Annotated in this window: 219 protein-coding genes, 2 tRNA genes and 1 pseudogene (2 of these 222 cut by a window edge); 102 read left to right on the top strand and 120 right to left on the bottom strand. The window is 65.0% G+C overall.

Annotated elements, in window-relative coordinates; translation table 11 throughout:
* The 3 genes in view from AC3QL2_RS01375 to AC3QL2_RS01365 are tightly spaced (at most 15 nt apart) and all read left to right on the top strand, a layout consistent with a single transcriptional unit that may run on beyond the window.
* Positions 1-313 carry the final stretch of a DNA translocase FtsK gene (locus tag AC3QL2_RS01375; protein WP_493234274.1) on the top strand. It extends 1,979 nt beyond the left edge of the window, so only the last 313 of its 2,292 coding nucleotides appear in the window; its start codon lies beyond the left edge, outside the window; its stop codon occupies positions 311-313.
* Complete coding sequence (lolA, locus tag AC3QL2_RS01370; protein ID WP_493234273.1) at positions 313-942, top strand: outer membrane lipoprotein chaperone LolA; 630 nt, start codon at positions 313-315, stop codon at positions 940-942. The genes AC3QL2_RS01375 and lolA overlap by 1 nt, the downstream gene beginning before the upstream one ends.
* Positions 943-957: 15 nt before the next feature.
* Entirely contained in the window at positions 958-2,286 is a 1,329-nt protein-coding gene (locus AC3QL2_RS01365; RefSeq protein WP_493234272.1) for a replication-associated recombination protein A, read from the top strand.
* On the opposite strand, the gene AC3QL2_RS01360 is transcribed toward AC3QL2_RS01365, so the two are convergent.
* Positions 2,283-2,546 (bottom strand): hypothetical protein, encoded by a 264-nt coding sequence (locus tag AC3QL2_RS01360; protein ID WP_493234271.1) that lies wholly within the window; start codon positions 2,544-2,546, stop codon positions 2,283-2,285. The two genes, AC3QL2_RS01365 and AC3QL2_RS01360, sit on opposite strands and share 4 nt — an antisense overlap.
* Before the next feature lie 269 nt (positions 2,547-2,815).
* Between AC3QL2_RS01360 and serS the strand changes: the two genes are divergently transcribed.
* The 4 genes from serS to AC3QL2_RS01340 all read left to right on the top strand — a co-directional run bounded on the left by serS (position 2,816) and on the right by AC3QL2_RS01340 (position 5,763).
* Positions 2,816-4,102, top strand: a complete 1,287-nt coding sequence (serS, locus tag AC3QL2_RS01355; protein WP_493234270.1) for a serine--tRNA ligase — start codon at positions 2,816-2,818, stop codon at positions 4,100-4,102.
* A gap of 97 nt (positions 4,103-4,199) precedes the next feature.
* Positions 4,200-4,565, top strand: coding sequence for a carboxymuconolactone decarboxylase family protein (locus tag AC3QL2_RS01350; protein WP_493234269.1), 366 nt, complete (start codon positions 4,200-4,202; stop codon positions 4,563-4,565).
* A 43-nt stretch (positions 4,566-4,608) separates the two neighbouring features.
* Positions 4,609-4,698 (top strand) — tRNA-Ser (locus AC3QL2_RS01345).
* A 144-nt stretch (positions 4,699-4,842) separates the two neighbouring features.
* Positions 4,843-5,763: a class I SAM-dependent methyltransferase gene (locus AC3QL2_RS01340; RefSeq protein ID WP_493234268.1), complete on the top strand. Its 921-nt coding sequence runs from the start codon at positions 4,843-4,845 to the stop codon at positions 5,761-5,763.
* Positions 5,764-5,819: 56 nt separating this feature from the next.
* On the opposite strand, the gene AC3QL2_RS01335 is transcribed toward AC3QL2_RS01340, so the two are convergent.
* The 8 genes from AC3QL2_RS01335 to AC3QL2_RS01300 all read right to left on the bottom strand — a co-directional run bounded on the left by AC3QL2_RS01335 (position 5,820) and on the right by AC3QL2_RS01300 (position 15,056).
* Positions 5,820-8,384 (bottom strand): tetratricopeptide repeat protein, encoded by a 2,565-nt coding sequence (locus tag AC3QL2_RS01335; protein ID WP_493234267.1) that lies wholly within the window; start codon positions 8,382-8,384, stop codon positions 5,820-5,822.
* Between the two features lie 54 nt (positions 8,385-8,438).
* On the bottom strand, positions 8,439-9,290 hold the full coding sequence (locus tag AC3QL2_RS01330; RefSeq protein WP_493240329.1) for a type IV pilus modification PilV family protein: 852 nt from the start codon (positions 9,288-9,290) through the stop codon (positions 8,439-8,441).
* A 35-nt stretch (positions 9,291-9,325) separates the two neighbouring features.
* Positions 9,326-10,453, bottom strand: coding sequence for a pilus assembly PilX family protein (locus tag AC3QL2_RS01325; RefSeq protein WP_493234266.1), 1,128 nt, complete (start codon positions 10,451-10,453; stop codon positions 9,326-9,328).
* 14 nt (positions 10,454-10,467) lie between these two features.
* The gene (locus tag AC3QL2_RS01320; protein ID WP_493234265.1) at positions 10,468-11,139 is read right to left on the bottom strand and encodes a PilW family protein; all 672 of its coding nucleotides are present in this window, start codon (positions 11,137-11,139) and stop codon (positions 10,468-10,470) included.
* A complete protein-coding gene (locus AC3QL2_RS01315) occupies positions 11,133-11,663 on the bottom strand; it encodes a GspH/FimT family pseudopilin (protein ID WP_493234264.1) in 531 nt (176 codons plus the stop codon). Before AC3QL2_RS01315 ends, AC3QL2_RS01320 begins: the two co-directional genes overlap by 7 nt.
* Positions 11,660-12,106: a type IV pilin protein gene (locus tag AC3QL2_RS01310; protein ID WP_493234263.1), complete on the bottom strand. Its 447-nt coding sequence runs from the start codon at positions 12,104-12,106 to the stop codon at positions 11,660-11,662. The genes AC3QL2_RS01315 and AC3QL2_RS01310 overlap by 4 nt, the downstream gene beginning before the upstream one ends.
* 416 nt (positions 12,107-12,522) lie before the next feature.
* Positions 12,523-13,176 carry a two-component system response regulator NarL gene (narL, locus tag AC3QL2_RS01305; protein ID WP_493234262.1) on the bottom strand — a complete coding sequence of 218 codons (654 nt, stop codon included), beginning with the start codon at positions 13,174-13,176 and terminating at the stop codon, positions 12,523-12,525.
* On the bottom strand, positions 13,173-15,056 hold the full coding sequence (locus AC3QL2_RS01300) for a histidine kinase (RefSeq protein ID WP_493234261.1): 1,884 nt from the start codon (positions 15,054-15,056) through the stop codon (positions 13,173-13,175). The genes narL and AC3QL2_RS01300 overlap by 4 nt, the downstream gene beginning before the upstream one ends.
* A 360-nt stretch (positions 15,057-15,416) precedes the next feature.
* Between AC3QL2_RS01300 and AC3QL2_RS01295 the strand changes: the two genes are divergently transcribed.
* Entirely contained in the window at positions 15,417-16,226 is an 810-nt protein-coding gene (locus tag AC3QL2_RS01295; protein ID WP_493234260.1) for a Crp/Fnr family transcriptional regulator, read from the top strand.
* 83 nt (positions 16,227-16,309) lie between these two features.
* Positions 16,310-17,182, top strand: a complete 873-nt coding sequence (locus tag AC3QL2_RS01290; RefSeq protein WP_493234259.1) for a dienelactone hydrolase family protein — start codon at positions 16,310-16,312, stop codon at positions 17,180-17,182.
* Between the two features lie 21 nt (positions 17,183-17,203).
* Here AC3QL2_RS01290 and AC3QL2_RS01285 read toward each other — a convergent pair whose 3' ends face one another.
* Together AC3QL2_RS01285 and hda are read right to left on the bottom strand one after the other, a co-directional pair.
* Positions 17,204-17,869 (bottom strand): histidinol-phosphatase, encoded by a 666-nt coding sequence (locus tag AC3QL2_RS01285; RefSeq protein ID WP_493234258.1) that lies wholly within the window; start codon positions 17,867-17,869, stop codon positions 17,204-17,206.
* Positions 17,870-17,893: 24 nt separating this feature from the next.
* Positions 17,894-18,574 carry a DnaA regulatory inactivator Hda gene (gene hda, locus AC3QL2_RS01280; RefSeq protein ID WP_493234257.1) on the bottom strand — a complete coding sequence of 227 codons (681 nt, stop codon included), beginning with the start codon at positions 18,572-18,574 and terminating at the stop codon, positions 17,894-17,896.
* Between the two features lie 225 nt (positions 18,575-18,799).
* Here hda and purM point away from each other — a divergent pair, with 225 nt between their 5' ends.
* The 7 genes from purM to AC3QL2_RS01245 all read left to right on the top strand — a co-directional run bounded on the left by purM (position 18,800) and on the right by AC3QL2_RS01245 (position 27,245).
* The gene (purM, locus tag AC3QL2_RS01275) at positions 18,800-19,834 is read left to right on the top strand and encodes a phosphoribosylformylglycinamidine cyclo-ligase (RefSeq protein WP_493234256.1); all 1,035 of its coding nucleotides are present in this window, start codon (positions 18,800-18,802) and stop codon (positions 19,832-19,834) included.
* A 197-nt stretch (positions 19,835-20,031) separates the two neighbouring features.
* The gene (locus tag AC3QL2_RS01270; RefSeq protein WP_493234255.1) at positions 20,032-21,477 is read left to right on the top strand and encodes an efflux transporter outer membrane subunit; all 1,446 of its coding nucleotides are present in this window, start codon (positions 20,032-20,034) and stop codon (positions 21,475-21,477) included.
* Complete coding sequence (locus AC3QL2_RS01265) at positions 21,474-22,772, top strand: efflux RND transporter periplasmic adaptor subunit (protein WP_493234254.1); 1,299 nt, start codon at positions 21,474-21,476, stop codon at positions 22,770-22,772. The genes AC3QL2_RS01270 and AC3QL2_RS01265 overlap by 4 nt, the downstream gene beginning before the upstream one ends.
* Positions 22,769-23,488, top strand: a complete 720-nt coding sequence (locus AC3QL2_RS01260) for an ABC transporter ATP-binding protein (RefSeq protein WP_493234253.1) — start codon at positions 22,769-22,771, stop codon at positions 23,486-23,488. The genes AC3QL2_RS01265 and AC3QL2_RS01260 overlap by 4 nt, the downstream gene beginning before the upstream one ends.
* The gene (locus AC3QL2_RS01255) at positions 23,485-24,693 is read left to right on the top strand and encodes an ABC transporter permease (protein WP_493234252.1); all 1,209 of its coding nucleotides are present in this window, start codon (positions 23,485-23,487) and stop codon (positions 24,691-24,693) included. Before AC3QL2_RS01260 ends, AC3QL2_RS01255 begins: the two co-directional genes overlap by 4 nt.
* 223 nt (positions 24,694-24,916) lie before the next feature.
* Positions 24,917-26,140 (top strand): cation:proton antiporter, encoded by a 1,224-nt coding sequence (locus tag AC3QL2_RS01250; RefSeq protein WP_493234251.1) that lies wholly within the window; start codon positions 24,917-24,919, stop codon positions 26,138-26,140.
* Positions 26,130-27,245, top strand: coding sequence for a YbdK family carboxylate-amine ligase (locus tag AC3QL2_RS01245; protein WP_493234250.1), 1,116 nt, complete (start codon positions 26,130-26,132; stop codon positions 27,243-27,245). The genes AC3QL2_RS01250 and AC3QL2_RS01245 overlap by 11 nt, the downstream gene beginning before the upstream one ends.
* Positions 27,246-27,270: 25 nt before the next feature.
* On the opposite strand, the gene AC3QL2_RS01240 is transcribed toward AC3QL2_RS01245, so the two are convergent.
* From AC3QL2_RS01240 to bioB, 19 genes are all read right to left on the bottom strand, one after another.
* Positions 27,271-28,140, bottom strand: coding sequence for an SDR family oxidoreductase (locus AC3QL2_RS01240; protein ID WP_493234249.1), 870 nt, complete (start codon positions 28,138-28,140; stop codon positions 27,271-27,273).
* 53 nt (positions 28,141-28,193) lie between these two features.
* The gene (locus AC3QL2_RS01235) at positions 28,194-28,622 is read right to left on the bottom strand and encodes a DUF1841 family protein (protein WP_493234248.1); all 429 of its coding nucleotides are present in this window, start codon (positions 28,620-28,622) and stop codon (positions 28,194-28,196) included.
* A gap of 66 nt (positions 28,623-28,688) precedes the next feature.
* Positions 28,689-29,321 (bottom strand): endonuclease III, encoded by a 633-nt coding sequence (nth, locus tag AC3QL2_RS01230; protein ID WP_493234322.1) that lies wholly within the window; start codon positions 29,319-29,321, stop codon positions 28,689-28,691.
* 8 nt (positions 29,322-29,329) lie between these two features.
* Positions 29,330-30,037: an electron transport complex subunit RsxE gene (gene rsxE, locus AC3QL2_RS01225; protein WP_493234247.1), complete on the bottom strand. Its 708-nt coding sequence runs from the start codon at positions 30,035-30,037 to the stop codon at positions 29,330-29,332.
* A gap of 15 nt (positions 30,038-30,052) precedes the next feature.
* On the bottom strand, positions 30,053-30,712 hold the full coding sequence (gene rsxG, locus AC3QL2_RS01220) for an electron transport complex subunit RsxG (protein ID WP_493234246.1): 660 nt from the start codon (positions 30,710-30,712) through the stop codon (positions 30,053-30,055).
* A 2-nt stretch (positions 30,713-30,714) separates the two neighbouring features.
* The gene (locus AC3QL2_RS01215) at positions 30,715-31,737 is read right to left on the bottom strand and encodes an RnfABCDGE type electron transport complex subunit D (protein WP_493234245.1); all 1,023 of its coding nucleotides are present in this window, start codon (positions 31,735-31,737) and stop codon (positions 30,715-30,717) included.
* A gap of 16 nt (positions 31,738-31,753) precedes the next feature.
* Positions 31,754-33,448 carry an electron transport complex subunit RsxC gene (gene rsxC, locus AC3QL2_RS01210; RefSeq protein WP_493234244.1) on the bottom strand — a complete coding sequence of 565 codons (1,695 nt, stop codon included), beginning with the start codon at positions 33,446-33,448 and terminating at the stop codon, positions 31,754-31,756.
* Positions 33,448-33,999: an electron transport complex subunit RsxB gene (gene rsxB / locus AC3QL2_RS01205; protein ID WP_493234243.1), complete on the bottom strand. Its 552-nt coding sequence runs from the start codon at positions 33,997-33,999 to the stop codon at positions 33,448-33,450. Before rsxB ends, rsxC begins: the two co-directional genes overlap by 1 nt.
* A 30-nt stretch (positions 34,000-34,029) precedes the next feature.
* Entirely contained in the window at positions 34,030-34,614 is a 585-nt protein-coding gene (gene rsxA / locus AC3QL2_RS01200) for an electron transport complex subunit RsxA (protein WP_493234242.1), read from the bottom strand.
* A 98-nt stretch (positions 34,615-34,712) separates the two neighbouring features.
* Entirely contained in the window at positions 34,713-35,726 is a 1,014-nt protein-coding gene (locus tag AC3QL2_RS01195; protein ID WP_493234241.1) for a quinone-dependent dihydroorotate dehydrogenase, read from the bottom strand.
* A 54-nt stretch (positions 35,727-35,780) separates the two neighbouring features.
* Entirely contained in the window at positions 35,781-36,254 is a 474-nt protein-coding gene (locus tag AC3QL2_RS01190) for a hypothetical protein (RefSeq protein WP_493234240.1), read from the bottom strand.
* A gap of 10 nt (positions 36,255-36,264) precedes the next feature.
* Complete coding sequence (locus AC3QL2_RS01185) at positions 36,265-37,005, bottom strand: arginyltransferase (RefSeq protein ID WP_493234239.1); 741 nt, start codon at positions 37,003-37,005, stop codon at positions 36,265-36,267.
* 3 nt (positions 37,006-37,008) lie between these two features.
* A complete protein-coding gene (aat, locus tag AC3QL2_RS01180) occupies positions 37,009-37,713 on the bottom strand; it encodes a leucyl/phenylalanyl-tRNA--protein transferase (RefSeq protein ID WP_493234238.1) in 705 nt (234 codons plus the stop codon).
* A 96-nt stretch (positions 37,714-37,809) separates the two neighbouring features.
* Complete coding sequence (locus AC3QL2_RS01175) at positions 37,810-38,346, bottom strand: C40 family peptidase (protein ID WP_493234237.1); 537 nt, start codon at positions 38,344-38,346, stop codon at positions 37,810-37,812.
* Positions 38,347-38,596: 250 nt separating this feature from the next.
* Positions 38,597-39,427 carry a phosphoserine phosphatase SerB gene (gene serB, locus AC3QL2_RS01170; RefSeq protein ID WP_493234236.1) on the bottom strand — a complete coding sequence of 277 codons (831 nt, stop codon included), beginning with the start codon at positions 39,425-39,427 and terminating at the stop codon, positions 38,597-38,599.
* Entirely contained in the window at positions 39,427-40,503 is a 1,077-nt protein-coding gene (locus AC3QL2_RS01165; RefSeq protein ID WP_493234235.1) for a 3-deoxy-7-phosphoheptulonate synthase, read from the bottom strand. The genes serB and AC3QL2_RS01165 overlap by 1 nt, the downstream gene beginning before the upstream one ends.
* A gap of 36 nt (positions 40,504-40,539) precedes the next feature.
* Positions 40,540-41,193 carry a pyrimidine 5'-nucleotidase gene (locus AC3QL2_RS01160; RefSeq protein WP_493234234.1) on the bottom strand — a complete coding sequence of 218 codons (654 nt, stop codon included), beginning with the start codon at positions 41,191-41,193 and terminating at the stop codon, positions 40,540-40,542.
* Positions 41,190-42,074, bottom strand: a complete 885-nt coding sequence (locus AC3QL2_RS01155) for a methyltransferase domain-containing protein (RefSeq protein ID WP_493234233.1) — start codon at positions 42,072-42,074, stop codon at positions 41,190-41,192. Before AC3QL2_RS01155 ends, AC3QL2_RS01160 begins: the two co-directional genes overlap by 4 nt.
* A gap of 14 nt (positions 42,075-42,088) precedes the next feature.
* Positions 42,089-43,081: a biotin synthase BioB gene (gene bioB / locus AC3QL2_RS01150; protein WP_493234232.1), complete on the bottom strand. Its 993-nt coding sequence runs from the start codon at positions 43,079-43,081 to the stop codon at positions 42,089-42,091.
* A gap of 77 nt (positions 43,082-43,158) precedes the next feature.
* Between bioB and AC3QL2_RS01145 the strand changes: the two genes are divergently transcribed.
* Positions 43,159-43,857 (top strand): ComF family protein, encoded by a 699-nt coding sequence (locus AC3QL2_RS01145; protein ID WP_493234321.1) that lies wholly within the window; start codon positions 43,159-43,161, stop codon positions 43,855-43,857.
* Between the two features lie 33 nt (positions 43,858-43,890).
* Complete coding sequence (locus AC3QL2_RS01140; RefSeq protein ID WP_481118622.1) at positions 43,891-44,355, top strand: tRNA (cytidine(34)-2'-O)-methyltransferase; 465 nt, start codon at positions 43,891-43,893, stop codon at positions 44,353-44,355.
* Positions 44,356-44,376: 21 nt separating this feature from the next.
* On the opposite strand, the gene AC3QL2_RS01135 is transcribed toward AC3QL2_RS01140, so the two are convergent.
* From AC3QL2_RS01135 to AC3QL2_RS01110, 6 genes are read right to left on the bottom strand one after another with little or no spacing between them, the layout of a single operon-like run.
* Entirely contained in the window at positions 44,377-45,357 is a 981-nt protein-coding gene (locus tag AC3QL2_RS01135; RefSeq protein WP_493234231.1) for an NAD(P)H-dependent glycerol-3-phosphate dehydrogenase, read from the bottom strand.
* Positions 45,358-45,362: 5 nt separating this feature from the next.
* Positions 45,363-45,815, bottom strand: coding sequence for an SH3 domain-containing protein (locus AC3QL2_RS01130; RefSeq protein WP_481118621.1), 453 nt, complete (start codon positions 45,813-45,815; stop codon positions 45,363-45,365).
* The gene (gene secB / locus AC3QL2_RS01125) at positions 45,815-46,279 is read right to left on the bottom strand and encodes a protein-export chaperone SecB (protein ID WP_493234229.1); all 465 of its coding nucleotides are present in this window, start codon (positions 46,277-46,279) and stop codon (positions 45,815-45,817) included. Before secB ends, AC3QL2_RS01130 begins: the two co-directional genes overlap by 1 nt.
* Before the next feature lie 50 nt (positions 46,280-46,329).
* Complete coding sequence (grxC, locus tag AC3QL2_RS01120; RefSeq protein WP_493234228.1) at positions 46,330-46,599, bottom strand: glutaredoxin 3; 270 nt, start codon at positions 46,597-46,599, stop codon at positions 46,330-46,332.
* Positions 46,600-46,603: 4 nt separating this feature from the next.
* Complete coding sequence (locus AC3QL2_RS01115; protein WP_493234227.1) at positions 46,604-47,014, bottom strand: rhodanese-like domain-containing protein; 411 nt, start codon at positions 47,012-47,014, stop codon at positions 46,604-46,606.
* Positions 47,015-47,046: 32 nt separating this feature from the next.
* On the bottom strand, positions 47,047-47,367 hold the full coding sequence (locus AC3QL2_RS01110; protein WP_481113631.1) for an ArsR/SmtB family transcription factor: 321 nt from the start codon (positions 47,365-47,367) through the stop codon (positions 47,047-47,049).
* Positions 47,368-47,573: 206 nt separating this feature from the next.
* Between AC3QL2_RS01110 and AC3QL2_RS01105 the strand changes: the two genes are divergently transcribed.
* From AC3QL2_RS01105 to AC3QL2_RS01095, 3 genes are read left to right on the top strand one after another with little or no spacing between them, the layout of a single operon-like run.
* Positions 47,574-48,983: a S41 family peptidase gene (locus tag AC3QL2_RS01105; protein ID WP_493234226.1), complete on the top strand. Its 1,410-nt coding sequence runs from the start codon at positions 47,574-47,576 to the stop codon at positions 48,981-48,983.
* 22 nt (positions 48,984-49,005) lie between these two features.
* Positions 49,006-49,461, top strand: a complete 456-nt coding sequence (locus tag AC3QL2_RS01100; protein ID WP_493234225.1) for a hypothetical protein — start codon at positions 49,006-49,008, stop codon at positions 49,459-49,461.
* Positions 49,462-49,506: 45 nt separating this feature from the next.
* Positions 49,507-50,256: a HesA/MoeB/ThiF family protein gene (locus tag AC3QL2_RS01095; protein WP_493234224.1), complete on the top strand. Its 750-nt coding sequence runs from the start codon at positions 49,507-49,509 to the stop codon at positions 50,254-50,256.
* Here AC3QL2_RS01095 and AC3QL2_RS01090 read toward each other — a convergent pair.
* The 9 genes and pseudogenes from AC3QL2_RS01090 to AC3QL2_RS01050 all read right to left on the bottom strand — a co-directional run bounded on the left by AC3QL2_RS01090 (position 50,248) and on the right by AC3QL2_RS01050 (position 58,777).
* On the bottom strand, positions 50,248-51,225 hold the full coding sequence (locus AC3QL2_RS01090; protein WP_493234320.1) for a sterol desaturase family protein: 978 nt from the start codon (positions 51,223-51,225) through the stop codon (positions 50,248-50,250). The genes AC3QL2_RS01095 and AC3QL2_RS01090 overlap by 9 nt on opposite strands.
* Positions 51,225-51,971, bottom strand: coding sequence for a polysaccharide deacetylase family protein (locus AC3QL2_RS01085; protein ID WP_493234223.1), 747 nt, complete (start codon positions 51,969-51,971; stop codon positions 51,225-51,227). The genes AC3QL2_RS01090 and AC3QL2_RS01085 overlap by 1 nt, the downstream gene beginning before the upstream one ends.
* Entirely contained in the window at positions 51,971-52,930 is a 960-nt protein-coding gene (locus tag AC3QL2_RS01080) for a YVTN family beta-propeller repeat protein (RefSeq protein WP_493234222.1), read from the bottom strand. The genes AC3QL2_RS01085 and AC3QL2_RS01080 overlap by 1 nt, the downstream gene beginning before the upstream one ends.
* Positions 52,931-53,036: 106 nt before the next feature.
* The gene (gene ribD / locus AC3QL2_RS01075; protein WP_493234221.1) at positions 53,037-54,125 is read right to left on the bottom strand and encodes a bifunctional diaminohydroxyphosphoribosylaminopyrimidine deaminase/5-amino-6-(5-phosphoribosylamino)uracil reductase RibD; all 1,089 of its coding nucleotides are present in this window, start codon (positions 54,123-54,125) and stop codon (positions 53,037-53,039) included.
* A 13-nt stretch (positions 54,126-54,138) separates the two neighbouring features.
* The gene (gene nrdR / locus AC3QL2_RS01070; RefSeq protein ID WP_079435855.1) at positions 54,139-54,618 is read right to left on the bottom strand and encodes a transcriptional regulator NrdR; all 480 of its coding nucleotides are present in this window, start codon (positions 54,616-54,618) and stop codon (positions 54,139-54,141) included.
* A gap of 32 nt (positions 54,619-54,650) precedes the next feature.
* On the bottom strand, positions 54,651-55,901 hold the full coding sequence (gene glyA / locus AC3QL2_RS01065) for a serine hydroxymethyltransferase (RefSeq protein WP_493234220.1): 1,251 nt from the start codon (positions 55,899-55,901) through the stop codon (positions 54,651-54,653).
* 93 nt (positions 55,902-55,994) lie between these two features.
* A complete protein-coding gene (locus AC3QL2_RS01060) occupies positions 55,995-56,759 on the bottom strand; it encodes a methyl-accepting chemotaxis protein (RefSeq protein WP_493234319.1) in 765 nt (254 codons plus the stop codon).
* 159 nt (positions 56,760-56,918) lie between these two features.
* Positions 56,919-57,863 (bottom strand): annotated as a pseudogene (locus AC3QL2_RS01055) (Cache 3/Cache 2 fusion domain-containing protein); the annotation flags it as partial.
* A gap of 275 nt (positions 57,864-58,138) precedes the next feature.
* Complete coding sequence (locus AC3QL2_RS01050) at positions 58,139-58,777, bottom strand: histidine phosphatase family protein (protein ID WP_493234219.1); 639 nt, start codon at positions 58,775-58,777, stop codon at positions 58,139-58,141.
* Positions 58,778-58,980: 203 nt separating this feature from the next.
* On the opposite strand from AC3QL2_RS01050, the gene AC3QL2_RS01045 reads away from it, so the two are divergent.
* Positions 58,981-59,571, top strand: coding sequence for a TRAP transporter small permease subunit (locus AC3QL2_RS01045; RefSeq protein ID WP_493234218.1), 591 nt, complete (start codon positions 58,981-58,983; stop codon positions 59,569-59,571).
* A complete protein-coding gene (locus AC3QL2_RS01040; RefSeq protein ID WP_493234318.1) occupies positions 59,568-61,076 on the top strand; it encodes a TRAP transporter large permease in 1,509 nt (502 codons plus the stop codon). Before AC3QL2_RS01045 ends, AC3QL2_RS01040 begins: the two co-directional genes overlap by 4 nt.
* Positions 61,077-61,154: 78 nt before the next feature.
* On the opposite strand, the gene AC3QL2_RS01035 is transcribed toward AC3QL2_RS01040, so the two are convergent.
* Genes AC3QL2_RS01035 through AC3QL2_RS01015 form a run of 5 tightly spaced genes read right to left on the bottom strand, consistent with a single transcriptional unit; the run spans position 61,155 to position 64,850 of the window.
* Entirely contained in the window at positions 61,155-62,450 is a 1,296-nt protein-coding gene (locus AC3QL2_RS01035; protein ID WP_493234217.1) for a dihydroorotase, read from the bottom strand.
* 14 nt (positions 62,451-62,464) lie between these two features.
* Positions 62,465-63,424, bottom strand: a complete 960-nt coding sequence (locus AC3QL2_RS01030) for an aspartate carbamoyltransferase catalytic subunit (protein ID WP_493234216.1) — start codon at positions 63,422-63,424, stop codon at positions 62,465-62,467.
* Positions 63,417-63,917: a bifunctional pyr operon transcriptional regulator/uracil phosphoribosyltransferase PyrR gene (gene pyrR, locus AC3QL2_RS01025; RefSeq protein ID WP_493234215.1), complete on the bottom strand. Its 501-nt coding sequence runs from the start codon at positions 63,915-63,917 to the stop codon at positions 63,417-63,419. Before pyrR ends, AC3QL2_RS01030 begins: the two co-directional genes overlap by 8 nt.
* Complete coding sequence (gene ruvX / locus AC3QL2_RS01020; RefSeq protein ID WP_493234214.1) at positions 63,904-64,332, bottom strand: Holliday junction resolvase RuvX; 429 nt, start codon at positions 64,330-64,332, stop codon at positions 63,904-63,906. The genes pyrR and ruvX overlap by 14 nt, the downstream gene beginning before the upstream one ends.
* Complete coding sequence (locus AC3QL2_RS01015; RefSeq protein WP_493234317.1) at positions 64,329-64,850, bottom strand: YqgE/AlgH family protein; 522 nt, start codon at positions 64,848-64,850, stop codon at positions 64,329-64,331. The genes ruvX and AC3QL2_RS01015 overlap by 4 nt, the downstream gene beginning before the upstream one ends.
* Before the next feature lie 144 nt (positions 64,851-64,994).
* On the opposite strand from AC3QL2_RS01015, the gene AC3QL2_RS01010 reads away from it, so the two are divergent.
* A complete protein-coding gene (locus AC3QL2_RS01010; protein WP_493234213.1) occupies positions 64,995-66,428 on the top strand; it encodes a cryptochrome/photolyase family protein in 1,434 nt (477 codons plus the stop codon).
* Here AC3QL2_RS01010 and AC3QL2_RS01005 read toward each other — a convergent pair.
* From AC3QL2_RS01005 to AC3QL2_RS00990, 4 genes are read right to left on the bottom strand one after another with little or no spacing between them, the layout of a single operon-like run.
* On the bottom strand, positions 66,425-67,261 hold the full coding sequence (locus AC3QL2_RS01005; RefSeq protein WP_493234212.1) for a class I SAM-dependent methyltransferase: 837 nt from the start codon (positions 67,259-67,261) through the stop codon (positions 66,425-66,427). The genes AC3QL2_RS01010 and AC3QL2_RS01005 overlap by 4 nt on opposite strands.
* On the bottom strand, positions 67,258-67,827 hold the full coding sequence (locus tag AC3QL2_RS01000) for a YqiA/YcfP family alpha/beta fold hydrolase (protein WP_493234211.1): 570 nt from the start codon (positions 67,825-67,827) through the stop codon (positions 67,258-67,260). Before AC3QL2_RS01000 ends, AC3QL2_RS01005 begins: the two co-directional genes overlap by 4 nt.
* Positions 67,824-68,780 (bottom strand): alpha/beta hydrolase family protein, encoded by a 957-nt coding sequence (locus AC3QL2_RS00995; protein WP_493234210.1) that lies wholly within the window; start codon positions 68,778-68,780, stop codon positions 67,824-67,826. The genes AC3QL2_RS01000 and AC3QL2_RS00995 overlap by 4 nt, the downstream gene beginning before the upstream one ends.
* A complete protein-coding gene (locus AC3QL2_RS00990) occupies positions 68,765-69,589 on the bottom strand; it encodes an undecaprenyl-diphosphate phosphatase (protein WP_493234209.1) in 825 nt (274 codons plus the stop codon). The genes AC3QL2_RS00995 and AC3QL2_RS00990 overlap by 16 nt, the downstream gene beginning before the upstream one ends.
* Positions 69,590-69,776: 187 nt before the next feature.
* Here AC3QL2_RS00990 and AC3QL2_RS00985 point away from each other — a divergent pair, with 187 nt between their 5' ends.
* Positions 69,777-70,991, top strand: coding sequence for an HD-GYP domain-containing protein (locus AC3QL2_RS00985; protein ID WP_493234208.1), 1,215 nt, complete (start codon positions 69,777-69,779; stop codon positions 70,989-70,991).
* A gap of 3 nt (positions 70,992-70,994) precedes the next feature.
* Here the strand turns inward: AC3QL2_RS00985 and AC3QL2_RS00980 are convergent, their stop codons facing one another.
* A complete protein-coding gene (locus AC3QL2_RS00980) occupies positions 70,995-71,234 on the bottom strand; it encodes a DUF2789 domain-containing protein (protein ID WP_493234207.1) in 240 nt (79 codons plus the stop codon).
* A gap of 162 nt (positions 71,235-71,396) precedes the next feature.
* On the opposite strand from AC3QL2_RS00980, the gene AC3QL2_RS00975 reads away from it, so the two are divergent.
* The 3 genes from AC3QL2_RS00975 to AC3QL2_RS00965 all read left to right on the top strand — a co-directional run bounded on the left by AC3QL2_RS00975 (position 71,397) and on the right by AC3QL2_RS00965 (position 73,993).
* On the top strand, positions 71,397-71,738 hold the full coding sequence (locus tag AC3QL2_RS00975) for a hypothetical protein (protein ID WP_493234206.1): 342 nt from the start codon (positions 71,397-71,399) through the stop codon (positions 71,736-71,738).
* 183 nt (positions 71,739-71,921) lie between these two features.
* Positions 71,922-72,587, top strand: a complete 666-nt coding sequence (locus AC3QL2_RS00970; protein WP_493234205.1) for a response regulator — start codon at positions 71,922-71,924, stop codon at positions 72,585-72,587.
* A complete protein-coding gene (locus tag AC3QL2_RS00965; RefSeq protein ID WP_493234204.1) occupies positions 72,584-73,993 on the top strand; it encodes an ATP-binding protein in 1,410 nt (469 codons plus the stop codon). Before AC3QL2_RS00970 ends, AC3QL2_RS00965 begins: the two co-directional genes overlap by 4 nt.
* A gap of 30 nt (positions 73,994-74,023) precedes the next feature.
* Here the strand turns inward: AC3QL2_RS00965 and AC3QL2_RS00960 are convergent, their stop codons facing one another.
* On the bottom strand, positions 74,024-74,467 hold the full coding sequence (locus tag AC3QL2_RS00960) for a CBS domain-containing protein (RefSeq protein ID WP_493234203.1): 444 nt from the start codon (positions 74,465-74,467) through the stop codon (positions 74,024-74,026).
* Between the two features lie 406 nt (positions 74,468-74,873).
* Between AC3QL2_RS00960 and AC3QL2_RS00955 the strand changes: the two genes are divergently transcribed.
* Entirely contained in the window at positions 74,874-75,356 is a 483-nt protein-coding gene (locus tag AC3QL2_RS00955) for a hypothetical protein (protein ID WP_493234202.1), read from the top strand.
* 38 nt (positions 75,357-75,394) lie between these two features.
* Here the strand turns inward: AC3QL2_RS00955 and panC are convergent, their stop codons facing one another.
* The 6 genes from panC to pcnB form a co-directional block, all read right to left on the bottom strand.
* Positions 75,395-76,222 (bottom strand): pantoate--beta-alanine ligase, encoded by an 828-nt coding sequence (gene panC / locus AC3QL2_RS00950; RefSeq protein WP_493234201.1) that lies wholly within the window; start codon positions 76,220-76,222, stop codon positions 75,395-75,397.
* Positions 76,223-76,231: 9 nt separating this feature from the next.
* Entirely contained in the window at positions 76,232-77,050 is an 819-nt protein-coding gene (panB, locus tag AC3QL2_RS00945; protein ID WP_493234200.1) for a 3-methyl-2-oxobutanoate hydroxymethyltransferase, read from the bottom strand.
* Between the two features lie 105 nt (positions 77,051-77,155).
* Positions 77,156-77,794, bottom strand: a complete 639-nt coding sequence (locus AC3QL2_RS00940) for a deoxynucleoside kinase (RefSeq protein WP_493234199.1) — start codon at positions 77,792-77,794, stop codon at positions 77,156-77,158.
* Between the two features lie 15 nt (positions 77,795-77,809).
* Positions 77,810-78,151 (bottom strand): DMT family protein, encoded by a 342-nt coding sequence (locus tag AC3QL2_RS00935; protein ID WP_493234198.1) that lies wholly within the window; start codon positions 78,149-78,151, stop codon positions 77,810-77,812.
* The gene (folK, locus tag AC3QL2_RS00930) at positions 78,152-78,643 is read right to left on the bottom strand and encodes a 2-amino-4-hydroxy-6-hydroxymethyldihydropteridine diphosphokinase (protein WP_493234197.1); all 492 of its coding nucleotides are present in this window, start codon (positions 78,641-78,643) and stop codon (positions 78,152-78,154) included.
* A 5-nt stretch (positions 78,644-78,648) separates the two neighbouring features.
* On the bottom strand, positions 78,649-79,983 hold the full coding sequence (pcnB, locus tag AC3QL2_RS00925; protein ID WP_493234196.1) for a polynucleotide adenylyltransferase PcnB: 1,335 nt from the start codon (positions 79,981-79,983) through the stop codon (positions 78,649-78,651).
* 135 nt (positions 79,984-80,118) lie between these two features.
* Between pcnB and hyi the strand changes: the two genes are divergently transcribed.
* From hyi to AC3QL2_RS00910, 3 genes are all read left to right on the top strand, one after another.
* Complete coding sequence (gene hyi, locus AC3QL2_RS00920) at positions 80,119-80,889, top strand: hydroxypyruvate isomerase (RefSeq protein WP_493234195.1); 771 nt, start codon at positions 80,119-80,121, stop codon at positions 80,887-80,889.
* A gap of 9 nt (positions 80,890-80,898) precedes the next feature.
* Complete coding sequence (locus AC3QL2_RS00915; protein ID WP_493234194.1) at positions 80,899-81,120, top strand: amidase family protein; 222 nt, start codon at positions 80,899-80,901, stop codon at positions 81,118-81,120.
* Positions 81,121-81,327: 207 nt separating this feature from the next.
* Positions 81,328-82,146: a PP2C family protein-serine/threonine phosphatase gene (locus AC3QL2_RS00910; protein WP_493234193.1), complete on the top strand. Its 819-nt coding sequence runs from the start codon at positions 81,328-81,330 to the stop codon at positions 82,144-82,146.
* 2 nt (positions 82,147-82,148) lie between these two features.
* Here the strand turns inward: AC3QL2_RS00910 and corA are convergent, their stop codons facing one another.
* Positions 82,149-83,231: a magnesium/cobalt transporter CorA gene (corA, locus tag AC3QL2_RS00905; protein WP_493234192.1), complete on the bottom strand. Its 1,083-nt coding sequence runs from the start codon at positions 83,229-83,231 to the stop codon at positions 82,149-82,151.
* Positions 83,232-83,385: 154 nt separating this feature from the next.
* On the opposite strand from corA, the gene AC3QL2_RS00900 reads away from it, so the two are divergent.
* From AC3QL2_RS00900 to AC3QL2_RS00890, 3 genes are read left to right on the top strand one after another with little or no spacing between them, the layout of a single operon-like run.
* A complete protein-coding gene (locus AC3QL2_RS00900) occupies positions 83,386-84,510 on the top strand; it encodes an NAD(P) transhydrogenase subunit alpha (RefSeq protein WP_493234191.1) in 1,125 nt (374 codons plus the stop codon).
* A gap of 15 nt (positions 84,511-84,525) precedes the next feature.
* A complete protein-coding gene (locus AC3QL2_RS00895) occupies positions 84,526-84,810 on the top strand; it encodes an NAD(P) transhydrogenase subunit alpha part 2 (RefSeq protein WP_079435886.1) in 285 nt (94 codons plus the stop codon).
* Positions 84,810-86,183 carry an NAD(P)(+) transhydrogenase (Re/Si-specific) subunit beta gene (locus tag AC3QL2_RS00890; RefSeq protein WP_493234190.1) on the top strand — a complete coding sequence of 458 codons (1,374 nt, stop codon included), beginning with the start codon at positions 84,810-84,812 and terminating at the stop codon, positions 86,181-86,183. Before AC3QL2_RS00895 ends, AC3QL2_RS00890 begins: the two co-directional genes overlap by 1 nt.
* Before the next feature lie 101 nt (positions 86,184-86,284).
* Here AC3QL2_RS00890 and AC3QL2_RS00885 read toward each other — a convergent pair whose 3' ends face one another.
* From AC3QL2_RS00885 to moaC, 5 genes are all read right to left on the bottom strand, one after another.
* On the bottom strand, positions 86,285-86,737 hold the full coding sequence (locus AC3QL2_RS00885; RefSeq protein WP_481118583.1) for a SixA phosphatase family protein: 453 nt from the start codon (positions 86,735-86,737) through the stop codon (positions 86,285-86,287).
* A 71-nt stretch (positions 86,738-86,808) separates the two neighbouring features.
* Positions 86,809-88,314 (bottom strand): CYTH and CHAD domain-containing protein, encoded by a 1,506-nt coding sequence (locus AC3QL2_RS00880; RefSeq protein ID WP_493234189.1) that lies wholly within the window; start codon positions 88,312-88,314, stop codon positions 86,809-86,811.
* Between the two features lie 142 nt (positions 88,315-88,456).
* Complete coding sequence (gene soxZ, locus AC3QL2_RS00875; protein WP_493234188.1) at positions 88,457-88,774, bottom strand: thiosulfate oxidation carrier complex protein SoxZ; 318 nt, start codon at positions 88,772-88,774, stop codon at positions 88,457-88,459.
* Between the two features lie 8 nt (positions 88,775-88,782).
* On the bottom strand, positions 88,783-89,247 hold the full coding sequence (gene soxY, locus AC3QL2_RS00870; protein ID WP_493234187.1) for a thiosulfate oxidation carrier protein SoxY: 465 nt from the start codon (positions 89,245-89,247) through the stop codon (positions 88,783-88,785).
* Between the two features lie 3 nt (positions 89,248-89,250).
* On the bottom strand, positions 89,251-89,730 hold the full coding sequence (moaC, locus tag AC3QL2_RS00865) for a cyclic pyranopterin monophosphate synthase MoaC (RefSeq protein ID WP_493234186.1): 480 nt from the start codon (positions 89,728-89,730) through the stop codon (positions 89,251-89,253).
* Positions 89,731-89,771: 41 nt separating this feature from the next.
* Between moaC and AC3QL2_RS00860 the strand changes: the two genes are divergently transcribed.
* Positions 89,772-91,211 (top strand): M48 family metalloprotease, encoded by a 1,440-nt coding sequence (locus tag AC3QL2_RS00860; RefSeq protein ID WP_493234185.1) that lies wholly within the window; start codon positions 89,772-89,774, stop codon positions 91,209-91,211.
* Between the two features lie 11 nt (positions 91,212-91,222).
* Here AC3QL2_RS00860 and AC3QL2_RS00855 read toward each other — a convergent pair whose 3' ends face one another.
* From AC3QL2_RS00855 to AC3QL2_RS00825, 7 genes are all read right to left on the bottom strand, one after another.
* A complete protein-coding gene (locus AC3QL2_RS00855; protein WP_493234184.1) occupies positions 91,223-91,858 on the bottom strand; it encodes a hypothetical protein in 636 nt (211 codons plus the stop codon).
* The gene (locus AC3QL2_RS00850) at positions 91,851-92,411 is read right to left on the bottom strand and encodes a GTP-binding protein (protein ID WP_493234183.1); all 561 of its coding nucleotides are present in this window, start codon (positions 92,409-92,411) and stop codon (positions 91,851-91,853) included. The genes AC3QL2_RS00855 and AC3QL2_RS00850 overlap by 8 nt, the downstream gene beginning before the upstream one ends.
* Positions 92,401-93,534 carry a hypothetical protein gene (locus AC3QL2_RS00845; RefSeq protein ID WP_493234182.1) on the bottom strand — a complete coding sequence of 378 codons (1,134 nt, stop codon included), beginning with the start codon at positions 93,532-93,534 and terminating at the stop codon, positions 92,401-92,403. Before AC3QL2_RS00845 ends, AC3QL2_RS00850 begins: the two co-directional genes overlap by 11 nt.
* 30 nt (positions 93,535-93,564) lie before the next feature.
* Positions 93,565-93,978 (bottom strand): hypothetical protein, encoded by a 414-nt coding sequence (locus tag AC3QL2_RS00840; protein WP_493234181.1) that lies wholly within the window; start codon positions 93,976-93,978, stop codon positions 93,565-93,567.
* A gap of 74 nt (positions 93,979-94,052) precedes the next feature.
* A complete protein-coding gene (locus AC3QL2_RS00835) occupies positions 94,053-94,799 on the bottom strand; it encodes a phosphate/phosphite/phosphonate ABC transporter substrate-binding protein (protein ID WP_493234180.1) in 747 nt (248 codons plus the stop codon).
* On the bottom strand, positions 94,796-95,275 hold the full coding sequence (locus tag AC3QL2_RS00830; protein ID WP_493234179.1) for a PAS domain-containing protein: 480 nt from the start codon (positions 95,273-95,275) through the stop codon (positions 94,796-94,798). The genes AC3QL2_RS00835 and AC3QL2_RS00830 overlap by 4 nt, the downstream gene beginning before the upstream one ends.
* A 14-nt stretch (positions 95,276-95,289) precedes the next feature.
* Entirely contained in the window at positions 95,290-95,643 is a 354-nt protein-coding gene (locus AC3QL2_RS00825) for a roadblock/LC7 domain-containing protein (protein ID WP_493234178.1), read from the bottom strand.
* A 249-nt stretch (positions 95,644-95,892) separates the two neighbouring features.
* Between AC3QL2_RS00825 and AC3QL2_RS00820 the strand changes: the two genes are divergently transcribed.
* Positions 95,893-96,123: a sulfurtransferase TusA family protein gene (locus tag AC3QL2_RS00820; RefSeq protein WP_493234177.1), complete on the top strand. Its 231-nt coding sequence runs from the start codon at positions 95,893-95,895 to the stop codon at positions 96,121-96,123.
* A 76-nt stretch (positions 96,124-96,199) separates the two neighbouring features.
* Here AC3QL2_RS00820 and AC3QL2_RS00815 read toward each other — a convergent pair whose 3' ends face one another.
* The 4 genes from AC3QL2_RS00815 to AC3QL2_RS00800 form a co-directional block, all read right to left on the bottom strand.
* Positions 96,200-99,046, bottom strand: coding sequence for a valine--tRNA ligase (locus AC3QL2_RS00815; RefSeq protein ID WP_493234176.1), 2,847 nt, complete (start codon positions 99,044-99,046; stop codon positions 96,200-96,202).
* An 82-nt stretch (positions 99,047-99,128) separates the two neighbouring features.
* Positions 99,129-99,575 (bottom strand): hypothetical protein, encoded by a 447-nt coding sequence (locus tag AC3QL2_RS00810; protein WP_493234175.1) that lies wholly within the window; start codon positions 99,573-99,575, stop codon positions 99,129-99,131.
* Positions 99,572-100,006, bottom strand: a complete 435-nt coding sequence (locus tag AC3QL2_RS00805; protein ID WP_493234174.1) for a DNA polymerase III subunit chi — start codon at positions 100,004-100,006, stop codon at positions 99,572-99,574. Before AC3QL2_RS00805 ends, AC3QL2_RS00810 begins: the two co-directional genes overlap by 4 nt.
* A 19-nt stretch (positions 100,007-100,025) precedes the next feature.
* A complete protein-coding gene (locus tag AC3QL2_RS00800) occupies positions 100,026-101,513 on the bottom strand; it encodes a leucyl aminopeptidase (protein ID WP_493234173.1) in 1,488 nt (495 codons plus the stop codon).
* A 106-nt stretch (positions 101,514-101,619) separates the two neighbouring features.
* Here AC3QL2_RS00800 and lptF point away from each other — a divergent pair, with 106 nt between their 5' ends.
* On the top strand, positions 101,620-102,696 hold the full coding sequence (gene lptF / locus AC3QL2_RS00795) for an LPS export ABC transporter permease LptF (RefSeq protein ID WP_493234172.1): 1,077 nt from the start codon (positions 101,620-101,622) through the stop codon (positions 102,694-102,696).
* Positions 102,696-103,772 (top strand): LPS export ABC transporter permease LptG, encoded by a 1,077-nt coding sequence (gene lptG / locus AC3QL2_RS00790; RefSeq protein ID WP_493234171.1) that lies wholly within the window; start codon positions 102,696-102,698, stop codon positions 103,770-103,772. The genes lptF and lptG overlap by 1 nt, the downstream gene beginning before the upstream one ends.
* Positions 103,773-103,784: 12 nt before the next feature.
* Here lptG and AC3QL2_RS00785 read toward each other — a convergent pair whose 3' ends face one another.
* From AC3QL2_RS00785 to AC3QL2_RS00770, 4 genes are read right to left on the bottom strand one after another with little or no spacing between them, the layout of a single operon-like run.
* Positions 103,785-104,261 (bottom strand): RDD family protein, encoded by a 477-nt coding sequence (locus AC3QL2_RS00785; RefSeq protein ID WP_493234170.1) that lies wholly within the window; start codon positions 104,259-104,261, stop codon positions 103,785-103,787.
* A gap of 7 nt (positions 104,262-104,268) precedes the next feature.
* Entirely contained in the window at positions 104,269-104,898 is a 630-nt protein-coding gene (locus tag AC3QL2_RS00780; protein WP_493234169.1) for a DUF3106 domain-containing protein, read from the bottom strand.
* Positions 104,895-105,269 carry a DUF3619 family protein gene (locus AC3QL2_RS00775; protein ID WP_493234168.1) on the bottom strand — a complete coding sequence of 125 codons (375 nt, stop codon included), beginning with the start codon at positions 105,267-105,269 and terminating at the stop codon, positions 104,895-104,897. Before AC3QL2_RS00775 ends, AC3QL2_RS00780 begins: the two co-directional genes overlap by 4 nt.
* Positions 105,266-105,892 carry an RNA polymerase sigma factor gene (locus AC3QL2_RS00770; RefSeq protein WP_493234167.1) on the bottom strand — a complete coding sequence of 209 codons (627 nt, stop codon included), beginning with the start codon at positions 105,890-105,892 and terminating at the stop codon, positions 105,266-105,268. Before AC3QL2_RS00770 ends, AC3QL2_RS00775 begins: the two co-directional genes overlap by 4 nt.
* A 116-nt stretch (positions 105,893-106,008) precedes the next feature.
* On the opposite strand from AC3QL2_RS00770, the gene AC3QL2_RS00765 reads away from it, so the two are divergent.
* The 5 genes from AC3QL2_RS00765 to AC3QL2_RS00745 all read left to right on the top strand — a co-directional run bounded on the left by AC3QL2_RS00765 (position 106,009) and on the right by AC3QL2_RS00745 (position 111,976).
* Positions 106,009-107,718 (top strand): acetolactate synthase 3 catalytic subunit, encoded by a 1,710-nt coding sequence (locus tag AC3QL2_RS00765; RefSeq protein ID WP_493234166.1) that lies wholly within the window; start codon positions 106,009-106,011, stop codon positions 107,716-107,718.
* A 110-nt stretch (positions 107,719-107,828) separates the two neighbouring features.
* Positions 107,829-108,320, top strand: coding sequence for an acetolactate synthase small subunit (gene ilvN / locus AC3QL2_RS00760; protein WP_493234165.1), 492 nt, complete (start codon positions 107,829-107,831; stop codon positions 108,318-108,320).
* Between the two features lie 72 nt (positions 108,321-108,392).
* Positions 108,393-109,409 carry a ketol-acid reductoisomerase gene (gene ilvC / locus AC3QL2_RS00755; RefSeq protein ID WP_481113696.1) on the top strand — a complete coding sequence of 339 codons (1,017 nt, stop codon included), beginning with the start codon at positions 108,393-108,395 and terminating at the stop codon, positions 109,407-109,409.
* Positions 109,410-109,519: 110 nt separating this feature from the next.
* The gene (gene pssA / locus AC3QL2_RS00750) at positions 109,520-110,323 is read left to right on the top strand and encodes a CDP-diacylglycerol--serine O-phosphatidyltransferase (RefSeq protein ID WP_493234164.1); all 804 of its coding nucleotides are present in this window, start codon (positions 109,520-109,522) and stop codon (positions 110,321-110,323) included.
* 120 nt (positions 110,324-110,443) lie between these two features.
* Positions 110,444-111,976, top strand: a complete 1,533-nt coding sequence (locus tag AC3QL2_RS00745) for a 2-isopropylmalate synthase (protein WP_493234163.1) — start codon at positions 110,444-110,446, stop codon at positions 111,974-111,976.
* Between the two features lie 15 nt (positions 111,977-111,991).
* Here the strand turns inward: AC3QL2_RS00745 and AC3QL2_RS00740 are convergent, their stop codons facing one another.
* Together AC3QL2_RS00740 and wrbA are read right to left on the bottom strand one after the other, a co-directional pair.
* Entirely contained in the window at positions 111,992-112,363 is a 372-nt protein-coding gene (locus tag AC3QL2_RS00740) for a DUF2069 domain-containing protein (RefSeq protein WP_493234162.1), read from the bottom strand.
* On the bottom strand, positions 112,360-112,956 hold the full coding sequence (gene wrbA, locus AC3QL2_RS00735; RefSeq protein WP_493234161.1) for an NAD(P)H:quinone oxidoreductase: 597 nt from the start codon (positions 112,954-112,956) through the stop codon (positions 112,360-112,362). The genes AC3QL2_RS00740 and wrbA overlap by 4 nt, the downstream gene beginning before the upstream one ends.
* A 36-nt stretch (positions 112,957-112,992) precedes the next feature.
* On the opposite strand from wrbA, the gene AC3QL2_RS00730 reads away from it, so the two are divergent.
* Entirely contained in the window at positions 112,993-114,237 is a 1,245-nt protein-coding gene (locus AC3QL2_RS00730) for a YihY family inner membrane protein (protein WP_493234160.1), read from the top strand.
* Here AC3QL2_RS00730 and AC3QL2_RS00725 read toward each other — a convergent pair.
* Positions 114,234-115,706: a cyclic-di-GMP receptor FimW-related protein gene (locus AC3QL2_RS00725; RefSeq protein WP_493234159.1), complete on the bottom strand. Its 1,473-nt coding sequence runs from the start codon at positions 115,704-115,706 to the stop codon at positions 114,234-114,236. The genes AC3QL2_RS00730 and AC3QL2_RS00725 overlap by 4 nt on opposite strands.
* A 210-nt stretch (positions 115,707-115,916) precedes the next feature.
* Between AC3QL2_RS00725 and rpsP the strand changes: the two genes are divergently transcribed.
* The 4 genes from rpsP to rplS all read left to right on the top strand — a co-directional run bounded on the left by rpsP (position 115,917) and on the right by rplS (position 117,978).
* Complete coding sequence (gene rpsP, locus AC3QL2_RS00720) at positions 115,917-116,168, top strand: 30S ribosomal protein S16 (RefSeq protein ID WP_493234158.1); 252 nt, start codon at positions 115,917-115,919, stop codon at positions 116,166-116,168.
* A 40-nt stretch (positions 116,169-116,208) separates the two neighbouring features.
* Complete coding sequence (gene rimM / locus AC3QL2_RS00715) at positions 116,209-116,715, top strand: ribosome maturation factor RimM (protein WP_493234316.1); 507 nt, start codon at positions 116,209-116,211, stop codon at positions 116,713-116,715.
* Positions 116,716-116,765: 50 nt separating this feature from the next.
* Positions 116,766-117,494, top strand: coding sequence for a tRNA (guanosine(37)-N1)-methyltransferase TrmD (gene trmD / locus AC3QL2_RS00710; protein WP_493240423.1), 729 nt, complete (start codon positions 116,766-116,768; stop codon positions 117,492-117,494).
* 88 nt (positions 117,495-117,582) lie between these two features.
* On the top strand, positions 117,583-117,978 hold the full coding sequence (rplS, locus tag AC3QL2_RS00705; RefSeq protein ID WP_481113704.1) for a 50S ribosomal protein L19: 396 nt from the start codon (positions 117,583-117,585) through the stop codon (positions 117,976-117,978).
* A gap of 91 nt (positions 117,979-118,069) precedes the next feature.
* On the opposite strand, the gene folE2 is transcribed toward rplS, so the two are convergent.
* From folE2 to AC3QL2_RS00685, 4 genes are all read right to left on the bottom strand, one after another.
* Positions 118,070-118,879 (bottom strand): GTP cyclohydrolase FolE2, encoded by an 810-nt coding sequence (gene folE2 / locus AC3QL2_RS00700; RefSeq protein WP_493234156.1) that lies wholly within the window; start codon positions 118,877-118,879, stop codon positions 118,070-118,072.
* 83 nt (positions 118,880-118,962) lie between these two features.
* Positions 118,963-120,852: a 1-deoxy-D-xylulose-5-phosphate synthase gene (dxs, locus tag AC3QL2_RS00695; RefSeq protein ID WP_493234155.1), complete on the bottom strand. Its 1,890-nt coding sequence runs from the start codon at positions 120,850-120,852 to the stop codon at positions 118,963-118,965.
* 51 nt (positions 120,853-120,903) lie between these two features.
* Entirely contained in the window at positions 120,904-121,800 is an 897-nt protein-coding gene (locus tag AC3QL2_RS00690) for a polyprenyl synthetase family protein (RefSeq protein ID WP_493234154.1), read from the bottom strand.
* On the bottom strand, positions 121,797-122,030 hold the full coding sequence (locus AC3QL2_RS00685; RefSeq protein ID WP_493234153.1) for an exodeoxyribonuclease VII small subunit: 234 nt from the start codon (positions 122,028-122,030) through the stop codon (positions 121,797-121,799). The genes AC3QL2_RS00690 and AC3QL2_RS00685 overlap by 4 nt, the downstream gene beginning before the upstream one ends.
* A gap of 126 nt (positions 122,031-122,156) precedes the next feature.
* Between AC3QL2_RS00685 and AC3QL2_RS00680 the strand changes: the two genes are divergently transcribed.
* Positions 122,157-123,260 carry an aromatic ring-hydroxylating oxygenase subunit alpha gene (locus AC3QL2_RS00680; RefSeq protein ID WP_493234152.1) on the top strand — a complete coding sequence of 368 codons (1,104 nt, stop codon included), beginning with the start codon at positions 122,157-122,159 and terminating at the stop codon, positions 123,258-123,260.
* A gap of 173 nt (positions 123,261-123,433) precedes the next feature.
* Here the strand turns inward: AC3QL2_RS00680 and ispH are convergent, their stop codons facing one another.
* The 7 genes from ispH to queA all read right to left on the bottom strand — a co-directional run bounded on the left by ispH (position 123,434) and on the right by queA (position 131,304).
* Entirely contained in the window at positions 123,434-124,369 is a 936-nt protein-coding gene (gene ispH / locus AC3QL2_RS00675; protein WP_493234151.1) for a 4-hydroxy-3-methylbut-2-enyl diphosphate reductase, read from the bottom strand.
* A gap of 18 nt (positions 124,370-124,387) precedes the next feature.
* Positions 124,388-124,819: an FKBP-type peptidyl-prolyl cis-trans isomerase gene (locus tag AC3QL2_RS00670; RefSeq protein ID WP_493234150.1), complete on the bottom strand. Its 432-nt coding sequence runs from the start codon at positions 124,817-124,819 to the stop codon at positions 124,388-124,390.
* Positions 124,816-125,310, bottom strand: coding sequence for a signal peptidase II (gene lspA / locus AC3QL2_RS00665; protein WP_493234149.1), 495 nt, complete (start codon positions 125,308-125,310; stop codon positions 124,816-124,818). The genes AC3QL2_RS00670 and lspA overlap by 4 nt, the downstream gene beginning before the upstream one ends.
* Before the next feature lie 28 nt (positions 125,311-125,338).
* Positions 125,339-128,143, bottom strand: coding sequence for an isoleucine--tRNA ligase (gene ileS / locus AC3QL2_RS00660; RefSeq protein WP_493234148.1), 2,805 nt, complete (start codon positions 128,141-128,143; stop codon positions 125,339-125,341).
* Positions 128,144-128,158: 15 nt separating this feature from the next.
* Positions 128,159-129,091 (bottom strand): bifunctional riboflavin kinase/FAD synthetase, encoded by a 933-nt coding sequence (locus AC3QL2_RS00655; RefSeq protein ID WP_493234147.1) that lies wholly within the window; start codon positions 129,089-129,091, stop codon positions 128,159-128,161.
* Between the two features lie 75 nt (positions 129,092-129,166).
* Complete coding sequence (gene tgt, locus AC3QL2_RS00650; RefSeq protein ID WP_493234146.1) at positions 129,167-130,279, bottom strand: tRNA guanosine(34) transglycosylase Tgt; 1,113 nt, start codon at positions 130,277-130,279, stop codon at positions 129,167-129,169.
* Positions 130,276-131,304: a tRNA preQ1(34) S-adenosylmethionine ribosyltransferase-isomerase QueA gene (gene queA / locus AC3QL2_RS00645; protein ID WP_493234145.1), complete on the bottom strand. Its 1,029-nt coding sequence runs from the start codon at positions 131,302-131,304 to the stop codon at positions 130,276-130,278. Before queA ends, tgt begins: the two co-directional genes overlap by 4 nt.
* A gap of 46 nt (positions 131,305-131,350) precedes the next feature.
* Here queA and AC3QL2_RS00640 point away from each other — a divergent pair.
* The 3 genes from AC3QL2_RS00640 (at position 131,351) to AC3QL2_RS00630 (ending at position 134,086) form a co-directional block, all read left to right on the top strand.
* A tRNA-Leu gene (locus AC3QL2_RS00640) sits at positions 131,351-131,435 on the top strand.
* Positions 131,436-131,550: 115 nt separating this feature from the next.
* Complete coding sequence (locus AC3QL2_RS00635) at positions 131,551-132,969, top strand: D-amino acid dehydrogenase (protein WP_493234315.1); 1,419 nt, start codon at positions 131,551-131,553, stop codon at positions 132,967-132,969.
* 157 nt (positions 132,970-133,126) lie between these two features.
* Entirely contained in the window at positions 133,127-134,086 is a 960-nt protein-coding gene (locus tag AC3QL2_RS00630) for an alpha/beta hydrolase (protein ID WP_493234144.1), read from the top strand.
* On the opposite strand, the gene AC3QL2_RS00625 is transcribed toward AC3QL2_RS00630, so the two are convergent.
* Positions 134,083-134,976, bottom strand: a complete 894-nt coding sequence (locus AC3QL2_RS00625; RefSeq protein ID WP_493234143.1) for an adenylate/guanylate cyclase domain-containing protein — start codon at positions 134,974-134,976, stop codon at positions 134,083-134,085. The two genes, AC3QL2_RS00630 and AC3QL2_RS00625, sit on opposite strands and share 4 nt — an antisense overlap.
* A 256-nt stretch (positions 134,977-135,232) precedes the next feature.
* Between AC3QL2_RS00625 and AC3QL2_RS00620 the strand changes: the two genes are divergently transcribed.
* Positions 135,233-136,495: a nitronate monooxygenase gene (locus AC3QL2_RS00620; protein ID WP_493234142.1), complete on the top strand. Its 1,263-nt coding sequence runs from the start codon at positions 135,233-135,235 to the stop codon at positions 136,493-136,495.
* Positions 136,496-136,569: 74 nt separating this feature from the next.
* On the opposite strand, the gene AC3QL2_RS00615 is transcribed toward AC3QL2_RS00620, so the two are convergent.
* Positions 136,570-137,565, bottom strand: coding sequence for an HpcH/HpaI aldolase/citrate lyase family protein (locus tag AC3QL2_RS00615; protein ID WP_493234141.1), 996 nt, complete (start codon positions 137,563-137,565; stop codon positions 136,570-136,572).
* Positions 137,566-137,681: 116 nt separating this feature from the next.
* Positions 137,682-138,674 (bottom strand): malate dehydrogenase, encoded by a 993-nt coding sequence (locus tag AC3QL2_RS00610; protein WP_493234140.1) that lies wholly within the window; start codon positions 138,672-138,674, stop codon positions 137,682-137,684.
* Positions 138,675-138,898: 224 nt separating this feature from the next.
* Between AC3QL2_RS00610 and AC3QL2_RS00605 the strand changes: the two genes are divergently transcribed.
* From AC3QL2_RS00605 to AC3QL2_RS00505, 21 genes are all read left to right on the top strand, one after another.
* Entirely contained in the window at positions 138,899-139,627 is a 729-nt protein-coding gene (locus tag AC3QL2_RS00605) for a GntR family transcriptional regulator (protein WP_493234139.1), read from the top strand.
* Positions 139,628-139,747: 120 nt separating this feature from the next.
* The gene (gene sdhC, locus AC3QL2_RS00600; protein WP_493234138.1) at positions 139,748-140,137 is read left to right on the top strand and encodes a succinate dehydrogenase, cytochrome b556 subunit; all 390 of its coding nucleotides are present in this window, start codon (positions 139,748-139,750) and stop codon (positions 140,135-140,137) included.
* Positions 140,131-140,478 (top strand): succinate dehydrogenase, hydrophobic membrane anchor protein, encoded by a 348-nt coding sequence (sdhD, locus tag AC3QL2_RS00595; RefSeq protein ID WP_481113723.1) that lies wholly within the window; start codon positions 140,131-140,133, stop codon positions 140,476-140,478. The genes sdhC and sdhD overlap by 7 nt, the downstream gene beginning before the upstream one ends.
* On the top strand, positions 140,479-142,272 hold the full coding sequence (gene sdhA, locus AC3QL2_RS00590; protein WP_493234137.1) for a succinate dehydrogenase flavoprotein subunit: 1,794 nt from the start codon (positions 140,479-140,481) through the stop codon (positions 142,270-142,272).
* Positions 142,273-142,291: 19 nt separating this feature from the next.
* Entirely contained in the window at positions 142,292-143,005 is a 714-nt protein-coding gene (locus AC3QL2_RS00585) for a succinate dehydrogenase iron-sulfur subunit (protein ID WP_079436769.1), read from the top strand.
* A complete protein-coding gene (locus tag AC3QL2_RS00580) occupies positions 143,002-143,238 on the top strand; it encodes a succinate dehydrogenase assembly factor 2 (protein ID WP_493234136.1) in 237 nt (78 codons plus the stop codon). The genes AC3QL2_RS00585 and AC3QL2_RS00580 overlap by 4 nt, the downstream gene beginning before the upstream one ends.
* 57 nt (positions 143,239-143,295) lie before the next feature.
* Positions 143,296-144,591, top strand: coding sequence for a citrate synthase (gltA, locus tag AC3QL2_RS00575; RefSeq protein ID WP_493234135.1), 1,296 nt, complete (start codon positions 143,296-143,298; stop codon positions 144,589-144,591).
* 162 nt (positions 144,592-144,753) lie between these two features.
* Complete coding sequence (locus AC3QL2_RS00570) at positions 144,754-147,579, top strand: 2-oxoglutarate dehydrogenase E1 component (protein WP_493234134.1); 2,826 nt, start codon at positions 144,754-144,756, stop codon at positions 147,577-147,579.
* 39 nt (positions 147,580-147,618) lie between these two features.
* Entirely contained in the window at positions 147,619-148,803 is a 1,185-nt protein-coding gene (gene odhB / locus AC3QL2_RS00565) for a 2-oxoglutarate dehydrogenase complex dihydrolipoyllysine-residue succinyltransferase (RefSeq protein WP_493234133.1), read from the top strand.
* 80 nt (positions 148,804-148,883) lie between these two features.
* Positions 148,884-150,305, top strand: a complete 1,422-nt coding sequence (gene lpdA, locus AC3QL2_RS00560) for a dihydrolipoyl dehydrogenase (RefSeq protein WP_493234132.1) — start codon at positions 148,884-148,886, stop codon at positions 150,303-150,305.
* A 130-nt stretch (positions 150,306-150,435) separates the two neighbouring features.
* On the top strand, positions 150,436-151,554 hold the full coding sequence (zapE, locus tag AC3QL2_RS00555) for a cell division protein ZapE (RefSeq protein WP_493234131.1): 1,119 nt from the start codon (positions 150,436-150,438) through the stop codon (positions 151,552-151,554).
* 7 nt (positions 151,555-151,561) lie between these two features.
* Entirely contained in the window at positions 151,562-152,350 is a 789-nt protein-coding gene (locus AC3QL2_RS00550) for a hypothetical protein (protein WP_493234130.1), read from the top strand.
* A 23-nt stretch (positions 152,351-152,373) separates the two neighbouring features.
* Positions 152,374-154,329, top strand: a complete 1,956-nt coding sequence (yoaA, locus tag AC3QL2_RS00545; RefSeq protein WP_493234314.1) for a DNA repair helicase YoaA — start codon at positions 152,374-152,376, stop codon at positions 154,327-154,329.
* 495 nt (positions 154,330-154,824) lie between these two features.
* A complete protein-coding gene (locus AC3QL2_RS00540) occupies positions 154,825-156,009 on the top strand; it encodes an AAA family ATPase (protein ID WP_493234129.1) in 1,185 nt (394 codons plus the stop codon).
* Positions 156,010-156,047: 38 nt separating this feature from the next.
* On the top strand, positions 156,048-156,581 hold the full coding sequence (locus tag AC3QL2_RS00535; protein WP_493234128.1) for a DUF4276 family protein: 534 nt from the start codon (positions 156,048-156,050) through the stop codon (positions 156,579-156,581).
* 130 nt (positions 156,582-156,711) lie between these two features.
* A complete protein-coding gene (gene mobB / locus AC3QL2_RS00530) occupies positions 156,712-157,206 on the top strand; it encodes a molybdopterin-guanine dinucleotide biosynthesis protein B (RefSeq protein WP_493234127.1) in 495 nt (164 codons plus the stop codon).
* The gene (locus tag AC3QL2_RS00525; RefSeq protein WP_493234126.1) at positions 157,203-158,426 is read left to right on the top strand and encodes a molybdopterin molybdotransferase MoeA; all 1,224 of its coding nucleotides are present in this window, start codon (positions 157,203-157,205) and stop codon (positions 158,424-158,426) included. Before mobB ends, AC3QL2_RS00525 begins: the two co-directional genes overlap by 4 nt.
* Complete coding sequence (moaD, locus tag AC3QL2_RS00520) at positions 158,423-158,677, top strand: molybdopterin converting factor subunit 1 (RefSeq protein WP_493234125.1); 255 nt, start codon at positions 158,423-158,425, stop codon at positions 158,675-158,677. The genes AC3QL2_RS00525 and moaD overlap by 4 nt, the downstream gene beginning before the upstream one ends.
* Before the next feature lies 1 nt (position 158,678).
* A complete protein-coding gene (gene moaE, locus AC3QL2_RS00515) occupies positions 158,679-159,170 on the top strand; it encodes a molybdopterin synthase catalytic subunit MoaE (protein ID WP_493234124.1) in 492 nt (163 codons plus the stop codon).
* Positions 159,171-159,447: 277 nt separating this feature from the next.
* Positions 159,448-162,639 (top strand): efflux RND transporter permease subunit, encoded by a 3,192-nt coding sequence (locus tag AC3QL2_RS00510; protein WP_493234123.1) that lies wholly within the window; start codon positions 159,448-159,450, stop codon positions 162,637-162,639.
* A gap of 1 nt (position 162,640) precedes the next feature.
* Positions 162,641-163,879, top strand: coding sequence for an efflux RND transporter periplasmic adaptor subunit (locus AC3QL2_RS00505; protein ID WP_493234122.1), 1,239 nt, complete (start codon positions 162,641-162,643; stop codon positions 163,877-163,879).
* A gap of 67 nt (positions 163,880-163,946) precedes the next feature.
* On the opposite strand, the gene AC3QL2_RS00500 is transcribed toward AC3QL2_RS00505, so the two are convergent.
* The 8 genes from AC3QL2_RS00500 to AC3QL2_RS00465 form a co-directional block, all read right to left on the bottom strand.
* Positions 163,947-165,764: a TRAP transporter large permease subunit gene (locus AC3QL2_RS00500; protein ID WP_493234120.1), complete on the bottom strand. Its 1,818-nt coding sequence runs from the start codon at positions 165,762-165,764 to the stop codon at positions 163,947-163,949.
* 129 nt (positions 165,765-165,893) lie between these two features.
* On the bottom strand, positions 165,894-166,898 hold the full coding sequence (locus AC3QL2_RS00495) for a TRAP transporter substrate-binding protein (protein ID WP_493234119.1): 1,005 nt from the start codon (positions 166,896-166,898) through the stop codon (positions 165,894-165,896).
* A gap of 67 nt (positions 166,899-166,965) precedes the next feature.
* The gene (locus AC3QL2_RS00490) at positions 166,966-167,874 is read right to left on the bottom strand and encodes a TRAP transporter TatT component family protein (protein WP_493234118.1); all 909 of its coding nucleotides are present in this window, start codon (positions 167,872-167,874) and stop codon (positions 166,966-166,968) included.
* Between the two features lie 120 nt (positions 167,875-167,994).
* Positions 167,995-168,666 carry a hypothetical protein gene (locus tag AC3QL2_RS00485; protein WP_493234116.1) on the bottom strand — a complete coding sequence of 224 codons (672 nt, stop codon included), beginning with the start codon at positions 168,664-168,666 and terminating at the stop codon, positions 167,995-167,997.
* A gap of 131 nt (positions 168,667-168,797) precedes the next feature.
* Entirely contained in the window at positions 168,798-169,463 is a 666-nt protein-coding gene (locus AC3QL2_RS00480) for a hypothetical protein (RefSeq protein WP_493234114.1), read from the bottom strand.
* A gap of 99 nt (positions 169,464-169,562) precedes the next feature.
* Positions 169,563-170,975, bottom strand: a complete 1,413-nt coding sequence (locus AC3QL2_RS00475) for an alkaline phosphatase (protein WP_493234112.1) — start codon at positions 170,973-170,975, stop codon at positions 169,563-169,565.
* Positions 170,976-170,991: 16 nt separating this feature from the next.
* Positions 170,992-172,407, bottom strand: coding sequence for an alkaline phosphatase (locus AC3QL2_RS00470; protein ID WP_493234110.1), 1,416 nt, complete (start codon positions 172,405-172,407; stop codon positions 170,992-170,994).
* Positions 172,408-172,619: 212 nt separating this feature from the next.
* Complete coding sequence (locus AC3QL2_RS00465; RefSeq protein ID WP_493234109.1) at positions 172,620-173,840, bottom strand: glycerophosphodiester phosphodiesterase; 1,221 nt, start codon at positions 173,838-173,840, stop codon at positions 172,620-172,622.
* Between the two features lie 161 nt (positions 173,841-174,001).
* Here AC3QL2_RS00465 and AC3QL2_RS00460 point away from each other — a divergent pair, with 161 nt between their 5' ends.
* Positions 174,002-174,154, top strand: a complete 153-nt coding sequence (locus tag AC3QL2_RS00460; RefSeq protein WP_493234107.1) for a hypothetical protein — start codon at positions 174,002-174,004, stop codon at positions 174,152-174,154.
* A 66-nt stretch (positions 174,155-174,220) separates the two neighbouring features.
* On the opposite strand, the gene AC3QL2_RS00455 is transcribed toward AC3QL2_RS00460, so the two are convergent.
* The 5 genes from AC3QL2_RS00455 to AC3QL2_RS00435 all read right to left on the bottom strand — a co-directional run bounded on the left by AC3QL2_RS00455 (position 174,221) and on the right by AC3QL2_RS00435 (position 182,018).
* Positions 174,221-175,834: a PEP/pyruvate-binding domain-containing protein gene (locus tag AC3QL2_RS00455; protein ID WP_493234105.1), complete on the bottom strand. Its 1,614-nt coding sequence runs from the start codon at positions 175,832-175,834 to the stop codon at positions 174,221-174,223.
* A 3-nt stretch (positions 175,835-175,837) separates the two neighbouring features.
* Positions 175,838-177,784 carry a phosphate transport regulator gene (locus AC3QL2_RS00450; protein ID WP_493234103.1) on the bottom strand — a complete coding sequence of 649 codons (1,947 nt, stop codon included), beginning with the start codon at positions 177,782-177,784 and terminating at the stop codon, positions 175,838-175,840.
* A gap of 127 nt (positions 177,785-177,911) precedes the next feature.
* Positions 177,912-178,415, bottom strand: a complete 504-nt coding sequence (locus AC3QL2_RS00445; RefSeq protein WP_493234102.1) for a phasin family protein — start codon at positions 178,413-178,415, stop codon at positions 177,912-177,914.
* 175 nt (positions 178,416-178,590) lie between these two features.
* Positions 178,591-180,594 carry an acyl CoA:acetate/3-ketoacid CoA transferase gene (locus AC3QL2_RS00440; protein WP_493234100.1) on the bottom strand — a complete coding sequence of 668 codons (2,004 nt, stop codon included), beginning with the start codon at positions 180,592-180,594 and terminating at the stop codon, positions 178,591-178,593.
* 32 nt (positions 180,595-180,626) lie between these two features.
* Entirely contained in the window at positions 180,627-182,018 is a 1,392-nt protein-coding gene (locus AC3QL2_RS00435) for a GntP family permease (protein ID WP_493234098.1), read from the bottom strand.
* A gap of 988 nt (positions 182,019-183,006) precedes the next feature.
* Between AC3QL2_RS00435 and AC3QL2_RS00430 the strand changes: the two genes are divergently transcribed.
* Positions 183,007-185,415, top strand: a complete 2,409-nt coding sequence (locus AC3QL2_RS00430) for a putative bifunctional diguanylate cyclase/phosphodiesterase (protein ID WP_493234096.1) — start codon at positions 183,007-183,009, stop codon at positions 185,413-185,415.
* 33 nt (positions 185,416-185,448) lie between these two features.
* Here the strand turns inward: AC3QL2_RS00430 and AC3QL2_RS00425 are convergent, their stop codons facing one another.
* Entirely contained in the window at positions 185,449-187,128 is a 1,680-nt protein-coding gene (locus AC3QL2_RS00425; protein ID WP_493234094.1) for a sigma 54-interacting transcriptional regulator, read from the bottom strand.
* 259 nt (positions 187,129-187,387) lie between these two features.
* Here AC3QL2_RS00425 and AC3QL2_RS00420 point away from each other — a divergent pair, with 259 nt between their 5' ends.
* The gene (locus AC3QL2_RS00420; RefSeq protein ID WP_493234092.1) at positions 187,388-187,762 is read left to right on the top strand and encodes a 2Fe-2S iron-sulfur cluster-binding protein; all 375 of its coding nucleotides are present in this window, start codon (positions 187,388-187,390) and stop codon (positions 187,760-187,762) included.
* 10 nt (positions 187,763-187,772) lie between these two features.
* Here the strand turns inward: AC3QL2_RS00420 and AC3QL2_RS00415 are convergent, their stop codons facing one another.
* Entirely contained in the window at positions 187,773-188,768 is a 996-nt protein-coding gene (locus tag AC3QL2_RS00415; RefSeq protein ID WP_493234090.1) for a cytochrome-c peroxidase, read from the bottom strand.
* Between the two features lie 369 nt (positions 188,769-189,137).
* On the opposite strand from AC3QL2_RS00415, the gene AC3QL2_RS00410 reads away from it, so the two are divergent.
* From AC3QL2_RS00410 to AC3QL2_RS00380, 7 genes are all read left to right on the top strand, one after another.
* A complete protein-coding gene (locus AC3QL2_RS00410; RefSeq protein WP_481118488.1) occupies positions 189,138-189,404 on the top strand; it encodes a phenol hydroxylase subunit in 267 nt (88 codons plus the stop codon).
* 52 nt (positions 189,405-189,456) lie between these two features.
* Positions 189,457-190,455 carry an aromatic/alkene monooxygenase hydroxylase subunit beta gene (locus AC3QL2_RS00405; protein WP_493234088.1) on the top strand — a complete coding sequence of 333 codons (999 nt, stop codon included), beginning with the start codon at positions 189,457-189,459 and terminating at the stop codon, positions 190,453-190,455.
* Positions 190,456-190,466: 11 nt separating this feature from the next.
* A complete protein-coding gene (locus AC3QL2_RS00400) occupies positions 190,467-190,736 on the top strand; it encodes an MmoB/DmpM family protein (protein WP_374483633.1) in 270 nt (89 codons plus the stop codon).
* A gap of 22 nt (positions 190,737-190,758) precedes the next feature.
* Positions 190,759-192,315 (top strand): aromatic/alkene/methane monooxygenase hydroxylase/oxygenase subunit alpha, encoded by a 1,557-nt coding sequence (locus AC3QL2_RS00395; RefSeq protein ID WP_079437404.1) that lies wholly within the window; start codon positions 190,759-190,761, stop codon positions 192,313-192,315.
* Between the two features lie 74 nt (positions 192,316-192,389).
* The gene (locus tag AC3QL2_RS00390; protein ID WP_493234086.1) at positions 192,390-192,749 is read left to right on the top strand and encodes a phenol hydroxylase subunit P4; all 360 of its coding nucleotides are present in this window, start codon (positions 192,390-192,392) and stop codon (positions 192,747-192,749) included.
* A gap of 3 nt (positions 192,750-192,752) precedes the next feature.
* A complete protein-coding gene (locus AC3QL2_RS00385; RefSeq protein ID WP_493234084.1) occupies positions 192,753-193,808 on the top strand; it encodes an NADH:ubiquinone reductase (Na(+)-transporting) subunit F in 1,056 nt (351 codons plus the stop codon).
* A gap of 157 nt (positions 193,809-193,965) precedes the next feature.
* Complete coding sequence (locus tag AC3QL2_RS00380) at positions 193,966-194,895, top strand: catechol 2,3-dioxygenase (RefSeq protein ID WP_493234082.1); 930 nt, start codon at positions 193,966-193,968, stop codon at positions 194,893-194,895.
* A gap of 83 nt (positions 194,896-194,978) precedes the next feature.
* Here the strand turns inward: AC3QL2_RS00380 and AC3QL2_RS00375 are convergent, their stop codons facing one another.
* The 3 genes from AC3QL2_RS00375 to AC3QL2_RS00365 all read right to left on the bottom strand — a co-directional run bounded on the left by AC3QL2_RS00375 (position 194,979) and on the right by AC3QL2_RS00365 (position 200,001).
* Positions 194,979-197,981 (bottom strand): EAL domain-containing protein, encoded by a 3,003-nt coding sequence (locus tag AC3QL2_RS00375; protein WP_493234081.1) that lies wholly within the window; start codon positions 197,979-197,981, stop codon positions 194,979-194,981.
* Positions 197,978-199,147 carry an FIST N-terminal domain-containing protein gene (locus AC3QL2_RS00370; protein ID WP_493234080.1) on the bottom strand — a complete coding sequence of 390 codons (1,170 nt, stop codon included), beginning with the start codon at positions 199,145-199,147 and terminating at the stop codon, positions 197,978-197,980. Before AC3QL2_RS00370 ends, AC3QL2_RS00375 begins: the two co-directional genes overlap by 4 nt.
* Before the next feature lie 143 nt (positions 199,148-199,290).
* Positions 199,291-200,001 carry an FCD domain-containing protein gene (locus AC3QL2_RS00365; protein WP_493234078.1) on the bottom strand — a complete coding sequence of 237 codons (711 nt, stop codon included), beginning with the start codon at positions 199,999-200,001 and terminating at the stop codon, positions 199,291-199,293.
* Positions 200,002-200,173: 172 nt separating this feature from the next.
* On the opposite strand from AC3QL2_RS00365, the gene AC3QL2_RS00360 reads away from it, so the two are divergent.
* The 15 genes from AC3QL2_RS00360 (at position 200,174) to AC3QL2_RS00290 (ending at position 216,484) form a co-directional block, all read left to right on the top strand.
* Complete coding sequence (locus tag AC3QL2_RS00360) at positions 200,174-200,617, top strand: GlcG/HbpS family heme-binding protein (RefSeq protein ID WP_493234076.1); 444 nt, start codon at positions 200,174-200,176, stop codon at positions 200,615-200,617.
* A 37-nt stretch (positions 200,618-200,654) separates the two neighbouring features.
* Complete coding sequence (locus tag AC3QL2_RS00355) at positions 200,655-202,115, top strand: 2-hydroxymuconic semialdehyde dehydrogenase (protein ID WP_493234074.1); 1,461 nt, start codon at positions 200,655-200,657, stop codon at positions 202,113-202,115.
* Between the two features lie 16 nt (positions 202,116-202,131).
* Entirely contained in the window at positions 202,132-202,992 is an 861-nt protein-coding gene (locus AC3QL2_RS00350; protein ID WP_493234072.1) for an alpha/beta fold hydrolase, read from the top strand.
* Positions 202,993-203,001: 9 nt separating this feature from the next.
* Positions 203,002-203,784 (top strand): 2-oxopent-4-enoate hydratase, encoded by a 783-nt coding sequence (gene dmpE / locus AC3QL2_RS00345; RefSeq protein ID WP_493234071.1) that lies wholly within the window; start codon positions 203,002-203,004, stop codon positions 203,782-203,784.
* Between the two features lie 7 nt (positions 203,785-203,791).
* Complete coding sequence (locus AC3QL2_RS00340) at positions 203,792-204,586, top strand: SDR family NAD(P)-dependent oxidoreductase (RefSeq protein WP_493234070.1); 795 nt, start codon at positions 203,792-203,794, stop codon at positions 204,584-204,586.
* A 30-nt stretch (positions 204,587-204,616) separates the two neighbouring features.
* Positions 204,617-205,531 carry an acetaldehyde dehydrogenase (acetylating) gene (locus tag AC3QL2_RS00335; RefSeq protein WP_493234068.1) on the top strand — a complete coding sequence of 305 codons (915 nt, stop codon included), beginning with the start codon at positions 204,617-204,619 and terminating at the stop codon, positions 205,529-205,531.
* An 11-nt stretch (positions 205,532-205,542) separates the two neighbouring features.
* On the top strand, positions 205,543-206,574 hold the full coding sequence (dmpG, locus tag AC3QL2_RS00330; RefSeq protein ID WP_493234066.1) for a 4-hydroxy-2-oxovalerate aldolase: 1,032 nt from the start codon (positions 205,543-205,545) through the stop codon (positions 206,572-206,574).
* A complete protein-coding gene (gene dmpH / locus AC3QL2_RS00325; RefSeq protein WP_493234065.1) occupies positions 206,571-207,359 on the top strand; it encodes a 2-oxo-3-hexenedioate decarboxylase in 789 nt (262 codons plus the stop codon). Before dmpG ends, dmpH begins: the two co-directional genes overlap by 4 nt.
* 15 nt (positions 207,360-207,374) lie before the next feature.
* Positions 207,375-207,566 carry a 2-hydroxymuconate tautomerase gene (gene thmT, locus AC3QL2_RS00320; RefSeq protein WP_079437550.1) on the top strand — a complete coding sequence of 64 codons (192 nt, stop codon included), beginning with the start codon at positions 207,375-207,377 and terminating at the stop codon, positions 207,564-207,566.
* Between the two features lie 146 nt (positions 207,567-207,712).
* Complete coding sequence (locus AC3QL2_RS00315; protein ID WP_493234062.1) at positions 207,713-208,702, top strand: YCF48-related protein; 990 nt, start codon at positions 207,713-207,715, stop codon at positions 208,700-208,702.
* A gap of 8 nt (positions 208,703-208,710) precedes the next feature.
* Complete coding sequence (locus tag AC3QL2_RS00310; protein WP_493234060.1) at positions 208,711-211,101, top strand: efflux RND transporter permease subunit; 2,391 nt, start codon at positions 208,711-208,713, stop codon at positions 211,099-211,101.
* Positions 211,102-211,192: 91 nt separating this feature from the next.
* Positions 211,193-213,196, top strand: a complete 2,004-nt coding sequence (locus AC3QL2_RS00305) for a DUF1302 family protein (protein WP_493234059.1) — start codon at positions 211,193-211,195, stop codon at positions 213,194-213,196.
* A 16-nt stretch (positions 213,197-213,212) separates the two neighbouring features.
* Positions 213,213-214,520, top strand: coding sequence for a DUF1329 domain-containing protein (locus tag AC3QL2_RS00300; protein ID WP_493234057.1), 1,308 nt, complete (start codon positions 213,213-213,215; stop codon positions 214,518-214,520).
* Between the two features lie 78 nt (positions 214,521-214,598).
* Entirely contained in the window at positions 214,599-216,023 is a 1,425-nt protein-coding gene (locus AC3QL2_RS00295) for a methyl-accepting chemotaxis protein (protein WP_493234056.1), read from the top strand.
* A gap of 83 nt (positions 216,024-216,106) precedes the next feature.
* Positions 216,107-216,484, top strand: coding sequence for a hypothetical protein (locus tag AC3QL2_RS00290; protein ID WP_493234055.1), 378 nt, complete (start codon positions 216,107-216,109; stop codon positions 216,482-216,484).
* 15 nt (positions 216,485-216,499) lie between these two features.
* Here AC3QL2_RS00290 and AC3QL2_RS00285 read toward each other — a convergent pair whose 3' ends face one another.
* Together AC3QL2_RS00285 and AC3QL2_RS00280 are read right to left on the bottom strand one after the other, a co-directional pair.
* Positions 216,500-217,237, bottom strand: coding sequence for an SDR family oxidoreductase (locus AC3QL2_RS00285; RefSeq protein WP_493234053.1), 738 nt, complete (start codon positions 217,235-217,237; stop codon positions 216,500-216,502).
* Positions 217,238-217,389: 152 nt separating this feature from the next.
* Positions 217,390-220,278: a bifunctional diguanylate cyclase/phosphodiesterase gene (locus AC3QL2_RS00280; RefSeq protein ID WP_493234052.1), complete on the bottom strand. Its 2,889-nt coding sequence runs from the start codon at positions 220,276-220,278 to the stop codon at positions 217,390-217,392.
* Between the two features lie 259 nt (positions 220,279-220,537).
* Between AC3QL2_RS00280 and AC3QL2_RS00275 the strand changes: the two genes are divergently transcribed.
* Positions 220,538-222,235 (top strand): sensor histidine kinase, encoded by a 1,698-nt coding sequence (locus tag AC3QL2_RS00275; protein WP_493234051.1) that lies wholly within the window; start codon positions 220,538-220,540, stop codon positions 222,233-222,235.
* 4 nt (positions 222,236-222,239) lie between these two features.
* On the top strand, positions 222,240-222,455 hold the 5' portion of the coding sequence (locus AC3QL2_RS00270) for a response regulator (RefSeq protein ID WP_493234050.1). The gene runs 138 nt beyond the window's last position; the window shows 216 of its 354 coding nt (coding positions 1-216); the start codon lies at positions 222,240-222,242; the stop codon falls past the right edge of the window.

The raw sequence follows: 222,455 nt of genomic DNA, 5'->3' as shown, positions 1-222,455 counted from the left end.
CGAATTCCTCAAGACCACGGGGGCGCCGGACTACATCGAGGGCGTGCTGACGCCGTCCGAAGAGGAGGGCGGCGATCTGCTCGGCGGTGGTGAAGGTGGGGAGGGCAGCGAGGCCGATCCGCTCTACGACCAAGCTGTCGAGATCGTCGTCAAGACCCGTCGGCCGTCGATTTCCCTGGTCCAGCGCCACCTGCGCATTGGTTACAACCGCGCGGCACGCCTGATCGAACAGATGGAGCGCTCCGGCCTGGTTACGCCGATGGGCTCCAACGGCAACCGCGAAGTGGTTGCTCCAGCCCGCGAAGGAGAATGATGATCCGCCGCCGTACCCACACCCTGCGTGCCCTCGGGCTTGCGTTGTTCATTGCTGCCGGTTCAGCCCACGCCGATGCGCTGGCTCAGTTGAAGCAGTTCATGGAAGGCACCCGCAGCGCGAAGGGCAGTTTCACCCAGCAGGTCATGTCCAAGTCCGGCCGCAAGCCCCAACAGGCCGCCGGCACGTTCGCCTTCGCACGCCCCGGCAAATTTCGCTGGACCTACGAGAAGCCTTACGCCCAATTGCTGGTGGGGGATGGCAGCAAGCTGTGGGCCTACGACCAGGAGCTCAACCAGGTCACCACCAAGAAGCTCGGCCAGGCCCTTGGTACGACGCCGGCGGCGATCCTGGCCGGCGACAACTCCCTCGACAAGAACTTCGTGCTGAAGGATGCCGGCAGCGCCGACGGCCTGGAATGGGTCGAGGCGACGCCGAAGGCCAGCGACAGCAGCTTCGAGCGCATCCGCATGGGCTTTGCCGGTGGGCAGCTGAAGGCGATGATCCTCAACGACAACTTCGGCCAGACCACGTCGCTGAACTTCGGCCACATGGAGCGCAATCCGACGCTGGATGCCGGGCTGTTCCGCTTTGTGCCGCCGAAGGGCGCCGATCTGGTCGGCGAGTGAGCCCACACATTCTTCATGGCTGATCTTTTCGACGCCCTCGATCCGCCGCGCCTGCCGCTGGCTGAGGCCATGCGCCCCAAGATGATCACCGAGGTCATCGGCCAGAAGCACCTGCTCGGGCCGGGCAAGCCGCTGGCGCTGGCCTTCCAGTCCGGCAAGCCGCATTCGATGATCCTGTGGGGCCCGCCGGGCGTCGGCAAAACGACGCTGGCGCGCCTGATGGCGAAGTCCTTCGACGCGGAGTTCACGGCGCTGTCGGCGGTCTTCTCGGGGGTGAAGGACATCCGCGAGGCGATCGCCCAGGCCGAGGTGGCGCGGACCCGCGGGCGCCACACCATCCTGTTCGTGGACGAGGTGCATCGTTTCAACAAGGCCCAGCAGGATGCCTTCCTGCCCTACGTGGAGCAGGGGCTCGTCACCTTGGTCGGGGCGACCACCGAGAATCCGTCCTTCGAGGTGAATTCGGCGCTGCTGTCACGGGCGGCGGTGTATGTGCTGCAGCCTCTGGCCGCCGACGAGCTGGCTGATCTCTTCGAGCGGGCCCGGGCCTTCGCGTGCGCGGAGCTGGCTTTCGAGGACGATGCGCGGGATCGTCTGACCGGTTTTGCCGACGGTGACGCTCGACGCATGCTCAACCTGCTCGAGCAGGTGCACACCGCCGCGACAACGGCCGGCATCAATCCGGTCACGCCGGCCTTCATCGATGAAGCCCTGTCGCGGAACCTGCGCCGTTTCGACAAGGGCGGCGAAGCCTTCTACGATCAGATCTCGGCGCTGCACAAGTCGGTGCGCGGCTCCGATCCGGATGCTGCTCTGTACTGGCTGTGCCGCATGCTCGACGGCGGCGCCGAGCCGCTCTACATGGGGCGGCGCCTGGTGCGCATGGCCATCGAGGACATCGGCCTGGCCGACCCACGGGCTCTGGAAATCTGCCTGAACGCCTGCTCCACGTATGAACGCCTCGGCTCGCCGGAAGGCGAACTGGCGCTGGCCCAGGCGGCAGTTTTCCTGGCCTGTGCGGCCAAATCGAACGCGGTGTACAAGGCGTATAATGCGGCGCGCAAATTTGTCGCCGATGATGTGTCGCGTCCGGTGCCAATCCACCTGCGCAATGCGCCCACCAAGCTCATGAAGGAGCTGGGTTACGGCAAGGCCTACCGCTACGCCCACGACGAACCGGGCGCCTATGCGGCGGGGGAGAGCTACTTTCCGGAGGGGATGGCGAAGCCGGGCTGGTACGTGCCGGTCGAGCGGGGCATGGAGGCGAAGATCGCCGAAAAACTGGCCCGCCTGCGCGAACTGGATCGGGACTATGAAGCCCGCGCAGGCGACGATGGTGCTTAGTGCTGGATGGGATGGCTGGCAATGAAACGGTCGCGGGCTGCACGGAAACGCTGTGCCCGGCTGCGATCGCCGCTTTCCTCAGCTTCATCCACCAGCTCACGCATGAACTGGGTCAGCATCAGCGTTCCCTCGCGGGTCTGGACCAGCCCACAAGCGATCTGGGCGGCTGCCACTTCGGGAATGTCATGGTGTTCGGCGATGATGGCAACGTCTTCGTCGGTCAGGTCGCAGTAATCCAGGCAGTCACGGATGGACAACATTGGTGTGTCTCCTTCAATGGATTTGGTCGCATGAAAACAGCGCCGTCTACGGACGCCTTTTCTTTAATTGTGACCGGTGAGCTTGTTAAATCAAGAAGACTTTGGCTCGAAACGAGCTATTAACTTCTTGATTTCTATTGTGTCTGGTATCTCGGGCAGCGAAGAACATGATGTTGCACTGCAATATAACTGAAAACTGGAGGTTGTGTTCGGCATTTTCCGGATCCGCCTTCCAGGCCTGCTAGCTTCTGATTTGAATAGGGATTCCCATGCTTGATGTGCAATTGCTGCGTACCCGCCTGGACTTTGTTGCAGAGCGTTTGGCTACGCGTGGAACGACGCTCGATGTGGCCGCCTTCCAGGCCCTCGAAGATGAGCGCAAGGAGCGCCAGACGCGCACCCAGGAGCTCCAGGCCCGTCGCAACACCCTGTCCAAGCAGGTCGGCCAGCTGAAGGGCAAGGGCGAGGACGCCTCTGCGGTGCTGGCCGAGGTGGCGGGCATCGGTGACGAGCTGAAGGCCAACGAAGCAGCCCTTGCCGAACTGCTGGAGCGCTTCAACGCCTTCATCGCCGGCTTGCCGAACCTGCCCCACGAGAGCGTGCCGGTGGGCCGTTCCGAAGAGGACAACGTGGAGATGAGCCGCTGGGGCACGGTGCCGAGCTTCGACTTCGAAGTGCGTGACCACGTGGACATCGGCACCCGCCTGGGCGGGCTGGATTTCGAAACCGCGGTGAAGATCTCCGGCGCCCGCTTCACGCTGATGAAGGGCGGCCTGGCGCGTCTGCACCGGGCGCTGGCCCAGTTCATGGTGGACACCCATTCCGGCGAGCACGGCTACACTGAGTTGTACGCGCCCTATCTGGTCAACGCGGACAGCATGTACGGCACCGGCCAGTTGCCCAAGTTCGAGGAAGAGCTGTTCTCGGTGCCGAAGGCCGACGGCAGCAAGTTCTACCTGATCCCGACCGCCGAAGTGCCGGTGACCAACATCGTCCGCGACGAGATCGTGCCGGCCGATGCGCTGCCGATGAAGTTCGTCTGCCACACGCCATGCTTCCGTTCCGAAGCTGGCAGCTACGGCCGGGACACCCGCGGCATGATCCGCCAGCACCAGTTCGACAAGGTGGAGCTCGTCCGCATCGAGAAGCCCGAAAATGCCTGGGCCGCGCTGGAGGAGCTGACCGGCCACGCCGAGGCGATCCTGCAGAAGCTCGAGCTGCCGTACCGCAAGATCGTGCTGTGCACCGGCGACATGGGCTTCGGTTCGGCCAAGACCTACGACCTCGAAGTGTGGCTGCCGGCGCAGAACACCTACCGCGAGATCTCGTCCTGCTCCTGCTTCGAGAGCTTCCAGGCCCGCCGCATGCAGGCCCGCTTCAAGAACGCACAAGGCAAGAACGAGACGCTGGCAACCCTCAACGGCTCTGGTCTGGCAGTTGGTCGCACGCTGGTGGCGATCCTCGAGAACTATCAGCAGGCTGATGGCTCGGTACGTATCCCGACCGCGCTGCAGCCCTATATGGGCGGTCTGACCGTGCTGCAGGCTGCGCTGTAAGGCAAAAGCCGGGCGGGTATACGCCCGCCCGGTTTCCAGGGGAAGGCATATCCAATATATTAGAATTTATTAATATTCTGAATATTGGAGGCTCTCCATGAGTAGCAAATCCTTCACTCAAATTACCGGCGACCTTTCCAAAGGACTCGCTACGCTTCGTTCCGAAATCCCGGAAACCATGAGTGCCTTCAATATGTTGGCAAAGGAGTCGATGAAAGCGGGGGCGTTGAGTGCGCTGCAGAAGGAGCTCATTGCGCTGGCGATCGGTGTGACGGCGCGCTGTGACGGCTGCATTGGCTTCCATGTCAAGGCACTCATCCGCCTGGGGGTAACCCGGGAGCAGTTCATGGAAACGTTAGCTATCTGCACTTATATGGGCGGCGGACCGAACCTGATGTATGCGGCAGAGGCGGTGCGTGCTTACGAAGAATTTACCGCAGGGCAAACAAAAGTCGCCGAATAACTGGCTTTTTCTTCGAAGTGCTATATAATTGCTGACTTCGAGCGGAAAGGTGGCAGAGTGGTCGAATGCGCCGGACTCGAAATCCGGTATACGGTTCTCCGTATCGAGGGTTCGAATCCCTCCCTTTCCGCCATGGTTCAAGCAAAAAGCCCTGATTTTCAGGGCTTTTTGCTTTTCTACGGACGCCTCGTGGGCAAGCGTCGGATTTGTGCGTGTTTGCGCACGACGGGCGTTGTTGCCCCCAAATCGTGCCTTCTTCACGTTTCAGGTTTCTCCTATGCAAGCACTGCTCGATGCCATCGCCGAAGCCACCATGCCCGCGGATGCCGGACGTGTGTTTCACGGGCGAGGCGGGCTGTTTCCCGGCTGTGAGCACTGGACACTGGATGTCTATCCGCCGGTGTGGGTGCTGACCAGTTTCCTGCCCGCAAGCGATGAGGAGTTGGGCTGCGTCCACGAAGCACTGTCCCGTCGCTGGGCGCAGCTCCAGCCGGAGCAGCCGCTGAACTGGGTTTATCAATACCGCTTCGAGGCCCGGGCCGAGACGCGGCTGATGGCGGGGAGTGTTCCGGAGCCGCACGTGGTCGAGGAAGGTGGGGCGCGTTTCCGGGTGCATCTGCTCAAGGGGCTCAACCACGGCTTCTTTCTGGACATGGCCGAGGGGCGGCGCTGGGTTCGCGAGCACATCGCGGCCCGTCCCGGAATCAAGGTGCTCAACCTGTTCGCCTATACCTGCGCCTTCTCCGTGGTGGCTTTACAGGCCGGGGCACGGGAAGTGACCAACGTGGACATGAGCGACGGGGCCCTTGCCATCGGTAAGCGCAATCACCTGCTCAATGGCCTGGTGGACGGGGCGCGTTTCCTGCCGCACGACATCTTCAGTTCATGGGGCAAGATCACGCGCGGCGGTCCGTACGATCTGATCATCCTGGATCCGCCCAGCTATCAGAAGGGCAGCTTCGTCGCGGAGAAGGACTACATCCGGCTGATGCGGCGCCTGCCGGACCTGCTGGCGCCGGGCGGGCAGGCCTTGCTGTGCCTGAATTCACCAAAGCTGGGGGTGGCCTTCCTGCAGGAGCGGATGCAGGAAATCGCGCCGCAGTTATGCTTTGAGGAGCGGCTGGCCAATCCGGCCGCGTTTGCCGATGTTTCCAGCGATCGTGCGCTGAAGGTGCTGGTCTACCGCGCACCGGGCTGATGGCAGTTGGCTTTCCGGCGCGTGTGGGGCATGAAGGACGCGCTTTTTCTCAGGCGTTACTGCGGACTGGATGTGAGTTTCCGACTCCATTCATTGTTCGGAAACTCCCGTTTCAGGCGCTCTTTGGCTTCGCGTGCTTGGGTTGGGTGGCCGTCTTCCTGCATGAGTTGGGCGTAAGTGAACAGGCTTTCGGGAACCCAGAACCCGGAGCCGCTTCCGAAGAGCTCCCGGTAAGCGGAGCAGGCTTGCGCGCGCTTGCCGGCCCCCTCGAAGGCCTTGGCCGCCCAGAATAGCGCTTCTTCCCGGGCGGGAGGTGCCCGGCGGTGTTGCCGGGCGTCGAGGAAAAGAACGGCAGCGTCGTCGAAGTGTTCTGCCCGCATCGCGCTCCATGCCTTTGCATAGATTCGATCCGGCGCGCTTGCGTAGAGCCAGCATGCAGCCACTGCCATGATGAGAAGAGCAGTTGCATGGTATCCCCAGCGAGGATGGTTGCCGTCCGTCGGGATTTCATTCCGTTTGAGTCGGTGTGCCAGGCATGCCATTGCGAGGCAGCCCAACAGGGCCAGGCAACTTGCCCATGCGCCCCAGTGGCCGATCGTCGTTGTGCCGAAAACCAGGCGGACGGACGTTTCCTCCGGTACGACGAGCAGGAAACCTGGCGCTGCCAGGTGGAGGCTGCCTTTCGTTTCCAGTTGCCAGCGAGGGTGGTAGCTGATCTTGATAAGGTGAGCCTGGCCTGGGGCCGACGTTGTAAAGGACAGCCGATCCCGTGCAAATTGCAGCTCGCTGATTTGCACAGGCTGTTGATGGCGTTTGATGGCAGCACTTAGCTCTGGATCGGGTGCATCGATATAAACCGGCCACTCTGCTTCCAGTCTTGCACGGGACTTGAACCAGGCGTGACTATCCTGCATCCATCCTTGGCGGGGCTTCAAAACCCACGGGTGGGCTGTGCCGTCCACCAGCCGCGCGTCGATGGACTTCGGGCGTAGCAGCAGGAAGGGCGGGCTGTCGGCTACCTGTTCGAACAGTCCGCTGCCGAGCAAGCTGTGCTTGGCCTCGGTGCTTCGGAGCAGAACCTGGGTCGCTTGCAGCATCCCCATGTGGATGACTGCCATTGCAGGATCGAGCTGCCCGCTTGGAAAGCGGGACAGCGGAGATGAGGGGTGGGCGGATACTTCCGACTGCAACTGGTATACCGCCGGGCCGAGGACGGCGGACTCCATGTAAAGACCTTCGAGCACCGGGCGGCCTCCGAGAAGCATCGGAAGCGCCTCCAGGCTGCGGGTGGAGCCAAGATCGAGATTGGCTGGATCGTGCTCGAACAACAGTCGGGGAGAGTCCGGCGAGCCCGCCATGGCAGGAAGCAATCGGGCGAGAGCCTGCCACCCGGGCTTGTTCGCGTTGCCGCTGAAATTCCAAAGGGCCCACTCAGGTGCCTGCTGTGTCCGCGGGGCCAGCCACGTTACCAGGCCTGCAAGCAGGGCTGCTCCGATGAGTGCATGCACCCGGGGCGGCGTCCGGCTGGCCGCGACGGTGCCGATCGACCAGCCGGCGGCGATGGCGCCGAAGAGCCAGGCCATGGGCAGGAAGCGGATGTCGAGCAGCCCGATGCGGTCGGCAAGCATCCACAGGACGATGATGAGGGCTGTCAGTTGCAGGAAATACAGGATGGAGTGGGGCTGTTGTGACGGAAGGAAGCGTGCCTCCCTGAGCATTAGCGGAAGGCTCAGCACTCCGCCGGTGAGGATCGGCCACAGCGCTTCGGGAAGCAGTGCCTCCCAGCGGTCGGTGGTACTGCTGCCGTCATTGGGAATGGTGAACCCGTGCATCTCCAGAAGAGGCCATAGCCAGCCGCCCAGCAACAGGAAGGCCAGGGCGTGCCCTTTAAGTAGCGTCCGGGCGGCGGTGCCGCGTTGTGGCGCATCGATCAGCAGCAGCCAGCTCCCGAAGCCGCAGACCAGGAGCGGATAGCCGTGACCCAGCGCGGTAAGGGCCTCCAGGATGCCGGCCAGGATCCAGCCGTATGCGGTGCCGCGTATCGCCCGAACCCAGGCGGCCAGTGTGAGGACGGCCAGCAGCAGGCCCCAGCTGTAGGCAAACTCGCCGGCGAGCAGGCTCAAAAGGTTGCCGCCCCAGATTGAGTTCTGCTCGTGAGCGAGAAAGGACAGGGCGCCCAGCGCCCCGCAGAAGGCGGCGAGCGCGCTGAGGCGCAGAACATGCCGGGATACCGAGAAGACGGTGCCGGGCAGCAGGAGGGCCGGCAGGACGATGGCCCATTTCAGGCCGGAAGCCAGGCCGATCACTTTGCCCAGCAGGCTTGCCACCACGAAGGGCAGCGGAAAGTAATAGGCATGCAGCGGATAGCCGCCGAAGACTTCCGGTAGCCAGGTGGTGAGCTGTCCGCGCGGCAGCGCCTCTCGATCGAACAGCCACGCGTAGAGGACGTGGGAGGCCATGTCCCCCCCGGTCGGCAATTCGGGGCCGGTCACCAGATCGAGGCGTAGCAAGGGAGCAAGCAGGCCGGCAAACAGCAGGGCGACCAGCACATCCACCAAAAGCGAACCCGGCCGTGGCCGGGTTTGGGGGGCAGGCAACAGGCTGTCGGGGAGAGTCACCATGGACGACACATCGCATGCAGTGCCTCCGCCGGTGTCCGGCAGAGGCCTGTGTTACTACATATTGACGGTGACTGAGCCGCAGTTGGCGGAGGTCTGCTGTTGGGCGCCGTTGTTTTCGGTGAGGGTAATGGTCGTACCCCGTCCGGCAGTGACTATACAACTATAGGTCTTTTGACCCGCGGAGCACGTGCCGCTGGGGCTGCTGCTCACGGTGTCCCAGTTCTTCTGGGTTGTACCCGAGATGGTCGTCTGGCACTGGGTGGTGGTGGTTGTCGTACTGGTCGTTGTCGTCGTCGTGGCGATGGGGACCGTAGTCGTCGTCGTGGTACTGCTGGTCGTGGTGCTGCTCGTCGTGGACGATGTGGTGGATGTACTGGTGGTGCTGCTGGACGTGGATGTGGATGTCGTTGACGAGGTGCTGCTGGTCGTGGTTGTGGGTACCGTAGTCGTCGTCGTGCCGATCAGCTGGCCGGTGTTGATCGGGGCGTTGGCGGCGATGTTGGTGCTCAGGGTGTAGGTCTGCCGGGTGCCGCCGTTGTCCGTCCAGACCATGCTGACCGCAACGGTGGTGTATTGAGGCGCGCTGGTGCCGGTGTGGGGAGTGATGGTCCAACTGCGGGTAAACGTCGCGCTGGTGCCCGTCACGCTATCGTTGCCCGTCGCCATGTTGCTGTATGTGGCAATACCGGGAGTGGAGCTGGATATCAAAGAATAGGAGCGTAGCGTCTCGATCTTCTGCTGGGCGTACATCGTGGCTTCGGTCCGCTGCTTGGACAGGGTATTGTCCTGCATCAGTGTGCCCTGGAACTTGGCCAGCGCGAGCAGGCCCGTGGCAAGCACCACGAGTGCCACGAGCACTTCAAGGAGGGTGAAGCCGCGCGGCGCGGGGGCGATGTGTGTCTTCATGATCCGCTGCCTTGTCCGGAAGGTTGAGCCCTTGCTCAGAAATCGCGCCACGATCCGCTCACGCGGGAGATGACGGGCGATACGTTGTAATTCACTGGATTATCCGCCGCGGCATTGAAATTGATCACGGTATTGGCAGTGAATTTCGTGATCGCGCTATCGGATACTACCGAACCGTAGATGGTCGTGTTGCCCCAGCCCGTCATGTCCAGGCCGCTGTTGCAATAGACGATCCCGTACAGGACCATGTTTCCGTTGAGCTTGGGGCAGTCGCTGCCGGGGGGGTTGTCGAAGATGACGATCACCGGCGAGGTGGCCGAACCGGTGGAGCCGGCCGGCGGGTTCCACACAGTGCCGACCGTATTCACGACGTAATCGTAATAGTAGATGGGGCCGCCGATCGCGCCGTTCGCCTGATTTTGGGCGGCTTGCAGCATACTCCCCTTGTCGGTACCAAAGACCTGCTGCCATGCTGTGCCGGCGAAACCGTTGGTCACGGTCTGCCCGGTCACGTCGAAGTGGCCGGGGTCGATGCAACTGCCGATTGGCCCCGTTGACGAGATGATCGCGTTGGACACCGCGTTCTGGGCATTGATCTCCGGGGTGCCCGTGACGTTGTTGATGCAGCCATTCACGACGACAGGGGGAACATTGGGTGAGGTAAATGTCAGGGCATTTACGTTGACGATCTGCCTGACTGTCGCGGTCGCGTCGCCGGTGGCCACCGAGACGATCTCGACCAGCAGCGGCGAGGCGCTGTTGCGCCAGAGGGTTATCGTTGCTGTATAGCCGCCAAAGGACTGGGCCGCGATTGAGGCGGTGTTTTTCTGGTCGTAGGGCGGATGAGTCGTCGTGTCAGCTACCCACGCGGCCCCGGTGGCGCCCACTGCTACCGTGTAAGGGCAGGTCGTCGGGTCCGCGTTGCAGTTGGGATTGCCCTTGGTGCCCAGCCACGCAATCGCATATTCGAGGCCGCCCTCGGCCGCTTCGAAAGCCTGGCTGTAGCGATAATGGTTGGCCGAGGTCACTTGCTCGAAGATCGCATTCCGGTTGGCGAACAGCGTTGCCAGTGTGATCAGGACCAGAGCGACGAGCGAGACGAAGAGGGTTGCCACGCCACGCTGGCGCCGCGGGGATGCACTGGGATGATGGGGGCGGTTCATGGACGTCATGCCTCTCAGTTCGGGCTGAACAAGTCGTTCCCGAGCCTGATCGTTTCCTTCAGCGTTTGCTGGATCGTGCTATCGGTGGCGCATTGCGCCGTCAGGGTGATGGTCACGTAGCGGACCTTGATGTTCGGGCCGGTGGTGGCTCCGTACGTCGTATAGACGGGGGCAGAGTCGGTTTCCGCAAACGTCAGGCCGGTGATATTCAGGTTCGACGTGTTGGTGAGGGCGGTCCAGCCCGGAGTGCTGTTGCAACTGCTGGTGTTTGTGCCGCTGTTGAGCATCTGGATGCCGGTGCCGCTCAGCTTGAAGCCGAAGTACTCGCCGGAGTCCAGCGTGCTGTTGTTATTCTTGTCGTAGCGGTAGAGGATGCAGTTGGCGGTGCCCGTATCCACGTTTGAGAAGGGGTTCGAGTAGGTGGTGCCGTAGCCGACGCCGGACAGCGCACCCGTGGTGTAGCTCGTGCTGCCCCAGTACCCGGAGCGCCGGAGGTCGCGGATCATCAACGTCATGGCCGCGCGCATTTCCTGGTTGAACTGGATGGTCTTGACCGAGCTGGTGTTATTGACCAGCGTGCCGCTCATGAACGTGGTGAGCCCGAGCATCAGCAGCACGCCGATGCTCAGGGAGACCATGAGTTCGGTCAGCGAGAGGCCCCGCTGGCCAGCGGCAGATTTCAGCATGATGGATATCCTGCGGAGCTTGAGCCGCTGGGCGTGCAGATCGAGACCAGGCCCAGCAGACTGAGGCCAACCTGGGCCTGGGTGCCGGCGGTGGACTGGAAGACCACGTTGCCGGCCTGGGACACCAGCCCTTGCAGCGGGTCGATGGACGGGTCGGCCGAGAAGGCGCTGGACGCCATCGTCACGCCGGTGTTGGTCTGGGCATTGACCAGCTTCAGGGAACAGTAGTTGGCATCGGTGCTGGCTTTCGTACAGTCGCAGCTGCTGCCCAGTTTCATGCCGTAGCACCAGTTGGTGCCGGTCGTGAAGTTCACGAATACGGTGCCGTTATTGCGGAGCGCTTCCATGCGTGCGGCCTGGAGGTCGCCGAACAGCGCATCCGCTGCGCCACGTAGCCGGTAACGGTCGAAGAAGGTGCTGAACGACGGTACGGCAATGCTCGCAATGATCGAAATGATGGCGATCACCACCATCATTTCGATGAGGGTGAAACCGGATTGGCGGCGCAGAAGAAGGTTTTTCATTTTGCCCAACATGTCTGGCTCGGCCCGTAGTACAGGCCGGGTTGGCCCGTGACGGTGGCGCCGTAGTAGGTGGGTGACAGCGCGCCATTAACGGTGACCGTCATGGCTGTGCAGCCGGTGTCGGATGCCTGCGATGTCCCGCTGGCCGCCGTGGCGGTGGCGACGTAGCCGGTGCCGGTCGCGCTGGCTACGCCCAGGGAGTAGTAAGCCTGGTCAGAGGTGTTGGCAACGCCGATGTTGGCGAGGCTGTCGTAGCTGGTGTGGTTGGCACGCCACTTTTCCTCGGCGAGCTGGATGCGGCTCAGCGCGACGATTGCGTCGGCACGGCGGCTCTTGCGGATATAGCTCTGGTAAGAGGGGATGGCGACCGATGCCAGGATGCCGAGTATGGCCACGGCAATGAGCAGTTCGAGCAGCGTGAATCCGGAGAGGCGCGATTTCATTTTGTATGGACTGGAAGCGTTATTTGTTCGGCTTATTTCGGATGAATGCTTGCTTTCCGAATTTCCATTGGTATCCGTGGTTTATCGGATGAGGCGAATTTTCTGCCGGTGCCGGATTGGTTGCTTTTCGCTGCGGATGTTTGCAGGATCTGTCACCGGATACCCCATGTGCATGAATTGAAAGCGCTTTTCCGATTTCTATAGCGGCACCCCGGAACAGTTCTTTAATGCCGGGAGGCCGTGTTTCGTGTGCATGGCACAAAATGTTTCACAATTTTTCCGCCTCCATGTCCGGGATGGGAACTCACGGCACATTCGGGCATGCAGCGCCTATGTCCTTGGGCTGCGTATCCATTCTGGCGGGAGTGGAATGGCAGGGGGTGGTCTTATTTCTCACTCCGGCGCAAGCAGTTTTTTCAGGGTCGCAGATTCTGGTCGATGGCCCATACCGCGGCCTCCAGGCGGGAGCGGAATTTCAGCTTTTTCAGCAGGTTCTTGATGTGTACCTTGACGGTACCTTCGGCGATGTTGAGGTCGCGGGCGATCAGCTTGTTGGACAGCCCGCTGGCCAGGCAGCCGAGGATGTCCTTCTCCCTTTCGGTCAGCGGCGCGATGCTGCGTTCGGCGGCCTGGGCTTCTTCCCGCAGGGAGCGGGCGAGCAGGCCGTTGAGGCTGGGGCTGATGACGATGCGGCCGCGCTGGGCCTCGACGATCTGGGAGAGGAGTTCCTCCGGCTCCATGTCCTTCAGCAGGTAGCCGTCGGCTCCGGCGCGTATGGCGGCCACCAGGTCGTCGGCAGCATCCGACACGGTGAGGATCAGGATGCGCGCGGCGAGGTCGGCGTCGCGCAGGGCCCTGAGGGTTTCGATGCCGTTCATGCCCTTCATGTTGAGGTCGAGCAGGATCAGGTCGGGTTCGAGGGCCTTGGCCAGTTCGAGGCCCTCTTCGCCGCTCGACGCTTCGCCGATGAGGTGGAGCTCGTTGTTGAGGGCGATCAGCTGGGAGACGCCTTTGCGGAACAGGGGGTGGTCGTCGATGATGATGACGGAGCTGAGGGCGGGGGCGGTCATGGCTGCGTTCCTTGGCTGGGCGCCGGGTTTTCGTTGATGGGGATGGTGGCGGGAAAGCGGAGTTCGACACGGGTGCCGCCGTCGTTGCGGGGGCTGATCCCGAGTTCTCCGCCGAGGCTCTGGGCGCGGTCACGCATGATCACCAGGCCGTAGCGATGCAGAGGCAGTGCCTGCGGATCGAAGCCGACGCCGTCGTCGTCGATGCTGACGCGCAGGAGACCGTCGTCCGCATGTTCCAGGCGGATGTGGACATGGGCGGCGTGGGCGTGACGCTCGATGTTGGAGAGCGCCTCGCGGATGATCTGCAGCACGTGGATCTCCCGGCTCGGTGGCAGGGCGATGCCGCCGAGCCGGTTGTCGAGCACGGGCGTGAGGCCGGTGCGCCGGTGGAAGTCACGCACCGCATCGTCGATGGCAGCTGGCAGGCCGCGGCCGTCGATGCGCAGGCGGAAGGTGGTAAGCAGTTCGCGCAGCTGCCGGTAAGCCTCGCTGAGGCCGTCGCGCAGTTCGCGCACGACTTCATTGACGGGTTCGGGCGTCGGGCTGCGGCCGAGCATGGTCTGCAGGCGCGTGACCTGGATCTTCAGGTAGGACAGGGATTGGGCGAGGGAGTCGTGCAGTTCGCGGGCGATCACCGAGCGTTCGTCCAGTAGTGCCAGGCGGTGCTGTTCCTCGTTGCGCTGGCTGGTGGCGAGGGCGGCGCCCACGTGGCGGCCCACCGTTTCCAGCAGTTCGAGCTGCCATGGTGCGAGGGCTTGGCCGGCCGGTGGGGCCAGCAGCATGGCGCCGTGGCTGAGGGTGCCGTCGAAGAAGGGGACCGAGATCAGTAGCGCGTGCCCCGCCACGTCTTCATGGGTGCGGACCTGCCCGTCAGCCTCGCTTCCCGCAGCCTGGATCAGGGCTTCCAGCATGGCCGGGGCTGTTGTGCCATCGGTCGGCACTATGTCCGTGTAGTCGGCCTTCTTCAGGCACAGGGCAACGGCCCGGATGCCGATCACTGCATCGACTTCCTGCAGCACCTGCAGCAGGGTCTCCCGGGTTGCGGTCTTCTCGGACAGGGCGCGGGTGGTGCGATACAGCAGGCGCAGGGACTGGTTGCTGAGGGCCAGTTCCTCGGTCTTTTCCTGCACGCGGTTTTCCAGCTGCGCGTAGAGCTGGGAAAGATCCTCCACCATGTAGTTGAAGGCTTCGCCGAGTTGGCCCAGTTCGTCGGGCTGCCGCGGCGGCACGCGCACGCCGAAATCCCCGCGGCGGACGATGCGCGCCGAGCTCAGCAGATGGCCGAGCGGCTGCACGACGTGCCGCTTCAACTGGAAGACCGCACTGGCGCCGACGATCAGCAGCAGGATCAGGGAGATGCCCTGCACGATGCGCAGCAGTTGCAGCTTGGCTTCCAGACCCTCTTCGACGAGGGCGACCAGGTGGTCGAGCTGTTCGACGAGGTCTTCGGTGGCTGACCGTACTTCCTGTTCGCTGGCCATGCCCGTCGCGGAGCGCTCGGCCACCGGGCGGAAGCGCTGCTGCCAGGTATCGCCGACCGTGACGTAGGCGCGCCGCAAGCGGTCATCGGGGCGAAGCGGGACCGCGTGGGTCAGGTCGGCGCTGCGGTAGCGGATGTCGAACTCGGCAAGGGCGGCGGCAAGGCGTGCCGGGTCGTCGCGGCGCCCGGCCGCTGCGCCGATGATGTAGGACTGCATGCGCAGCGAGCCGGCCAGATTGATCGCCCGTGCCTCGCCGGACGACAGTTCGGCGACGGTGATCGAGGCGAGGATCGACACGGCGGCGAGGCTGGCGATGGCTGCAATCCAGATGCCGAGGCGGCGGACGACGGACGGCGTGTTCAGCGGGTCGGGGCCTGTGGCGGAACGGGCGCGGTTCAAATTGGTGACTCCTGGCGGGGCGGCAGTCGCGATTGTGCGTCCGGGAGGCCCTTGGACGCGACTGCCGGCTGGGCGGGGGGTATGGAAAATGGTAGTAGAAAAGGAGGGGGCGAGGCTTTCCCGCGAAACTGCCCGGATTTCCCGGCGTGGGGATCAAATTTCAAAAAAAACAATGGCGTGGTGACTTGTTTTGTCTATTTTTCCATTACCTCTTTGGGGGTAATTTACGCATTTGTGCTGAATCGGCAACTCTGATCTAAATCAAACTTCTGGCCGGGTGGGACTTCTAGACTGCGTTCCATATCAACAGGGCGCAATCATTTTTCCGATGGCCCGACATGACGATTGGCGAGGTGAGTGATGCATACCAGTTTTGACGATCTGAGCTTGGTGCTGGGTGAAATTGCCTTGTTCCGTGGCTTGTCTCCTGCCGTGGTCGGCGAGGTGGCGCGGGCGTCGCAGGTGCTTGCCCTGCCCAAGGGTAGGGTGGTCTACGCGGCCGGTGATCGGCCCCGTGGCATCTACCACGTGATGTCCGGCCACTTGAAAACGGCGGTGTCGTCGCCGGATGGCGGCGAGAAGGTCATCGAGATCCTGTCGCCGCGCCGGGTTTTCGGCGTTGCGGAACTGTTCGCCGATGCGGCCTGTGTGTCGACAGTGGAGACAGTCACGCCGGTAGTGCTGCTGGCTGTCGGTCGGGAAGGCATCTTCCGGGCCATGGAGCATGAGCCCGAGGTCGCCCGCCGCATGCTGAGCGCGATGGCCGAGCGCCAGTCGTCCATCGAGCGCGACATTGCCGCGGACTGTTTCCAGAGTGGCACTGCCAAGGTTGTGGACTACCTGGCTCGCCTGGCCACTGAGAATGGCAGCGCGGCGGGACCGATCGAACTGGAACTGGAACTGGAGATTCCGAAGCACGTGCTGGCGGCGCGCCTCGGCTTCACACCGGAAACCCTGTCGCGCATCTTCCGCGAGCTCTCCGACGAGGGGCTGATCCACGTGCATGGCAAGCACGTCACCCTGATGGAAGCCTTCACCCGTCAGCACCTGTCCCGTCCGGCACCGCGGCTGGCGGCTGCGGGCGGTGCCCGCCGCTCGGGGCGGGAGGTTGGGGCCTGGTTCGAGCGTGCTGCGGAAACCGGTACTACCAGAATGGCGGCCTGGGGGTGAGACCGGCCTGACGCGTCGGGGGCGTTCTGTTCCGCCCGATGCTTGCGGTATCCTTGCGGCCTTGTCCCTATGAGGTGAATTGGATGCTGGTCGAGGATTCCGATTTCAACAGCCCGGTACCGGGACTCCCCCTCAGCCGCCAGGTCTTCGTCAACGATGCACTGGCGGCTAGCTATGCACTGGCCGTTCGTCCGCGCAGCGGGCAGTGCGTGATCCAGACTTCGTCCGACGGTCTGGTGGCCGGTGACATCCACATCCGCGGCATCGACAAGACGGCGATGCGCGCGTACTGGGTGCAGCCGGCCGGCAAGGGGCCGTTTCCGACGGTGCTGGTGGTGCAGGAAATCTTCGGCATCCACGAATACATCCGCGATACCTGCCGGCGCCTGGCCCGCCAGGGTTACCAGGCGATCGCGCCCAATCTGTTCCAGCGCTACGGCGACCCGATGGGCGTTCCGAACGTGCAGGAAATCATGACCGACATCGTCGCCGAAGTGCCCGACGCCCAGGTCCTGAGCGATCTGGATGCGTGCGCGGAGTGGGCCGCCTCGAACGGGGGAGACCCGCAGCGTCTGGGCCTGACCGGCTTCTGCTGGGGCGGACGGATCGCGTGGCTGTATGCCGCGCACAATCCGCAACTGAAGGCGGCGGTCGCCTGGTATGGCCGCCTGACCGGAAAGTCCACGCCGATGACGCCGCGCCACCCCACTGATGTCGTCCGCAGCCTGCATGCGCCGGTGCTGGGTCTGTATGGCGGCAAGGACGCCACTATTCCGCTCGAGGATGTGGGGGCGATGCGCGAGGCGCTTGCAGGTGCCGGCAAGCAGGCCGACATCATCGTCTATCCTGAAGGCGGTCACGCCTTCCATGCCGACTACCGCCAGAGCTTCCGCGCCGCGGATGCCGCCAACGGCTGGGGGCGTATGCTGGAGTGGTTCCGCGCCAACGGCTTGTGAACGTTGGCGCGCCTGTGGTGGTCAGCCGCGCAGGCTGATCACCGGCCAGCAGAGCGTGTCAGCATGCTTGCGTAGCGTGTCATCCGGATCGACGGCCACCGGGTCGGTGACTTTGCCCAGCAGCGGCAGGTCGTTGTGGGAATCACTGTAGAACCAGCTGCGCTGGAAGCTGCCCCAGCACAGGCCGAGGCTTTCCAGCCAGGCTTCAACGCGCTCGATCTTGCCGCCCTTGAAGGCCGGCGTGCCGCGCGGCTTGCCGGTGAAGGCGCCGTTCTCCTGGGCCGGGATGGTGGCGACCAGGTGCGGAATGCGGAAGGCACGGGCGATCGGGCCGGTCACGAAGCTGTTGGTGGCGGTCACGATGGCGACAATGGCGCCGGCGTCCAGGTGCTTGTTGACCAGCGCCACCGACTTGGCGGTCATCATCGGCCGGATGCGCGCGTCCATGAACTCCCGGTGCCAGGCGTCCAACTGCTCGCGGCTGTGGCGGGCCAGCGGCTTCAGCTGGAAGTCGAGGAACTCGAAGATGTCCAGCGTGCCGGCCTTGTACTGGTCGAAGAACTCCTGGTTGCGGGCTTCGTAGACTTCCTTGTCGAGCACGCCGCGGGAGATCAGGTATTGGGCCCACTCGAAATCCGAGTCGCCGGCGAGCAGGGTGTTGTCCAGGTCGAAGAGTACGAGTTCCATCGGGGGCTCTGTTCAGGAAGGTTCTTATAGTGTGCTGTCCCGCTGCAGGATTTCCCGCAGCAGGGGGAGGGTGATCGGGCGCTTGCGCTCCAGCGACGCGGCATCGAGGGCGTCGAGGGTGCGCAGCAGGCTGGCCAGGTCGCGGCGGCCGTGGCGCAGCAGGTATTGCACGATTTCCGGTTCGAGGCGCAGGCCGCGGGTGGCCGCCTGGGCGTCGAGGATGGCATGGCGGTCCTCGTCGGTGAGGGCCTTGACCTCGAAGATCAGGCACTGGCCGATGCGCGTGCGCAGGTCTTCGCGCACATGCAGGTGCAGCGGGGCTGCGCAGCCGCTGGTGATCAGCGTCATGCGCAGGCCGCGGGAGGCGTTGAAGGCACGGAACAGCGCGATCTGCGCCTCGGGCCCGAGGGACTCCACGTCGTCGATGGCCAGCAGCAGGCCCGGCGCTTCCGGCAGGTAGTTGTCCACGTCGCCGGCGCGCAGGTAGCAGGCCGGGCGGCCGGCCTGGGCCGCGGCGCTGACCACATTGCGCAGCAGGTGGCTGCGCCCGCTGCCGGGGTCGCCCCACAGGAACAGGTGCTGGGGCACGTCCGACAGGGGCACCGCCTCGTAGAGGGAGGCGAGCAGGTCGGCGTTGGCCGCGGCGGCGTAGTTCTCCAGCAGCGGCGGGGTGTCGGAGTGCAGATCGAGAGTGAGTTGCTTCACGGGGCGCTCTCGCGGGAACGCACCTGAAAGGGGCGGTCGGGCGACATTTCGGCTAAAATTCGGGTTTATTTGCGTGCGCAGGGCGGAGCTAACCGGTCTTTCGCGCCGCAAGGCCTGTAATGTAGCCGGTCGCGGCGGGGCGCTCAACCCGAAGAGCGTATTCCCTCTGTACTGGATGCCTGCCGGGCCGCCCCGCAATTTTCTTGAAAGAAGATCACAGAACCCATGAGCTCCCTTACTTATCGCGATGCCGGTGTGGATATCGATGCCGGCGATGCCCTGGTCGACCGTATCAAGCCCTTTGCCAAGCGCACCATGCGCCCGGAGGTGCTGGGCGGCATCGGCGGTTTCGGCGCCCTGTTCGAGATCTCCAAGAAGTTCAAGGAGCCGGTGCTGGTGTCTGGCACTGACGGCGTCGGCACCAAGCTCAAGCTGGCCTTCCAGCTCAACAAGCACGACACCGTCGGCCAGGATCTGGTGGCGATGAGCGTCAATGACATCCTCGTGCAGGGTGCCGAGCCGCTGTTCTTCCTCGATTACTTCGCTTGCGGCAAGCTGCACGTGGACACCGCCGCTACCGTCGTCGAGGGCATCGCCCGCGGTTGCGAGCTGTCTGGCTGTGCGCTGATCGGCGGCGAAACCGCCGAGATGCCCAGCATGTACCCGGACGGCGAGTACGACCTGGCCGGTTTTGCGGTCGGCGCTGTCGACAAGTCCAAGATCATCGACGGCTCCACGATCCGTCCGGGCGACGTGGTGCTGGGTCTCGCTTCCAGCGGCGCCCACTCCAACGGCTACTCCCTGATCCGCAAGATCATCGAAGTCAGCAAGCCCGACCTGGAGGCCGATTTCCACGGCCGCAAGATGAAGGACGTGATCATGGAGCCGACCCGGCTCTACGTGAAGTCCCTGCTGGCGTTGATGGAAAAGCGCGATGGCCTGGTCAAGGGCCTGGCCCACATCACCGGCGGCGGTCTGCTCGACAACGTGCCCCGCGTGCTGGCCGAGAACCTGACCGCGGTCCTCAAGAAGGACGCCTGGACCCTGCCGCCGCTGTTCCAGTGGCTGCAGCAGGCCGGCAACGTGGACGCCCAGGAGATGTACCGCGTGTTCAACTGCGGCATCGGCATGGTCGTCATCGTCGCTCAGGAAGATGCTGCTGCGGCTGCTGAGCAGCTGCGTGCTACCGGCGAGACGGTGTACGAGCTGGGCACCATCGAAGCCCGAGCCGAAGGCCAGGCCCAGACCGTGGTGGTCTGATCCTGAGGGGCCGCGGCCCCCGGAATATGCGTTCGATCAAAGCGGGCCCTTGTGGCCCGCTTTACATTTGCGGGGTGAAATCCACTCTCGGTGCGCCGCCTTAACGCAGCTTTACGGTGGGCTAACCGCGGCTTACCCGCAGAAAGGCAATGATCGGCCGGTCGCTGCACAGCGTGTGCGGCCCTTCCGCTCTCCTTATGTCGATCGAACCCCCGCGCCGCTTGCCGGCGCTGCTGGCCTGCCTGCTGGCCGCCTGTGCCAGCGTCGGCCCGGACTACCGGGCCCCCCGGCCCGATGTGCCGGCCGCCTGGCAGTCCGTACCCGTGGAGGGGACGCGGCAGGCCGATCCGCAAGCCCTGGCCCGCTGGTGGACCCAGCTGGCCGACCCGCAACTGAGTGCCTTGATGGACGAGGCGCTGCAGGCCAATCCGGACCTGAAGAGTGCCCGTGCCGCGCTGCGGGCCGCCCGGGCCAGCCGCGACCTGGCCTCGGCCAAGCGCTTCCCGACCCTCAGTGCGTCCGCCGGTGCCAGCCGAAGCACCGCCCTCGGCGCATCGCAGAGCATGTACCAGGCCGGCTTCGACGCCGCCTGGGAGCCGGACGTTTTCGGCGGCGCCCGCCGTGGGTTGGAGGCCGCCGAGGCGGACCTGGAAGCCGGCCTGGCCGACCTGCACGCCACCCAGGTAAGCCTGACCGCCGAAGTGGCCCTCAACTACATCGAACTGCGCGCCTTCCAGGCGCGCCTGGCGATCGCCCGCGACAACCTGGCCAGCCAGTCGGAAACCCTGCAGATCACCGACTGGCGCGCCCAGGCCGGGCTGGTCGGCAGCCTCGACGTAGAGCAGGCGCGCAGCAACCGGGAAACCACCCGGGCAGCGATCCCGACCCTCGACACCGGCCGTGCCGAGGCCGAGCACCGCCTGGCGCTGCTCACCGGGCGTGCGCCGGGCAGCCTGCACGAATGGCTGTCCGCGGCGGAGGGCGCCCCCCGCGGCGGACTGTTGCCGCAACTACCGGAGGCCACCGCGCTGCTGATCCCCGCCGAGGTGCTGCGCCAGCGCCCCGACGTGCGCGCCGCCGAACGGCGCCTGGCGGCCGAGACGGCCCGCGTCGGGCAGGCGGAGGCGGCGCTGTATCCATCCTTCAGCCTGTCCGGTTCCATCGGCCTGCAAGCCCTCGGCCTGTCCACCTTCAGTGGCGGCGGGCAGGTGGCCCGCTCGCTGGCGGCGGCGGTCAGCGGGCCACTGTTCGATGCCGGCCGCCTGCGCGCCCAGGTCGAGGTGCAGGACGCGGTGCGCGAACAGCAGCTGGCTGCCTACGAGAAGACGGTGCTGACCGCGCTGGAGGACGTGCAGAACGCCCTCGTCGCGCTGGCCAACAGCCGTCAGCGGCGCGAGGCCCTGGCCAGCGCTGCCGAGGCGGCCCGCAACGCGGCGCTGCTGGCCCGGCACCAGTACGCATCAGGCCTGATCGACTTCCAGACCGTGCTGACGACTGAGCGCAGCCTGCTCAGCATCGAAGACAGTCTGGCCTCGGCAGAGGCCGAGCGTGTGACGGCACTGATCCAGCTCTACAAAGCCCTCGGTGGCGGATGGTCCGCCGACAGCGACGAGGCAGCACCCAAATCCGGAAAAGACGCATGAACAAGCCTGAATCTCCGTCTGCGGACGCGCTCCGTGAACTCGTTCTCAGCAGCGGCCAGGGCCGCTTTGGCGGTCGCCGGCGCCTGCTGATTGGTGGTGCAGCGGCTGTGCTGGTGTTGGCCGCCGGTATTGTCCTGTTCGGCAGTGGGGGCGACGAAGGGCCGAGTTACCACACCCAACAGGTCCGCAAGGGCGAGCTGGTCATCAACGTATCGGCCACCGGCAACCTGCAGCCGACCAACTCGGTGGACGTGGGCAGCGAACTGTCCGGCATCATCGAGACGGTGCTGGTGGACGTGAATGACCACGTGAAAAAGGGGCAGGTGATCGCTCGCCTCGATACTTCCAAGCTCAAGGATCAGGTGAGGCAGTCGAAGGCCGACCTGGCAGCGGCCGAGGCCAAGGTGCGCCAGGCCCAGGCGACGGTGGCCGAAACCGCGGCCAGCCTGGCCCGCCTGCGCGAGGTGGCGCGCCTGTCCGGCGGCAAGGTGCCGTCGAAGGCGGAGCTGGACAGCGGCGAGGCGGCTGCGTTGCGTGCCGTGGCCGACCAGAAGGCCGCCGAAGCCTCTGTCGCGTCGGCCAAGGCGCTGCTCAGCACCTACGAGATCAGCTTGTCCAAGGCGACCATCCATTCGCCGATCGACGGCATCGTGCTGACCCGCAAGGTGGAGCCGGGCCAGACAGTGGCAGCGGCGATGACCGCGCCGGTGCTGTTCACGTTGGCCGAGGACTTGCGCCGCATGGAGCTGCAGGTGGATGTGGACGAGGCCGACGTGGGCAAGGTGAAGGAGGGGCAGGAGGCGCGTTTCCACGTGGATGCCTGGCCGGGGCGCAACTTCCCGGCGACCGTCACGCGGGTCGGCTGGGGCTCCCAGACCAAGGATCAGGTGGTGTCCTACCTGACCATCCTGTCCGTCAAGAACGACGAGCTGATGTTGCGCCCGGGCATGACCGCCACCGCCGAGATCACCACCGCCCGTCGCCAGGACGTGCTGCTGGTGCCCAATACGGCGCTGCGCTTCTCGCCGCCGGTGCAGCAGGAGGCCCAGAAACGCAGCCTGCTGGCCAGCCTGATGCCGCGTCCGCCGGCGCCGCCGCCCAAGGCCGCGTCGGATGCCGCCGCCAAGGACGGTACCCAGACCCTCTGGCTGCTCAAGGACGGTCAGCCGCTCGCCGTGAAGGTGAGCGTGCTGGGCAGCAACGGCCAAGTGTCGGAGATCCGTCCGGTGGATGGGGGCGCGGCGCTGCCGCCCGGCGCCGAGGTGATCACCGAGGCGTTGGCGGCGAAGAAATGAGCGAGGCGCTGATCGTGCTGTCCGGCGTTACCCGCAGCTTCGGTAGTGGGGCGGCGGCCTTCCAGGCCCTGCGCGGCGTGGATCTGACCGTCGAGGAGGGGGATTTCGTCGCCATCATGGGCCCCAGCGGTTCGGGGAAGTCCTCGCTGATGAACATCCTCGGCTGCCTCGACACGCCCAGCGGCGGCAGCTACCGCTTCCGCGGCCTGGCGGTGGAAGGTCTGAGCCGTGACCAGCGGGCCATGCTGCGCCGCCATGCGCTGGGCTTCGTCTTTCAAGGCTTCAACCTGCTGGCACGCACCTCGGCCCAGGAGAACGTCGAGTTGCCGCTGCTCTATCGTGGCGAGCCGGCGGCCCGTCGCCACGAACTGGCACGCGCCGCGCTGGCCTCCGTCGGCCTGTCGGGCTGGGAACATCACACGCCGGCCGAGCTGTCCGGCGGCCAGCAGCAGCGCGTGGCGATCGCCCGGGCGCTGGTCACCGGGCCATCCCTGCTGCTGGCCGACGAGCCCACCGGCAACCTCGACACCGAGCGCAGCCGGGAGATCATGGACCTGCTCGCCGGCCTCAATCGGGAGCAGGGCATCACCGTGCTGATGGTTACCCACGAGCCGGACATGGCCGAGTACGCCCACCGTATCGTGCGGCTCGTCGATGGGCGCATCGCCAGCGACACGCGCAAGGACGGGCTGCCGGCAGAGGAGGGCGCGCGATGATCTGGAATGCGCTGCTGCTGGCACTGCGGGAGATCCGCCGCAACCTGATGCGCTCCTTCCTGACCATCCTCGGCATCGTCATCGGCGTGTCGGCGGTGATCACCATGGTCACCCTCGGCAACGGGGCGACCCAGGCGGTGTCGGACCAGATCGCCAGCCTCGGCAGCAACCTGCTGATCATCCGCCCCGGCCAGCACCTTGGCCCCGGGCGGGATTCGGCGGGCGCGGCCCAGTTCAAGGTGGCCGACGTGGAGGCCCTGCGCAACCAGGTCAGCGGGCTGGCCGCGGTGGTGCCGGTGAGCAACAAGAGCGTCACGCTGGTGGCGATGTCGCGCAACTGGTCGTCCGGCGTCACCGGCACCAGCCGCGACTGGTTCGCCACCGGCAAGTGGCAGATCGCGGGGGGGCGGATCTTCAACGAGGCGGAAGAGCGCGCCGGCGCGGCCGTGTGCGTGATCGGCGACACTATCCGGCGCGAGCTGTTCGGCGGGCAGGACCCGGTCGGCCAGCAGATCCGCGTCAAGCAGTTCTCCTGCGAGGTGATCGGCCTGCTGGCGTCCAAGGGCCAGTCCACGATGGGCAACGACCAGGACGACCTGGTGGTGATGCCGCTGCGCACCGTGCAGCGCCGCCTCACCGGCTCGGTGGATGTGGCGACGTTGATGGTGTCGGTGCGCGACGACGCATCAATGGACACCGCCAAGGACCAGGTGACCTGGCTGATGCGTGAGCGCCGCCACATCGGCCCCGGCGACAACGACGACTTCGCGGTGATGGACACCCGCCAGATCGCCGAAACGCTGTCCGGCACCACCAAGGTGATGACCGGCCTGCTCGGCGCGGTGGCGGCGGTGAGCCTGCTGGTGGGTGGCATCGGCATCATGAACATCATGTTGGTGTCGGTCACCGAGCGGACGCGGGAGATCGGCATCCGCCTGGCCATCGGTGCGCTGGAGCGGGAGGTGCTGCTGCAGTTCCTCATCGAGGCGGTGGCGCTGGCCTCGCTCGGCGGTATCGTCGGCGTCGTGCTGGCCACGCTGGCGTCCATCGGAGGGGCTGCGCTGATGCATGTGCCCTACCTGTTCAACCCGGCAATCAACCTGTTGTCCTTCGGGTTTTCGGCGGCCATCGGCGTGCTGTTCGGCTATGTGCCGGCGCGTCGGGCGGCGCGCCTCGACCCCATCGAAGCCCTGCGCCACGAGTAGGCCGGGCCTTGCCGGCGGCCTCGGCGCCAATGCTGTGGCCGCTGTGCAAAGCCCATTTCGGGACCCTGAGGCCGGAACTTACCGCGCCGCGCTGCCTCTACGAAGAACGCCCCCCGCGCTCATGCCCTGCTGGAATGGGGGCGGGGATTCATGATTCGCCGTTCTTCGACGATCCGCGCCTGGTGTTTGCGATTGGGTGTGCGATCGTCCGGTAGGAGATTGCATGGCGCCCGATCTTTCTTTTCTTCCCGGTTGGATAGCTCCTCTCGACACCAGCTTCTGGCTGGCCATGCTGCTGGTGATTGCTCCACTGGCCGGGGAGGCGGTGTTCCGCCTCTTCGGCTGGCCGCGCATCGTCGGCTATACGCTGGTCGGCCTGTTTGCATCGAGTCATCTCGACGCTGGCGGGCTGGCCCTGTCGGAGGGCTTTCGCCACGGCCTTGAGGTGGCGATGGCCGTTCTTCTCTTCGAACTGGGCAGCCGTGTCCACCTGCACTGGCTGCGTGACAACCCGTGGCTGATTGCCACCAGCCTGGCGGAAGCCGGCATGACTTTCGTGATGGTGTTCGGCATCGGCCACTACCTCGGGCTCGGGGTCGGCAGCTCGATCGCCGTGGGGGCCGTGTGCATGGTCAGCTCGCCGGCGGTGGTGATGCGGGTGGCCTCCGAGCTGCATGCCCGCGGCCAGGTGACCGAGCGCCTGCTGATGCTGTCGGCGCTCAACACGATCTACGCGGTGCTCGCCGTGCAGGTGCTGCTGGTGTTGCTCGGGCAGGCCCATGGGCAGCACGTGCTGCAGTCCCTGCAGGCGCCGCTGCGCTATCTGGTGAGCACCTGCGTGCTGGCGCTGCTGCTGGCGGCGGCGGTCGGCGTCGCGCGGCGGCGCCTCGACCTGGCCAACGAAAACAGCGTGCTGCTGCTCATCGGCCTGCTGTTTCTGGCACTGGTGCTGGTCCGCCTTACCGGCGCATCGCCGATCCTGGTGCCGCTGCTGGCCGGCATGGTGCTGCGCAGCCGTGATCTGCGGCCTTGCCTGTGGCCGCGCCACTTCGGCACCGCGGGTGGCGCGCTGGTGGTACTGCTGTTCGTCGTGAACGGCATGGCGGCGGACTGGCGCCTGATCGTCGGTGGCGGCCTTGCTGGCGTGACGGTGGTGGTCCTGCGGGCGGCCGCGAAGGTGGGCGGCAGCGTGTTGTTCGGGCGGCTGTCGGGCTTGTCGATGGGGCAGTCGGTGGCGCTGGGCATTGCGCTGCTCCCCATGTCGGGCACGGCCTTCCTGCTGACCGCCAGCCTGTACCTGGCCTTCCCCGACCTGGGCCGGCACGTGGCAGCGGCACTGGCCGGTGCTGCCGCGGTGATGGAGATCGCCGGTCCGATTGCGACCCAGTGGGCGCTGCGCCATTGTGGCGAGACCAATATCGGCAAGGAGGCCCACCATGTCGCTTGAGGCCTTTTCCACTTCCCGTGCGCTGACCCTGGGGGTCGAGCTGGAGCTCCAGCTGGTGGGCACCCACGATTTCGACCTTGTCGCGGCGGCGCCGGATCTGTTGCGGGTGCTCGAGCAGCAGGGCTTCGTCGGCGATGTGAAGCCGGAGATCACGTCGAGCATGATCGAGATCGCCACCGGCATCTGCGAAGACTACAACGACGTGCTGACGCAGCTCACGGCGCTGCGCAACGGACTGCTGGAAGGCGCCCGCCGCCTCGACATCGGCATCTGCGGCGGCGGTGCCCATCCCTTCCAGCTGTGGGGCGAGCGCCGGATCACCGATGGCGTCCGCTACAAGCACCTGAGCGATCTGTACGGCTACCTGGCCAAGCAGTTCACGGTGTTCGGGCAGCATGTGCACATCGGCTGCCCCGGGCCCGACGAGGCGCTGCGCCTGCTGCATGGTATGTCGCGCTTCATCCCGCACCTGATCGCGCTGTCGGCGTCGTCGCCCTATGTGCAGGGCCACGATACCGGCTTCGATTCGGCCCGCCTCAACTCGATCTTTGCCTTTCCGCTGTCGGGTCGGGCGCCCTTTGTGCTGACCTGGTCCGATTTCGAGGTCTATTTCGAGAAGATGGCGCGGACCGGTGTCGTGGAGAGCATGAAGGACTTCTACTGGGACATCCGCCCGAAGCCGGAGTACGGCACGATCGAAGTCCGCGTGCTGGATACGCCACTGTGCGTGGAGCGGGCGGCGCGCCTGGCCGCGCTGATCCAGACCATCGCCCGCTGGCTGATGGTGGACAAGCCCTTCATGCCAGCCGAGGACGACTACCTCGTGTATGCCTTCAACCGCTTCCAGGCCTGCCGCTTCGGCTATGAGGGGGTGTGGGTCGATCCTGAAAGCGGTGAGCGCCATGTGCTTGGCGACGCGATCGTCGCGCTGGTGAACCGCATCGGCCCGCATGCGGCGGTGCTGGGCACACAGGCCGCCTGCGCCGCGCTGGCCCACGACGCGGCGACGCGCACGAACGATGCGGCGTGGCTGCGGGAGCACTACGGCGCCGATCCGCTGCTGCCCGAACTGGTGCGTTGCCAGTGCCTGCGCTGGGCCGGGTGACGCAGCTCGGTGCCGGGATCAGGGATCAGCCGTGGCGGCCGGGGTCGGCGACCCACTCCTCGCTGCGCCGCCACAGCTCTGCGGCCAGGCGGAAGTCGCGGGCGCGGTCGGTCGGGGCGGTCACCGTCGATTGGGCGTAGTACAGGCCGCTCTCGCCGGCCGGGGCGTGCACTGCGCAGTGCAGCGTGGTGCGGGCGCCTTCCTCCGGCGTGAGCAGGCCGCGCAGCTTCAGGAGCGGCCGCAGCGGCCGCGGTACGGCGCGCCACACCTCGGTATCCACCACACCCGGATGCAGCGCGTAGGTGCTGACGCCGCTGCCGTCCAGCCGGCGGGCCAGTTCGGCGCTGAACAGCACGTTGGCGAGCTTGGACACCGCGTATTCGCGCACGCCGGTCAGGGAACGGGTCGGCTTCTGCACCGCGCTCCAGTCGATGGGCGGGGCGCGGCGGTGGGCGCGGCTGGCGACGGTGACGATGCGCGCCGGCGCGGAGGCCTTGAGGCGCTCGAGCAGCAGGTCGGTGAGCAGAAAATGGCCCAGGTGATTGACGCCGAAAGCCATCTCGAAGCCGTCGCGGGTCAAGCCGCGGGCGCCGGCCAGACCGGCGTTGTTGACCAGCAGGTGGAGTGGCTGGCCGGTGCTCAGGAAGCGCGTGGCGCAGGCGCGGATCGAACGGGTGTCGGCGAGGTCCAGCTCCAGCCATTCGGCAGCGGCGTGGCCGGTGAGGCGCTGGATCTCGTCGATGACCGGGCGGGTACGGGCTTCGGAACGGCAGGCCAGATAGACGTGGGCACCTTGAAGGGCGAGTTGCCGGGCGGTGACCCGGCCGATGCCGGTGCTGGCGCCCGTGACGAGGGCGATGCGGCCCGCGAGGGGCTGGGACGGACTGGAATGCATGGGCCCGATGGTGGGCCCGGTGGATTACCGTTTCATTGCATCGGGCGGAGGTTTCAGCGGGTGGCGCGCTTGCGTACCGCTTCGACGTAGGAGTGGGCGTCCAGCGGCGCCTTGTCGCGCTGGGCTTTCCAGATCGTTTCGCCGAGGCATTCGAGCACGTCGTGCAGCGCCGCGTGACGGTCGCCGTGGCGGGCCTGACATTGCTCGAAGGCTTCGCGGATGCCCGGCGGCTGGTTGATGGACAGCTGCTCCTCGATGGCCAGGTGCAGGGACAGGTGCAGGAAGGGATTCACCTGCCCGTCCTCGGGGCTGAAGTCCTTCATCACCGCGTCCGGATCTTCCAGCAGCGCGTGGTATTCCGGGTGATGGGCCACCAGGTCGGCGGCGATGATCTCGAGCTGGGTCAGGACTTCGCGGTTCTTGTGCTTGCTCCAGGCGCTGACGAAGAACTGTCGGGCCTGGTCACGGGAGGGATCGAACATGGTCGTTGGGGGCGTTGGTTTTTTGAATAGTGTGATTTCGTTGCAGGACGGTGGCGGGTGTGGTGCTCACTCCGTCTTGTCGCGGTACAGGCACAGGTCGCGGATGATGCATTCGCCGCACTTGGGCTTGCGGGCGATGCACACGTAGCGGCCGTGGAGGATCAGCCAGTGGTGGGCGTCGCGCATGTATTCCTTGGGGATGCGGCGCAGCAGGCGCTTTTCCACTTCGAGCACGTCCTTGCCGGGGGCCAGGCCGGTGCGGTTGGAGAGGCGGAAGATGTGGGTGTCCACGGCCATCGTCGGTTCGCCGAAGATGGTGTTGAGTACCACGTTGGCGGTCTTGCGGCCGACGCCGGGCAGGGCTTCGAGGGCCTCCCGGTCGTTGGGCACTTCGCCGGCGTGACGCTCCAGCAGCTGGCGGGACAGGGCCAGGGTGTTCTTGGCCTTGTTGCGGAACAGGCCGATGGTCTTGATCTGTTCGGCGATGCCTTCTTCACCCAGATCGGCCATGGCTTCCGGCGTCGGGGCGAGCGCGAAGAGCTTGCGGGTAGCAATGTTGACGCCCTTGTCGGTGGCCTGGGCGGACAGCACCACGGCCACCAGCAACTGGTAAGGCGTCGCGTATTCGAGCTCGGTGGTCGGGTTGGGGTTGGCTTCGCGCAGGCGGCGGAAGGCTTCGGCCACGGCGGCCAGGCGCATGTCGGGCATCAGGCAGGCTCGGCGGAAGTGGGTTCGGGGGCCGCGGGTGCCTGCGGGGCCGGCGGATTGCTGCGTGCGCGGGCCTGGCGGCGGGCTTCCAGCCAGTTGCGGCCGGCGATCAGACAGCCCAGTGCGAAGAAGGCGCCGGGCGGCAGGATGAAGGTCAGGAAGCCCGGGTAGTCGCCGCCGAAGACCTGGATCTCATGGGCGCCGGGGATGACCATCTCGATGCCCGAGAACAGGGTGCCGTTGCCGATCAGTTCGCGCATCGCGCCGAGCACGGTGAGCACCATCGTCGCGCCGAGCCCCATCGCAGCACCGTCCAGCGTGGACGCCAGCGGTTCGTTCTTGGCGGCGAAAGCTTCGATGCGGGCCAGCACGATGCAGTTGGTGACGATCAGCGGGATGAAGATGCCAAGCACCAGGTACAGGGAGTGCAGGTAGGCGTTCATCGCCAGGTCCACAACGGTGGTCAGCGCGGCGATGATCAGGATGAACACCGGGATGCGGATCTCGTAGGGGATAAAGTTGCGCAGCAGCGAGGAGGCCAGGTTGGACATGGCCATCACCAGCACGGTGGCGAGGCCCAGGCTGACGGCGTTGACGATGTTGGTAGTGATGGCCAGCGTCGGGCACATGCCGAGGATCTGCACGACGCCGGGGTTCTGTTTCCACCAGCCGTTCCAGGCGATGTCGCGATAGGCACGCAAGTCCATGGTTGTCGCTCCTTGTCAGAGGGATGCGCCGGTGGCCGCGCCGAACAGGCGGTCCCGGTTGGCGCCGGCGTAGCGGGCGGCGCGGGCGACGGCGTTGGTCACCGCGCGGGCGCTGATGGTGGCGCCGGCATGGCTGTTGATCTGGCCGCCGTCCTTCTTCACCTTCCAGGCGTCGAGAGGCTGCGCAGCGGGGCTCAGGCCGGCGAACTGGCCGATCCACGGGGACTTCTTGTCCTTGTCCTTCTTCGGGTCGATGTAGTCGCCGAGGCCGGGGGTTTCCCGGTGGGCCACGACGCGCACGCCGTTTACGGTGCCGTTCGGGCGGATCGCAATGATCAGGTCGATGTTGCCGCTGTAGCCATCGGGCGCGGTGGCCTCGAGCAGCAGCCCGGTGGGGGCGCCGGCCTTGCGGGCGCGATAGACGCGGCCGCCGTGGTCAAGGCCCAGCTCGCGGGTCGGGCCGAGCTGCACGTAGTCGTCCAGTAGCGTGTTGTCGTAGGCGTCGGAGGCCAGCACTTCGGTGACGAGCTTCATCTTCTCGTCGTTGGCTGAGGCGGCGATCTGTTCGTGGGTGGCCTCGTAGGTGAAGGCCATCAGCGCCGTGAAGGCGGCGGTGAAGGCCATCATCGCGCCGGCGGTGCGGGTGGACAGGCCCAGGATGGTCGATTGGCTCATGCTCAATCCTTCTTGTGGCCGAAGACTGGTGCCTGGGTGTTCATGTCGATCAGCGGCACGCACAGGTTCATAAGCAGCGTGGCGAAGGCGACCCCGTCCGGGTAGGCGCCGAAGGCGCGGATCACGAAGGTCAGCACGCCGGCGCCGGCGGCGAACAGCAGCTTGCCACGCGGCGTGGTGGCGCCGGACACCGGGTCGGTGAGGATGAAGAAGGCGCCCAGCATGGCGCCGCCGGAGGCCAGGTGGAAGACCGGCGAGGCAAAGCCCTCGGGGCGGACCGCCCACAGCAGGCCGGCCGAGGCGGCCAGCGCCAGGCAGAAGGCGCCGGGAATGTGCCAGGTGATGATGCGCCGCTGCAGCAGCCACAGGCCGCCGAGCAGGAAGCCGAGGGCCACCCACTCGCCGCCTTTGCCGCCGAGCGCGCCGTAAGCCGGGCCGTCCATCAGCTGGGCGGCACGCAGGCCGTGGAGCTGGGAGCCCGGATTGGCGGCGGCGCGCAGCGCGGTGCGCAGGGCGTCGAGGGGCGTGGCGCCGGTGATCGCGTCCACCTGGCGGGCGCCGCCGAAGATCAGCTGCAACTGGCTGGCGAAGTCCAGCTGGCCGGCCGCCGGCCACTGGGACATCAGCGCCGGGTAGGCGACGATCATCAGGCAGAAGGCCGCCATCGCCGGGTTGAAGGGGTTCTGGCCGAGACCGCCGTAGAGCTGCTTGACGACCACGATGGCCAGCAGCGTGGCGGTGACGGTGAGCCACCAGGGCACGATGGGCGGGAAGGTGAGGGCGATCAGCCAGGCCGTGACGATGGCCGACAGGTCGCCGAGGAACAGGGCCTTGGGCTTGCCGCGGATCGCCAGCATGGCGGCTTCGCCGGCCAGCGCGGCGGCGGAGGCGAGGGCGAGCTGCACGAGGATGCCGGCACCGAAGAACCACACGTAGGCGGCGATGCCCGGTGCGAGGGCCAGCAGCACCTGCAGCATGACTTGCTGGACGCTGGCCGCTTTGCGGACGAAGGGGGAGTTGATCATCGGTGTGTGGCCTGGATCAGGCATCCGGAGTCGGCGGCGTGGCTGCTGCAGCCCGGCGGGCTTCGATTGCAGCGATGTCGGCCTGGGTCTCGGTGCTGAGCTGTTCGGTGTTCTTCGGTGCGATCTGGGCCTTCTGCTGGCGGGCCTTTTCCATCGCGGCGGCGATCAGCGCGCGCTTGGTGTCTTCGGCGGACGGGGCGGCTGGTTTGGCTGTGTCGGGCGCTTCCGCGGCAGGGCTGGCCGTGCCGGCCTGGCTGTCGGCGGTGACTTTTTCGCGCGTCGCGGCGGCCTTGGCGGCGAGCTTCTCGGCCTTCTCCTGCTTCTCCCGTTCCTGGCGGAAGTTCTTGAATTCGAAGCGATCGCGGGCTGCGTCGGAGGAAGACTTGTCGCGCTCGCGGGCCCAGATCTCGCTCTTGGAGAAGCGGAAGTAATCCACCAGCGGAATGTGGGACGGGCAGACGAAGCTGCAGCAGCCGCATTCGATGCAGTCGAACAGGTGGTATTCCTGGGCCTTGCCGAAGTTCTTCGAGCGCGAGAACCAATACATCTCGAAGGGGGCGAGATCCGCCGGGCAGGCCTTGGCGCATTCACCGCAGCGGATGCACGGCATCTCGGGCGGCGGTGGCGGGAACAGGGCCGGGCTGCCGACCAGGATGCAGTTGGTGGCCTTGACCACCGGCACGTCGAAGGCCGGCAGGCGCACGCCCATCATCGGGCCGCCCATGATGTAGCGGTCGGTGTCGGGACGGGCGGCGGACTGGCGCACCACGTGGTCCATCGGCGTTCCAATGAGGACGTCGTAGTTGCGCGGCTGGTCCACGTTGCCGGCCACGGTGACGACGCGGGAGATCAGCGGGCGGCCGAATTCCAGCGCTTCGAAGATGCTGTAGGCGGTGCCGACGTTGAAGCATTGCACGCCGAAATCGGTGGAGCGACGGCCGTGGGGCACCTCGATGCCGGTGAGCACGCGGATCAGCTGCTTGGCGCCGCCGGCCGGGTAGCGGGTGGGAATGGCGACGGCCTCGATGCCGGTCTGGCCGCTGGCGGCGATGGCGGCCCGCACCGCGGCGACTGCTTCAGGCTTGTTGTCCTCGATGCCGATGAGCACTTCTTCGGCCTGCAGCATGTGGCGCATGGCGACGATGCCCTCCAGCATGTCGGCGGCGCGTTCGCGCATCAGCAGGTCGTCGCAGGTGATGAAGGGCTCGCACTCGGCGCCATTGATGACCAGCGTCTTGAGGCGGCCTTCTTTGCCGGGCTTGAGCTTGGCGTAGCTCGGGAACACGGCGCCGCCGAGGCCGACGACACCGGCATCGCGCAGGAAGTCGCGCAGTTCGTCGGGGGGCGTCGTGCGGTAATTGACCTTGTCCAGATCGCCCCAGCGGTCTTCGCCGTCCGGCTCGATGACCACCGACAGGGTGGTGAGGCCCGAGGTGTGCGGCATCAGCGCCGGTGCCACGTCGCGCACAATGCCGGATGTGGAGGCATGCACGGCGGACGACAGGCTGCCGTCGGCGCCACCGATGCGCTGGCCCTTGAAGACCTTGTCGCCCGGTGCCACCAGCGGGCGCGGGTGGCCGCCTACCGCCTGGTGCAGCGGAATCACCAGCCGTTCGGGCAGCGGCACTGCGCTGATCGGCTGGGCGGTGGACTCGGTTTTGTTGGTTTGCGGCTTGACGCCGCCGTGGAACTTGAAGAGTTTGCGCAGCATCAGGCGGCCTGCTTGATCTGGATGACCGGGTAGCGCCACTTCCAGGTGTCGAGGGTGTCGATGATGGGTTCCATGGCGATGCAGTCCACCGGGCACGGCGCCACGCACAGCTCGCAGCCGGTGCATTCGCCGGCAACGACGGTGTGCAGCTGCTTGGCGGCGCCGATGATGGCGTCCACCGGGCAGGCCTGGATGCACAGAGTACAGCCGATACAGGTGGCCTCGTCGATCACCGCGACGGACTTGGGCTTTTCGACGCCGTGTTCTTCGGACAGGGACTTGAACTCGCGGCCGAGCAGGTCGGCGAGCTTGCGGATGCCTTCCTCGCCGCCCGGCGGGCACTGGTTGATCTCTGCTTCGCCCGAGGCGATGGCGGTGGCGTAGGGGCGGCAGCCGGGGAAGCCGCACTGGCCGCACTGGGTCTGCGGCAGGATGGCGTCGATCTTTTCGACCAGCGGGTCGCCCTCGACCTTGAACTTGAGCGAGGCGTAGCCGAGCAGCGCCCCGAGCACCAGGGCGACGGCGGTCATCACGAGAAGGGCGGTGAACATGGCGGGGCCGGGAGCGGATGTGGCGGAGGGTTAGCGGTACTTGTCGAGGCCGGCGAAGCCCATGAAGGCCAGGCTCATCAGCCCGCCGGTGATCATCGCGATGGCCGTGCCCTTGAAGGGGCTTGGCACGTCGGCGCCGTCGAGGCGTTCGCGGATGCCGGCGAACAGCACCAGCGCCAGCGAGAAGCCGACCGAGCTGCCGAAGCCGAACAGCAGGGATTCGACCAGATCGTGGCGCAGGGACACGTTGAGCAGCGGCACGCCGAGCACCGCGCAGTTGGTGGTGATCAGCGGCAGGTAGATGCCCAGCACCTGGTACATGACCGGGCTGGTCTTCTGGATGACCAGCTCGGTGACCTGCACGATGGCGGCGATGATGACAATGAAGGCCAGCGTGCGCAGGTATTCGACGCCGGCCGGGATCAGCACGTAGTGGTCGATGAGGTAGCTGGTGCCGCAGCCGAGGGTCAGCACGAAGGTGGTGGCCGCCCCCATGCCCATCGCGGCGTCCAGCTTCTTGGACACCCCCATGAAGGGGCACAGGCCGAGGATGCGGACGAGGACGACGTTATTCACCAGAACCGCGCCGAGGATCACGAAAAGGTAGCTGCTCATGGCTGTCGGTGTCGGAGTGACGATAAGTTGGGATTATCCCGCGCCGGCCGTGCCGCACTCAAGCCCAGTGCGGGCGGCACGGCGGCCGGTGTGCGATTTCAGACGAAATCCTTGGTCTCCTCGACCGCTTCACGCACAAGGGCCGGGCCGCGGTAGATGAGGCCGCTGTAGACCTGCACCAGCTTGGCACCGGCCTCCAGCTTGGCGCGGGCCTGGCGCCCGTCGAAGACGCCGCCGGCGGCGATGATCGGGACTTCATCCTGCAGCGCCTTGGCGAGGGCCGCGACGACGGCGGTGGAAGCCTCGAACAACGGTGCGCCGGACAGGCCGCCCTGCTGGTCGCCATAGCGGATGCCCTGAACCTTGTCGCGGGCCAGCGTGGTGTTGGTGGCGATCACCGCGTCGATGCGGTGGCGGCGCAGCGCGTCGGCGATGTTGGTGATCTGGCTGTCGTCCAGGTCCGGTGCGATCTTGAGGGTGATCGGCACGTAGCGGCCGTGCTTGTCGGCGAGTTGGGCCTGGCGTGCCTTTAGCTGGCCGAGCAGCGCGTCGAGTTCGGATTCACCCTGCAGCTGGCGCAGGTTCTTGGTGTTGGGCGACGAGATATTGACCGTGATGTAGCTGGCCAGCGGATAGGCCTTATCGAGGCAGATCAGGTAGTCGTCGGCGGCGCGTTCGATCGGCGTGTCGGCGTTTTTGCCGATGTTGATGCCGAGGATGCCCTTGAACTTGGCGGCTTCCACGTTGCCGATCAGCGCATCGATGCCGTGGTTGTTGAAGCCCATCCGGTTAATGATGCCCTTCACTTCGGGCAGGCGGAACATGCGCGGCTTGGGGTTGCCGGGCTGGGCGCGCGGCGTGATGGTACCGATCTCGATGAAGCCGAAGCCCATGCGGGCCAGGCCGTCGATGATCTCGCCGTTCTTGTCGAGACCCGCGGCCATGCCGATGCGGTTCGGGAATTGCAGGCCCATGACCTCCACCGGCCTGGCGGAGTGCGGCTTGCCGGCCGGCAGCAGGCGGCCGGCAAGGTTGAGGCCGGCGAGGGCGGTTTCGTGGGCGGTCTCCGCGTCGAGGGAGAAGAAAATGGGGCGTGCGAGTTCGTAGAGCATCCCGCATTCTACCGCAGCGCGGCAAAGTCCTGTTTCTAAACCCTGTTTCGGGTTTCAGTCGAGGGCGAAACGGAATTGCAGACCGAGGTAGCCGCTGTAGCCGGGCAGGTTGGGCAAGGCGACGAGGTTGGCACCGACGCGGCCGAATTCTGCCGAGACGGTCGGGATAACCAGCACTGGCGATGGGTAGCCACTGCCCACCAAACCGAAGGCGCCGAAGCGGAACGGGCCGGCCTGCAGAGGCATCCAGCGGGCGCCGGCGTAGAAGGTGTTGCGGTCGTAGCTGTTGCGGAAGTAGCCGGCGGTGGCGACCCACGGAGTGCCGCTGAAGGCACGCTCGAAGCCCGCGCCCGGATTGAATTCACGCCAGTCGCGGCGGTCGGGCTGGAAGTGGTGGGATACGCCCGAGACGGTGAGCCAGTCCTGGTGCGGGGCGTTCTGGAAATCGTCGAGGCTGGGCGCGGCGGCGGCCAGCGTGCAGCAGGCAAGGAGGGGCAGTGCGGCGGTGGTGTGCTGCAGGAAGCGCATGGGAGGGCTTTCAGTCGAGGGTGTCCAGATCGGCGTCGGTAAGGGTTTGCCACTGTCCGCCGACACGTCCCTGGATCGGACGGAAACGAGCCTTGTAGGCCATCTTGCGGCTGTCGCGGATCCAGTAGCCGAGGTACAGATAGGGGAGCTTGAGCTGACGGCACACTTCGATCTGCCACAGGATGCCGAAGGTGCCGAGGCTGCCGTGGGCTGCATCGGGGTCGTAGAAGGTGTAGACGCTGGACAGGCCGTCGGTCAGGCAGTCGATGACGCTGACCATGCGCAGGATGCCGTTCTCGCGGAATTCGAGCAGACGGCTGTCCACGTGGCTCTGCAGCAGGAAATGGGCGTACTGCTCGCGGTTGTCCTGGTCCATGCCGCCGCCGGCGTGGCGCGTGGCCTGGTAGCGCTGGTAGAGGGCGTAGTGCTCCTCGATGAACTCCAGCGGCATCTCGCGCGGGAGCAGGTCGGCATGGGTGGCCCAGGCGCGGCGCTGGCTGCGGTTGGGCGTGAAGCTGGCCACCGGGATGCGTACTGGAATGCACGAGCGGCAGGTGTCGCAGTAGGGGCGATAGGTGAAGATGCCACTGCGGCGGAAGCCGGAGTGCACCAGTTCGCTGTACAGCGGCGTGTCGATCAGGTGGCTGGGCGTGGCGACCTGGGAGCGGGCCTGGCGGTCCGGCAGGTAGGAGCACGCGTAGGGCGCGGTGGCGTAGAACTGCAGCAGCGAGTAGGGATAGTCCTTCAGCATGGGCTACGTCCAGGGGGCTTGCGCTCCGTTCAGCGGCCAGCGTTCGGGCGGCGGGCCTTCCCGCGTGGCTTCGTCCAGCAGTCCGACGAAGCTTGAGCGCGGAATCTCCCGTCCCCCCAGCGAAGCCAGGTGCGAGGTCGTCATCTGGCAATCTAGCACGCGAAATTCCCGTTGCTCAAGGAAGCGGGCCAGGTGCACGAAGGCGATCTTCGAGGCGTCGGTGCGCCGGCTGAACATGGACTCGCCGTAAAAGGCGCGCCCCACGGCCATGCCGTAGAGCCCGCCGGCCAGTTCGCCGTCGATGTAGGTTTCGACCGAGTGCGCATAACCGAGTTCGTGCATGCGGATGTAGGCGTTCTGGATCTCGGGCGTGATCCAGGTGCCGCCGCGGGGATCGCGTGGTGCGGCGCAGGCGCGGATCACCGCCGGAAAGTCGTGGTCCAGGCGAACCTCGTAAGCGGCGTTGCGCAGCGTCTTGCGCAGGGAGCGGGTCACGCGGACCTGGTCCGGAAAGACGACCATGCGGGGATCCGGGCTCCACCACAGGATCGGTTCGCCGTCGTTGAACCACGGGAAGATGCCGTGCCGATAGGCGGCGAGCAGCCATTCGGGCGTGAGTGCGCCGCCGGCTGCCAGCAGCCCGTTGGGTTCGTGCAGTGCGCGGGTGACCGATGGAAAGACGGGTTTGCTGCCGAGCCAAGGAATCATGTCGGATCAGGTGCGGTACGAACCGGAACCGGACAGGATATCAGGCGCTGGCCGGAGTGCGGCCAGTAGGGCCGTGTGTCTGGCGGGATTGCGTGCTTAGTTGGACTGCGGCTGGCGCGACTGGCTGTTGGGCAGGACCCGGCGGGCGCCGTCGTAGCGGGCCGCCCAGTAGTCGAGGCGCATGTCTTCGACGCGGACCACGCCGCCCGTCGAAGGCGCATGCACGAACTGGTAGTTGCCGAGGTAGATGCCCACGTGGGAGAAGGCACGGCGCATGGTGTTGAAGAACACCAGATCACCCGGCTTCAGCTCGGCAAACTTGACCTGCTCGCCCATCTGGGACATTTCGGCGGCCGTGCGCGGCATGCCGAAACCGAGGGCGTCGGCGAACACCTTGCCGACAAAGCCACTGCAGTCGAATCCGGTGAGCGGGCTGGTGCCACCAAAGCGGTAGGGAACACCAAGGAAGTTCAGGCTACGGTCGACCAGACTACGGATCGAATCGGTGTAGCGCTCGAACATGGAAGCCGGAAGGGCTTCGTCGTTGGCAGGATTGGAGGGCTCCGACGCAAGGACCGCGCCGGAACACGCGATCGCTACAAAAAAGCCGAGTATCGTCTTTTTGATAGGCATCAAATAACTATACCCAATGGATTGATCAGTGTAAAGATTTTCGACATACATTAAGTTGTGCCGTGCAGCATGTGCATTGCTGCACGGTGTTCCTGACAAACCATCGCTAGTATCGGTTTCGCACTGGTCGCGAGTAGCTACGTTCAGGAGGCCGCGCGGGAGGCAGGCCGTACCGGTCGGCATGTCTCCATCGAAGGGCCCTTCGGCTTTCTGCAGCTACGCGCTCGTGCCAGTCGCACTAATTTCGTTGTCAGGCAAACAGGTTCAGGATGCCGTCGAGGCCGCTGTGGTTCAGCGCGTAGGTGGCTTTTGCCCTGACGACCGGTTTGGCGTGATAGGCAATGCCGACGCCCGCTTCCTTGAGCATCGGCAGATCGTTGGCACCGTCGCCCGCGGCAATGACGCGGTCGGCGGTGAAGCCGCGCTGCTGGCAGACCTGCAGCAGCGTCCGGCGTTTGACTTCCCCGTCCACCACCTCGCCCTTGACCCGGCCGGTCAGCTTTCCGTCCTCGATTTCCAGTTCGTTGGCCACCGCGTAGTCGAAGCCCAGTTGCTGCTGCAGGCGTTCGGTGAAATAGGTGAAGCCGCCGGATACCAACACGGTGACGATGCCTGCCTGCTTGAGGCCGGCGATCAGCGCTTCCGCGCCAGGATTGAGCTTGAGCCGCTCGCTGAAGACACGTTCTAGGGCCTCCACCGGCAGACCGGCGAGCAGCGCGACGCGGCGGGTCAGGGATTCGCAAAAATCCAGTTCGCCGCGCATCGCCGCTTCGGTGATCTCAGCCACTTCCGCTTTGAGGCCCTGCATGTCGGCGATTTCGTCGATGCATTCGATGGTGATCAGCGTCGAGTCCATGTCGGTGACGAACAGGCTGTAATCGACCAGGCGCCGGTCTTCGGGCACGAAGGCGTAATCCAGCGCGTGCCGCTCGCAGTAGTCGGCCACTTCGGGGCTGTTGCTGGCGCCGATCAACCGGAAGGCGGTATTGCTGATGCGGCCGATGCCTTCAGAGGCCGTCAGGGCGGCCAGATCCTTCAGGGCGCGGGTTTCGACCTGCGGTCCCTGTACGACGAGATTCATCAGGCGGCGCTCCGTTGCTGCAGGGCTTCGCGCAGGATGTCACGGGTATTGCGGATCATCTCCTCGGTGGCGCTCCAGTCCACGCAGGCGTCGGTCACCGAGCAGCCGTAGCGCAGCTCGCTGAGGTTGGCGGGGATCGGCTGATTGCCGGCCTCGATGTTGCTCTCGATCATCAGGCCGACGATGGAGCGGTTGCCTTCGCGGATTTGGTGCGCGACGTCACGCATGACCAGCGGCTGGTAGTCGGGGTTCTTCCACGAGTTGGCGTGGGAGCAGTCGATGACGATGTTGGCCGGCAGTTTGGCCTTGACCAGCGCTTTCTCGGCGAGGGAGACCGATACGGTGTCGTAGTTCGGACGGCCGCCGCCACCACGCAGCACTACGTGGCCGTGGGGGTTGCCTCGGGTGCGGATGATCGAGGACTGGCCCTGGCCGTTGATGCCGAGGAAGCTGTGCGGGCTGGAGGCCGACAAGATGCCGTTGACGGCGGCGTCCAGGGAGCCGTCGGTGCCGTTCTTGAAACCAACCGGGGTGGACAGGCCGGAGGCCATTTCCCGGTGGGTCTGGGATTCGGAGGTGCGGGCGCCGATGGCGGTCCAGGAGATCAGGTCGCCGTAGTACTGGGGCGCGATGGGGTCCAGCGCTTCAGTGCCGGCGGGCAATCCGGTTTCGTTTACGTCGAGCAGGAAGCGGCGGGCCTTCTCCATGCCTTCGTCGATGCGGAAGGAGTCGTCCATGTACGGATCGTTGATGTAGCCCTTCCAGCCGGTGGAGGTGCGCGGCTTCTCGAAATAGACCCGCATCACCAGCACCAGGGTGTCGGAGACTTCGTCGGCGAGCTTCTTGAGGCGGCGGGCGTAGTCGAGGCCGGCAACCGGATCATGGATGGAGCAAGGGCCGACGACGACGAAAACCCGCGGATCCTTGCGGTCGAGAATGGCCTGCAGGGTCTGGCGGCCTTCGAGGACGACCTGCGCAGCCTTGTCGGTGAGCGGCACGCTGGCGGTGATTTCCTCGGGGGAGGGCATGCGGTCGAAGGCCGCGATGTTTAGGTTTTCGGTCTGGGCGAAGGGCATGGCGGACTCGCTGTGTGAGTAGCGGAATCCGGCATTTTACCCCGAAGCACCGGATCTCATGGTATGGCGCATCAGTCCGAGTACGCTGGGCAGCTGGACATCCACGTAATCAGGTTGGCGCAGGCTGCGGCTGATCCATACCGTGCGCATGCCGAGGCGCTTGGCGGTGCGCAGGTTTTCGGCGCTGTCCTCGACCAGGATGCAGCGTGCCGGATTGAGCCGGTGATCCTTGAGCAGGTGCAGGAAGCCACGTTGCTTGGGCTTGGGGTGGTAGCGCATCTGCTCGACGGCGTAGACGTCGGCCAGCAGGTGGCGGATGCCCATGATGTCGAGCACGGCTTCGGCGTAGTGCTGCGGGCCGTTGGAGAAGACGATCTTCTTGCCTGGCAGGCGACGCAGCAGGTGGCGCAGCGCGTTGTCGAACACCACCATGCGGTGCAGTTCGGGGAACTGGTGGGTATCGTGCAGGAAATGCCGCGGGTCGGTGCCGTGATGGCGCATCAGGCCGGTGAGCGTGGCGCCGTAGCGGCGCCAGTAATCCACGCGCAGCCGGTTGGCGGCCGCCTCGTCCAGATCGAGCTGGCGCATGAGGTAGGCCGTCATGCTCCGGTTGATCTGCGGGAAGATGTGCGGACTGGCGTTGTGCAGCGTGTTGTCGAGGTCGAACAGCCAGACGGGATGCATGCTCACACGGGTTTGCGCTCGAATCGGATGATGGCGCGGCCGTCGTCGGCAACCTTTGGGGCGGCTTTCCAGGCGTGGCCGTAGACGACTTCGACGGAGGCCGGCAGGCGGCCGTCCCGGCGCAGCTTTTCGTAATTGGCGCGCAGGCTTTCCCAGTGGCGCTTGCCGACCAGCCCGTGCGGGCGGGTGAGCGCGGCATTGTTGGAGCCACTGACGCGCAGGTCGCGGAACAGGTCGTCCAGGTTGGTGTAGGTGACGGTCAGCATCTCCATGTCCATCACCGGGTCAGAGAAGCCCGCGCCGACGAGGGCGTCGCCCAGATCGTGCATGTCGATGAAGCGGTGCAGGTGCTCGGCGTCCGACGCCGGCAGGGCGGCGCGCAATTCCTTCAGGGTGTCCGGGCCGAGGGTGGCGAACATCAGCATGCCGCCGACTTCCAGCACCCGGTGGATTTCCTTCAGGGCCGGCAGGGGATCGTGCAGCCACTGCAGCATCAGGTTGGACCACGCCAGCGATACGCTGCCGCGGGCCAGCGGCAGCGCCGTGGCATCCGCGCAGACGAAGTCGGGATCGGACGGTTTGCCGAAACGCATGATGCGCTTGAGCAGGCCGCGTTCGCCGCGGGCCTGGGCGAGCATCGCCGGTGAAACATCCACCGCGACGCGCGGGATGTCGGGGTAGCGCGTGGCAAAGCTCGGCAGATCGGCACCCGGGCCGCAGCCCAGGTCGAGGACGCGCTTCGGCTCGATGCGGATGTAGTCGAGGCGCTCGGCCATGCGCCGGGAGATTTCCCGGGCCAGGGTGTCGACGCTGGCGTAGCCGGCTGCCGCCCGCTCGGCCCGGCGCCGCACGAGGCGCGGGTCGAGCTCGAAGTCCGGCATGGTCATGGATGGGCGGTCGCTCAGAAGGACGTGAGGCCGAGACGGGCGAACAGCTTGTCGTCGGCGTCGGCGTCCGGGTTTTCGGTGGTCAGCAGGCGCTCGCCGTAGAAGATCGAGTTGGCGCCGGCCATGAAGCACAGGGCCTGCACCGCGTCGCCGAGTTCCTGGCGGCCGGCGGACAGGCGCACGTAGCTCTTCGGCATGGTGATGCGCGCGGCGGCGATCATGCGCACGAAGTCGAAGGGGTCGATGGCTTCGTTGTTGCCGAGCGGCGTGCCTTCCACCTGCACCAGGTTGTTGATGGGCACGGAATCCGGCGGCGGGTTCATGTTGGCCAGTTCGGCGATCAGCGCGGCGCGGCTCTTCTTGGTTTCGCCGAGGCCGACGATGCCGCCGCAGCACACGTTGATGCCGGCGTCGCGCACCTTGTCGAGGGTGTCGAGGCGATCCTGCAGCGTGTGCGTAGTGATGATCTGGCCGTAGAATTCCGGCGAGGTGTCGATGTTGTGGTTGTAGTAGTCGAGGCCGGCATTCTTCAGCTGCTCGGCCTGGCCGTCCTTCAGCATGCCGAGAGTGACGCAGGTTTCCAGACCCAGCTTCTTGACTTCACGAACCATGTCCAGCACCGGGGCGAGGTCCTTTTCCTTCGGGCCGCGCCAGGCGGCGCCCATGCAGAAGCGGGATGCACCCTTGGCCTTGGCGGCGCGGGCGTTCTCGAGCACTTCGGTGAGCGGCAGCAGGGATTCCTTCTCGAGGCCGGTATCGTAGCGGGACGACTGGGAGCAGTAGCCGCAGTCCTCGGAGCAGCCGCCGGTCTTGATCGACAGCAGCGTGGAGCGCTGGACGGCGTTGGGCTCGAAGTTCTCCCGGTGCACCTGTTGGGCGCGGAAGACCAGGTCATTGAAGGGCAGGGCGAACAGGGCCTCGACCTCGGCGACGCTCCAGCGCTTGCGCGCGGGCGTGGTGGTGGAAGGAGCGCTCTCTGCGTGGGCGACGGTGGCGGTCATTGTCATGCACCCTTTTTTTGGCTGTAATTCAAAATTACGAAGCCTTTTAGTTTCCCCGAAGGGGTCAGGACTTGTCAAATCAAGTGCTTGGATGGCGGGCCTGGCTGGAGGCCGGGGCGAACATCCTTTTCCCGCAGCAGTGCTTCGCCTGTGGCGCGCCGAGCGGAAGCGGGGTGCTGTGCCCAGTTTGCGCGGCTGGGTTGCCCGGTGCGGACCTTGCCCGTTGCCCGTGCTGCGCCTTGCCGGTTTCGGACGGGCTGACCTGCGGCAGTTGCCTGCGCAAGCCGCCACCCTTCGAGCGGACCGTGGCGGCTCTCGATTACGGTTTTCCGGTTGATCGCCTGGTGCACGCGCTGAAGTATGGCCACCGCCTGGCGGTCACACGACTGTTCGTGGACCGGATGGCCGCCGCCGCGGTTCCGGAAGCGGACCTTGTCGTGCCGCTGCCGTTGCATGCGTCCCGCCTGCGTAGCCGGGGCTTCAACCAGGCGGCCGAACTCGGCCGTTCGCTGGCGCGGCACTGGGACATTCCCTTCGTCTGCGATGGCATCGAGCGCGATGTGAACACCGCGCCCCAGGCCGGTTTGCCGTGGAGGGACAGGGCGGCCAACGTGCGCGGCGCGTTCCGCGTGACGACCCGGGTCGAAGGGCTGCGCGTGGTGGTCGTGGATGATGTAATGACCACTGGCGCGACGCTGGCCGAGCTGGCGCGGACCTTGAAAGGCGTCGGTGCGCTCAGCGTGGAGAACCGGGTGCTGGCGCGTACGCCGCCGCCGGGTTGATCGCTCTGCGCGGGGCGGGCACAATCCGCGCCCATGTTCCACGTCGTCCTCCATCAGCCGGAGATTCCTCCGAATACCGGCAACATCATGCGCATGTGCGCCAATTCCGGCGCCCGTCTGCACCTCGTCAAACCGCTTGGCTTCACGCTCGAAGAAAAGCAGTTGATCCGCGCCGGCCTCGATTATCGGGACATGGCCGTGGTGACCGTGCATGAGGACTGGCCGGCCTGCAAGGCCGCGCTGGCGGGGCGGCGCTTCTTCGCGCTGACTTCCCATGGCGGCCGCAACTACGCCGACGTGCCCTTCGAGGCGGAGGACGTGTTCGTCTTTGGTTCGGAGTCCCGCGGCCTGCCGCCGGAACTGCATGCGGAGTTTGCCGACGACCGCCGCCTGCGCATTCCGATGCGTCCCGGCAACCGCAGCCTGAATCTCTCCAATGCGGCGGCCGTGGTGGTCTATGAGGCGTGGCGTCAGACGGGGTTTGCCGGCGGCGCCTGAGCGCGCCGGCAGCGCTGCAGCTTATTCCTGCTTGGGGTCGCGGGCGAGTAGCTGCTCCACCGCGTCCCGTGCCGACAGCGTGCCGCGCAGGACCTGATCGACCGCGCTGGTGATCGGCATGTCCACACCAAGGCGTTCGGACAGCGCGGCAACTTCACGGGTCGTGCTGACGCCTTCGGCCACATGCCCTAGCGCCGCCAGGATGTCCGGCAGGCTCTTGCCTTCTGCCAGCAGCAGGCCGACACGCCGGTTGCGCGACAGGTCGCCAGTACAGGTGAGCACCAGGTCGCCGAGCCCGGCGAGGCCCATGAAGGTATCGCGGCGGCCGCCGAGGGCGATGCCCAGGCGGGTGATCTCGGCCAGGCCACGGGTGATCAGGGCGGCCCGCGCATTGAGGCCGAAGCCCATGCCGTCGGCCACGCCGGCGGCGATGGCCATCACGTTCTTGACCGCACCACCCACTTCGGCACCGACGACGTCGTCGTTGGCGTACAGGCGCAGGCGGTTGTCGTGCAGAACGTGCACCCAGTGGCGGGCGAATTCTATGTCGCTGGCCGCGATGGTGACGGCGGCGGGCAGGCCCTGGGCCACTTCGGCGGCGAAGCTTGGGCCGGTGAGGACACCGCAGGCCGCACTCGCGCCCAACTCTTCGACGACGATCTGGTGCGGCAGCTTGGCGGTGCCCGCTTCGAGGCCCTTGCAGGCCCACAGCAGCGGTGTGCCGGGGGCTGCGGTCTGCAGTGCGCGGGCCGTGGTACGCAGGCCGGCGAGTGGTGTGACCACCAGGTGCAGGTCGGCTTGCGCGGCCTCCTGCAGGTCGTCGGACAGCTGCAGGCTGGACGATAGCGGGATGCCGGGCAGGTAGCGGCGGTTTTCGCCGTCGCTGCGCATGGCGGCGATCTCGGCGGATTCGCGGCTCCACAGGACGACGTCGTGATTGCGGGAGAAGGCGAGGGCCAGGGCGGTGCCCCAGGCGCCGGCCCCGAAGACGGCAATGCGCATGGCGCTCAGAGTCCCCAGACTTGATTGGCGCGGATGAAACCGACGGTACCGTCCCGGTGCTTGACCTTGACCCAGCCGTCGGCAGGCTTGTCGGCCAGCTCGAGGACCACGTCCTTGACGGCTTCGAAAGCCAGCGGCGCGGCGCCATCGGGCTTTTGCCGGATGTCGGCACGGGCGGCGGTGACGATGACGGTGCGCTTTTCGGACAGCTGGCGGCGTTCCAGCCACAGCATACTGCCGGCCGGTTCGCGCACCTTGACCCAGCGATCGATGTTTACGACGGCTTCGACCGGGGTGTAGCGCTGGATGACGAACATGGGCTTGCCCTGCTTCGACGGCGCATCGTAAAGGATGGCCGGTTCGGCGAGGGAGCGGAAGTCCGAGGCGCCGGCCTGCGCCGCCGCGAGGGCGAGGGGCAGGCCGAGCAGCGCCGCGGTGATGGGGCGCCGCAGCATCATTACTGGATGGGAACGTCGGTGCCGGATTGCTGGCCCGCTTCGCGGTTCTGCTGGAACATGGCCTCGAAGTTCACCGGAGCCAGGATCACGGGCTGGAAGCCGGCGCGGGACACGGCGTCGGACACCGCTTCGCGGGCGTACGGGAAGAGGATGTTGGCGCAGCCGATCATCATGATGGGCTCGAGATCTTCCGCCGGCACGTTGCGGATCTGGAAGATGCCGGCCTGGGCCACTTCAACCAGGAACACGGTCTTGTCGCCGGGCAGCTGGGCGGTGACGGTGACGGTCAGGGCGACTTCGAAGATGCCTTCGTCCACCGCATTGCTTTCGGTGCGCAGCTGGACGTTGATCTGGGGGGTTTCGCGCTCGAGGAAAATCTGCGGTGCGTTCGGCACTTCAAGCGACAGATCCTTGACGTAAAGCTTTTCAATGGAGAAGACGGGGTCTTGCGTGGTGTCAGCCATGTTGATTTTTCCGGTTGTGAAATGGGTTGAACGGATGATGGTTGCGTGGTTCAGCTGGGCTCGCCGCGCAGGAGGGGGTCGAGCTTGCCCTGGTGGTCGAGGGCAAACAGGTCGTCACAGCCGCCCACGTGGTAGTCGCCGATGTAGATCTGCGGCACGGTCCGCTGGCCGGTGCGCTCCATCATCTCGTCGCGGCGGACGGGGTCGAGGTCGATGCGGACCTTCTCGATTTCGGTCACGCCCTTGCGGCGCAGCAGGCCTTCGGCGCGGACGCAGTAGGGGCACACCGCGGTGGCATACATCAGGATTTTCGGTTGCATGGCGTCACTTCTTCTTTTTGCTGACCGGCATGCCGGCTTCGGTCCACGCGGCGATGCCGCCTTCGAGATTATGCACCTGGGTGAAGCCTGCCTTGCGCAGCACATCGCAGGCCGACGAGGAGCGGCCGCCGGTCTGGCAGTTGAGGATAACAGGCTTGTTCTTGAATTTTTCGAGGTCGGCCAGGCGGTTGGGCAGATCACCAAGGGGAATGTGGCGTGCATTGAGCAGATGGCCACCGGCATATTCGGCCGCTTCGCGGACGTCGATCACGATGGCGTCTTCCCGGTTGATCAGCTGGGTGGCCTGGGCGGGCGAAATGCCGCCGCGGCCGCCGCGCAGGGATGTGGCGAGAAGAAGGCTGCCACTGACGGCAGCGAGCGCAGCCCAGTACCAGTTGTGCTGGAGGAATTCCACTGAAAAGCTCCGGTTGGGATGAAGGGGGCAGTTTATTCGGCGTCTTCGCCGCAGAATACTTCGCGCATCATCGCGATCAGCTGCAGGGTGCGGGGATCGCCGACCCGGTAGTAGACGCGGTTGGCGTCCTTGCGGGTCAGCAGTACGTCCTTGTCCCTGAGGATGGCGAGATGCTGGGAGATATTGCTCTGGGAGGTGCCGACGGCTTCGACGATGTCCTGCACGCAGACTTCTTCACCACCGATCACGCAAAGAATCTTGAGGCGTAAAGGATGGGAGATCGCCTTTAGGGCCCGGGCGGCCGTTTCGATGTGCTCCTGCTTGGCGATGAGGTCGATGGTTCTGGCGTTCACGAAGTCGAAGGTTTTTACATACCTAATATTATAAAATAGCATTTTTTCGCACCCTGGTGCGGGTGCGGGGGAATCGAGACCCTGCAGGGCGGTGTGCGCTGTCGGGGAACCTTTCCGGTTTATACTCATCTCGATACGCAGAACAACCCGTTTGCGGGAATGGATGGCGTTTGAACGGGGATAGCCCCGCGCCTGACGGAGACTTTATGCGCAGCAAACTGCAGCAAGCCGGCCTGGTATTCACGGGGCTGTGTGCCGGGATTCTCATCAGCCTCAATTTCTCGGCAAATGCGGACAAGACGGCCCTTTCGCCGCTGCCGGTCGAGGAGTTGCGCAATCTGGCGGATGTCTTCAACGCCATCAAGCAGGGTTACGTCGAGCCGGTTGAGGACAAGAAGCTGATCACCTATGCGATCAGCGGCATGTTGTCCAATCTCGATCCGCATTCGGCCTATCTGGACGCAGAAGCTTTCAAGGATCTGCAGGTCGGCACGCAGGGCGAATTCGGCGGTCTCGGCATCGAGGTCGGCTCGGAAGACGGCTTCGTCAAGGTGATCTCGCCGATCGAGGATACGCCTGCGTTCAGGGCGGGAATCAAGGCCGGAGACCTGATCATCAAGCTCGACGAGACGTCGGTGAAGGGCATGTCGCTCAACGACGCGGTCAAGCGCATGCGCGGCAAGCCGAAAACCAATATCGTCCTGACCATCGCCCGCAAGGGCGAGCCCAAGCCCATTGTCGTCACGCTGACGCGGGAAGTCATCAAGGTCCAGAGCGTCAAGTCCAAGCTGGTGGAGCCGGGCTACGGCTACGTGCGCGTCGTCCAGTTCCAGGAGCAGACGGCGGCATCCCTGGTCCAGCATCTCGATCGGCTGGTGAAGCAGAGCAGCCTGAAGGGGCTTGTTCTCGATCTGCGCAACGACCCGGGTGGGCTGCTCAACAGCGCCATCGGTGTGTCGGCAGCCTTCCTGCCGCCGCAGGCCGTGGTGGTCTCCACCGATGGCCGTACCGACGACGCCAAGCGCAAGTATCTGGCGGCGCCGGATGATTACCTGCGTGGCTCCCGCGACGACTACATCAAGAACGTGCCGGCTTCCATCAAGACGGTGCCGATGGTGGTGCTGGTCAATGGCGGCTCCGCTTCGGCATCGGAAATCGTCGCCGGTGCGCTGCAGGACCACAAGCGGGCCGTGGTGATGGGCACCCAGAGCTTCGGCAAGGGTTCGGTGCAGACCATCCTGCCGCTCAACAACAATGCGGCCATCAAGCTGACCACTGCGCGCTATTTCACGCCGAGCGGTCGTTCGATCCAGGCCAAGGGTATTTCGCCGGACATCGTCGTGGAAGAAACGCCGAACGGTTCGTCCCGTGATCATCTGCGGGAGGCCGACCTGGAGCGCCACCTTTCCAATGGCAAGGAGCCGGAGGTCGTCAAGATGGATGCGCCGGCAGCGCCTAAGAAGGATGTGCCGGCCAAGGGGCGTGACAAGGACAAGTCTAAGGACGACGACGAGCTGAAGCCGCCGTTCGAGATTGCCGGCAAGGACGACTATCAGCTGACCCAGGCGGTGAATTTGCTCAAGGGACTGCAGATCCTCCAGAATAGCGGCAAGTGACCAGCGTGCTGGAGGTTCGATCATGCGACGTGAGACTGCTTACAAGCTGGCCGGACGGAAGCATGGCAGTCCGGCGCCTTATGCTGCCACGGGCCTGGCGAAATGCCGGGAGATCCGCTTCAAGGATCTCCCGCCCGGTCAGGTAGCGCAGGCGCAACGATCGCTCGAAGTCCTGGCGGGAGTGAGGGTCGAGGCGGGGCGTGACGTGCTGTCGCTGATCGTGCATTACAACGTGCTCGATTACACCCTCGAGCGTCTCGAAAATGCACTGTCTGACGCTGGCTTCCATCTCGACCGCCCCTTGCTGGTCCGTCTGCACCGGGCGCTGATCTACTACGTGGAGGAGACCCAGGTGCATAACCTGCGCTCTCCGGAACGGCTGATCAAGCAGTCCCACGAGGTTTACATCCACGCCTACGCGGCTCATCCGCATGGCGACCACGACGACACGCCGCCGGATCTGCGCGATTTCAAATAATTCCGGGCCGTTCGCCCGGACGATCTCTTCCAATCCCATTCAGTCATGAACGACGAACAGCTGCTGCGCTATTCGCGCCATATCCTGCTCCCCCAGATCGGCATCGAAGGGCAGGATGCCATCGTTGCCGCCCGCGTGCTGGTTGTCGGCGCCGGGGGGCTGGGTTCTCCGGCCGCCATGTACCTGGCGGCAGCCGGTGTCGGAACCTTGGTGCTGGCGGATGGCGACACCGTTGATCTGACCAACCTGCAGCGCCAGATCCTGCACAGCCAGGAAGGTGTCGGACGGCTCAAGGTGGAGTCCGGCCGCGATACGCTGGCGCGCCTCAATCCGGAAGTCCGTGTCGTGCCCATTGGCCGGCGGCTCGAAGGGGCGGAGCTGGAAGTCGAGATTGCTGCGGCCGACCTGGTGCTCGACTGCTCCGACAACTTCGCTACCCGCCATGCCATCAACCGGGCCTGTGTGGCTCTCCGCAAGCCGCTGGTGTCCGGTGCTGCGGTGCGCTTCGATGGGCAGGTGTCAGTGTTTGATCTGCGCGCCGACGACAGTCCCTGCTACCACTGCCTGTTTCCAGAAGGGGAGGATGTGGAGGAGGTGCGCTGCGCGGTGATGGGGGTGTTTGCGCCGATCACCGGCATCGTCGGTGCGGTGCAGGCGGCGGAGGCGCTCAAGTTGCTGGTGGGCTGCGGCGAGACCCTGACGGGCCGCCTGTTGCTGCTCGACGCTCTGGCGATGGATTGGCGGACGATCCGGCTGGGCCGCGATCCGGGCTGCGCGGTTTGCGCGTCACGCTGAACGCCGGGTGTCGTTCCGCTTGAGCAGGGCTTTGGCGAACTGCTTCAGGCCCAGTTTCTGCTGTTGCCAGAAATTGTTGCGGGCGGCAATCTCGGTCGGCGTCTTTTCGTGGATGCCGGTCGGCGGGATGTCGTCCTGCAGGTAGAGGGTGCCGAACAGCATGTCCCACACCGGCAGCAGGATTGCGAAGTTGCAGCCGTAGCGGAAACGCGGGTCGGCAGGCAGGTCCAGCGCGTGGTGCCAGCGGTGGTAGAGCGGCCCGACGATCAGTCTTTCGCCCACGTGTCCGAAGCGGAGGCGGGTGTTGGTGTGGGAGAGGTTTTCCACCAGCCGCAGGGCGATCAGCAGGCCCAGGAAGTGGCCCGGCGGCACGCCGATCAGCAGAGACAGGCAGGCGAACCAGACGCCAGCGATCAGGTCGTCGAGCAGGTGGTTGCGCGAGTCCGTCCAGAAGGACATCTGCCGCTGGGAGTGGTGGATGCCGTGCAGTGCCCACCACCAGCGGCAGGTGTGCGACAGGCGGTGGCGCCAGTATTCGGCAAAGTCGAGGATCACCAGGTAGATCAGGAAACTGGCCAGCGGGTGGTAGTCGAGGGCAGGTAGCCAGTCTTCCAGCTGATGCGGAATGACGTCATGGAAGCGCAGCCAGCCTTCCAGTTCGCCGAAACCCGGAGCCAGCAGGATGAACACCGCGAGCGGAACGACGCCCAGGCGGTTGAGGATGGAGTAGAGCACGTCCACACGAACGGCGCCGCGTTCGGCCCACTTCTCGGCCGGCCACAGGGCCTCCAGCGGACGCAGCAGCACGAAGGCGGCGCCGAGCTCGATGGCGCCGAGAAGGACGAATTCGACGCCGTCAAAGCCCATTTCCGTGTAGCTCGCCAGGCCGACTGCGAACAGCAGTGGTTGTACCAGGGTGTCGAAAAGCCACCCCTGGGCGCTGACGAAAAAGTCCACCAGCCAGTCCATCACGGCGCGCTCACGGTGGCGAAGCAGAAGCCGCGGGCCTTGAGTCCGGCGATCAGCGGATCCAGCATCGGCGCAAAGGGATCCTTGCGCGACCAGATACCCAGGTGGGCAAGCAGGACATCCCCGTCCCTGATGTTGGCAAGCGCCCGTTTGAGCAGGGTTTCGTTGGGATAGGCGCCGGACGGCAGTTCGTCACCGAGGAAGCCGGCTGCCGACCAGCCCACATGCCGGTAGCCGCATTGCCTGGCCGCCTTCAGCGTGAGGGGCGTCGTATGGCCGCCGGGGGCGCGCCAGATCGGGTCGAAGTGGCGGCCGGTGAGTTCGGCGAAGCGTTTGTCCGGCTGCTTCACTTCCGCGCAGATCTGCGCGGCATCGAGCTTCTCGCGCTGCCCGTCCATCAACTGGTAAGCCACCCGGCCGTCGTCGAGATCCTTGCGGAACGTGCCGTGACGCCAGGTGTGGCTGCCAAAGGCGTGCCCTTCCGCCACGCGGGCTTTCCAGTACGGTGCCCAGGACGGGTCAAGGGCCATGTCGCCGCGGCTGGTCTTTTCCTGGGCGACGAAGAAGGTTGCCTTGATGTGGTGCTTCTGCAGGATTTCGGCAATCGGTTCCGCGTAGCGCATGTTGCCGGTGTCGAGCGTGAGGTAGACCGTGCCCTTGCAGGATGTCTCTCCGGCGGCGGCCGCTTGAGTCGCCAGGGGCGCAGTGGCGAGTGCCAGGGCCAGCAGTCGGCGCTGGATATGCATCACCGCCTCGCCGCGTGCTTGAGGAAGTACACGCCGTGGGGCGAGCGCCCGACAGGGATGGAGCGCGATACCGCCTTCTGCTGCAGGTCCAGGATCTGTACTTTGCGGGCGAAGCGCGCCGTGGCCCATAGCTCCTTGCCGTCGGCGCGGATCTCCATGTCGTCGGGGCCGCCCGGAACATCGTATTGTTCGACCTCGCTGAGGGTCTGCGTGTCCACCAGGGAAATGCTCCCCTTCATGCTGCGGTTGGACACGAAGACATGGCGCCCGTCGCCGCGGGCCAGGAAGTTGTGGGCGGCCTTGTCCGTGGTGATCTTCTTGACGGACTTGCGCGCCCGCCAGTCGATGACCTCCACATAATCGGCGCCCATGATCGCCACCAGCAGGTACTTGTCGTCGGGTGTCATGTAGATGCCGGCGGGGGTCGGGCCGACGCTCATCTTCCAGATCGGTTGCTGCGTCTTGAGGTCGATGGCGAGGATCTCATCGGATTCCTGCAGTGTGACGAAGACGTACTGGCTGGCCTTGTCGAAGGCCATGTGCGACGGTGTCTTGGCGGCTGGGACGCGGGCGACCAGGGAAAAGTCGGCGGCCTTGTAGAGATCGACCCGGTCCAGGCGCAGGGAGTTGGCGACGAACCACTTCTTGTCCGGCGAGAAGCCGAGCTGGTAGGGGTCGGAGATGTTCTTGACGCGCTTCTGTTCCTGGCCCGTGCGCGGGTCGAAGAAGACCAGTTCGTTGGAGATCGCACAGGCGACGATCACCGAACTGTCGTCCGGTGTCGCCATCAGGTGGTGGGGTTCCTTGCAGGCTGGGATACGGCCGGTTTCCTTGTAGCTGGCCGTGTCGATGAGGCTGATGTTCTCGTCCCCCGAGTTCAGCACGAGGGCAGTCTCTGCCCAGGAGGAAACCGCGAGGCAGGCGAGAATGACGGAGCCGATCAGGTGTGCGGGCTTCATGGAGCGGTCGTGTTGCAGATATGTGGAGTTAACGGCTCGAATGCTCGCGCGTTGACCGCTCCGACGAGTGTCGGTGTGATGAATTTTGTGTCTGAGAGGCGCCCGTTCAGACAGGGCGGGCGACGATCCTCAGATCCCGGCCGATCTGGCGAATGTCACGGAAAGCCAGTTCCCGCTTGTCGGCCAGGCTGCTCAGCGCCGGAAGGTTGAACAGGCCGCGGGCGTCGTCGCCGGCAAGGGCGGGCGCGAGGTAGAGGATCAACTCGTCCACGCAGTCTTCCCGCAGCAATGAGCCGTTGAGCTTGAAGCCGCTTTCCGCCAGCACCTCGTTGATGCCGCGGCGGCCGAGTTCGCTCATCAGCGCCGGCAGATCCACCTTCCCGCCGTTGTTCGGCAGGATCAGCACGTCGGCACCGCGGTGTTGCAGTGCGGCGATGCGCTCGGCGTCGTCGACAGCACCGGCCACCAGCACCCGGCCGCCATCGAGGATCTTGGCGTTGAGCGGTGTTTCCAGGCGCGCGTCCACGACGATGCGCAGGGGCTGGCGCTCGGTGGGGATGGCGCGGACGTTGAGTTGCGGATCGTCGTCGCGCACGGTGCCGATGCCGGTGAGCACCGCGCAGGAGCGGGCGCGCCAGCGGTGCGCGTCGCGGCGGGCGTCGTCGCCGGTGATCCATTGGGAGACGCCGTTGTTCAGTGCGGTTTTACCGTCCAGCGTGGCAGCCGCTTTCAGGCGCAGCCACGGGCGGCCGCGGGTCATGCGCGAGATGAAGCCGATGTTGAGTTCGCGGGCTTCGTTTTCCTGCACGCCGGAGACGGTGGGGATGCCGGCGTCGCGCAGGCGGGCCAGGCCGCGCCCGGCGACCAGCGGGTTCGGATCTTCCATTGCCGCCACGACGCGGGCCACGCCGGCCTTGATCAGCGCATCGGCGCAGGGGGGCGTGCGGCCGTGGTGGGAGCAGGGCTCCAGCGTGACGTAGGCGGTGGCGCCGCGAGCCTGCTCGCCGGCCATCGCGAGGGCGTGCACTTCCGCATGGGGCTCGCCGGCGCGCACGTGCCAGCCTTCGCCGACGATCGCGCCGTCACGCACGATGACGCAGCCGACGCGGGGATTCGGGGTGGTCGTGAACAGTCCGCGCTCGGCCAGTTCGAGGGCGCGGGCCATCCACCGGTAGTCGTCGGCGGTGGCGCTCATGGCGGTGGAACCTTCAGGAAACCTTGGGGGGGCGGCCGCGGGGCCGGGAGGTGACTTCGCGGATGACTTCCGAGAATTCGTCCACGTCGGCAAAGGCGCGGTAGACCGATGCGAAGCGGATGTAGGCGACCTTGTCGAGCTTCTTGAGCTCGCGCATCACCAGTTCGCCAATGCGTTCGGAGGCGATTTCCCGCTCTCCGGAAGACAGCAGCTTGGCCTCGATACGATCGACGGCGGCTTCGACGTTTTCGGCGGTGACGGGCCGCTTGCGCAGCGCCAGTTTCAGGCTGCCGAGGAGCTTGTCGCGGTTGAAGTCGGCACGGCTGCCGTTCTTCTTGACCACCTGCGGCATCTTGAGGTCGATGCGCTCGTAGGTGGTGAAGCGTTTGTCGCAGGACAGGCAGCGACGGCGGCGCCGTACGGTGTCACCGTCCTCGTTTTCACGGGTGTCGGTGACCTGCGTATTGTCGGCGCCGCAGAAGGGGCAATGCATGGGCTAATGCGCGTCCCTGTCGCTGGTGCAGCTTAGGCGCCGTACACCGGGAACTTGCGGCACAGTTCGGAAACCTTGGCGCGCACGTTCTCGATGGTGGCTTCGTCCTTCGGATTGTCGAGCACGTCGGCAATCAGGTGGGCGATGCGCTCGGCTTCGATCTCGGTGAAGCCACGGGTGGTCATCGCCGGCGAGCCGATGCGGATGCCGGAGGTGACGAAGGGCTTCTGCGGATCGTTGGGGATCGAGTTCTTGTTGACGGTGATGTGGGCGCTGCCAAGGACGGCTTCGGCTTCCTTGCCGGTGATGTTCTTGGACTGGAGGTCCACCAGGAACACGTGGCTTTCGGTACGGCCGGAGATGATGCGCAGGCCGCGTTCTTCACCGAGGACGCGGGCCATCACACGGGCATTGGCGATGACCTGTTCCTGGTACTGCTTGAACTCGGGGCCGGCAGCTTCCTTGAAGGCGACGGCCTTGGCGGCGATGACGTGCATCAGCGGGCCACCCTGCAGGCCCGGGAAGATGGCGGAGTTGATCGCCTTCTCGTGCTCGGCCTTCATCAGGATGATGCCGCCGCGGGGGCCGCGGAGGGTCTTGTGGGTGGTGGAGGTCACCACGTCGGCGTGGGGAACCGGGTTCGGGTAGTAGCCGGCGGCGATCAGGCCGGCGTAGTGGGCCATGTCCACCCAGAAGATGGCGCCGATTTCCTTGGCGACCTTGGCGAAGCGCTCGAAATCGATACGCAGCGCGTAGGCGGAGGCGCCGGCGATGATGATCTTCGGCTTGTGCTCGCGGGCCAGCGCTTCCATCTTGTCGTAGTCGATCTCTTCCTTCTCGTTGAGACCGTAGGCCACGACGTTGAACCACTTGCCGGACATGTTCAGCGGCATGCCGTGGGTCAGGTGGCCACCTTCGGCGAGGCTCATGCCCATGATGGTGTCGCCAGGCTTGGCGAAGGCCATCAGGACGGCCTGGTTGGCCTGGGAGCCGGAGTTCGGCTGGACGTTGGCGGCTTCGGCGCCGAACAGGGCCTTCAGGCGGTCGATGGCCAACTGCTCGGCCACGTCCACGTGCTCACAGCCACCGTAGTAACGCTTGCCCGGATAACCTTCCGCGTACTTGTTGGTGAGCTGGGAGCCCTGGGCTTCCATGACAGCTGCACTGACGTAGTTCTCGGAGGCGATCAGTTCGATGTGATCTTCCTGACGGCGGTTTTCGGCCTCAATGGCCTGCCAGAGTTCGGGGTCGACCTTGGCGAGGGTATTTTGCTTGGAAAACATGGCGATCCAGGTGGACTTGAGTCAAAAACGGAGTTTAACACGGCACCTCGGGCTTGCCGAAAGCTGCCGTGCCCATAATCGTGACTGATAAGTTCAGATTCGGAAGTGGCCGACTTTGGTTTCGAGGTCGGCGACCAGTTGTTCGAGGGTCGTCGTCTGCTCGTGGGTGCGGCGGGTGATCTGGTTGTTCTGCGCGGCCATCTGCGCGATGCGCTCGACGCCGTGGGCCACGTCCTGGCTCGAGGTGCTTTGGGCGCGGGTAGTGTCGGCGATATCGTTGACCGCGGCGGTGGTACGGACGCTCTCGCTGCGGATGGTCTCCAGCATGGCACCCGATTCGGTGGCAAGGCCGACGCCGTCGCGTACGCCCGCGGTGACGCCCTGGATCATCGTGACGACCCGCTGGGCTTCGCTCTGCACCTCGGTTACCGTCACCGAGATCTCGCGGGTCGAGTTGGCGGTGCGCTCGGCCAGCTTGCGAACCTCGTCGGCGACTACCGCGAAACCGCGGCCGCTCTCGCCGGCGCGGGCAGCCTCGATGGCGGCGTTAAGGGCAAGCAGGTTGGTCTGCTCGGCAATTTCGTTGATCAGTTTGCCGATGTTGGAGATCTGCGCCGAGCGCTCGGACAGTTGGCGGACCGCCACCGCGGCCTCATCGATTTCTCCGGCAATCCGCCCCATGCCTTCCACGACACTGCGCACACGGCCGCTCCCTTCGTCGGCATGAACCTGGGCCTGCTGCATCATGTCGCGGGCGACAGCGGCGCTATCGGAAACATGGGTGACACTGACGGCCAACTCCTCGATGGCCGTGGCGAGGCCGGCTGCGGCTTCGCTCTGCGCGGTGGTGCTATTCACCACTTCGTCCGAGCCCTGGCGCAAGGCACGGGCAGCGTTGCGAACCGCATTGCCGGTGCGCATCACGTCACCGATCAGCATTCCGACTTGGCGCGTGGTGGTGTCGAGGGAGTGCGCGATCAGGTCCAGCTCGTTGTGGCTGTCGGGAGGTGCGTCTGGGAAGCGCACGGTGAGGTCGCCTTGGCCGATGCGCCGGGTCGCGTCAAGAACCGCGTGGATGGGGGCGAGGCGGTTGCGGGTGATGAAGTAGAGCACCACCGCCAGCAGGAAGGCGCCGCCGATGCACAGCGCGATCAGGGTGTTGCGCAGGCTGCGGGCTTCGACGGTGAATTCGTCGATGAAGCTGCCGGTGGCGACGATCCAGCCCCAGGACGGCGCCGTCTCGAAGACCACCATTTTCGGATCGGTCTCGGGGCCGCCCGGGGTGCGTGACCACTTGTAGGTCATCGCGCCCTGCTTGCGGCGGATCTGCTCGTCGACGATGCGCGTCAGGGTCGGGTTGTTGATTTCGCCGATCTGCCGGCCGCCGAGGCTCGGGTGATAGACCAGTTCGCTCTTGGCCGTGTCGTCGGCGGGGGCCAGCACGTAGGCGTAGCCGCTGCTGCCGGACTTGACCTCGGCGAGGGCCTTGAACAGGCGCTCCATGTCGCCGCTGATGTCCACGCGGGTGGACAAGGCGCCGACGACCTTGCCGGCACCGTCGGTCAGCGGTTCGATGGCCGAGATGTAGTACTTGCCGCTGCGCTTGACCACGCCGGCGTAGCTCTTGCCCGCCAGCAGGGCGGCGCTCTCCTTGCTGTTGGGGGCCAGGGCGCTGCCTTCGGCGCTGCTGCCGTCCTTGTTCTTCAGCAGCGTGGCGGCGCGCACGAAGTCGTCCCCGGAGCGCAGCAGCAGGGCGGGGTCGGCGTCGATCTGCTGGCGCAGGGACTCGAGCAGCGCGATGTTGCCGTTGAGCGTGCGCTCGTTGGCATGCACCACGGGCACGTCGTAGTTGCCGGCCTTGACTGTCTCCGGGCCGATGCGCAGCGTGCCGAGGGCTGTCTTGAGGCGGTTGGCGCCGCGGCTGGCGTGGGCGATCGCGTTGTCATGGCTCAGTTCGAGCATGCGGACGATGCCTGTGACCTGATGGGTGAGCTCGTCCTCTGTCTTGGCCAACGCGGCGTTCTCGGCGAAATAGGTCGTGAACGCGATCAGTGCGCCGAATATGATCAGGCTGACCAGTGCCGCGGCGAGGGACAGTTGATGGACGAGAGACTGGCGGTTGAATCTAAGCATGACGGGACTCCTGCCGGTTCGCGCCCCGGACGGGCTGCGTGCTCGTCCGGGGCATCGGCGGAGTCCCGGGAAACTTTAGGGTTTCCGATGCCGAAGTGCTGAAATCAGGCGTTGTTGAGTTCGTCCAGTGCGCTGTCCAGGTGGCGTTGCTCGCCCCAGGAGATCAGCGACCAGCTGTTGCCGTCGTGGCCGATCCAGTTGAGGGCGGCATTCGGGATGGTGAAGTCCCGCGGGGTTTCCAGCGGCTTGCCGGCTGCCAGGCGGTGGGCGATGTCGAGCACGCCGCCGTGGGTGACGACCAGCACCGTGCCGCCGCGGTGGGCGTCGGCAATGGCGTTCAGCCTGTCGTGGATGCGGCGCGCGAATTCCCGCAGGCTCTCGCCGCCTTCGGGGAAGGCGAAGTCCGGATCGCGGGTCTCGAAGCGGTGGTATTCGGCGGGAAAGCGCTCGCGGGCTTCATCGTAGGTCAGGGCCTGGAAGATGCCGTAGTGACGCTCGCGCAGCCCGGCGTCGAGGGTCAGGTCGAGGCCGTTGCGGGTGGTGACGGCCTCGGCGGTCTGGCGGGCGCGGGTGAGGTCGGAGCTGTAGGCGGCGTCGAAGCGCTCGCCGGCCAGGCTGGCGGCGGTGGCCTTGGCCTGGATCAGGCCATGATCGTTGAGGGGGATGTCGATGTGGCCTTGAAGGCGGCGCTCGGTGTTCCAGGGCGTCTCGCCGTGGCGAACCAGGCAGATACGTGTAGACATTGCTGCGGTGCGGGAGAGGGTGAACGGAAAGCCGAGTATCTCACGTCGTGGCAGGGTGCTGCGCTGCACACCTGCCGGTCGCGACACAGGCGGCGTGTTGCCGGCACGTGAGCGCAGAGCCAATCTCGCCGATAATCCGGAGCCAAAGAACATGGGCTGCGCCCTGCGGGCGTGCCTTCAATACGTTAAAGGAGACGCGGGACGTGCACGCCCTGCTCAAGTTTTCACGCCTCATCGATGCGCTCACCGAGCGGGTCGGCAAGGCAGCGACCTGGCTGGTGCTGGTCGTCACCCTCGTCAGTGCCGGCAATGCCTTTGTGCGCTACCTGTTCAATTTCAGCTCCAACGGTCTGTTGGAGATCCAGTGGTATCTGTTCTCGGCAGTGTTCCTGTTGTGCGGCGGTTACACGTTGCTGAAGAACGAGCACGTGCGCATCGACGTGGTGGCGGGGAGGTTTTCACCGCAGGTACAGGCGTGTATCGACATCGTCGGGACCGTGTTCTTCATGGCGCCGATGGCGGTGGCGGTGGTCTATCTGTCGTGGCCGATCTTCGTCGAGTCCTACCGGGTTGGCGAACAGTCGTCGAACGCCGGCGGGCTGCTGGTGTGGCCGGTGCGGGCGCTGGTGCCGGTGGGCTTCGCGCTGCTGGTGCTGCAGGGTGTCTCCGAGCTCATCAAGCGGGTGGCCTTTCTGCAGGGGCTTATCGGTGATCCGAACGCCAGGCCACCGGCGGTCACGCCCGAAAGCGAGCTGGCGCAGGCCATCGAGGCACAGCGCGGGGGGCGGACCTGATGGCGTTCATCGCTGCCAACATGGCGCCCCTGATGTTCGGGGCACTGATTCTGTTCCTGCTGTTCGGCTACCCGGTGGCCTTCGCGCTGGCCGCCAACGGCATCGTTTTCGGCCTGCTCGGGATCGAGCTGGGGCTGCTCACGCCATCCCTGTTCCAGGCGCTGCCGGACCGGATCTTTGGGGTGATGTCCAACGACACCCTGCTGGCGATCCCGTTCTTCACCTTCATGGGTCTGATCCTCGAACGTTCGGGCATGGCCGAGGACTTGCTCGACACCATCGGCCAGCTGTTCGGGCCGGTGCGTGGGGGCCTGGCCTTTGCGGTGATCTTCGTCGGTGCGATCCTCGCTGCGACAACCGGCGTGGTGGCGGCTTCGGTGATCTCGATGGGGCTGATCTCCCTGCCGATCATGATGCGCTACGGCTACGATGAACGGCTGGCATCCGGCGTGATCGCCGCGTCAGGCACGCTGGCCCAGATCATCCCGCCATCCCTGGTGTTGATTGTGATGGCCGACCAGCTGGGCCGCCCTGTGGGCGACATGTACCAGGGCGCGCTGATTCCAGGGCTGTTGCTGACGGCCTTCTATGCGGCTTACGTGGCGCTGGTGGCGATCTTTCGCCCAAGTTATGCGCCGGCCTTGCCGGTGGCAGCGCGTACGCTGCACGGCACGCGCCTGTTGTTGCGGGTGCTGACGACGCTGGTGCCGCCCTTGCTGCTGATCTTCCTGGTGCTCGGCACGATCTTCCTCGGCGTTGCTACGCCGACCGAGGGCGGTGCGATGGGGGCCTTCGGCGCACTGGTGCTGGCCGTACTGCGGCGGCGTCTCGGCATCCCTTTGCTGCGCCAGGCGATGGAAAGCACAGCCAAGCTAACCACCTTCGTGGTCTTCATCCTGGTTGGCGCACGGGTGTTCTCACTGACCTTCTACGGCGTGGAAGGTCATCTGTGGGTTGAGCACCTGCTTACGGCATTGCCAGGCGGGCAGGTCGGCTTCCTGATCGCGGTGAACCTGCTGATCTTCGTACTGGCCTTCTTCCTCGACTTCTTCGAGCTGTCCTTCATCATCGTGCCGCTGCTGGCGCCGGTGGCGGAGAAGCTCGGCATCGACCTGATCTGGTTCGGCGTACTGCTGGGCGTGAACATGCAGACCTCGTTCATGCACCCGCCTTTCGGCTTTGCGTTGTTCTTCCTGCGTTCCGTCGCGCCGCCGTCGATCAAGACCGCGCACATCTACTGGGGCGCGGTGCCCTTCGTGCTGATCCAGATCCTCATGGTGGCGTTGGTCATCCTGTTCCCGCAGCTGGTGACGATGGGCTTGGAGAAGCACGACAAGGTCGATATCGACCGGATCGAGATCATCGTGCCGACCGACGGCATGCCGGGCGACGCGCCGGTGCAGTTCGACGACGCGCCGGCGGAGCAGAACGGGATTCCGTTGCCGGCGGACGACCAGGAGGCGGTGCGGGCGATCGAGAAGGCCTTGCGCGGCGAGCTGAAGTAGCGGCAATCCAGCGGCCGGAAACGACAACGGCGCCCGCGGGCGCCGTTGTCGTTGGAGCGGAGTCGTTGCCGACCGGCCTCAGTTCCGGCTGTACTGGCTGGCGTCGTACATCAGCGTGCCTTCGACGAAGGTGTAGCGCATCTTGCCGGGCAGCTCGAGGCCAAGGAAGGGCGTGTTCTTGCCCTGGCTCTTGAGCATGCTGCGGGTGATCAGCTGATGGGCGTCGGCGTCGAAGATGCACACGTCGGCACGGGCACCGACGGACAGGTGGCCGCCCTTGGCGATGCCGGCGATCCTGGCGGCTTCCGAGGTGATGCGCGCCAGCGCGTCGATCAGTGGCAGTTGGTGTTCCTGGGCCCACTTGAGGGTCAGCGGCAGCAGCAGTTCGAGGCCGGTGGTGCCGGGTTCGGATTCGCTGAACGGCGTCTGCTTGGCGTCGTCGTCCACCGGGGTGTGGTCCGAACAGATCGCGTTGATGCGGCCGTCGGCCAGTGCCCGGGCCAGTGCGATGCGGTCGCGCTGGCCGCGGAACGGAGGCACCACGTGGCAGTGGGGGTTGAAGTAGCCGATGTCCAGGTCGCTCAGGTGCAGGTGGTGGGCGGCCACGTCGCAGGTCACGTCCACGCCGTCGGCACGGGCCTTCTCGATCAGGTCGAGGCTCTCGGCACAGGACACGCGGGTGATGTGCAGACGGGCGCCGGTCTGGCGGGCCAGGCGTAGGTAGGTGTACAGCGCGACGATCTCGGCGCTGGCCGGGATGCCGGGCAGGCCCAGGCGGGACGCGACCTCGCCGTCGTGGGCGACGCCACCCTTCGACAGGTAGGGATCCATCGGCTGCAGCCACACGCGGAAGCCGAAGGTGGCGGCGTACTGCATCGCGCGGCCCAGCACGCGGGTGTCGAGGATGGGCACGTTGGCCTGGCTGAAGGCCACGCAGCCGGCTTCCACCAGTTCGGCCATCTCGGACAGTTGTTCGCCCTTGAGGCCAATGGTCAGCGCGCCGACCGGGTAGACGTGGGCGCGGTTGAGCTTCTTGGCCCGGTAGCACAGCATCTCGACGAGGCCGGGTTCGTCCAGCACCGGGTCGGTGTCGGGCGGGATGGCCAGGCTGGTGATCCCGCCGGCCATCGCGGCGTCCATTTCGGATTCCAGCGTGGCCTTGTATTCGAAGCCAGGCTCACGCAGGCGGGCAGCCAGATCGATGAGGCCGGGGGCGACGACGTAGCCGCTGGCGTCGATGGTCCGGGCGGCGGTGAAACCTTCAGGCGCGGTGCCGACGCCAACGATCTTGCCGTCGGCGATGAAGAGGTCCTGGAGGGCGTCGATCTTGTTGGCCGGATCGATCAGGCGGCCATTCTTGATATGGATGGTCATCGTGGGAATCCGGTTCAGTGGCTGCCGAGCATGCTCATCACGGCCATGCGGACCGCGATGCCGAAGGTGACCTGGGGCAGGATCACGGCCTGGCCGCCGTCGGCAACGGCGGAGTCGATCTCGACGCCACGGTTCATCGGGCCCGGGTGCATCACGATGGCGTCGGGCTTGGCCAGCGCCAGCTTGTCGGCGGTGAGGCCCCAGACCTTGAAGAATTCCTGCGGGCTGGGCAGCAGTGCGCCGTTCATGCGTTCGTTCTGTAGGCGCAGCATCATCACCACGTCCACGCCCTTGAGGCCTTCTTCCATGCTGTGGCAGACGCGCACGCCCATCTTCTCGACATCGGTCGGGAGCAGGGTCTTGGGGCCGATGACGCGCACTTCGGGCACGCCGAGGGTGGTCAACGCAGCGATCTGGGAGCGGGCCACGCGGGAGTGCAACACGTCGCCGACGATGGCGACGGTGAGGTTGTGGAATTCCTTCTTGTAGTGCCGGATCGTGTACATGTCCAGCAGGCCCTGGGTCGGGTGCGCGTGGCGACCGTCGCCGGCATTGACCACGTGGATGTGGTCGCGGCCGGTGTTCTCCAGGTGCTGGGCGATCAGGTAGGGCGCGCCACTGGATTCGTGGCGCACCACGAACATGTCGGCCTGCATCGCACAAAGGTTGTCCACGGTGTCGAGCAGGGTTTCGCCCTTTTTGGTGGACGAGGTCGACACGTTGAGGTTGATGACGTCGGCGGACAGGCGCTTGGCGGCAATCTCGAAGGTGGTGCGGGTGCGCGTGCTGTTCTCGAAGAACAGGTTGAAGACGCTCTTGCCGCGCAGCAGCGGGAGCTTCTTGACCTCGCGCTCGGCCACCTCGGTGAACGGGGCTGCGGTGTCCAGGATCTGGGTGATGATGCCGCGGGGCAGGCCGTCGAGGGTCAGCAGGTGCTGCAGCTCGCCGTGCTTGTTGAGTTGGGGATTACGCATGGATCAGCCTCAGGGTGAGGGCGCCGGAGTCGTCGCGCTCAAGTTGGAGGTTTTGCCCGGCCGGCAGGGGTTCCGGCAGGGTCAGGGCACAAAAGCTCGCGGCGATGGGCAGTTCGCGTCCGCCGCGATCGACGAGCACGGCCAGGTCCACGTGGGACGGGCGGCCGTAGTCGAACAGTTCATTGAGGGCCGCGCGGGTGGTGCGGCCGGTGTACAACACGTCATCGACGATGACGATGTGGGTGCCTTCCACATCGAAGGGGATCTTGGAGCCCTGGGGCTGCGGGTGCAGACCCTTGGCGGAGTAATCGTCCCGGTAGAAGCTCACGTCGATGCTGCCCAGTGGCTGGGACAGGCCCAGCAGCGCGTGCAGGCGCTCGGCCAGCCACACGCCGCCGGTGTGGATGCCGACCAGGCAGGTGGCGGGGGAGACGTGGGGGCGCATCGATTCGGCCAGCGCGCCGATGAGCTGTTCGGCTTCAGGAAGCTGCATGTTTGGCACTTTCGAAGTACTGGAGCAGGATGATCTGGGCGGCTGCGGAATCCAGTCGCGGCTTTTGCTTGCGCCAGCCGTGGTGGCCGGCTTCGGAAAGGAGCTCTTCCGCTTCGGCGGAGGACAGGCGTTCGTCCACCAGGGCCACGGGCAGGCCGTAGCGGCCATGGAGCTGGTTGGCGAAGCGGCGGCAGCGGGCCGTCATGGCGTGCTCGGAGCCGTCCAGGTGAGTCGGCAGGCCAACGACCAGGGAGGCAGGCTTCCATTCGGCCAGCAGTTTTTCGATGGCGGAAAAACGGACGGCGTTAGCCTCCTCGGCGATCGCGGTGAGCGGATGGGCGTGGCTGGTTTCCGTCTCTCCCACTGCCACCCCGATGCGTGCGAGGCCAAAATCAAAGCAGAGGACAGTACTCACGCGTGACCGGCAGTGTCGGATAGTTGGGCGAAATCGATGCCGAGCAACTGCATGGCGGCGGCCAGGCGTTCCTCGGGGGGCAGGTCGAAGACGATGCTCAGGTCGGCCGGCACGGTGAGCCAGGCGTTTTGTGCGAGTTCGTGCTCGAGCTGTCCGGCGGACCAGCCGGCGTAACCGAGGGCGACCAGCACTTCGGCGGGCTCGCCGTCGGCAGCCAGGGACTGCAGCACGTCGCGGGAGCTGGTGATGCCGATGTCGTCGCTGACCTTCAGCGTCGAGTGCCATTTGCCGGCCGGACGATGCAACACGAAGCCGCGGTCGGACTGCACGGGGCCGCCGAAATAGACCGGCAGATCGGCAAAGTCCGGTTGCTCGAACGGGATGTCGATGCGTTCGAACAGCGTGGCCAGGCGCATGTCGGTCGGCCGGTTGACGATGACGCCCATCGCGCCGTTTTCGTTGTGCTCGGCGATGTAGGTGAGCGTGCGCGTGAAGTTCGGATCGGCCATGGCAGGCATGGCGATCAGAAAATGATCGGTGAGGTTGATGGTCGTCGTAGTCACGGGCGTATTTTAAGCCGAGGTCGGGGATGTGGGGGGATTATGGCGGCAAATTTGAGGCATGCTTCGGCCTCCGTGCATCCCGTGCCCCGAGTTCCGTCCATGTCTTCCGCTCTCGTCTGGTTCCGCCGCGATCTGCGCGACTTCGACCATGCCGCGCTGTACCACGCACTGAAGCACCACGACCAGGTTTTCTGCGCCTTCGTCTTCGATTCCGACATTCTCGACCGACTGCCGGGCCGCTGCGACCGGCGAGTGGAGTTCATCCACGCCAGCGTCGTCGAACTGGATGCCGCGCTGCGTGCCCGCGGCGGCGGCCTGATCGTCCGTCATGGGTCGGCGAAGGAGCTGATTCCGGCCTTGGCGGCCTCCCTCGGCGTAGGCACGGTGTGCACGAACCGGGATTACGAGCCGGCGGCGATTGCGCGTGACGGGGAGGTGGCCGAACGCCTGCGCGTGCTGGACATCGGCTTCGCCGATTTCAAGGACCAGGTGATCTTCGAGAAGCGTGAGGTGCTGACCCAGGGCAACTCGCCGTTCTCGGTGTTCACGCCTTATAGGCGAGCCTGGCTGAAGACGCTGACGCCATTCCATCTCAAGGCCTATCCGGTCGAAAAGTACGCCGCGCGGCTTGCGCCGTTGCCGGCCGGCGAGATGATGCCGAGCCTGGCCGGGCTGGGCTTCGACAAGACCAATCTGCATGAGCTGGGCATCACGCCCGGCATGGGCGGCGGCCGGCGCCTGTTCGATGACTTCCTGAAGCGCATCGGTCGCTACAAGGCGAAGCGTGATTTTCCGGCACAGAAGGGCGTGTCCTACCTGTCGGTGCATCTGCGTTTCGGTACGGTGTCGATCCGCGAACTGGCGCGGGCGGCCGTCGAACTGGGTGGCGAGGGGGCGGACACCTGGCTGTCGGAGCTGATCTGGCGGGACTTCTACTTCCAGATCCTGTGGCATCACCCACATGTGGTGAACGCCAGCTTCCGGCCGGAATACGACCAGGTGCGCTGGGACGACAAGCCGGAGTGGTTCGCAGTCTGGTGCGAGGGGCGGACCGGCTATCCGATCGTCGACGCGGCGATACGCCAAATTCTGCACAGCGGCTTCATGCACAACCGCCTGCGGATGATCGTCGCGTCCTTCCTGACCAAGGACCTGGGCATCGACTGGCGGCGCGGGGAGGCCTTCTTCGCCGAGCATCTCAACGATTTCGACCTGGCCGCCAACAACGGCGGTTGGCAGTGGGCGGCGTCCACCGGTTGCGATGCGCAGCCCTGGTTCCGAATCTTCAATCCGGTTACTCAATCAGAGAAGTTTGATCCCGACGGGGCCTTCATCCGCCGCTACCTGCCGGAGCTGGCCAAGGTGCCGGCCAAGTTCATCCACGCGCCGTGGACGATGCCGCCGATCGACCAGCAGCTGGCCGGCTGCGTGATCGGGAAGGACTATCCGGCTCCCATCGTGGATCACGCCCAGGCGCGGGAGCGCACGCTGGCGCGCTTTGGCGTGGTGAAGGGAAACCCGGACGAGGCCTAGCGGCGGGCGCAGGCGACGAGGACGGTGCTCTCCAGCGTGTAGCCGTCGGCGTCGCAATGGGGGGCGAGTTCGTCGGCGACGGCGTCCTGTAGGCGCTGTCGTGTTCCATCGGGCAGCCGTGACAGGGCTTCCGCGGCGCCGCCGGCCAGGTCGAGGAAGGCCTGCCAGTAGGTGGCTGCGCTGTCGAAATGGCAGGTGACGGGACAGGCTTCGATACGGATGTCGGAGAAGCCGGCCTGCGCTAGCAGGGCGTTCAGCGCCTCAGGGGCACCGAGACGGAATACCGAGGGGCGTTCAACCTTCGGGGCCGGCAGGAGGCGGGCGATGCAGTCCTGGGCGCAGCGGATCAGGGGCACGTCCTGCCGTAGCCCCCACACGGACAGGGCCAGGCGTCCGCCGGGTTTCAGGACGCGTCGGATCTCTGTCAGGGCCAGCGCCGGGTCCGGGAAGATGAAAAGGCCGAGGCCCAGCAGCGTCACGTCGAAGCTGTGGTCGGCAAAGCTCAGGTGTTCGGCGTCGCAGGCTGCAGCGATCAGATCGGAAAGGCCTTCATCGGCTGCGCGGCGCAGGCCTTCGGCCAGCATGCCTTCGGCGATGTCGCTGGCCAGTACCCAGCCGCCGGGCGCGACGTGGCGTGCGGCGTCCCGGGCCAGCAGGCCAGGGCCGGCGGCCAGGTCTAGGACGTGTTCGCCGGGGCGTAGCGCGGCGAGATCGAGCAGCGCCTGCTGCAGCCCGGCCCGTAGTGGCGCGCCATCGGCGTAGCGCCCCGCGATGCGGTTGAAGCCACTGCGTTCGAGAGCCTTGAAACGGCGGGCGTCGAAGCTGCCAGTCATGGCAGCAGCCCGGCGAATTGCAGGATCGGGTCGAGGTAGTCGTCCCAGCGTGTGAAACTGTGATCGCCGCCTTCCAGCACCGTTTGCCGGCTGCCGGCGTAGCGGGTTACCGCGTGGCGGTAGTCGAGGACTTCATCACCGGTTTCCACCATCAGCCAGTAGCGTTCCGGGCGCGTAATCACGGGGACTTCGATGGCCCGCAGTTCGTTGATGTGGACCTGGGTGAAATCGAAGGTTCCCCCGGTGTACATATGGGTCTGCGGCCCCAGGTAGGCGGACAGGGACAGGGGCGCGATGACTGCCGGGTTGATCAGTACCGCCTGCAGGCCGTGCTTCTCTGCGAGGTAGGTGGCGTAGTAGCCACCGAGGGAGCTGCCGACGAGCGTCGGCGTGCTGGTGCAGCGGGCGATCCGGGCGTCGACCAGCGCAATGGCGTCATGGGCAGATACCGGTAGCTGTTCGCACCAGAAGGCGTCGGTCAGGCCATGTTCTGCTACGCGGGCGCGCAGGCTGCGGGCCTTCCAGGATTCGGGGCCGGAACGGAAACCATGGAGGTAGATGATCATTTGTATTCGAAGCGGTCGTCGCCGCGCAGTTGGTGCGGCAGCGCTGTGGTGAGCCAGCCGCGGGCCTCATCGTCTCCGGCCAGATAAGCCTGCCAGAACGCGGTGGAGGCGGCCAGCAGCGCGTGCTGGAACGGGGCAGGCTCGCGGCGGAGACGGAATACGGCGCCCTCGGCTGCGCTGGCTTGCCCGGCGAAATCCAGGTGGTTGCCACCGGCGAAGACAAGCAGGTATTTGTCGCCGGCGGGCATGTGGCGGTAGGGCAGCTCGCGGTTGGCAGCCGTGATGTCGGACAGGCCCATGCCGTCGTCGCGGCTGCCGGTGATACTGAAGAAGGGCAGGTGGACGCTGCCGAAACGGTGGTCGAGGCTGGGGCCCTGGTCCGAAAAGCGGGCCGAAGGGCTGAGGGCGAGGACCGCCCGCACGCGTGGATCGAGGGTGACGGACGGATGCTGCGGGCGGCGCTCGCCGGCCAGCAGCTGGACCGTGACCGCGCCGAAGGAGTGGCCCGACAGGCCGATGCCCTGAACGTCCGCAATGGCGGCCAGCGCAGCATCACGGCCGATGCGGGACAGGACGAAACGGATGTCCTCCGCGCGGCGGGCGAGTTCTTCGGGGTTCATCGCCGCTTTCAGCGCGTGACGCAGGCCGAGGGGCGAATTGTTGCGCAGCAGGCTCGCGTCGCTGCCGGGGTGCTGCACGGCGAGGGCTGCAAAGCCCTGACCGCTCCAGTGGGCCAGCCAGTCGGCCCCGCCGTCGCGGGAGCCGCCGAGCCCGTGGGAAAACAGGATCAAGCCCCGCGGTGCCCGGCCTTCGGGCAGGTACAACTTGAGCGGCAGCGTGCGGGCACGACGGGTGTCGTGGAGGTCCAGCAGCTGCTTGCAAACCTGCCAGGGACCGACGGTGGCCCGGTCTTCAGGCGCTCCGTCGGTGGCGTCGATTACTGGGCCGTCCATTCCACGAGGCCGAAATGCCAGGTCGCAAGCACGATGATGCCGAAGGCGATGCGATACCACGCGAACGGCACGAAGTCGTGACTGGAGATGTAGCGCAGCAGCCAGCGCACGCAGAAAAAGGCCGACGCGAAGGCCGCGATGAAGCCGACGATCCACATGCTGATATCGTCGGCGCTGAGCAGGGCCCGCTCTTTGTAGAGCTCGTAGACCGTGGCGACGCCGAGGGTCGGGATGGCCAGGAAGAAGGAGAATTCGGTCGCTGCCTTGCGGGACAGGCCGAACAGCATGCCGCCAATGATCGTCGAGCCCGAGCGGGAGGTGCCAGGGATCAGCGCGAAAGCCTGGGCGATACCCATCTTGAGAGCGTCGAGGGGGCGCATGTCGTCCACCGTCTCGATGCGGATGCGGTGGTTGCGGCGCTCGGCCCACAGGATCACGAAGGCACCGACGATGAAGGCCGTGGCCACTGGCAGCGGGGCGAATAGAACGGCTTTGATCTTCTTGCCGAAAGCCAGCCCGAGAATGGCCAGCGGCAGGAAGGCGATGAACAGATTGAGAACCAGCCGGTTGGCCTCGCGCTGACGGCCCAGGCCGGCGAAAGTGCTGATGATGCGCTCACGGAATTCCCACACGACGGCCAGGATGGCGCCGGACTGGATGACGATTTCAAACAGTTTGCCCCGGTCGTCATTGAAGTCGAGCAGATCACCGGCCAGAATCAGGTGGCCGGTGCTGGAGATCGGCAGAAACTCGGTGAGGCCTTCGACCACGCCGAGGATCAGGGCCTTGAGAAGCAGGATGATGTCCATGAACGATTGACTGTAAGCGGCTTAGGGAGTCGGGATTATAGCGTTTGTATATCTTGTGCTTTGCAGCACGGGAGCATGGAATTCATCACGATCGGTATCGAGATGCCTGAGTTGGGAAGTGACGATTGCGGCCTTTTGTGAGAACCTGCATTTAAAACGAAAAAAACGTTAAATTTGTTTAATTCGAATGCTAAAGAAAATCTCCGTCAGTCGCCTTAAAGCCGGAATGTTCGTCCATGAACTATGCGGGGACTGGATGTCCCATCCATTCTGGCGCGCCCAGTTCCTGCTCAAGGGCGAGGACTTGCAGCGCATCGTCGAAGCGGGCATCCAGCACGTTTACATCGATAATGCCCGTGGCCTCGACGACACTGAGGCCGTAGCCGCATCGGAGGTTCAGGCGGCGGTCGAGCAGGAGCTTCAGGCCGTGCTCGCGATGCCCGACGATCATGTGCTGCGGGTGTCGGTGCATGAGGAAATGGCCCGCGCGCGCAAGGTGCATGAGCAGGCCCACAAGGTCGTGCGCACGATGATGCGCGATGTGCGCCTGGGACGGGCGGTGTCGCTGGAGGATGCCGAGCCGGTCGTCGAGGCGATTACGGGCTCCGTGCTGCGCAACAGCGGGGCGCTGCTCGGCCTGATCGGCATCAAGAATAAGGACGACTACACCTTCCTGCACTCGGTCAGCGTGTGTACGTTGATGATCGCCTTTGGTCGTTCGCTGGGCTTGAGCGGTGACGAATTGCGCCAGGGCGGAATTGGTGGTCTGCTCCATGACATCGGCAAGATGCGGGTGCCGGATGCGGTGCTGAACAAGCCAGGACGACTGACGGATGCCGAGTTCGACATGATCAAGCGCCATCCGGGCGACGGCCACGCGGTGCTGCTGGAAACGCCGGGCATCGGCCCGGTGCCGTTGGACATCACGCGCCATCACCACGAGCGCCTGGATGGACATGGCTACCCGGACAAACTGTCCGGCGATGCGATTTCGACGATGGCGCGGATGGCGGCGATCGTCGATGTCTACGATGCGATCACCGCTGACCGCTGCTACCACAAGGGGCTGCCGGCGGCCGAGGCGCTGCGCAAGATGTGGGAGTGGAGCGCCGACCACTTCGACCAGAAACTGCTGCAGGCTTTCATGCGCTGCGTCGGCATCTATCCGGTGGGCAGCCTGGTGCGCCTGGAGTCGGGGCGGCTTGGCGTGGTGATCGAGCAGAACGAAGGCAGCCTGTTGACGCCGCGGGTACGGATCTTCTTTTCGACCCGCTCGAACGGCTATACCAAGCCTGAAGTGATCGACCTGTCCCGTCGGCCGGGAAATGTGGACCGGATCGTGTCTGCAGAAACGCCGGAGAAGTGGGGCGTCGATCCCCGGCGCTTCCTGTTGCAGGAATAGGCTTCAGCCGGCGGCGCGCAGCTGGACGTCGAGGGTGTCGATCACGGCGCTCCAGTCAGCGTCCTCGGCAATCTCGTTTTTCAGGAAGGCCGCCTGAACGGGCGACCAGAACGGTGCCTCGCTCAAGGGGACATCGTGGGGCAGCGGTGAGTGGGCCGCAATGAAAGCATCGATGGCGCTGCTTTCACTGGGGAGCCCAAGCTGGGCGAACAGGCTGGCGATGTTGTGGACGTGCGATTCCATGACGATCTCCCTGCGTTTGTGGTTGGGGTTCTCATTGGTCCAATCGTGACGCCGCAGGTTCCCTCCCCGGCGTCGCTCCGTGTCTGATGGCTGAAACCCGTTGATGCCGTTTGGGACTCCCGTATCATGCGGGCGGTATTCAATTTCCCTATGAGGTTCAGCTTGAAAACCCTGGCAACCCTGATGATCCTTGCCGGCCTGGCCGGCTCTGCTGAGGCCTGTGGCCGCTACCACGATGACTGGGGCGGCAGCGACAAGGCTGCGCATTTGGGCGTATCCGCGGCGCTTGGTGTCGGTGCGTCGCGGCTGTCGTCCGATCCGTGGACGGCCTTCGGCCTGGCGTTGGTCCCTGGCGTCGCCAAGGAGATCTACGATTCCCAGCAGGATTGCAACCGTTTTTCGTGGAAGGATCTGGCCTGGGACGCGGTCGGTGCGTATGTCGGTGTGCGTGCCGGCAACTGGGTGCTCGGGCCGACCGGTGCGTCTTATCGCCTCAGCTTCTGAGAGATCGGCGCGATAAGGATTTCCTAAGGGAAGCCCATTAGAGTGGTCACGGACTCCGCTGGAGGACGTGATCGCCGGGACGTGTGCCGACTTGTGCGACCCTGTCCAGCCGCAGGAGAGGGATGTCCTCTGCTGCGGTTGTTTTCGTTTTCAAGTTGCCTGTGTTTGAAGGGGCCGCATCGGATGCGTGTTCTGCTGGTTGAGGATGACCGCCTGCTGGGCGACGGCGTGAAGGCCGGGCTCACGGGCGCCGGCTTCGTGGTGGACTGGGTCCGCGATGGGGAGGCGGCGCTGGCCGCACTGGGCTGCGAGAGCTTTGCCGCGGTCTTGCTCGATCTCGGTCTGCCACGCAAGGACGGTGTGGCCGTGCTGGCGACGCTGCGTGCCGCCGGCAATCCTGTGCCCGTGCTGGTGCTGACGGCCCGCGACCAGGTGGCGGACAAGGTCCGGGCCCTCGATCAGGGGGCGGACGATTACGTCGTCAAGCCCTTCGATCTGGATGAGCTGGCGGCTCGCCTGCGGGCACTGGTCCGGCGTTCCCAGGGGCGGGCGGACGCCTGCCTGCGCCATGGCGAGCTGACGCTCGATCCGGCCGCCCGGACGGTGACGCTGAAGGGCGAGCCGGTGCTGCTGACCGGCAAGGAGTTCGAACTGCTGCGCATGCTGCTAGATGGGGCGGGGCGGGTGCTGACCCGGCGGGTCCTCGACGAACAGCTTTATGCGTGGGGCGAGGCGGTGGAAAGCAACGCGCTCGAGGTGCACATCCACCACCTGCGCCGCAAGCTCGGCAGCGAGCTGATCCGCACCGTCCGCGGCGTGGGCTACATGGTGGATGAGGCGCCGCGGTGACGGCGGCCCGCTCCGTCTATTCCCTGCGCCGCCGCCTGGTGGCGATGCTGATCATCGCCGTCGCGGTCTTGTGGAGCCTGTCGGCGGTGGTGGCCTTCCGCATTGCCCACGAGGAGGCCGACGAACTCTTCGATGCCCAGCTCATGCAGGTGGCGGAGACTCTGCTGGCCATCGTGGCGGCCGGACAGTCGCCCCAGGTCGCCCAGGAAATGGCTGAGCACCAGCATGCCTATCAGTTGCCGGTGGCCTTCCAGGCCCTGATGCACGATGACAAGGGCCACTGGCAATTGCTGGTGCGCTCTGCGGAGATGCCGGAGCAGCCCGTGACTCTGCAGACCGGGTTCGATGAGCATGAACTGGGTGGCGAGCTGTGGCGCTTCGTCACCATCGACCATGGACACAGCCCCTATCGGGTGATTGTCGGCCAGAACCATAGCGCGCGCTATCGCCTGGCCGGTGAGGTGGCCCTGCACCTGTTGCTGCCGATCCTGTTCGGGCTGCCGCTGATCGCCGTTGCGATCTGGGCGGTGGTGAGCCGCGCGCTGCGGCCGGTACAGGCCGTCGCCACGGCGGTGGGCGGGCTGGATGCGCGCCGGCTCGTGCCGGTGCGGGTCGACGGGGCGCTGCCGGAGGAAATCGCACCGCTGGTCGGTTCGCTCGATGCGTTGGTGTCTCGGGTGACCGAGGCGCTCGACCATGAGCGGCGCTTCACCGCGGATGCCGCCCATGAGCTGCGCACCCCGCTGGCGGCCGTCAAGATTCAGGCCCAGGTGGCGCGCAGGGCGACGGACGAGGGCGTCCGTTCCCACGCGCTGGACCAGGTCCTGTCGGGAGTCGAGCGCATGACTCACTTGGTGGAGCAGTTGTTGACGCTGGCACGCCTGGACCCGGAAGGGCGAGGTGTGGCGGACGGCCCGGTGGACCTGGTAGAGCTCGCCGAGATGGTGTGTTCCATCCTGACGCCACAGGCTTTGCGCCGCGGGCAGAGTCTGGCGCTCGAGCCGGGCCGTGGCCTGGTCGTTGGCGGCAACCGCTGGTGGCTGGAGGTGCTGATACGGAACCTGGTGGATAACGCGCTGCGCTATTCACCCGAAGGGGGAAGCGTCGTCGTGCAGGTCGACGCCGATTCGGCCGCGCTGCGAATTGCCGACAATGGCCCGGGCATCGTGCCGGAGTTACGTGAGCAGATGCTGACCCGCTTTGCACGGGGCGCCGGCAATGATGCGGACGGCTGCGGGCTGGGCCTGTCCATTGTCGCCCGCATTGTCGAGATTGCCGGTGCCAGGCTGGACTTCGAGCCTGGCCTGTCACGGGAAGGCGGATACGGGTTGGCCGTCGTGGTGCGCTTTCCTGCGGCGTTGACCTTGCCAGGTGAGTTGCCCGATGAGGGGCGGGGCGGGCCTTGAGCCGGTTACCCCGGGCCCGCAGACGGGGTTTCAGGTGGCCAGATCACCGGCGATATAGCCGGCCAGGTGGTTGATGGTGGCTTGCTGCTGTTCCATCACCGACTTAACGGCGTCGCCGATACTGATGATGCCGACCACCTTGCCGTGATCCACCACCGGCAGGTGGCGCACGTGGTTGTTGGTGATGATGCACATGCATTCATCCACCGTATGGGTGAGGGACACGGTGAGCACGTTGGGCGTCATCAGGTCGCCGACCTTGGTGTCCTTGGAGGCCAGGCCCTTGAGCACGACCTTCCGGGCGTAGTCGCGTTCGGTGAAGATGCCCGCCAGCCGCTCGCCTTCCATGACCAGCACCGCACTCACGTTACGCTCGGCCATCAGGTGGAGGGCCTGCAGCACGGTGGTATCGGGCGTTACCGCGTGGCAGGCGGCGCCCTTGGTCTGAAGAATCTGTTGAACCGTTGCAGCCATTGTCTTGAACCCTCCTTATTGTTCGTCTCCTCAGGGCCTGCAGCCCCCTGCTGCAGGCTAGTCAGAGTGTATAGCTTGGGTGGAAGAGCGCAAGAGTGCAAGCCACTGTGCGGCGCATTTGAGGTGTCTGGGCGAGTGCCTGGCTTTAACCGCGGCGTCTTGCGGACGGCTTCTGACTTCGTCGGTATCGGGACTTCGCCGCGGGAGGGGCGGGCGACAATCGTGACGCCCGTGGTCTGAGCCCTGATCCGCACCAGGTCTTGATCTCCATGGCGTGAGCCAGTTCACGTTGGGTTGTGAAAAATGCCTGAGTGCGTTGCCAACCGTGATCTTTTGGGTACTGCTCATTTCGGACACTGCTTACTCTTGAAACATCGGAGTGAATGCGGTTGGACTGAGGTGCGCCATGCTCATCGTATCGATTTGTGGATTTGGGGTTTTCGCGCTGGCCGTCATTGCCGCCCAGACCTGGCGCGAGCGGAAGGCCGAGCAGAGGCGCCTGGCCGAGGAATGGGAAACGTTGCTGACGCGGATGTTCACCGCCCAGGCCATGGGGCAGCACCGGCTCGTGCGCGAGCAGATCCTGCACTCCTGCAGAGGGCTCGATCAGGGATTGGTTCCGGAGGATGCAGTGCCGCATCTGAAGGCCCGCCTGGCCAGCCTGCTCGTGCAGGATCCGGTGTATCCGGCGGTGCTGCAGGAAATCCGGCTGGCCTGCACGGCGCAGCTGGAGGTGAGCGAATTCGGCCTGGCGGTGAACCTGCGCGAATTCCTCATTGAGGACATCCGTCAGTGCCTGCTCCTTGCGGAAGCCTTTGGGCAAGTCAAGCGCCGGGAGGACTCCGGCGAGGCTCGCGTGGCGGCGAATTTCCACCACGCGGCAACTTGACGGGAAGGAAGGCTGTCCTCGAACAGCCTTCCTTGTTTTCAGATTTCCAGATTGTCGATCAGGCGGGTGGCGCCGAGTCGTGCCGCACCCAGCACGACCAGCGCTTCATCGGCGTGGCCCGGTGTCTGCAGGTCGCTGCGCCGCCGGACGGTGATGTAGTCGGGACGCCAGCCGTGGGCGGCCAGTTCGGCAACGGCCTCGGTTTCCAGTTTCAGGAAGTCCCGCTCGCCGGCAGCGATGCGTTCGCGGATCCACACCAGTTGACGGTTGAGGCGCGGTGCTTCGGCCCGTTCTGCGGCACTCAGGTAGCCGTTGCGCGATGACAGGGCGAGGCCGTCGTCGGCGCGGATGGTCTCGCCGGCGATGATCTCGATGGGCAGGGCCAGTTCGCGGACCATGTTGCGCAGCACCATCAGCTGCTGGTAGTCCTTCTTGCCGAACAGTGCCACGTCGGGTTGCACGATGTTGAACAGCTTCAGCACCACGGTGGCAACGCCGCCGAAGTGGCCGGCCCGCACCGCGCCTTCCAGGATGTTCACGTGGGCGGGGTCGGGCTCGACGTGATAGTGCTGGGGGGCGGGGTACATCTCCTTTTCATCCGGTGCGAACAGGAAGTCCACGCCGGCCGCCTCGAGGCGTGCCGAGTCGTCGGCCAGCGTGCGCGGGTATTTGTCGAAATCCTCGCTGGGACCGAACTGCAGACGATTGACGAAGATGCTCGCCACCACCACGTCGGCCTGTGTACGTGCTTCGCGCATCAGCGCGATATGGCCGTCGTGGAGGTTGCCCATGGTGGGGACGAAGGCGACACGCCCGGCCCCGGCAAGGGCCGCGCGCAGGCCGGCGATGGTGTGATGGGTCTGCATTGAAGGCTTTCAGTAGCTGTGTTCGGGGCCGGGGAAACGGCCCGCCTTGACGTCGGCGACATAACGGCCGACCGCTTCGTCGATGCTCGTGGCGCCGTCCATGAAGTTCTTGGCGAAACGTGGACGCTTGCCGTGGAAGACGCCCAACAGGTCGTGCAGCACCAGCACCTGGCCATGGCAGTCCACGCCGGCGCCGATACCGATGGTCGCCATCGACGTCAGGTTGGCGGTGACGTCGGCAGCGAGCGTCGAGGGCACCATCTCCAGTACGACCATTGCTGCACCGGCCTGCTCAAGGGCCAGCGCATCGGCCTTGAGGGTCGCTGCGGCTTCCTCGCTGCGGCCCTGTACGCGGTAGCCGCCGAGCTGATGGACGGATTGCGGTGTGAGGCCGATATGGGCGCACACCGGCACGCCCCGTTCGACCAGGAAACGCACCGTCTCGGCCATGAAGGCGCCGCCTTCGAGCTTGACCATCTGGGCTCCGGCCGCCATCAGGCGCGCCGAGTTGCGCATGGCCTGGGCGGGGCTCTCGGTGTAGCTGCCGAAGGGCAGATCGGTGACGATCAGCGGGCGGCTGCAGCCACGGGCCACGCACTCGGTGTGATAGACCATGTGTTCCATGGTCACCGGCAGCGTGGTCTTCTGTCCCTGCAGCACGTTGCCGAGGGAGTCTCCGATCAGGATCACGTCCACGCCGTTGCGTTCCAGCAGTGCCGCAAAGCTGGCGTCGTAGCCGGTAAGCATGGTGATCTTGCGACCCTCGGCGCGCATCTTTCCGAGCTCGAAAAGGGTCACGGGTTTATCGTTATCTTGCAGGTAGCTCATGGCAGGTCCTCCTCGCGGCGGCAGTTAACCCCAATCTTGTGCAGGGCACAAGAGGGCGCGGCAGCAAAGAAAGCAAAAGCGTAAGGCGGGTGAGGGGCGTAGACGTCAGCCGGCGTAGCCGAAGAATTCCCGGTAGCTGCGCATAGCGAGCAGGCGGGAGTACAGCAGTTCGAAATCTTCCGCCTTGTCCACGGGGTTAAGGGACTCGGCATTGACGATGAACAGCGGCGCGGCGTCGTAGTGATGGAAAAAGTTGGCGTAGCGCTGGGCGACCCGCTCCACGTAAGGCTCGCTGAGCTTGCGCTCGGACTCCACGCCGCGTTTGCGGACGCGCTCGACCAGGACTTCAGGCTGGGCCTGCAGGTAGATCACCAGGTCGGGCCTGCGGACCGTCGGCTTGAGGCGGGCGTAGAGTTGCCGGTAGAGGTGCAGTTCGTCTTCGGCCAGTGTCAGCTCGGCGAACAGCGGGTCCTTGTCGATCAGGAAATCGGAGACCACCCGGCGCTGGGGGTTGTGCTCGTGATCGAAGGCGGCGAGCTGCTCGCTGCGCTGGAACAGGAAGGCGATCTGCGTGGCCAGACCCCAGCGCTCGATGTTCTGGTAGAAGCGCCCGAGAAAGGGATTGGCGGCCGGGTTTTCGAGCAGCAGTTCTGCGCTCAGGCGGTCGGCCAGGCGTTTAGCGAGGGTGGTTTTGCCTGCGCCGATAGGGCCTTCGACAACAATGTAGCGCGCTTTTTCGAGCATGGCTTGCTCCGCCTTTCAGGCCCGGAATATGAAGTAGACAGCCCCTAGGATACACAGGGCGGCCCACAGATAGTCAAGCTTGAGGGGTTGCTGCATGTAGAGCAGCGCGAAGGGAACGAACACCGTCAAGGTGATCGCCTCCTGCATGATCTTCAGCTGGGCGAGGTTGAGCTCCTGCGCGCCGATGCGGTTGGCGGGCACCTGCAGCAGGTATTCGAACAGCGCGATGCCCCAGCTGATGAAGGCCGCCACGTACCAGGGCGCGGTGGCCAGGTTCTTCAGGTGGCCGTACCACGCGAAGGTCATGAAAACATTGGAGGCCGACAGCAGCAGCGCGGTCTGGATCCAGATCGGCATTCAGAGGGGCTCGGTGCGCGTGATGGCCTGATCGGCGACGGACTGCAGGAAATCCCGGCCCGGGCCGAGCGCGGGCAGCACGACGTCCGGTGCGACTTCCAGCAGCGGCTGCAGCACGAAGGCGCGCTGGTGCATGCGCGGGTGGGGCAGGGTGAGCTCCGTTTCGTGCATCTGCAGCTCGCCGTAGAGCAGCAGGTCGAGGTCAAGCGTACGCGGGGCGTTGGGCACGCTGCGCACGCGGCCGTGGCGGGCCTCGATGGCGAGCAGCTGGCGCAGCAACTCCAGCGCCGGCATTCCGGTGTCTACGGCCACCACGGCATTGATGAAGTCCGGCTGGTTGAGCAGGCCGACGGGCGCGCTGCGGTACAGGGACGAGCGGGCCACGACCCGGGTGCCAGGAAGAGTGCCGAGGTCGTCGACCGCAGCCCGCAGGTGTTTGACTGGTTCGCCGATATTGGCGCCGAGCGCCACATAGGCGCGGGTGACTGCCACGTCGTTCATTCCGCCGACGGTGCCCCAGTGGGCTTCTTGCGACGTCGACGCTTGCGGGTGGCACCGCCCTTGTCGGGCACCAGCATGCCTTCACGGGCATCCGGGTTGGCGTCGGCAAAGGCGTCCCACCAATCGGGCAGCTCCATCGGGAGCTCGCCGGACTGGGCGCGTAGGCGCAGGAAGTCCCAGCCTGCGCGGTAACGCGGCTGTTCCAGGAGACGGTACGGAGTCTTGCCGGCGCGTTTCTCGAAGCGCGGCTGCAGGGCCCAGATTTCCTTGATGTCGCCGACGATGCGGCGGGTGATGGCGAGCTTGCCGGACTGCCGGTCGAGGACGGCGTCCATCGCCTCGAACAGCGCTGGCTGGGAATGCTCGCCCTTTTCCTTGCGGGCCTCCCAGTCCGCCAGTACTTCGTGCCACAGCAACGTGGCGAACAGGAAGCCGGGAGACACGGGTTTGCCCTGGCGAACCCGTTCGTCGGTGTTCTCGAGGGACAGCCAGACGAAGCGCTCGCCCAGCGGTTGTTCGAGGATCACGTCGAGCAGCGGCAGCAGGCCGTGGTGCAGGCCTTCCTCGCGCAACTGGCGCAGGCACTTGACCGCGTGGCCCGACATCAGCAGCTTGAGCATCTCGTCGAACAGGCGCGCCGGCGGCACGTTTTCGAGGAGGCTGGCCATCTCGCGGATCGGCGCGCGCGCCGCCGGGTCGATGGTGAGGCCCAGCTTGGCGCCCAGGCGGGCCGCGCGCAGCATGCGCACCGGATCTTCGCGGTAGCGCAGGCGCGGTTCGCCGATCATGCGTAGGGTTTTCTGCTGCAGGTCGGCAACGCCGTGGTGGTAGTCCACCACCGTCTCGTCGGTGGGGTTGTAGTACAGCGCATTGACGGTGAAGTCGCGGCGGGTGGCGTCCTCGGCCATCGAGCCGAACACGTTGTCGCGCAGTACGCGGCCGTGCTCGTCGGTCTCGGCGGATTCGGCGTCCTGCATCGCGCGGAAGGTGGATACCTCGATGGTTTCCGGGCCGCTCATCACGTGCACGATCTTGAAGCGGCGGCCGATGATGCGCGAACGGCGGAACAGCGCGCGGACTTCTTCCGGCGTGGCGCTGGTGGCGACGTCGAAATCCTTCGGCGTCTGGCCGACGATGATGTCGCGGACCGCACCGCCGACGACGTAGGCCTTGTGCCCGTTTTCCTGCAGGACGGCGCAGACCTTGTTGGCGGCAGGAGAGATTTGCTCCCGGCGGACTCCGTGGCGACTGACGGGGATGACCGCGGGGTTGGGCAGGGCATTGGCAGGTGCGGCGCGGCGAAACACTCGGCGCAGCAGTTTGCGGATCATTGGCGGGGCTTGGATTATTGGGGTCAAGTCGCGCATGATAACCCATCAGGCGGCCGGCTTTGGCTTCCGCGGCGGTCCTTGCGGCCGCAGGGGCCTTTGCCGGGGCGCAATTTCCATCTGCTGGAGACTTACGCAATGCTGCGCTTCTCGGCCAATCTGTCTTTCCTGTTCCTCGACAAGCCTTTCCTGGACCGTTTCGCGGCCGCCGCTGAAGCCGGCTTCAAGGGTGTCGAATTCCATTTCCCCTATGCCTTTCCCCTCGACGAAGTGGTGGATGCTGCCCGGCGCGCGGCGGTGGAAGTGGTGCTGTTCAATTTCCCGGCCGGCGACTGGGCGGGGGGGGAGCGAGGCATTGCCTGCCTGCCGGAGCGGGTTGCCGAGTTCCGCGATGGCGTGCTGGAAGCGGCGCGCTACGCGGAAGGACTGAAGTGCCCGCGCATCAACTGCCTCGCAGGTCTTCGGCCGGCCGGTAGCGATGATGAGGTGCTGCGTGAAACCCTGGTGGACAACCTGCGCTTTGCCGCCGACACCCTGGCCCCAGCGGAGCGCCAGGTATTGATGGAACCGCTCAACAGCCGCGACACGCCGGGTTTCCTGGTGGATCGTACGGCGCCGGCGCTGGCGCTGCTGGACGCCGCCGAACGGCCGAACCTGCTCCTGCAGTACGACATCTACCACGCCCAGGTGATGGAGGGCGATCTGGCCCGGACGCTGAGCACGCATTTGTCGCGCATCGGCCACATCCAGCTGGCGGACAACCCGGGGCGCCATCAGCCGGGCACGGGCGAGATCAACTTTCCCTTCCTGTTCAAGCACCTACGCGGCCTGGGTTACGGGGGCTGGATCGGTTGCGAGTACGTCCCGAGCGGGCCGACGGAGGACTCCTTCGGCTGGATGGCTGCCTAGCCTCGGGGTATGCCGCCGTCCATGCCTGTAGATGGGTGGAAGCTGCCGTACCTGGAAGCGACAGTCGGCTGGAATGCGCCTTTTTCGGTGCTCGGCAGTCCGGTCGTCATCATGCCGCTCGGCGCGGAGGTGGGGCTGCCAGTTGGTGTCCAGCTCGTCGGGCGGCGCTGGCAGGACGAAGCGCTGATGATGGTGGCGGCGCGGTTGGAAGGTGCTGTGATAGAGGCATAAAATACCTGTTCAACATCGGACACGAAAATGGTGAAAATGTCACGGATACGTTCTGAAAGATTATGTAAAGCGTAAGGGGGGAGCCGGTATATCCAAAATTAACAGTTAATATTATTGAATTGGAGGTTGTCGTCGATTCGAGCCTGCACGCTGGAGTGCGGGCCCATAGGTGCCGACGCCGATTCGTTTGTCACGGTTATGCCATTCATGTTGAAACCACGCCCATCGTCCTTTGCGGTGCCTGATACCACGTCAGCCAAAAAGCGCTACCAGGCGGAAGCCTGCGTGGCCAAGCATACGGGTGACCGGACCGAGCAGCAGGACAGGGCGGCCGTCTTTGCGCACCCGACCCGCAAGGGCACGCTGATGGCGGTCCTGGCTGACGGCATGGGTGGGCATTCCGGCGGGGCGATGGCCGCGGAGCAGGTCATCCTGAAGGCCCGCCAGAATTTCGAGGCTTTTGCACCGGCTTCCGAAAGCGCAACCGATCTGCTGCGCAGCATCGTCGATGAGGCGCACATCGTTATCAAGCTGACCCGCTTCACGAGCGAGCAGGATCCGCACAGCACGGCGGTCGTCTTCATGATGCAGCCGGACAGGGCTGACTGGGCCCACTGCGGGGATTCGCGCTTCTATCATTTCCGGGCTGGCAAGCTCGTGACGCGCAGCATCGACCATTCGCTGGTCGAAGAACTGGTCCGCAAGGGGCGGCTGGATCCGGAAGGGGCATTGCGTCACCCGAACCGCAACGTATTGCTCTCCTGTCTGGGTTCGGAGCGGGAGCCGCGGGTGGACTTCGGGCACGCATCGCCGTTGGTGGGGGGCGATGCCTTCCTGCTGTGTTCCGACGGCCTGTGGGCCTACATCAATGAAGATGAGACCGGGCAGATCCTTGCAACCCAGTCTCCCCGTGACGCCGCTTCGGCCTTGATCGAACTGGCGCGCCAGCGGGCAAGGGGAAGTGGCGACAACATCTCGCTGGCCGTCGTCAAGCTCGTCGAGGTCGACAACAAGCGCACACGCTGAATTCAGCGTGTGCGCAGCCAGTTCCTGCGCCAGAACGATGCGGCCATTAGCGCCGCGGCGCCGAGCATCATTCCCATCGCAATGTCGAAGCCGTCGTGTGTGTCGAGCAGCGGCATGTCGTGGAAGTTCATGCCGAAGATGCCGGCGATCAGCGTGGCTGGCATGAACAGCGTGGTCAGCACGGTGAGGATGCGTACCTCGGTATTGAGCCGGTTGCTGACGCTGGACAGGTAGATGTCCAGCAGATCGGCGAGCAGGTCGCGCACCGATTCCAGCGTTTCGAGCACATGCACCGTGTGGTCGTAGATATCCCTTAGATATAGCCGCGTTTCGCTGGAGAAAAAGCCGTTGTCGGCCCGGCCCAGGCTGTTGAGCACTTCGCGTAGCGGCCAGACGGCGCGGCGCAGCACCAGGGCTTCATGCTTGACCCGGTTGATCTCGGCCAGCAATTCCGGCGTCGGGCGGGTCAGCGCCTGGTCTTCCAGTTCTTCCGCCATGTCGGCCAGGTTGTCGAGCATCACGAAATAACGGTCCACCAGCGTGTCCAGCAGCGCGTAGGCCAGGTAGTCGACGCCATGGGTGCGCATGGCGCCGCGCTCGGAGCGCAGGCGTTCGCGCACCGCCTCGAAGGTGCCGGTCGACCGTTCCTGGAAAGTCAGCACGAAATTGTGGCCGAGCACGATGCTGACCTGATCGGAGGTCAGGCTACGGCTTTCGGAATCGAAATCGAAGCAGCGCGCGACGATGTACAGATAGTCCGCGTATTCGTCGCTTTTGGGACGCTGGTGGGTGTTCAGTATGTCCTCCTGCACCAGTGGATGCAGTTGGAAGCGGCGTCCGATTTCCGCCATCACAGCCGGGTCATGCAGCCCATATACATTCAGCCACAGCCTGCCATTACCGGGCTGGTATTGGCGGGATGCTTCGAGGGAATCGAAGCTGATTTCCTGTACACCGTTGGAATCGAACTCAATGAGGGTGATACTGGGCTTTTCGGTCTTGATTTCACCGATATGGACCAGTGAACCTGGGGGTAACCCTAACTTCCGGGTGGGATGGGATCGTTTCTTGCTAGACTTTCGCATCGTATTTGCGATATTCGGTTCAAATAACCGGATTTTCGTGCAGGATATGGGCCAAATTCGGGTTTTCCCCGGGTGGCGCCCGGCAGTATTGAGTTGTCCGCGAAACCCTCTCGCGACGATATCAGATTTCCAACTACCCCTCGAAGGAGCTTCCATGCCCCTGGTCATCGGTGTGACCAAAGAGCTTACGCCGGGAGAGCGCCGCGTTGCGCTCGTTCCGGACGTAGCCAAGAAATATCAAGGGCTTGGCGCAGCTTTGCTGCTCCAGGCCGGCGCCGGCGCATCGGCTTATTACCGTGACGAAGATTACGGAGCCGGAGAATCGGCTGCCGATCCGCAGTCGGTGTTCAAGAAGGCCGACGTCATCCTGCAGGTCCAGCCGCTGGGGCTCGAAGCCCTGGCCGAGCTGAAGCCCGGTACGGTACTGGTGGGTTTGCAACAACCCTGGTCCAGCAAGGAGCGAGTGGAGCTTTTGTGCCAAAAACAGATCACCTGTTTCGCTTTGGAACTGCTGCCCCGTATCAGCCGTGCGCAAAGCATGGACGTGCTGTCCAGCCAGGCTGCAGTGGCGGGCTACGAGTGTGCGCTGATCGCCGCCGATCATTCGCCGAAGTTCTTCCCGATGCTCACCTATGCGGCCGGCACAATCCGGCCCGCCAAGGTACTGGTGATCGGCGCCGGCGTGGCCGGCCTGCAGGCCATCGCCACGGCCAAGCGCCTGGGCGCGATGGTGTCCGGCTACGACGTGCGACCGGAAACCAAGGAGCAGATCGAGTCGCTGGGTGCAAAGTTTGTTGACACCGGCGTCTCTGCTTCCGGCTCCGGCGGCTATGCCCGCGAGCTCACCGACGACGAAAAGCGCCAGCAGGCCGACAAGCTCGGCAGGGCCGTTGCCGATTGCGATGCGCTGATCACCACCGCTGCGATCCCGGGCAAGAAGGCGCCGGTGATCATCAGCGCCGATATGGTGGCGCGCATGAAGCCGGGTTCGGTGGTCGTCGACATGGCAGCCGAGACCGGCGGCAACGTGGCCGGTACGGTGGCCGGCGAGAAGGTGTGGGTCGGCGAGACCCTCATCATCGGCCCCACCCATATCCCCAGCCGCATGCCGGTGCATGCCTCCGAGATGTACGCCAAGAACCTCTTCAACTTCATCAGCCCATTCATCAAGGACGGCGCGCTGACCCTCGATTGGGAAGATGAAGTGATGGCTGGTGCCTGTCTGACCCACGCGGGCGAAGTTCGCCACGCGGGCGTCAAGCAGGCCCTGGGCCTCTGACCGGGAGACGAGACCATGGACGGATTTGTTGCAATCTACATTTTCATGCTCGCCGCCTTCACCGGCTACGAGGTGATTTCCCGTGTGCCGGTGATCCTGCACACCCCGCTGATGTCCGGCTCGAACTTCGTGCACGGCGTGGTGCTGGTGGGCGGCATGATCGCCCTCGGCCAGGCGGAAACCCCGCTCGAACAGGCCATCGGCTTCGTCGCCGTGCTGCTCGGTGCCGCCAATGCGGCGGGCGGGTACGTGGTGACCGAACGCATGCTCGCCATGTTCAAGGCTAAGGAGAAGAACTGATGGCTATCAAGTGGCTGATTGACGCGAGTTACTTCGTCGCCGCAATCCTCTTCATCCTCGGCCTGAAGGGCATGAGCTCGCCGGTGACGGCGCGCAGGGGAATCGTGTGGGCGGGCGTCGGCATGGTGCTCGCCACCGTGGTGACCTTCCTCACCCCGGGCATGAACAACTTCGCGCTGATGATCATCGCCATCGCCATCGGCGGTGCGCTGGCCTGGATCTCCGGCAAGAAGGTAGCCATGACCGACATGCCGCAGATGGTGGCCATCTACAACGGCATGGGCGGCGGCGCCGCAGCGGCCATCGCGGCGGTTGAGTTCGCCCGTGGCGAGATGCACGGTGTGGTGGTGACCCTGCTGGCAACCCTCGGTGCGCTGATCGGTGCGGTGTCCTTCGCCGGTTCGGTGGTGGCTTGGGCCAAGCTGCAGGGCGTCATGAAGAAGGCCTTCCGGCTGCCGGCGCAGAACGGGGTGAACATCCTCCTCGCCCTGGTCACCGTGGGCGTCGGCGCGGCCATCGTGATCGCCCCGGAGGTCGACCCGACCCTGGTTGGCGCCTTCTTCATCCTGGCGTTGGTGCTTGGCACCGTCATCACGCTGCCGATCGGCGGCGCCGACATGCCGGTGGTGATCTCCCTGTTCAACGCCTTCACCGGCCTCGCCGTGGGCTTCGAGGGCTTCGTGATGGGCATCCCGGCGCTGATCATCGCCGGTATCGTGGTCGGCGCGGCCGGCACGCTGCTGACCCAGTTGATGGCCAAGGCCATGAACCGGCCGATCAGCAACATCCTCTTTGTACCGATGGCGGCTGCCGGCGGTGGTGAAGCGGTGGAAGGCGAGCAGAAGGAAGTCGGCGCGATGGATGCGGCGGCGATGATGCGCTACGCCAGCAAGGTCATCATCGTGCCGGGCTACGGCATGGCGGTGGCGGGCGCCCAGCACAAGGTATGGGAAATGACCGAGCTGCTGGAAGAAGCCGGCGTCGACGTGAGCTTCGCAATCCACCCGGTGGCCGGGCGGATGCCGGGCCACATGAACGTGCTGCTGGCCGAGGCGGGCGTGCCTTACGACAAGATCTTCGACCTGGAAGAGATCAACGGTGACTTCCCGCAGGCCGACGTGGCTCTGGTGATCGGCGCCAACGACGTAGTCAACCCGTCGGCGCGTACCGACAAGTCCAGCCCGATCTTCGGCATGCCGATCCTCAACGCGGACATGGCGCAGAACGTCATCGTCGTGAAGCGCGGCAAGGGCACCGGCTACTCGGGTATCGAGAACGCGCTGTTCTACAAGGACAACACCCGCCTGTTGTACGGCTCTGCCCAGCAGGCCATCGGTGAAGTCATCCAGCACGTGAAGGCGTTGTCGGTGTAAAGGTATAACGGTGTAAAGGCGCAGTTGCAGATTCCGCGCCTCAGACAAAAGGGCCACCGGGGAAACCCGGTGGCCCTTTTGCAATCCTGCGGCCGATCTCGTTAAACCAGATCGGCCGGCATCACCGTGCGCAACACCGTCTGGGTCTCATCTTCGCGGACGCGGTTGGTGAACCACCACAGCGCGCCCTTCTTGATGGTCCAGTCGGCTTCGTGGCCGGACAGCAGCAGGGAGGCCAGGCGGCCTAGTTCCGGCTGATGACCGACGACCAGCACCGAGCCGCCACCATCCGGCCAGCCGCAGGCGGCCAGAATGCCGGAGATGTCGTTTCCCGGCGCCAGGGCCTGGACGATCTCGAAGTCCTTAGTGAAGGCGCTCGCCGTCTGGCGGGTACGCGTCGTCGGGCTGACCAGCACGCGCAGCTTCTTGGGGCGGCGGCTTTCCAGCCACTCGGCCACCTTGTGGGCCTGGCGCAAGCCACGCTCAGTCAGCTCACGCGTGCTGTCCGGCAGGCCATCCACGGCTTCCGCGTGGCGCCACAGCAGCAAATCCATTTTATGGGTCTCCTCTCTCCTCGAAAGAGGGCGGGAGTCTGCGGCCGGGACGTTACCGGAAGATGAAGGCATCATCGTCTCCACGGGGCCTTGCCCCACAGGATGGGTTCGAGGGCGGGCAGCACGTTCTTGCGCAGGCGGGCGATGCGCGGAGCATGCCAGCCGGCGACGAAAGCCGCGCCGCTGCGCAGTTCGGGATCCTTGCCTGCCCAGGCTTTGAGGCGGTTGCGGGCGACGGCCTCGTCGTTGAGGTAGCCGAGGGTTTCCTGCACTTCGGCGATATCGTTGGCGTAGCGCACGGTGGCCTTCTCCGGCAGCAGCGGCAGCAGGAACTCGATGGCGTAGCGCAGCCGCTTGAGGGAGACCCGCAGCTCGTGGAGCTTTTCCGGGTGAAGCTCCAGCGCCGCGGTATGGCGTTTGCGGGCCCGCTTGCGCAATTGACTCAGTTGCAGGCGGGCGAACGTGGTGAGGTTGGCGGACTTCACCAGCGCATCGCTCTCGAGCGCGTAGAGGTCGGCGGCCAGGGCCAGCATCTGGCGGCCGTGGCTGGCGGCGAGGAGCTGCTCGCGGGCGGCCGCCTTTTCCCGGTCGCGGCGGTCCACGGCCATGGCGATCAGGCGCTGGGTCGCTTCGTCGGCCAGACCGGATTCGGCCACCGGCGCGAGCACCTCGGCAATCATCACGTCGAGGTCGCGGGCGGCGCCGAGTCCGTCGGCTGCATCCTTGAGCCCATCGGACCAGCGCTGCACGAACTCAGCGGGCAGCGCCGGGCCGAACAGGCGCAGCGCAGAGCGCAGGCGGCGCAGGGCGACCCGCAACTGGTGGATGAACTCCGGATTGTCGCTTTCCCGCGCGCCGGATTCGTTGGCCTGCCACAGCGCCAGGCAGTCGAAGCCGATGACGCGGAAGGCGTCCACCGGGGATTGTTCGGCGTTCAGCCGTGACGGCCTGGCCTTGGCCGGGCGCAGGGCGTGGTTGGAATACAGGCGATAGCCGCGCTCGGCCTTGCTGACGTTCTCCGGCGTGAGGGGCAGGGTTTCCGCCAGCTGCAGCGCGATGGCATACAGCTCGCGCGGATCGCCTTCCACCAGTTCCAGTTCGAGCTCGCACAGGGGCTTGCTGCGGTCGGCGGCCTCGATGGCTCCGCTGTCGATCATCGCCAGCACCTTGACGCCTTCGCGCGGCGTGAGGATGCAGGTTTCGCGCTTGAAATGAGTAGTGAATACCGGGATCAGACGTGGGTGCAGGCTGTCGAGGCGGTTGCGCACGTCGTCCCGGTCAATGGCCGAGAAGTCGAAGCTGCCGTTGGCATACGGCTGCTCCCATTCCGGCCGGCTGGACAGGCCGCCAAGGGATTCGGCGGCGCACTTCACCGTCTGCAGCCAGTGGTTGCCGGCCTTGCGGGTGCGCACGGCCATGCGGCGTTCGCGCAACTCCAGCTCGGGCGTGTCGAAATAAGTGTTTTCAAGAGTGACGCTACGACCTTCTCGGGGGGCTTCGGCGATCAGCGGATGGCGGCGCAGGGCGGCCAGGGATTTTTGCGGGAAGGTGAGCTTGAGTTCGATTTCGTTGCTCATGACGGGCCGTTGGCAAAGAGGGAGCGCGGTGCCGGCGAGAAAGAAAAAATGCCGGCGGAAATCGGGGCATTCTAGCCCCGTGCCGGAGGCGCTGTCTTGCGCGTGCAGATGACAAAGCGGGCTTTTCGCCAGCTTTGCGGGGTCAGTTCGTGTCGAACACGGTTTCTGTACTGCCGCGCTGCCCGCGGTTGTCGAGCCACGTCACCCCCAGCTTGTCGCCGGCCTTGACGTTCTGAAACTGAAAGCTGAACAGGGGATTGGCCGAGACGGCCGTACCGAGCCCGGCCTCTATGACCGGACGGCCGTTGAGGCTCAGCGTCAGCGAGGTGATGTGGTGGGCGGGAATGGTCTGCCCCGCCGGATCATGGCGCAGGCCCGATTCCATTGGGTGGGGGATCAGCAGCCGGACTTCGCCGGTGTTGCCCTTCAGTGTCGCGCGGACCTTAATCGAATCAGCCATGGCGTCCCTTACTCTCCGCAGCCGCCGACGGTGACTTTCACGTCGCGGAACACGGTGTAGAACCGGCCGCCGGCCGCGGCCACCAGGCGCAGGCGCGAACTCTCAGCCATCTTGATCCGGGTTTGGAAGCGCGGCAGCACTTCCGGGCCGAAGTTGAACTGTACGACGAGGGGGAAGGGGTTCTTGTCCACCAGCACGCTCAGCTGGGTGGTACCCGGAATGGCGCTGATGCCTTCGATCGGCACGGCGGCGCCGTTTTCGGCGATTTCCGGTGCCTGGATCGTCAGCGCGGCGTTCTGTTCCGCGGCACCTGCACCGAGCAGGCGCAGCGCATCGAGGGCCGTCCGGGCTTCAAAGGCGGCCCGTCCGCTTTCCGCGGCAAGCGTCGCCTGGGGCTTAAGCAGGCCGGTGCCGACGAGAGGGAGCAGGGCCGCAGCGGAGCCGAAGGCCTGCAGAAAGCTCCGGCGGCGCATGCCTCAGTCTTCCGCCTTCCAGTGCCCGGACTTGCCGCCTTCCTTTTCGAGCAGACGGATGCCTTCCATCGTCATGCCTTTATCCACAGCCTTGCACATGTCGTAGATGGTGAGCAGGCCGACCTGGACGGCGGTGAGGGCTTCCATTTCGACACCGGTACGGCCGACGGTTTCGGCGGTGACGGTGCAGCGGATGGTGTCCTCACCCTCCGGCACGAAGTCGGCGGCGACGCGGGTCAGCGGAATCGGGTGGCACAAGGGGATCAGGTCGGCGGTCCGCTTGGCGCCCTGGATCGCCGCGATGCGTGCGATGCCGATCACGTCGCCCTTCTTGTTGTCGCCGGCGAGGATCCTGGCCAGCGTGGCGGGCTGCATCACGATGCACCCTTCGGCGCGGGCAACCCGGCGGGTTTCGGATTTGGCAGAGACATCCACCATGTGGGCCTGGCCGTGGGCGTCGAAATGGGTAAGGGCGTCGCTCATGGGGCGGGGAACTGGTTGCAGGGGTCGCGTATCATAGCACCGTGAAAAATCGACTGATCGCCGCCCTGTTGTGCGTGGCCATGATGCCACGCGGTTTTGCCCAGAACCTGCCAGAGCTCGGCGACAGTTCGGCGAGCGACCTTTCTCCGATTGCGGAACAGCGCATCGGTGCGCAGATCATGCGCGAGATTCGCTGGCGCGATTCCGCCTACCTGCAGGATGCAGAGATCGAGGACTATCTGAACCATCTCGGCGACCGGCTGGTGGCCGCGGGTGCCGGGGCCGGGCTGCCTTTCGAGTTCTTCGGCGTCAACGACCCTTCGCTCAACGCCTTTGCGATGCCGGGCGGCAAGATCGGTGTGCATACCGGGCTGATCGTGGCGGCGCAGAGCGAGTCCGAGCTGGCCGGCGTGCTGTCCCACGAAATCGCCCACGTCACCCAGCACCATATTGCGCGCATGGTCGGCAAGCAGAGCCAGACCGGCATCCTGATGCTGGCGTCCCTACTGGTGGCGGTGCTGGCCGCCAAGTCCAGCTCGCAGGTCAGCCAGGCGGCGATCATGGCCGGCCAGGCTGCGGGCATCAGCAATCAGCTCGCCTATTCGCGGGATTTCGAAAGCGAGGCCGACCGGCTGGGCGTGCAGAACCTGGGAGCGGCCGGTTTCGACGTGCGCGGCATGTCGAGTTTTTTCGAACGCCTGCAGAAGAACAGCCGGCTCTACGAGAACAGCGCTCCGGCCTATCTGCGCACCCACCCGCTGACCTCCGACCGGATCAACGAGATGGAAGGGCGGGTGATGCAGATGCCGTACCGTCAGGTGCCGGACTCCCTCGATTTCCAGTTGGTGCGGGCCAAGCTGAAGATCGGCAAGCAGGTGCGCCGCGAGCAGATCGAGGAGCTGGAGCGGGCGGCGCGCAGCGCGTCCCTGTCGACGCCGGCGCAGTACGAGCTGACGCGGGCCTACCTGGCGGCCAAGCGGCTGGCGGACGCGGACAAGGCGATGGCCGAGTTGCGCAAGCGTCGCGCGGTGTCGCCGATGATCGACGGCCTGGAAGCGGATCTGCGTCTTGCCCACGGCGATCCGGCCGGGGCCACGAAGATCTTTCGCGAGGCACGCGCGCGCTTTCCGCAGTCCCTGCGCCTGGTCTATGGCGAGGTGGGGGCGCTGATCGACAGCGGACGCAATGAAGAGGCCCTGGAGCTGGTCAAGTCCGAGGTGCAGACCCGACCGACCAATGCCAGCCTGTGGGAACTGCGGGCCCGCGCCGAGTCCGGCCTTGGCAGGCGCCTCGCCCAGCATCGCTCGCTGGGCGAGGTCTATGCGATCCAGGGCAATTACGCGGCGTCGGCCGAGCAACTGACGCTGGCCCAGGGGGCGGGCGATGGGGATTTCTTCGAGCACTCTGCGGTTGATTCCCGCCTGCGCGAGGTGCGTGCGTTGCTGGCCGAGCAGATGAAGGAACGGCGCGAACAGCGCTGACTGCCTACACCTCAGATCTGGCCGTAGCGCGTATAGAGCGCCCACACCAGTTCGGCGAAGGCTCGCTGGTTGAAGCGGGGCCGTCCGCTGACCGCCAGCACCAGACGCGTACGACCCACGTGCATCGGCCAGAAGCTGAGGCCGCTGACCCCTGCCGCATCGACGTTGCCCCAGCCATCGAGCAGATGGGCGCCGAGCTGCGCCAGCGGCGCTGCCTGCCGTTCGGCGACCGACAGGATGTCGGCTCCGACCGCGGCCAGCGCATCACCGATGTCGGCGCTGTAGCCGGTGACCGCCAGGCAGAAGCCCTGGTGGTCGGCCAGCAGGGCTTGGCCGCTGTCGCCGAGCACGGCGAGGTACTGGGGCAGGGTGGTGCCGAGCGCACCTGTCGGTGCGCTGCGGAGCGACGGCCAGGCTTCCAGGCTGGCGTCGTCCTGCAGCGACAGGAGCACCTCCAGGGCTTTCTCCGGTGATCTCTCCCCGCTCCACGCAATGGCCGTCTCCACGCTCAGCAACGGGCTTTCGGCCAGCTGCAGGATGCTGCGCAGGATGCGTCGCCGGGGACTGTCGGTGTCCGCACGGGCAACGGCCTGCCAGGCACCGTAAGGAGTGACGGCAATATGGGAGCCGGGGACGATTTCAAGCATCGCTCAGTCCAGGGTTGAGGGTGAAGAGGAGCGCTTTCACCAGCATGGCCACGTCTTCCCGACTGCGTGCGTCGACGCGGAACACTGCAGGCATGGGGTTATGGCCGAGTTCGGCAAGCCGGGCCCGGTAGGCATCCAGGCTCGGTGCGGGGGTGCGGTCCATGTGGGTGACGCCGATGGTGACGGCGGTGCCGGCGATGAAGTTTGAGAAGGCGGCCAGGTAGTTCTCGAGGTCGGCCAGGGGGTCGGGCTGGGCGTTGTTGATCAGCAGGATCAGGCCGATACCGCCATTGCTGAGGATTTCCCACATGAAGCTGAAGCGTTCCTGGCCTGGCGTGCCGTACAGCATGACTTTCTCGCCGCCGGGCAGGTTGAGCACGCCGTAGTCCATGGCGACGGTGGTGGTTTTCTTCATCCCGGCGATTTCGTCGGAGGCTACGGCTTCGGTGCTGACCGGCAGGATGTCGCTCAGGGCGTTGATGGCAGTGCTTTTGCCGGCACCGACGGTGCCGGAGAAGATGATTTTGTTGTGACGGACGCGTTCAGACAGCATCGAGCAGTTTCCTCAGAATGCGGGAAAGGATGGATGGGCGTTGGGGGGGGAGGGGCGGTGGTGCATCGTCAGCCGGTATCGGCGCTGCGGCTCCGCCCACGGACGGAGCGGGCTGGAGCAGTCCGGCGAAATGTGCGGACGCATAGACCGAGAACACATAGCGCTGGGGGATGCCGAGGCGCTTGGCCACGTCGACGGGGCTGATCCACTCCCGGGTCCACAGGGAGACAATCCGCATTGCATGTGGTGCAGCCCAGGCTCGGGTGAAGCTGGGCCAGGCGCGCAGGCGGGCAGGCCAATAGGGGTTGACGCCGGCCGGCAGACGGCCGCGGGCAGCCCAGGCCGCGGTGTTCCACAGGAAGTCCTCGGCTGCATGGATGGTGTCGCCACTGCCGGTTCCGCTGAAGGTGAGGGCATGCACGACACGGGCCGTTGCATCCGGCAACTGGGCCATCGAAAAGGGACGCAGTTGCGTGTCCCGAAATCCGGTGACGCAGACGGGCTGCGGCAGGGGGTGGATGCCAATCAGGCGGGGCAGGCCGGAGACTACGTGGGGGCGACCGGTCTTGAGGGCTTCCTCCAGGGCTCGGGCCAGGTGTCCGACCAGGTATTGGCCTGGTTCGAAGAAAAGCTTGCCGGGCAGGGGCGTGCCGGGGGTGAGGGGGATGTCCTCCACGGAGCCGCACAGATCGGGCTCATCGTCGCCCGGCCGTGGGCGCGCTTCGCTGGTTTCGCTCACCACCACATTGGTAGGGATAAGGCCGGTAGTGGCGTGCTTGAGCGCGGCGGCCTGGCTCAGCACTCCGGGTAGTTCGTCGAGATTGAGCGGCTTGCCAAGCGTTGTGTGATGGGGGTATCGCGCTTGCAGGCCTTCCGGTCGAAAGGCGTAGCCGACGACACCGATACCCGGACGGCTGGAGAGCAAGGCCAGGGCCTCGTCGATGCCGGGCCGATCGTGGTCGACGAGGACCACGGTGGCCTCGTCGAGGCTTTGGGCGAGGCGAATGCTTTGCTTCCAGTGCCGCTCGACGGAAAGTCCGATCAGGCGGGTATCCATGCTGCCGATATGCAGCAGGAAGACGGCGGTCGGGGCCAGGGCAGGGACAGGCAGCGGGCGGTTCATGGCATTGGGGCTGGCGGAGTCCGGGAACGCTCAGTGGGCGTGGGACATGTGGGCAGGTGTTGGGGGCGGTGTTGCTGGCAGCAGGAACGTCCGCTCCCCGTCTACCGGCCTGGCCAGTACCACACCGCGTAGGGCCAGCAAAGGGTCGTGGCGATCGACGCCCCGATGCAGGCGGGCGTGCAGGTAGATATCCAGGTTGTGCTGTTCCAGGGCCGTGTGATGCTGCCGGAGTACCCGGGTCCGCAGATCGAGTCCACAGGCCCCGAGGGCGATCCACAGGTCGAGGACTGCCGCCGCGGTTTGCGCAGGGTTGCCCAGCGCGTGCCAGACGGAAATCCGCTGCATGTGGGCGTGCAGGTTGCCGGGGTGGCGGCCGATCTCGGCGGCGAGCAGCGTGGCGGTAGCCGGGGAGCGCCAGGCGGCGGCTATGTCCAGCGTGCGCACGGGGAGGCCGAAATCCGCCGGCGGGCTCGGCGTTCGGATCCGTCCAGGATCCTCGCGGCTGAGGATGAAGGCACTCACTGGGTCAGTGTGGAGATGATATCGATCATGAATTCCACGTCTTCCTGCTGGATGGCCTGCCAGCGGCTCGCGCCGAGGGCCGACAGCATGCCTTGCCCTTTCTCGGTTTCGTGCATGGACAGAAGTATCTGCAGGAAGTCGTCGGACCGGGAATGCAGGTCGCGGCCGAGCAGGAACACGTGGTGGATGACCTGGATGTCGCTGGTCACCAGTACTCGCAGTTCGCGGCGGACCAGGGAGGACAGGCCGCGGTAGGCGCCTACCGGCATGAAGCCGACGTCAGCCTGGCCGCGCAGGATGTCCTTGGCGACCTGGATGTAGGTTTCCCGTTGCTGTTCGATGGTGTTGCCGGTGTCCAGATTGGCGGGTTCGAGCAGGATTCGGCCTATCGTGTTGACGCAGGGATCGTTGGCGCAGGCGATGCGGGTGCCGGCCTTGAGGTCGTCGATGGCCTGGGCCGGGTGTCCGAGCGCGGTGACGATGACCATTTCATCGGGCGCTCCATCCGGTCGTGCGATGGCGCGAAATCCCTTTTCCCGGACCAGCAGGGAGGCGTCGAAGGGGTTGGCATGGATCAGGTCCACCTTGCCGGCCTCGATTGCCGCCCGCTGCGCATCGAAGCCGTCGTGCAGTTCGAGGTGGATCGGGATGGACAGGGAGCGCTGCAGCCAAGTGTTGAATATGTACCAGTCGGAAATGCGCTCGGCCGGGAAACTGGGGCTGACGGTGAAATTGAAGCTCATGACCGGTTCCACTCCCTGTAGGTGGCTTCTGCCTGGGCCACTTTCTCGCGGGAGGGTTCCCGCCTGACCGAGGTATAGCCGATGATGTGTCCGTCCCGGATATTGGGGACTACGGTGGCGAACACCCAGTAGTGGCCGCCGTCCTTGCGGAGATTCTTGACGTAACCATGCCACTGGCGCCCGGCCTGGACGGTCTCCCACAGGTCGCGGAAGGCTGCGGCAGGCATGTCGGGGTGGCGCAGCAGGCAGTGGGGCTGGCCGATCAGTTCGTCGCGCTCGTAACCCGACATGTCCACGAAGGACTGGTTGCAGTGGGTGATGATGCCGCGGGTGTCCGTGCGTGAAACGATCAGGCGGCCCTGGGGATAAGGCGTTTCGACGTGGGTCACGAAAACCCGGCGGCGCGTGCCGTCGGCATGCTCCAGGCGATACTCGGTGGCGCCGTCTGCAGCGGGGGGAGGGGGCATGTCGAGCATCGCAGGCTCCTGGTTTAGCCGAGAATGCCGCCGATCGCGTCGGCGGCACGGCGTACATCGAGGAAGACCAGGCCCAGTTTTGCGCTGGGCTTGGCCATGACGGTGAGAACCGCATCGGTGCCCGCCTGGACCATCAATACATAGCCCTTGGCACCTTTGATCAATACCTGTTCGAGACCGCCGCGGGCGAGTTCCCGCGCGGTGCGGTCGCCCAGGGACAGCATGGCTGCGCTCATGGCACCGACCCGGTCCTCATCCACGGTATTGGGCAGCAGGGCGGCCATCATCAGGCCGTCAGAGGAAATGATGGCCGAAGCCTCAATGTCGGCCGAGCTCCCGTTCAGGTCATTGAGCACGGTTTGAAGCATGTCAGATCGCATGTCGCATTACTTTCGAAGTCGATTGTCCTGTAGAACCCCGGTCGCACGGCAAGGCCGCCCGGAGCCATCCCGTTTATTTCTGCGGCATTTAATTTTATTTTGAATGTCATTATTCCATATGTTGCAAGGGTATTTAAGAGTGATGTGGGGGAAAGGGCCGTGGATATGGGCGGGTCGGCTGGGCCCGTCGCGTTAGAATCGTGGTTTGATTGCCTTTGCACGAGATGGAGCTGGACGATGGATTTCGACAAGGAAGTGGATGCCCGGGGGCTGAATTGCCCGTTGCCGATCCTGCGGGCCAAGAAAGGACTGGCTGAACTGCAGGCGGGGCAGGTGATGCGCGTGCTGGCTACGGATCCGGGCTCGGTAAAGGACTTTGCGGCCTTTGCGCGCCAGACGGGCAATGAGTTGATCGGGCAACAGGCGCTGCCGGATGGCGCCTACGAGTTCTTCCTGCGGCGCAAGTAATCGCGGATGGGCAAAAAAATGGCCACGCATTTGCGTGGCCATTTTTTTGAGCGTGGCGCCCCCGGGCGCCACGGCGTCAGACGCCGGTCAGCTTGGCCAGTTGGGGCTTCAGCTTGTCGACGGTGGCCGTGAAGTTGGCCAGGCGTTCCTTCTCCTGGGCCACGACCGCAGCCGGGGCGCGGGCCACGAAGCTCTCGTTGGACAGCTTGGCGTTGGCCTTGGTGATCTCGCCTTCGAGGCGGGCGATCTCCTTGGACACACGCTCACGCTCGGCGGCGATGTCGATTTCCACCTTGAGCATCAGGCGCTGTTCGCCCACCACGGCAACCGGGGCGAGTTCCTCGCTGCCGATCTCGTCCACCACCTGCACTTCCGACAGCTTGGCGAGGCCGGCGATGTAGGGGGCGAACTTGCTCAGGCGTTCGGCGTTGCCGGTGGCCACCAGCGGCAGGCGCTGGGCGGGGGAGATGTTCATCTCGCCACGCAAGTTGCGGCAGGCGTAGATCAGGCCCTTGAGTTCGGCCACATCGGCTTCGCTCTTCTCGTCGAGCTTGCCCACGTCGGCTTCGGGGTAGCGGGCCAGGCACAGGCTGTCGCTGTCCTTGCGGCCGGCCAGCGGGGCGACGGTCTGCCACAGCTCTTCGGTGACGAAGGGGATCAGCGGATGGGCCAGGCGCAGCACGGTTTCCAGGATGCGGATCAGCGTGCGGCGGGTGCCGCGCTGGGTGGCCTCGTCGCCGGTCTGGATCTGCACCTTGGCGAGCTCCAGGTACCAGTCGCAGTACTCGTCCCAGATGAACTCATAGACGGACTTGGAAACCTGGTCGAAGCGGTATTCGCCGAAGTGGTTGGCGATCTCCTGCTCCAGGCGTTGCAGGCGGCTGACGATCCAGCGGTCCACGAAGGAGAAGGCCAGCGGGGCGCTGCCGCCGCAGCTGGGGCCGTCCTGCGTGTGCTCGAGGCCCAGGTCGTGGCCCTGGACGTTCATCAGCACGAAGCGGGTTGCGTTCCACAGCTTATTGCAGAAGTTGCGGTAGCCCTCACAGCGGTTCATGTCGAACTTGATGTCGCGGCCGGGGCTGGCGAGGCTGGCGAAGGTGAAGCGCAGCGCGTCAGTACCGAAGGCCGGGATACCTTCCGGGAATTCCTTGCGGGTCTTCTTCTCGATGCTGGCGGCCTGCTTGGGGTTCATCAGGCCGGTGGTGCGCTTGGCGACCAGCGCATCGATGCCGATGCCGTCGATCAGGTCGATCGGATCGAGCACGTTGCCCTTCGACTTGGACATCTTCTGGCCTTCGCCGTCGCGGATCAGGCCGTGCACGTACACGTGCTTGAACGGGATCTTGCCGGTGATGTGCTTGGTCATCATGACCATGCGTGCCACCCAGAAGAAGATGATGTCGAAGCCGGTGACGAGCACCGTGGACGGCAGGTAAAGATCCAGTGCGTCGTTGGACTTGGCCGGGTATTCGGACGTCCAGTCGAGGGTCGAGAAGGGCCACAGGGCGGACGAGTACCATGTGTCGAGCACGTCCGGATCGCGGGTCAGCGGGCCGGGGTAGCCGGCCTTGTCGGCCAGGGCGCGGGCTTCTTCCTCGCTATGGGCGACGAAGCATTCGCCATCGATGCCGTACCAGGCCGGAATCTGGTGGCCCCACCACAGCTGGCGGGAAATACACCAGTCCTGGATGTTGTTGAGCCACTGATTGTAGGTGTTGACCCAGTTGCCAGGGACGAACTCGATTTCACCGGAGCTGACGACTTCCAGCGCCTTCTCGGTGATCGACTTGCCGTCTTCGCCCGGCTTGGACATGGCGACGAACCACTGGTCGGTGAGCATCGGCTCGATGACCACGCCGGTACGGTCGCCGCGGGGAACCTGCAGCTTGTGGGGCTTGGTGTCCACCAGCACGCCGGCGGCTTCCAGGTCGGCCACGATGGCCTTACGGGCGTCGAAGCGGTCGAGGCCCTGGTACTTGGCGGGGGCGTGCTCGTTGATCTTGGCGTCCAGCGTGAGGATGCTGATCTGGGCGAGCTTGTGGCGCTGGCCGACGGCGTAGTCGTTGAAGTCGTGGGCCGGGGTAACTTTGACCACGCCGGTGCCGAACTCACGGTCCACGTAGTCGTCGGCGATGATCGGGATGTCGCGCTCGCACAGGGGCAGACGGACGGTCTTGCCGATCAGGTGGGCGTAGCGCTCGTCTTCCGGATGCACCATCACGGCCACGTCGCCGAGCATGGTTTCGGGACGGGTGGTGGCGACGGTCAGGCCGGTCAGTTCACCGATCTGGCCTTCACTGAACGGGTAGTGGATGTGCCACATGAAGCCGTCTTCTTCTTCCTGGACCACTTCCAGGTCTGAGACGGCGGTGTGCAGCTTGGGATCCCAGTTGACCAGGCGCTTGCCGCGGTAGATCAGGCCTTCGTTGTAGAGGCGAACGAAGGTCTCGGTGACGACCTTGTTGAGGCCCGCATCCATCGTGAAGCGCTCACGGCTCCAGTCCGGGCTGGTGCCCAGGCGGCGCATCTGCTTGGTGATGGTGCCGCCGGAGTATTCCTTCCATTCCCAGACCTTCTCGAGGAACTTCTCGCGGCCGAGGTCGTGGCGGGAGACGCCCTGGGCGTCGAGCTGGCGTTCGACGACGATCTGGGTGGCGATGCCGGCGTGGTCGGTGCCCGGCTGCCACAGGGTGTTCCAGCCCCGCATGCGGTGGTAGCGCGTCAGCGCGTCCATGATGGTCTGGTTGAAGCCGTGACCCATGTGCAGGGTGCCGGTGACGTTGGGCGGCGGCAGCAGGATGCAGAAGGATTGTTCGGCGGGCTTGCTGCGATCGAGGCCGGCGGCGAAGTAGCCGCTGGCTTCCCAGTGTTCATACCAGCGGCGCTCGATCTCCGCCGGCTCGAAACTCTTGGCCAGTTCCATGGGGTCTGTCTTTTAAGGCAAAACGCGGATTATAGCGGATGAGCCCGGCTCGACCGCCGGCGACGCAAGTGCGTTCGACGGATCAGTCGTACCCGGGGGCGTCGAGGGTGTCGGCGATCTCGGCCGAGAGGGCCGGCAGGAGGGTGGCGCGCAAATGTGCGGCCGCGGCTTCGCGCAGACGCTCGGCGAGATCGTCGAGTTCGCGGGAGACTAGCTGGGGCAGCTCATTATTGACCCATTCTTCGATATGGCGGCTGATGGCCGTGTCGAGGGCGACGAGGCGCTCGGCCAGGTGATCGGGCGCCGGGCTGGCGGGAGCCAGGAACGGGGCTTCCACCTCTTGCGGGGGTTCGTCCCCGACGGGTTCGAGGATGATCGGTGTCGTGAGCTCGCCGATATAAGGCTCAATGCGTTCTTCCACCACGTCGGTAAGCACGGGCAGGTCGTCCCCTTCGGCCAGCGTATCCAACAGAGGGATGTCCTCGTCGTCGAGGGAGATTTCGAAGTCAGGCTTGGCGGTCTGCGTCATTCGCTGCTCCGTTGGGCGAGGTCATGGGCACTGAGGGTGTATCCCCGCTCCTTGTAGCTGCGGTAGCGGCGGCGGGCAGCCTGGCGCTCCGCTTCGCTGGGGCCGACGATCTCGAGCACCAGATGGAAGCGGTCGAAGTTGGCAGGCAGTTCGTCACCGAGATTGACCAGCACTTCGTCGTGCGGGAGCACATCCAGCGCGTTGCCGATGACGACCCCCGTTTCCACCGCCAGCGGAGAGCCGGCAGCCACGTGCGGGACGAAGGCGAGGGGCTGGAAGCCCCACAGCATCTGGTCGAAATGGCGGGCGACGCCGTTGTCCGGCGCGAAGACCGAGATCTTGTGCCCACGGGCGCTGGCCTTGGCGGTCAGCACGCAGGCTACCCGCAGCCGGTCGGGGGCGTTGTGGTAGAAGCGGATCTCGTTCGTCACGCCGGGCTCGCGGGCCGATTCAGCGATCGCCGGCACGGCCGATCAGGAACTCGGTCAGCAGCGGTACGGGCCGGCCGGTGGCGCCCTTGTCCGCACCGGACTTCCATGCGGTGCCGGCGATGTCCAGGTGCGCCCACTTGTAGGCCTTGGTGAAGCGCGACAGGAAGCAGGCCGCCGTGATGGTGCCGGCGCCCTTGCTGCCGATGTTGGGGATGTCGGCGAAGTTGCTCTTCAGCATGTCCTGGTATTCGTCCCACAGGGGCAGTTGCCAGGCCTTGTCGCCGGCGGCCTGACCGGAGGCCAGCAGTTCGGCGGCGAGTTCGTCGTTGTTTGCGAGCAGGCCCGACGTGGCGTTGCCCAGCGCGATGATGCAGGCGCCGGTCAGTGTGGCGATGTCCACCACCGCGGCCGGCTCGTAGCGCTCGGCGTAGGTGAGGGCGTCGCACAGGATCAGGCGGCCTTCGGCATCGGTGTTGAGGATTTCAATGGTCTGGCCGGACATGGAGGTGACGATGTCGCCGGGCTTGATGGCCGAGCCGCCGGGCATGTTCTCGGTGGTGGGGATCAGGCCGACCACGTTGACCGGCAGCTCCATGCGGGCGATGGCCTTGAAGGTGCCGAGCACGCTGGCGGCGCCGCACATGTCGTACTTCATCTCGTCCATGCCCTCGCCGGGCTTGAGGGAGATGCCGCCGGTGTCGAAGGTGATGCCCTTGCCGACCAGCACGACCGGCTTGTCCTTGGCCTTGCCACCCTTGTAGTTGAGGATGATGAACTTTGGGGGCTCGTGGGAGCCGCGGGCCACCGACAGCAGGGAGCCCATGCCGAGCTTCTCCATGTCGGCGCGCTCGAGTACCTCGACCTTGATCTTGTGGTCCTTGGCGAGCTTGCGGGCGGCGGTCGCCAGGTAGCCCGGCGTGCACACGTTGCCCGGCAGGTTGCCGAGGTTCTTGGCGAGGGCCATGCCCTCGGCCACGGCTTCGCCGCGCAGTAGGGCGGCCTGAAGTTCGTCGCCGGCCTTGCCGTGGACGATGAAGGCAAGTTTCTTGACGCCCTTCTTCGATTCGTCCTTCTTGGACTTCAGGGTGTCGCTGCGATAGGTGCTGTCCAGCAGGATCTGCGCCGCCTGGCTGAGTCGCCAAGGCAGGTCGCGCGGCGCATCGATGTCGGCGAGAAGGAAGGCCGCATCGTCGGCGGCGAGGCCGCCCAGTTGTTTGGCTGCCGCGCTGATGACGTCGCGGTAGGCCTTGTCGGACAGTTCGGCCGCCTTGCCGAGGCTGACCAGCAGGACGCGCGGGGCGGCAATGCCGGGCAGGCTGTGGAGCAGGAGAGTGGCGCCGGCCTTGTCGTCCAGGTCGCCGCGCGCGAGGATGGCGGCCAGGGCGCCGTCACTGGCCTTGTCGAGGGCCTGCGCACCTGCGCTGAGTTCGCCCCCCGCGTATACGCCCACTACCACGCAGCCGTTCTTGAGTTTCTCCGGCGATCCGGCCTTTATGGTAAATTCCACCCGCTTCTCCTTGGAAATACGCGTCAATCGGACATTGCGCCACATTATGGCCGCCACCCCGACCCACGTCAAAACGGCCCGCCGTCGCCGCTAATATTTTTCCCGCATGATTTTTCTTCGAGCTGCCCAGCGCGAATTCACGCAGAACGCCGTGGCGGTCTTCGTAGCGCTGTTCGCGATCCTGATTTCCACTGTCCTGATCCGCCTACTGGGTCAGGCCGCCGGCGGCCGGGTGCCGGCCGACGCGGTGCTGGCCCTGATCGGTTTCGGCGCCATTGCGCAGATGCCGGTGGTGCTGTCCCTCACCGTATTCATCGCCATCCTGATGTCCCTGTCCCGCTGTTATCGGGATTCCGAGATGGTGGTCTGGTTTTCCAGCGGTTTGCCGCTGACCGCCTGGGTGCGGCCAGTATTGCGCTTCACCTTGCCGGTCGTCCTGCTGATTGCCGGCCTGTCCCTGTTCGTCGCGCCTTGGGCGCAAAAGAAGAGCGTGGAGTACAAGGAGCAGCTGAACAACCGGGACGACGTTTCCCGCGTGGCGCCGGGCTTGTTCCGCGAATCATCGGGCGGTGAGCGGGTGTTCTTCGTCGAGGCCCTGTCCGGCGAGGAAGGGCGGGTCCGCAATGTCTTCGCCAGCAGCATGCAGCACGGGCGGCTTGGTGTGATGGTGGCCTCCCAGGGGCATGTGGAGAGCGATGCTTCGGGCAATCGCTTCGTGGTGCTCGAGCATGGACGGCGCTATGAAGGGACGCCGGGCACGCCGAGCTACCGCGTGATGGCGTTCGAAAAGTACTCCATCCGGATGGAGTCGAAGGAGGTCAATGCTTCCGAGCGGCAGCCGAAGACGCTTGCGCTGCCCGCCTTGCTGAAGAATCCGGATGCCCGCAATCAGGGCGAGTTGCTGTCGCGGATCAGCGCTCCGCTGCTGGCGACGATGCTGGCGCTGCTGGCCATTCCCTTGTCTTTCGTGAATCCGCGGGCCGGGCGGACCAATAACCTCGTGTTGGCCATCCTCGTCTATCTGATCTATAGCAATGCGCTGAGTGTTTGCCAGGCCTGGGTTGGCCAGGGGCGGCTGCGTTTCGACGTGGGCCTGTGGGCGCCGCACCTGGTCATGCTACTTGCCCTGGGGGCGCTGTTCTATCGACGCCTCAGCGTTTTTGCGCGCTGGCGGAAACGCTGATGATTCCCGTCTATATCCGTTATCTGAGCCGCGAGATCTACGCGGCGGTCGCGCTGGTGCTGCTGGCCTTCCTGGGGCTGTTCGCCTTTTTCGATCTGGTGAATGAACTGGACGACATCGGCAAGGGTGGTTACATGCTCCATCACGCGGCGATCTATGTCGCGATGATCATGCCGGGGCGGGTGTATGAGCTGATGCCCATCGCGGTGCTGATCGGCACCCTCTATGCGCTGACCACGCTGGCGCGCCATTCGGAGATCACCGTGCTGCGTGCGTCCGGGTTGTCCACCCGGCGCCTGCTGTCGGCCTTGTTGGCGATTGGCAGCGTTTTCGTGGCGCTGACCTTCGTCTTTGGCGAATATCTGGCGCCGCCGGCAGAGCGGGCGGCCCAGCAGTGGAGACTGGCGGCGACGCGCTCGATGGTGTCCCAGGAGTTGAAGACTGGCCTGTGGGTGCGCGATGGGCGACGTTTCGTCAATGTATCCAGCGTGCTGCCGGACACCAGCCTGCAGGGCATCCGCATCTACGAGTTCGACGAGCGCGCGGTGCTGGTGTCGATCAGCGAGGCGGAGTCCGGCGCGTATGACAAGAAGGGTGGCTGGCGTCTGCACAAGGTTGCGCAGACGCGCTTTTCCGACAGCGGAACATCCACGATTGCGCTGCCGGAAATGGTCTGGGACTCGGAGCTGACGCCGGAGGTGTTGTCGGTGCTGATGGTGGTCCCGGAGCGGATGTCGGTGTCCACCCTGTATTCCTATATCCACCACCTGCGGGAAAACAACCAGAAGACCACCCGCTACGAAATAGCTCTGTGGAAGAAGCTGGCCTACCCGTTTGCCGCGTTCGTCATGATGGGGCTGGCGCTGCCCTTCGGTTACATGCAGACGCGGATGGGCGGGGTCAGTCTGAAGGTCTTCTCCGGGATCATGATGGGGGTGGGTTTCCACCTGCTGAACGGCCTGTTCTCCAACCTAGGCGTGATCAACGGGTGGATTCCGGCCGTGGCTGCGCTGACGCCCAGCGCCACCTTCTTCCTGGCGGCGGCCTTCATGATGTGGTGGGTCGAGCGTCGCTGAGCGCGGCGCTTTTCAGTTCTTGGGGCTGTTGAGCAGCAGCACGATGCGGGTGCCAGCCAGCCGGTCGTGCAGGAACTGGCGTTCCTTGTCGAGCAGGGCCCACACGATTCCGACCCCGAACAGCAGCACGGAAGGCCACGCCAGCGCGTAGCGGATGCATCCCTGGCGCGCGGAAATCGGCCCGCCCTCGGTGTTCACGATGCGCAGCTTCCAGGTCTGCATGGCCAGCGTCTGTCCGCCAGTCCGCCAGTACCACAGAAAATATCCCCCCAGCACGAGGAAGACGTAAGCCCAAAGCACACTGCCGGGCGGTGTGTAGTTCAGGGCGGCTCCCACAATCAGCAACGGGACCATGAAGGTAAGGGCGAGCACGCCGAGCAGCAGCAGGATCTCGTAAAGCATGCTTGCCAGGCGGCGGCGTAGACCGGCGAGTTCGACGGCCTGCCGGGCCGGCGCAAGGCTGCCGGCGGCAGGGGGGGTTTGGGGCATGGTGCGCCTAGGGCTTAGTGGGGGAGGTCTGGGGCGGAGCCGCTTCCGTGGTGGCTGCAACCGCAGCCGGAGCGGAGGATTGCAGTCCGGTGCCGCTACCGGTCTGGGCCGACGCCGCTGCGGGCTGTTCGGCAGCGGGCGGCGCGAGCTTGATCTTTGGGTAGCTGGGGCGCGGCGGTGGCGGCGCTGTCAGGGGCTTGATAGGCGGTGCGCCGATCTTGGGAATGGTCGGTTTGACAGGCTGTTTGGCGGCGGCTTCGGTGAAGCGCTTTTTTTCGTCGCTCGGCAGTTCCTGGTAGGCGTTCCACTTTTCCCTAAGGGTTTCCCGCTTTTCGGGGGCGATGCGCTGGAGGTTGCGGTATTGATCCCGGGCAATCATGCGTTGCTCCGGGGTCAGCGAAATCCACGTCTGCATGCGATGTTGCAGGCGTTCCTGCTCCTCCGGCGTATAGCCCGGAAAGCGGTCGGCGATGCCCGCCCACTTCCGGCGTCGTTCGTCGGGCAGGTCTCGCCATTCCTTGGCCAGTGGGGCAAGGGTGCGCTGCTGCGCCGGCGTCAGGTCACTCCACGCTGGGGCATTGATTGGCGGCGCGGACAGGGCGGAAACCGACCAGCCCAGCATGAGCGCAAGGCTCACTCGGTAGAGTCGTTTTGAACCCATGCGTCGAATCCGCGGTCGAGGTAGGCGTCGATCGGGAGATCGTCGGCGAGCAGGGCGCTATCGACTTCTTCCAGGTCGGCGGTATGTTGGAACTGTCCGAGCAGGACGCTGCCGAGCGCGGCGGCAATGACCAGGGCCATTGCGATAGTGGTCTTGCCCCGCGGCAGTACATGCTCAGTGAGCATCTGGCCGACGCCGGCCAAGCTCAATCCGCGCACGGCGACCTTCTGACGGCTCAAGGCCTTCTGGCGCGCCTCGTGTAGGCGTGTGGACGCGCTCGGCGGAGTGTTCCACGCCGATGCGTTCAGGTGTTGCCGGACCCGGCGCTGAAATTCCTGCTCGTTCATAGTGTGATGCCCTTTGCTGCAAGGGCTGCAGCCAATGTGTGCGTCGCCCGGGAGCAGTGCGTCTTCACGCTTCCTTCGGAGCAACCCATTGCCGCAGCCGTTTCTGCGATATCCATTTCTTCCCAGTAACGCATGAGGAAGGCTTCGCGTTGACGGGCTGGCAGCTTTTCGATTTCCTTTTCTATCGCCGACAGGGTCTGGTGTTGTTCAAGCTGGGCTTGGGGGGATTCGCTCTTGTGCTCGCTGTCGGCCGATTCGAGCGTTTCCAGGGGGTCGTAGTCTTCGTCGTCCGAGTTCGAGGAGAAGGCAGACAGCAGTGTCGTCCACATGCTGCGTACCTTCTGGCGGCGAAAATGGTCGCGGATCACGTTCTGCAGGATGCGCTGGAAGAGCATCGGCAATTCTTCCAGCGGCTTGTCGCCGTATTTCTCGGCCAGCTTGAGCATTGCATCCTGCACGATGTCGAGGGCCGACTCTTCGTTGCGGACCGCGAACATGGCCTGCTTGAAGGCCCTTTTTTCGACGCTGGCGAGGAAGTCCGATAGTTCAAGACGGGAAGGCAGGGGGGAATCCTCAACTGGAGCGTGGCACCCCTCTTTTTTTGTAGGCGGGGGTTGCGCCAATTAAAACGATGCGTCCGGCGTCCGGATTGCAATGCCGCCAGCGGCGCCTTGACCAATCGCCTGGGCGGCGGTATGGTTCAACGTTTCACATTGCCGAAACAGCTTCGGGTGCAGCGATGGTAATTACCGGTGCGGAAATTGTAATCAGGAGTCTCCAGGAAGAAAAGGTCGATTATCTCTTCGGCTATCCCGGCGGCGCGGTACTTTACATCTACGACGAGCTGTTCAAGCAGGACAAGGTTCGCCACGTGCTCGTGCGTCACGAGCAGGCCGCCATCCATGCGGCCGACGGCTATGCGCGTTCCACCGAGAAGGTCGGGGTTGCACTGGTGACATCCGGCCCCGGCGCGACCAATGCGGTAACCGGTATCGCCACCGCCTACTGCGACTCGATCCCGATGGTCATCATCTCCGGCCAGGTGCCGTCTTCGGCCATCGGTCAGGACGCCTTCCAGGAAGTAGACACCGTCGGCATCACCCGTCCCTGCGTGAAGCACAACTTCCTCGTGCGCGATGTGCGTGATATCGCGCCGACGATCAAGAAGGCCTTCTACCTCGCCAAGAGCGGCCGTCCCGGCCCGGTGCTGGTCGATATCCCGAAGGACATCACCGCTCAGAAGTGCGAGTTCGAATACCCGCAGACGGTGGCCATGCGCTCCTACAGCCCCGTCGTCAAGGGGCATCACGGCCAGATCAAGAAGGCGCTGCAACTCCTGCTGGAGGCCAAGCGTCCGATGGTCTACGCCGGTGGCGGCGTGGTGCTCGGCGATGCCGCCGACAAGCTGACCGCGCTGGTGCGCAAGCTGGGGTTCCCCTGTACGAACACCCTCATGGGCCTCGGCGGCTATCCAGCCACCGATCGCCAGTCCGTCGGCATGCTGGGCATGCATGGCAACTACGAGGCCAATATGGGGATGCATTACTGCGACGTACTGCTCGCAGTCGGTGCCCGCTTCGACGATCGCGTGATCGGCAGCCCGGCCCATTTTGCGTCCGAGCCGCGCAAGATCATCCATATCGATATCGACCCCTCGTCCATCTCTAAGCGCGTGAAGGTGGATGTGCCCATCGTCGGTGACGTGGGGGAAATCCTCGGCGAATTGCTGGCCTTGCTCGACGGTACCTCCGAGCGCTCCAACCAGGAAGCCCTTGGCGACTGGTGGAAGCAGATCGAGGAATGGCGCCGCCGCGATTGCCTCAAGTTCAATCAAGGTACGGATGTCATCAAGCCGCAGTACGTGGTGCAGAAACTCTGGGAAGTGACCGGTGGCGATGCCTTCGTGACGTCTGACGTGGGGCAGCACCAGATGTGGGCGGCTCAGTATTACAAGTTCGACAAGCCGCGTCGCTGGGTGAATTCCGGCGGCTTGGGCACGATGGGTTTCGGCCTGCCTGCTGCAATGGGCGTTCAGTTGGCGCATCCGGGTTCGCCGGTGGCCTGCATCACCGGCGAGGGTTCGGTGCAGATGAACATCCAGGAGCTGTCCACCTGCAAGCAGTTCCGCCTGCCTATCAAGGTGATCCTGCTCAACAACGGCTATCTCGGCATGGTGCGCCAGTGGCAGGAACTGTTCCACGGCAACCGCTATTCCGAGTCCTACATGGACGCCTTGCCCGACTTTACCAAGCTCGCCGAGGCCTATGGCCACGTGGCGCTGCGCGTGCAGAAGCCGGGTGATGTGGAGGATGCGCTGCGTGAGGCGTTCAAGCGCAAGAACGATCTGGTCTTCCTGGACTTCCAAGTGGATCCGACCGAGAACGTGTATCCCATGGTCCAGGGTGGCAAGGGCCTGACCGACATGATCCTGTCCGCCGAGGATCTCTGATTCGCCGGGGGCGTGCCGTGGATGATCTGTCGCGGCCCGCTCCCGAATCGTTACCGACGCTCGACGCCCATTGGTTGCGCGGGTTGATGGTCAGCAAGCAGAAAACACATATGAGACACGTCATCTCCCTTCTCATCGAGAATGAATCCGGCGCGCTGTCGCGCGTCTCCGGGCTGTTTTCCGCCCGTGGTTACAATATCGAATCCCTGACGGTGGCGCCGACTGAAGACGCCTCCCTGTCACGCATGACGATCGTGACGTCCGGTTCGGACGACGTCGTCGAACAGATCACCAAGCAGCTCAACAAGCTGGTTGAAGTGGTGAAAGTGGTCGATCTCTCCGAGTCGGCCCACATCGAGCGCGAACTGATGCTCGTGAAGGTGCGTGCGACCGGCAAGGATCGCGAGGAAATGAAGCGCATGGCGGACATCTTCCGCGGGCGCATCATCGACGTGACCGATACCAGTTACATCATCGAGCTGACCGGCACCCAGGCCAAGCTCGACTCCTTTGTTGGCGCCATCGACGCCGGCCTCATTCTCGAAACCGTGCGCTCCGGCATCTGCGGCGTTGGCCGTGGTGATCGGGTATTGAAAGTGTGATGCGGGGGTGGCGCGGGCTGCACGGCCGGCGCTTCCCTGCAATTTGCTCCTCTTGTATCAGAAAGGCATGAAATGAAGGTTTATTACGATAAGGATGCGGATCTCTCCCTGATCAAGGGCAAGCAGGTCACGATCGTTGGCTACGGTTCCCAGGGCCATGCCCACGCCCAGAACCTGCGCGACTCCGGCGTCAATGTGACGGTCGGCCTGCGCAAGAGCGGCGCTTCCTGGGCCAAGGCCGAAGGCGCTGGCCTGAAGGTTGCCGAAGTGGCCGAGGCTGTTCGCGCTGCCGACGTGGTCATGATCCTGCTGCCGGATGAGAACATCCCCGACGTCTACAAGAACGACATCGAGCCGAACATCAAGCAAGGCGGCGTGCTGGCCTTCGCCCACGGCTTCAACGTGCATTACAACCAGGTCGTGCCCCGTGCCGATCTGGACGTGATCATGGTTGCCCCGAAGGGTCCCGGCCACACCGTCCGTTCCGAGTACCTGAAGGGTGGCGGCGTGCCGTCCCTGATCGCCGTGTACCAGGACAAGTCCGGCAAGGCCCGCGACATCGCCCTGTCCTACGCTGCTGCCAACGGCGGCACCAAGGGTGGCGTGATCGAGACCAATTTCCGTGAAGAAACCGAAACCGACCTGTTCGGCGAACAGGCTGTGCTCTGTGGTGGCGCCGTCGAGCTGGTCAAGATGGGTTTCGAGACCCTGACCGAAGCCGGCTACGCTCCGGAAATGGCCTACTTCGAGTGCCTGCACGAGCTGAAGCTGATCGTCGACCTGATGTACGAAGGCGGCATCGCCAACATGAACTACTCCATCTCCAACAACGCGGAGTATGGCGAGTACGTGACCGGCCCCGAGGTCATCAACGAAGAGTCCCGCTACGCCATGCGTGAAGCCCTCAAGCGCATCCAGACCGGTGAATACGCCAAGATGTTCATCCTGGAAGGCAAGACCAACTACCCGTCCATGACCGCCCGTCGTCGTCTGAACGCCGTGCACCCGATCGAAACCGTCGGTGCCCAGCTGCGTGACATGATGCCGTGGATCAAGGCCAACAAGCTGGTCGATCAGTCCAAGAACTAAGCGGGCTGGCAGGTAGCAAGATCGGGGGACGGAAGTCCCCCGAGTCGTTTCTGGGCCTGCCGCATCCACCTGCGTTACAATCGCAACCGACTCCACATATCGTCCCCTCCATGGCCGATCTGCAATCTCGTAAGCCCCTGCTCAACCCCGAACGGCGTCGCAGGGGGATCTATATCCTCCCCAACCTCTTCACGACTGCAGCCCTCTTCGCCGGCTTTTATGCCATCGTGCAGGCGATGAATGGCCTGTTCGAGCAGGCGGCGGTCGCGATCTTCATCGCGATGGTGCTCGACGGGCTGGATGGTCGCGTGGCCCGCCTGACCCGTACCCAGAGCGCTTTCGGCGCCGAGTACGATTCACTGTCTGACATGGTGTCCTTCGGGGCCGCACCGGCGCTGATCGTATACGAATGGGCGCTGAAGGGCATGGGCAAGCTCGGCTGGATGGCGGCCTTCATCTATTGTGCGGGTGCCGCTCTGCGGCTGGCGCGCTTCAATACCAACATCGACGTCATCGACAAGCGCTATTTCCAGGGGCTGCCCAGTCCGGCGGCGGCGGCGCTGGTGAGCGGCCTGGTGTGGGTGATGCTCGACAACGGCATTGCCGGGCCGGATGTGCGCTGGTATGCCTGCGTGCTGACGATCTTTGCCGGCATCTCGATGGTCAGCAATGTGCTGTTTTACAGTGGCAAGGAAATCAACCTGCGCCGCAGCGTACCCTTCATCGTCATCATCGCGTTCGTGCTGGGCTTCCTGCTGGTGTCCAGCTATCCGCCAGGGGTCCTCTTCGGTCTGTTCCTGTGTTATGCGGTTTCCGGCTATGTGACGAGTGCCTGGGCCTGGCTCAAGGGAACACGCCGCAGTGCCGAGAAGCCGTCCGATGAGAGTGCTCCCGCCGAAAACGCGGATTCCTGAATCGTGCCTGCCCGGCCCCGGCGGAGCACCGGGGCCGGGCAGGTGTGTTTGCCTGTCGTGGTACGGAACGGCAGCTGAGCCGTTCGATCAAAACATCAATAAATCTGGCAGGAGCCAATCATGAACGACCAGTTGATCATTTTCGACACCACCTTGCGTGACGGGGAGCAGAGCCCGGGTGCCTCGATGACGCGGGACGAGAAGCTGCGCATCGCCCGGCAACTGGAGCGTATGAAGGTCAATGTGATCGAGGCGGGTTTCGCCGCGGCGTCCAATGGCGACTTCGAGGCGGTCCGCGCGGTGGCGGAGGCTATCAAGGATTCGACCGTCTGTTCGTTGGCCCGGGCCAACGAAAACGACATCCGGCGCGCCGGCGAGGCCATTCGTCCGGCGGCTTCCGGGCGTATCCACACCTTTATCGCGACCAGCCCGATCCACATGGAGAAGAAGCTGCGCATGAGCCCCGACCAGGTGGTCGAGCAGGCGGTGCGGGCGATTGGCTGGGCGCGGGAATACACCAGCGACATCGAGTTCTCCGCCGAGGATGCCGGTCGTTCCGAGATCGATTTCCTGTGCCGCATTTTCGAGGCGGTCATCAAGGCGGGCGCCACGACCATCAATGTGCCGGATACCGTCGGCTACAACGTGCCGGAGCAGTTTGCGGAGACGATCCGTACGCTGATCGAGCGCGTGCCGAATTCCGACAAGGTGGTGTGGTCGGTGCATTGCCATAACGACCTGGGGCTGGCGGTGGCCAATTCGCTGGCTGCTGTGCGAGCCGGCGCGCGCCAGGTGGAGTGCACCGTCAATGGCCTTGGCGAGCGGGCGGGCAACGCATCGCTGGAAGAGATCGTAATGGCGGTGCGCACGCGCAAGGACATCTTCCAGTGCGACACGCGCATCGACACGACGCAGATCGTGCCGGCCTCCAAGCTGGTGTCCGGCATCACCGGCTTCCCCGTGCAGCCGAACAAGGCGATTGTTGGTGCGAATGCTTTCGCGCATGAGTCCGGCATCCATCAGGATGGCGTGCTCAAACACCGCGAGACCTACGAGATCATGCGTGCCGAGGATGTGGGCTGGACCACCAACAAGCTGGTGATGGGCAAGCACTCGGGGCGTAACGCGTTCCGTTCACGGCTCATCGAGCTCGGTGTCGAGATCAAGTCCGAGGAGCAGCTGAATCACGCCTTCGCGCGCTTCAAGGAGCTGGCGGACAAGAAGCACGAGATCTTCGACGAGGATCTGCAGGCGCTGATGAGCGACGAGAGCGCGGAGCCTCAGGAGCATTTCCGTCTGGTGGCGTCTTCTTTCCATTCCGAGACCGGCGAGACGCCCAGTGCGCGTCTGACCCTGTCCGTCGGTGGCAAGGAGGCCAAGGTCGAGTCCAGCGGTTCAGGGCCGGTGGATGCGGCGTTCAAGGCTATTGAGGCTGTTGCCGAGAGCGGTACCCAGCTGCTCCTGTACTCGGTGAATGCGATCACTACCGGCACCGACGCTCAGGGCGAAGTGACCGTCCGCCTCTCCAAGGAGGACCGGGTGGTCAACGGGCAGGGGGCGGACACCGACATCATCGTCGCGTCCGCGAAGGCCTACCTCAATGCGCTCAACAAACTGCACTCAAAGCTGGAGCGGTTGAATCCCCAGGTCTGACGCACGTCGTATGGTTCAGGGTTTGTCGTCGACGGCAGCCCTGGCCAGTCGTGACGGCGCGGTGTTGCGGGCGTAAATCACCACCGCGATGAAAAAGATCACGCTCAGCACGGCTTCGGCCAGCGCGAGGGCGCTGCCGGGGGGGGCGTCGTTGGTGCGGACCACGCCTTCGGTCAGGTAGAGCAGGATCATCATCGAGCTCCACTGATAGGTGTAGCGTTTGCCGCGCAGAATGCCGAACAGCGCCAGCATCAGCGGGAGGACCTTCAGGGTCATCCAGGATCCGCCGGGGCGCAGGGGGGCCAGGATGGCTTCCCATGCCAGGCACAGGGCGATCAGGAGCAGCAGCGTGATGCTGGCGACGAGGGATAGGGTCTTGGGTGTCATGGGAGCGAGAGCTTTCTGGCAGTTTCGGCAAGTCGCCGGCCAAGAGCAGTGGCGAGGCGTTTTTCCTCTTCGGTGATCAGGGTGTTGTCCTCCTTGCCGGCCCAATGGGTGGCGCCGTAAGGGGAGCCGCCGCTGCGTGTGCGGGTCAGATCGGGCTCGGAAAACGGCAGGCCGACGATCAGCATCCCGTGGTGCAGCAGCGGTGTCATCATCGACAGCAGCGTGCTTTCCTGGCCGCCGTGCTGGCTTGCCGATGACGTGAATACGCAAGCCGGCTTTCCCGCCAGGGCGCCTGACAGCCAGGGCCCGGCAGTGCCGTCCAGGAAGTACTTGACCGGTGCCGCCATGTTGCCGAAGCGGGTAGGGCTGCCGAGTGCCAGGCCGACGCACTCTTCGAGGTCACGGATGTCGGCGTACGGGGCGCCCCGGTCGGGAATGCCATCTTCGATTGCTTCGCAGACGGCAGACACGCGCGGAACGGTGCGCAGGCGGGCGGCCATGCCAGGAACGGATTCGACGCCGCGGGCGATCAGTTCGGCCAGCGCCCGCACCGAGCCCCGATGGCTGTAATAAAGGACAAGAACTTCTTGCATGGTAGAGCCTGCAAAACGGAAGCGCATTATACGTAAATGAACCCGAGCCCTGATTTCCCTCGTTTGCATCGACGCTTGCCGGTGGCACATCTGGCGTCGGCCGTGCTGCGACGATTTCGTGACGGACGGTGTGCGCAGGTTGCCGGCAGCCTGGCGTTTACGACGCTGCTGTCGCTGGTGCCGCTCGTCACGTTGGTGGCCATCGTATTCAGCAAGCTCCCGCAGTCGGCCCGTTTCGGGGATGCGTTGCGCGGCTTCCTTCTCGACAACCTGTTGCCGGACAGAGCCGGCAAGGTCATTGCGACCTATGCACTGCAGTTCAGTGAAAAGGCCGCCAATCTGACGGTTGTCGGTGCGCTGGTGCTGATCGCCACGACGATGATGCTGATGAAGACCATCGACCAGGTCATCAACCAGATCTGGATGATCAACAGCCGCCGCCCGTGGGCAACGCGCCTGGCAGCCTACTGGGCGGCGCTCTCCCTCGGCCCCTTTTTGCTGGCGGGCTGTGTGTTTGCGGCCAGCGCGATGTTGAGCATGTCTCTCGACATCATGAACGAGCCGGTGTGGCTTGAAGGGCTGGGCGTGCGCTTGATCGCCGTGGCCGTCCTGACGGGCGTCTTCGGTACGCTCTATCTGGTGGTTCCCCACTGCAGTGTGCGGGCGAGGGATGCGATGTTTGCGGGCTTATGCGCGGCAACGGGATTTCTCGTCATGCAGCGCCTGTTCGCCATCTATCTCGCGCATTTTCCGAGCTATACGCTGGTCTATGGGGCGTTTGCGGCCGTGCCGATCTTTCTGCTGTGGCTGTATCTGTCCTGGATCGTGATTCTTCTTGGTGCCGTTCTTGCTGCCGTTCTGCCAGAGCGCAAGCTGGTGCATGCCCTGCTGCCGGCCTTTCCTGGGCGGGATCTTTTCGTGGCGTTGCTGGCGCTGAGAGAACTCGTGGGCGCCCAGCGGGAAGGGGGGGCGAGGACGATGGTGCAACTCGCCGAGTTGTCGGCCGTCGGGCATGACGACATGCGGAGGACCTTGGAGGTTCTCGAGTCGGCAGGGATTGCGGCGCGTCTCGACGGAGGTGGTTGGTTACTCGTAAAAGCCGCCGATGCAGTGCCGCTGGCGGAGGTTGGCAGCCTTTTTGGCTGGGGGCGGCTACCCGACGTGTGGCGGGCCGGTGCGACCTCTGCTGCCGAGGTGTGTGAATGCTGGGATGCAATGCTCGCGAATTTCGACCAAGCGACGGCCCGGCCGATCGCGAGCCTGCGTTCTCAGGGGGCTTAAAGCGGGTAGGGGTCGATCTCGTACTGGAAGAGCTCGACGGCCGACGTCTGCATGTCGAGGCTCAGGAGGCGGCCCTGGGCCACGTAAAGTCGATTGGTGTCGGACACGAGCATGAAACGCCGGGCGGAATAGGTGCCGGCCGGAGCGAGAATGGCCTGCTGGCGCCCCAGGGCGGCAATGGGAGGTAGGACCAATGCAGGGCGCATCGGGCGGGTGTGGTTTGCGCTGCGGAAGCCTACTGTGACCGGTTTGGCGGTGTTGGCGATGACCTGCAGGCCGAGTTCGACCTGTTCCGGGGTTTCCGTGCGGATCCAGCGCACGACGCACAGGGTCCAGGGGTCATCATCGCTGCGGCGCAGGGCCAGGGCCATGCCGGCGATGAGCTCCGAGGCCGCTCCGGTAACCTGCATGATCGCGTAGCCGGTCGGACTTTCGTTGATCACCATCCATTCCGACGTGTGATGTTCCTGTTGGGCGGCGCCGGTTTCGCGGAGCATCTTCCAGATTGTGTCGAGGCCGGAGCAGACGCGAACCGCATACTGATTGCGGCGCCGTGAGTGCTCCCGGTGCGGCGGCGTGGCCCAGTACTCCCGTGCCCGGCGCAGCAGGGTGGCTGCTTCGGTGGCCGAAAGCAGGGCGGGCAGTCCATCCAGGGATGGCGTTTCCGCTTCGAGGGCCTCGATCCACGTCGTGGCCTTGCGCGCGAGTTCTTCGGCAGAGAAGTAGATGAGGCCTTCCACCGGCGGCGGGGGGCGGCGCTTGTCCGAAATCGGCGGGGTGTCCTGGTCCGGGTCGATCCAGAACCAGCCAAGGTCGTCGTCGCCCGGTGGTGTGTAACCGATGTTGGTGTCGCCGGCCGTTGCATCCAGCAAGTCCGCGAGCCAGCATGTCTCCGAGCCGGTCAGGCCTTCGGGTTGGGCGGCAAAGAATGCCAGCAGGAATTTATAGGCTGTGTCGGCCTCGCTGTTATCGCTGCGCTTGTCCGCCAGGCCGGCCAGAAACAGCGCATGTGCCCGCAGCCAGAAGCCGTAGGGGGCGCTGTTGCCAGCCAGGTGGGCAATGACGAATTGCTCGCAGAGGACTTTCAAGCCCCTGGCGCTGGTGGCCTGTGGCTGCCGACCGTTCCTGGCGGGCCGCTGGTGGGCATCCTTCAGGCTGTCTTCGTAGGCCGTGGCGAGTTTGCCGAAGGCCGAAACCAGGCGCGTGGCAGAACGGTGAAGGCTGACGTTGAGTGGCAGGGCCGTGGCGGCGAGCTTCTGCCGGAACATCCGGCTGATCTGAATGCCCCGGGCTTGCAGTAGATCGAGGCAGCGCTGGAGTTGCCCCTGGCCGACCTCGGGGCGCGTCAAGTCTTCCACGTGACGTACGAAAGCCGCCAGTTCGAGTTCCGCGTCGGACGACAGCTCGGTAGTGAGCCAGTCGAGAACAGGGGCTGTGCGGTCGGAAAGGGGGGAGTCGGCGGCGCTCATTGCCTGCGGTATGTTTTGGCCAAGCGCATATTGTAAATAACTTCCCTGCAAACAGGTGCTGATATGACCGGTTGAAGCATTCCGGAGTAGCTGCAATGGCCTTGCAGGGCACCTTTGGCTGGCTGCAATCCATCCATCTGTTTCCTTGCGGATTTCCCCAGCGTGATTTATTATCCAACGTTTTTCCATTCCATCGGATCAAGAACAGTCATGGTTGTCATTCGTCTCGCCCGTAGCGGCTCCAAGAAGCGCCCTTTCTACAACATCGTCGCCGCCGATTCCCGCAATCGTCGTGATGGCCGTTTCATCGAGCGTATCGGTTACTACAACCCGGTTGCTTCCGGTAACGCCACCGGTCTCGTCGTGAACGCCGAGCGCCTGGCTCACTGGGAAGGCACTGGTGCCCAGCTGTCCGAAACCGTTGCCCGTCTGGTCAAGCAGGCCGCCAAGGCTGCTGCCTGAGTTGGCTGAGCAGCATCCCGGTCTTCCGCCTGCCGAGCAGATGATCGTACTGGGGCGCATTGCGGCCCCTTATGGCGTGGGAGGCTGGGTAAAGGTTCATCCTTTCGGGGATGATCCTTTGTCGTGGAAAAAAATGCCACAGTGGTGGCTCGGAACGGATCCGGAAGGCGCGGACTGGACCCCTTATACGCTGAAGGGCTGCAAGGCCCATGGCAAGGCGGGTGGTTTGGTGGCGGCTTTCGAGGAAGTGCCGGACCGCAACGGGGCTGAGGCCATCGACGGTTTCTATATCGCCGTGCCGCGGGATGCATTGCCGAAGCCTGAAGAGGGCGAGTATTACTGGGCCGATCTGATCGGTCTGGAAGTGCTCAACACCTCGGACGTGCGCCTCGGTGTCGTGAAGGGTTTGCTGTCGACCGGTGCCCATGATGTGCTCCAGGTGCAGGATGGTGACGTCGAACGGCTCATTCCCTTTGTGGCCAGTTACGTGACCGACGTCGATGCCGATGCTGGCCGTATTCTCGTTGAGTGGGAGGCGGACTGGTGACGGTAGTCGGCGGCCGCAAGGCCTACGACGTCGTGAGCCTGTTTCCCGAGATGTTCTCCGCGTTGACGGAGTTTGGCATCACGGGGCGTGCACGGGAGCGCGGGCTGTACGAACTGAGCTGCTGGAATCCCCGGGACTTTGCAGAAGATCGTTACCGTACCGTGGATGACCGCCCATATGGCGGCGGCCCGGGCATGGTGATGTTGCCGGGCCCGCTGGAGAAATCCATCAGGGCTGCACATGCGCGCCAGCAGGAAAGCGCGGGTGTGGCGGGGAGGGTGATCTACCTGTCTCCGCAGGGGCGTCCGCTGGACCATCGGCGTGTGCTGGAACTGGTTGCTGAGCCTGCACTCGTTCTGCTCTGTGGTCGCTACGAAGGGATCGATCAGCGTTTGATCGATCGCTGCGTTGATGAAGAGATTTCTCTGGGTGACTTTGTCCTTTCGGGGGGGGAGTTGCCGGCAATGGTTTTGCTCGATTCGATGATCCGGCAATTGCCGGGGGCATTGAATGATGAAGACTCTGCCATCGAAGATTCCTTCGTCGATGGCCTGCTCGATTGCCCGCATTACACGCGGCCTGTCGAGTACGAGGGCGTGTCTGTGCCCAGTGTCCTCATGTCCGGCAATCACGCCGAGATTCGGCGCTGGCGCCTGCAGCAGTCGCTGGGGCGCACGGAGCTGCGGCGGCCGGACTTGCTGGATGGGCGCAAGTTGAGCAAGGAAGAGTTTCGTTTGCTGGAGGCATTCCGGCAGACTGAAGGAAAGCCGGAGGCTTGATGTCCGGTTTTCATAACAAAGCCGTGTACCAGGTGGCGACCTGCTCTGCACGAAAGGCCACTGGCCCATATTTTTTCAGGAGTTACGCATGAACCTCATTCAGCAGCTCGAGCAGGAAGAAATCACCCGCCTGACCCAAGGCAAGACGATTCCGGAATTCGCTCCTGGCGACACCGTTATCGTGCAGGTCAAGGTCAAGGAAGGTAACCGTGAGCGTCTGCAGGCCTACGAAGGTGTCGTGATCGCCAAGCGCAATCGCGGCCTCAACTCCGCCTTCATCGTTCGCAAGATCTCTTCCGGCGAAGGCGTGGAGCGTACGTTCCAGACCTATTCCCCGCTGGTTGCCAGCATCGAGGTAAAGCGTCGCGGTGACGTCCGTCGCGCCAAGCTGTACTACCTGCGCAGCCGCTCCGGCAAGTCTGCCCGTATCAAGGAAAAGCTGGACTACAAGTCCTTCGCTGCCAAGGCTGCCGCCAAGGCCTAAGTTTCCGCGGTACAAAAAAACGGAACCCTCGGGTTCCGTTTTTTTGCCCCTTGCATCGACTGTGGGGCGCTGTCTGCTGCGAGCCTTCCGTTCAGCCGCGCTTGTTCCGTTCGATTAGTGCGTAGGCCGAGTGATTGTGGATCGACTCGAAGTTCTCTGATTCGACGACGTAGGCGTCGATGCGGCCTTCCCGGTTGAGGGCGCCGGCAACGTCCCGAACCATGTCCTCGACGAACTTTGGGTTGTCGTAGGCGCGCTCGGTGACGAACTTTTCATCGGGGCGCTTGAGCAGCCCGTATAGCTCGCAGGAGGCCTGTTCTTCGACGAGCTGGACCAGTTCCTCGATCCACAGGTGATTGTTGGTGGTGGCGGTCACCGTGACGTGGGAGCGCTGGTTGTGGGCGCCGTACTCGGAGATCTTCTTGGAGCACGGGCACAGGCTGGTTACCGGAACGACGACCTTCATGGTGAAGTCGTAGTTGCCCCCTTCGCGGATTTCACCGATGAAGGTGACTTCGTAGTCCATCAGGCTCTGCACGCCGGAAACCGGGGCGGCCTTGTTGATGAAATAAGGAAAGGTCATTTCCACGTGGCCGGTTTCGGCTTCGAGTTTCCTGACCATCTCCCGCAGCATCGGCTCGAAGGATTCGACGGAGATTTCCCGTTCGTGGCTGTTGAGGATTTCTACGAAGCGGGACATGTGCGTCCCCTTGAAGTTGTGGGGCAGGCCCACGTACATGTTGAACACCGCGATGGTGTGCTGGATGCCGCCGCTCTTCTTGTCCTGAACCTTGATGGGGTGGCGGATCGCCTTGATGCCCACCTTGTTGATGGCCAGCTGGCGTGAATCGGCGGAGTTCTGTACGTCGGGGATCGGGGTTGGGGCTTCGCAGGTGGTCATGACTGTTCTCGGTAAATCTCGTTGGGGAATGGGGGTCTGGCGCCCCTCGATGGATTTGATCCTATCATTCCCGACAAAAGCGCTCAACTATTCGTCCGACTGGCTTCTTCGATTCGTTTGAGGATGCCTACGGCGTCGAGGCCGACTTCGGCCATGAGCTGGTGTTGGTCGCCGTGGTCGATGAAACGGTCCGGAAGGCCCAGTTGCAGCACCTGGACGGTCTTGCCCGCTTCTTTCAGGACGCGGATGACCTCCGATCCGGCGCCGCCGATGGTGGCATTTTCCTCGAGGGTGACGAGGATCTCGTGGCTGTCGGCCAGTTCGAGGATCAAGTCGCGGTCGATGGGTTTCACGAAGCGCATGTTGGCCACGGTGGCGTCGAGCGTGTCGGCGACCTGCAGTGCGGTGCCGAGCAGGCTGCCGAAGGCGAGCAGGGCGTGGCGGCTGCCGTTGCGGCGGATCTCGCCCTTGCCGATCGGCAGCGCCTGCATGTGCCTTTCCGGCTGGATGCCGAGGCCGCTGCCGCGCGGGTAGCGGACGGCGGTCGGGCCGTCGTGGTGGTAGGCCGTGTACAGCATCTGCCGGCATTCGTTTTCATCGGCCGGACAGAAAATGGTCAGGTTCGGCACGCAGGCCAGGTAGGATAGGTCGAAGGCGCCGTGGTGGGTGGCGCCGTCGGCGCCGACCAGGCCGGCGCGGTCGATGGCCATCATGACCGGCAGGTTCTGCAGTGCGATGTCGTGGATCAGCTGATCGTAGGCGCGCTGCAGGAAGGTGGAGTAGATGGCCACCACCGGCTTGAAGCCTTCGCAGGCCAGGCCGGCGCCGAAGGTCAGGGCGTGCTGCTCGGCAATCCCGACGTCGTAATAGCGATCCGGGTATTCGTGGGCGAAGCGCACCATGCCCGAGCCCTCGCGCATGGCTGGGGTGATGGCGACGAGGCGCTTGTCGGCAGCGGCCATGTCGCACAGCCAGTCGCCGAAGACCTGGGTGTAGGTCAGCTTGCCGCCACCCTTTCCGGCGGTGATGCCGGCAGCGTGATCGAACTTGGAAACCCCGTGATAGAGGATCGGGTCGGCTTCGGCCAGCTTGTAGCCCTGGCCCTTGCGGGTAATCACGTGCAGGAATTGCGGGCCCTTGAGGGTGCGCAGGTTCTGCAGGGTTGGGATTAGGGCCTCGAGGTCGTGGCCGTCGATCGGGCCTATGTAGTTGAAGCCGAACTCCTCGAACATCGTGCCGGGCATCATCATGCCCTTCACGTGCTCCTCGGTGCGTTTCGCCAGCTCGAAGACCGGCGGCGGCAGGTTTTCGAGGAAGCGTTTGCCGATGGTTCTGGCGCCGTTGTACAGGCGGCCGGAGAGTAGGCGGGAGAGGTGCTTGTTAAGGGCGCCGACGGGCGGCGAGATGGACATCTCGTTGTCGTTGAGAATGACCAGCAGGTTGGTGTCGCTGATGTCACCGGCGTTGTTCAGCGCTTCGAAGGCCATGCCGGCCGACATCGCGCCATCACCGATGATGGCAATCGCACGCCGATCTTCGCCGCGCAGGCGGGCGGCTTCGGCCATGCCGAGGGCGGCCGAGATCGAGGTGGAGGAGTGGGCTGTGCCAAACGTGTCGTAGGGGCTTTCGCAGCGGCGCGGAAAGCCGGAGATGCCCTGGTACTGGCGCAGTCCGGCCATGGCCTCGCGGCGGCCTGTCAGCACCTTGTGGGCGTATGTCTGATGGCCCACATCCCAGACCACGCGGTCGTCGGGGGTGTTGAACACGTAATGCAGGGCAATGGTTAGCTCCACGGTTCCCAGATTCGACGACAGATGCCCGCCGGTGCGGGAAACGGAGTCGATCAGGAAGTTGCGCAGCTCGTCGGCCAGCTTGGGGAGTTCGCCGGGGTCGAGCTGGCGTAGGTCCGCAGGAGAGGTGATGCTGTCCAGCAGGCTGGTACGAGGTTTGGCGGGCTGCGTTGCGAAGGGCATTCCGGGATACCGGGTCGTTAATGGGTATTCTTTGTTGTCGGTCTGCTGGCCTCAGAACTGGCGGCGAACGATGAAGCGCGTGAGTTCGGACAGGCGCTGGGCGTCGTCACCAAAGGCGGCGAGGCTGCTCAGAGCGCTCTGGCACATTTCTTCGGCCAGTTCGCGGGCGCGGCTGACGCCGAGCAGGCTGACATAGGTGGGCTTGTCGTTCGCGGCGTCCTTGCCGGCGGTTTTACCGAGGGTGGCGGTGTCCGCTTCGGCGTCGAGAATGTCGTCGACGACCTGGAACAGCAGACCGATGATCTTGCCGACGTGATCGAGGGAGGCCAGTGCATCGGCGCCCAGCGGGCGGCCACATTGGGCGCCGAGGGCGATCGACGCGCGGATGAGGGCGCCGGTCTTGTGGATGTGCATGAATTCCAGTTCGGCCAGGCTGAGCTCCAGGCCGACGGAGGCCAGGTCGATGGCCTGGCCGCCCGCCATGCCCCGGGAGCCGGATGCTGCGGCGAGCTGGCGGATCATGCCGATTTGCTGAGTAGGATCGTCGCAGACGGTGGCGTCGGCAATGTGCTGGAAAGCCAGTGTCTGGAGGGCGTCGCCGACCAGCAGGGCGGTGGCGTCGTCGTACTCCACGTGCACGGTCGGCTTTCCGCGCCGCAATGCGTCGTCATCCATGCAGGGCATGTCGTCATGCACCAGCGAGTAGGCATGGATCATCTCCAGGGCGCAGGCGACCCGATCAAGGCGCGCCAGATCAGCCTGGGCGAGCTGCCCGGCAGCGTGCACGAGCAGCGGACGAACGCGCTTGCCGCCGCCCAGCACCGCATAGCGCATGGCCTGATGGAGGCGCTGGGGGGCAATGTCGGTGGCCGGCAGGGCCTGGTCGAGGGCGATCTCGGTGCGTTGCTGGATGTCGCCCATCCACTGGCTGAAACTGCGTGTGCTCATGCCTGGGACTGCTCCGGGTTGGTGGTGCCGTTCTCGACGACGCGGATGCTCTGCTCGGCCTTGTTCAGCACGTCCTGGCAGTGACGTAGCAGGGCGGTGCCGCGCTCGTAGGCGGAAAGGGATTGCTCGAGGGACAGCGAACCGTTTTCCATTTCCTGGACGATGGACTCGAGTTCGGAAATGGTCGACTCGAAATTGTTGGGTGTTTTGGCGGAGGCGGATTTGACCATGGGCAGCCGATTCGACTGGAGCAAAGCGTAAAAATAGCCTATGGCCCGGCTACAGGTCAAACGCGTAATACTATATAATAACGTGCTTTACGTTTCGGGCTTTCGCTTTGAATCAGGGGGTTCGGGATGTCTGACATCGCTTCTCAGGCACAGCTTTCTCCGGCGGTTTCCCAATTGCCGGTCTCGTGGTATTTCGACGAAAAGGTCTTCGAATTGGAGAAGCGTCTCCTCTTCGATGCTGGGCCCGGCTACGTCGGCCACGAGCTGATGGTGCCGGAAGTCAATCAATACCGGTCGCTGGAATGGCTCGACCATTCGAACCTGTTGATCAACCGGGAAGACGGCTTTTACCAGATGTCCAACGTCTGCCGTCATCGTCAGGCGATCATGTTGCAGGGCTCCGGTGTTGCCGACCGAAATATCGTCTGCCCGATTCATCGCTGGACTTACAACCCGGATGGCCTGCTGATCGGTGCGCCGCACTTCGCCGAGAACCCCTGCCTCAATCTGCAACGCCAGAAGCTGGATAACTGGCATGGGCTGTTGTTTAAGGGGCCGCGTGCGGCGTCGGCGGACCTTGCCGGCATGCAGGTGGCCAGCGAGCTCAACTTTGCCGGCTACAAGCTCGACAAGGTCGAGATCCACGAGTGCAACTACAACTGGAAGACCTTCATCGAGGTCTACCTCGAGGATTACCACGTCGAGCCCTATCATCCGGGGCTTGGCCAGTTCGTGACCTGCGACGATCTCACCTGGCAGTTCGGTGAATGGTATTCCGTGCAGCGTGTCGGTATCACTTCGCTGAAGAAGCCCGGCTCCCCCGCTTACAAGCGTTGGCATGAGGCGGTGCTCAACTATCACGGCGGCGAGATGCCCAAGCACGGAGCCATCTGGTTGACCTATTTCCCCAACATCATGGTCGAGTGGTATCCCCATGTGCTGGTGGTTAGCACGCTGATCCCAACGGACGTGAACAAGACCACCAATGTGGTCGAGTTCTACTATCCGGAAGAGATTCTCGAATTCGAGCGCGATTTCGTCGAGGCCGAGCAGGCTGCCTATATGGAAACCGCCATCGAGGACGACGATATCGGCGAGCGTATGGACCGTGGCCGTCTTGCACTGCTGAAGGCGGGCCGTAGCGAGGTTGGCCCCTATCAGTCGCCTTATGAGGATGGGATGCAACACTTTCACGAGTTCTACCGGCGGATCATGCAGCCGCACCTTTGAGCCGATGGTGGCTGCTGCGGAGTGTTGATGTGCGCAGCAGTCCTTCCGCTGCTTTGAATGAAAAAAGCCCCCGAGTGCAGTCGGGGGCTTTTTTTGTGGCTACCGCGCGAGCGCCGGAGTTTCAAGAGCAGGGGGGAGGGCAGGCTTTGTCGGGGCGATGCCCCTTGAGCCTCTTATTGGCCAGCGTTGCCCTGGAGTTCCTTCGGGAGCGGGAAGGTCACTTTTTCCGGTACGCCTTCAAGCTGGCGAACGGAGGCTGCGCCCAGTTCCTTGAGGCGGGTGATCACGGAGTCGACCAGCACTTCCGGTGCTGAGGCGCCGGCGGTCACGCCGATACGCAGTTTTCCGACGATCCATGCGGGGTCGATGGCCGCGGCGTTATCGACGAGATAGGCGGGAACATTCAGCAGTTCGGCTACCTCGCGCAGGCGGTTGGAGTTGGAGCTGTTCGGCGATCCGACCACCAGTACCAGATCCGACTGGGGTGCCATGAACTTCACGGCATCCTGGCGGTTCTGCGTCGCGTAGCAGATGTCGTCCTTCTTGGGGCCGACGATCTCCGGGAAGCGCACCCGCAGGGCCGCGACGATGGCGCCGGCGTCATCTACGGACAGTGTGGTCTGCGTGACGTAGGCCAGCATGTCGGGTTTGGTGACCTGAAGGTTCGCTACATCTTCGACAGACTCCACCAGATAGATGCCGTCGCGGACCTGACCCATCGTGCCTTCCACCTCGGGATGCCCCTTGTGGCCGATCATGATCAACTCACGCCCCTGGTCGCGCATACGGGCAACTTCCAGGTGAACCTTGGTGACGAGCGGGCAGGTGGCGTCGAAAACCCGCAGCCCGCGGGCCTCGGCTTCGGTGCGAACGGCCTGGGATACGCCGTGGGCGCTGAAGATGACGGTATTGCCGGCGGGAACGTCGGCCAGCTCTTCGATGAAGATTGCTCCCTTGGCGCGCAGGCCATCCACCACGAAGCGGTTGTGCACGACTTCGTGGCGCACATAGATGGGCGCACCGAACTGGGTGAGGGCGCGTTCGACGATCTCGATGGCGCGTTCAACGCCGGCGCAGAAGCCGCGGGGGGTGGCGAGCAATACTTCCATCGGATACCTCGGGTGTGTTCAGTTGATGCCGATCACTTCGACTTCGAAGCGGATCGACTTGCCGGCCAGCGGGTGGTTGAAATCGATCACCGCATGGGTGTCGAGGACTTCGCGGATCAGGCCCGGATAGCGGGTGCCGTCGGGCGCGGTGAACTCCATGATGACCATCGGCGCCACTTCGGCGTCGGCGGGGAAATCTTCCAGGCGAACCTTTTCGACCAAGTCTTCACGGTGCACGCCGAAGGCGTTTTCCGGCTCGAGCAGGAAGGTATGGTGCTCGCCGACGGTGATCCCGGCCAGGCAGCGCTCCAGCGCCGGGGCGATGTCGCCGTGGCCCAGCTGCATGGTGGCCGGTTTGGACTCGAAGGTGCTGATGAGGGGCTGCCCGTTGTCGAGGGAGATCCGGTAGTGGAGGGTCAGCAGGCTGTCGGGCTGGACGATCTGGGTCATGAGAGCTTCTCTTGGGCAGGGGCGTGGCGATGCTCGCGCAGTTGGGCAACGATCATCAGGATCACGCCCACCGTGATGGCGGAGTCCGCCACGTTGAAGGCCGGCCAGCCGTAGCGGCCGATATGGAAATACAGGAAGTCGACCACGGCGCCAAAGACGAAGCGGTCGATCACGTTGCCGATGGCGCCGCCGATGATCAGCGAGAACGCCAGCGGCTGCAGCAACTCGTGCTGGTGGCGCGCCAGCAGGCGCAGCAGCCAGCCACAGATGCCGGCTGCCAGGGCCACGAAGAACCAGCGTTGCCAGCCGGCCTGGTCAGCCAGGAAGCTGAAGGCAGCCCCTGGGTTGAAGGCGAGCACCAGATCGAAGAAGTCGGTGATGTGGATGACTTCGCCGTTGCGCAGCGCGCCGCGGACGAGGTGCTTGGTCCATTGGTCGGCCAGCACGATTATGGCGGCGAGGCCGATCCAGTTGCCGAGGCGTAGTTTCAAGGGCTGCACTCCTGCGGTTTTACAAGGCTCAGGCGGCCGAGCGGGCTTCGCCGGCGCCGTGCAGGTTGGACGTGCAGCGGCCGCAAAGTTCCGGATGCGCTGCATCGTGACCGACGTCTTCCCGGTAGTGCCAGCAGCGCTCGCACTTCTTGTGCTCCGACGGGGTGACGACGATGCTCTCGTCGGCTTCGTTGTCGACGCGGACCAGCGTCGTCTTCGAGCAGATCAGCACGAAGCGCAGATCGTCAGCGAGGCTGGCCAGGGTGTCGTACTTGGCGCCGGCCGCGCGGATTTCCACCTCGGCCTGCAGCGATGAGCCGACCTTGCCTTCGGTACGGACCGATTCGATGACCTTCAGCACGTCGGCGCGGGCGGCGCGGATCGCGTTCCAGCGTTCCAGCAGCGCCTCTTCGGCGTTCTGGGCGGGCAGCTGGTGGAATGTGTGCAGCATCACGCTGTCTTCCGCGTCCTGGCTCAGCAGTTGCCAGATTTCTTCGGCGGTGAAGGAGAGGATCGGCGCCATCAGCTTCACGACGGCCTGCAGAACGTGCCACAGGGCGCTCTGTGCGGAGCGGCGGGCCAGGGAGTCGGGCTTGGTGGTGTAGAGGCGGTCCTTCAGGATGTCCAGCCAGAAACCGCCGAGATCCTCGGAGCAGAAGGTCTGGAGCGCCTGCACCACGCGGTGGAATTCGTAGCGGTCGTAGTCGGCCTGGGCCTGGGCCTGCAGTTGGCGGGTGAAGGCCAGGGCGTAGCGGTCGATCTCGAACCACTGCTCCACGGGCAGCATGTCCGTGCCGGCATCGAAGTCGGCGATGTTGGCCATGAGGAAGCGCAGGGTGTTGCGGATGCGGCGGTAGGATTCCACCACGCGGGCCAGGATCTCCTTCGACATGGCCAGCTCGCCCGAGTAATCGGTGGCGGCAACCCACAGGCGCAGGATCTCGGCACCCATCTTGTCGGTGACTTCCTGGGGCAGGATGGTGTTGCCCAGGGACTTGCTCATCTTGCGGCCTTGCTGGTCCACGGTGAAGCCATGGGTGAGCAGGGCCTTGTAGGGCGGGTGGCCGTCGATGGCGGCGCCGGTGAGCAGGGACGAATGGAACCAGCCGCGGTGCTGGTCCGAGCCTTCCAGGTAGAGGTCGGCGCGGGGGCCGGTGGCGTGGCCGTCGTTGTGGGAGCCGCGCAGCACGTGCCAGTGGGTCGTGCCGGAATCGAACCAGACGTCTAGGGTGTCGCTGATCTTGTCGTACTGGGGTGCTTCGGTGCCGAGCAGCTCGGCGGCATCCAGCTTGAACCAGGCTTCGATGCCTTCTTTCTCGACGCGTTGGGCAACCTCTTCCATCAGCTCGACGGTGCGCGGATGCAGCTCGCCGGTTTCCTTGTGAAGGAAGAAGGGGATCGGCACGCCCCAGTTGCGCTGGCGAGAGATGCACCAGTCGGGCCGGTTGGCGATCATGGACTGCAGGCGGGGCTTGCCCCAGGCCGGGTAGAAAGCGGTGGCCTCAACGCCGGCCAGGGCTTTTTCGCGCAGGGACTTGCCGTCCGTGGGCAGGCGGTCCATGCCGACGAACCACTGGGCGGTGGCGCGGTAGATCACCGGAGTCTTGTGGCGCCAGCAGTGCATGTAGCTGTGCATGACGCTGCCGTGGGAGAGCAGGTTGCCGACTTCCGTGAGCTTGTCGCAGATGGCCTGGTTGGCCTTCCAGATGGTCAGGCCGCCGAAGAAGGGCAGTTCATCCACGTAAACGCCGTCGCCCTTGACGATTGAGATGATCTCGTCGTTGCCGCGGCCGTAGACACGCCAGGCGTTGAAGTCGTCCACGCCGTGAGCCGGCGCGCTATGCACGATGCCGGTGCCCGCGTCGAGGCCCACGTAGTCGGCCAGGTACACCGGAGAGGCGCGATCATAGAGGGGGTGACGGAATTCCAGGCGCTCCAGGGCTTTACCCTTGGTGGTCGCCAGCACCGCGCCTTCGCGACCGTAGCGCTTCAGGCTGTCTTCCACCAGGTCGGTGGCCAGGACCAGCAGGCGGTCGCCGGTATCCACGAGGGCGTACTCGTGCTCCGGGTGGATGTTGAGGGCCTGGTTGGCCGGGATGGTCCAAGGGGTGGTGGTCCAGATCACCGCATAGGCGGTCTTGGGCAGGCTGGCGAGGCCGAAGGCGGCAGCCAGCCTGAGGGCGTCACCCTCGCTGATCGGGAAGGCCACGTCGATGGTCGGGGACTTCTTGTCGGCGTATTCGACTTCGGCTTCGGCCAGCGCGGAGCCGCAGTCGAAACACCAGTTCACCGGCTTGAGGCCCTTGAACACGTAGTTCTGCTTGACCATTTCAGCCAGCGCGCGGATTTCGCCGGCCTCGTTGGAGAAGTTCATGGTCAGGTAGGGATTGTCCCAGTCGCCCAGGACGCCCAGACGGATGAACTCCTTCTTCTGCACTTCCACCTGCTCGGCGGCGTAGGTGCGGCACAGTTCACGGACCTTGTCGGCGGGCAGGTTCTTGCCGTGGGTGACTTCGATCTTGTGTTCGATCGGCAGACCGTGGCAGTCCCAGCCGGGTACGTAGGGCGCATCGAAGCCTGCCAGGGTCTTGGAGCGGACGATGATGTCCTTGAGGATCTTGTTCAGCGCATGACCCAGGTGCAGGTTGCCGTTGGCGTACGGGGGACCGTCGTGCAGCACGAACTTGGGCCGGCCGGCCGACGTCTTGCGGATCTTCTGGTAGAGCTTGCGCTGCTGCCAGTCGGCGATCCAGGCGGGCTCGCGCTTGGCGAGGTCACCGCGCATCGGGAAGGGTGTGTCGGGCAGGTTCAGGGTCTTGCGATTGTCGGACATGGTCGGGGCGTGAATTCAGAGGGGATTCTGGACGAAGTAGGCGCGGGCCTCTTCGGCGTCGCGGGCGATCTGGGCGGTAAGGGCTTCGAGGCTGTCGTAGCGCTCCTCATCCCGTTGCTTGCGCAGGAAATTGACCCGCAGGTGGGCGTCGTAGCAGTCGGCGCTCCAGTCGAACAGGTGGACTTCGAGGGTCGCGCGGCCGGCGTCGTTGATGGTGGGCCGCACGCCGATGCTCGCCACGCCGGGCCAAGGCTTGTCGGCCAGGCCGTCGACGCTGACGGTGTAGATGCCCATCAGCGGCGGGCTGCGGTGCTTGAGCTGGATGTTGGCGGTCGGAAAGCCGATCGTACGGCCGATCTTGTCGCCGTGCATGACCCGGCCGCTGATGCTGTACGGGCGGCCGAGCAGGCGGGCGGCGTGGGGCATGTCGCCGTCGGAAAGTGCCTCACGGATTGCCGAACTGGAGACGCGCTCGCCGTCATGGACCAGGGTGTGCATGGCCTCGACAGCGAAGCCTGCCGTCTGGCCGGCCTGCTGCAGCATCGCGAAATCGCCCTTGCGGCCTTTGCCGAAGCGGAAGTCGTCGCCGATCATCAGGTCGCGCACGCCGAGCCCGCGGATCAGGATGTCCTCGATGAACTGCTCGGCGGTGAGCGACGCGAAGCGGGCGTTGAAGCGGCCGATATAGAGGCGGTCCACACCCTGGGCCGCCAGGAGCTGGATCTTTTCACGCAGGGATGTGAGCCGGCGCGGCCGGTTCTCGTGGGCGAAATACTCGCGCGGATGGGGCTCGAAGGTGAGCACCGAAGCGGGCAGGCCGGTGGCGCGCGCCTTTGCGGTGAGTTTCGCCAGCAACGCCTGGTGGCCGCGGTGCACGCCATCGAAGTTGCCGATGGTGAGCACGCAGCCGTGTTCGGTGCGTTCGGGAATTCCGCGGAAAACCTGCATGGAGGAATGCTGGTAAAAGGCGCGATTATAGCGGCAAGGGCCGGGTGGGCGAAGCATCCCCGGCTTACAGGCCGCTTACTCTCCCTGGCCGGCCCGTTCCCGGTGGAAGCGGGCGACGTAATCGTTCAGCGTGCCGCCGGCGATGGCGTCGCGCAGCTCGCGCATCAGCTGCTGGTAGTAATGCAGGTTATGGATGGTGGCCAGCCGCGCGCCGAGGATCTCGTTGAGGCGATTGAGGTGGTGCAGGTAGCCGCGGGAAAAGTTGCGGCAGGTGTAGCAGTCGCAGGATTCGTCCAGCGGCCGGGTGTCCGACTTGTGGCGCGCGTTTCGGATCTTGATGTCGCCGTGGCGGGTGAACAGCCAGCCGTTGCGCGCGTTGCGGGTGGGCATCACGCAGTCGAACATGTCGATGCCGGCCTGCACCGAGAAGACGATGTCTTCTGGTGTGCCGACGCCCATCAGGTAGCGCGGCTTGTGCTGGGGCAGGCGCGGCGCGGTGTGGTGCAGGATGCGCTGCATGTCGTCCTTGGGCTCGCCAACCGACAGGCCGCCGATGGCGTAGCCATGGAAACCGATCTCTTCGAGGCCGGCGAGGGATTCGTCACGCAGGTTTTCGTACATGCCGCCCTGGACGATGCCGAACAGCGCGTTGTCGTTCTCGAGTCGGTTGAATTCGTCCTTGGAGCGCTGCGCCCAGCGCAGGGACATGCGCATGGAGTCTGCAGCCTCGGTCACCGTGGCCGGGTAGGGCGTGCATTCGTCGAAGATCATCACCACGTCGGAATTGAGCACCTTCTGGATGCGCATTGATTCCTCGGGGGTGAGGAACAGCTTGTCGCCATTTACCGGTGAGCTGAAGCGCACGCCTTCTTCGCTGATCTTGCGCAGCGCGCCAAGGGAGAACACCTGGAAGCCGCCGGAGTCGGTGAGGATCGGGCCGTCCCAGGCCATGAACTGGTGCAGGCCGCCGAAGGCTTCCATCACTTCCAGGCCGGGGCGCAGCCACAGGTGGAAGGTGTTGCCTAGGCAGATCTGGGCGCCGATGTCGCGCAGGTCCTGCGGCGAGATGCCCTTGACGGAGCCATAGGTGCCGACCGGCATGAAGGCCGGGGTGTCCACGGTGCCGTGGTTGAGGGTCAGGCGGCCGCGGCGGGCGGCGCCGTCGGTGGCGAGGAGTTCGTATTTCATTGGGAATTCCGGGTGAGGAACATGGCGTCGCCGTAGCTGAAGAAGCGGTAGCGCTGCTCGATAGCGTGGGCGTAGGCGCGGCGGATGGTGTCCATGCCGGCAAAGGCGGACACGAGCATCAGCAGTGTGGACTTGGGGAGGTGGAAGTTGGTGACGAGTCCGTCGGCCACCTGGAAGGCGTAGCCGGGCAGGATGAACAGGTCACTTTCCGCCTCGCCTGCCTGCAGCGTGCCGCTGCGCGCGGCTGATTCGAGGGCGCGCATGCTGGTGGTGCCGACGCACACCACGCGTTTGCCGGCCGCCTTGGTGGCGGCGATGGCGTCTACCGTGGCCTGGGGGACAAAGTAGGCCTCGGTGTGCATCTGGTGTTCGGACAGGTCCTGCACGCGCACCGGTTGGAACGTGCCGGCGCCGACGTTGAGGGTGATGTAGGCGCTGTTTACGCCTTGCTCGGCGAGGCGGGCAAGGAGGGGCTCGTCGAAGTGCAGGCCGGCGGTTGGTGCGGCGACCGAGCCCGGATTGCGGGCGTAGACGGTCTGGTAGCGGGATTCGTCGGCATTGCCGGCGCTGCGCTCGATGTACGGTGGCAGCGGCAGGCGGCCGTGGCGTTCGAGCAGTTCGACCAGGTCTTCGGTGGCGGGAAAGCGCAGGTGGAAGAACTCGCCGGCACGGCCCAGCACTTCGACTTCCAGCGCACCCTCCAGGTGCAGGCGGGTGCCGGACTTGGGCGACTTGCTGGCGCGTATCTGGGCGAGGGCTTCGTGGGCGCCGAGGGGGCGCTCGATCATTACCTCCACCTGGCCACCGGTGTCCTTGGTGCCGAACAGGCGGGCATGCAGCACACGGGTGTCGTTGAAGACAAGCAGGTCGCCGGGCGCCAGCAGGCTGGGCAGGTTGGAGAAATGCAGATCGGCCAGTGGCGCTGAAACCTGGAGCAGGCGGCTGTCGGTACGGCGTTCGAGAGGGGCTTGGGCGATCAGCTCCGGGGGGAGCAAGTAATCGAAATCGTCGAGGGTTAAAGCCATGGGTTGATACAGGTAACAGTTTCGTAGATAATGCGCGGCTTCCCATGCCGGGATGGCGGAATCGGTAGACGCAGCGGATTCAAAATCCGCCGCCGCAAGGTGTGAGGGTTCGAGTCCCTCTCCCGGCACCAGCAATACTCTAGCAAGCCTCCCGTCTTTAGTCCATTTCCTTTGTTCAATCAACGGCTTATCGCGTGATTGGAAGGGGCTGGGTTGGGCGCGATTTCCCTGTTTGGCCGGCGGCGGGTGTTGTCGGCCCCCGGCTGTTCTCTTCGCTTTTTCCTTTTGCGTGGTCTCATATTTGCTTGGAATCTGGCTTCAGGCCAGTCCAGGTCCTTGCGTCTCGTCCGCAATGCGTCCGATTGGTGTCGGCTCATGGATTCAGGGGGAGCGGCGATGAGGGTTCTTGTGCTGGGTGGCGGCGCGATTGGCGTCAGCTGTGCGTACTTTCTGGCCCGGGCCGGGCATGAGGTGACGGTGCTGGAGCGGCGTCCGGGTGTTGCGCTGGAGACCAGCTTCGCGAATGCGGGCGAGGTGTCGCCGGGTTATGCGGCGCCCTGGGCGGTGCCGGGCATGCTGGCCAAGGTGGTCAAGTGGTTGCTGATGGAGCATCGCCCGCTGGTGTTGTGGCCGCGCCTGGATCCGGCCCTGTGGCGCTGGCTGTTCCGGCTGCTCGGCAATTGCAATGCGGAGTCCTATGCGCGCAACAAGGCGCGCATGCTGCGTCTGGCCGAGTACAGCCGGGACTGCCTGCGCCAGTTGCGCGTCGAGACGGGGATCGCCTACGACGACCGCGCCCGCGGCACGCTGCAGGTATTCCGGGCGCAGCGGCAGATCGATGCTGCAGGTTCCGACATGACCATCCTTGAGGACTTCGGCGTGGGCTTTGCGTTGCTCGACCAGGCGGGCTGTGTCGCAAAGGAGCCGGCCCTGAGGCGTGTTCGCGACAAGATTGTCGGTGGTCTGTGGCTGCCGGGTGATGAAACCGGTGATTGCTTCAAATTCACCCGGCGTCTCGCCGAGATGGCAGAAGGCATCGGCGTCCGCTTCAAGTTCGATGTGCCCATCTCCGCGCTGAAGGTCGAGGGCGGGCGGGTTGCCGGCGTGGCGACCGGAGGTGGTGTCGAAACTGCGGATGCCTACCTGGTGGCGCTCGGTAGCTATTCGCCCCAGTTGCTGAAGCCTGCGAGCATCGATCTGCCGGTCTATCCCGTAAAGGGCTATTCGCTCACAGTGCCCATCGTCGATCCGTCGGGGGCGCCGGAGTCCACGGTCATGGACGAGATGCACAAGGTTGCCGTGACGCGGCTCGGTGAGCGCATCCGGGTCGGCGGTACTGCCGAGCTGGTGGGCTTCAATCTCGATCTGCGGGTGGCGCGGCGGCGGACGCTGGAGTACGTCGCCGGCGACCTGTTCGGGCAGGGGGGCGATCTGTCCCGGGCGGAGTTCTGGACGGGCTTGCGGCCCATGACGCCCGATGGAACACCCGTGCTCGGCGCCACGCCCTTGCCCAATCTCTTCCTGAGTACGGGGCATGGCACGCTGGGGTGGACCATGGCTGCGGGAACGGGGCGCGTGATCGCTGATCTGCTGTCCGGCCGCGAGCCGGAGATCGACATGTCCGGCCTTGGGCTGGGGCGCTACCGTCAGCGTGAAGTCGGGTAGAATGCACTTTTCGATGCAAGTCTTTGAATGATTTGCTTTTGTTTTTCTCCGCGCTTTCCGTCACGGCAAGGTGCGGTGCAAACTTCCCGAGCGGGGCGTTCGCGGGTCCTTGACGGGCCGGTTCAGCTTCGTCGCCATTACCCCAAGACAGACTTCCATGGCCCTCGACCCCCAAGCCAAGGCCTTGCTCGACATGGTCTACCGTGTCGGTGCGCCGCGCTTCCACGAGCTGGATGTGCATCAGGCCCGCCATTCCTTTGAAAAGCTGCAGTTCGCGCTCCGGCCGGAGGCGCCGGCGGTGGCCTCGGTCACTGATGTGCCGATCCCTCGCCCGCACGCCCGCGACGGCGTGATCATGGCGCGCCTGTATCGCCCCCTGAATGCCAAGCCGGACGCCGTCCTGCCGCTGGCTTTCTATTTCCATGGCGGCGGCTGGTGCGTCGGTGGCATCCCGAGCTATGACGTCCTGTGCCGCGAGCTGGCCAATCATAGTGAATGTGCGGTGCTGTCGGTGGATTACCGCCTGGCGCCCGAGCATCCTTTCCCTGGGGCGGTGGATGATGCCCATCGGGCGGTGACCTGGTCCTTGTCGAACAGTGAGTTGCTCGGCATCGACCCGGCGCGTTTTGCCTTGGCGGGCGATAGTGCTGGCGGCACGCTGAGTGCCGTTACCGCGCTGCAACTGCGTAACGAAGGCGGGCCGCGGGCTGCGTTGCAGCTGCTGATCTATCCGTGCACCGACATCCTCAGCCAGCGTCCGTCCCGCCGAACCTACTCCAATGGCTATTTCCTCGATACGGAGAGCCTGGCCTGGTTCTTCGAGAAATACCTGCCGTCGGATTCGGACTGGAGTGACTGGCGTGCTTCACCGCTGCTTGCCTCGCGCTTCGACGAGCTGCCGCCGGCGAGCTTCATCGTTGCCGGCTGCGATCCGCTGAGCGATGACGTGCGCGCCTATGCCGACGCTCTGCGTGACGCCGGCGGCGCGGTGCGCTTCCATGAGTTTGAAGGCATGGTCCACGGCTTCTTTACCCTCGGGAAGTTCTTTCCGCAGGCGCGGGAAGCGGTCGAGCTGGCCGGGAAGGAGTTGGCTAAAGCCTTGCGCGCTTCCGCCTAGATGCAGACGAAGCTGATCAGCTGAGGGCTGATCGTACAGCTGCGGCCAAGGGAGAAATGGCCGCGGCCGCGCAGCACCACTTCCTCGCGGGAGAGGAGGAATTCCCGCTCTCCCTCGATCTGCACGAAGGTGCCATTGCTGCTGCGATCGATGAGGACGAACTTGTCGCCGCGCAGTTCGATCTCGGCATGGCGCCGGGATGACTGAGTGTCGCTGATCACGATGTCGGCGGCCGGATCCCGGCCGATACGGACGCTGGGGCGTGCCGAATTCAGGACGACGGAACCGTCGCCCACGTACAGATGCAGTTCGGGCTCGGCATCGAGCAGGAAATGGCCGCTCTGCACGATGGTCAGTTCTCCGACCGCTTCACACATCAGCTCGCACAATTCCACCGGGCGGCTGAGGCCGCGGATGACCCGGGGGGGCAGGGGATGCAGCACGGACCGCCATTCCGGCCCCAGCCGACGGGCAGTTTCGGCCGAGATGATTGCTTTGCCGGGGGAGGCCAACTCCGCAAGGCGGGCTGCAAAGTTGACCGTATCCCCGAAAACATCCGTTCCGCTGACCACTACCGCGCCAAACTGGAAGCCGATCCGGACGGCAAGGCGTTGTTCGGGTGGCGAAGGGACCTCCTTCATGCTTTGATGGATTGCCAGCGTGGCGTCGGCAGCGCTGTCGGCGTCCTTGAAGACAGCCATCAGACCGTCGCCGGTGTGCTTGACGACGCGGCCGCCCTTGGTTTCGACCGAGATACGCATGGAGCGGATGCAGCGGTCAACGACCTCGAATGCAGACTTGTCACCGACGCGCTGATACAGCTGCGTGCTGCCGACGAGGTCGGCAAACAGGACAGCGCATTCTTGGGCGGGCGGTGTTGGGTCCGGCATCTGGATGTAACTGGCGTAGGAGGCGTGATTCTAGCGGAGTCCGTGATATTTTCCGCACAGTCAAGGTAACAAATTTGCCTCACTGCGGAGAGCCGTCCGTCGGCGAAAGGCGCCCGCAAGACCGGTCTGGGTGATCTAGACACATTTTCCTTGATCTAAGTAGAGGCAAGGAGGCCGCGCAGTGGGATAATGATACGTTTAGCCGCGAACGGAACCGTCTCCTCGTGGCGCGTCATGTCTGTCTGGAAGGGGTTTCATGAAACGAGTTGATGATTTCCGTCTGCGCTTTGGCAAGCAGGAGCTGGTGCCTATCGTGATCGGCGGTATGGGGGTGGACATCTCCACCGCGGATCTGGCGCTGGAGGCTGCACGCCTGGGCGGAATCGGTCACATCTCGGATGCAATGATCAAGACGGTTGCCGATCGTCGTTTCAATACCAAGTATGTGAAGGACAAGCTCCGGCAGTACAAGCACAACGTGGCCAACTCCGACAAGTCGGTCGTCCAGTTCGATCTCGGGCAGCTGGCCGAAGCCACGATGCTGCACGTCGGCAAAACCATGGAAGCGAAGCGCGGGCCCGGCCTGGTCTTCGTGAACTGCATGGAAAAGCTGACGATGAATGCGCCGAAGGAAACCTTGCGCGTGCGTTTGACGGCGGCGCTGGATGCGGGCGCGGACGGCATCACCCTCGCCGCGGGCTTGCACCTTGGTTCGTTTGGCCTGATCGAGGATCACCCGCGTTTCCGCGATGCCAAGCTGGGCATCATCGTGTCGTCCCTGCGTGCGCTGCAGCTTTTCCTGCGCAAGAGCGCCCGTACGAACCGCCTGCCGGACTATGTCGTGGTGGAAGGGCCGCTGGCTGGTGGGCACCTGGGCTTCGGCATGGACTGGGCCAAGTATGACCTGGCTGTCATCGTCGCCGAGATCCGCGCGTGGCTGATCCAGGAGAAGCTCGAGATCCCGCTGATTCCCGCGGGTGGCATCTTTACCGGCAGCGATGCCGCGGCCTTCCTCGAGAACGGGGCGGGGGCGGTGCAGGTGGCAACGCGCTTCACCGTGACGAAAGAGTGCGGCCTGCCCGAGGATGTTCAGCAGCATTACTTCAAGGCCAGCGAAGAGGAAATCATCGTCAATCAGATTTCCCCCACTGGCTATCCTATGCGCATGCTGACCGGGAGCCCGGCCATCGGCTCCGGTATTCGTCCGAACTGCGAGGCCTACGGCTACTTGCTCGACAGCAACGGCAATTGCTCGTACATCGATGCATACAACAAGGAAGTTGCGCTGCACCCCGGGGTCAAGAAGGTTTCGGTGATGGACAAGACCTGCCTATGCACCCACATGCGTAACTTCGATGTCTGGACTTGCGGCCATTACACGTATCGCCTGAAGGATACGTCGTACAAAAACGCCGAGGGTAATTACGAGATCCTTTCGGCAGAGCACGTCTTTCACGATTATCAGTACAGTACGGATAATTCGATCCTGCTGCCTGAGAAGATTCAGGGCGCGGAATAAGGAATAGGCCGGCCCGATTCACTGCGGGTCTGGCGAGAAAAAATGGGGCGATTTTATCGCCCCATTTTTGTTTTTTATTCCTGGAAGAAGCGAATTGCCGCTTCTGCCGGGATCTCCATGCCGGTCGCGCGCGCGCGCTTCAGCAATTCCCAGTAATAGCGGTAAGAGGCGCGATCGTGCAATTTGCCGGCATGCTGGATCGGACCCCAGTGCTTGTCCTGGGCGGCGACGAGAATCTGAGAGGCGTCCTCCACTTCGGAAAAATTCGGACGCATGGCCTCGACAATGGGCACGATCTGGTTGGGGTGGATGCTCCACATTCTCAGGTAGCCGAATTCCTGTCGGGCCCGTTCGGCGTCGCGGCGGATGTAGTCGAGATCCTTCAGTTCGGTGGTGACGTTGTGGGAAGGAACAACGCCATTGGCCAGGGCTGCGGCAGCGATGTCGCATTTGGCGCGAGCCACGAGGGGGTGGTCGAACTGGCCGGGGCTGCGCATTGCGGAGCCAGGGATTGCGCCGTGGTGGCCACTGACGAAATCCATCAGGCCGAAATCGAGGGATTCGACGCGTTCGAGTGCAGCAATCTCCCACGCGTCGCGCAGCGCGCCGTGGGTTTCGATCAGTACATGGACCGGGATTTCCCGATTTATGCCATGGCGTGTTTCCGCGTCACGGATTGCGTCGATTTGCCTGGATGCATCCGCCACGCTGCGTGGCTTGGGCAGGGTCAGGAATGCCAGGCGCGAACCAGCTTTGCCGACGAGAATGTCTGCGTCCGCCTCCCAGTGGGGGTGCGTGATGTCGTGGATGCGCGCGCCGACACGGTCGAACCGGTTCTCATCGGACATCACGATGCTGGCGGCCATGGCAGCGTGTTCGGCCTCTGCGCCGGCTTGGGCGCCATCCTCGCAGTCGCAGGTGATGTCGAAGATCGGGCCGAGTTCCTGCTGCAGGCTTAATGCCTTGCGCATCAGCTTCTCGCTGCCGGCGTAATGATCGACCGCGGGCAGGATGGGGAAGGGCGTTTCGCCCTGAAACAGAACGAGGTCGGGATGGGGCAGGGCGGACATGGCGGATGTGATTGTCTGATTTGATCGGCCGGAGAGTAGCAAAAAAAGCCACATGAAAAAACGCGGGGACGTTTCCGTCCCCGCGTTATCGTGAAGCTGAATTGCAGAGGCTTGAATTAGCCCAGCAGATCCTTCACGCCATCGCGCTCTTCGAGCAGTTCGTTGAGCGTGTTGTTCATGCGGTCGCGGGAGAATTCGTCGATTTCCAGACCCTGGACGATCTTGTACTCGCCGTTCTCGGTGGTGACCGGGAAACCGTAGATGATGCCTTCGGGAATGCCGTAGGAGCCATCGGAAGGAATGCCCATGGTGACCCATTCGCCGTTGGAGCCGAGCCACCAGTCACGGATGTGGTCGATGGCGGCGTTGGCGGCGGAGGCGGCGGAGGACAGGCCGCGGGCTTCGATGATCGCAGCGCCACGCTTGCCGACGGTCGGCAGGAACACGTCGCGGTTCCAGGCTTCGTCGTTGATCAGGTTCTTGACGTTGTCGCCATTGGCGGTCACGGCACGGTAGTCGGCGTACATCGTGGGGGAGTGGTTGCCCCAGACGACCAGGTTCTTCAGGCTGGAGACTTCGCGGCCGGACTTGGAGGCCAGCTGGGACAGGGCGCGGTTGTGGTCGAGCCGCAGCATGCCGGTGAAGTTCTTGGCCTGGACGCGGCCGTACTTCACGGCGATTTCCTTGGCGATGTAGGCATTGGTGTTGCAGGGGTTGCCGACAACCAGCACCTTGACGTCCGGATCGGCGTACTGGCCGATGGCGGCGCCTTGCACGGTGAAGATCTTGGCGTTTTCGGTCAGCAGGTCCTTGCGCTCCATGCCGGGGCCACGGGGACGGGCGCCGACAAGCAGGGCAACCTGGGCATCCTTGAAGGCGACGTTCGGGTCGTCGGTGGCGATCACGCCGGCCAGCAGCGGGAATGCACAGTCTTCGAGCTCCATGATGACGCCCTTGACGGCCTTCTGGGCTTGCGGGAGGTCAAGCAGCTGGAGGATGACGGGCTGGTCCTTGCCCAGCATTTCGCCACTGGCGATGCGGAACAGGAGGCTGTAGCCGATCTGGCCGGCGGCGCCGGTGACTGCGACACGAACGGGGGCTTTTGCCATTTATGAAACTCCCTCTAGTAAGAAGTGATTCGACACCATGCTGCAGACTCGCGCGGCCTCCCACAGGTCGTCGCGATGCGCAATCGAAGTTGTGATCAGCGGATGATCGCTCAACACGTGAATCGTAGGTGCATTTGTGAAGACTGTCAATTCATGTCTTATGTCTTATATAAGATAGAAGATGTGTCGTGGACTGTCTTCTAAAAGTGTGCTTCAATTGCCGAATGCGACCCGAATCGCCCACCTTCAGCCCTCTGTATCGTCAGATCAAGAATCTGATGATCAATGCCCTCCAGTCTGCCGAATGGCGGCCGGGACAGGCCATTCCCAGCGAGCAGGAACTTGCCTTGCGATTTAATGTAAGTCAAGGGACTGTGCGTAAGGCCATCGATGAGATGGCGGCCGAGAACCTGCTCGTCCGCAAGCAGGGCAAGGGCACCTACGTTGCATCCCACAACGATCCCCGGTCCATGTTCAGGTTCCTGAGGCTGGTTCCGATGGATGGCGACCTGTCTCATCCGCAGAGCATTCCCCTGGATTGCTGGAAAGCGAAGGCCGGGAATGAGGCGGCCCGGATGCTCGGAATTGAACTTGGGGCGCCGGTCACTATTCTGCGACGCCTGCTGCGTTTTTCCGGGAAGCCGGTTGTGGTGGACGAAATCTATTTGCCGGGCGAGATCTTTCATGGCCTCAACATGGAAGTGCTTCAGGCTGCGCATGGGTCGCTTTACGGACTTTTCGAAGCGCGCTTCGGCGTTCGCATGATCCGCGCGGAAGAGCGGATCCGCGCCGTTGCCGCCGACCGCATGACCAGCGAGACGCTGGGCGTGGTGGAAGGCGTGCCCCTGCTGTCGGTCGAGCGGGTTACCTATACCTATGGCGATCGTCCCGTTGAGTGGCGGCGGGGGCTGTATTCGACGGCAGAACACTATTATTTGAACGAACTCAGCTAGGTTAAGCAGAGTGAATTGATGGGTGGCCCCGGCCTGTCAATGTGGGGTCAGGGTATATACTTATAATTTTGTGTGGGAAAAGTGCGATTTAGCAATCGCAATTGTTAGAGGGAAAAATCTATGACAGAGGTGACTTTGAAAAAACAGCGCCCGAAGCATCTGGCGTTGAACGAGATCAGGCTGCCCTTGCCTGGCAAGGTCTCGATCCTGCATCGTGTCAGCGGCGCAGGCCTGTTCCTGATGCTGCCCGTTCTGCTGTCGCTCTTCGGTAGCAGCGTCGGCTCGCCCGAGTCCTTTGCTTCCTTCAAGGAAGTCGTGGACAACGTTTTCGTCAAACTCATTCTGTCTGGCTTGGTCTGGGCTTACCTGCATCATTTCTGTGCCGGTATCCGTTTCCTATTGCTGGACGTGCATGTTGGCGTCGATAAGCAAGCCGCTGTTTCCAGCGCCCGCATCGTGCTGATCGTCAGCCTCATCCTCACTGTCATTATGGTGTCCAAGCTATGGTAAAGCCCATCATTGTCGGCGCCCATTACGGTTTCCGTGATTGGCTCGCCCAGCGCATCACCGCGGTGGTGATGGCCATTTACACGGTTGTTCTCGCCGTTGTGGTGCTGTCCTCCTTCGATGGCTCCTACGAGAGCTGGCGCGGCGTGTTCAGCGGCGGTTTCATGCGCTTCGCGACCTTCCTGTTCTTCATGTCTCTGTTCTTCCATGCCTGGATCGGCGTGCGGGACATCTTCATGGACTACATCAAGCCGACCGGCATTCGCTTGACCCTGCATTCGGTCGTTGCTCTTCTGCTCATCGGCTACGCCGGTTGGGCTGCTCAGATTCTCTGGAGGCTGTAAGTGAAAGTCGCAAAGCGTACCTTTGATGCAGTGATCGTCGGCGCTGGTGGCGCCGGTCTGCGCGCCGCCCTGCAGCTCTCCGAAGCCGGTCTCAAGACCGCCGTTCTGACCAAGGTCTTCCCGACCCGCTCCCACACCGTGGCGGCGCAGGGCGGTGTGGCTGCCTCCCTTGGCAACTCCACCGAAGACAACTGGCACTGGCACATGTACGACACCGTCAAGGGGTCGGACTGGCTGGGCGACCAGGATGCCATCGAATTCATGGTCAAGAAGGCCAACGAAGTGGTCGTCGAGCTCGAACACTACGGCATGCCCTTCGACCGTACCGACAACGGCAAGATCTACCAGCGTCCGTTCGGTGGCCACTCGCAGAATTACGGCCAGACCCCGGTGTCCCGTTCCTGTGCGGCAGCTGACCGTACCGGCCACGCGATGCTGCACGCGCTGTACCAGCGCAACGTGCGTGCCAACACCCAGTTCTTCGTCGAATGGATGGCGATGGACCTGATCCGCAATGCGGATGGCGACGTCCTCGGCGTGACCGCGATGGAAATGGAAACCGGCGAAGTGTCGATCTTCCATGCCAAGGCCACCATTTTCGCGACCGGCGGTTCCGGCCGTATCTACCACAGCTCCACCAATGCTTTCATCAACACCGGCGACGGTGTCGGTATGGCGGCCCGTGCCGGCATTCCGCTAGAAGACATGGAGTTCTGGCAGTTCCACCCGACCGGCGTAGCCGGTGCCGGCGTGCTGATCACCGAAGGTGTGCGTGGTGAAGGCGGCATCCTGCGTAACGCCTCCGGCGAGCGCTTCATGGAGCGCTACGCGCCGAACCTGAAGGATTTGGCTTCCCGCGACGTGGTGTCCCGTTCGATGGTCACCGAGATCAACGAAGGCCGTGGCTGCGGTTCCGAAAAGGACCACGTGCTGCTCGACATCACCCATCTGTCGCCCGAAACGATCAACAAGCGTCTGCCTGGCATTCGCGAGATTTCGATCCAGTTCGCCGGTGTGGACCCGATCAAGGCTCCGATTCCCGTCGTGCCGACCTGCCACTACCAGATGGGCGGTATTCCGACCAACTACAAGGGCCAGGTCGTGGTGCCGAAGGACGGTAGTCCGAACGTTCCGGTTGCCGGTTTCTATGCCGCCGGCGAATGTGCCTGCGCATCCGTGCACGGCGCCAACCGCCTGGGCACCAACTCGCTGCTCGACCTGCTGGTGTTTGGCAAGGCCGCTGGCGAAACCGTGGTGTCCGACTTCCAGTCCGGTCAGCTGACCCTCAAGCCGCTGCCCGAAAATGCAGCCGACGTATCGCTGGCGCGTATCGCCCGTCTGGAAGCCCAGACCAACGGCGAAGAGGTCCATGAAGTTCGCCTCGACATGCAGCGCACGATGCAGAAGCACGCCGGCGTGTTCCGTTTCGCCGACATGCTGAAGGAAGGCGTCACCAAGATCCTCGAGGTCGCCGAGCGTGCCAAGCACACCCAGATCAAGGACAAGTCCAAGGTCTGGAACACCGCCCGTACCGAAGCCCTGGAACTCGACAACCTCATTGAAGTCGCCAAGGCCACGATGGTTTCCGCCGAAGCCCGGAAGGAATCCCGCGGCGCTCACGTGCGTGACGACGCGATCGATTGCGCCGAGACCCCGAACGGCCGCGACGACAAGAACTGGCTCAAGCACACGCTGTGGTACAGCGAAGGCAACCGCCTTGATTACAAGCCGGTCACCCTTCAGCCGATGTCGGCCGATGTCGAGCCGATCGCCCTTGCCAAGCGTACCTACTGAGCGTTCCGGAGAATAGAACATGAGCAGCAAGCGAACCGTACAGTTCAAGATTTACCGCTACGATCCGGACAAGGACGCCGCGCCGTACATGCAGGACATTTCCGTCGAACTCGAAGAGTCCGACAAGAAGCTGCTGGACGCTCTCGTGCGTCTGAAGGCCAAGGATGATTCCCTGTCCTTCCGCCGCTCCTGCCGCGAAGGCGTGTGTGGCTCCGACGCCATGAACATCAACGGCAAGAACGGCCTGGCCTGCCTGACCAGCATGGACGACATTGCCCAGCCGATCACGCTGCGCCCGCTGCCCGGCCTGCCGGTCATCCGCGACGTGATCGTCGACATGACCCAGTTCTTCAAGCAGTACCACTCGATCAAGCCGTACCTGATCAACAACGAGCCCGCTCCCGAGCGCGAGCGCCTGCAGTCGCCGGAAGACCGCGATGAACTCAACGGTCTGTACGAGTGCATCCTGTGCGCCTGCTGCTCCACGAGCTGCCCGTCCTTCTGGTGGAACCCGGACAAGTTCGTCGGTCCCGCCGGTCTGCTCGCGGCCTACCGCTTCCTGGCGGATACCCGTGACCAGGCAACCAGCGAGCGTCTGGACAACTTGGAAGATCCGTACCGTCTGTTCCGTTGCCACTCCATCATGAACTGCGTCGACGTGTGCCCGAAGCACCTGAATCCGACGAAGGCGATCGGCAAGATCAAAGACATGATGGTTCGCCGCGCGGTATGACGCTCAATCGGGGGCGCGTGCGCTGGCAGTGCCGTCGGGCTCTCCTCGAGCTCGATCTGGTGTTCACGCGCTTCCTCGAAAGGCACTTCGATCGTCTGACCGACGATCAGCTGGCCGATCTGGATGACCTCTTGCTCGTCGAAGACCATGACCTGTGGGCCATTGTCAACGGCAGCAAGCCGGTCACCAAGGAGCGCTGGCAGGAAATGGTGGACCTGCTCCGGGCTCGATAGTCCGGCAGGTCTAGTGATAGGGCGCTGGAGTTTCAACAGGGAAAAAGGGACCAAAATATGACCACGCAACGTACTGCAACACTGACCGTAGGTGACAAGGCCGTAGATTTTCCGATCATGTCGGGGACCCATGGCAATGATGTGATCGACATCCGTACCCTGGGTGGCAAGACTGGGTACTTCACGTATGACTCCGGCTTCCTGTCCACGGCCAGCTGCCAGTCCAAGGTCACCTACATCGACGGTGACAAGGGCGAGCTGCTGTACCGCGGCTACCCGATCGAGCAACTGGCCGAAAACTGCAACTTCCTGGAAGTCACCTACCTGCTGAAGAACGGCGAACTGCCGAACGCCACGCAAAAGGGCGACTTCGAAAAGACCATCAAGAGCCACACGATGGTTCATGAGCAGCTGACCAAGTTCTACTCTGGCTTCCGCCGCGACGCCCACCCGATGGCCGTCATGACCGGCGTGGTCGGTGCCCTGTCCGCGTTCTACCACGACGCGATGGACTTCTCCGACGCCGAGCATCGCAACATCAGCTTCAACCGCCTGGTTGCCAAGATGCCGACCATCGTCGCGATGGCCTACAAGTACAGCACCGGCATGCCGTTCATGTATCCGGACAACGAGCTGGACTACACCTCGAACTTCATGCGCATGATGTTCGGCAACCCGTGCGAGAAGTACCAGCCGAACCCGGTTCTGGTCCGCGCCCTCGACATCATCTTCACGCTGCACGCCGACCACGAGCAGAACGCGTCCACCTCCACCGTCCGTCTGGCCGGTTCCTCCGGTGCCAACCCGTTCGCCTGTATCGCTGCCGGTATCGCCTGCCTGTGGGGCCCGGCGCACGGCGGCGCGAACGAAGCCTGCCTGCAGATGCTGGAAGAGATCGGTGACGTGTCCCGCGTCGGCGAGTACATCAAGCGTGCGAAGGACAAGAACGACTCCTTCAAGCTGATGGGCTTCGGTCACCGCGTCTACAAGAACTTCGATCCGCGCGCCAAGCTGATGGGCAAGGTCTGTGCCGACGTGCTCGGCGAACTGGGCCTCGAGAACGACCGCCTCTTCAAGCTGGCCAAGGAACTCGAAAAGATCGCCCTCGAAGACGAATATTTCGTCGAGAAGAAGCTCTACCCGAACGTGGACTTCTACTCCGGCATCGTCCAGAAGGCGCTCGGCATTCCCACTGAAATGTTCACCTGCATCTTCGCGCTGGCCCGTACGGTCGGCTGGATGACCCAGTGGGAAGAAATGATTACCGATCCCGAGTACAAGATCGGTCGCCCGCGTCAGCTGTACATCGGCGCCGCTCGCCGCGACGTCGTCCCGCTGGCCCAACGCGGCTAAGTTTGCCCGGAAGGGGAGGGGGAAACAGGGGAGCGAATGCGGGATGGTCGAAGAATCAGGCCATCCCGCTTCGTTTTTCTGAAGAAGTGAATCAAACAGGGATTTCTCCCCACCGAAAGCAAGTACCTTCAAAAAGACAAGATATAAGCCAGGTGGTCGCCCATGATGAAACAGCTTTTTGAGAGCTCCCAACTGTTCGGCAGCAATGCGCCGTTCGTTGAAGAGCTTTACGAGAACTATCTCGACAATCCGGATTCCGTCTCCGAAGAATGGCGGACGTATTTCGACTCGCTGCAGAATGTGCCCGGCAAGGGCCGCGACGTCGCGCACTACCCGATCATCAACGCCTTTGCCGACATGGCGAAGCGTGGCCCGGTCCGCACCGTCGTGGCGTCCGGCGTCGACCAGAAGCAGGTCAGCGTCCTGCAGCTGATCAACGCCCACCGCTTCCTCGGCACCCGTTGGGCCCAGCTCGATCCGCTGAAGCGCACCGAGCGTCCCGAGATCCACGAACTCGAGCTGTCCCACTACGGCTTCACCGAAGCGGATCTCAATCAGTCCTTCAATACCGGTTCGTTCCATGGTCTGCCCGGCGATCACGCCACCCTGCGCGAGATCCTCGACGCAGTGCGCCAGACCTACTGCGGCTCCATCGGTGCCGAGTACATGTACATCACCGATATCGGTGAAAAGCGCTGGATCCAGGCTCGCCTCGAGCCCACCAAGGGCCGTCCCGGCTACCAGGCCGACCAGCAGCGCCGCATCCTCGAGCGCCTGACCGCCGCCGAGACCCTCGAACGCTACCTGCATACCAAGTACGTCGGCCAGAAGCGCTTCTCCCTCGAAGGTGGTGAAAGCACCATCGTCGCGATGGACGAGCTGATCCGTGTCGCCGGCAGCAAGGGGGTGCAGGAAATCGTCGTCGGCATGGCCCACCGCGGCCGCCTGAACGTGCTGGTCAATACCCTCGGCAAGTCGCCGAGCATGCTGTTCTCCGAATTCGAAGGCAAGGCTGCGTCCGACCTGTCGGCCGGCGACGTGAAGTACCACATGGGCTTCTCCAGCGATGTCATGACCGCCGGTGGTCCGGTGCACCTGACCCTGGCCTTCAACCCGTCTCACCTGGAAATCGTCAACCCGGTGGTCGAGGGCTCCGTGTATGTCCGCCAGACCCGTCGTGGCGCCAAGGGCAAGGCCGAGGTCATCCCGGTCCTGATCCACGGTGACGCGGCCGTTGCCGGCCAGGGCGTCAACCAGGAAATGCTGAACTTCGCGCAGACCCGCGGCTACGGCACGGGCGGCACGATCCACATCGTGGTGAACAATCAGATCGGCTTCACCACCTCCGATCCGCGCGATTACCGTTCTTCGCTGTACTGCACCGACATCTTCAAGATGGGTGAGGCTCCGATCTTCCACGTCAATGGAGACGATCCGGAAGCCGTGGCCTTCGTGATGGGCCTGGCCGTCGAATACCGCCAGGAGTTCAAGAAGGACGTCGTCGTCGACATCGTGTGCTACCGCAAGCTGGGCCACAACGAGGCCGACGAGCCGATGGTCACCCAGCCGCTGATGTACAAGAAGATCGCCAAGCACCCCGGCACCCGCAAGCTGTACGCGGACAAGCTGACCCAGCTGGGCATCGTCAAGGCCGACGAGCCGGAACAGTTCATCAAGGACTACCGCGCCGCCCTCGACAAGGGCGAGCTGCTGTCCAATCCCGTGCTGTCCGACTTCAAGCGCCAGTTCGCGCAGGACTGGGCGCCGTACGCCGGCAAGGCCTACACCGACAAGTGCGACACCACCGTGCCGACCGCCGAACTCGAGCGTCTGGCCACGGCGCTGACCACCACGCCGGAAGGTTTCGTGCTGCACCCCCGCGTGCAGAAGATCATCGACGACCGCAAGGCGATGGGCGCCGGCAAGCTGCCCTTCGACTGGGGCATGGCCGAGAACCTGGCCTACGCCAGCCTGGTGGTGCAGGGCTTCGGCATCCGCCTGTCCGGTGAAGACGTCGGCCGTGGCACCTTCTTCCACCGCCATGCCGCGCTGCACGACCAGAACCGCGACCAGTGGCACGACGGCACCTTCTACCCGCTGCAGAACATCCGCGAAGGTCAGGGCCCGTTCTACTGCTACGACTCCGTGCTGTCCGAAGAAGCCGTGCTGGCCTTCGAATACGGTTACGCCTCGGCTGAACCGAACCAGCTCGTGATCTGGGAAGCCCAGTTCGGCGACTTCGCCAACGGCGCCCAGGTGGTGATGGACCAGTTCATCAGCTCCGGTGAAGCCAAGTGGGGCCGTCAGTGCGGTCTCGTCATGATGCTGCCGCACGGCTACGAAGGTCAGGGCCCCGAGCACTCTTCCGCCCGTATCGAGCGCTACATGCAGCTGTGCGCCGAGATGAACATGGAAGTGTGCATCCCGTCTGGCCCGTCGCAGATCTTCCACCTGCTGCGTCGCCAGGCCCTGCGCAAGCTGCGCAAGCCGCTGGTGATCATCACGCCGAAGTCCCTGCTGCGCCACAAGGATGCGATCTCCTCCCTGGACGATCTCTCCAAGGGCACCTTCCAGACCGTCATCGGCGAAGTGGACGAGCTCGACGTCAACAAGGTCAAGCGTGTGGTGATCTGCTCCGGCAAGATCTACTACGAACTGCTGGCCCACCGTCGCGCCAACAACATCGACGACATCGCGGTGGTCCGCCTGGAACAGCTGTACCCGTTCCCGCGCGAAGCCTTCGCGGCTGAAGTCAACAAGTACCCCAACGCCAAGGAAGTGGTGTGGTGCCAGGAAGAGCCCCGCAACCAGGGCGTGTGGTACTGGCTGGCGTCCCGTCACCATCTGGACAGCGCCCTCGGCGACGAGCGCAAGTTCCTGCTGGTGGCCCGTCCCGCCGCGGCATCGCCGGCGGTCGGCTACTACGCCAAGCACAATGCGCAACAAAAGGCAGTCATCGAAAATGCGTTTGGCGAAATCAAAGCCTGATGCAAACGTCCACGCCGAACTGAAAACAAGGGAGAAGATATGCTGATCGAAGTCAAAGTGCCCCAACTGTCCGAGTCCGTTTCCGAAGCCACGCTGGTCAGCTGGCACAAGAAGGAAGGCGACGCCGTTTCCCGTGACGAGAACCTGATCGACATCGAGACCGACAAGGTCGTGCTCGAAACCCCGGCTCCGGCCGACGGCGTGCTGGTCAAGATCGTCAAGAACGGCGGCGACTCGGTGACTTCCGGCGAAGTGATCGCCACCATCGACACCGAAGCCAAGGCTGCCGCCGGCGCTCCGGCTGCTGCTGCGGCCCCCGCTGCGGCTGCACCCGCCGCTGCCACGGCTGCCGGCGCTGCCAGCCCGTCCGCCCGCAAGATCCTCGACGAGAAGGGCATTGCTGCCGCTGACGTCGCCGGCTCCGGCCGTGGTGGTCGCGTGATCAAGGAAGACGCCATCGCTGCCCAGCCGAAGGCTGCCGCTCCGGCTGCTGCGGCTCCGGCCGTGGCCGTTCCGACCGGCGAGCGTGTCGAACAGCGCGTTCCGATGACCCGTCTGCGTGCCCGCATCGCCGAGCGCCTGCTGCAATCGAAGAACGAAAACGCCATCCTGACCACGTTCAACGAAGTGAACATGGCTCCGGTCATGGCGCTGCGCAAGCAGTACGGCGACAAGTTCGAGAAGGCTCACGGCGTGCGTCTGGGCTTCATGGGCTTCTTCGTGAAGGCTGCCGTCGCCGCCCTCAAGAAGTTCCCGATCCTGAACGCCTCCGTCGATGGCAACGACATCGTCTACCACGGCTACATCGACATCGGCATCGCCGTCGGTTCGCCCCGTGGCCTGGTGGTGCCCATCCTGCGTGATGTGGACAACATGTCCATCGCCGACATCGAGAAGAAGATCGCCGAGTTCGGCCAGAAGGCCAAGGACGGCAAGATCTCCATCGAAGAGCTCACCGGCGGCACGTTCTCCATCTCCAACGGTGGCGTGTTCGGCTCCATGATGTCCACCCCGATCATCAACCCGCCCCAGTCCGCGATCCTCGGCATCCACGCCACCAAGGACCGCGCCGTGGTGGAAAATGGTCAGGTCGTCGTGCGCCCGATCAACTACCTCGCCATGTCCTACGACCACCGCATCATCGACGGCCGCGAAGCCGTCCTGGGCCTGGTCACCATGAAGGAAGCCCTGGAAGATCCGGCTCGTCTGATCCTGGACGTCTGATCCATCCAACCGTCGGCACGGTCGCGGCCCGCAAGGGCTGCAGCCGTGCCGCGTTTTTGTCTGCACAAGGAAGAGACTAAATGGCGAAGCAATTTGATGTGCTGGTCATCGGCGGTGGTCCCGGTGGCTACGTGGCAGCGATCCGCGCCGCACAACTCGGTTTCAACACGGCCTGCGCCGAATCCAATCCCTACGCCGACCCGAAGGGCGAGCCCCGCCTCGGCGGCACCTGCCTGAACGTCGGCTGCATCCCGTCCAAGGCGCTGCTGCACACTTCCCACCTGTTCGAGGAGGCCGGTCACGCCTTTGAAGAGCAGGGCATCTCCGTCGGCACGCCGAAGATCGACGTGGCCAAAATGATCGGCCGCAAGTCCAAGATCGTCGAGCAGCTCACCGCCGGCATCAAGGGCCTGTTCAAGAAGAACAAGGTCACCTTCCTGGCTGGCCACGGCGCCTTCGTCGGCAAGACCGACGCCGGTTGGCAGGTCAAGGTCGGCGAGGAAGTCGTCGAAGCCAAGCAGGTCATCGTGGCGACCGGCTCCACCGCCCGTCACCTGCCCGGCATCCCGGTCGACAACAAGCTGGTCTGCGACAACATCGGCGCCCTCGACATCGACGCCGTGCCCAAGCGCCTCGGCCTCATCGGCTCCGGCGTGATCGGCCTGGAAATGGGCTCCGTGTGGAAGCGCCTCGGCGCCGAAGTCACCATCCTCGAAGCGATGGACAGCTTCCTCGGCGCTGCCGACCAGGACGTGGCCAAGGAAGCCCTCAAGCTGTTCACCAAGCAAGGCCTCGACATCAAGCTGTCGGTCAAGGTCGGTGCCGTCACCGTCGGCAAGAAGTCCGTCACCGTCGAGTACGAAACCAAGGACGGCGCCCAGACGGCTGAATTCGACCGCCTGATCGTCTCCGTCGGTCGCGTGCCGAACACCGCCGGCCTCAACGCCGAAGCGGTTGGCCTCAAGATCGACGAGCGCGGCTTCGTCGAAGTCGATGACCACAACCGTACCAACCTGGACGGCGTGTGGGCGGTGGGCGACGTGGTGCGTGGCCCGATGCTGGCCCACAAGGCCATGGAAGAAGGTGTCGCGGTGGCCGAAACCATCGCCGGCCAGAAGGGCCACACCAACTTCGACACCATCCCTTGGGTCATCTACACCTCGCCCGAGATCGCCTGGGTTGGCAAGACCGAACAGCAGCTCAAGGCCGAAGGCGCCGCCTACAAGATCGGCAAGATCCCGTTCATGGCCAACGGCCGTGCGCTGGGTGCCGGCACCCCGGCCGGTTTCGTGAAGATGATTGCCGACGCCAACACCGACCGCATCCTCGGCGTGCACATCATCGGTTCCAACGCCTCCGAGTTGATCGGCGAGGCCGTGGTGACGATGGAGTTCGCCGGTGCGTCCGAAGACCTGGCACGCATCTGCCACGCTCACCCGACCCTGTCGGAAGTGGTGCACGAAGCCGCCCTGGCGGTGGACAAGCGTCCTCTGCACTTCTGATGACGGCGGCCGGCCTTTTGTAGCCGGCTCCGCGCATCACCCGGGGGTGGTCAGGCAGTAAAATGCCTTACCACCCCCGTTTCCATAAGTGGCGCGACCAGAGAGCGCCCAGACAACACCTGCCACGACGATGCCCCATCGAATCCTCAAGGTTGCCGAGCACGGCATGCTCGAAGCCTACGACGCCACCCTCAAGGCCCGCGGCTTCAAGTCCGACCCCGCCCAGCGCGCCGCCGCCCAGCGCCTGCAAGGCCTGTACACCGAACTCGTCGCCTTCAAGGCGGCTCGCAAGGGCACCCTCCGCAAGTTGCTGTCGCGGCCCAAGCAGCCGCGCAGCGTGTACTTCTGGGGGGGCGTGGGGCGCGGCAAGAGCTTCCTGATGGACTGCTTCTACGATTCGGTCCCGTACCAGCGCAAGCGCCGCGTGCACTTCCATGCCTTCATGCAGGAAGTGCAGAACGACCTGAAGAACCTCAACAACGAAGCCGACCCGCTGCAAAAGGTCGCCGACCGCATCGCGCGCCAGACCCGCCTGCTGTGCTTCGACGAGTTCCACGTGTCCGACATCGCCGACGCGATGATCCTCGGCCGCCTGCTCGACGCGCTGTTCGCCCGCGGCACCATCTTCGTGATGACCTCCAACTACCCGCCGGACGGCCTCTACCCCAACGGCCTGCAGCGCATCAACTTCCTGCCGACCATCGACATGATCAAGCGCCGCTTCGACGTGGTCGAGGTGGATCACGGCACCGACTACCGGCTGCGTACGCTGGAGCAGATGGACGCCTTCCTGGTGCCCGCCGACGAGGCCGCCGACAAGCACCTGGCTGCGGATTTCGAGAAGATCGCCTGCACCAAGGGCAAGCCTGGCGAGATCGAGGTGCTGGAACGCAAGCTGAAGGTTCAGCGCATCGCGCCCGGCGTGATCTGGTTCGACTTCGACACCCTGTGCGGCGGCGCGCGCTCGCAGAATGACTACCTGGAGATCGCCCGCGAGTACCACACGCTGATCCTCTCCCGCGTGCCGAAGATGAGCGCCGCGATGGCCTCCGAGGCGCGTCGCTTCACGTGGCTGATCGACGTTCTCTACGACCACCGGGTCAAGCTGCTGGTCAGCGCCGAGTGCCAGGCCTATGACCTCTACGTGGAAGGCCGCCAGGCCAACGAGTTCCACCGCACGGTCAGCCGCCTGATCGAGATGCGCTCCCGCGACTACCTCGCCGAAGCCCACCGGACCTCCGCGGCCTGAGCCCTGCATGAAACGCCGCCAGGCCTGCCTCGCCCTTGCCTTGCTGGCCGTGCTTACCACGGCCCGGGCGGAGCCGCGCCTGGAGATCGTCACGCTGCGCCACCGGCCTGCCGAGCAGATCCTGCCGGCGCTGCGGCCGCTGGTGGAGCCTGGCGGCTCCTTGTCCAATATGGGCGACAAGTTGCTGCTGCGGGTCTCGCCGGCCAACCTGTCCGAACTGCGTGCCGCCATCGACGCGCTGGATACGCCGCTGCGCCGCCTCGTGGTGTCCGTGCGCCAGGATCAGGATGTGGCCGGGCAGGGCGGTGGAGCCGGCATCAACGCGCGGCTGTTGCCTGGCAACAGCCGCGTGATCGTCGAAGCCGGCGCCGGCAGCACGAGTCGTAACGAGCAGCTCAGCCAGCAGGTCCAGGTGGTGGAGGGCGGGCGCGCGCTGATCCGCGTCGGCCAGTCCCTGCCCATCGCCATGCGCGAATGGCGTGCCGGCCCAAATGGCTGGCAGGCCGTGGACAGCGTGCGCTTCATGGATGTGGGCAGCGGCTTCATGGCCGCGCCGCAGCTGATCGGCGAGCAGGTCAGCATCGACATCACGCCGGCCGTCGAGCAGCTCCGCCCCGATGGCAGCATCGAGTCCTCCCGCCTGTCCACCCAGGTCCGCGGCCGCCTCGGCGAATGGATCCCCCTCGGCGGCAGTCAAACCGACAGCCGCCGCTCCGAATACGGCACCGGCGGTGTCCGCCAGGGCGACAATCAGAGCCGCGGCCAGGTCTGGCTGCGGGTCGACGCCCTCGACTGAGCCGCCCCTTGCTTTTCAGTACCATGAACGTCGAACAAGCCTTCGCGCCCGATGGCCCCTTGGCCAAGGCCATTCCCGGATTCGCACCGCGCCGCCAGCAGATGGAGATGGCCGAGCACATCGCCTTCACGCTGAAGGAGAACCGCGTGCTCGTCGCCGAGGCCGGTACCGGCACCGGCAAGACCTACGCTTACCTGGTGCCGGCGCTGCTGAACGGTGGCAAGGTGATCATCTCCACCGGCACCAAGACGCTGCAGGACCAGCTTTTCAACCGCGACCTGCCGACCATCCGCGCCGCCCTCAAGGTACCCGTCGCGGTGGCCCTGCTGAAGGGCCGCGCCAACTACGTGTGCCACTACCACCTGGCCCGCAACCTGGCCGACGCGCGCCTGCAGACCCCCGAGGACGCCACCCACCTGCGCGCCATCGGGCGCTTCATGGAGATCAGCCAGACCGGCGACAAGGCCGAATGCCCCGAGGTGCCGGAAGACGCCGCCGCCTGGATGTTCGCCACCTCGTCGCGGGACAACTGCCTGGGCCAGGAATGCCCCAACATCAAGGAGTGCTTCGTCGCCGCGGCGCGCCGCAACGCGATGGACGCCGACGTGGTGGTGGTCAATCACCACCTGTTCTTCGCCGACGTGAGCCTGCGCGACGAAGGCATGGGCGAGCTGCTGCCGTCGTGCAATGCGGTGATCTTCGACGAAGCCCACCAGCTGCCGGAAACCGCCAGCCTGTTCTTCGGCGAGAGCGTGTCCACGTCCCAGCTGCTCGAACTGGCCCGCGACACCCGCTCCGAAACGGTGGCCGCCGCCCGCGACTGCCTGGACCTCATCGAAGCCACCCGCAAGCTCGAAAAAACCACCCGCGACCTGCGTCTGTCCGTACACGCCGAGAACGCCCGCTTCGGCTTCGCGCAGATGGAAGACAACAAGCCCTTCCACGAAGCGCTGGAAGCCCTCGGCGACGAGCTGGCCGCCTTCGGCGCCATCGTCGAGACCCAGGCCGAGCGCTCCGAAGGGCTGGCCAACTGCCTGCGCCGCACCCAGGAGCTGCAGGAGATCCTGGCCCGCTGGATCAAGCCCGAGAACACCGACTGGGTGCGCTGGGTGGAAGTCTTCAGCCAGGCCCTGTCCCTCAACGCCACGCCCCTGTCCATCGCCAGCATCTTCAAGCGCCAGATGGACGGCCACCCGCGGGCCTGGGTGTTCACGTCGGCCACGCTGGCGGTCGGCAAGGACTTCGGCCACTACTGCCGCGAGCTGGGCCTGCACTGGGTCGAGCCGCCGATCGAGACGGCCGTGTGGGGCAGCCCCTTCGACTATCCCGCCCAGGCCGTCCTCTACGCCCCCCAGGGCATGCCCGAGCCCAACAGCCCGGACTACCCGGACGCCGTCGCCAAGGTCGCCTTCCCGCTGATCCGCGCCGCCCAGGGGCGCACCTTCGTGCTGTGCACCTCGCTCAAGGCCATGCGGCGCATCCATGAACTGATCGGCGATTACCTGGAACGGGAAAAGCTCGACCTGCCGCTGCTGATCCAGGGCGAGGGCTCGCGCACCGAACTCCTCGACCGCTTCCGCCGCCTCGGCAACGCCATCCTGGTGGCCAGCCAGAGCTTCTGGGAAGGCGTGGACGTGCCCGGCGACGCGCTGTCGGTGGTCGTCATCGACAAGCTGCCCTTCGCCCCGCCGGACGACCCGGTGCTCGCCGCACGTATCGAGCACATGCAGAAATCCGGCCGCAGCCCCTTCATGGAATACCAGCTGCCGCGCGCCGTCATCAACGTCAAGCAGGGCGCCGGCCGCCTGATCCGCACCGAACGCGACAAGGGCGTCCTCGCCATCTGCGACCCCCGCATGCTCACCAAGCCTTACGGCAAGCGCGTCTGGCAGAGCCTGCCGCCGATGACCCGCTCGAAGGTCGAGGCGGAAGTCGTCGCCTTCCTCGAAGACCTGCCGCCACCGGCCAGCGGGCGCTGAGATATCGCCAGGGTGTCCGCTAGAACGGCGGATGCCGAAGCACTTTTCGATGAGATTTGCCGAAAAACGGAATTCAATCATCCGTTGATGGATGGACTCCTTCCAGTCTCGCAACCAGGAAACCGAAATTTCCATCATTTTCATCGAAGCTTCGGCCGAATTCATCGAATTGCGGATGGGCGGGCTCGAAGTTTCGGTGTTTGAGTCCGAATGTTCGAGCTCCGAGTCCGAAGTTTCGGACTCAATCATCGAAACTTCGGACTCGGAGCTCGAAAAGTGGAAGGCTTCCTTCCGTCTTCCGTTGTTTGCGCCCCGGCCCCGGGTGGCAAGCCCGTCTTGTCCCGGTGTAACCTATCGGCCTTTCTCCGGCGGCGTCTGCGGTATGGCATCCGAGCTTGTCCGGGGCTGCCATTCACCCTCCGCGAACCCGTCTTCCCCGCCTGATCTCCGGCCGGCTATCCTTGTCGGACATCGCGCACGAAACAGAAGCCCGCCATGCAGATTGAATCCATCGAGATCAAGAACTACCGCCTTTTCCGGGATGCAAAGATGCATGCCATTCCGCGCTTGTGCGTGCTGGTCGGCGCGAATGGCACCGGGAAGTCCACCCTGTTCGATGTGTTCTCCTTCCTGAAGGATGCGCTGAGCATGAACGTGGGCAAGGCGGTATCCAAGCGTGGGGGCTACAAGGAATTGGCTAGCCGGGGTTTTGCACAGGAGCCCATCGAACTGACGATGCAGTTCCGCCTGGAGATCACCGGTTATGAACGCTTAGTGACTTACATCCTCAGGATCGAGCCGGACAAGGCGGGGCGTGCCGTGGTGGCGCGGGAGATCCTGCGCTACAAGCGCGGTGCCAATGGCAAGCCCTTCCACTTTCTCGACTTCGCCTACGGCAAGGGCTATGCGATTGCCAACGAAGAGGACTTCTCAAAGGTGGACGAGGCCCTGCGGCGTGAGGAGGAGGAACTGGACGCGCCGGACATCCTGGCGGTCAAGGGGCTGGGGCAGTTCGAGCGCTTCAAGGCGGCCAGCGCGTTCCGGTTGATGATCGAAAACTGGCACATCTCAGATTTCCACGTCTCCGAAGCCCGCCCGAGTCAGGAGGATGGTTTTGCCGAGCATCTGTCCACGCGGGGCGACAACCTCCCGCTGGTGGCGAACTATCTGTTCGAAAACCATCCGGATCGCTTCAAGCGGGTGCTGTCCTCCATGCAGCGCCGAGTGCCGGGCGTCAGCCTGGTTGAGCCGCGGCAAACGGAAGACGGGCGGCTGGTGCTGCGTTTTCAGGACGGCAGCTTCAAGGATCCGTTCATCGCCAGGCACGTGTCGGATGGCACGATCAAGATGTTCGCGTATCTGGTGCTTCTGAACGATCCGAAGCCTTATCCGCTGCTGGCTGTCGAGGAGCCCGAGAACCAGCTCTATCCGGAACTGCTGCCTGAGCTGGCCGAGGAGTTCCGGGATTATGCCCGGCGTGGCGGGCAGGTCTTCATCTCGTCCCATTCGCCAGATTTCCTGAATGCTTTGGCGTTGGATGAAATCTATTGCCTGCGCAAGGCTCAGGGCTTCACGACGATCACCCGGGCATGCGAATCGGAAAACCTGCGCTCCTTGTACGATGCGGGTGACTTGCCCGGTTACCTGTGGAAGCAGGGGCTGTTCGAGGGCCTCAATTGATGGCGGGGCGCCTCATCTTCTTGCTCGAAGAACCTTCGATGAAGGCCTTGCTGGATGGATTGCTGCCGCGCCTTTTACCGGGCTGGGAGGCGGAGACGCATTTCAAGTGCGTGCCCCATCAGGGCAAGAGCGATCTGGATACCAGCATTCCCCGCAAGCTGAGTAGCTGGAAGATCCCGGGTGACCGTTTCGTCATTGTGAGGGACAACGACAATGCCGACTGCGTTGATCTGAAGAAGCGCTATCTGGCGACCTGCCATGCCAGTGGGCGGCCGGAGACGCTTGTCCGCTTGGTGTGCCAGGAACTCGAGAGCTGGTATGTCGGTGATCTCGTTGCCCTGGCCGAGGCTTTTGATGATCCGAAACTCAATTCTCCTGCGCTGCGAAAGCGCTTTGCCAATCCGGACGAATGGGAGAAGCCGTCCGTCGAGTTGAAGCGGCTGATTCCAAGCTTTCAGAAGACTAGTGCGGCAAGGTCGATGTCGGCATGTCTGCAGATCGAAGGAAACCGCTCAAGGAGTTTCCAGGTCTTCGTGGACGGCATCCGCAGGCTTGCAAGGGAAATGGGTTGAGACGACCGAGCCGCGTTGAACATTGATTGGGCTTTGTAGCCCGAACGTGAGATCCAGTCGGGAGTTCGGGCCTTTCACACCGCCCCCTTGCTACAATCCCGCGCCTGTCAATCCGTTGGTGGCGTGGCTCATGAAGGTATTCGGGTTTGCCGGCTGGTCCGGTTCGGGCAAGACCACGCTGATCGAGAAGATCATTCCGGAGATCACCGCCCGGGGCTTCCGGGTGTCGGTGATCAAGCATGCGCATCACGGTTTCGACATCGACAAGCCGGGCAAGGATTCCTGGCGCCATCGGGAGGCGGGGGCCAGCGAGATCCTGCTGGTTTCCGACGAGCGCTGGGTGCTGATGCACGAATTGCGCGGCGAGACGGAACCCGATCTGAGCGCCCAACTCCAACGCCTGTCGCCCTGCGACATCGTGCTGGTGGAAGGCTTCAAGGCGGTGCCGATACCCAAGATCGAGGTCTATCGCCCGGCCCACGGCTGTCCGCTGCAGTATCCCGACAATCCGTCCGTCGTCGCGATCGCCACCGACGCGGCACTCGATGCCCCCATGACCTGTCTGAATCTCAACGATGCGGCCGCCGTGGCCGATTTCATCCTCCACCATCAGGGGCTCCTATGAATACTTCCCTGCGTCCTTTCGAAGAGGTGCGCGACGCGCTGCTGGCCGCCGCCGAGCCGGTGACGGCTGTCGATACGGTGCCCACGTCGGCGGCCCTCGGCCGTGTGCTGGCCGCCGACCAGGTGTCCGGCCTCAACGTGCCGCCCCTCGACAATTCCCACATGGACGGTTACGCGGTGAGCACGGCGGACCTGCCGGCCGCCGGCACGCGCCTCGTCATCGGCCAGCGCATTCCGGCCGGCAGCGTCGGCCACACGCTGGCCCGCGGAACGGCGGCGCGCATCTTCACCGGCGCGCCGATTCCGGCCGGCGCCGATGCGGTGGTGATGCAGGAGCTGTGCGAGGCGGACGGCGACGGGGTGGTGATCAATCACGTGCCCAAGCCCGGCGAGTGGGTGCGCCGCGCCGGCGAGGACATCGCAGAGGGCAGCACCGTGCTGTCCGCCGGCGTGCGCCTCAATCCGCAGATGCTGGGCCTCGCCGCGTCGGTGGGCTGCGCGACGCTGCCGGTGCTGCGGCGCCTGCGGGTGGCGCTGTTCTCCACTGGCGACGAGCTGGTGATGCCCGGCGAGCCGCTGCCACCCGGCGCCATCTACAACTCCAACCGTTACGTGCTGCGCGGCCTGCTCGAAGCCCTCGGCTGCGAGGTCAGCGACCTGGGCATCGTGCCGGACAAGCTCGATGCGACCCGCGCCGCGCTGCGCGAGGCGGCCGGCCGGCATGACCTGATCGTCACCAGCGGCGGCGTGTCGATGGGCGAGGAAGACCACATCAAGCCGGCGGTGACGGCGGAAGGGCGGCTGGATTCCTGGCTGATCGCGATGAAGCCCGGCAAGCCGGTGGCCTACGGCCATGTGAACGATCCGGCCGGCGGCGCCGGCGCGGCCTTCATCGGCCTGCCCGGCAACCCGGTGTCGAGCTTCGTCACCTTCATCCTGCTGGTGCGGCCCTTCGTGCTGCGCGCCCAGGGCGTAAAGGACTGCCTGCCCAAGGCGATTCCGCTGGAGGCCGCCTTCGACTGGCCCAAGCCCGACCGTCGCCGCGAGTTCCTGCGCGCGCGCCTGGGTGCCGACGGCCGTGTCGAGCTGTATCCCAACCAGGGGCCCGGTGTGCTCACGTCCACCGTGTGGGCCGACGGCCTAGTGGACAATCCCTCCGGGCAGGTCATCAAGGCCGGCGACCGGGTGCGTTTCATTCCTTATTCCGAACTACTGTCATGAGCGTCAAGGTCCTGTATTTCGCCAATCTGCGGGAGACCCTCGGTTACTCCCACGAAACCCTCACGCTGCCCGCCGGCATCGCCACGCTGGGCGAGCTGCGCGCCCACCTGGCCCGCCGCGGCGGGGTGTGGGAGGCCCTCGGCGAAGGCCGCAACGTGCGCGCGGCGATCAACCAGGAGATGGTCGGCCCGGACGTGGCGGTGGCGGACCGGGACGAGATCGCCTTTTTCCCGCCGGTCACCGGAGGCTGACATGAGTGAAATTCAGCGGCAGTTCGATTCCGTGGCGGTCCAGGAGGCCGACTTCGACGTCGGCGCGGAGATCGCGGCGCTGTCCGCCGGTCGCGCCGAGGTGGGCGCGGTGGCAAGCTTCGTCGGCCTGGTGCGCGCCGACAAGCTGAGCGGAGAGGGCAGCGAGGTATCGGCGATGACCCTCGAACACTATCCCGGCATGACCGAGAAGTCCCTCGAGGCTATCGTCACCGAGGCCTACGGCCGCTGGAGCCTGCTCGGCACGCGGGTGATCCACCGCTTCGGGCGGTTGGTGCCTGGTGATCGCATCGTCTTCGTCGGCGTGGCGTCGTCCCACCGGGGCGACGCCTTCGCCGCCTGCGAGTTCATCATGGACTACCTGAAGACCCGCGCCCCGTTCTGGAAGAAGGAAGACACGCCGGAAGGCGGGCGCTGGGTGGATGCCCGCGAGGCGGACGACGATGCGGCGTCCCGCTGGGACGCCTGGGACTGAGCGGCCTGCGCGCAGCGCAGCAGGGGGCTGTTGGCGGCGTGTTGATTTCCCCGCAGTCCGTCGTCGTTCCGGCCCCGGGTTCCGCGTCTGGGGCGGGTCTGCGGGGGTGGCGCAATTGCTGCTATTGAATGGGCTTCGGCCCGACTGTTTGTAAATCCGCACCTGCGCATTTCTCCGGAACTCCGATGCCCATCTTGCGTCGGAGCACCGTTCATTCCTCACTCTCCTGCCAACCGTCCCTGTCGCTTTCCGGGCGCTGACCCAACAAGCCTAGATCATGTGGATCGTCAATATCGCCCTGCGGCGCCCCTACACCTTCATCGTGATGGCGCTGCTCATCTTCCTGGCCACGCCGCTGGTGCTGCTGCGCATCGCCACCGACGTGCTGCCGGAGATCAACATCCCGGTGATCAGCATCATCTGGAGCTACAACGGCCTGTCGCCGCAGGAGATGGCCCAGCGCATCACGACGCCCAATGAGCGCCTGCTGGCGACCACGGTCAGCGACATCGAGCACTTCGAGTCCCAGTCCTACAACGGCATCGCGATCATCAAGGTGTTCCTGCAGCCCAACGCGAGTGTCGATACCGCGATGGCGCAGATCGCCTCGACGGAGGGCGGGGCGCTGCGCCAGCTGCCGCCAGGAATCAACCCGCCGCTGGTGATCAAGTATTCCGCGTCGGCGATCCCGGTGATCCAGCTCGGCGTGTCGAGCAAATCCCTGCCCGAGCAGTCACTGTTCGACACCATGCTGAACACGCTGCGGCCCAAGCTGGTGTCCATCCCGGGCATCGCCATGCCTTACCCCTACGGCGGCAAGAGCCGGGTGGTGTCGGTGGATATCGACAGCGGCGCGCTGCAGGCCAAGGGGCTGGCGCCTCTCGACGTGGTCAACGCGATCAACGCGCAGAACCTGATCCTGCCCGGCGGCACCGCCAAGCTCGGCGAGACCGAGTTCAACGTCAAGATGAACGGCTCGACCCGCACGGTCGAAGAGCTCAACGATCTGCCGGTGCGTGTCGGCAACGGCCAGGCCATCTACCTGCGCGATGTGGCGGCGGTGCGCGACGGCTTCTCGCCACAGACCAATATCGTCCGCATGGACGGCAACCGCGGCGTCGTGCAGTCGGTGCTGAAGAACGGCGGGGCGTCCACGCTGCAGGTCATCGACGCGCTGCGCACGACCCTCGCCGATGCGCTGCCGAGCCTGCCGGACGACATCCAGGTCACGCCGCTGTTCGACCAGTCGGTGTTCGTCAAGGCGGCGATCTCCGGCGTGGTCCATGAGGGCCTGATCGCCGCGTGTCTTACTGCCGCGATGATCCTGCTGTTCCTCGGCAACTGGCGCACCACCTGCATCATCGCGATCTCGATCCCGCTGTCGGTGCTGTCGTCGATCATCGTGCTGTATGCGCTGGGGCAGACCATCAACATCATGACCCTCGGCGGCCTGGCGCTGGCGGTGGGCATCCTGGTGGACGACGCGACGGTGACCATCGAGAACATCGAGCGCTACCTGCACCTGGGCCACGACCTGGAGACGGCAATCCGCGAAGGCGCGGGGGAAATCGCGGTGCCGGCGCTGGTGTCCACGCTGTGCATCTGCATCGTCTTCGTGCCGATGTTCTTCCTCACCGGCGTGGCGCGCTTCCTGTTCGTGCCGCTGGCCGAGGCGGTGATCTTCGCGATGATCGCCTCCTACATCCTGTCGCGGACCCTGGTGCCGACGCTGGCCCTGCTGTTCATGAAGAACATGCAGCACGGGGCCGGCGGGCAAGCTCCGGACAACCTGCTGCAGCGCGTGTACCGGCGTTTCGATGCCGGTTTCGAGCGCATGCGCGGCGGCTACATCGTGATCCTCAGCGCGCTGCTGCCGCGCCGCCGCAGCTTCATCGCGATTTTCCTGGGCGGCTGCGTGCTGTCCTCGGGGCTGTATTTCTTCCTCGGGCGGGATTTCTTCCCGGCGGCCGACGCCGGCATCATCCGCCTGCATTTCCGCGCCCCGACCGGCACCCGCATCGAGGAGACGGCGCGCCTGGCCGACCGCATCGACGCGGTGATCCGCGAGCAGATCCCGGCGGAGGAACTGGAGACCATCCTTGATAACCTGGGCCTGCCTTACAGCGGCATCAACCTGTCCTACAGCAACGCCGGCACCATCGGCACGCTGGACGGGGAGATCCAGATCGCGCTGAAGGAGGATCACGGCTCCGCGGCCCGTTACATCGACCGCCTGCGGGAGGAGCTGCCGCGCCGCTTCCCCGGTGTGGAGTTCTTCTTCCAGCCCGCCGACGTGGTGACCCAGATCCTCAACTTCGGCCTGCCGGCGGCCATCGACGTGCAGGTGGCGGGCAACAAGCTGCAGGACAACTACCGCTTCGCCGCCATGGTCGAGAAAGCGGTGCGCCAGGTGCCGGGGGCGGTGGACGTGCATATCCACCAGCGCCTCGACCAGCCGTCCCTGCGCCTCGACATGGACCGCAGCCGCCTGCAGCAGATGGGGCTGAGCGCCGCCAACGTGGCGCAGAACGTGTTGATCCCGCTGTCGGGTAGCTCCCAGACAGCGCCGAGCTTCTGGCTCAACCCGAAGAACGGGGTGTCCTACAGCATCTCCGTGCAGGCGCCCCAGTACCGGGTGGACTCTGTCGACTCGCTGTTGCAGATCCCGGTGGCCGGGGCCGGCGGGGTGCCCAACCAGTTGCTCAGCAACCTGGTCCAGGTGTCGTCGGCGCGGGAGCCGGCCATCGTGTCGAGCTACAACATCGAGCCGGTGATCGACCTCTACGTGAGCGTGCGCGGGCGTGATCTGGGCTCGGTGGTGGCCGACGTGGAGCGCATCGTCGAGGAACTCAAGCCGCAGCTGGCGAAGGGCAGCAAGGTCACGTTGCGCGGCCAGGCGCGCACGATGAACTCGTCCTTCATCGGCCTCGGCATCGGCGTGGTGATGGCCATCGTGCTGGTCTATCTGCTGATCGTCGTGAATTTCCAGTCTTGGGTGGACGCCTTCATCATCATCACCGCGCTGCCGGCAGCTCTGGCCGGTATCGCCTGGATGCTGATGCTGACCGGCACCACGCTCAGCGTGCCGGCCCTGACCGGGGCGATCATGACCATCGGTGTGGCCACTGCCAACAGCATCCTGATGGTGTCCTTCGCGCGCCAGCGCCTGCTGGCCGGCGAGCCGCCGCTGTCGGCTGCGCTCGAGGCGGGGGCGACCCGCCTGCGCCCGGTGCTGATGACGGCGCTGGCGATGATCATGGGCATGCTGCCGATGGCCATCGGCCTCGGCGAGGGCGGCGAGCAGAACGCGCCCCTCGGCCGCGCAGCGATCGGCGGCCTGCTGTTCGCGACGCTGTCCACGCTGGTTTTCGTGCCGCTGGTGTTTGCCTCGGTGCATCAATATCTCGCCCGCCGGGCCACCGCCCGGCCGCAACTGCCCACTGGCAGCCTTGCCGAAGGACATTCCTGACATGACTGACAACCGCCATTCCAGCATCGGCATCCATGGCCTGCACGCCCATGAGGGCGCCCAGGGAATCCACCGCCTGCGCCTGCTCAAGCGCACCCGCAACGTGGCCCTGGTGGGGCTTGCAGTGCTCGGGGCCGGCCTCGCCGGCGTTGTCGTCCATCGCTCGGCCACCGCCCGCGATCTGGCCACGGCGGCGGACATCCACGCCGCCCGCCATGTGAGCGTAGTCTCGCCGAAGGACAGCAGCAGCGAGAGCGTTCTGAGTCTGCCCGGCACGCTGCAGGGCTATACCGAGGCGCCGATCTACGCGCGGACCAGTGGCTACCTGGCCGCCTGGTACAAGGACATCGGCGACGGCGTGAAGCAGGGCGAACTGCTGGCCCGCATCGACACGCCGGAAGTGGCCCAGCAACTGGTCGAGGCCAAGCAGGCGCATGCCCAGGCCGTTGCGGCGCTGGCGTTGGCCAAGAGTTCGGTCGAGCGCTGGGAAGGCCTGCGCAAGCTCGATTCCGTCTCTCAGCAGGAGGTGGAGGAACGTCGCAATGCCTATGCCCAGGCGAGCGCGGCCAGTGCCTTGACCGCCGCGACGGTGCTGCGCCTGCAGAAGCAGCTCGATTACAACCAGGTGGTGGCGCCGTTTGCCGGTGTTATCACCAAGCGCACGGTGGATGTGGGCAACCTGATCGATGCGGGCGGGAGCAGCAAGCAGCTCTTCGTGCTGACCCGCAGCGATCCGCTGCGCATTTACGTGCAAGTGCCCCAGGGCTTCACCCGCCGCGTGCAGCCCGGCGACAAGGCCAGCGTGAGTCTTGCCGAGTGGCCGGGCCGGGTGTTCTCCGGCAGCATCGTGCGCACCGCCAAGGCCATCGACACCACCAGCCGTACGCTGCAGGTGGAGATCAACCTGCCCAACCCGAAGGGCGAGCTGCTGCCCGGTGCCTACGCGCGGGTGGACATCAAGGCCCCGGCGACGGCCGGCGAGCCGAGCTTCCGGGTGCCCAGCAACACCTTGCTGTTCCGCCCGGAGGGGCCGCGGGTGGCGCTGGTCGGCAGCGACGGCAAGGTGCATCTGCAGCCGGTGACCATCAAGCGCGAGCAGGGGGTGGAAGTGGAGCTGGGCAGCGGTGTGAAGGCCGACGACCGGATCGTGCTGAATCCGGCCGACTCGCTGGCCGAAGGGGATGCGGTGGTCGTCGCGCCGGTGGCCGACAAGAAGCCCGAGGCCAAGAAGGCCGGCTGAGAGGCGGACAGAGGTTGGCGCGTAGCGCCTGGTTGATTGCGGGGCGCTCAGGCGCCCCGCGTCACGTTCAGTTGCCGGCGCCGCCGACGAGGGCCGGCAGCCCGGTGGCCAGCCACGGCAGCCAGGAGATCGCCAGCGCGCCGAGGAAGATCGCCAGCAGGGCCGGCAGCACCGATACCGCGACCTCGCGGATCGGTTTGGCGAACATCGCCGACGCGAAGAAGATGTTCATGCCGGCCGGCGGGCACAGGAAACCCATCTCCATCACCGCCAGGAAGATCACCCCGAAGTGCACCGGGTCGATGCCGTAGCTGACCGCCACCGGCAGCAGCAGCGGCACCAGCACGACGATGGCGGCGTAGATCTCCATCAGCGCGCCGGCGAGGAACAGGAACACGTTGAGCGCCACCAGGAAGGCGAACTTGTTCGGCAGCGCCTGTTGCACCCATTCCACTGCGGCGTCCGGAATGCCGGCGTCCACCAGGTAGTTGGTGAGGCCCAGCGCCATGCCGAGGATCAGCATCACGCCGCCGATGACCTGCGCGCAGTCGCCCAGGCAGCGGCGCAGCAGCGCCCAGTCCAGCTCCCGGTGGGCGACGGCCTGGGTGAGGATTGCGTAGGCGGCGGTGAGGGCCGCGCTCTCGGTGGGCGTCGCCACGCCGCTGACCAGGGAGCCGATGGCCACCAGCGGGGCCAGGATCTCCCAGCGGGCCGCCCACGCGGCGGACAGCGCCGCACGGGCGTCGGGCCGGGGCTGCGCGGCGTGCGTGGCGACGACGCTGCCGGGGCGCAGGTAGCCGCCGATCAGCAGCAGGAAGGCGACCATCACCAGCGCCGGGACGATGCCGGCCAGGAACATGGTGTTGATCGGCACGCGGGCGATGATCGCGTACATGATCAGCGGCACCGACGGCGCCAGCAGCACACCCAGTGCGCTGGCGCTGGTCACCAGGCTGATGCCCTTGCGTTCGGGGAAGCCAGCGTCCCGCAGCAGCGGCAGCAGGAGCCCGCCGAGGGCCAGGATCGTAACGCCGCTGCCGCCGGTGAAGGCGGTGAAGAAGGAGCACAGCAGCGCAGCGGCGATGGCTGTGCCGGTGACGCCGCCGCCGAAGCAGGCGGTGAACAGCGCGCCCAGGCGGCCGGCCGCGCCGCTGCGGGCGAAGACCAGGCCGGCCAGCGTGAACAGCGGCAGGGCCGGCAGGGACGGATTGACGGTGATCTGGTAATGGCTGAGGGGCACCGAAGCTAGCGGCTGGCCTTCCGACCAGAACAGGGCCAGCGCCAGGCCGCCGAGGATGGTGAAGATCGGCGCGCCGGCCAGCAGGGCCAGCACCAGCCACAGGGCCAGCGGCGCCAGCGGCAGCGTGGTGTCGTCGAAATGGCGGGCGAAGATGAAACCGCCAGCGGTCAGCGCAAGGCCGAGCAGCAGGCCGGCGATCCGGTGGCGGGAGCAGCGGCTGCCCAGCTTGAGGCCCAGCAGCAGGAAGCCGGCCGGCATCAGCGCCTGCACGCCCCACACCGGAATACCGTAGGCCAGCTCGCGGCCGGCCTCCAGTTCGCTGGCGACGAAGTTCCAGCTGGCGCTGCCGAGCATGCCGCACAGCACCGCGGCACTGCCCTTGGCGAACACCGTCGAGGCCGCACGCACAACCGGGTTGCGCGACGTGGCGAAGCCGTTGCCGAGGCTGGTCAGGTGCCCGCCGCGCTCGGCGCCGAGGGCGCCGAACACGGCCAGCGCGAGGCCCAGGTGCTGGACCAGCAGCGGCGCATTGTCGATGCCCTTGCCGTGCAGCGGGCGCAGGGCGATCTCGACCAGCGGGATCAGGGTCATCAGGGCCAGCGCAGCAGAGGCGATGGCTTCGTCGAAAGAGAGCAGGCGGCGCATTGAGGATAGGTCGGGGAGGTTGCTCGTGATGGCGAGTTCATGCGCCCTCTGGTGAGCAGGACCGGTTACCGGTTGGGGGAAGTTGCTCGGGCGAAGCCGGCGGGCGGATGAGCCCGCCCGCCGCACCGTTCAGCGTTTGCCGGCGCGGTAGGCCTTCAGTAGCGCGAAGACTTCGTCGAAGGTGTCGGCTGGCACCATCTTGCCGCGGATGCGCGGGTAGAGCTTGTCGGCCAGATCGTTCCATTCCTTCATCTGCTCGGCGTTGGGCTTGTGCACCTGCAGGCCGCGCTTCTTCATGGCGTCGACGGCCTCGTCCACTTCCTGGCGGGCCTTGGTGCGCATCTGCAGGCCGGCCTTGGCGCCGGCGCTGCGCAGGGCTTCCTGGGCGGCGGGGCTCATCTCGTCCCAGCTCTTCCTGGTGACCACCAGCGCGCCGACGATGGGCGCCCAGTTGATGTCGAGCATGTGCGGCGCGGTGTTATAGACCTGGCTGGCCAGCGCGAAGTAGGGCGTGGCGGGCACCGCGTTGATCATGCCGGTCTGGATGGACGGCAGGATGTCGGAGGTTTCCAGCGGCACCGGCGTGTAGCCGAGGCTCTTCATAATCTCCTGCTGCTCCGATTCGCCGGCCCAGGCGAAGAACTTCATTTTCTTGTAGTCGTCGGGGCGCAGGGCCGGCTCCTTGGAGAAGAAGCGCACCCAGCCGGCGTCGCCCCAGGCGAGCACCACGAAGCCCTTGTCGAGGAACTTCTTTTCCATGCCGACGCGCATCTTCTCGCGCACGTAGTCCACCTCCTCCCAGCTGCGGAACAGCAGCGGCATGTTCTGCAGCGCGGCGATGGACGGCTCGATCTCGCGCAGCCCGACCACCGACAGCAGGGCGCCCTGCAGCTGGCCGATGCGCATGCGGCGGGCCATGTCGGTTTCGCCGCCCTGGCTGCCGTCCGGGTAGATCACATACTTGGCGCCGTCGCCCTGGGCGGCGCGCCAGGCTTCGCCGACTTCCATCAGCTGGCGGTGGTAGAGGGAGTTCTTCGGGGCCAGGGTGCCGATGCGCAGCTGGCCGGCGGCCATGGCGTTGGCGCCGAGAAGGAGTCCGACAGCGAAGGCGGCGAGGCGGCTGAACTTGAACATGCGGCGTCTTTCTGTACGTTGAGGGCGAGTGGACGGTGCCGTGGGTGGCGGCCGGCCGGGGCGGGCGTTAGAACAGGTCGTCAGCGGCGTCGATCAGCCAGCGCGCGCGGCGGCGCATGACTTCGTTGGACAGGGCCAGAGGGCTACCCGGCGGATCCTGGATGGCGACGGCCTGCTGAAGCAGGTCGAGGAAGGCGGCCTTGTCGCCGGCCGGCTGGGCGATGCCCTCGGCCTTGCCGACGAAGGCGCCGGCATTGCGCCCGTTGCCGAGGCGCAGGGCCTCGTCGAAATAGGCCAGCGCCTGCTGGCGATTGCCGCCGGGGCGGGCGACTTCGAAAGTGCCCATCAGGCCGGCCAGGCTGCCGTTGCCGAAGCCCGGCTCGGTGCGCCAGGCAAGTTGGGCCAGCGCGATGGCCAGGGGCAGGTCGGCGACGGTGTCGGGATCGTCCTTGGACAGGGAGATCAGGCCGCCCCATGAGGCTGCGCCCCAGTAGGCAAGGGCGACTTGTTCGGGGGCCAGGCGCAGGGTGGCGAACCGGGCCGGGTCGGCCAGGCGCTGGCGGAAGCCGGGCTGGGCGGTTTCGAGGGCGGCGAGGGCGTGGTCCCGGCCGCGCCGGTACAGGCGGGCGGCCCGCTCCCGCAGGCGCTGGGCGCCCTTGGCGTCGGTGGCCTCCAGGCGGTCGGCCTCGAAGGCGACGAAGGCGTAGGCGTACTGCGTGAAGCCGCTGGCGACGGCTGCGGCCAGCGGGGCATGGTCGGGCTGCTGGCGCAGCACCGATTCGGACAGCTTGAGGTAGAAGGCGCTGGCTTCGTGGGCCAGCTCCAGGTCATCCTCGCTGGATTGGCCCTGGGCGGCCAGCTGGTCGGCGACGCCGCGCATGACCAGTTGGGTCGGGGAGCAGGCGCTCAGGCCGGCAGCGAGCAGGATGGGGGCAGCGAGGCGCGCCAGACGGGCTGGCGTGGCGGTGATCGGCATGGGAGGGCGTGGGTCTGGTGGGCCGGCGTTTCGAGCCACATGCTTGAAACGCCGAGAAGATAGCCCGCCAATGTTGCGCGGGCGTGACCACCGGCCGCGCGCCGTCCCATGCCGACGGGATCAGCGGATCAGCTCGGCGAGCTTGCCCTTGGGAACGTTGAGAAAGCTGCTGATGGCGGCGAGGTGCTCGTTGTGCTCGGTGAGCAGGATGGGGCGCGGTTCGAGCACGTGCAGGTCGAAGTGCCCGGGTTGGTTGCCGTCCTGCTGTACCGAGTAGCCCCAGGTGATGCCGGTGTTGAAGAGGCGGCCGATGGGGCCGTCGAGTTCGACCACGTAGTTGGCGAACTTGGTGTTGGTGAGGCCGGTGAACACGCCCCGTTCGAAGTTGCCGTTGATTTCCCGCGGGGTGTCGATCAGCCAGCATTCGCTCTCGCCGAGCTGGCGCATCTCGTGCCCGGCGTAGGTGGCCGAGTGGCTGCCGATCTTCACGCCGTCGCTGCCGTACAGGCATTGCTCGAGGACGATGGCGGTGTCGTCGTCGGGGTATTGCTTGTCCACGTTCCAGTCGCCGACGACGGTGTGGGTGAACAACTGGGTCTGCGGCCGGATGAGCTGGAGCAGCCCGAGCTTGTGCTCGTGGCTGCCCTGGCGGGTGAAGCGGATCTTGAAGTCGGCGCCGTACTGGACGGCCGAGCCGGCTTCAAGGGGATTGAGTTCCCGGGTGACGTAAGGCGTGATCTCGAGGGCGAAGTGATCGAGCTGATAGCTCCTGTGATTTCCGTAGTTGCTCATGGCCGTACCTTTCATGCTTGGGTAGGGGCAAAAATGCCCTGCGCAGCACCCCGGTCTCCATGCGAATTTTCTCCCTCCGCGGCCGGGGTGCTTGCTTATATAAATAGCATTTTTTGGTACGGCCGGGGAAATCAGTCCAGCAGATCGGAATATTCCTTTTGCGCATAACCGTCGAGACGCATCCACGGCAATCTTGCGGGCATGGCCTCGCGGGTGGCGATCATCGTGCTGCGGTTGGTGCCGGCCTGGTTGGCCGATTCGATGCGGCGCGGGTACTGCTCCTTCTCGTCCCACAGCACCTGCACGCGGGCCTGGGCGGTGCCGCCTTCGTACCAGCGGGCACCGGCTGGCGCGCTGCGGTTGCTGGCCTTCATGCGCTTGATCTGCTCCGGGTCGAGCAGCTGGTTGGCGGTGGTCCATCTGCCGTCGAAGCCGATATTGGCGTAATCCACCGGGGCGATGTCCACGACCATCTTCTCGTGTTCATTGACGATGCGCACACGCAGCTTGCCGTCGTTGCCGCGCTGCACCCAGCGGGCGGCGGCGGAGGTGTCCAGGTGCTTGTGGTTCTTGTCTCCGGCCTTGTGGTCCTCGGCTTCGTGGGTGTGGGCCGGCAGGATGCGCTCGACCCAGCTCTGGTTGTCGCGGCGGACCAGGCGCTCGCCGAAGCGCACGATGCGGGTCACGCCGTCGGCGCCGAGGGTGGTGATGTCGTGCTCGACCTTGAGGGCCAGGTCGTCGGCGAGGGCCGGGGCGGCGAGGAGGACGCCCAGCAGGGCGGGAAGCAGTCGTTTCATGATGTCGCGGGAAAAGAAAAAGCCCGACCTGGGAAGGTCGGGCGAAAAAGGGGCCAGTCTTTCAAGCTAGGGCAGCCCCCCTGGATGGCTCGGTAGGGATCAGAGGCCGAGGGCGGACTTCACCAGGCCGAAGACCTTGGTGTTGACCATGGTGCCCTTGAAGCCGGCATTGCCGGCGCCGGTGGAGAAGAGCATCACGTCGCCGCCGCCGTGGGTTTCGTTGCCGACGGCGCCGAGGTTCACGCCGACTTCCTGGATGTAGTCGTCAGCGGTGGTGTCCACACTGCTCAGGTCGTCGCGGACGGCCTTGCGCGGGCCACCGCCATTGCCGAAGACCAGGGTGCCGTAAGGCTTGCCGTCGGCCGCGTTGGCCAGCACGGGCTTGCCCTGGACGGTGGTCTGGGTGATGTCGGTGACCTTGCCGAGGATCGGGTTGCCCTTGTGGGAGTAGCCGTTGATGGTCATCGTGTGGTCGTGGTCGGCGGTGACGACGATCAGCGTGTTCTTTAGGTCCACCAGGCCGAGGGCACGCTTGATGGCGTCGTCGAAGGCGATGGTGTCTTCCAGCGCGCGCTTGGCGTTGGTGCCGTGCAGCGCGTGGTCGATACGGCCGCCTTCGACCATCAGGAAGTAACCCTTGCTGTTCTTCTGCAGGATCTTGATGGCCTTCTCGGTCATGTCGGCGAGGCTGGGCTCGTCGATGTTGTTGGCCGTCTTGGCGCGATCCAGTTCGTAGTTCAGGTGGTCCTTGTTGAACAGGCCGACCAGCTTGCTGGTGGACGCCGGGTCGATGGCCTTGAAGGCGGTGCCGGTGTTCACGTAGGTGTAGCCAGCGGTCTGCAGCAGGGCGGTGAGGTCCTTGCCGTCGGTGCGCTTGCCACCGGTGGCGGTGGGCAGGAAGAACTTGGAGCCGCCGCCGAGCAGCACATCCACGCCGGTGCCAAGGGCCGCGTTGAACTTGCCGGAGCCCGGTACCACCTGGGCGGCGATGTCGTTCTCGCCGTCGCGATGGCAGATGTGGGAGTAGGTGGCGGCCGGGGTGGCGTGGGTGATGCGGGTGGTCGTCACCGCGCCGACGGCCTTGCCGGCGGCCTTGGACAGTTCCAGCAGCGTGGCCACGGCCGTGCCGTTGCCGGTAGCCGGGCAGGTGCTGTCGCCGGTGGCGCTGTTCACATACGGGGTGCTGCCGTTGTAGGCCTTGGTGTCGGCGCTCATCGACAGGACTTCGTTGTTCATCTTCACGCCGGTCATGTAGGCGGCCATCGACGGGGCGGAGTCGGTGGTCTGGGCGTCGTTGGAGTAGGTCTTGATGCGCGCGGTGCGCTTCAGGCTTTCCATTGTCAGCTGGCCGGCCTCGCCGTACTTGTAGATGCGGCTGGCGGTGACGGTGGTGGGGCCCATGCCGTCGCCGAGGAAGAAGATGACGTTGGTGGCTTCGCCGGCGGCGAAGGCGGAGGAGGTGGCGCCGATCAGGGCGATGGCGGCCGCGCAGGTCTTGAAGTGGGTTTTCATCGTGGGTTAGCTCCGCTTACAGGCCGACCGACTGGCGGATCAGGTTGAAGACTTCGGTGTTGGTGATGACGCCGGTGAACTTGTCCGCACCGCGGCCGATGGCGCCGAGGAAGACATCGGTGCCGCCGTGGGTCTCGCTGCCGGCGGCCATCGGGATGGCGGCTTCCTGGTGGTAGCTCTTGTCGGCGACCTGAGCATCGGTGAGGGCCGTGCGGGTGGCCGGACGGTTTTCGCCGTTGCCGAAGCCGATGATGGTGAAGGGGTTGCCGGAGCTGTCGAGGTTGAGGGCGCCGGTGACGAAGTTCTTCAGCAGGCCGAGCACGCCAGGGTTGCTGTCGGTGGTGGCGCCGGTGCGGGCGGCGTAGCCGTTCAGCACGATGGTGTGGTCGTGGTCGGCGGTGACGACGATCAGCGTGTTGGACAGGTCCGCGTCGATGGTCTTCATCTTGGCGATGGCGGTCTTGATCGCGTCATCGAAGGCGACGGTGTCCTGCAGCGCCTTCTTGGCGGTGGTTTCGTGCAGGGCATGGTCGATGCGGCCGCCTTCCACCATCAGGAAGAAACCCTTGTTGTTCTTCGACAGGATGTCGATGGCCTTGGTGGTCATCTCGGCCAGGCTCGGCTCGACGGCCGGGTCGCGGTCGATGTCGTAGCTCATGTGGCTGCTGGTGAACAGGCCGACGAGCTTCTTGGTGGAACTGGCCGCGGCGGCGTCGAACTCGGTCTTGTTCTTGACGTAGGTGTAGCCCTTGTTCACGAACTCGGCGGTCAGGTCCCGGCCGTCGGTGCGCTTGCCGCCGGAGGCGGTGGGCAGGAAGAACTGGCGGCCGCCGCCGAGGAGGACGTCCACGCCGTCGCCGAGGGCGCTGTTGTAGCCGGTACCGCCGGGCACGGCCTGGGCGGCGATGTTGTTCTCGGCATCGCGGTGGCAGATGTGGGAGTAGGTGACGGCCGGGGTGGCGTGGGTGATGCGGGTGGTGGTCACCGCGCCGGTGCCCCAGCCGGCGGCCTTGGCCAGTTCGAGCAGGGTGGTGACGGCCTGGCCGTTGCCGGTGGCCGGACAGGTGCTGTCGGTGCCGTTGAGGTAGTTCTTGCCGGTGGCGTCGAAGGCCATCGTTTCCGGCGTCATGGAGATGACTTCGTTGTTCATCTTCACGCCGGTCATGTAGGCCGCCATCGACGGGGCGGAGTCGGTGACCTGGGCGTTGTTGGAGTAGGTGCGGACGAAGGCGGTCTCGGGCAGGGTGTCGATGGTCAGGTCGCCGTCTTCGCCCACCTTGTAGATGCGCGCTGCGGTCAGGGTGTTGATGCCCATGCCGTCGCCGAGGAAGAAGATGACGTTCTTGGGCGCGTCATGGCTGCTGCTGTTGCCGCCACAGCCGGCGAGGAGTGCCGTTGCTGCAGCGACGGCGAGGAAGACGGGTTTCAACATGCTTCGGAAGCCTCCGGGGGAAAGGGGATGGGCAAGGGGGATTTATCAAAGACGGCAAATATGGCAGCGATGTATTTCGATTACATGAAAGCTCGATGAAGGCTTTGGCGGGAGCCACTGCTGGGAAAGGTTTCCGTGGAGGCGAATCCCTCGCCCCCGCGGAGGACGCACGAAAAGTCTCCAGGCGGAGACTCGCCGCCGGCCGCAGGGCGTCAGCGGCCCATTTCCTTCAGATAGGCCTTGCGGGCGGCCAGCGCGGTGTCGGCGAAGTCGGAGAACACGCCGTCCACGCCGAGGCGGTAGTAGGCCAGGTATTCGTTCTGCGGGTCGCCCTTGTAGTCGCTGGCGAGGCGGCGCTGTTCGTTGCGGAAGGTGTAGGGATGGACGAACAGGCCGGCCTTGTGGGCGTCGGCAATCAGTGTGGTGGCGGGCTGGCTGACGGTGTCGGCTTCGTTGATCTTGCCGTCGCCGTTGATGTCCGTCAGGTTGCCGCTGGCATCCAGCGTGCCCTTGACGGTGATGATGTAGCGCTTCCACGGGCCGATGCCGTCGGCGTAGGTCTTGATCTCGGCGAGGCCGGCCGGCGTGACCATGGCGCTGAACAGGCGGCTGTCGCCGGCCTTGGCCCAGTCGTAGGGCTTGTCGTAGGGCATGGCGTAGGTGAGGGCACCGGTCTTGAGGTTCACATCGTCGGCGTCGATGAGCTGCACCATCTTCGTGTTCAGCCCCTTGCTGCGCATGTACTTGAGGCTGCTCGGCTCGAAGGACTGCACGAAGATCGGCGCGGTCTTGCTGTTCCAGCCGGCCTTGTTGATCAGGTCGATAAGCTTGTCTTCCAGCGGCAGGCCGAGATCCCGGTGGTAGGTGGGGTTCTTGGTTTCCGGGTAGACGGCGATCGTGCGGCCGGTGGCGGCGCTCCTGGCCTTCACCAGGTCGATGAGCTCCTGGAAGGTGATGACCTTGTAGAGGCCGTTGAACTGCTGCGGACGCTCGGCGTCGGTGGAGATGCCGCCGAGGGTCTTGATCTCGGCCAGCGTGAAGTCGCTGGCGAACCAGCCGGTCTGGGTCTCGCCGTCCACCTGGATGGTCTTCTTGCGGTCTGCGAATTCGGGGTGGCTGGCCACGTCGGTGCTGTAGGCCAGGTTGGGGTCGTGGCGGGCGATCAGCACGCCGTCCTTGGTGGAGATCAGGTCCGGTTCGACCACGTCGGCGCCCATGTCGATGGCCATGCTGTAGGCCTCGAGGGTTTCTTCCGGCAGATAGCCCGAGGCGCCGCGGTGGGCGATGACGAGGGGCGTGTCGCCGTTCAGCGTCGGCAGGCTGTCGTTGTCGTTGGAGCCGCCGCAGGCGGACAGCAGCAGGATGCTGCAACAGGCCAGCGCGACGGGCGTGAGGCCGAAGGAAGTGGACGAAGTGTGGGTGGGCTTGCGCATGGGAATTTCCGGGTCGAAACCCATGAAGATGCCATCTTTCTATGACGTATTCGTTATTTGGCGGTGAGGTCGAAGGTTTTCGGTTTTGCATGCTGCTGTGCAACAAACGTGTAACTGCCACGCTCTAGGCTCGCGGGCTTTCCCCTCCCCGGAGCATGTCCATGGATCGCCGCAGCTTTCTCCGCAACAGTGGTTTTCTGACCATCTCGGTAGCCGTTGGCGGGCTGGCCGGCTGTGGCAGCAGCGGCTCGGGCCTGCCGCCGCGGGCAATCGGCAGCGACTGGAAGTTTCCGCAGAGCGTTGGCCCAGCGTGAATCCGATCGCCCGCACGGTCACTGCCCGCGTGGCGGCGGGCAGCGCGGCGCTGAGCGTGGTCTGATTCAGTGGGCCTGGCCGGCCACGCAGGCCCAGGTGGCCAGCGCGTCCAGCCAGGCGTCCGGGCGCTCGCGTTCGATGCGCCCGGCCCCGGCGAAAACCAGCCCGTTCTCGCTATCCACTGTCAGTGCGTCGCCTTCCTGCAGGCACCGTTCGCCGAAGCTGATGGTGCGCTGTTGCAGGTCGATGGCCAACTCGCCGCAGCCCACGAGGCAGGGCTTGCCGAGCTGGCGGGCGATCACCGCCGCATGGGCGCTGCGGCTGCCGCGGGCCGTCAGGATGCCTGCGGCGGCCTTGATGCCGGGCAGATCGGCGGTGCTGAAGTCATTGCGCACGAGGATGCAGGGCAGGCCGGCGGCGGCATACTGGACGGCGCCGGCCGCGTCGAGGGCGATCGCGCCCGCGGCGACGCCGACGCTGGCCGGGATGGCGGTGGCCAGGCGTTCGAGGGGCGGATCGGCGATGAGGCGGGTGCGCGCGATCTGGTCCACGTCGACGTCGGCGAGTCGCTCTAGAGCGGTGGCCGGCGACCAGGCGCCGCGGTTCACCTGATCGACGGCGATGCGCAGCGCCGCCCACGGCGTGCGTTTGGCGTCACGGGTCTGCAGGAGGTAGAGCACGCCGTCCTGGACCGTGAATTCGAATTCCTGCACGTCGCCGAATTGCCGCTCCAGCAGTGTGCCGAGGGCCTGCAGGTGGGCATGCACGTGGGGCAGTGCGATGGCCAGGCGGGCGGCGTCAGAGGCCGCGTGCTGGCCCGACACCACGTCCTCGCCCTGGCTGTTGAAGCGGAAGTCCAGGTAGGGCGCGGGGTTGCCGTCGGCCGGATTGCGGGTGAAGCCGACGCCGCTGCCGGACGTGCCGCCGGCATTGCCGAACACCATCCGCTGCACGGTGACGGCGGTTCCCATGCTCTCGTCGATGTCGTGCAGCTGGCGGTAGGTGGCGGCGCGGGGGGACTGCCAGGAGTCGAACACGGCTTCGCTGGCGGCAAGGAGCTGCTCCAGCGGGTCCTGGGGAAAGGGCCGGCCGACCACGCTTTCGTAGACGTCGAGGTAGCTGCGGGACAGGCTGGCCAGCGCGCGGAAGTCCAGTTCGGCGGGGCGGCTGACGCGGGCATGCTCGAGGGCCAGCCGCAGCGCCGCGTTGAAGGGCTCCGGCGGGGCGTGGTGCACCACCTCGGCAAACTGGTGGATCAGGCGCCGATACGAATCCCAGGCCAGGCGCGGGTTGCCGGTGAGGCGCAGGAGGCCGCGCAGGGTGGCGTCGGTGAGGCCGACGTTGAGCACGGTGTCCATCATGCCGGGCATCGAGACCGGCGCGCCGGAACGGACCGAAACCAGCAGCGGCTTGCGGCCCGAGCCGAGCTCCAGCCCGCAGGCCGCCTCCAGGCGTTCCACCTGGTTTTCGAGCAGGGCGCGGAGCGGGGCACGGAAGTTGGCGGGGTCGGCGCGGCGTGCCTGCTGCACGGCGGTGCCGAGAATGAAGGCCTGCGGCACCGGCAGGCCGATGGAGGCCATGCGGGCCAGGTTGAAGGCCTTGAAGCCCATCCCGTCGACCGCGCCGTCGATGCGCGGGCCGGGCAGGCCGATGGCGTAGATGTGCGCCTGGAGATCCATGATCTACTCGCTCAGTATCGCGGCCAGCACGTGGTCGCGGAGTTTGAGGGCGGTATGCAGGAGGGCGTCCGCCGCGGCTTCGAGGTTGCGCGCGCATTCGGTGCTGGCGAAGCGCTGGGGAAAGGCGTCGCCGGCGACGATCAGCGCGCGCTTGAAGCTGCGATGGGCATCGTCGCTCCGCCGTTCGGCGGCCATGATCTGGTGCACCGCTTCGAGGAAGTCCTGCAGCTCTTCCCGCGGGCAGCCGCGGCGCACGTTGCGGGCGCATTCCAGGGCCTTGAGGAATTCCTGCGCGCTGCCGACCACCATGCCGGCCAGACTTTCCAGCGCGTCGAGCAGCGCCGTACTGGGTGGGGTGCCGGGGATCAGGCTGAGGTGGAAGGCGGCTTCCTCAAGTTCGTCGGTGATGTCGTCGGCGCTTTCGAGCAGCGTGCAGTAGAAGTCGTTGTGGCCGGCACCGCTGTGGCGCAGCTCGCGGGCGAGGTTGACCAGCTCGTCGGCCCGGTGCTCCCACGCCTTGGCGCGTTCGGCGTTGAAGGCGATCTGCGCGCCGCCGTCCGCGGTGCGCAGATCGAGGAGGCTGTCACGCACGCCGCTGGCGAGCTCGACGGCCAGCGCGGCATGCTCGGCGGCGATGTCGATGAGCTGGTGGCGGGTGCTGCGGAAGCAGCTCACCAGCTCGGCATGGATGCGGTCGCGCAGCATGTCGTCCGGCATGCCCTGCTGCTGGCTCTCCGAGCAGACGCGCAGCACGAACTGCATGAAGGCGGTGGCGCGGCTGCGTTCCAGCATGTCGTCGAGGCGCGAGCCGAAGGCGGGCGGCGTCTGCGCGGCGAAGGCGAGGGCGTCGAAGACCAGCTGTTCGCCGCCGGCCCGCAGCCAGCCCATGTGGCCGAGGTTCTCGTCGGCGGCCCATTTGAGCAGGCCCAGGCTTTCCTTCTTCGGCAGCAGCAGGCGCAGCCGCTTGCGGGCGCGATTCCAGTCGATCAGGAAGACCAGTCGGGAGCCGAGGAACTGCAGGTAGTCGCACAGCCCGGCTTCGTTGTTGGCGGTGAAGCGGCCGGTGCCCATGTGGTAGACGCCGTCCTCCAGATCCCGGTCGGTGCGGGAGCGGGTGTCGTCCCAGCTCACAGCCCAGTGCTCGAACAGGCTCTGGAAGAACACCAGGCGCTGCATGTGGATGTCGGTGTAGGTCAGCGTCACGCAGCGCTTTTCCACGTGCACCACGAGGACGTGGGCGTCCGTCGTGCCGATGTCGTTCTGCAGGATCAGCCGGCCGCCGTTGCGGGTGGCGGTGGTGCCGAGGCCGGGGTGATCGAACTTGAGGGGGCGGGTGGCGTTGACTCCGCGCATGAAGGCGGCGATCAGCGGGCGGTCGCCCGGTGCGGTGTCGTAGGTGGCGGCGCCGTCGATGTCCTCGCTGGCGATGCGGGTCTGCAGCCGGTTGAGGGCCTTGTGCATGTCCATCACCAGCAGGTGGGCGCTGTCGCCGCGTTCCCGGTCGCCGGAGGTCAGGCGCTGGATCTGGGCCGCGCTGAGGGTGTCGGCGCTGTCGCACCAGGCCTGGGCGTGGAGGGCGGCCAGGCGGGCGGCCAGCAGGACCGAAACATCTTCGCCGCTGTTGCGGATGGGCTCGAACATGCAGTCCAGCTCGGCGGAGATGCGTCCGCATAGGGCGTCGGCCGAGGGGACGTGGAACAGGTCGGTATCGATCTGCTGGCTGTTGCCAGGAATGTTGTCGAGGTTCTCGTCGCCGATGCCGGCGGCGACGCGCTCCAGGCCGAGGGAGGCGGGAGGCCGCTCCGGATTGCAGGCCTGGGCCCGGGCGGTCTGGATCAGGCTGAGGTAGTACTTGGCACGGTCGTTGGCGCCCAGTGCCTCGGCCAGCAGCGCCGGCAGGAGCAGGCTGGGCTCCCCAAGGGCGTCGATGATGCGGGTCTTTTCCGTCATGATCCTCTTCCGCAGGGGATGGAGAGGAAAGACTGCGCCGCGCGGGTGACAGGCGTATTGCTGTTTGGGGTGGTCCAAAAGAAAACGGCGCCCGGAGGCGCCGTTCGGCATGCGTGCAGCGGACCGCTTACTTCTTGGGGGTCAGCTTGGTGAAGGCCTGGAAGGCTTCCGTGGAGGCCTTGGTCATCTGCTCGTAGGCGGCACGGGCAGTGTCCATGGCGGTCTGGATGGAGCCCAGGGCGTTGTGGTCGCCGATGGGCAGGCCCTTGAAGAGCTTCTGGAAGGAGTCGACGACATCCTGGCCGCCGCCGGTCAGCTGCTCGGTGACCATCTTGCCGACTTCGGCCTGGGTCTTGGCGGTGATCTCGGCGATTTCGCGCGCACAGGTCAGCATCTTTTCGGTGGTGCTCTGGGCGTAGGCGGTGCGCAGGTTCAGGGCTTCGGCCGGATCCTTGACGCCGGACAGGGCCTTAGCATTGGCGACGCCTTCTTCGAACAGGGACTTGGCGGTGCCGACCTGCAGTTCCATGATGCGCTGGGAGTTCTCGATGGAGAGCTGGGCCAGACGCATGGCGGCTTCCAGGTTCTTCTTCTGAATCTCGTTGAATTGCTGTTCTTGCTTTGTAGCCATAGATTTTCTCCACACGTTGTTATTGAACAGTAAGAGCCCCAGACTGAATCCCTCCCGTGGCCTCCTGTGAAAAACGATAGCACAGGCTCTTATAAGGGCGATGGCAGGAGGGCAAAAAAACGGTGTGCAATAGTGCATTATGTTGCACTGCAGCAACAGCTGTGGCGTAGAACCCTCACTGTCCGTCCGTTAGCCCGGCCCGGGCCTCTTCAGCCGAGTCGAAAATCCCGGGCGAAAGGTGCCGGGCGCTGAGCGCATCGCCGAGCTTCGTACGCAGGAAGGGGTTGGTGGCGTAGCGGGTGACCTGGGAATAATGGGTTTCCATCAGGCCCTTGATCATGTTCGCGTAGGGTTCGATCAGCTCGTCGAGAATGTCGAAGCCGTGGTAGTTCACCACCACCGGCACCTTGTGGCCGACCGGGTCGAGGATGCTGGTGACCAGGTAGCGGATCCGGTCCACGTCATCCGCGTGGCGCAGGCGCAGGTTGTCGAAATCGATGAAGAAGAGGTTCTGCCCGGCGTCGTAGTGGAAGCGCGATTCCAGCGGCGTGGCGAGAATGGTCTGGCGCAGTTCCATCGGCGCGTCGCGGAAGATGCGTTCGTCCATCACGCACGGCGTGCCGCGGATGATCGGCTTGAAGGCCATATGGGCCAGGATGTCCCGCTCCACGTTGATGCCCGGCGCAACCTCGATCAGTTCCACGCCTTCGGGCGTCAGCTCGAACACGCAGCGTTCGGTGATGTAGAGCACCGGCTGCTTGCGCCGCACGGCCTCGGCGCCGCTGAAGGTGCGGTGTTCCACTTCCTTGACGAACTTGACCGCCTTGCCTTCGACGAGGATCTTGAGCTGGCCGTCCTGCAGCGCGACTTCGAGGCCGCCGGCAGTGAAGGTGCCGACGAAGACGACCTTCTTGGCGTTCTGGCTGATGTTGATGAAGCCGCCGGCGCCGGTCAGCTTGGGGCCGAACTTTGAGACGTTGAGGTTGCCCTGCTCGTCGGCCTGGGCCAGGCCCAGGAATGCAATGTCCAGGCCGCCGCCGTCGTAGAAGTCGAACTGGCTCGGCTGGTCCACGATGGCCGCGGTATTGACCGCCGCGCCGAAGTTGAGCCCGCCTTGTGGAATGCCGCCGATCACGCCCGGTTCGGCGGTGAGGGTCAGCAGGTCGATGACCCGCTCCTCGGCGGCCACTGCGGCGACGCCCTCGGGCATGCCGATGCCGAGATTCACCACCGCGTTGGGGATCAGCTCCATCGCCGCGCGGCGGGCGATGATCTTGCGCTCGCTCATCTCCATTGGCTCGAGGGACGTGACCGGGATGCGAATCTCGCCGGAGAAGGCCGGGCTGTACTGCTCCATGAAGGTCTGCATGTGCCACTCGGGGCGTTCCGCCACCACCACGCAGTCCACCAGGATGCCGGGGATCTTCACCTGCCGCGGGTTGAGGGAGCCGGATTCGGCGATGCGCTCCACCTGGGCGATGACGATGCCGCCGCTGTTGCGCACCGCCATCGCGATGGCCTGGCCTTCCAGCGTCAGGGCTTCCTTCTCCATCGTGATGTTGCCGTCCTGGTCGGCGGTGGTGCCGCGCACGATGCCGACGCTGATCGGGAAAGCCTTGTAGAACAGGTATTCCTCGCCGTCGATTTCCATGATCCGCACCAGGTCTTCGGTGGTGCAGCTGTTCACCTTGCCGCCGCCGAAGCGCGGATCGACGAAGGTGCCGAGGCCGACGCGGGTCAGCGTGCCTGGCTTGCCGGCGGCGATGTCCCGGTACAGGTGGGTGATGACGCCCTGGGGCAGGTTGTAGCCCTCGATGCGGTTGGCGACTGCAAGCTCTTGCAGGCGCGGCACCAGGCCCCAGTGGCCGCCGACTACACGCTTGACCAGGCCCTCGTGGCCCAGGTGGTTGAGGCCACGGTCCTTGCCGTCGCCCTGGCCGGCGCCGTAGACGAGGGTCAGCCCCTCGGGCTTGCCGCGGCCGTCGCTGCTCTGGTCGCGGGTTTCCAGGAAGCGCTGTTCGAGGGCGATGGCGATGTTCTCGGGAAAGCCGATGCCGACGAAGCCGGTGGTGGCGAGGGTGTCGCCCGAGCGGATCAGCTTGACCGCGTCGGCGGCGCTGACCACCTTGCCGGTGTTGCGGCCTTGCGGAGGGGAGAGTTTTGGTCTTGTCTGGCTCATTTTCGGGTCTCCTTTGGCGGTCGGGGCGTGGCTCAAACGATACCGAAAAGATAGTAGGCGGTGATCACCACGAACACCGCCGAGGTCTTGATGACGGTGATTGCGAAGATGTCGCCGTAGGACTGCCGGTGGGTCAGTCCGGTGACTGCCAGCAGGGTGATCACGGCGCCGTTGTGGGGCAGGGTGTCCATGCCGCCGGAGGCCATCGAGGCGACCCGGTGGAAGACCTCCAGCGGAATGCCGGCCGCCTGGGCGTTGGCGATGAAGGTCTCGGCCATGGCGGCCAGCGCGATGCTCATGCCGCCGGACGCGGAGCCGGTGATGCCGGCCAGCGTGGTGATGCTGATCGCCTCGTTGATGAGTGGGTTGGGGATCGCCTTGAGGGCGTCGGCGATGTAGATGAAGCCCGGCAGCGCCGCGATGATGGCGCCGAAGCCGTACTCGGAGGCAGTGTTCATGGACGCCAGCAGGGCGCCGCCGACGGCCGCCTTGGAGCCCTCGGCGAATTTTTCCATCACCGGCTTGAAGGCGAACGCCAGCACGCACAGGATGCCCAGCAGCAGTGCCGCCTCCACGGCCCAGATCGCGGCGATCTTGGTGACGTCGGTGGACACCGGCTTGGCCAGACCGGGCAGGGCCAGTTCATGCACCTTGCCGTAGATGTCGGGGATGATGTTGGTGAATACCTTGTTGAAGATGCCGACGACGAACAGTGGCAGGATCGCGATGACCGGGTTGGCGAGCTTCTCGTGGGTGAAGGGTTCCGGTTCGTTGAGCAGCTTGTCGCCGTAGCCCTCGCCGGCGTTCTGGGCTGTGCGGCGGCGCCAGTTGAGGAAGGTCAGGCCGACGATCAGGATGAACACCGCGCCGATCACGCCGAGGGATGGGGCGGCCCAGGTGTTGGTCTTGAAGAAGGTGGTCGGGATGATGTTCTGGATCTGCGGCGTGCCGGGCAGGGAGTCCATCGTGAAGGTGAAGGCGCCCAGCGCGATGGTGCCGGGGATCAGGCGCTTGGGAATGTTGCCCTGGCGGAACATCTCGGCGGCGAAGGGGTAGACCGCGAAGACCACCACGAACAGGGACACGCCGCCGTAGGTGAGTAGCGCGCAGACCAGCACGATCGATAGCATGGCCCGCTCGCGGCCGACCATGTTGATCACCGACGAGACGATGGCCTTGGAGAAGCCGGACAGCTCGATGACCTTGCCGAACACGGCGCCGAGCATGAAGACTGGGAAATACAGCTTCACGAAGCCGACCATCTTGTCCATGAACAGGCCCGTGAAAGCCGGGGCGACCAGGCCGGGATCGGTGAACAGCACGGCCCCGAGGGCGGCCACCGGAGCAAACAGAATCACGCTGTAGCCCCGGTAGGCGATGAACATCAGAAATACCAGGGCGGCGATGACTATCAGGAAATCCATGGTCCTTACCTTTCTGTAACAACTATGAGACGGAAATGGAAACGGAAGCGGAAATGCCGATGTCGCGATGCTGCGTGGCGACGGAATAATCAAGAAAAATTGGTTGGCAAAGATTACGCCATGTGGGTGATGCATATGGCGTTGTTTCGTTAGGGGTATTCCCCTAGGCAATCGAGCAGTACTGGCCCGACATGGATGTGTGGTCGTGATTTCGGTGTCGGGAAACTTTACGGATGCGGGCCCGGTTTACTGGCCTTTATTTCTAAGTTGTTGAATATTATTGTGTCTCTATATTTGGCGTATATATTGCTGTTCGTGGGGACAGGAGGAGGTTTTCATTACCCATGGTGGAAGGAGGGGTAGTGGTGCGCGATAGAAGAACATTGTTGGCTCTCCGCGAAATGGTTCTTGCAGAGGCACGGCTGGCTGCTTGAAGCCAGCCGTGCCGTATCGTATATCGCAGCATTTTTCGGCTTTTCGGCATGTCCGCATCGGAAGCCGGCGTGAGCGTTGAAGCCTTGCGCCGGTCTGTTCCGGACTTTCTCGCGGTATCACCGAAACAGCCGGGGAGGAGCACGATCATGAGCCCGCTGAGTTGGTGGTTTGATTATTGGACTGGCGCTTTCGACGCTTATCTGTCCCACATGGGTGGGTGGCGCTCCTTGCGGTCCCCGGACGAATATCTTCAGGACAGCGGCTGGAGGTGATTCGCGCTTGAAAGAAGCTGCTGCCCGGTGGATTTGAATGGCGCCGGTAGCGGAATATTGCTCACACAAGAAATGCCCTTTGTCGGCGGACGGAGGGCATTTGCTTTTTCGCTCGGCGGGGCAGGGTGTGGAATACGGCACGGCGGCCGTCTTCCATGTGTTCAAGTCGGTAGTGCGGACGTCGTTATGAACACGTTTCTCCGGCCTGAAACAGGCGGAGAAAATACCGGGATGCACGTTTGTCGGCTTGCCGGTCGTGGTCTTGTCCGAGATTCATCCGCATGGAAAACGAAAACCGCCAGGATCAGCAACTGCGCTGGTCCCTGATCGAAAACGCCTTTGCCCAGGGGACGGCGGGGGCCTTGTTCAATGGTGCCGCCGTGCTGTGCATCGCCTGGCTGCACAAGGCGATGACTGGAGACTGGCTTGCGCTGCCCTGGCTGCTGACGATGCTCGCCATGATTGCCGTCCGGATCGTGACGCTGCGCGTGGGCGGGCGGATTGTCGGCGAGCGCTCGCTGGGGTTCATGGAGCGCCTGTTCTGGATGCCGCTGGCGGCGGTGTCCGCCTTGTGGGCGCTGCTGCCATTCCAGTTGTGGTCAGGAATCGGCACCGAAGAGATGCTGCTGCTGGCGCTCATCCATTTCGGCCTGGCCGGGCGGGCTGCATCCGTGCTGGCGCCCGTGCGGTGGTCGGCGCGTTTCCATATTGCCTGCCTGCTGCTGCCGGGGGCCATGCTGGTTTTCACCCTTCCTTTGCCAGGGGCCGTGGTGCTCGGCGGACTGGCGATCTGCTATCTGCTGACCATGCTGTCGGTCCACAAGTGGGCTCACAGGACTTTGCTGACCGCCCGGCGCCGCCTCATCGAGAACCAGGCGCTGCTGGGCGAGGCGCGGCGGCAGCAGGAAACCGTCGAAATCCTGAACCAGCAGCTATTGGCCGCCCGCGATGCGCTGGCTGCCCAGAATGCCGGGCTGGAGCGCGCGGTGGTGGAGCACACGGCGAAAGCCCGGCTGGCGTCGGCGGCCATTGAGAACATTGCCGCCGGAGTGATCGTCACCGATGCGGACGGATTGATCGTCGAGGCCAATCCGGCTTTCTGCGCAATGACCGGTATGTCTCCCGCCAGCATCGAGGGGCAGCCGATCGGGACGCTGAACCCCGCCGACCACGATCCGCTGGCCGTCGAAGCCATGTGGGCCGAACTGCGCCGCATGGGCTACTGGTCCGGTGAAGTGTGGAGCCGCAAGGCGGATGGCGGCCTGTTTCTGGAGCGCCGTTCCATCGACGCGGTGCGCGACGCGGATGGGAAGGTCACGCACTACGTGTTTGCGGTCACCGACATCACCGAATCCCAGGAGAAGGACGAGCGCATCCGCTTCCTGGCCTTCCACGATGCGCTGACCGGATTGCCGAACCGCTTCCTGCTGGAGGACCGCCTGCGCCACGGCATCGAGATGGCGCGCCGGGATCGGGAGCAGCTGGGCCTGATGTTCCTCGACCTGGACCAGTTCAAGAGTGTCAATGACAGCCTCGGCCACCAGGTCGGCGACATGCTGCTGGTGGAGGTCGCCCAGCGGGTGAAGAGTCTGGTGCGCCAGTCAGATACCGTGGCGCGGCTGGGCGGCGACGAGTTCGTGGTGCTGGTGCGCGGCCTGCAGAATGGGCGGGTCTGCGCCACGCTGGCCCGCAAGATCATCGAGGCGATCAGCGAGCCGATCCAGGTCCTGTCCCACCGCATCAATATTGGCACGTCGGTTGGCGTGGCGGTGTTTCCGGATGATGGCGGGGACGGCACTACGCTGATGAAGAACGCCGACGTGGCCATGTATGCGGCCAAGGCCGCCGGACGGGGCGTCTACCGCTTCTTCGAGCCGGCCATGTCGGAGGCCGCCCAGTTGCGGCTGGAGCTGGAAACCGCGCTGCGCCATGCGTTGGGCCACGGGGAACTGAGCCTGCACTACCAGCCCAAGGTGCGGGCCACCAGCGGCGAGATCGTCGGCTACGAGGCGCTCCTGCGCTGGCACAACGCCGAGCGGGGGGCCATCCCGCCATCCCAGTTCATTCCGGTGGCGGAGGATTGCGGCCTGATCGGCGAACTGGGGCGGTGGACTCTGCGCGAAGCCTGCCGGCAGATCGCTGCCTGGCATCGCGGGGGCTACGGCTGGCAGCGGGTGGCGGTGAACATCTCGGCGCGCCAGTTCGTCGAGGGCGACCTGGTTGGTGAGATCCTGTGCCAGGCCGAGGCGGCGGAGATTCCGCCGACGCTGCTGGAGATCGAACTGACCGAGAGCATGGTCATGAACCGTCCGGAAGAAGCGGCGCAAACCCTGCGGGCGCTCAAGGAGCTGGGCGTGACAGTGGCCATCGACGACTTCGGCACCGGCTATTCGAGCCTCGCCTATCTGCGCCGCCTGCCGATCGACGTGCTGAAGATCGACCGCTCCTTTGTCGGCGAGGCCGACCTGGACGAACACGGGGTGGCGATCGTCCAGACCATCCTGGCGCTGGCGCGCACCCTTGGGCTGGCGGTGGTTGCCGAAGGGGTGGAGACGGAGAGCCAGGCAGACCTGCTGCGGCGCGGTGGCTGCGATTTCCTGCAGGGCTACCTGTTCAGCCGGCCGGTGCCGGCCAGGCTCATCGAGGAGCGCTGGCGGGCTGTCTCCGATACGGTGGCGGCCGTTTCCTGAGCGGCACTGCCGCCGCGGGCGGCGACCCGTCGCTTACATCGAGGCCTCCTTCTTCTTCAGGCGGTAATTGAGCTGGGGGCGAGTGATGCCGAGCAGGCGCGCAGCGCCGGACAGATTGCCCTTGGCTTCCTTGACTGCATGCTGGATCAGCGCCTGTTCGAGGCCGTCCAGTCCGATGCCGGCGGCGATGACCTGCGTGCATAGCGTGTCGGTGGCGTCATCGGCACTGGCAGAGCTCAGGCTGCCGGCGTCGTCGATGCCTTCCTGGCGGGCCTCGAAATCCTGCGGGCCGGCGAACAGGTGTTCCACCTCGATCCATTCGTCCTGCGGGGCGAGGATCACGCCGCGTTCGATGGTGTTCTCCAGCTCGCGGATGTTGCCGGGCCAGGCGTGGCCCTTGAGTGCGCGCAGGGCCTTGTCGGTGACGCCGGCGAGGCGCTTGCCGTGCAGCGCGCCGAAACGCTTCAGCATGGCTTCGACCAGCAGCGGAATATCGGCAACCCGTTCGCGCAGTGGCGGGATCACCACCGGATAGACATTGAGCCGGTAGAACAGGTCGTTGCGGAAGCGCCCGGCCTTGACCGCCGCGTGCAGGTCCACGTTGGTGGCGGCGACCAGACGCACGTTGATCTTGCGCGTGCGGTCGTCGCCGAGGCGTTCGATTTCGCCCTCCTGCAGCACGCGCAGCAGCTTGGCCTGGGCGGCCAGCGGCAGCTCGCCGACCTCGTCGAGGAACAGCGTGCCGCCGTCGGCGCGCTCGAACTTGCCCATCCGTGATACCTGGGCGCCGGTGAAGGCGCCGCGCTCGACGCCGAAGAGTTCCGATTCTATGAGGTCGTGGGGAAGGGCCGCGCAGTTGATCGCCACGAAGGGGCCGGCGGCGCGGGGGCTCATCTCGTGCAGCGCGCGGGCGAAGCGCTCCTTGCCGACGCCGGTTTCGCCGAGCAGCAGCACCGTGACCTGGGTGACGGCGGCCTTGTCGATCAGTGTGTAGGCGTGGCGGAAACCGGCCGACGAGCCGATCAGGCTGGGCGGCGGCAGGCGGCGTTCCAGCGTGGCGCGCAGCGCATCGACCTCGCTGCGCAGTTCGAGCATGCGGCTGACGATGGAGTCGGCCTCGTAGTAGGGCGTGTGGTCGGCGGCGTCCGGCCATTCCTCCACCGGCTTGCCGACGATGCGGCAGCGGTTGCGGCCGGTGGCCATGCACTCGGTTTCCTTGAAGAGGATGAAGCGCCCCATGAAGGCCGAGGTGTAGCCCGACGCATAGCCGATCTGCATCCAGCACACCGGATGTTCGGAATGGCCGAATTCCCGCACGTGGACTTCCGCCTCGACGGAGTTCTCCCACAGGAAATCGCCGTAGAAGTGGCTGGCGTCCTCGTCGAAGTCGAGCTTGAATGGGGTGACATGCACCATGCCTTCCAGCATGTGCAGCTGGGGGCCGACCACGAAGGCGTCCTGCAGGCTTTTATTGCCGCGAATCTTCCTGGCCAGTTCGGCGTCGCGGGTGCCGGCGGCGTAGCCCATGCGGGTCAGGATGCGGCGGGCCTGGTCGATGCCGACCGAGTTGATGAGTTCCTTGCGCAGTTCGGACAGGGCGGCCGCGTGCATCAGGATCATGCGGCTCTCGTGGAGCCAGATCAGGCCCTTCTCGGAACAGAAGCGCACGAGGCTGCGCAGATCGGCGTTCTGCGGGTAATGAATGTCGCTCACGATGTCTCCTCCAGCGTCTTCCGCCGCTTGATAGGAATAGTGATGGCCGGCGTGTCGCCGGGCAGCGGGAAGACAGGGCCTTATAACACGTGCCCGATGTGGGGCTGCGGACGCTCTGCACGGCGGAGCGCCGATTCCTCATCAGCTTGCGTTATAAGCTTATTGGCGATAATAATACAGAATCTCGAGAAAAATGAAGCCGGGTTGATTCGCCAACAAGAGCGAGCACGCCGGATTGACGATGTGCCAGGAGGAGACCATGGCCCAGAAGTACCTGATCCATATCGGAAACAGCGGTGAGGACTATGCCTGCGATGCCGAACTGAACCTGCTGCGCGGCATGGAGGTGCTGGGGCGGCGGGGCATTCCTGTCGGCTGCCGCGGCGGCGGCTGCGGCGTGTGCAAGGTGGCGATCCACTCCGGCAGTTTCGAGGCACGCAAGATGAGCCGCGACTGTGTGAGCGCAGAAGAGGAGGCCAGCGGCGTGGTGCTGGCCTGCCGCGTCTTCCCCCGCGGCGAGATGTCCCTGACCGTGGTCGGCAAGATGGTCAAGGCACTGGAGCGGGGAATGGAAAAGACAGGGGCGCCCGTGGACGCCCCCGCTGCGCAGCTGCCGGTCAGGCCGGCAAGCTAGATCACCGCGTTCAGAACGGCTGCGGCCGCGGCGTCCCGTCGACGGACGGCGGTAGCACCGGCAGCTTGAAAGACGGCTGCTGCCCGGTGAGGGTCTTCAGGAAGGCGACGATCTTCGCATTTTCGTCAGCGCTGAACTTGCGGCCCAGCTGCAGGCGGCCCATGGTGTCCACCGCTTCGCCAAGGGTCGCCGCGCCGCCGTCGTGGAAGTACGGATAGGTGAGCTCCACATTGCGCAGCGTGGGCACCTTGAACAGGAAGCGGTCGGCGTCCTTGCCGGTCACCGCGATACGCCCCTCGGCCGGGCTGTTCGCCTTGTAGGCCTCCACCACCCCCATCTTCTGGAAGGAACCGCCACCGACGGCCGGGCCGTTGTGGCAGGCCACGCAGCCGCTGTCCTTGAACAGCCTGTAGCCGGCCAGCTCTTCCGTGCTCAGCGCCTTCTTGTTGCCCTTCAACCACTGGTCGAAGCGCGAGTTGGGTGTTACCAGCGTTTCTTCGAAGGCGGCGATCGCGCCGGTGATGCGGTCTACGTTGACCTCGTCCGAACCGAAGGCCTTGCGGAAGGCCGTCACATAACCGGGGATGGTCTTCAGCGTATCGACCGCCAGTTCGTGGCTGAAGGCCATCTCGCCCGGGTTGGCGATCGGGCCGCCGGCCTGTGCCTTCAGGTCGGCCGCGCGGCCGTCCCAGAACTGGGCCAGGTTGTAGCGGGCGTTGAGCACGGTGGGCGAGTTGATCGGCCCTTTCTGCCAGCCGTGGCCGATGGAGCTCTTGAGGTTGTCGCTGCCGCCCAGGGACAGGTTGTGGCAGGAGTTGCACGAGATGAAGCCCGACTTGGACAGGCGCGGGTCGAAGAACAAGGCCTTGCCCAGCTCGACGGCGGCTGGGTTGGTGACCTTGGGTGGCACGATGGGCTGGATCGGTTCGGCGGCCGGCGCTGCATGGGCGCTGCCGATGGCGCAGGCCGCGAGGCTGAGGACGGAAAGGCTGCGGTTCAGGTTCATGAAGAACTCCTTGTGGGTTTGAGGATGGCCGGGGCTGCTGCTTGGGACGCCCGCAGGGCAAGTCCCGGATATTCATCCCTGAGGTTTAAGGAATTCTTAAGGAATATGCAAACAGGTAGTTGATATGTCAAATGCCTGTTTTGGGTTTGTCGCTGCGCAGACGTGTCCAGAGGTGAATGAGGTGTCCGAGTGACTTGACCAGATCATCAAGCTGCGCCGCAGCATTTGATCAATTGATCAATCAATAAAATCCGCTTTTTCTCGCAATCTCGAGAAAAAGCGGATTTTGTCTTTTCGGATCATGGGTTTGCCGGAACTGGTACGGGGCTTGATTAGGAGAAGCCTGTTGCAGACCAGACCGAGGACACGATGATCGATCCGACCACTCCGCTGCCCGTGGATGTGAACCGCAAGTACGTACGCCTGGTGGAGCGGCGCCCCGACGGCCTGGTGGAGTTCGAGTTCTCCATTTCCGATCCCGCGCTCTTCGTCGAGATGCTGCTGCCCGAGGCGGCTTACGAGGAGTTCTGCCAGACCAACCGGGTGATCCTCCTGGAGGGTTCCCGGCCGGAGGCGGAGGAGGACGGCGACTTCAACTGGAGTCTCCACGAGGCCACGCACCAACGCTTCAGATGAACCGGCCGGGCCACACGCCCGGAATTTGAATAGAAGAAGGAGGAGAGACACCATGCAGATGGATCTGCGCACCGTCACCATCAAACCGCAGCGGCAGACGTTCGACCACATCGCCCGCCGCATCGGCGCGGACAAGGCGGCGACCCGCTACCAGGAAGGCACGCTGGAAGTTCAAGCGACCCACAACTTCCACTACCGCCCGACCTGGGACCCGGACCACGAGATCTTCGATGCCTCCCGCAGCGCGATCAAGATGGCCGACTGGTACGCCTTCAAGGACCCGCGCCAGTTCTACTACGGCGCCTACACGCTGGCCCGCGCCAAGCAGCAGGAAACCGCCGAGTCGAACTTCGACTTCGTCGAGGGCCGCGGCCTGGCCGACACCCTGCCGGCCGAGCTGACGGACACCGTGCTCAAGTTGCTGCTGCCGCTGCGCCACGCAGCTTGGGGCGGCAACATGAACGCCGCCTTCATCACCGCCTACGGCTACGGTACCGCGCTGACCCAGCCGTGCATCTTCCACTCCATGGACATGCTGGGCATCGCCCAGTACATCACTCGCGTCGGCCTGCTGCTGGGCGACGACGTGGAGGTGCTCGACACCGCCAAGCAGAGCTGGATGGAAGACAGCGCCTGGCAGGGCCTGCGCCGCTACGTGGAAGACTGTTTCGTGCTGAAGGACCCGCTGGAAGTCTTCGTCGCCCAGATGGTGGCGCTGGATGGCCTGCTGTACCCGCTGGTGTACGAAACCATCATCGACAACGTGCTCTCGTCCAAGGGCGGCACGCCGATCGCGATGCTCACCCAGTTCATGACCGACTGGTTCGCCGAAACCAGGAAGTGGGTGGACGCCACGGTGAAGACCGCCGCCGCCGAATCCGCCGACAACAAGACCCAGATGGAAACCTGGATCACCCACTGGCGCGACCGCGCCGCCGCCGCGCTGATGCCGATCGCCCAGATCGCCCTCGGTAGCGAAGCCGACACCATCACCAGCGAGGTGGTGGACCAGTTCAACGCGCGCATGGCCAAGGCCGGCGTCAGCCTCTGAGAGGAAGCCCCATGTCAAAGGTATTCATCGCGCTGCAGACCAACGACGACACCCGCCAGATCATCCAGGCCATCCTCGCCGACAACCCCCACGCCATCTGCAACGAGCAGCCGGCGATGGTGAAGATCGACGCCGAAGGCTCGCTGGTCGTGCGCCGCTCGACCATCGAAGAACTGATCGGCCGCGACTTCGACCTGCAGGAACTGCACATCAACCTGATTTCCCTCACGGGCAACGTCGACGAGACCGACGACGAGCTGACCCTGAGCTGGAACGCCTGAACCCCTCGAGGAGACACGCAAGATGGACATGAAAGTCGGCAAGAAGAAGCTGGGCCTCAAGGAGAAGTACCAGCACATGACCCGTGGCCTGGGCTGGGAGACCACCTACCAGTCGATGGACGATGTGTTCCCCTTCGTCAAGTACGAAGGCATCAAGATCCATGACTGGGACAAGTGGGAAGACCCGTTCCGCCTGACCATGGACGCCTACTGGAAGTACCAGGCCGAGAAGGAGCGCAAGCTTTACGCGATCATCGACGCCTACGCCCAGAACAACGGCCACCTCAACGTCACCGATGCGCGCTACCTCAACGCCATCAAGCTGTTCCTGAACGGCATCAGCCCGCTGGAGTACATGGCCCACCGCGGCTTTGCGATGACCGGCCGCCAGTTCCCGGGCGTTGGCGCACGGGTTGCCTGCCTGATGCAGTCCCTGGACGAGATCCGTCACGCCCAGACGCAGATCCACTCCCTGTCCAACTACAACAAGTACTACAACGGCTTCCACGACTACCGGCACATGCTGGAGCGCGTGTGGTACCTGTCGGTGCCGCGCTCCTTCTTCGACGATGCGGTGACCGCCGGCCCCTTCGAGTTCATGGTGGCGATCGGCTTCAGCTTCGAGTACGTGCTGACCAACCTGCTGTTCGTGCCCTTCGTGTCCGGCGCCGCCTACAACGGCGACATGGGCACCATGACCTTCGGCTTCTCGGCCCAGTCCGACGAAGCCCGCCACATGACCCTGGGCCTGGAAGTCATCAAGTTCGTGCTGGAGCAGGACCCGGACAACCTGCCCATCGTGCAGCAGTGGATCGACAAGTGGACCTGGCGCGGCTACCGCGTGCTGACCCTGGTCGGCATGATGATGGACTACATGCTGCCCAAGCGCATCATGAGCTGGAAGGAGGCTTGGGAGGTCTACTTCGAGGAGAACGGTGGCGCGCTGTTCAAGGACTTGGCCCGCTACGGCATCCGTCCGCCGAAGTGGCTCGACCAGATCGAGCAGGACAAGGACCACATCTCCCACCAGGCCTGGGCGACCTTCTACAACTACGCCGCGGCGTGCAACTTCCACACCTGGATTCCCACCGACGACGAGCTGGACTGGCTGTCGCAGAAGTACCCGAACAGCTTCGACAAGTACTACCGGCCGCGCCTGGAGCACTGGCGCGAGGAGGCCAAGAAGGGTAACCGCTTCTACAACAAGACGCTGCCCATGCTGTGCCAGACCTGCCAGATCCCGATGATCTTCACCGAGCCGGGCGATCCCACGCAGATCTGCTACCGCGAGGTCGATTACAAGGACAACAAGTACCACTTCTGCTCCGACGGCTGCAAAGAGATCTTCGAGCACGAGCCGGAGAAGTACATCCAGGCCTGGCTGCCGGTGCACCAGATCTACCAGGGCAACTGCTTCGAGGAGGGTGTCGACCCAACCGCCGAGGGCTTCGATCCGTTGTCGGCGGTGCTCGACTACTACCACCTGGCCCAGGGGCGCGACAACCTGGACTTCGAAGGTTCCGAAGATCAGAAGAACTTCGAGGCCTGGCGCGGCATGGCGACCAAGAACGCCGCCTGACAGACAGGAGTGAATCCGGCCCGGCGCAGGGCGCCGGCCGGATTCCGCATCGGAAAAATACAAGGAGACAAACCATGGGCGTAGCCGCCATCAAGGAATATTCCTTCGAGTCCGCCGACCGGCTCGAGAACTTTCACGGCAACCAGCTGCTGTACATCGGCTGGGATCAGCACCTGCTGTTCTGCTCGCCGTTCTGCCTGCCGTTCCCGCCGAACATGCGTTTCGGCGACATCATCGACAAGGTGCTGCCGGGCGTCTTCGGTTATCACCCCGACTTTGCCAAGGTTGACTGGAGCAAGGTCGAGTGGCTGAAGTCCAGCCGGCCGTGGCAGCCGGACTTCGACAAGACGCTGGCCGAACTGGGGCTCAAGCACAAGGACGTGCTGCGCTTCCGCACCCCCGGCCTTACCGGCATCAAGGGTTCTGCGAGCTGAATCATGTCCTACGAGCTGACCATCGAACCCCTCGGCCAGACCATCGAGGTCGAGGAGGGGCAGACCATCCTCGATGCCTCCTTGCGCGCCGGCATCTGGCTGCCGCATGCCTGCTGCCACGGTCTGTGTGCCACCTGCAAGGTGCAGGTGCTGGACGGGGAAGTGGACCACGGTGAAGCGTCGAGCTTCGCGCTGATGGATTTCGAGCGCACCGAGGGCAAGACCCTGGCCTGCTGTGCGCGCCTCGAAAGCGATGTGACCATCGAAGCAGAGATCGAGGAAGAGCCGGACGCCGAGTCCATCCCGGTGAAGGACTTCCCCGGCAAGGTGAAGCGTATCGAGCAGCTCACGCCGACCATCAAGGGCATCTTCGTCGAGCTCGACGAGGCCATCCATTTCCAGGCCGGCCAGTACATCAACCTGGACATCCCGGGCCTCGGCATCAGCCGCGCCTTCTCGCTGGCCAACGTGCCGTCGACGGGGCGGGAGATCGAGCTCAACGTGCGCATCGTGCCCGGCGGCACCGGCACCGGCTACCTCCACGAGAAGCTGGCGGAAGGGGATGGCGTCAAGCTGTCCGGCCCCTACGGCCGCTTCTTCGTGCGCAAGTCGGCCAATGTCCCGCTGCTGTTCATGGCCGGCGGCTCGGGGCTGTCCAGCCCGCGCAGCATGATCCTCGACCTGCTGGCCGAAGGCAGCACACTGCCGATCACGCTGGTGTACGGCCAGCGCAGCCGCGCCGAGCTGTACTACCACGACGAGTTCCTGGCGCTGGCGGAGAAGCATCCCAACTTCACCTACGTGCCGGCGCTGTCGGACGAGCCGGCGGATTCCGCGTGGCAGGGCTTCCGGGGCTATGTGCACGAGGCGGCCAAGGATCATTTCGACAATGACTTCCGCGGGCACAAGGCCTATCTGTGCGGACCGCCGATGATGATTGATGCCTGTATTTCGACCTTGATGCAGGGGCGCCTGTTCGAGAACGACATCTACACCGAAAAGTTCTTCTCGGCGGCGGATGCGCAGCAGGTGCGCAGCCCGCTGTTCAAGCGGGTTTGATCATTAAATCGATATAAAAATAAAATCTCGAGAATAAATTGACTTATCGAGATGAGGGTTTAAGATAAGCGTAGTGCTCGCCGGTCCGGAGAACCGCGCCGCAATGCGGTTTTCCGGGCGAGGCCGGCATCCACAAGGACAAGAGGAGATAACGAAAATGGCAATGACTGGAGTTCTGCGTCCCGGCCACATGCAGCTGCGCGTGCTGGATCTGGAAGAGGGCGTAAATCACTACAAGAACGTGCTGGGTCTCATCGAAACCGGCCGCGACGCTCAGGGCCGGGTGTACTTCAAGGCCTGGGACGAGCGCGACCACAACAGCCTGATCTTGCGCGAGGCGGAATCCGCCGGCATGGACTTCTTCGCCTTCAAGGTGGCCGACAAGGCCACGCTGGAAAAGCTCAATAGCGACCTGCGGGCCTACGGCGTCCAGACCGAGCGCATCCCCGCCGGTGAGCTGCTGGAAACCGGCGAGCGCGTGCGCTTCGAGATTCCGTCCGGCCACCAGATCGAGCTCTATGCCGAAAAGACCGACGTTGGCAACGGCATGAGTTACGTCAATCCGGACCCGTGGACGCCCGATGCCGAGCGTGGCATCGCGCCGGTGCGCCTCGACCACTGTCTGCTCTACGGGCCGGACATCGAGAAGGTGCAGAAGCTGTTCGAGGACGTGCTTGGCTTCTACCTCGTCGAGCGTGTGCTGATGGAAGACGGCGAGACCAATCTGGCGATCTGGCTGTCGTGCTCCCACAAGGCTCACGACATCGCCTTCGTGCGCCACCCGGAGCCGGGCAAGCTGCACCACGTGTCCTTCCTGCTGGATACCTGGGAAAAGGTCCTGCGCGCCGCCGACATCATGTCCATGAACAAGGTGTCCATCGACATCGGCCCGACCCGCCACGGCGTGACCCGCGGCACCACGATCTACGCCTTCGACCCGTCCGGCAACCGCTTCGAGACCTTCTGCGGCGGCTACCAGCCCTACCCGGACTACGCGCCGATCACCTGGACCTGGGAAGAGGTCGGCACCGGCGTGTTCTACCACGACCGCAAGCTCAACGAGCGCTTCCTGACTGTCGTCTCCTGAGTCTCTCTCGGGGGGGGCTGTGTCCGGCCCACCCCGAGAGAGACAAGGAAACCCGGGGTGGCCCGGCGTTTCCTTGGGATCTTTTAGTGATGCCGGCCGGCCGCAGTGCCTGCGGTCAGTCCGGCACCCAGCGCCGCCGCTTCGACGGGGCGGCCCAGCAGGTAGCCCTGCACCTCGTGGCAGCCGATGCCCGCCAGGAAATCCAGCTGTTCGCGGGTTTCCACCCCTTCGGCAATCACTCTAAGCTTCAGTGACTGGCCCATGCGCACGATGGCTTCGGCGATGGCCCGGTCTTCTTCGTCATCGGGGATGTCCTTGACGAAGGATCGGTCCACCTTCAGCTTGCTGACCTGGAAGCGCTTCAGGTAGGCCAGGCTCGAATAGCCGGTACCGAAATCGTCGATGGCCACCGACATGCCCAGGCTGCGCACATAGGCGATCAGCTCGATGAAACGGGCGGCGTCGCTCATCAGCGCCGATTCGGTCAGCTCCAGCTCGATCAGCTGTGGCGCCACGCCGGTGTCCCGCAGCACGGCGGCCAGCGTGGCGGAAAAGTCGTCCCGGTGCAGCTGCACCGCCGACACATTGACGGCGATCTTGATGGGCTGGCCGCTGTCGGCCCATTCCCGGGCCTGCCGACAGGATTCGTGCAGCGCCCATTCGCCGATCGGCAGGATCAGGCCGGTGTCCTCGGCCAGCGGAATGAAGCGCGCCGGGCTGATCTCGCCGTACTGGGGCGAGCGCCAGCGCATCAGGGCTTCGGCGCCGATCATGTGGCTGTCACCGATGGCGAACTGGGGCTGATAGACCAGGCGCAGCTCACCCGCCCCAAGGGCGCGGCGCAGATGGGTGGTGAGGGACAGGCGCTCGGCCGAGTCCTGGTTCATGCGCTCGTCGAAGAAGCTGAAGGTGGCGCGACCGCGGGCCTTGGCGTGGTACATGGCCATGTCGGCCTTCTTCAACAGGGTGTCGAAGTCCTGGCCGTCGCCCGGCGCCACGGCAACGCCCAGCGTGCCGGTAGCGGTCAGCGCGTGGCCGCCAAGTTCGAAGGGTTTTTCCAGCGCGCGGCAGATCTTTTCCGCCACCCCCGCATAGAAGCGCGTCGACTCATCCCCTTCGACGAGGATGATGAACTCGTCGCCGCCCAGGCGGCTGATCGTATCGCTGTGCCGCAGGCAGCCAGCCAGGCGGTTGGTGACGGCCAGCAGCAGGTCGTCGCCGATGGCGTGACCGAGGGTGTCGTTGATGTGTTTGAACTGGTCCAGGTCGAGGAAGAACATCCCCAGCGTGCCGTTGTTGCGCAAGCTGCGCTGGGAGGCCTGTTCGAAGCGGTCGCGCAGCAGGATGCGGTTGGGCAGGCCGGTCAGCGCGTCGTGGTGGGCCATGTACTGGATCTGGGCCTCGGCGGCCTTGCGGGCGCTGATGTCGCTGAATGCGGCCACGTAATGGGCGACGCTGCCGTCGGGGTTGCGTACGACGCGGATCGTCAGCCACTTGGGGTAGAGGCGGCCGGTCTTGTGGCGGTCCACGATCTCGCCTTCCCAGCGGTCGTCCTGCTCCAGGGCACTCCACAGGGCCTTGTAGAAGCCAGGGTCGTGCTGGCCGGACTTGAGCATGGACGGCGTCTTGCCCAGCACTTCGGCGGCGCCGTAACCCGTGATGGTGGTGAAGGCCGAATTGACGCTTTCGATGCGGTTGTCCGCATCCGTGACCATCAGCGCCTCGTTGCTGTGGTTGAAGACCAGCTGGGCCAGTTCGAGCTGGGCGTGCTGCTCGCGCTGGCGGGTGATGTCGCTGAAGACCCAGATCGAGCCCTGGCCACCGCTGCGGGCATCCAGGGGGCGGCCCGACAGGCGGATCCACAGGGGGCTGCCGTCCTTGCGGACCATGTGGATGTCGCCCTCGCTGTAGCCGCGGGTCGCCAGGTCGCGATAGATGCGTCCGCCTACCTCCAGGTAGTCGGCATGGCTCGGATAGAAGATCTCGGTGCGCTGGCCGATCAGGTCGGAAGGGGAGTGGAAGCCGAAGATCTCCGCCATGTGCTGGTTGGCGTCGAGGATCAGGCGATCGCGGCAGAAGATGATGCCCACGTGGGCGTTGTCAAAGATCGCCCGTTGCTGGACCAGCAGCCGGCCGATACGCGCTTCGCCTTCCTTCAGGGAGGTGACGTCGCTGACGGTCAGCACGAAGCCTTCGTCGGGCATCGGGAAACGCCCCAGCTCCAGTTCCGCACCGTCGTCAGCGTGCTGTTCGAAACGCGTGGCGCGGGTCTGCGGGCCGAGGCCGGGCGGGCACAGGCGGGCGACCGCGGCGCTGTTACGACGTATGGTTGCAAGAGGGCTGCCCGTTTCGGCCAGGTGGGCCGGCAGAGTGAGCAACGTGAAGAAGCGCTGATTGCAGGCCACCAGGTGCTCATCCCGACCGAACACAGCGATGCCTTGGTCGATGCTGTCCAGCGTGGACTGCAGCAGCTGGGACTTGCGGGCCAGGGCCTGCTGGCGCAGCAGGGCCTCCTCGGCCTTCAGGTCAGTCACGTCGGAGTAGATGCCAACGAGGCCGCCGTCGTCCATGCGCCGTTCACGGATCTGCAGGATCTGGCCCGACGGGAGCTTCAGTTCGCTGCGCTCCCGCCGGCTCCGGCAGGCCTGCAGGCGGTGGGGCAGGGTGGGGTCGGTGGCGCAGGCGGCGAGCAGCTCGCGGAAGGGGCGCCCGCCGAGGGGGCCGTCGAGCCCCCACAGGCGGCGGAAGGCCTCGTTGCACAGCAGGATGCGGTCGTCGGCGTCGAACAGCGCGAAGCCGTCGGACATGTTGTCCATCGCCGCCTCCAGCTGGTGGCGGGCTGCGCTGGCTTCGGCGGACATCTCGCGCAGGGCCTTCAGCGTGGCGACCAGTTCCTCGGTGCGCTGGCGGATCTGCTCCTCCAGCATGAAGGTGGTCTGCAGCAGGCCATAGTCCTGCCCCGGTGCGCTGGGATTGCTTTCGGCCTGATAAACCAGGGCTTCGATGATGCGGTCCCGGCGCTCGATCTCGGCGCGCAGGCCGGCTGCATCGTCCGGGGCGCAGCGCAGGTCTTCGGCGCGGCTCATCGTCCGGACTCCTTGCCAAAGGCGATACCGGTGAAGGTCTGGTTGAGGTGCAGACCGCGGAACTGCTCGCCGAAGGTGTTGAAGCCGATGACCCGGCCCTTGGCGAAGCACTGGCCCACCGCGTCGGCAAGGCCCGTCTCGGTGGCTGCCAGACGCCGCAGGATGCAGTCGCAGCCGAGTATCAGTTCCGCCTCGCCGACCGCTTCGGAAGCGCTGTCGAGGGCCTTGTCCAGATTGCTCAACAGGTCTTCGCCGTGGGCGATCTTGAAGACGATGCCCCGATCGATGGCGCAGAAGAAGTCCAGGCTGCCGTCCGGGTTGGCGCGCTGGATGGAGCGCACGAAGTCGGCGCCACCGATGCGCACGAGCACCGGGTTTGCCGCGAAAACGGCCGGCGTCAGTTGGGCGACGCTGACGCCGAGGGCACGGGCGTATTCCTCCGCGGCGGGGCAGCCGTTCAGCTCGGTGACGCGGCGCTCGGCGGGAATGGCTCCGGTGACGATCAGCCGTTCGTCAGTGGGAGTGAAGTGCTGGGTCTGGAACACGTCCAGCCGGCGGTGGCTGACGCCCACCAGCAGCACGGCCGCGTTGTCCACCAGGCGTCCCTTGTAGATCACACGCGTATCGACGAAGTGCAGGTCGTCCCCGGCCGAACCGCCCGACAGGGGAATGCCGCCGAGGCCGTCGTGGAAGGCGCGGGCGACGCTTTCCTCGCGGCCGCACAGGCCATCCACCAGCATGAAGGCGAAGCAGGACAGGCTGTCGAGGCGGCTGTGGCGGGCCTGCAGCGCATTGCGCAGATCGCGGGCGAAGGCCGCCATGCGGTGCGGATCGAGGCGGTCGAGGCCGTCGAGCAGGCCGATCTCGAAATCGATCACGTCGTCGCTGAGGGAGGCGCCGGCCAGGCTGGCCTGCTGGTAGCCGCGGGGCCCGATCTCGCCGGCGGTGGTGCAGCCGATCAGCGGCGTCTGCCCGAAGGCATCGGCAAGGCCGGCTTCCAGCTGTTCCGGCGCGTAATTGCTGGACGCGAACACCAGGGACAGGCGATCGGGGGCTGGGAGCAGCTTTTCGGCGAGTTGGCGAGCGGCCGCCGTTGCGTCCGCGTGATGGCTCTCGCCGACGCGGATGCCCTTTGCCGGGGCTCCGTTGGCAGGGTGGGGCGTCATTTTAGTTGTGTCTCCTCGGCGTGGCGCGTCTGCGCGTGCCCTCTGCGCGCCTGTTTGGGCGCGCTGCGAGGAGATTAACGGAGCGGCGGGCGTATGTCTTTAGTTATATCTCACGAAGACCGGCGCTTAAGTTGGGTACCCCGCTAATTGATGAAATCGGCCGGCAGTTGGCGCACCGCGTCCAGCGTGCGCAGGATGTGATCGGAGAGGATGCGCGTGGCCTCGGCGCTGTTGCGGGCCAGGGCCGCGTCGACGATGGCCTGATGCTCGGCATGCACGTCCCGCGGGATCGGCTGGCGGAACAGGGACAGGCGGCGGTAGCGCTCCGACTGGTGGTACAGGATGTTCTGGAAGTGGCGGATCCAGCGCGACGGGCAGGCCGAGATCAGTACCTCGTGGAAGGCCCGGTTGCGCAGCTCCCATTCCTCGCGGGTGCCCTTGGCGCCATCGACGAGCTTTTCCTCGGCGCGGGACAGCATGTGGAAGGCCGCCACCACGTTGGCTTCCCAGGTGTCGTCGCCGAGCTCGATGGATTGCTGCAGCGCGGAGGTTTCGAGCAGCACGCGGGTACGGGTGATGTCCTCGAAATCGTCGAGGGAGATCGGCGCGACGCGGAAGCCGCGTTGCCCCTGGGCGACCACCAGTGCGTCGGTGACGAGCAGCTGCAGCGCCTCGCGCAGCGTGCCGGCGCCCACTTCGTATTGATCCTTCAGGTGCTCGACCCGCAGCTTTTCGCCGGGGCGGTGCAAGCCTTCGATGATGTCCCGGCGCAGCTGGCGGTAGGCCGCCTCGGCCAGGGTTTTGGGTTCGTCGGCCTCGCTGGCGAGGTCGGCGCTGGAGACTAGGTCATTCATGGTGTGGATTTCCGGTGTTCTGGCGAGGCCTTGGGGGCAGCCGCCGCTTCTTATGAATTCTAGCCGAACCGGCTTGGAGCGATCATAATCAAAAATCTCGAGAAAAACTGTTGACGTCGAGATAAGAAGGAAATATCGTTCCATCAACGACACTGATTCAGGACCGACCCCAATGAGCCAGCCTTCCGCTACCCCGCTTTCCGTTCCCCAGGCCGTGATTTCCGCCGAGGCGGCCAGCCTCGCGCTGCAGGCCGCGGTGGAGCACGCCAAGAAGATCGGCGTACGCATCAACGTGGCGGTGGCCGACAGCGGCGGCAACCTGGCCGGCTTCCTGCGCATGCCGGGCGCCTTCGTGCAGTCCATCGACATCGCCATCGACAAGGCCTACACCGCGGCCGGCTTCGGCTTCTCCACCAAGGACTGGATGTCGGTGATCGGCCACGACGAGGGCATGAAGCTGGGCTTCTCCGCGCGGCCGCGTCTGGTGGTTTTCGGCGGCGGCCTGCCGATCCGCTGCGCGGACGGCCTGATCGGCGGCATCGGCGTGTCCGGTGCATCCGAAGCCCAGGACGAGGAATGCGCGCGGGCGGCCCTCAAGGCCATCGGCGCCGAGTGAACAAGACAAGCTCTTCACCAAGAAGGACGAACAGCAGATGAAACTGATCAAGAACTTCATCAACGGAGAATTCGTCGAGGCCGCCGGCGGCCGCCTCTTCGAGAAGCGTTCCCCGCTGGATAACAGCGTCATCGCCCAGGTCAGCGAAGCCGGCCTGCCCGAAGTGAACGCGGCGGTCGCCGCCGGTCATGCGGCACTGGAAGGCGAGTGGGGGCGTATCACCGTTGCCGACCGTGTCGAGCTGCTGTACGGCGTGGCCAACGAGATCAACCGCCGCTTCGAGGACTTCCTCGCTGCGGAAGTGGCCGACACCGGCAAGCCGCGCAGCCTGGCCAGCCACCTGGACATTCCCCGCGGTGCCGCCAACTTCAAGATCTTCGCCGACGTGGTGAAGAACGTGCCCAGCGAGTTCTTCGAGATGGCCACGCCGGATGGCCGTGGCGCGATCAACTACGCGCTGCGCCGCCCGGTTGGCGTGGTTGGTGTGGTGTGCCCGTGGAACCTGCCGCTGCTGCTGATGACCTGGAAGGTCGGCCCGGCCTTGGCCTGCGGCAACGCGGTGGTGGTCAAGCCCTCCGAGGAAACTCCGCAGACCGCCACGCTGCTCGGTGAGGTGATGAACGCGGTTGGTATCCCGAAGGGTGTCTACAACGTCGTGCATGGCTTCGGCCCGAACTCTGCCGGCGAATTCCTGACTCGCCACCAGGGCGTCAATGCGATCACCTTCACCGGCGAGACCCGCACCGGCGCGGCGATCATGAAGGCCGCCTCCGACGGCGCCCGCCCGGTGTCCCTGGAAATGGGCGGCAAGAACCCGGCCATCGTGTTCGCCGATGCCGACCTGGATGCGGCCATCGAAGGCACGCTGCGTTCCTGCTTCGCCAACTGCGGGCAGGTCTGCCTCGGCACCGAGCGCGTGTATGTGGAGCGCCCGCTGTTCGACACCTTCGTCGCCCGCTTGAAGGAAGGCGCCGAGAAGCTGGTCGTCGGCCTGCCCGACAACCCGGAAACCGGCATGGGCCCGCTGATCTCCCAGGAGCACAAGCAGAAGGTGCTGTCCTACTACCGCAAGGCGGTGGAAGAGGGCGCCACCGTCGTGACCGGCGGCGGCGAGCCCGACATGCCGGGCGCGCTGAAGGAAGGTGCGTGGGTCCAGCCGACCATCTGGACCGGCCTTGGCGACGAAGCCGCCATCGCCCGCGAAGAGATCTTTGGGCCCTGCACGCTGGTGATGCCCTTCGACAGCGAAGAGGAGGTCGTCCGCCGCGCCAACAACACCACCTACGGCCTCGCCGCTTCGGTGTGGACCAAGGATGTGACCCGCGCCCACCGCGTCGCCGGTCGTCTGGAAGTGGGCCTGGTGTGGGTCAACTCCTGGTTCCTGCGTGACCTGCGTACGCCCTTCGGCGGCGCCAAGCAGTCCGGCATCGGCCGCGAAGGCGGCGTGCATTCTCTCGAGTTCTACACCGAACTCAAGAACGTCTGCGTCAAGCTTTGAAAGGGATTTGAAGATCATGAGCAGCATTCCGTCCTCCCCGGAAATCGGCCGCTTCCTCCCGGCGGCCGGCCGGCAGACCAACGTCCATGACCTGGGCTCTGGCGAGCCGGTGCTGCTCATCCACGGCTCGGGGCCGGGCGTCACCGCCTGGGCCAACTGGCGGCTGGTGATGCCGGCCCTGGCCGAGGCCCGCCGCGTCATCGCGCCGGACATGCTCGGCTTCGGCTACACCGAGCGCTTGCCGGGCGATGTCTATTCGATGGACAGCCAGGTTGCCCATGCGATCGCCGTGCTCGACGCCCTCGGCATCGAACGCACCGACCTGGTCGGCAACTCCTTCGGCGGTGCCATCGCGCTGGCGCTGGCGATCCGCCACCCGCAGCGGGTCCGCCGGCTGGTGCTGATGGGCAGCGTCGGCGTGCCCTTCGAGATCACCCCGGCGCTGGACGCCGTGTGGGGCTACCAGCCGTCCTTCGAGGCCATGCGCGGTCTGCTCGATCTGTTCGCCTATGACCGCAACCTGGTTAACGACGAGCTCGCCCAACTGCGCTACGAGGCCAGCATCCGCCCCGGCTTCCAGGAGTCCTTCGGCGCCATGTTCCCGCCCCCGCGCCAGCGCTGGGTGGATGCGATGGCCAGCAATGAGGCCGACATCCGTGCGCTGCCGAACCAGACCCTGGTGATCCACGGCCGCGAGGACAAGGTGATTCCGCTGCAGACCTCCCTGACCCTGGCCAGCTGGATTCCCCGCGCCCAGCTCCACGTGTTCGGTCAGTGCGGCCACTGGACCCAGATCGAGCACGCCAACCGTTTCGCCCGTCTCGTCGCCGACTTCCTCGCCGAAGCCACCGACGCCGAACCCCAACCGCTTTCCTGAGAGAAGTCCATGGACAAGGCCCTGATCACCCAGCTTGGCGACGAGCTCTACAACGCCCTCGTCAATCGCGAAACCCTGACCCCGCTCACCGAGCGCCATCCCGAAATCACCATCGAGGATGCCTACCAGATCCAGCAGCAGATGATCGCCCGCCGCCTGGGGGCCGGCGAGCGCGTGGTTGGCAAGAAGATCGGCGTGACCTCCAAGGTCGTCATGAACATGCTCGGCGTGCATCAGCCCGACTTCGGCTGGCTGCTCGACGGCATGGTGTATAACGAAGGCGAGGCGATCCCCGCCAACACCCTGATCCAGCCCCGCGCCGAAGGCGAGATCGCCTTCCTGATGAAGAAGGACCTGATGGGCCCGGGGCTCACCGCCGCCGACGTGCTGGCCGCCACCGAAGGCGTGATGGCCTGTTTCGAGATCGTCGACAGCCGCATCAAGGACTGGAAGATCAAGATCCAGGACACCGTCGCTGACAACGCCTCCTGTGGCGTGCTGGTGCTGGGCGACCGCATGGTCGACCCGCGCAAGGTGGACCTCGCCACCTGCGGCATGGTCCTCGAGAAGAACGGTGAGATCGTCGGCACTGGCTCCGGTGCGGCAGCCCTCGGCCACCCGTGCAATGCCGTGGCTTGGTTGGCCAATACCCTCGGCCGCCTGGGCATCGGCCTGAAGGCGGGCGACATCGTGTTGTCCGGTTCCCTGGCCGCGTTGATCCCGGTGCAGGCCGGCGACAGCCTGCGCGTCACCATCGGTGGCATCGGCGGCTGTTCCGTCCGTTTCAGCTGAGGCCGCCATGGATCTGCAACTGACCGGCAAGCGCGCTCTCGTCACCGGCTCCACGTCGGGCATCGGCTTCGCCATCGCCCGCCAGCTGGCCGCCGAAGGCGCCGAGGTAATCATCAACGGGCGCAGTCGCTCCGGCGTGTCCGCCACCATCGCCCGCCTGCTCGAAGCGCTGCCGGAAGCCAAAGTCACCGGTATCGCCGCCGACCTGGGAACCGCTACCGGCTGCGAAGCGCTGGTCACCACCTGTCCGGACGTGGACATCCTGGTGAACAACCTCGGCATCTTCGATCCGCGTCCCTTCGAGGAGATCGACGACACCGAGTGGTTCCATTTCTTCGAAACCAACGTGATGAGTGGCGTGCGCCTGTCCCGCCACTACCTGCCGGCGATGAAGGCCCGCAACTGGGGCCGCATCGTGTTCATCTCCAGTGAGTCCGGCATCTGCCCGCCGGCCGAGATGGTGCATTACGGCATGAGCAAGTCGGCCCAGCTGTCGGTGGCTCGCGGCATCGCCGAAACCTGCACCGGCTCCGGCGTGACGGTCAATTCCGTGCTGCCCGGCCCGACCCGCACCGAAGGCGTCGCCACCTTCTTCGGCCGCCTGGCGGAAGAGCAGGGCGTGTCCCTGGAGCAGGCGGAGAAGGACTTCTTCGCCAACGCCCGGCCGACCTCGCTGCTCAAGCGCTTCATCGACCCGGCGGAGGTGGCGAACCTCGTCGCCTACGTCTGTAGTCCCCTTTCGTCTGCCACCCACGGCGCGGCCCTGCGGGTCGAAGGCGGTGTGGTGCGCAGCATGGTTTAACCCTTCGCGACCCCAAAAGGAAACACAGCGATGACCAAGAAAATCAAATGCGCCCTGATCGGCCCGGGCAACATCGGCACGGACCTGCTGGCCAAGCTGCAGCGCAGCCCCGTGCTGGAGCCGGTGTGGATGGTCGGCATCGACCCGGAATCGGATGGCCTCAAGCGCGCCCGTGAGATGGGCCTCAAGACCACCGCCGACGGCGTGGACGGCCTCCTGCCCCACGTGCTCGCCGACGGCGTGCAGATCGCCTTCGACGCCACCTCCGCCTACGTGCATGCCGAGAACAGCCGCAAGCTCAACGAGCTCGGCGTGCTGATGGTCGACCTGACCCCGGCCGCTATCGGCCCCTACTGCGTGCCGCCGGTCAATCTGAAGCAGCACGTCGGCCAACGGGAAATGAACGTGAACATGGTCACCTGTGGCGGCCAGGCGACGATCCCGATGGTCGCCGCGATCTCCCGCGTGCAGCCGGTGGAATACGGCGAAATCATCGCCACCGTCTCCTCCAAGAGCGCCGGCCCCGGCACCCGCAAGAACATCGACGAATTCACCCGCACCACCGCCGGTGCGGTCGAGAAGGTCGGCGGCGCCAAAAAGGGCAAGGCCATCATCATCATCAACCCGGCCGAACCCCCGCTGATGATGCGCGACACCGTGCATTGCCTCGTCGAAGGCGAACCCCAGCAGGACGCGATCCGCGAATCCATCGCTGCGATGATTCAGGAAGTCCAGAAGTACGTACCCGGCTACCGCCTGGTGAACGGCCCGGTTTTCGACGGCAACCGCGTCTCCGTCTATCTCGAAGTCGAAGGCCTCGGCGACTACCTGCCCAAGTACGCCGGCAACCTCGACATCATGACCGCCGCCGCCGCCCGCACGGCCGAGATGTTCGCCGAAGAGATCATCAAGGGCAGCCTGACCCTCCAACCCGTTACCGCGTAAGGAAGACCGCCATGGAACTCAAAGGCAAGCAAATCCGCGTTCATGACATGACCCTGCGGGACGGCATGCACCCCAAGCGTCACCTGATGACGCTCGAGCAGATGAAGAGCATCGCCACCGGCCTCGACGCCGCCGGCGTGCCGCTGATCGAAGTCACCCACGGCGACGGCCTCGGGGGCAGCTCGGTGAACTACGGCTTCCCGGCCCACACCGACGAGGAGTACCTGTCCACCGTCATCCCGCTGATGAAGCAGGCCAAGGTCTCGGCGCTGCTCTTGCCGGGCATCGGCACCGTCGATCACCTGAAGATGGCCAAGGAGCTCGGCGTGTCGACGATCCGCGTCGCCACCCACTGCACCGAGGCCGATGTGTCCGAACAGCACATCACGATGGCCAGGAAGCTCGACCTGGACACCGTCGGCTTCCTGATGATGGCCCACATGAACAGCCCCGAAGGGCTGGTCAAGCAGGCCAAGCTGATGGAGAGCTACGGCGCCAACTGCATCTACGTGACCGACTCCGCCGGCCACCTGCTGCCCGACACCGTCAAGGCCCGCCTCAGCGCGGTGCGTGAAGCGCTGAAGCCGGAGACCGAACTGGGCTTCCACGGCCACCACAACCTGGCGATGGGCGTGGCCAACAGCATCGCCGCCATCGAAGTGGGCGCCACGCGCATCGACGCGGCCGCCGCCGGCCTGGGCGCCGGGGCCGGCAACACGCCGATGGAAGTGCTGATCGCGGTGTGCAGCCTGATGGGCATCGAGACCGGCGTGGACGTGGCCAAGATCACCGACGTCGCCGAAGACCTGGTGGTGCCGATCATGGACTTCCCGATCCGCATCGACCGGGATGCGCTGACCCTCGGCTACGCCGGCGTGTACGGCTCCTTCCTGCTGTTCGCCAAGCGCGCCTCCAAGAAGTACGGCGTGCCGGCCCGCGACATCCTGGTCGAACTGGGCCGCCGCGGCATGGTCGGCGGGCAGGAGGACATGATCGAAGACACGGCCATCACGATGGCCCGCGAACGGGGGCTGGCAGCATGAAGCTCGATCAAGCCACCATCGCCCGCCTCGCCGAGCACCTGGAAAACTGCGAGCTCGAGGCCAAGGACACCCTCAAGATCACCGATGAGTTCCCGGACATGGACTGGGACGACGCCTACGCGATCCAGGACACCATCAAGGCCCGCAAGGTCGCCCGTGGTACCCGCATTGTCGGTCTCAAGGCCGGCCTGACGTCCTTCGCCAAGATGAAGCAGATGGGCGTCGAGACGCCGGTGTTCGGCTTCATCACCGACTACGGCACGGTGCCGGACGGTGGCGAAGTGAAGGTGTCCGAGCTGATCCACCCGAAGGTCGAGCCGGAAATCGCCTTCGTGATGAAGCATGCGCTGAAGGGGCCGGGCTGCCACATCGGTGCCGTGCTGGCGGCGACCGACTTCGTGATCCCCGGTATCGAGGTCATCGACAGCCGCTACCGCGACTTCAAGTTCGACCTGAAGAGCGTGATCGCCGACAACACCTCGTCGGCCCGTTTCGTGGTCGGCGGCCAGCCGCTGCCGGTCAGCGAAGTGGACCTGCGCACGGTCGGCATCGTGATGGAAAAGAACGGCGAGCCGGTGGCCTTTGGGGCCGGCGCCGCGGTGCTGGGCCATCCGGCGGCGGCCATCGCGGCCCTCGCCAACCACCTCGGCGCCCGCGGCGAGGAAATTCCCGCCGGGGCGCTGATCCTGTCCGGCGGCATCACGGAAGCCGTCGCGGTGAACGCCGGCGACAACGTGACCCTGCGGGTCCAGGGCATGGGTTCCGTGTCCATCCGTTTCAAGTAAGCAAGGGAGAGAAACATGCCTTTCGCGCAGATCTACATGATTGAAGGCCGCACCGAAGAACAGAAGCGGGCGGTCATCGAGAAGGTCACGCAGGCCCTGGTCGAAGCCGTCGGCGCCCCGCAGGAGAACGTTCGTGTGTGGATCCACGACGTGCCCAAAGCCAATTGGGGTATCGCCGGCGTCAGTGCGAAGGATCTGGGCCGCTGATCCTCCCCCGGGGCTGGTGGCGAAGCCCGCCGCCGGCTCCTGACAATTCGGGCGATTGACGTCGCACAACAACAAGAACCCCAGGCCACGGCCATGGGGCAGGGCCGTCTTGCGCCCAAAAAAACACAAAAACTGGAGGAGACCCAGTGAAAGACAGATTCGAATGCCGCGCCCGCGGCATGGCGGCGCTCGTCGGTACCGCCACCCTCATCGCCGGCTGCCATGCCGCGCCCGACCTCTCCGGGGTCGCCAGCGAGTCGGCCAAGCCCGTTCAACGTTATGACACCACCCAGGCCCTGGCCAGCAACGGCAAGGTCGTCGTCGCTGGAACCCAGAGTGGGGCTCTGTTGGTTTCCGCTGACCAAGGACGTACCTGGAAGCGCCAGGCCCTCGCCGGCGCCTCGGTGATCGGTATTGCCACCTGCCCGGATGGGCGCTTCGTGGCGGTGGATTTCTTCCGCAAGGTGTGGAGCGCCGATGCCTCCGGCAGCGGCTGGAAGTCCGTATCCCTCGACAAGCCGCGCACGCCGCTGACCATCAGCTGCGACGGGGAAGGCCGTTGGTGGGTCGCCGGCACCGGCGCCACGCTGGCGGTCAGCGCCGACGCGGGCGCCAACTGGAAGGTCACCGACCTGCAGGAAGACGCCCAGCTCACCGGTATCCAGATGGTGGACAAGGAAGTCGGCTACGCCACCGGCGAGTTCGGCCTGGTCGCGACGACCACCGACGGCGGCGTGACCTGGGCCCGCCAGAGCAAGATGCCCGACGAGTTCTACCCCTACGCCAGCCTGTTCGCCAGCCGCAGCGAAGGCTGGGTCAGCGGCATCGCGGGCCAGATCTTGCATACCACCGACGGCGGCAAGAGCTGGGCCAAGCAGACCAATGCGAGCCGTGCGCCGTTGTACCGGCTGTTCATGCATGAAGGGGTGCCCTACGGCGTCGGCGCCGGTGGCGTCGTCGCCCGCCTGGAGGGCAACACCTGGCGCAACGTGGCCTATCCGGACGCCGCGCCGGTCTTCCTGGCCGCCGCCGTGTCCCTGCCCGAACAACACGCCATCGTCGCCGGCGGTCCGGGAGGCCTGCTGCGCCTCATCGGTACCCAGGCCCAACCGCTCGTCGCTTCCGCGGCCCATTGAGGCGCATCATGGTCAGCCAATCCCGTCACCGCATCACCCACGCCCTGCACAAGGGTGAAGAGTGGATCTTCGCCAATCCGAAGATCGTCCTGTCCCTCATCTTCTTCGTCACGCTGATCTTCGGCGCGCTGGTGCCGAAGCTGCGGATCTATTCCGACTTCGCCGACCTGCTGCCGCAGAACCACCCGTACATCCAGACCTACAACCGCCTGAAGGAGAATTTCGGCGGCGCGAACATGATCGTGATGTCCGTCGAGGTGGAGAAGGGCACGATCTTCAACGACGAAACCCTGGCCCTGATCCACAAGGCCACCCAGGGTCTCGACAGCCTGCCCGGCGTCAACCACAACCTGGTCAACAGCCTGACCCACCGCACCGCCCGCAAGATCTTCCTCGACGAGCAGGGCGGTTTTGCGTCGGAGTCTTACTACGATCCGCTGAAGAGTGGCCGCACGGTGGCCGAGCTGGAGCAGCTGAAGAAAGACGTGATCGCCAACCCGACGATCTACGGCCTGCTGGTGTCCCCCGACCTGAAGGCGGCCCTCATCAAGGCCCAGCTCAACGAGGCGGACATCGACTACCCGAAGACCTTCGCGGCCCTGCAGCAGGTGCGTGAATCCCTCGCCACCTCCGGCCACAAGATCTACGTCACCGGCAACCCGGTGCTGACCGGCTGGGTGTACACCTACCTCAACCAGATCGTCGAAATCCTGGCGTGGACGCTGGCGCTGCTGACCTTCCTGCTGGTGATCTACTTCCGCCGCCTGTACGGCATCGCGCTGCCGCTCTTGGGCATTGCCTTGTCGTCCATCTGGGGCCTCGGCTTCATGGCGCTGATGGGCATCAACCTGGAGCCGCTGTCGCTGCCGATCCCCTTCCTGATCGCCGCCCGCGCCACGTCCCACGGCGTGCAGCTGGTGGTGCGCTACTACGAGGAACTGGCCATCGTCAAGAACGGCCAGAAGGCCGCCCGCAACGCGCTGGACGCGCTGTTCCGGCCGGGCTCGCTGGCGATCATCGTGGACGCGGTGGGTATTGCCGTGCTGGTGCTCGGCGCTGCGCCGTTCAACCACAAGCTCGGCCTGGCCGCCGGCTTCTGGGGCTTCTCGGTGATCTTCACGGTGCACTTCATGGTGCCGCTGGCCCTTACCGTGCTGCCTGCGCCGAAGAACACCGTCAATGCCAACGAAGGCGTGCGCAACTTTCTGGCCGCGGCGATGGCCCGTACTGGCGGCACCGACGGCGGCGCCCGCAGCATCCTGCTGCTCACGCTGATCGGCGCCATCGGCGGCCTGTATTTCGTCGGCAAGGTGCAGCTCGGCGAGTCGGAGCCCGGTTCCCCGCTGCTCCACGTCAATCACGACTTCAACGTGTCCACCAAGGCTATCAACACGCGCTTCCCCGGTTCCGAGGAGCTGCACGTGCTGATGCGCACCGACGAGAAGGGCGGCATCAAGCGTCCGGAAGTGATGGCGGCCATCGAGCGCTTCCAGGCCCACATGCTGTCCGACCCGACCCTCGGCGGCGCCAAGGCGATTCCCGGCGTGCTACGGGTGGTCAACAAGCTGACCCACAACGACGATCCGCGCTGGATGCAGGTGCCGGACACCGCTGACGAAGTGGGCGGCCTGATGTTCGCGTACATGGCGGCCAGCCCGATCCCCGGTGCGCTGAAGGAGTTCGTCAACGCCGACGAGAACGAAGCCGACATGGTCTTCTACTACAAGGACCACCAGGCCGACACCATCAACCGCATCGTCGCGCTGGCCGAGGAGGGCAAGCGCCTCATCGAGGCCGATGTGAAGGGCATCCACATCGAGCTCGGCGGCGGCATCGTCGGTGTGACGGCGGCCGGCAACCAGGCCCTGCACACCGACCACATGATCATCATCCCGACCGTGATGTTGATCGCCTTCGTGATCGTGATGGTGTACTACAGCTCCCTGCACGCCGGCTGGCTGATGGTCCTGCCGATGCTGTTCGCCACGCTGATGACCTACGCCTACATGGGCGCCGCCGGCATCGGCATCAATGTGAACACCGTGCCGGTGATCGCCGTCGGCGTCGGTGTGGGTATCGACTACGCGGTGTACTTCATGGACCGCATCCGCGAGGAGTTCGCGGTGCTGCAGGACATCAAGCAGGCCGTGATCCGCGCCGTGGCCACCACCGGCTATGCGGTCAGCTTCACCGCCATCACGCTGATCGCCGGCGTCGTGATGTGGATCTTCATGTCCGACCTGCGCTTCCAGTCGGATGCCGCCGTGCTGCTGTCCTTCATGCTCATCGTCAATGCCATCGCCGCGGTGCTGATCGTGCCGTCCTGGTGCGTGGTGTTCAAACCGAAGTTCGTCACCGCCGCCCACTACGACGCGGATGGCGTGCTCGAAAACGACTAGGAGGAAAGCCCACCACAGCCAAGCCTATCGATTCCAGGGAGGGCGGCCGGCTTTGCTCCGGCCGCAATCGAACATTCAAGGAGGAGACACCATGAAGAACAGATCAAACCGGACACAACCGGCTCTCACCCTTTGCGCACTGGCGGTGGCTTCCGCCTGTGCATCCCAGGCATTTGCCGAGGACAACCTGCCCGACATGGGCAGCAGCAGCGAACCGTGGACGGTGGACACCTTCTACGAGAACCACACCGCCTTCCGCGGCCGCGACGACACCGGCAAGGTCGTCGGTCTGTCCAAGTTCCGCAACACCATGCAGGTGGAGGCCGACAAGAAGCTCGACAAGGGCTGGGCCTTCCACGGCGTGTTCCGCGGCAGCTGGGACGGCGTGTACCGCATGAACAAGGGCCAGTATGGCGAGGACGCTGGCGGTGCGATCACCTCCCAGAGCACCCTCGGCGGTGTGCAGACCACCGTGCCGTGGGGGACAACCTCGCCGGCCGGCCCGATCGGCTACACCGCGGTGGCGGGGCTCGGCTATCCCGGTTCGACGAACAACGCGTTTCTGGATTCCTACGCCAACAATCCCAATGCAGGACTGCGCGTCCTTGGTGATCGCTGGCACAAGACCAACGGTGGCGTGGCCTTTGCGACGTCGGTGCGTCCCTGCAACGTGGACAGCCGCGGCTGTGCCGATTTCGGTGGTTACGGCGACAAGAACCTGAATGAGCTGGAATTCCCCGAGTTCAACAGCCGCCTGGATTTCATCCGTGAAGCCTATGTGAAGAACAGCATCGATATCGGCGGCGGCCAGGAGCTGTTCCTCAAGCTCGGCAAGCAGCAGGTGGTGTGGGGCAGGACCGACCTGTTCCGCGTGCTCGACGTGGTGAACCCGGTCGATTTCTCCCGCAACAACATCTACGACGAACTTCAGGACATCCGCATTCCCATGTGGATTGCGCAGGCCGAGTGGCGGATGGGGGCCAGCGAGTCCATGCAGGACCGCAACCTGCAGCTGATCTGGAACGTCGACCAGTTCCGCCCCAACAACCTGGGCCAGTGCGGTACGCCCAACGTGGCGCTGGATGCGGGCTGCTTCTTCCGCGGCATGAAGAGCCTGTGGGACAACGGCGGCACGGTGGCCAACTTTGCCAACGTCGGCCCCAACACCTACCTGGCCACCAATTTCGGCCCCGGTCAGATCGGCCTTGCCGACGTGAACCTGCCCAAGTGGAGCCTGGCCAATACGCAGATCGGCGGCAAGTTCGAAGGTGTGACGATGGGTGGTCTGTCCTTCTCGCTGAACGCCTTGCATTACCGCTCGCAATTGCCGTCCTTGCATGGCGGCAAGCGCGCCACCAACTCCTTCACCGGCGCTTATCAGAATGCCTGGCCCTACCTGATCTCCTTCGACATGAACTTCCCGCGGGTCAACCTGTTGGGTGGTTCCATGGATCTCCAGTCGGAGACGCTCGGCGCGGCCTTCCGTTTCGAAGGCGCGATGACCTGGGGTGAGGAATTCGCCAACACCATCAAGCCTGAGCTGTATTCCAAGAACCGCGTGTGGCGCAGCGTGATCGGCGTCGATCGGCCGACCTTCGTGCCCTTCATCAATCCGCACCGCACCACGCTGTTTTCCGGCCAGCTGTTCTGGCAGCACATCTTCGACCATGAGCTGGAGAGCACGTCCCTCGGCATGCGCGGCATCCCGGACTTCAAGGACAACGTGATCGGCACGCTGCTGATGAAGGGCTTTATGGCGGGTGACCGGATCAGCCCGCAGCTGATCATCGCTCGCGACTTTCGCGCGCGCTCCCACGCCATCGCCCCGGCGGTGGAGTGGAGCAGCACCGACAACCTGAAGTTCACCTTCGGCGCCAACTTCAAGGGTGGCTCCAACGGCCGCAACGAGTTCGACGACTGCCGCTCGTGCAACCCGTTTGCGCCCTATACGTCCGGCACCTATCCGGGTGATCCGATGGCGGCCTATTCCCGTGGTCTGGCCGGTATGGAGCCCCTCGGCCGCTTCCGCGCTGGCCCGATTGGCACCGCGATGCGCGAAGACGAGATCTACCTGACCATGCGTTACAAGTTCTGATCGAGGAGACACCCACATGAAAAAAACCTTCATTGCCGCGGCCTTGGCCGTGTTTGCGACCGGCCTGGCCCACGCCGCCACCGAAGCCGACGTGGAAAACACCTTCAACCCCTACAAGGGCGGCTTCCCCAAGGCGGCTGGCCTCAGCGTCGGCACGGTGATCAACAAAGGCAATGCCGACCAGTTCAAGGACGTGCTGCCGGCTGGCGTGTTCAAGTTGCTGAAGGACGGCCTGTTCGAGATCAAGGTCGGCCCGACGACCCAGTTCGAACTCTCCAAGCCCTACATCGAAGCGACCCGCAAGAACCTGGGCAAGGCCAAGCTCGGCGCCAAGAACGGCGATATCGAAGGCTACGTGGCCGGCCGTCCGTTCCCCGAGGAGCCGGACGCCAAGGACCCGCGCGCCGGCGAGAAGCTGGCCTGGAACTACAAGTACGGCGTGAACTGGGGCGACAACGCGGCGATCTACCCGTTCTACTGGAAGTACCGCAACATGCAGACCGGGCAGGTGGAGAAGACCCTCAAGCTCAACATGCACTTCCTCAACTTCAAGCACCGCGTGAAGGATGCGCCGATGCCGGAAGTGACGCCCAACCCGTCCGAGCTGTTCCGCGCCATCTACATGAAGGTGCTGGAGCCCCAGGATCTGAAGAACACCCAGCTGCTGATCCAGCGCTACGAGGATGACCAGAAGCTGGATGATGCCTACCTGTACCTGGGCTTCCAGCGTCGCGTGCGCCGCCTGGCCACCGGCCAGACGACCGACGCCTTCCTCGGCTCCGACCTGATGATCGAGGACTTCGAGGGCTACAACGGCCGCATCTCCGACATGAAGTGGACCTACAAGGGCACCAAGAACGTGATCCTGCCCATGTGGAACCACAGCGAGCTGAAGCTGGCGGGCGACATGCCGGCCGAGGGTGACGGTTACAAGTATGTGAACTTCGGCGGGCAGGGCGGCTGCTTCCATGAAGGCAGCTGGCAGCTGCGCAAGGTCTATGTGCTCGAAGCGGCGCCGGTCAATCCGAACCACCCGGTGTCCAAGCGCGTGTTCTACATGGACGCCCAGCTCGGCAACCTGAACGGTGCCAACGAGATTTACGACCGCAAGGGCGAGCTGTGGAAGGTCTTCATGGTCGGCAAGTCCCATCCGGACCACCACCTGCCGCTCAACAAGGGCTCCGGCATCGGCATCGACGACGCCTTCTCGATGGTGGACGTGCAGAGCAAGCACTGCACGACCGGCCAGTTCAAGGGCCAGGTGGACGCCAAGCTGAACCCGCCGTCCATGTTCCAGGTGCAGTACATGCGCGGCGGCGATTGATCCGCTGAAGGCATGACCTTGGGCCAGCCCGCGGAGCTTCCGCCGGCTGGCCCTTTTTCCCTCAAGACAGGGCTTTCCATGACGATTGAAATTCTCGCCTCCGGGATCGGCCTGATCCTGGTGCTGGCCACCTGCGCGCTGGTTTTCGCGCTGGCGCGCCGCCCGCTGCGCCAGGTGCAGCGCCAGCTCGACGACATCCGTGGCGCGCTCGACGACGCCAGCGCGTCGGCCAGCGCTGCCGATTCGGTACGCCGCCTCGAAGGCCTCCTGCAGCAGAAGGTCGCCGCCGCCCGCCGCATGGGCGAACTGACCCGCGACCTGATGGTGTCCTCCGGCACGCTGGTGTCGTCCTTCACCGACGTAGTGCAGACCGCCGACCAGCAGTCGGAACTGGCGATTGCCGCCTCGTCGGCGGTGGATGGCATGGCGGCCGGCATCGGCGCGGTGTCGGCGGAAGCCGGGCAGCTGCTCGGCATCGCCGCCGACGCCCACGCGCGGGCCTCGTCCGGCGGCGGCCGCGTGGCCGAGATGTCGGACAGCGTGCGCGAACTGGCCGGCGTGGTTGGGGCGGTGGGGCAGGAGTTTGCCGGTGTGCATGCCCACATCGAGCAGATCGGCAAGATCGTGCAGATCATCCAGGGCATCGCCAGTCAGACCAATCTGCTGGCCCTCAACGCGGCCATCGAGGCGGCGCGGGCCGGCGAGCAGGGGCGCGGCTTCGCGGTGGTGGCCGACGAGGTGCGCAAGCTCGCCGAGCGGACCAGCGAGGCGACGGTCAGCGTCGGCGAGATCATCGCCGCCATCGAGAGCGGCAGCGACGGGCTCAACGTGCTGCTCGGCCGCGTCAAGGCGCAGGCCGGTGCCAGCGCCGACAGCACCGGCGAGGCGGCCCAGACCCTGGCGGCGATCGCCGACGGGGCCAGCCAGACGATGGCGGCGGTGGAGAACATCGTCAGCCGTGCCAATGGCGAAGCCGCCTCGGGCGGCCGGCTGGTGGACGAGATGGGCGGCGTGGCCGGCCTGGCGCGTGCGCTCGACGAGCGGGTCAATGGCTGCGATGCCGGTTTGCGCCAGCTGATGACCGGGCTGGTGGAGCTCAACGGCCTCAGCGTGGCCATCGACGTGCGCCGCGACGCGCTGGTGGCGCTGCTCGACGCGATTGAGGAGACGCGCACCAACAGCATCCTGGTGGTCAATTCCCGCAACCGCGAACAGGCGCTGCCGCACGTGGAGCGCATCGAGGCGCTGGATGGCGTCGTCGATGCGCAGCTCACGCAGATCGACCGGGCCATGCAGGATGCGGCCGGGCGGCAGGCGGTGCAGGGCTTCAAGGATGCGCTGCGGCAGTACCGCCAGGTCCGCAGCCGCATGCTGCAGCAGGCGCGTGCCGGCGACCTGGCATGGGTGCGGACGACCGGGATCGGCGAGGTGCGGCCGGCCTACAAGGGGCTGAAGGACGCCTATGGCGCACTGGCCCGCGTGCGTCCCGCCGTCAGCGCCTGATCCACCGGCCTGCGGCGGCGGATTCCGGTGGCGGGCCGCGGACGTGCTATGGTCCGCCCCCAACGAGAGATGGAGTCCGTCGCATGAGCAGTCTGGAAAAAGGCTTGCGTTCGGCGGTGACGGAGCGGGGGCTGCGCGTGGCGCTGATCTTCGCCCTCACCGCCGAGCGCCTGTCGGGGCATTACGAGCATGGCCAGTGGCTGACCGAGGCCCAGGGCGCGACGCTGGTCGCCGACTGGCTGGGGCGTAGCAAGCGCAGCCTGCCGCTGGAGGAGCGCCGCCATCTCTCCGGTCTGAGCGATCAGCTGGCTCGCCAGGTGGCGGGTTCGGTGTCCCGCGAGGTCGGCTTGCACATCACCCACGAGATGATGGAGGCGCTGGACCCCAACCATCAATCCGACGTCGGCCAGACGATGATGGTCGAGTGCGAGCGCATGCTCGATACGCCGCCCGCAGCTTGAGGCCGGCGCCGGCGCTCAGTCCGGCAGGTGGCGCAAGTCGCCGTCCACCACGTCGCCGAAGCGCTCGCCGAGCAGGTAATTGACCAGGCGCTGGGCGGCCTGTTCCGGTGAGGTCAGTTGTCCGTTGGTCTTCAGCGCCTCGAAACGCTCCTTCTGCGGAAACTGCTCCACGCTGCTGGCGCGGATTTCCGCCTGCATACCGGTATCCACGACGCCCGGCGCCAGGCTGGCGACACGCAGGCCGGGCAGATGCTCGGCGGCCATCGCGCGGGCCTGGTGGTCGAGTGCCGCCTTGGTGGCGCAATACACGCTCCAGCCCGCATAGGGGCTGCGCGCCGCGCCGCTGGAAATGTGCACGACACGTCGGTCGGCGCAGTGGCGCGTGGCGGCGACAAAGGCGTTGGTCAGCAGCAGCGGGGCGGTCACGTTCACCGCCACCGCGCGGGTGATTGCTGCGGCCTCGGCGTCGCCGACCAGCCCGACTGGCTGCAGCAGGCCGGCGTTGTTGATCAGCAGCGCGCTGTCCGCATCGGCGAGAAAGTCCGGTAGCGCAGGCGTCTTCAGCCAAGCTTCCAGCGCGGCGCTGTCCGACAGGTCGAGGTGCGTTTCGTGCAGCAGTTCCGGCTGGGCACCGTGCGGCTGAGGCTTGCTGCTTCTGGCCAGGGCCAGCAGCGGAATGTCCCGGGCGAGCAGGGCCTCGGCCACCGCGGCGCCGAGGCCGCGGCTGTGGCCGGTGAGGATGGCTTTGATCATGGATGGGCGAAGTCGTACTGAAAACATCATGCTAACGCCGGAGGATTACGCCAGAGCATGACCGGCGTCACGGCCCCGGGGGCGACGCCATCCGCGCCGCCACGTGCCTTGAGGCTTGGACGCCCGCAACCCGATGGCGGGGCCGGCGTCTCTCAACCGGCGATCGAATCCGCTCCCGCCGGAAGCGCGTTGATCAGGCCGCCCATCTGCTCCGCGGCGACCGGGCGCGAGAAGTGGTAGCCCTGGCCGATCATGCAACCCAGCTCGTGCAGGATGTGCTGCTGCTCTTCCGATTCGATGCCTTCGGCAACCGTGACCAGGGACATGTCGCGGGCGATGCTGACGATGGCGCGGATCAGTGTGATGTCGTCCTGGTTGAAGTGCAGCTCCGAGACGAAGGACTTGTCGATCTTCAGCACGTCGAAGCGGAAGTTGCGCAGATAGGACAGGCTTGAGTAGCCGGTGCCGAAGTCGTCCAGGGATAGCTGTACGCCCAGGTCGGCAAGGCCTTGCAGGGTCTCGCGGATCTGTTCGTCGTGGTTCAGGAAGACGCTCTCCGTCACCTCGATCTCCAGGCGCTGGGGATTGAGGCCATGGCGCTGCAGGGTGTCCCGCACGAGGCCGACGAAGTTGCGCTGGCGCAGCTGCGGCACGGCCACATTGACCGCCATGTCGATGGGGCGGGCCCCGTTGGCATCCCACTCACGCAACTGGCGGCAGGCTTCGTCGAGGACCCAGCTGCCGATGGTATGGATCAGGCCGGTTTCCTCTGCGATCGGGATGAAGCGATCCGGCGGGACCAGCGCACCGCCAGTCGGTAGCCAGCGCAGCAACGCCTCGCAGCCGACGATGGTGCCGCTGGCGAGATCCACCTGCGGCTGGTAGTGCAGCAGCAGCTCCTTGCGGGCCAGTGCGTGGCGCAGCCCGTTTTCAACCTGCAGGCGCTCCATGACCCACTGGTTGAACTCGGGGGTGAAGAACTGGAAGTTGTTCCGCCCGCTGTTCTTGGCGTGGTACATCGCCGTATCGGCGTTCTTCAGCAAGGTCTCGCTGTCCTGGCCGTTGTCCGGGAAGAGGGTGATGCCGATGCTGGGGGTCAGTTGCAGCTCGTGCTCGTCGATGTAGTAGGGTTGGCTCAGCGCGGAGAGGATCTTGCGCACCGCCGGCAGCACGTGGGATGGGCCCTCCAGGTGGGTCAGCACTACCGCGAACTCGTCGCCGCCCAGGCGGCTCACCGTGTCGTTATCCTGCACCAGGTGGCGCAGGCGGTCGGCGACGGCCTGCAGTACCCGGTCGCCGATGGGGTGGCCGAGGGAGTCGTTGATGTTTTTGAAACGGTCCAGATCGATGAACAGCACGCCCAGCTGCCGGGCTTCCCGACGGGCCTGCGCCACCGCGTCGGTGAGGCGCTCGCTGAGCAGACTGCGGTTGGGCAACTGGGTCAGCGGGTCGTACTCGGCCAGCTGGCGGATCTGCTCCTCGGCCTCCTTGCGCTCGGTGATGTCGAGGAAGGTGCCCACGTAGTGAAGCACCTTGCCGGACTGGTCGAGCACCGAGCTGATACTGATCAGCTCGGGGTAGACCGCCCCGTCCTTGCGGCGGTTGCGGATCTCGCCGGTCCACGATCCGGTTTCGCGGATGGCCTTCCACATGTTGCGGTAAAAGGCTGCGTCGTGTTCGCCAGAGGCCAGGATGCTCGGCCGGTGCCCGATGACCTCGTCGGGCGTTCGGCCGGTGATCGCGCAGAAGGCCGGGTTGACGGCGAGGATGCGGCTTTCCGGGTCAGTGATGACGATGCCTTCCTTGCTGCTCTCGAAGACATGCCCGGCCAGGCGCAGTTGCTTGGCCTGCTTCTCGAGGGCTTCGGCGTGCTCGTCGAGTTCACGACGGTAATTGCCCAGCAGGCCGCTCATCCAGCGGGAGAACAGCACCGATGCGCCGATGGCCAGCATGATGGCGGTCAGCGCGGCGGCGGAGAGGACGGGGATCTGTCGGGACAGGGCCCGCAGCATGGCAGCCCGCTCGGCCGAGAAGGTGCCCTGCATTTCCTCTTCAAACACCGAGGCGATCACCACCATCTTCCACGGGCGGTATTCCTGCACATAGGCGGTGCGCAGGCTTTGCGTGTTCTTGGTCCGGTTGAGCCAGGGGTATTCCAGGAAGCCGCCGCCCTCGGCGGCGAGCTTCACCAGATTCGCGCGGGTCTTCTGTTCTTCCGGAGTGCCGACCTCCGTGAAGTGCTTGCCCTCGAACTCCGGCCACTGGGGCTGGAGCAGTAACTTCCCGTTCTGGCTGATGGCGACGAAGCTGCCGGTGTCGCCGAATTTCCAGGCGCGCAGACGCTCCAGGCCCTCGCGCATCCGCATGTCCTGCCATTTGTAGAGATAGTCACCGGTGCCGATGACCCAGCCAAAGGGCTTGAACAGCCGCACATAGGCCAGCTTGTCGGACATCCCCTTGGGATTGTCGGGGGAGTACCAGCGATAGGCCGAGTAGCCACCGTCGGGCTTGTGGCGGGCGGTGTCGGCCAGGCCGCGCATGATGAAGTGGCCGGTGTCGTCCTGGTTGTTCCACAGGGAGCTGCCTTCGCGCTCCGCGGCGATGGGCAGCAGGATGCACTCGCCATCCAGGCCGTCGATGAAGAAATAGCCGCGTCCGTCGTAGAAGCGCTGCGGGCGCAGGGCCTCGACGATGAGGCGTTTCACTTCGGCTTCGGGGCGGTGTCCGCGCTCCTTGTCGTAGATCGCCTGGGCGGTCTGCAGGGCCATGTCCACGCGGTCGCGCAGGGCTTCGCGCAGGACGGTCTCGGTGCGGGAGTGGACGAAATCCAGATAGCCGATGGCTGCGGCCATCTCGCCGCGCAGGCGTTCCTGCTTCTGCGTGGAAAAGCCGTGTTCGAGGCGGTCTATGCTCTGCTGGTGCTGGCTGACGCCGATCCACAGGAAGCTGGCGCCCAGCGCAAGCGCCAGGATGACGACCACGATCAGTGTCCCGAGCAGGTGATAGCGGGGCAGGTTGCGGTCGGTCAGATGAAATTTCATTACGGGCTGTCGGGGGCTGGCTGCGGTCTTCTTATGGGCGTCGAAACGCCAAATTATGTGAACAGCGTCGCAATATATATCTAAAGTAGTATTTTACCCGCAGACTGCTAACTTCGCGTGTCGGTAGAATGGCGGCTTATGTGCTTTCTTTGGGGGCCGCTGCGCCCAAAATCCCCGGAGGGTGCCGATTTTTCGGTTTTTCCGGTGGTGTAGGGCGTATCGACGCGCAGCGGGCGCCCTAGTTTGGTTTCCCGATTCGATGCTTTCTTCCTACGCTCCGCTGACTGTCGGCCGTCGTGTGCGCCTGTTTGCGCCCATCCTGATCCTCGTCCTGGCCCTGCTCGGACTGATCTGGGGGGCCGTCCTATACAAGGCCGCGGCCGAAGAACAACTGGTCATCCGTTCCGTGAACACGGAGAACCTGAACCTCGCGCGGGCCTTCGAGGAACACACCATCCGCACGATCAAGAGCGTCGATCAGGCGGTGCTGTTCCTGAAGTTCCAGTATGAGAAATACGGCGACAAGGTGAATATCGCCGAGTACGTGCATGAAGGCATGATCATCAGCAGCATCTTCAACCAGCTGGGGGTGATCGACGAGAACGGCATGTACATCCTCAGCAACCTGCCTGGGCACAAGGTGGTGGACCTGTCGGACCGGGAGCACTTCAAGGTTCATAAGGAAAAGGACACCAACCAGCTGTTCATCAGCAAGCCGGTGCTGGGGCGCGCGTCGGGCAAGTGGTCGATCCAGATGACGCGGCGCATCAACAAGCCGGACGGCAGCTTCGGCGGCGTCGTGGTGATCTCCGTCGATCCTTACTATTTCTCCGATTTCTACAGCGGCGTCGATCTGGGCCACAACGGCGTGGTGTCGCTGGTGGGGCGTGACGGCATCGTCCGGGCACGGCGTGTCGGCGACAACAACGATGTCGGTCAGAACATCAGTGGCAGTCCGCTGATGACGGTGTGGGACCAGGCCGCGAGCGGCAGTTACCGCTCGACCAGCGTGGCGGACGGGGTCCGGCGCTTCTACAGCTATCGGGCGTTGAAGGAATACCCGCTGGCGGTGGCCGTCGGCGTGGACGAGGAGGAGGCGCTGGCCGAGTTCCACGAGCGCCGCCGCGGTTACATGGTGTACGCGGGTGGCATGACGCTGGTGGTCTTCCTGTTCGGGGGCCTGTCGATCCATCTGCTCAATCGTCAGCACCGTATCTCCGACGCCTTGCGTGACAGCCAGATCAAGGCCGAGGCGGCCAACCGCATGAAGTCCGAGTTCCTGGCCTCCATGTCCCACGAGTTGCGTACGCCGCTGAACGGCATCATGGGGTACGCGGAGTTTCTGCGCGATACCTCGGAGGGCACCAGCAAGGAGTTCGCCGGCGTCATCCTCGACAGCAGCCATCATCTTCTGGATCTGGTCAATTCCATCCTCGACCTGGCCAAGATCGAATCCGGCAAGATGGAACTGGACCTGCGCCAGGAGGCGCTGCAGCCGCTGTTCGAGCGCATCGTGCGCACCCATTACCCATCGGCCGAGGAGAAGGGGCTCGAACTGCGCCTCGATGTCGCAGCGGAGGCGCCCGCCGATTTCGTCTGTGACGCGACGCGGCTGGCGCAGATCCTCAACAACCTGCTGCACAACGCGATCAAGTTCACCGACAGGGGTAGCGTCCGGGTGCAGGTCGGTCGTGAAGGGGACGCGCTACGCATCGAAGTCGCGGATACCGGCTGCGGCATTCCGGAGGACATGCTGCCGCACGTGTTCGAACGCTTCCGCCAGGTGGATGGCTTCCTGACCCGGCGCCACCAGGGCACCGGCCTCGGGCTGGCCTTGGTCCAGCAACTGGTTACACTGATGGGAGGAGAGGTGAGTCTTGCGTCCCGCGTGGAGGAAGGCAGCGAATTCGTCGTTCGCCTGCCCCTCGTGAGCCATCCGATGCCAGAGCAGGTGTGAGCCGATGAAAGTCCTGATCGTCGATGACCAGAAGATCAACCGCATGCTGCCCAGCGTGTTGCTGAAGCAGGCAGGGTGCGAGGTGTTCGAGGTGGACAACGGGGAGGCCGTACCGGCTTTGCTGAAGGCCAATCCGGTAGACGTGGTGCTGCTGGATATCAGCATGCCGGGCGTCAGTGGCATGGAGGTGTGCGCCAAGCTGCGCAAGGAGCCGGCCTGG

The sequence above is a fragment of the Zoogloea sp. GW822-FHT05C07 genome (genome assembly GCF_058800215.1).
Note: the sequence above shows the minus strand (reverse complement) of the source record. Positions and strands in the feature narration are given on the sequence as shown.

Bases quoted from the DNA above. Each gene is read 5' to 3' on its own strand.
- AC3QL2_RS00685 (WP_493234153.1), bottom strand. From the start codon at position 122,030: ATGGTCAAATCCGCCTCCGCCAAAACACCCAACAATTTCGAGTCGACC.
- purM (WP_493234256.1), top strand. From the start codon at position 18,800: ATGAGCTCCCTTACTTATCGCGATGCCGGTGTGGATATCGATGCCGGC.
- AC3QL2_RS00785 (WP_493234170.1), bottom strand. From the start codon at position 104,261: ATGCCCCAAACCCCCCCTGCCGCCGGCAGCCTTGCGCCGGCCCGGCAG.
- AC3QL2_RS01365 (WP_493234272.1), top strand. From the start codon at position 958: ATGGCTGATCTTTTCGACGCCCTCGATCCGCCGCGCCTGCCGCTGGCT.
- AC3QL2_RS00830 (WP_493234179.1), bottom strand. From the start codon at position 95,275: ATGCTCGACATGCCCCCTCCCCCCGCTGCAGACGGCGCCACCGAGTAT.
- dmpH (WP_493234065.1), top strand. From the start codon at position 206,571: ATGAAGCTCGATCAAGCCACCATCGCCCGCCTCGCCGAGCACCTGGAA.
- AC3QL2_RS00680 (WP_493234152.1), top strand. From the start codon at position 122,157: ATGTCTGACATCGCTTCTCAGGCACAGCTTTCTCCGGCGGTTTCCCAA.
- AC3QL2_RS00825 (WP_493234178.1), bottom strand. From the start codon at position 95,643: ATGCTTCAAACCGTGCTCAATGACCTGAACGGGAGCTCGGCCGACATT.
- AC3QL2_RS01175 (WP_493234237.1), bottom strand. From the start codon at position 38,346: ATGCCTATCAAAAAGACGATACTCGGCTTTTTTGTAGCGATCGCGTGT.
- AC3QL2_RS00995 (WP_493234210.1), bottom strand. From the start codon at position 68,780: ATGGACGGCCCAGTAATCGACGCCACCGACGGAGCGCCTGAAGACCGG.
- rsxC (WP_493234244.1), bottom strand. From the start codon at position 33,448: ATGCTGCGCAAACTCTTCAAGTTCCACGGCGGCGTCAAGCCGCAAACC.
- AC3QL2_RS00910 (WP_493234193.1), top strand. From the start codon at position 81,328: ATGTTGAAACCACGCCCATCGTCCTTTGCGGTGCCTGATACCACGTCA.
- AC3QL2_RS01285 (WP_493234258.1), bottom strand. From the start codon at position 17,869: ATGGAACTCGTACTCTTCGACCTGGACAACACCCTGCTCGCCGGCGAC.
- ilvN (WP_493234165.1), top strand. From the start codon at position 107,829: ATGAGACACGTCATCTCCCTTCTCATCGAGAATGAATCCGGCGCGCTG.
- AC3QL2_RS00585 (WP_079436769.1), top strand. From the start codon at position 142,292: ATGAGCAGCAAGCGAACCGTACAGTTCAAGATTTACCGCTACGATCCG.
- AC3QL2_RS00305 (WP_493234059.1), top strand. From the start codon at position 211,193: ATGAAGAACAGATCAAACCGGACACAACCGGCTCTCACCCTTTGCGCA.
- AC3QL2_RS00535 (WP_493234128.1), top strand. From the start codon at position 156,048: ATGAAGGCCTTGCTGGATGGATTGCTGCCGCGCCTTTTACCGGGCTGG.
- rsxE (WP_493234247.1), bottom strand. From the start codon at position 30,037: ATGGACTTGCGTGCCTATCGCGACATCGCCTGGAACGGCTGGTGGAAA.
- AC3QL2_RS00765 (WP_493234166.1), top strand. From the start codon at position 106,009: ATGGTAATTACCGGTGCGGAAATTGTAATCAGGAGTCTCCAGGAAGAA.
- AC3QL2_RS00845 (WP_493234182.1), bottom strand. From the start codon at position 93,534: ATGAACCGCCCGCTGCCTGTCCCTGCCCTGGCCCCGACCGCCGTCTTC.
- dmpG (WP_493234066.1), top strand. From the start codon at position 205,543: ATGGAACTCAAAGGCAAGCAAATCCGCGTTCATGACATGACCCTGCGG.
- AC3QL2_RS01260 (WP_493234253.1), top strand. From the start codon at position 22,769: ATGAGCGAGGCGCTGATCGTGCTGTCCGGCGTTACCCGCAGCTTCGGT.
- AC3QL2_RS01090 (WP_493234320.1), bottom strand. From the start codon at position 51,225: ATGGACTGGCTGGTGGACTTTTTCGTCAGCGCCCAGGGGTGGCTTTTC.
- AC3QL2_RS00445 (WP_493234102.1), bottom strand. From the start codon at position 178,415: ATGGCTACAAAGCAAGAACAGCAATTCAACGAGATTCAGAAGAAGAAC.
- AC3QL2_RS00725 (WP_493234159.1), bottom strand. From the start codon at position 115,706: ATGAGCGCCGCCGACTCCCCCCTTTCCGACCGCACAGCCCCTGTTCTC.
- AC3QL2_RS00355 (WP_493234074.1), top strand. From the start codon at position 200,655: ATGAAACTGATCAAGAACTTCATCAACGGAGAATTCGTCGAGGCCGCC.
- AC3QL2_RS00405 (WP_493234088.1), top strand. From the start codon at position 189,457: ATGCAGATGGATCTGCGCACCGTCACCATCAAACCGCAGCGGCAGACG.
- AC3QL2_RS01155 (WP_493234233.1), bottom strand. From the start codon at position 42,074: ATGACCATGCCGGACTTCGAGCTCGACCCGCGCCTCGTGCGGCGCCGG.
- AC3QL2_RS00895 (WP_079435886.1), top strand. From the start codon at position 84,526: ATGGACGGATTTGTTGCAATCTACATTTTCATGCTCGCCGCCTTCACC.
- AC3QL2_RS01140 (WP_481118622.1), top strand. From the start codon at position 43,891: ATGTTCCACGTCGTCCTCCATCAGCCGGAGATTCCTCCGAATACCGGC.
- AC3QL2_RS00485 (WP_493234116.1), bottom strand. From the start codon at position 168,666: ATGAGCAACTACGGAAATCACAGGAGCTATCAGCTCGATCACTTCGCC.
- AC3QL2_RS00690 (WP_493234154.1), bottom strand. From the start codon at position 121,800: ATGAGCACACGCAGTTTCAGCCAGTGGATGGGCGACATCCAGCAACGC.
- AC3QL2_RS00670 (WP_493234150.1), bottom strand. From the start codon at position 124,819: ATGACCCAGATCGTCCAGCCCGACAGCCTGCTGACCCTCCACTACCGG.
- AC3QL2_RS01325 (WP_493234266.1), bottom strand. From the start codon at position 10,453: ATGAACCGCCCCCATCATCCCAGTGCATCCCCGCGGCGCCAGCGTGGC.
- AC3QL2_RS00390 (WP_493234086.1), top strand. From the start codon at position 192,390: ATGGGCGTAGCCGCCATCAAGGAATATTCCTTCGAGTCCGCCGACCGG.
- AC3QL2_RS00880 (WP_493234189.1), bottom strand. From the start codon at position 88,314: ATGAGCAACGAAATCGAACTCAAGCTCACCTTCCCGCAAAAATCCCTG.
- AC3QL2_RS01035 (WP_493234217.1), bottom strand. From the start codon at position 62,450: ATGACCATCCATATCAAGAATGGCCGCCTGATCGATCCGGCCAACAAG.
- AC3QL2_RS00450 (WP_493234103.1), bottom strand. From the start codon at position 177,784: ATGACGGAAAAGACCCGCATCATCGACGCCCTTGGGGAGCCCAGCCTG.
- AC3QL2_RS00940 (WP_493234199.1), bottom strand. From the start codon at position 77,794: ATGCTCGAAAAAGCGCGCTACATTGTTGTCGAAGGCCCTATCGGCGCA.
- AC3QL2_RS00955 (WP_493234202.1), top strand. From the start codon at position 74,874: ATGCTCATCGTATCGATTTGTGGATTTGGGGTTTTCGCGCTGGCCGTC.
- queA (WP_493234145.1), bottom strand. From the start codon at position 131,304: ATGGCTTTAACCCTCGACGATTTCGATTACTTGCTCCCCCCGGAGCTG.
- tgt (WP_493234146.1), bottom strand. From the start codon at position 130,279: ATGAAATACGAACTCCTCGCCACCGACGGCGCCGCCCGCCGCGGCCGC.
- AC3QL2_RS00385 (WP_493234084.1), top strand. From the start codon at position 192,753: ATGTCCTACGAGCTGACCATCGAACCCCTCGGCCAGACCATCGAGGTC.
- trmD (WP_493240423.1), top strand. From the start codon at position 116,766: ATGTTCTCCGCGTTGACGGAGTTTGGCATCACGGGGCGTGCACGGGAG.
- rsxB (WP_493234243.1), bottom strand. From the start codon at position 33,999: ATGTTCACCGCCCTTCTCGTGATGACCGCCGTCGCCCTGGTGCTCGGG.
- AC3QL2_RS00435 (WP_493234098.1), bottom strand. From the start codon at position 182,018: ATGGATTTCCTGATAGTCATCGCCGCCCTGGTATTTCTGATGTTCATC.
- AC3QL2_RS00470 (WP_493234110.1), bottom strand. From the start codon at position 172,407: ATGTTGAAACCCGTCTTCCTCGCCGTCGCTGCAGCAACGGCACTCCTC.
- lolA (WP_493234273.1), top strand. From the start codon at position 313: ATGATCCGCCGCCGTACCCACACCCTGCGTGCCCTCGGGCTTGCGTTG.
- AC3QL2_RS01080 (WP_493234222.1), bottom strand. From the start codon at position 52,930: ATGAAGCCCGCACACCTGATCGGCTCCGTCATTCTCGCCTGCCTCGCG.
- AC3QL2_RS01050 (WP_493234219.1), bottom strand. From the start codon at position 58,777: ATGTCTACACGTATCTGCCTGGTTCGCCACGGCGAGACGCCCTGGAAC.
- AC3QL2_RS00990 (WP_493234209.1), bottom strand. From the start codon at position 69,589: ATGGACATCATCCTGCTTCTCAAGGCCCTGATCCTCGGCGTGGTCGAA.
- AC3QL2_RS00340 (WP_493234070.1), top strand. From the start codon at position 203,792: ATGGATCTGCAACTGACCGGCAAGCGCGCTCTCGTCACCGGCTCCACG.
- AC3QL2_RS00745 (WP_493234163.1), top strand. From the start codon at position 110,444: ATGAACGACCAGTTGATCATTTTCGACACCACCTTGCGTGACGGGGAG.
- sdhC (WP_493234138.1), top strand. From the start codon at position 139,748: ATGACAGAGGTGACTTTGAAAAAACAGCGCCCGAAGCATCTGGCGTTG.
- AC3QL2_RS00380 (WP_493234082.1), top strand. From the start codon at position 193,966: ATGGCAATGACTGGAGTTCTGCGTCCCGGCCACATGCAGCTGCGCGTG.
- rpsP (WP_493234158.1), top strand. From the start codon at position 115,917: ATGGTTGTCATTCGTCTCGCCCGTAGCGGCTCCAAGAAGCGCCCTTTC.
- AC3QL2_RS00505 (WP_493234122.1), top strand. From the start codon at position 162,641: ATGACTGACAACCGCCATTCCAGCATCGGCATCCATGGCCTGCACGCC.
- AC3QL2_RS01340 (WP_493234268.1), top strand. From the start codon at position 4,843: ATGCAAGCACTGCTCGATGCCATCGCCGAAGCCACCATGCCCGCGGAT.
- AC3QL2_RS01245 (WP_493234250.1), top strand. From the start codon at position 26,130: ATGTCGCTTGAGGCCTTTTCCACTTCCCGTGCGCTGACCCTGGGGGTC.
- AC3QL2_RS00300 (WP_493234057.1), top strand. From the start codon at position 213,213: ATGAAAAAAACCTTCATTGCCGCGGCCTTGGCCGTGTTTGCGACCGGC.
- AC3QL2_RS00410 (WP_481118488.1), top strand. From the start codon at position 189,138: ATGATCGATCCGACCACTCCGCTGCCCGTGGATGTGAACCGCAAGTAC.
- AC3QL2_RS00730 (WP_493234160.1), top strand. From the start codon at position 112,993: ATGAACCCGAGCCCTGATTTCCCTCGTTTGCATCGACGCTTGCCGGTG.
- AC3QL2_RS01310 (WP_493234263.1), bottom strand. From the start codon at position 12,106: ATGAAATCGCGCCTCTCCGGATTCACGCTGCTCGAACTGCTCATTGCC.
- AC3QL2_RS00610 (WP_493234140.1), bottom strand. From the start codon at position 138,674: ATGGCAAAAGCCCCCGTTCGTGTCGCAGTCACCGGCGCCGCCGGCCAG.
- soxY (WP_493234187.1), bottom strand. From the start codon at position 89,247: ATGCGCCGCCGGAGCTTTCTGCAGGCCTTCGGCTCCGCTGCGGCCCTG.
- AC3QL2_RS00360 (WP_493234076.1), top strand. From the start codon at position 200,174: ATGAGCCAGCCTTCCGCTACCCCGCTTTCCGTTCCCCAGGCCGTGATT.
- AC3QL2_RS01215 (WP_493234245.1), bottom strand. From the start codon at position 31,737: ATGATCAACTCCCCCTTCGTCCGCAAAGCGGCCAGCGTCCAGCAAGTC.
- AC3QL2_RS01250 (WP_493234251.1), top strand. From the start codon at position 24,917: ATGGCGCCCGATCTTTCTTTTCTTCCCGGTTGGATAGCTCCTCTCGAC.
- AC3QL2_RS01185 (WP_493234239.1), bottom strand. From the start codon at position 37,005: ATGCTGAAGGACTATCCCTACTCGCTGCTGCAGTTCTACGCCACCGCG.
- AC3QL2_RS00310 (WP_493234060.1), top strand. From the start codon at position 208,711: ATGGTCAGCCAATCCCGTCACCGCATCACCCACGCCCTGCACAAGGGT.
- lptF (WP_493234172.1), top strand. From the start codon at position 101,620: ATGATTTTTCTTCGAGCTGCCCAGCGCGAATTCACGCAGAACGCCGTG.
- AC3QL2_RS01195 (WP_493234241.1), bottom strand. From the start codon at position 35,726: ATGCTCTACGAACTCGCACGCCCCATTTTCTTCTCCCTCGACGCGGAG.
- pssA (WP_493234164.1), top strand. From the start codon at position 109,520: ATGGCCGATCTGCAATCTCGTAAGCCCCTGCTCAACCCCGAACGGCGT.
- AC3QL2_RS01095 (WP_493234224.1), top strand. From the start codon at position 49,507: ATGAACGACGAACAGCTGCTGCGCTATTCGCGCCATATCCTGCTCCCC.
- AC3QL2_RS00775 (WP_493234168.1), bottom strand. From the start codon at position 105,269: ATGAACGAGCAGGAATTTCAGCGCCGGGTCCGGCAACACCTGAACGCA.
- AC3QL2_RS00480 (WP_493234114.1), bottom strand. From the start codon at position 169,463: ATGAAACGACTGCTTCCCGCCCTGCTGGGCGTCCTCCTCGCCGCCCCG.
- AC3QL2_RS00615 (WP_493234141.1), bottom strand. From the start codon at position 137,565: ATGTCCGCCCTGCCCCATCCCGACCTCGTTCTGTTTCAGGGCGAAACG.
- aat (WP_493234238.1), bottom strand. From the start codon at position 37,713: ATGATTCCTTGGCTCGGCAGCAAACCCGTCTTTCCATCGGTCACCCGC.
- thmT (WP_079437550.1), top strand. From the start codon at position 207,375: ATGCCTTTCGCGCAGATCTACATGATTGAAGGCCGCACCGAAGAACAG.
- AC3QL2_RS00985 (WP_493234208.1), top strand. From the start codon at position 69,777: ATGCTAAAGAAAATCTCCGTCAGTCGCCTTAAAGCCGGAATGTTCGTC.
- AC3QL2_RS00510 (WP_493234123.1), top strand. From the start codon at position 159,448: ATGTGGATCGTCAATATCGCCCTGCGGCGCCCCTACACCTTCATCGTG.
- glyA (WP_493234220.1), bottom strand. From the start codon at position 55,901: ATGTTTTCCAAGCAAAATACCCTCGCCAAGGTCGACCCCGAACTCTGG.
- AC3QL2_RS00525 (WP_493234126.1), top strand. From the start codon at position 157,203: ATGAATACTTCCCTGCGTCCTTTCGAAGAGGTGCGCGACGCGCTGCTG.
- AC3QL2_RS00365 (WP_493234078.1), bottom strand. From the start codon at position 200,001: ATGAATGACCTAGTCTCCAGCGCCGACCTCGCCAGCGAGGCCGACGAA.
- odhB (WP_493234133.1), top strand. From the start codon at position 147,619: ATGCTGATCGAAGTCAAAGTGCCCCAACTGTCCGAGTCCGTTTCCGAA.
- AC3QL2_RS00430 (WP_493234096.1), top strand. From the start codon at position 183,007: ATGGAAAACGAAAACCGCCAGGATCAGCAACTGCGCTGGTCCCTGATC.
- AC3QL2_RS00935 (WP_493234198.1), bottom strand. From the start codon at position 78,151: ATGCCGATCTGGATCCAGACCGCGCTGCTGCTGTCGGCCTCCAATGTT.
- AC3QL2_RS01320 (WP_493234265.1), bottom strand. From the start codon at position 11,139: ATGCTGAAATCTGCCGCTGGCCAGCGGGGCCTCTCGCTGACCGAACTC.
- AC3QL2_RS00890 (WP_493234190.1), top strand. From the start codon at position 84,810: ATGGCTATCAAGTGGCTGATTGACGCGAGTTACTTCGTCGCCGCAATC.
- AC3QL2_RS00465 (WP_493234109.1), bottom strand. From the start codon at position 173,840: ATGCGCAAGCCCACCCACACTTCGTCCACTTCCTTCGGCCTCACGCCC.
- nrdR (WP_079435855.1), bottom strand. From the start codon at position 54,618: ATGCATTGCCCCTTCTGCGGCGCCGACAATACGCAGGTCACCGACACC.
- wrbA (WP_493234161.1), bottom strand. From the start codon at position 112,956: ATGCAAGAAGTTCTTGTCCTTTATTACAGCCATCGGGGCTCGGTGCGG.
- AC3QL2_RS01330 (WP_493240329.1), bottom strand. From the start codon at position 9,290: ATGAAGACACACATCGCCCCCGCGCCGCGCGGCTTCACCCTCCTTGAA.
- AC3QL2_RS00835 (WP_493234180.1), bottom strand. From the start codon at position 94,799: ATGAGCTTCAATTTCACCGTCAGCCCCAGTTTCCCGGCCGAGCGCATT.
- zapE (WP_493234131.1), top strand. From the start codon at position 150,436: ATGCCCCATCGAATCCTCAAGGTTGCCGAGCACGGCATGCTCGAAGCC.
- AC3QL2_RS01360 (WP_493234271.1), bottom strand. From the start codon at position 2,546: ATGTTGTCCATCCGTGACTGCCTGGATTACTGCGACCTGACCGACGAA.
- AC3QL2_RS01000 (WP_493234211.1), bottom strand. From the start codon at position 67,827: ATGATCATCTACCTCCATGGTTTCCGTTCCGGCCCCGAATCCTGGAAG.
- AC3QL2_RS00350 (WP_493234072.1), top strand. From the start codon at position 202,132: ATGAGCAGCATTCCGTCCTCCCCGGAAATCGGCCGCTTCCTCCCGGCG.
- AC3QL2_RS01165 (WP_493234235.1), bottom strand. From the start codon at position 40,503: ATGCCCTTCGCCCAGACCGAAAACCTAAACATCGCGGCCTTCGACCGC.
- ribD (WP_493234221.1), bottom strand. From the start codon at position 54,125: ATGAGCGCCACCGCCGACGACTACCGGTGGATGGCCCGCGCCCTCGAA.
- AC3QL2_RS01010 (WP_493234213.1), top strand. From the start codon at position 64,995: ATGTCTTCCGCTCTCGTCTGGTTCCGCCGCGATCTGCGCGACTTCGAC.
- gltA (WP_493234135.1), top strand. From the start codon at position 143,296: ATGACCACGCAACGTACTGCAACACTGACCGTAGGTGACAAGGCCGTA.
- AC3QL2_RS01335 (WP_493234267.1), bottom strand. From the start codon at position 8,384: ATGGTGACTCTCCCCGACAGCCTGTTGCCTGCCCCCCAAACCCGGCCA.
- rplS (WP_481113704.1), top strand. From the start codon at position 117,583: ATGAACCTCATTCAGCAGCTCGAGCAGGAAGAAATCACCCGCCTGACC.
- AC3QL2_RS00620 (WP_493234142.1), top strand. From the start codon at position 135,233: ATGAAACGAGTTGATGATTTCCGTCTGCGCTTTGGCAAGCAGGAGCTG.
- AC3QL2_RS00915 (WP_493234194.1), top strand. From the start codon at position 80,899: ATGCCGCCGTCCATGCCTGTAGATGGGTGGAAGCTGCCGTACCTGGAA.
- AC3QL2_RS00740 (WP_493234162.1), bottom strand. From the start codon at position 112,363: ATGACACCCAAGACCCTATCCCTCGTCGCCAGCATCACGCTGCTGCTC.
- AC3QL2_RS01130 (WP_481118621.1), bottom strand. From the start codon at position 45,815: ATGATGCTGCGGCGCCCCATCACCGCGGCGCTGCTCGGCCTGCCCCTC.
- AC3QL2_RS00335 (WP_493234068.1), top strand. From the start codon at position 204,617: ATGACCAAGAAAATCAAATGCGCCCTGATCGGCCCGGGCAACATCGGC.
- AC3QL2_RS00540 (WP_493234129.1), top strand. From the start codon at position 154,825: ATGCAGATTGAATCCATCGAGATCAAGAACTACCGCCTTTTCCGGGAT.
- AC3QL2_RS00490 (WP_493234118.1), bottom strand. From the start codon at position 167,874: ATGCCGATCACCGCCACGCCAGCCCGTCTGGCGCGCCTCGCTGCCCCC.
- moaD (WP_493234125.1), top strand. From the start codon at position 158,423: ATGAGCGTCAAGGTCCTGTATTTCGCCAATCTGCGGGAGACCCTCGGT.
- sdhD (WP_481113723.1), top strand. From the start codon at position 140,131: ATGGTAAAGCCCATCATTGTCGGCGCCCATTACGGTTTCCGTGATTGG.
- rimM (WP_493234316.1), top strand. From the start codon at position 116,209: ATGATCGTACTGGGGCGCATTGCGGCCCCTTATGGCGTGGGAGGCTGG.
- AC3QL2_RS01240 (WP_493234249.1), bottom strand. From the start codon at position 28,140: ATGCATTCCAGTCCGTCCCAGCCCCTCGCGGGCCGCATCGCCCTCGTC.
- AC3QL2_RS00500 (WP_493234120.1), bottom strand. From the start codon at position 165,764: ATGCGCCGCCTGCTCTCTTTCGACGAAGCCATCGCCTCTGCTGCGCTG.
- AC3QL2_RS01350 (WP_493234269.1), top strand. From the start codon at position 4,200: ATGAGTAGCAAATCCTTCACTCAAATTACCGGCGACCTTTCCAAAGGA.
- moaC (WP_493234186.1), bottom strand. From the start codon at position 89,730: ATGAGCGACGCCCTTACCCATTTCGACGCCCACGGCCAGGCCCACATG.
- AC3QL2_RS00285 (WP_493234053.1), bottom strand. From the start codon at position 217,237: ATGATCAAAGCCATCCTCACCGGCCACAGCCGCGGCCTCGGCGCCGCG.
- AC3QL2_RS01270 (WP_493234255.1), top strand. From the start codon at position 20,032: ATGTCGATCGAACCCCCGCGCCGCTTGCCGGCGCTGCTGGCCTGCCTG.
- pcnB (WP_493234196.1), bottom strand. From the start codon at position 79,983: ATGATCCGCAAACTGCTGCGCCGAGTGTTTCGCCGCGCCGCACCTGCC.
- pyrR (WP_493234215.1), bottom strand. From the start codon at position 63,917: ATGCAGCTTCCTGAAGCCGAACAGCTCATCGGCGCGCTGGCCGAATCG.
- folE2 (WP_493234156.1), bottom strand. From the start codon at position 118,879: ATGACCACCTGCGAAGCCCCAACCCCGATCCCCGACGTACAGAACTCC.
- AC3QL2_RS00625 (WP_493234143.1), bottom strand. From the start codon at position 134,976: ATGCCGGACCCAACACCGCCCGCCCAAGAATGCGCTGTCCTGTTTGCC.
- AC3QL2_RS00420 (WP_493234092.1), top strand. From the start codon at position 187,388: ATGGCCCAGAAGTACCTGATCCATATCGGAAACAGCGGTGAGGACTAT.
- AC3QL2_RS00460 (WP_493234107.1), top strand. From the start codon at position 174,002: ATGGATCGCCGCAGCTTTCTCCGCAACAGTGGTTTTCTGACCATCTCG.
- AC3QL2_RS01100 (WP_493234225.1), top strand. From the start codon at position 49,006: ATGCGACGTGAGACTGCTTACAAGCTGGCCGGACGGAAGCATGGCAGT.
- mobB (WP_493234127.1), top strand. From the start codon at position 156,712: ATGAAGGTATTCGGGTTTGCCGGCTGGTCCGGTTCGGGCAAGACCACG.
- ispH (WP_493234151.1), bottom strand. From the start codon at position 124,369: ATGGAAGTATTGCTCGCCACCCCCCGCGGCTTCTGCGCCGGCGTTGAA.
- corA (WP_493234192.1), bottom strand. From the start codon at position 83,231: ATGCGAAAGTCTAGCAAGAAACGATCCCATCCCACCCGGAAGTTAGGG.
- AC3QL2_RS00550 (WP_493234130.1), top strand. From the start codon at position 151,562: ATGAAACGCCGCCAGGCCTGCCTCGCCCTTGCCTTGCTGGCCGTGCTT.
- AC3QL2_RS01190 (WP_493234240.1), bottom strand. From the start codon at position 36,254: ATGCGCTTCCTGCAGCACACCACCGCCGCACTGCCCCTCCTTGCCTGC.
- AC3QL2_RS01290 (WP_493234259.1), top strand. From the start codon at position 16,310: ATGCTGGTCGAGGATTCCGATTTCAACAGCCCGGTACCGGGACTCCCC.
- AC3QL2_RS00395 (WP_079437404.1), top strand. From the start codon at position 190,759: ATGGACATGAAAGTCGGCAAGAAGAAGCTGGGCCTCAAGGAGAAGTAC.
- AC3QL2_RS00400 (WP_374483633.1), top strand. From the start codon at position 190,467: ATGTCAAAGGTATTCATCGCGCTGCAGACCAACGACGACACCCGCCAG.
- serB (WP_493234236.1), bottom strand. From the start codon at position 39,427: ATGAATCTCGTCGTACAGGGACCGCAGGTCGAAACCCGCGCCCTGAAG.
- AC3QL2_RS00980 (WP_493234207.1), bottom strand. From the start codon at position 71,234: ATGGAATCGCACGTCCACAACATCGCCAGCCTGTTCGCCCAGCTTGGG.
- ileS (WP_493234148.1), bottom strand. From the start codon at position 128,143: ATGTCCGACAATCGCAAGACCCTGAACCTGCCCGACACACCCTTCCCG.
- AC3QL2_RS01315 (WP_493234264.1), bottom strand. From the start codon at position 11,663: ATGAAAAACCTTCTTCTGCGCCGCCAATCCGGTTTCACCCTCATCGAA.
- AC3QL2_RS00275 (WP_493234051.1), top strand. From the start codon at position 220,538: ATGCTTTCTTCCTACGCTCCGCTGACTGTCGGCCGTCGTGTGCGCCTG.
- AC3QL2_RS00290 (WP_493234055.1), top strand. From the start codon at position 216,107: ATGAGCAGTCTGGAAAAAGGCTTGCGTTCGGCGGTGACGGAGCGGGGG.
- soxZ (WP_493234188.1), bottom strand. From the start codon at position 88,774: ATGGCTGATTCGATTAAGGTCCGCGCGACACTGAAGGGCAACACCGGC.
- AC3QL2_RS01255 (WP_493234252.1), top strand. From the start codon at position 23,485: ATGATCTGGAATGCGCTGCTGCTGGCACTGCGGGAGATCCGCCGCAAC.
- AC3QL2_RS00900 (WP_493234191.1), top strand. From the start codon at position 83,386: ATGCCCCTGGTCATCGGTGTGACCAAAGAGCTTACGCCGGGAGAGCGC.
- AC3QL2_RS01295 (WP_493234260.1), top strand. From the start codon at position 15,417: ATGCATACCAGTTTTGACGATCTGAGCTTGGTGCTGGGTGAAATTGCC.
- AC3QL2_RS01005 (WP_493234212.1), bottom strand. From the start codon at position 67,261: ATGACTGGCAGCTTCGACGCCCGCCGTTTCAAGGCTCTCGAACGCAGT.
- AC3QL2_RS00885 (WP_481118583.1), bottom strand. From the start codon at position 86,737: ATGGATTTGCTGCTGTGGCGCCACGCGGAAGCCGTGGATGGCCTGCCG.
- AC3QL2_RS00580 (WP_493234136.1), top strand. From the start codon at position 143,002: ATGACGCTCAATCGGGGGCGCGTGCGCTGGCAGTGCCGTCGGGCTCTC.
- AC3QL2_RS00855 (WP_493234184.1), bottom strand. From the start codon at position 91,858: ATGCTTGAAATCGTCCCCGGCTCCCATATTGCCGTCACTCCTTACGGT.
- AC3QL2_RS00810 (WP_493234175.1), bottom strand. From the start codon at position 99,575: ATGACGCAGACCGCCAAGCCTGACTTCGAAATCTCCCTCGACGACGAG.
- ilvC (WP_481113696.1), top strand. From the start codon at position 108,393: ATGAAGGTTTATTACGATAAGGATGCGGATCTCTCCCTGATCAAGGGC.
- serS (WP_493234270.1), top strand. From the start codon at position 2,816: ATGCTTGATGTGCAATTGCTGCGTACCCGCCTGGACTTTGTTGCAGAG.
- lptG (WP_493234171.1), top strand. From the start codon at position 102,696: ATGATTCCCGTCTATATCCGTTATCTGAGCCGCGAGATCTACGCGGCG.
- AC3QL2_RS00455 (WP_493234105.1), bottom strand. From the start codon at position 175,834: ATGGATCTCCAGGCGCACATCTACGCCATCGGCCTGCCCGGCCCGCGC.
- AC3QL2_RS00970 (WP_493234205.1), top strand. From the start codon at position 71,922: ATGCGTGTTCTGCTGGTTGAGGATGACCGCCTGCTGGGCGACGGCGTG.
- AC3QL2_RS01015 (WP_493234317.1), bottom strand. From the start codon at position 64,850: ATGCCTGCCATGGCCGATCCGAACTTCACGCGCACGCTCACCTACATC.
- AC3QL2_RS01085 (WP_493234223.1), bottom strand. From the start codon at position 51,971: ATGCATATCCAGCGCCGACTGCTGGCCCTGGCACTCGCCACTGCGCCC.
- AC3QL2_RS00440 (WP_493234100.1), bottom strand. From the start codon at position 180,594: ATGAGCCAGACAAGACCAAAACTCTCCCCTCCGCAAGGCCGCAACACC.
- moaE (WP_493234124.1), top strand. From the start codon at position 158,679: ATGAGTGAAATTCAGCGGCAGTTCGATTCCGTGGCGGTCCAGGAGGCC.
- lpdA (WP_493234132.1), top strand. From the start codon at position 148,884: ATGGCGAAGCAATTTGATGTGCTGGTCATCGGCGGTGGTCCCGGTGGC.
- hyi (WP_493234195.1), top strand. From the start codon at position 80,119: ATGCTGCGCTTCTCGGCCAATCTGTCTTTCCTGTTCCTCGACAAGCCT.
- dxs (WP_493234155.1), bottom strand. From the start codon at position 120,852: ATGCCCTTCGCAACGCAGCCCGCCAAACCTCGTACCAGCCTGCTGGAC.
- AC3QL2_RS00370 (WP_493234080.1), bottom strand. From the start codon at position 199,147: ATGACGCCCCACCCTGCCAACGGAGCCCCGGCAAAGGGCATCCGCGTC.
- AC3QL2_RS00570 (WP_493234134.1), top strand. From the start codon at position 144,754: ATGATGAAACAGCTTTTTGAGAGCTCCCAACTGTTCGGCAGCAATGCG.
- rsxG (WP_493234246.1), bottom strand. From the start codon at position 30,712: ATGAGCCAATCGACCATCCTGGGCCTGTCCACCCGCACCGCCGGCGCG.
- bioB (WP_493234232.1), bottom strand. From the start codon at position 43,081: ATGACAATGACCGCCACCGTCGCCCACGCAGAGAGCGCTCCTTCCACC.
- AC3QL2_RS00850 (WP_493234183.1), bottom strand. From the start codon at position 92,411: ATGCTGTCTGAACGCGTCCGTCACAACAAAATCATCTTCTCCGGCACC.
- nth (WP_493234322.1), bottom strand. From the start codon at position 29,321: ATGCGCCTGGCCGCCGTGGCCGAAGCCTTCCGCCGCCTGCGCGAAGCC.
- grxC (WP_493234228.1), bottom strand. From the start codon at position 46,599: ATGCAACCGAAAATCCTGATGTATGCCACCGCGGTGTGCCCCTACTGC.
- AC3QL2_RS01235 (WP_493234248.1), bottom strand. From the start codon at position 28,622: ATGTTCGATCCCTCCCGTGACCAGGCCCGACAGTTCTTCGTCAGCGCC.
- AC3QL2_RS01030 (WP_493234216.1), bottom strand. From the start codon at position 63,424: ATGCGTAATCCCCAACTCAACAAGCACGGCGAGCTGCAGCACCTGCTG.
- AC3QL2_RS00960 (WP_493234203.1), bottom strand. From the start codon at position 74,467: ATGGCTGCAACGGTTCAACAGATTCTTCAGACCAAGGGCGCCGCCTGC.
- AC3QL2_RS01265 (WP_493234254.1), top strand. From the start codon at position 21,474: ATGAACAAGCCTGAATCTCCGTCTGCGGACGCGCTCCGTGAACTCGTT.
- AC3QL2_RS00415 (WP_493234090.1), bottom strand. From the start codon at position 188,768: ATGAACCTGAACCGCAGCCTTTCCGTCCTCAGCCTCGCGGCCTGCGCC.
- AC3QL2_RS00655 (WP_493234147.1), bottom strand. From the start codon at position 129,091: ATGCAGGTTTTCCGCGGAATTCCCGAACGCACCGAACACGGCTGCGTG.
- panC (WP_493234201.1), bottom strand. From the start codon at position 76,222: ATGCAGACCCATCACACCATCGCCGGCCTGCGCGCGGCCCTTGCCGGG.
- AC3QL2_RS00280 (WP_493234052.1), bottom strand. From the start codon at position 220,278: ATGAAATTTCATCTGACCGACCGCAACCTGCCCCGCTATCACCTGCTC.
- dmpE (WP_493234071.1), top strand. From the start codon at position 203,002: ATGGACAAGGCCCTGATCACCCAGCTTGGCGACGAGCTCTACAACGCC.
- AC3QL2_RS00375 (WP_493234081.1), bottom strand. From the start codon at position 197,981: ATGAGCCGCGCCGAAGACCTGCGCTGCGCCCCGGACGATGCAGCCGGC.
- AC3QL2_RS01135 (WP_493234231.1), bottom strand. From the start codon at position 45,357: ATGCGCATTGCCGTCTTCGGGGCCGGCGCCTGGGGCACCGCCCTGGCC.
- yoaA (WP_493234314.1), top strand. From the start codon at position 152,374: ATGAACGTCGAACAAGCCTTCGCGCCCGATGGCCCCTTGGCCAAGGCC.
- AC3QL2_RS00295 (WP_493234056.1), top strand. From the start codon at position 214,599: ATGACGATTGAAATTCTCGCCTCCGGGATCGGCCTGATCCTGGTGCTG.
- AC3QL2_RS01105 (WP_493234226.1), top strand. From the start codon at position 47,574: ATGCGCAGCAAACTGCAGCAAGCCGGCCTGGTATTCACGGGGCTGTGT.
- AC3QL2_RS00605 (WP_493234139.1), top strand. From the start codon at position 138,899: ATGCGACCCGAATCGCCCACCTTCAGCCCTCTGTATCGTCAGATCAAG.
- AC3QL2_RS00815 (WP_493234176.1), bottom strand. From the start codon at position 99,046: ATGGAACTGGCCAAGAGTTTCGAGCCGGCGGAGATCGAGCGCCGCTGG.
- AC3QL2_RS00820 (WP_493234177.1), top strand. From the start codon at position 95,893: ATGGATTTCGACAAGGAAGTGGATGCCCGGGGGCTGAATTGCCCGTTG.
- AC3QL2_RS00475 (WP_493234112.1), bottom strand. From the start codon at position 170,975: ATGAAAACCCACTTCAAGACCTGCGCGGCCGCCATCGCCCTGATCGGC.
- rsxA (WP_493234242.1), bottom strand. From the start codon at position 34,614: ATGAGCAGCTACCTTTTCGTGATCCTCGGCGCGGTTCTGGTGAATAAC.
- AC3QL2_RS00630 (WP_493234144.1), top strand. From the start codon at position 133,127: ATGGCCCTCGACCCCCAAGCCAAGGCCTTGCTCGACATGGTCTACCGT.
- secB (WP_493234229.1), bottom strand. From the start codon at position 46,279: ATGGCTGACACCACGCAAGACCCCGTCTTCTCCATTGAAAAGCTTTAC.
- panB (WP_493234200.1), bottom strand. From the start codon at position 77,050: ATGAGCTACCTGCAAGATAACGATAAACCCGTGACCCTTTTCGAGCTC.
- AC3QL2_RS00495 (WP_493234119.1), bottom strand. From the start codon at position 166,898: ATGTTCAAGTTCAGCCGCCTCGCCGCCTTCGCTGTCGGACTCCTTCTC.
- narL (WP_493234262.1), bottom strand. From the start codon at position 13,176: ATGACCGCCCCCGCCCTCAGCTCCGTCATCATCATCGACGACCACCCC.